This window comes from Lacrimispora sp. (assembly GCF_031982545.1).
Lineage (GTDB): Bacteria > Bacillota > Clostridia > Lachnospirales > Lachnospiraceae > Lacrimispora.
This window is the reverse complement of record NZ_DALYXB010000010.1, coordinates 1-230,686: the sequence shown is the minus strand read 5'-3', so window position 1 is coordinate 230,686 and position 230,686 is coordinate 1. Positions and strand designations below refer to the sequence as shown.

The 230,686-nt window shown below is 42.4% G+C and carries 219 protein-coding genes, 2 other RNA genes, 2 pseudogenes, 3 riboswitches and 1 other annotated feature (1 of these 227 cut by a window edge); of the genes and pseudogenes, 196 read left to right on the top strand and 27 right to left on the bottom strand.

What is annotated here, in order from left to right; translation table 11 throughout:
• Both ABS301_RS17955 and hslO read left to right on the top strand, forming a co-directional pair.
• Window positions 1-470: the 3' portion of a class I SAM-dependent DNA methyltransferase gene (locus tag ABS301_RS17955; protein ID WP_349673505.1), read on the top strand. Its footprint begins 286 nt before the window's first position; 470 of the gene's 756 nt are visible here — the last part of the coding sequence; its start codon lies beyond the left edge, outside the window; the stop codon is at window positions 468-470.
• A gap of 4 nt (window positions 471-474) precedes the next feature.
• Entirely contained in the window at window positions 475-1,353 is an 879-nt protein-coding gene (gene hslO / locus ABS301_RS17950) for an Hsp33 family molecular chaperone HslO (protein WP_349673504.1), read from the top strand.
• A gap of 107 nt (window positions 1,354-1,460) precedes the next feature.
• On the opposite strand, the gene ABS301_RS17945 is transcribed toward hslO, so the two are convergent.
• Window positions 1,461-1,658, bottom strand: coding sequence for a cold-shock protein (locus tag ABS301_RS17945; RefSeq protein ID WP_318065128.1), 198 nt, complete (start codon window positions 1,656-1,658; stop codon window positions 1,461-1,463).
• Window positions 1,659-1,869: 211 nt separating this feature from the next.
• Here ABS301_RS17945 and ABS301_RS17940 point away from each other — a divergent pair, with 211 nt between their 5' ends.
• Window positions 1,870-2,415, top strand: a complete 546-nt coding sequence (locus ABS301_RS17940; protein WP_170823514.1) for a DUF5662 family protein — start codon at window positions 1,870-1,872, stop codon at window positions 2,413-2,415.
• Between the two features lie 7 nt (window positions 2,416-2,422).
• A complete protein-coding gene (locus ABS301_RS17935) occupies window positions 2,423-3,232 on the top strand; it encodes an AraC family transcriptional regulator (RefSeq protein WP_349673503.1) in 810 nt (269 codons plus the stop codon).
• A gap of 5 nt (window positions 3,233-3,237) precedes the next feature.
• Here the strand turns inward: ABS301_RS17935 and ABS301_RS17930 are convergent, their stop codons facing one another.
• Window positions 3,238-4,332: a ribonuclease H-like domain-containing protein gene (locus ABS301_RS17930; RefSeq protein ID WP_349673502.1), complete on the bottom strand. Its 1,095-nt coding sequence runs from the start codon at window positions 4,330-4,332 to the stop codon at window positions 3,238-3,240.
• A 178-nt stretch (window positions 4,333-4,510) separates the two neighbouring features.
• Here ABS301_RS17930 and ruvA point away from each other — a divergent pair, with 178 nt between their 5' ends.
• The 7 genes from ruvA (at window position 4,511) to ABS301_RS17895 (ending at window position 12,175) form a co-directional block, all read left to right on the top strand.
• A complete protein-coding gene (gene ruvA / locus ABS301_RS17925) occupies window positions 4,511-5,119 on the top strand; it encodes a Holliday junction branch migration protein RuvA (RefSeq protein WP_349673501.1) in 609 nt (202 codons plus the stop codon).
• A gap of 22 nt (window positions 5,120-5,141) precedes the next feature.
• On the top strand, window positions 5,142-6,140 hold the full coding sequence (ruvB, locus tag ABS301_RS17920) for a Holliday junction branch migration DNA helicase RuvB (protein WP_349673500.1): 999 nt from the start codon (window positions 5,142-5,144) through the stop codon (window positions 6,138-6,140).
• Window positions 6,141-6,222: 82 nt separating this feature from the next.
• Entirely contained in the window at window positions 6,223-6,591 is a 369-nt protein-coding gene (locus ABS301_RS17915; RefSeq protein ID WP_349673499.1) for a cell division protein ZapA, read from the top strand.
• Window positions 6,592-6,725: 134 nt separating this feature from the next.
• Complete coding sequence (locus tag ABS301_RS17910) at window positions 6,726-8,858, top strand: U32 family peptidase (protein WP_349673557.1); 2,133 nt, start codon at window positions 6,726-6,728, stop codon at window positions 8,856-8,858.
• Between the two features lie 7 nt (window positions 8,859-8,865).
• On the top strand, window positions 8,866-10,191 hold the full coding sequence (locus ABS301_RS17905; RefSeq protein ID WP_349673498.1) for an FtsW/RodA/SpoVE family cell cycle protein: 1,326 nt from the start codon (window positions 8,866-8,868) through the stop codon (window positions 10,189-10,191).
• Window positions 10,181-11,605: a peptidoglycan D,D-transpeptidase FtsI family protein gene (locus tag ABS301_RS17900; protein ID WP_349673497.1), complete on the top strand. Its 1,425-nt coding sequence runs from the start codon at window positions 10,181-10,183 to the stop codon at window positions 11,603-11,605. Before ABS301_RS17905 ends, ABS301_RS17900 begins: the two co-directional genes overlap by 11 nt.
• 117 nt (window positions 11,606-11,722) lie before the next feature.
• Window positions 11,723-12,175 (top strand): NUDIX hydrolase, encoded by a 453-nt coding sequence (locus ABS301_RS17895; RefSeq protein WP_097005819.1) that lies wholly within the window; start codon window positions 11,723-11,725, stop codon window positions 12,173-12,175.
• An 84-nt stretch (window positions 12,176-12,259) separates the two neighbouring features.
• On the opposite strand, the gene ABS301_RS17890 is transcribed toward ABS301_RS17895, so the two are convergent.
• A complete protein-coding gene (locus ABS301_RS17890; RefSeq protein WP_349673496.1) occupies window positions 12,260-13,081 on the bottom strand; it encodes a CZB domain-containing protein in 822 nt (273 codons plus the stop codon).
• Window positions 13,082-13,262: 181 nt separating this feature from the next.
• On the opposite strand from ABS301_RS17890, the gene ABS301_RS17885 reads away from it, so the two are divergent.
• The 5 genes from ABS301_RS17885 to cysK all read left to right on the top strand — a co-directional run bounded on the left by ABS301_RS17885 (window position 13,263) and on the right by cysK (window position 17,735).
• Entirely contained in the window at window positions 13,263-13,760 is a 498-nt protein-coding gene (locus tag ABS301_RS17885; protein ID WP_349673495.1) for a macro domain-containing protein, read from the top strand.
• A gap of 49 nt (window positions 13,761-13,809) precedes the next feature.
• Window positions 13,810-14,043 (top strand): hypothetical protein, encoded by a 234-nt coding sequence (locus tag ABS301_RS17880; RefSeq protein WP_104437625.1) that lies wholly within the window; start codon window positions 13,810-13,812, stop codon window positions 14,041-14,043.
• Between the two features lie 34 nt (window positions 14,044-14,077).
• Entirely contained in the window at window positions 14,078-15,154 is a 1,077-nt protein-coding gene (locus ABS301_RS17875) for a 5'-3' exonuclease (protein WP_349673494.1), read from the top strand.
• Window positions 15,155-15,232: 78 nt separating this feature from the next.
• Window positions 15,233-16,729, top strand: a complete 1,497-nt coding sequence (locus ABS301_RS17870; RefSeq protein WP_349673493.1) for a carboxypeptidase M32 — start codon at window positions 15,233-15,235, stop codon at window positions 16,727-16,729.
• 76 nt (window positions 16,730-16,805) lie between these two features.
• On the top strand, window positions 16,806-17,735 hold the full coding sequence (cysK, locus tag ABS301_RS17865; RefSeq protein WP_349673492.1) for a cysteine synthase A: 930 nt from the start codon (window positions 16,806-16,808) through the stop codon (window positions 17,733-17,735).
• A gap of 54 nt (window positions 17,736-17,789) precedes the next feature.
• Here cysK and ABS301_RS17860 read toward each other — a convergent pair whose 3' ends face one another.
• On the bottom strand, window positions 17,790-18,620 hold the full coding sequence (locus ABS301_RS17860) for a YihY/virulence factor BrkB family protein (protein WP_349673491.1): 831 nt from the start codon (window positions 18,618-18,620) through the stop codon (window positions 17,790-17,792).
• Window positions 18,621-18,723: 103 nt separating this feature from the next.
• On the opposite strand from ABS301_RS17860, the gene ABS301_RS17855 reads away from it, so the two are divergent.
• Entirely contained in the window at window positions 18,724-19,614 is an 891-nt protein-coding gene (locus ABS301_RS17855) for an SPL family radical SAM protein (protein WP_349673556.1), read from the top strand.
• On the opposite strand, the gene ABS301_RS17850 is transcribed toward ABS301_RS17855, so the two are convergent.
• Window positions 19,611-20,498, bottom strand: a complete 888-nt coding sequence (locus ABS301_RS17850) for a LysR family transcriptional regulator (protein ID WP_349673490.1) — start codon at window positions 20,496-20,498, stop codon at window positions 19,611-19,613. The two genes, ABS301_RS17855 and ABS301_RS17850, sit on opposite strands and share 4 nt — an antisense overlap.
• Window positions 20,499-20,613: 115 nt before the next feature.
• Between ABS301_RS17850 and ABS301_RS17845 the strand changes: the two genes are divergently transcribed.
• The 10 genes from ABS301_RS17845 to ABS301_RS17800 all read left to right on the top strand — a co-directional run bounded on the left by ABS301_RS17845 (window position 20,614) and on the right by ABS301_RS17800 (window position 29,920).
• Entirely contained in the window at window positions 20,614-22,344 is a 1,731-nt protein-coding gene (locus ABS301_RS17845; protein ID WP_349673489.1) for an ABC transporter ATP-binding protein, read from the top strand.
• Window position 22,345: 1 nt separating this feature from the next.
• On the top strand, window positions 22,346-24,091 hold the full coding sequence (locus ABS301_RS17840; RefSeq protein ID WP_349673488.1) for an ABC transporter ATP-binding protein: 1,746 nt from the start codon (window positions 22,346-22,348) through the stop codon (window positions 24,089-24,091).
• A gap of 148 nt (window positions 24,092-24,239) precedes the next feature.
• The gene (locus ABS301_RS17835) at window positions 24,240-25,016 is read left to right on the top strand and encodes a LytR/AlgR family response regulator transcription factor (protein ID WP_349673487.1); all 777 of its coding nucleotides are present in this window, start codon (window positions 24,240-24,242) and stop codon (window positions 25,014-25,016) included.
• Between the two features lies 1 nt (window position 25,017).
• Complete coding sequence (locus ABS301_RS17830) at window positions 25,018-26,337, top strand: sensor histidine kinase (protein ID WP_349673486.1); 1,320 nt, start codon at window positions 25,018-25,020, stop codon at window positions 26,335-26,337.
• 96 nt (window positions 26,338-26,433) lie between these two features.
• The gene (locus tag ABS301_RS17825) at window positions 26,434-26,595 is read left to right on the top strand and encodes a cyclic lactone autoinducer peptide (RefSeq protein ID WP_349673485.1); all 162 of its coding nucleotides are present in this window, start codon (window positions 26,434-26,436) and stop codon (window positions 26,593-26,595) included.
• The gene (locus ABS301_RS17820; RefSeq protein WP_349673484.1) at window positions 26,595-27,173 is read left to right on the top strand and encodes an accessory gene regulator ArgB-like protein; all 579 of its coding nucleotides are present in this window, start codon (window positions 26,595-26,597) and stop codon (window positions 27,171-27,173) included. The genes ABS301_RS17825 and ABS301_RS17820 overlap by 1 nt, the downstream gene beginning before the upstream one ends.
• Window positions 27,174-27,604: 431 nt before the next feature.
• Window positions 27,605-28,075 (top strand): hypothetical protein, encoded by a 471-nt coding sequence (locus ABS301_RS17815; RefSeq protein WP_349673483.1) that lies wholly within the window; start codon window positions 27,605-27,607, stop codon window positions 28,073-28,075.
• 21 nt (window positions 28,076-28,096) lie between these two features.
• Window positions 28,097-28,687, top strand: a complete 591-nt coding sequence (locus ABS301_RS17810) for a hypothetical protein (protein WP_349673482.1) — start codon at window positions 28,097-28,099, stop codon at window positions 28,685-28,687.
• Window positions 28,674-29,750: a hypothetical protein gene (locus tag ABS301_RS17805; RefSeq protein ID WP_349673481.1), complete on the top strand. Its 1,077-nt coding sequence runs from the start codon at window positions 28,674-28,676 to the stop codon at window positions 29,748-29,750. The genes ABS301_RS17810 and ABS301_RS17805 overlap by 14 nt, the downstream gene beginning before the upstream one ends.
• The gene (locus ABS301_RS17800; protein WP_349673480.1) at window positions 29,747-29,920 is read left to right on the top strand and encodes a hypothetical protein; all 174 of its coding nucleotides are present in this window, start codon (window positions 29,747-29,749) and stop codon (window positions 29,918-29,920) included. Before ABS301_RS17805 ends, ABS301_RS17800 begins: the two co-directional genes overlap by 4 nt.
• An 84-nt stretch (window positions 29,921-30,004) precedes the next feature.
• Here ABS301_RS17800 and ABS301_RS17795 read toward each other — a convergent pair whose 3' ends face one another.
• Window positions 30,005-30,316 carry a helix-turn-helix domain-containing protein gene (locus ABS301_RS17795; protein WP_104437610.1) on the bottom strand — a complete coding sequence of 104 codons (312 nt, stop codon included), beginning with the start codon at window positions 30,314-30,316 and terminating at the stop codon, window positions 30,005-30,007.
• 346 nt (window positions 30,317-30,662) lie between these two features.
• Between ABS301_RS17795 and ABS301_RS17790 the strand changes: the two genes are divergently transcribed.
• Window positions 30,663-32,735, top strand: coding sequence for a methyl-accepting chemotaxis protein (locus ABS301_RS17790; protein WP_349673479.1), 2,073 nt, complete (start codon window positions 30,663-30,665; stop codon window positions 32,733-32,735).
• 212 nt (window positions 32,736-32,947) lie between these two features.
• On the opposite strand, the gene ABS301_RS17785 is transcribed toward ABS301_RS17790, so the two are convergent.
• Entirely contained in the window at window positions 32,948-33,988 is a 1,041-nt protein-coding gene (locus ABS301_RS17785) for a phosphodiester glycosidase family protein (RefSeq protein WP_349673478.1), read from the bottom strand.
• 165 nt (window positions 33,989-34,153) lie between these two features.
• On the opposite strand from ABS301_RS17785, the gene ABS301_RS17780 reads away from it, so the two are divergent.
• The 13 genes from ABS301_RS17780 to ilvC all read left to right on the top strand — a co-directional run bounded on the left by ABS301_RS17780 (window position 34,154) and on the right by ilvC (window position 50,345).
• Window positions 34,154-35,215, top strand: a complete 1,062-nt coding sequence (locus ABS301_RS17780; protein WP_349673477.1) for a GtrA family protein — start codon at window positions 34,154-34,156, stop codon at window positions 35,213-35,215.
• Between the two features lie 74 nt (window positions 35,216-35,289).
• Window positions 35,290-35,533, top strand: a binding site (T-box leader).
• A gap of 54 nt (window positions 35,534-35,587) precedes the next feature.
• Window positions 35,588-36,607, top strand: coding sequence for a phenylalanine--tRNA ligase subunit alpha (gene pheS / locus ABS301_RS17775; protein ID WP_349673555.1), 1,020 nt, complete (start codon window positions 35,588-35,590; stop codon window positions 36,605-36,607).
• A 22-nt stretch (window positions 36,608-36,629) separates the two neighbouring features.
• Window positions 36,630-39,050, top strand: coding sequence for a phenylalanine--tRNA ligase subunit beta (gene pheT, locus ABS301_RS17770; RefSeq protein ID WP_349673476.1), 2,421 nt, complete (start codon window positions 36,630-36,632; stop codon window positions 39,048-39,050).
• 132 nt (window positions 39,051-39,182) lie between these two features.
• Window positions 39,183-40,373, top strand: coding sequence for a phosphopyruvate hydratase family protein (locus ABS301_RS17765; RefSeq protein ID WP_349673475.1), 1,191 nt, complete (start codon window positions 39,183-39,185; stop codon window positions 40,371-40,373).
• A 75-nt stretch (window positions 40,374-40,448) separates the two neighbouring features.
• Window positions 40,449-40,682, top strand: coding sequence for a preprotein translocase subunit SecG (gene secG, locus ABS301_RS17760; protein ID WP_104437598.1), 234 nt, complete (start codon window positions 40,449-40,451; stop codon window positions 40,680-40,682).
• 139 nt (window positions 40,683-40,821) lie between these two features.
• Window positions 40,822-42,963 carry a ribonuclease R gene (gene rnr / locus ABS301_RS17755; protein ID WP_502877980.1) on the top strand — a complete coding sequence of 714 codons (2,142 nt, stop codon included), beginning with the start codon at window positions 40,822-40,824 and terminating at the stop codon, window positions 42,961-42,963.
• A 178-nt stretch (window positions 42,964-43,141) separates the two neighbouring features.
• The gene (locus tag ABS301_RS17750) at window positions 43,142-44,236 is read left to right on the top strand and encodes a hypothetical protein (protein WP_349673474.1); all 1,095 of its coding nucleotides are present in this window, start codon (window positions 43,142-43,144) and stop codon (window positions 44,234-44,236) included.
• Window positions 44,237-44,322: 86 nt separating this feature from the next.
• Window positions 44,323-44,790 carry an SsrA-binding protein SmpB gene (smpB, locus tag ABS301_RS17745; RefSeq protein ID WP_349673473.1) on the top strand — a complete coding sequence of 156 codons (468 nt, stop codon included), beginning with the start codon at window positions 44,323-44,325 and terminating at the stop codon, window positions 44,788-44,790.
• Window positions 44,791-44,877: 87 nt separating this feature from the next.
• On the top strand, window positions 44,878-46,869 hold the full coding sequence (locus ABS301_RS17740; protein ID WP_349673472.1) for a BMP family ABC transporter substrate-binding protein: 1,992 nt from the start codon (window positions 44,878-44,880) through the stop codon (window positions 46,867-46,869).
• Window positions 46,841-47,437, top strand: coding sequence for a metallophosphoesterase family protein (locus ABS301_RS17735; protein WP_349673471.1), 597 nt, complete (start codon window positions 46,841-46,843; stop codon window positions 47,435-47,437). Before ABS301_RS17740 ends, ABS301_RS17735 begins: the two co-directional genes overlap by 29 nt.
• Window positions 47,438-47,522: 85 nt before the next feature.
• Window positions 47,523-47,615: riboswitch (NiCo riboswitch) on the top strand.
• Window positions 47,616-47,692: 77 nt separating this feature from the next.
• Window positions 47,693-48,613: a cation diffusion facilitator family transporter gene (locus ABS301_RS17730; protein WP_349673470.1), complete on the top strand. Its 921-nt coding sequence runs from the start codon at window positions 47,693-47,695 to the stop codon at window positions 48,611-48,613.
• Window positions 48,614-48,724: 111 nt separating this feature from the next.
• A complete protein-coding gene (gene ilvN / locus ABS301_RS17725) occupies window positions 48,725-49,225 on the top strand; it encodes an acetolactate synthase small subunit (RefSeq protein WP_104437592.1) in 501 nt (166 codons plus the stop codon).
• Between the two features lie 109 nt (window positions 49,226-49,334).
• On the top strand, window positions 49,335-50,345 hold the full coding sequence (gene ilvC, locus ABS301_RS17720; RefSeq protein WP_104437591.1) for a ketol-acid reductoisomerase: 1,011 nt from the start codon (window positions 49,335-49,337) through the stop codon (window positions 50,343-50,345).
• Between the two features lie 85 nt (window positions 50,346-50,430).
• Here ilvC and ABS301_RS17715 read toward each other — a convergent pair whose 3' ends face one another.
• Window positions 50,431-51,330: a LysR family transcriptional regulator gene (locus tag ABS301_RS17715; protein WP_349673469.1), complete on the bottom strand. Its 900-nt coding sequence runs from the start codon at window positions 51,328-51,330 to the stop codon at window positions 50,431-50,433.
• 216 nt (window positions 51,331-51,546) lie between these two features.
• On the opposite strand from ABS301_RS17715, the gene ybaK reads away from it, so the two are divergent.
• From ybaK to ABS301_RS17700, 3 genes are all read left to right on the top strand, one after another.
• Window positions 51,547-52,020, top strand: a complete 474-nt coding sequence (gene ybaK / locus ABS301_RS17710) for a Cys-tRNA(Pro) deacylase (protein ID WP_349673468.1) — start codon at window positions 51,547-51,549, stop codon at window positions 52,018-52,020.
• 310 nt (window positions 52,021-52,330) lie between these two features.
• On the top strand, window positions 52,331-53,218 hold the full coding sequence (locus ABS301_RS17705) for a cell wall hydrolase (RefSeq protein ID WP_349673467.1): 888 nt from the start codon (window positions 52,331-52,333) through the stop codon (window positions 53,216-53,218).
• A gap of 103 nt (window positions 53,219-53,321) precedes the next feature.
• On the top strand, window positions 53,322-53,786 hold the full coding sequence (locus ABS301_RS17700; RefSeq protein WP_104437587.1) for a NanQ anomerase/TabA/YiaL family protein: 465 nt from the start codon (window positions 53,322-53,324) through the stop codon (window positions 53,784-53,786).
• 44 nt (window positions 53,787-53,830) lie between these two features.
• Here the strand turns inward: ABS301_RS17700 and ABS301_RS17695 are convergent, their stop codons facing one another.
• Complete coding sequence (locus ABS301_RS17695) at window positions 53,831-54,796, bottom strand: pectinesterase family protein (RefSeq protein WP_349673466.1); 966 nt, start codon at window positions 54,794-54,796, stop codon at window positions 53,831-53,833.
• A gap of 152 nt (window positions 54,797-54,948) precedes the next feature.
• On the opposite strand from ABS301_RS17695, the gene ABS301_RS17690 reads away from it, so the two are divergent.
• The 17 genes from ABS301_RS17690 to rnpB all read left to right on the top strand — a co-directional run bounded on the left by ABS301_RS17690 (window position 54,949) and on the right by rnpB (window position 74,162).
• On the top strand, window positions 54,949-56,640 hold the full coding sequence (locus tag ABS301_RS17690; protein WP_349673465.1) for a phosphoenolpyruvate carboxykinase (ATP): 1,692 nt from the start codon (window positions 54,949-54,951) through the stop codon (window positions 56,638-56,640).
• A 65-nt stretch (window positions 56,641-56,705) separates the two neighbouring features.
• Window positions 56,706-57,350 (top strand): HAD family hydrolase, encoded by a 645-nt coding sequence (locus ABS301_RS17685; protein WP_349673464.1) that lies wholly within the window; start codon window positions 56,706-56,708, stop codon window positions 57,348-57,350.
• An 84-nt stretch (window positions 57,351-57,434) separates the two neighbouring features.
• Window positions 57,435-58,229: a GNAT family N-acetyltransferase gene (locus ABS301_RS17680; RefSeq protein WP_349673463.1), complete on the top strand. Its 795-nt coding sequence runs from the start codon at window positions 57,435-57,437 to the stop codon at window positions 58,227-58,229.
• A 30-nt stretch (window positions 58,230-58,259) separates the two neighbouring features.
• On the top strand, window positions 58,260-58,523 hold the full coding sequence (locus ABS301_RS17675; RefSeq protein ID WP_349673462.1) for an HPr family phosphocarrier protein: 264 nt from the start codon (window positions 58,260-58,262) through the stop codon (window positions 58,521-58,523).
• 84 nt (window positions 58,524-58,607) lie between these two features.
• A non-coding RNA gene (ssrS, locus tag ABS301_RS17670) (6S RNA) lies at window positions 58,608-58,786 on the top strand.
• Window positions 58,787-58,885: 99 nt separating this feature from the next.
• Window positions 58,886-60,118 (top strand): AI-2E family transporter, encoded by a 1,233-nt coding sequence (locus tag ABS301_RS17665; RefSeq protein WP_349673461.1) that lies wholly within the window; start codon window positions 58,886-58,888, stop codon window positions 60,116-60,118.
• A gap of 9 nt (window positions 60,119-60,127) precedes the next feature.
• On the top strand, window positions 60,128-62,404 hold the full coding sequence (locus ABS301_RS17660; RefSeq protein WP_349673460.1) for a SpoIID/LytB domain-containing protein: 2,277 nt from the start codon (window positions 60,128-60,130) through the stop codon (window positions 62,402-62,404).
• A gap of 47 nt (window positions 62,405-62,451) precedes the next feature.
• Complete coding sequence (locus tag ABS301_RS17655) at window positions 62,452-64,155, top strand: S8 family peptidase (RefSeq protein ID WP_349673553.1); 1,704 nt, start codon at window positions 62,452-62,454, stop codon at window positions 64,153-64,155.
• Window positions 64,156-64,227: 72 nt separating this feature from the next.
• Window positions 64,228-65,058, top strand: coding sequence for an AraC family transcriptional regulator (locus tag ABS301_RS17650; RefSeq protein ID WP_349673459.1), 831 nt, complete (start codon window positions 64,228-64,230; stop codon window positions 65,056-65,058).
• A gap of 86 nt (window positions 65,059-65,144) precedes the next feature.
• Window positions 65,145-66,155: a deoxyguanosinetriphosphate triphosphohydrolase gene (locus ABS301_RS17645; protein WP_349673458.1), complete on the top strand. Its 1,011-nt coding sequence runs from the start codon at window positions 65,145-65,147 to the stop codon at window positions 66,153-66,155.
• Window positions 66,156-66,204: 49 nt separating this feature from the next.
• A complete protein-coding gene (gene dnaG, locus ABS301_RS17640) occupies window positions 66,205-67,977 on the top strand; it encodes a DNA primase (protein WP_349673457.1) in 1,773 nt (590 codons plus the stop codon).
• A gap of 72 nt (window positions 67,978-68,049) precedes the next feature.
• Window positions 68,050-69,222 carry an RNA polymerase sigma factor RpoD gene (gene rpoD, locus ABS301_RS17635; protein WP_349673552.1) on the top strand — a complete coding sequence of 391 codons (1,173 nt, stop codon included), beginning with the start codon at window positions 68,050-68,052 and terminating at the stop codon, window positions 69,220-69,222.
• 20 nt (window positions 69,223-69,242) lie between these two features.
• Entirely contained in the window at window positions 69,243-69,953 is a 711-nt protein-coding gene (locus ABS301_RS17630) for a tRNA (adenine(22)-N(1))-methyltransferase (protein ID WP_349673456.1), read from the top strand.
• Window positions 69,931-70,752: a Nif3-like dinuclear metal center hexameric protein gene (locus ABS301_RS17625; RefSeq protein ID WP_349673455.1), complete on the top strand. Its 822-nt coding sequence runs from the start codon at window positions 69,931-69,933 to the stop codon at window positions 70,750-70,752. The genes ABS301_RS17630 and ABS301_RS17625 overlap by 23 nt, the downstream gene beginning before the upstream one ends.
• 11 nt (window positions 70,753-70,763) lie before the next feature.
• Window positions 70,764-72,425, top strand: coding sequence for a nucleoside kinase (locus ABS301_RS17620; RefSeq protein ID WP_349673454.1), 1,662 nt, complete (start codon window positions 70,764-70,766; stop codon window positions 72,423-72,425).
• A gap of 15 nt (window positions 72,426-72,440) precedes the next feature.
• A complete protein-coding gene (locus ABS301_RS17615; protein ID WP_349673453.1) occupies window positions 72,441-73,769 on the top strand; it encodes a diguanylate cyclase domain-containing protein in 1,329 nt (442 codons plus the stop codon).
• A gap of 47 nt (window positions 73,770-73,816) precedes the next feature.
• Window positions 73,817-74,162, top strand: an RNA gene (rnpB, locus tag ABS301_RS17610) — RNase P RNA component class A.
• 98 nt (window positions 74,163-74,260) lie between these two features.
• Here the strand turns inward: rnpB and ABS301_RS17605 are convergent.
• The 3 genes from ABS301_RS17605 to ABS301_RS17595 all read right to left on the bottom strand — a co-directional run bounded on the left by ABS301_RS17605 (window position 74,261) and on the right by ABS301_RS17595 (window position 78,222).
• Window positions 74,261-75,952 (bottom strand): methyl-accepting chemotaxis protein, encoded by a 1,692-nt coding sequence (locus ABS301_RS17605; protein ID WP_349673452.1) that lies wholly within the window; start codon window positions 75,950-75,952, stop codon window positions 74,261-74,263.
• Between the two features lie 75 nt (window positions 75,953-76,027).
• Window positions 76,028-77,323: an SLC13 family permease gene (locus ABS301_RS17600; RefSeq protein ID WP_349673451.1), complete on the bottom strand. Its 1,296-nt coding sequence runs from the start codon at window positions 77,321-77,323 to the stop codon at window positions 76,028-76,030.
• A 23-nt stretch (window positions 77,324-77,346) separates the two neighbouring features.
• A complete protein-coding gene (locus ABS301_RS17595; RefSeq protein ID WP_349673450.1) occupies window positions 77,347-78,222 on the bottom strand; it encodes a DUF6282 family protein in 876 nt (291 codons plus the stop codon).
• Window positions 78,223-78,449: 227 nt separating this feature from the next.
• On the opposite strand from ABS301_RS17595, the gene ABS301_RS17590 reads away from it, so the two are divergent.
• Window positions 78,450-79,370, top strand: a complete 921-nt coding sequence (locus ABS301_RS17590) for a LysR family transcriptional regulator (RefSeq protein WP_349673449.1) — start codon at window positions 78,450-78,452, stop codon at window positions 79,368-79,370.
• 42 nt (window positions 79,371-79,412) lie between these two features.
• On the opposite strand, the gene ABS301_RS17585 is transcribed toward ABS301_RS17590, so the two are convergent.
• Complete coding sequence (locus ABS301_RS17585) at window positions 79,413-79,838, bottom strand: aspartate carbamoyltransferase regulatory subunit (RefSeq protein WP_349673448.1); 426 nt, start codon at window positions 79,836-79,838, stop codon at window positions 79,413-79,415.
• Window positions 79,832-80,755, bottom strand: coding sequence for an aspartate carbamoyltransferase (gene pyrB, locus ABS301_RS17580; protein WP_349673447.1), 924 nt, complete (start codon window positions 80,753-80,755; stop codon window positions 79,832-79,834). Before pyrB ends, ABS301_RS17585 begins: the two co-directional genes overlap by 7 nt.
• Before the next feature lie 243 nt (window positions 80,756-80,998).
• Here pyrB and ABS301_RS17575 point away from each other — a divergent pair, with 243 nt between their 5' ends.
• The 6 genes and pseudogenes from ABS301_RS17575 to ABS301_RS17550 all read left to right on the top strand — a co-directional run.
• Window positions 80,999-81,718 (top strand): ABC transporter ATP-binding protein, encoded by a 720-nt coding sequence (locus ABS301_RS17575; protein WP_349673551.1) that lies wholly within the window; start codon window positions 80,999-81,001, stop codon window positions 81,716-81,718.
• Window positions 81,705-83,540 carry a COG1361 S-layer family protein gene (locus ABS301_RS17570; protein ID WP_349673446.1) on the top strand — a complete coding sequence of 612 codons (1,836 nt, stop codon included), beginning with the start codon at window positions 81,705-81,707 and terminating at the stop codon, window positions 83,538-83,540. The genes ABS301_RS17575 and ABS301_RS17570 overlap by 14 nt, the downstream gene beginning before the upstream one ends.
• Complete coding sequence (locus tag ABS301_RS17565; protein ID WP_349673445.1) at window positions 83,530-84,891, top strand: ABC transporter permease; 1,362 nt, start codon at window positions 83,530-83,532, stop codon at window positions 84,889-84,891. Before ABS301_RS17570 ends, ABS301_RS17565 begins: the two co-directional genes overlap by 11 nt.
• A 59-nt stretch (window positions 84,892-84,950) precedes the next feature.
• Window positions 84,951-85,033: riboswitch (ZMP/ZTP riboswitch) on the top strand.
• 54 nt (window positions 85,034-85,087) lie between these two features.
• Window positions 85,088-85,801, top strand: a complete 714-nt coding sequence (locus ABS301_RS17560; protein WP_349673444.1) for an IMP cyclohydrolase — start codon at window positions 85,088-85,090, stop codon at window positions 85,799-85,801.
• Between the two features lie 14 nt (window positions 85,802-85,815).
• A complete protein-coding gene (locus tag ABS301_RS17555; RefSeq protein ID WP_349673550.1) occupies window positions 85,816-86,994 on the top strand; it encodes a phosphoribosylaminoimidazolecarboxamide formyltransferase in 1,179 nt (392 codons plus the stop codon).
• A gap of 193 nt (window positions 86,995-87,187) precedes the next feature.
• Window positions 87,188-87,463 (top strand): annotated as a pseudogene (locus tag ABS301_RS17550) (sigma-70 family RNA polymerase sigma factor); the annotation flags it as partial.
• Here the strand turns inward: ABS301_RS17550 and ABS301_RS17545 are convergent.
• Window positions 87,464-88,324, bottom strand: coding sequence for a helix-turn-helix domain-containing protein (locus ABS301_RS17545; protein WP_349673443.1), 861 nt, complete (start codon window positions 88,322-88,324; stop codon window positions 87,464-87,466). It abuts the pseudogene before it with no gap.
• 101 nt (window positions 88,325-88,425) lie between these two features.
• On the opposite strand from ABS301_RS17545, the gene ABS301_RS17540 reads away from it, so the two are divergent.
• The 5 genes from ABS301_RS17540 to ABS301_RS17520 all read left to right on the top strand — a co-directional run bounded on the left by ABS301_RS17540 (window position 88,426) and on the right by ABS301_RS17520 (window position 93,305).
• Window positions 88,426-89,718: a glycoside hydrolase family 27 protein gene (locus ABS301_RS17540; protein ID WP_349673442.1), complete on the top strand. Its 1,293-nt coding sequence runs from the start codon at window positions 88,426-88,428 to the stop codon at window positions 89,716-89,718.
• Between the two features lie 87 nt (window positions 89,719-89,805).
• Window positions 89,806-90,255, top strand: coding sequence for a hydrogenase maturation protease (locus ABS301_RS17535; protein WP_349673549.1), 450 nt, complete (start codon window positions 89,806-89,808; stop codon window positions 90,253-90,255).
• Between the two features lie 120 nt (window positions 90,256-90,375).
• Window positions 90,376-91,014 carry a cytochrome b5 domain-containing protein gene (locus ABS301_RS17530; protein ID WP_349673441.1) on the top strand — a complete coding sequence of 213 codons (639 nt, stop codon included), beginning with the start codon at window positions 90,376-90,378 and terminating at the stop codon, window positions 91,012-91,014.
• Between the two features lie 16 nt (window positions 91,015-91,030).
• Window positions 91,031-91,927, top strand: coding sequence for a hydrogenase small subunit (locus ABS301_RS17525; RefSeq protein ID WP_349673440.1), 897 nt, complete (start codon window positions 91,031-91,033; stop codon window positions 91,925-91,927).
• A gap of 1 nt (window position 91,928) precedes the next feature.
• Window positions 91,929-93,305, top strand: coding sequence for a nickel-dependent hydrogenase large subunit (locus tag ABS301_RS17520; RefSeq protein WP_349673439.1), 1,377 nt, complete (start codon window positions 91,929-91,931; stop codon window positions 93,303-93,305).
• 4 nt (window positions 93,306-93,309) lie between these two features.
• Here the strand turns inward: ABS301_RS17520 and ABS301_RS17515 are convergent, their stop codons facing one another.
• The gene (locus tag ABS301_RS17515) at window positions 93,310-93,477 is read right to left on the bottom strand and encodes a hypothetical protein (protein ID WP_349673438.1); all 168 of its coding nucleotides are present in this window, start codon (window positions 93,475-93,477) and stop codon (window positions 93,310-93,312) included.
• 104 nt (window positions 93,478-93,581) lie between these two features.
• Between ABS301_RS17515 and ABS301_RS17510 the strand changes: the two genes are divergently transcribed.
• The 8 genes and pseudogenes from ABS301_RS17510 to nagE all read left to right on the top strand — a co-directional run bounded on the left by ABS301_RS17510 (window position 93,582) and on the right by nagE (window position 100,196).
• Window positions 93,582-95,252 carry a recombinase family protein gene (locus tag ABS301_RS17510; protein ID WP_349673437.1) on the top strand — a complete coding sequence of 557 codons (1,671 nt, stop codon included), beginning with the start codon at window positions 93,582-93,584 and terminating at the stop codon, window positions 95,250-95,252.
• A pseudogene (locus ABS301_RS17505) lies at window positions 95,227-95,616 on the top strand (sigma-70 family RNA polymerase sigma factor); the annotation flags it as partial. The gene ABS301_RS17510 and the pseudogene ABS301_RS17505, both read left to right, overlap by 26 nt.
• Window positions 95,617-95,675: 59 nt before the next feature.
• Entirely contained in the window at window positions 95,676-96,242 is a 567-nt protein-coding gene (lepB, locus tag ABS301_RS17500; protein ID WP_349673436.1) for a signal peptidase I, read from the top strand.
• Window positions 96,243-96,308: 66 nt separating this feature from the next.
• The gene (locus tag ABS301_RS17495; protein ID WP_349673435.1) at window positions 96,309-96,929 is read left to right on the top strand and encodes a manganese efflux pump; all 621 of its coding nucleotides are present in this window, start codon (window positions 96,309-96,311) and stop codon (window positions 96,927-96,929) included.
• A 154-nt stretch (window positions 96,930-97,083) separates the two neighbouring features.
• Entirely contained in the window at window positions 97,084-97,911 is an 828-nt protein-coding gene (gene licT, locus ABS301_RS17490) for a BglG family transcription antiterminator LicT (protein WP_349673434.1), read from the top strand.
• Between the two features lie 21 nt (window positions 97,912-97,932).
• Window positions 97,933-98,424 carry a PTS sugar transporter subunit IIA gene (locus tag ABS301_RS17485; protein WP_349673433.1) on the top strand — a complete coding sequence of 164 codons (492 nt, stop codon included), beginning with the start codon at window positions 97,933-97,935 and terminating at the stop codon, window positions 98,422-98,424.
• Between the two features lie 8 nt (window positions 98,425-98,432).
• Window positions 98,433-98,687 (top strand): HPr family phosphocarrier protein, encoded by a 255-nt coding sequence (locus tag ABS301_RS17480; RefSeq protein ID WP_349673432.1) that lies wholly within the window; start codon window positions 98,433-98,435, stop codon window positions 98,685-98,687.
• A gap of 72 nt (window positions 98,688-98,759) precedes the next feature.
• Window positions 98,760-100,196 (top strand): N-acetylglucosamine-specific PTS transporter subunit IIBC, encoded by a 1,437-nt coding sequence (gene nagE / locus ABS301_RS17475; RefSeq protein ID WP_349673431.1) that lies wholly within the window; start codon window positions 98,760-98,762, stop codon window positions 100,194-100,196.
• Between the two features lie 59 nt (window positions 100,197-100,255).
• Here nagE and ABS301_RS17470 read toward each other — a convergent pair whose 3' ends face one another.
• Complete coding sequence (locus ABS301_RS17470; protein WP_349673430.1) at window positions 100,256-100,801, bottom strand: nitroreductase family protein; 546 nt, start codon at window positions 100,799-100,801, stop codon at window positions 100,256-100,258.
• A 122-nt stretch (window positions 100,802-100,923) separates the two neighbouring features.
• On the opposite strand from ABS301_RS17470, the gene ABS301_RS17465 reads away from it, so the two are divergent.
• Both ABS301_RS17465 and fliB read left to right on the top strand, forming a co-directional pair.
• Entirely contained in the window at window positions 100,924-101,265 is a 342-nt protein-coding gene (locus ABS301_RS17465; RefSeq protein ID WP_170072374.1) for a winged helix-turn-helix transcriptional regulator, read from the top strand.
• 3 nt (window positions 101,266-101,268) lie between these two features.
• Window positions 101,269-102,429, top strand: a complete 1,161-nt coding sequence (gene fliB / locus ABS301_RS17460) for a flagellin lysine-N-methylase (protein ID WP_349673429.1) — start codon at window positions 101,269-101,271, stop codon at window positions 102,427-102,429.
• A gap of 97 nt (window positions 102,430-102,526) precedes the next feature.
• Here fliB and ABS301_RS17455 read toward each other — a convergent pair whose 3' ends face one another.
• Window positions 102,527-103,219, bottom strand: coding sequence for an LrgB family protein (locus ABS301_RS17455; protein ID WP_349673428.1), 693 nt, complete (start codon window positions 103,217-103,219; stop codon window positions 102,527-102,529).
• Window positions 103,200-103,583, bottom strand: coding sequence for a CidA/LrgA family protein (locus ABS301_RS17450; protein WP_104437553.1), 384 nt, complete (start codon window positions 103,581-103,583; stop codon window positions 103,200-103,202). The genes ABS301_RS17455 and ABS301_RS17450 overlap by 20 nt, the downstream gene beginning before the upstream one ends.
• Window positions 103,584-103,722: 139 nt before the next feature.
• Between ABS301_RS17450 and ABS301_RS17445 the strand changes: the two genes are divergently transcribed.
• The 4 genes from ABS301_RS17445 (at window position 103,723) to ABS301_RS17430 (ending at window position 106,801) form a co-directional block, all read left to right on the top strand.
• Window positions 103,723-104,256 carry a phosphatase PAP2 family protein gene (locus tag ABS301_RS17445; RefSeq protein WP_349673427.1) on the top strand — a complete coding sequence of 178 codons (534 nt, stop codon included), beginning with the start codon at window positions 103,723-103,725 and terminating at the stop codon, window positions 104,254-104,256.
• Window positions 104,257-104,307: 51 nt separating this feature from the next.
• Window positions 104,308-104,405: riboswitch (THF riboswitch) on the top strand.
• 61 nt (window positions 104,406-104,466) lie between these two features.
• On the top strand, window positions 104,467-105,039 hold the full coding sequence (locus tag ABS301_RS17440) for a folate family ECF transporter S component (RefSeq protein WP_349673426.1): 573 nt from the start codon (window positions 104,467-104,469) through the stop codon (window positions 105,037-105,039).
• Between the two features lie 188 nt (window positions 105,040-105,227).
• Window positions 105,228-106,064, top strand: coding sequence for a P-loop NTPase (locus ABS301_RS17435; RefSeq protein ID WP_170820331.1), 837 nt, complete (start codon window positions 105,228-105,230; stop codon window positions 106,062-106,064).
• A 26-nt stretch (window positions 106,065-106,090) separates the two neighbouring features.
• Window positions 106,091-106,801 (top strand): GTP pyrophosphokinase, encoded by a 711-nt coding sequence (locus ABS301_RS17430; RefSeq protein WP_349673425.1) that lies wholly within the window; start codon window positions 106,091-106,093, stop codon window positions 106,799-106,801.
• A gap of 68 nt (window positions 106,802-106,869) precedes the next feature.
• Here ABS301_RS17430 and ABS301_RS17425 read toward each other — a convergent pair whose 3' ends face one another.
• Both ABS301_RS17425 and ABS301_RS17420 read right to left on the bottom strand, forming a co-directional pair.
• Window positions 106,870-108,126 carry a sensor histidine kinase gene (locus tag ABS301_RS17425; RefSeq protein WP_349673424.1) on the bottom strand — a complete coding sequence of 419 codons (1,257 nt, stop codon included), beginning with the start codon at window positions 108,124-108,126 and terminating at the stop codon, window positions 106,870-106,872.
• Window positions 108,123-108,797, bottom strand: coding sequence for a response regulator transcription factor (locus ABS301_RS17420; RefSeq protein ID WP_349673423.1), 675 nt, complete (start codon window positions 108,795-108,797; stop codon window positions 108,123-108,125). Before ABS301_RS17420 ends, ABS301_RS17425 begins: the two co-directional genes overlap by 4 nt.
• A 218-nt stretch (window positions 108,798-109,015) precedes the next feature.
• On the opposite strand from ABS301_RS17420, the gene ABS301_RS17415 reads away from it, so the two are divergent.
• From ABS301_RS17415 to ABS301_RS17375, 9 genes are all read left to right on the top strand, one after another.
• Window positions 109,016-110,107 (top strand): S-layer homology domain-containing protein, encoded by a 1,092-nt coding sequence (locus ABS301_RS17415; protein ID WP_349673422.1) that lies wholly within the window; start codon window positions 109,016-109,018, stop codon window positions 110,105-110,107.
• A gap of 14 nt (window positions 110,108-110,121) precedes the next feature.
• Window positions 110,122-111,885, top strand: coding sequence for an HlyD family efflux transporter periplasmic adaptor subunit (locus ABS301_RS17410; RefSeq protein ID WP_349673421.1), 1,764 nt, complete (start codon window positions 110,122-110,124; stop codon window positions 111,883-111,885).
• Between the two features lie 64 nt (window positions 111,886-111,949).
• Window positions 111,950-112,609, top strand: coding sequence for an ABC transporter ATP-binding protein (locus ABS301_RS17405; protein ID WP_349673548.1), 660 nt, complete (start codon window positions 111,950-111,952; stop codon window positions 112,607-112,609).
• Complete coding sequence (locus ABS301_RS17400) at window positions 112,593-113,771, top strand: ABC transporter permease (protein ID WP_349673547.1); 1,179 nt, start codon at window positions 112,593-112,595, stop codon at window positions 113,769-113,771. Before ABS301_RS17405 ends, ABS301_RS17400 begins: the two co-directional genes overlap by 17 nt.
• A gap of 130 nt (window positions 113,772-113,901) precedes the next feature.
• Window positions 113,902-114,894, top strand: a complete 993-nt coding sequence (locus ABS301_RS17395) for a dipeptidase (protein ID WP_349673420.1) — start codon at window positions 113,902-113,904, stop codon at window positions 114,892-114,894.
• A 103-nt stretch (window positions 114,895-114,997) separates the two neighbouring features.
• The gene (locus ABS301_RS17390; RefSeq protein ID WP_349673419.1) at window positions 114,998-116,653 is read left to right on the top strand and encodes a Na/Pi cotransporter family protein; all 1,656 of its coding nucleotides are present in this window, start codon (window positions 114,998-115,000) and stop codon (window positions 116,651-116,653) included.
• Window positions 116,654-116,692: 39 nt separating this feature from the next.
• Window positions 116,693-117,382, top strand: coding sequence for a response regulator transcription factor (locus tag ABS301_RS17385; protein ID WP_349673418.1), 690 nt, complete (start codon window positions 116,693-116,695; stop codon window positions 117,380-117,382).
• 41 nt (window positions 117,383-117,423) lie between these two features.
• Window positions 117,424-118,827, top strand: coding sequence for a sensor histidine kinase (locus ABS301_RS17380; protein WP_349673417.1), 1,404 nt, complete (start codon window positions 117,424-117,426; stop codon window positions 118,825-118,827).
• Window positions 118,828-118,858: 31 nt separating this feature from the next.
• The gene (locus ABS301_RS17375) at window positions 118,859-119,746 is read left to right on the top strand and encodes a DegV family protein (RefSeq protein ID WP_349673416.1); all 888 of its coding nucleotides are present in this window, start codon (window positions 118,859-118,861) and stop codon (window positions 119,744-119,746) included.
• A gap of 4 nt (window positions 119,747-119,750) precedes the next feature.
• Here ABS301_RS17375 and ABS301_RS17370 read toward each other — a convergent pair whose 3' ends face one another.
• Window positions 119,751-120,101, bottom strand: coding sequence for a NusG domain II-containing protein (locus tag ABS301_RS17370; RefSeq protein ID WP_170820342.1), 351 nt, complete (start codon window positions 120,099-120,101; stop codon window positions 119,751-119,753).
• A 183-nt stretch (window positions 120,102-120,284) separates the two neighbouring features.
• On the opposite strand from ABS301_RS17370, the gene ABS301_RS17365 reads away from it, so the two are divergent.
• The 14 genes from ABS301_RS17365 (at window position 120,285) to ABS301_RS17300 (ending at window position 135,726) form a co-directional block, all read left to right on the top strand.
• Window positions 120,285-122,216 carry an FMN-binding protein gene (locus tag ABS301_RS17365; protein WP_349673415.1) on the top strand — a complete coding sequence of 644 codons (1,932 nt, stop codon included), beginning with the start codon at window positions 120,285-120,287 and terminating at the stop codon, window positions 122,214-122,216.
• Window positions 122,217-122,330: 114 nt separating this feature from the next.
• Window positions 122,331-122,846: a Gx transporter family protein gene (locus tag ABS301_RS17360; protein WP_349673414.1), complete on the top strand. Its 516-nt coding sequence runs from the start codon at window positions 122,331-122,333 to the stop codon at window positions 122,844-122,846.
• An 89-nt stretch (window positions 122,847-122,935) separates the two neighbouring features.
• The gene (gene galT / locus ABS301_RS17355; RefSeq protein WP_349673413.1) at window positions 122,936-124,453 is read left to right on the top strand and encodes a UDP-glucose--hexose-1-phosphate uridylyltransferase; all 1,518 of its coding nucleotides are present in this window, start codon (window positions 122,936-122,938) and stop codon (window positions 124,451-124,453) included.
• Window positions 124,454-124,594: 141 nt separating this feature from the next.
• A complete protein-coding gene (locus tag ABS301_RS17350; RefSeq protein WP_349673412.1) occupies window positions 124,595-125,458 on the top strand; it encodes a YitT family protein in 864 nt (287 codons plus the stop codon).
• Window positions 125,459-125,673: 215 nt separating this feature from the next.
• Window positions 125,674-126,717, top strand: a complete 1,044-nt coding sequence (locus ABS301_RS17345) for an ABC transporter substrate-binding protein (protein WP_349673411.1) — start codon at window positions 125,674-125,676, stop codon at window positions 126,715-126,717.
• 145 nt (window positions 126,718-126,862) lie between these two features.
• Window positions 126,863-127,777: an ABC transporter permease gene (locus tag ABS301_RS17340; RefSeq protein ID WP_349673410.1), complete on the top strand. Its 915-nt coding sequence runs from the start codon at window positions 126,863-126,865 to the stop codon at window positions 127,775-127,777.
• Window positions 127,778-127,779: 2 nt separating this feature from the next.
• The gene (locus ABS301_RS17335; protein WP_349673409.1) at window positions 127,780-128,577 is read left to right on the top strand and encodes an ABC transporter ATP-binding protein; all 798 of its coding nucleotides are present in this window, start codon (window positions 127,780-127,782) and stop codon (window positions 128,575-128,577) included.
• A gap of 191 nt (window positions 128,578-128,768) precedes the next feature.
• Entirely contained in the window at window positions 128,769-130,361 is a 1,593-nt protein-coding gene (locus ABS301_RS17330) for an SH3 domain-containing protein (protein WP_349673408.1), read from the top strand.
• Window positions 130,362-130,493: 132 nt separating this feature from the next.
• Complete coding sequence (locus ABS301_RS17325) at window positions 130,494-131,420, top strand: NTP transferase domain-containing protein (protein ID WP_349673407.1); 927 nt, start codon at window positions 130,494-130,496, stop codon at window positions 131,418-131,420.
• A complete protein-coding gene (locus ABS301_RS17320; RefSeq protein WP_349673406.1) occupies window positions 131,420-132,019 on the top strand; it encodes a nucleoside-triphosphatase in 600 nt (199 codons plus the stop codon). The genes ABS301_RS17325 and ABS301_RS17320 overlap by 1 nt, the downstream gene beginning before the upstream one ends.
• Before the next feature lie 3 nt (window positions 132,020-132,022).
• Window positions 132,023-133,039 (top strand): FecCD family ABC transporter permease, encoded by a 1,017-nt coding sequence (locus ABS301_RS17315; RefSeq protein WP_349673405.1) that lies wholly within the window; start codon window positions 132,023-132,025, stop codon window positions 133,037-133,039.
• Window positions 133,040-133,051: 12 nt separating this feature from the next.
• Entirely contained in the window at window positions 133,052-133,858 is an 807-nt protein-coding gene (locus ABS301_RS17310) for an ABC transporter ATP-binding protein (RefSeq protein ID WP_349673404.1), read from the top strand.
• Window positions 133,831-134,574: a Rossmann-like domain-containing protein gene (locus ABS301_RS17305; RefSeq protein WP_349673403.1), complete on the top strand. Its 744-nt coding sequence runs from the start codon at window positions 133,831-133,833 to the stop codon at window positions 134,572-134,574. Before ABS301_RS17310 ends, ABS301_RS17305 begins: the two co-directional genes overlap by 28 nt.
• Before the next feature lie 30 nt (window positions 134,575-134,604).
• Window positions 134,605-135,726: an ABC transporter substrate-binding protein gene (locus tag ABS301_RS17300; RefSeq protein ID WP_349673402.1), complete on the top strand. Its 1,122-nt coding sequence runs from the start codon at window positions 134,605-134,607 to the stop codon at window positions 135,724-135,726.
• Here the strand turns inward: ABS301_RS17300 and ABS301_RS17295 are convergent.
• From ABS301_RS17295 to ABS301_RS17280, 4 genes are all read right to left on the bottom strand, one after another.
• Entirely contained in the window at window positions 135,723-136,700 is a 978-nt protein-coding gene (locus ABS301_RS17295; protein ID WP_349673401.1) for an aldo/keto reductase, read from the bottom strand. The two genes, ABS301_RS17300 and ABS301_RS17295, sit on opposite strands and share 4 nt — an antisense overlap.
• A 65-nt stretch (window positions 136,701-136,765) precedes the next feature.
• Window positions 136,766-137,356 carry a TetR/AcrR family transcriptional regulator gene (locus ABS301_RS17290; protein ID WP_349673400.1) on the bottom strand — a complete coding sequence of 197 codons (591 nt, stop codon included), beginning with the start codon at window positions 137,354-137,356 and terminating at the stop codon, window positions 136,766-136,768.
• A gap of 141 nt (window positions 137,357-137,497) precedes the next feature.
• Window positions 137,498-139,810, bottom strand: coding sequence for a hydratase (locus tag ABS301_RS17285; RefSeq protein WP_349673399.1), 2,313 nt, complete (start codon window positions 139,808-139,810; stop codon window positions 137,498-137,500).
• A 3-nt stretch (window positions 139,811-139,813) separates the two neighbouring features.
• On the bottom strand, window positions 139,814-141,145 hold the full coding sequence (locus ABS301_RS17280; RefSeq protein WP_349673398.1) for a citrate synthase: 1,332 nt from the start codon (window positions 141,143-141,145) through the stop codon (window positions 139,814-139,816).
• A gap of 401 nt (window positions 141,146-141,546) precedes the next feature.
• Between ABS301_RS17280 and ABS301_RS17275 the strand changes: the two genes are divergently transcribed.
• The 33 genes from ABS301_RS17275 to pgeF all read left to right on the top strand — a co-directional run bounded on the left by ABS301_RS17275 (window position 141,547) and on the right by pgeF (window position 173,416).
• Window positions 141,547-142,239 carry a ClpP family protease gene (locus ABS301_RS17275; protein ID WP_207715626.1) on the top strand — a complete coding sequence of 231 codons (693 nt, stop codon included), beginning with the start codon at window positions 141,547-141,549 and terminating at the stop codon, window positions 142,237-142,239.
• Window positions 142,240-142,300: 61 nt separating this feature from the next.
• Complete coding sequence (locus tag ABS301_RS17270; RefSeq protein ID WP_349673396.1) at window positions 142,301-145,045, top strand: FtsK/SpoIIIE family DNA translocase; 2,745 nt, start codon at window positions 142,301-142,303, stop codon at window positions 145,043-145,045.
• A gap of 51 nt (window positions 145,046-145,096) precedes the next feature.
• Complete coding sequence (locus ABS301_RS17265; protein WP_349673395.1) at window positions 145,097-146,767, top strand: formate--tetrahydrofolate ligase; 1,671 nt, start codon at window positions 145,097-145,099, stop codon at window positions 146,765-146,767.
• A gap of 13 nt (window positions 146,768-146,780) precedes the next feature.
• Complete coding sequence (locus tag ABS301_RS17260; RefSeq protein ID WP_349673394.1) at window positions 146,781-148,262, top strand: UDP-N-acetylmuramoyl-L-alanyl-D-glutamate--2,6-diaminopimelate ligase; 1,482 nt, start codon at window positions 146,781-146,783, stop codon at window positions 148,260-148,262.
• A 115-nt stretch (window positions 148,263-148,377) separates the two neighbouring features.
• Window positions 148,378-149,742 carry a UDP-N-acetylmuramoyl-tripeptide--D-alanyl-D-alanine ligase gene (locus ABS301_RS17255; RefSeq protein ID WP_349673546.1) on the top strand — a complete coding sequence of 455 codons (1,365 nt, stop codon included), beginning with the start codon at window positions 148,378-148,380 and terminating at the stop codon, window positions 149,740-149,742.
• Window positions 149,743-149,766: 24 nt separating this feature from the next.
• On the top strand, window positions 149,767-151,995 hold the full coding sequence (gene priA, locus ABS301_RS17250; protein ID WP_349673393.1) for a replication restart helicase PriA: 2,229 nt from the start codon (window positions 149,767-149,769) through the stop codon (window positions 151,993-151,995).
• 17 nt (window positions 151,996-152,012) lie between these two features.
• Window positions 152,013-152,507: a peptide deformylase gene (gene def, locus ABS301_RS17245; RefSeq protein ID WP_349673392.1), complete on the top strand. Its 495-nt coding sequence runs from the start codon at window positions 152,013-152,015 to the stop codon at window positions 152,505-152,507.
• A complete protein-coding gene (gene fmt / locus ABS301_RS17240) occupies window positions 152,507-153,442 on the top strand; it encodes a methionyl-tRNA formyltransferase (RefSeq protein ID WP_349673545.1) in 936 nt (311 codons plus the stop codon). Before def ends, fmt begins: the two co-directional genes overlap by 1 nt.
• A 39-nt stretch (window positions 153,443-153,481) precedes the next feature.
• Window positions 153,482-154,198: a zinc metallopeptidase gene (locus tag ABS301_RS17235; protein WP_170820360.1), complete on the top strand. Its 717-nt coding sequence runs from the start codon at window positions 153,482-153,484 to the stop codon at window positions 154,196-154,198.
• A complete protein-coding gene (rsmB, locus tag ABS301_RS17230; protein WP_349673391.1) occupies window positions 154,191-155,525 on the top strand; it encodes a 16S rRNA (cytosine(967)-C(5))-methyltransferase RsmB in 1,335 nt (444 codons plus the stop codon). The genes ABS301_RS17235 and rsmB overlap by 8 nt, the downstream gene beginning before the upstream one ends.
• 1 nt (window position 155,526) lies before the next feature.
• Complete coding sequence (rlmN, locus tag ABS301_RS17225) at window positions 155,527-156,564, top strand: dual-specificity RNA methyltransferase RlmN (RefSeq protein WP_349673390.1); 1,038 nt, start codon at window positions 155,527-155,529, stop codon at window positions 156,562-156,564.
• Window positions 156,565-156,584: 20 nt separating this feature from the next.
• Window positions 156,585-157,328: a Stp1/IreP family PP2C-type Ser/Thr phosphatase gene (locus tag ABS301_RS17220; RefSeq protein WP_349673389.1), complete on the top strand. Its 744-nt coding sequence runs from the start codon at window positions 156,585-156,587 to the stop codon at window positions 157,326-157,328.
• Entirely contained in the window at window positions 157,325-159,481 is a 2,157-nt protein-coding gene (gene pknB, locus ABS301_RS17215; protein WP_349673388.1) for a Stk1 family PASTA domain-containing Ser/Thr kinase, read from the top strand. The genes ABS301_RS17220 and pknB overlap by 4 nt, the downstream gene beginning before the upstream one ends.
• A gap of 10 nt (window positions 159,482-159,491) precedes the next feature.
• Window positions 159,492-160,370, top strand: a complete 879-nt coding sequence (rsgA, locus tag ABS301_RS17210) for a ribosome small subunit-dependent GTPase A (protein ID WP_349673387.1) — start codon at window positions 159,492-159,494, stop codon at window positions 160,368-160,370.
• A 1-nt stretch (window position 160,371) separates the two neighbouring features.
• Window positions 160,372-161,034, top strand: a complete 663-nt coding sequence (gene rpe, locus ABS301_RS17205; RefSeq protein WP_349673386.1) for a ribulose-phosphate 3-epimerase — start codon at window positions 160,372-160,374, stop codon at window positions 161,032-161,034.
• Entirely contained in the window at window positions 161,031-161,690 is a 660-nt protein-coding gene (locus ABS301_RS17200) for a thiamine diphosphokinase (RefSeq protein ID WP_349673385.1), read from the top strand. The genes rpe and ABS301_RS17200 overlap by 4 nt, the downstream gene beginning before the upstream one ends.
• A 96-nt stretch (window positions 161,691-161,786) precedes the next feature.
• Window positions 161,787-162,374 carry an ECF transporter S component gene (locus ABS301_RS17195; protein WP_349673384.1) on the top strand — a complete coding sequence of 196 codons (588 nt, stop codon included), beginning with the start codon at window positions 161,787-161,789 and terminating at the stop codon, window positions 162,372-162,374.
• Between the two features lie 10 nt (window positions 162,375-162,384).
• Entirely contained in the window at window positions 162,385-163,224 is an 840-nt protein-coding gene (locus tag ABS301_RS17190) for a pyridoxamine kinase (RefSeq protein ID WP_349673383.1), read from the top strand.
• A 130-nt stretch (window positions 163,225-163,354) separates the two neighbouring features.
• Window positions 163,355-164,644, top strand: a complete 1,290-nt coding sequence (gene serS / locus ABS301_RS17185; protein ID WP_104437508.1) for a serine--tRNA ligase — start codon at window positions 163,355-163,357, stop codon at window positions 164,642-164,644.
• Window positions 164,645-164,703: 59 nt separating this feature from the next.
• Window positions 164,704-165,069 (top strand): VOC family protein, encoded by a 366-nt coding sequence (locus tag ABS301_RS17180; RefSeq protein WP_349673382.1) that lies wholly within the window; start codon window positions 164,704-164,706, stop codon window positions 165,067-165,069.
• Window positions 165,070-165,080: 11 nt separating this feature from the next.
• Complete coding sequence (locus tag ABS301_RS17175; RefSeq protein WP_349673381.1) at window positions 165,081-165,746, top strand: alpha/beta fold hydrolase; 666 nt, start codon at window positions 165,081-165,083, stop codon at window positions 165,744-165,746.
• Between the two features lie 85 nt (window positions 165,747-165,831).
• Window positions 165,832-166,182, top strand: coding sequence for a YlxM family DNA-binding protein (gene ylxM, locus ABS301_RS17170; protein ID WP_349673380.1), 351 nt, complete (start codon window positions 165,832-165,834; stop codon window positions 166,180-166,182).
• 11 nt (window positions 166,183-166,193) lie between these two features.
• Window positions 166,194-167,549: a signal recognition particle protein gene (gene ffh / locus ABS301_RS17165; protein ID WP_349673379.1), complete on the top strand. Its 1,356-nt coding sequence runs from the start codon at window positions 166,194-166,196 to the stop codon at window positions 167,547-167,549.
• Between the two features lie 84 nt (window positions 167,550-167,633).
• The gene (gene rpsP / locus ABS301_RS17160) at window positions 167,634-167,876 is read left to right on the top strand and encodes a 30S ribosomal protein S16 (RefSeq protein ID WP_097004116.1); all 243 of its coding nucleotides are present in this window, start codon (window positions 167,634-167,636) and stop codon (window positions 167,874-167,876) included.
• 15 nt (window positions 167,877-167,891) lie between these two features.
• The gene (locus ABS301_RS17155) at window positions 167,892-168,119 is read left to right on the top strand and encodes a KH domain-containing protein (RefSeq protein ID WP_104437503.1); all 228 of its coding nucleotides are present in this window, start codon (window positions 167,892-167,894) and stop codon (window positions 168,117-168,119) included.
• A 132-nt stretch (window positions 168,120-168,251) separates the two neighbouring features.
• On the top strand, window positions 168,252-168,761 hold the full coding sequence (rimM, locus tag ABS301_RS17150) for a ribosome maturation factor RimM (protein ID WP_349673378.1): 510 nt from the start codon (window positions 168,252-168,254) through the stop codon (window positions 168,759-168,761).
• Window positions 168,762-168,782: 21 nt separating this feature from the next.
• A complete protein-coding gene (trmD, locus tag ABS301_RS17145; protein WP_349673377.1) occupies window positions 168,783-169,529 on the top strand; it encodes a tRNA (guanosine(37)-N1)-methyltransferase TrmD in 747 nt (248 codons plus the stop codon).
• Window positions 169,530-169,668: 139 nt separating this feature from the next.
• Entirely contained in the window at window positions 169,669-170,016 is a 348-nt protein-coding gene (rplS, locus tag ABS301_RS17140; RefSeq protein WP_097004120.1) for a 50S ribosomal protein L19, read from the top strand.
• 62 nt (window positions 170,017-170,078) lie between these two features.
• Window positions 170,079-170,630, top strand: coding sequence for a signal peptidase I (gene lepB, locus ABS301_RS17135; RefSeq protein ID WP_349666967.1), 552 nt, complete (start codon window positions 170,079-170,081; stop codon window positions 170,628-170,630).
• 9 nt (window positions 170,631-170,639) lie between these two features.
• A complete protein-coding gene (gene ylqF, locus ABS301_RS17130) occupies window positions 170,640-171,485 on the top strand; it encodes a ribosome biogenesis GTPase YlqF (protein WP_349673376.1) in 846 nt (281 codons plus the stop codon).
• 71 nt (window positions 171,486-171,556) lie between these two features.
• Entirely contained in the window at window positions 171,557-172,213 is a 657-nt protein-coding gene (gene rnhB / locus ABS301_RS17125) for a ribonuclease HII (protein ID WP_349673375.1), read from the top strand.
• On the top strand, window positions 172,206-172,547 hold the full coding sequence (locus ABS301_RS17120; RefSeq protein ID WP_104437494.1) for a YraN family protein: 342 nt from the start codon (window positions 172,206-172,208) through the stop codon (window positions 172,545-172,547). Before rnhB ends, ABS301_RS17120 begins: the two co-directional genes overlap by 8 nt.
• Before the next feature lie 14 nt (window positions 172,548-172,561).
• Window positions 172,562-173,416: a peptidoglycan editing factor PgeF gene (gene pgeF / locus ABS301_RS17115; RefSeq protein ID WP_349673374.1), complete on the top strand. Its 855-nt coding sequence runs from the start codon at window positions 172,562-172,564 to the stop codon at window positions 173,414-173,416.
• Window positions 173,417-173,479: 63 nt separating this feature from the next.
• On the opposite strand, the gene ABS301_RS17110 is transcribed toward pgeF, so the two are convergent.
• Window positions 173,480-174,658 carry a ribose-phosphate pyrophosphokinase gene (locus ABS301_RS17110; RefSeq protein WP_349673373.1) on the bottom strand — a complete coding sequence of 393 codons (1,179 nt, stop codon included), beginning with the start codon at window positions 174,656-174,658 and terminating at the stop codon, window positions 173,480-173,482.
• 203 nt (window positions 174,659-174,861) lie between these two features.
• Between ABS301_RS17110 and ABS301_RS17105 the strand changes: the two genes are divergently transcribed.
• The 53 genes from ABS301_RS17105 to ABS301_RS16845 all read left to right on the top strand — a co-directional run bounded on the left by ABS301_RS17105 (window position 174,862) and on the right by ABS301_RS16845 (window position 230,588).
• Window positions 174,862-176,220: a DUF512 domain-containing protein gene (locus ABS301_RS17105; protein ID WP_349673372.1), complete on the top strand. Its 1,359-nt coding sequence runs from the start codon at window positions 174,862-174,864 to the stop codon at window positions 176,218-176,220.
• A 3-nt stretch (window positions 176,221-176,223) separates the two neighbouring features.
• Window positions 176,224-177,552: a ribosome biogenesis GTPase Der gene (gene der / locus ABS301_RS17100; RefSeq protein ID WP_349673371.1), complete on the top strand. Its 1,329-nt coding sequence runs from the start codon at window positions 176,224-176,226 to the stop codon at window positions 177,550-177,552.
• Window positions 177,553-177,554: 2 nt separating this feature from the next.
• Entirely contained in the window at window positions 177,555-178,199 is a 645-nt protein-coding gene (gene plsY / locus ABS301_RS17095; protein ID WP_349673370.1) for a glycerol-3-phosphate 1-O-acyltransferase PlsY, read from the top strand.
• A gap of 10 nt (window positions 178,200-178,209) precedes the next feature.
• Window positions 178,210-179,217, top strand: coding sequence for an NAD(P)H-dependent glycerol-3-phosphate dehydrogenase (locus ABS301_RS17090; RefSeq protein ID WP_349673369.1), 1,008 nt, complete (start codon window positions 178,210-178,212; stop codon window positions 179,215-179,217).
• A 151-nt stretch (window positions 179,218-179,368) separates the two neighbouring features.
• Complete coding sequence (locus tag ABS301_RS17085) at window positions 179,369-180,586, top strand: ABC transporter substrate-binding protein (RefSeq protein ID WP_349673544.1); 1,218 nt, start codon at window positions 179,369-179,371, stop codon at window positions 180,584-180,586.
• A gap of 87 nt (window positions 180,587-180,673) precedes the next feature.
• Window positions 180,674-181,555 (top strand): branched-chain amino acid ABC transporter permease, encoded by an 882-nt coding sequence (locus tag ABS301_RS17080; RefSeq protein WP_349673543.1) that lies wholly within the window; start codon window positions 180,674-180,676, stop codon window positions 181,553-181,555.
• A gap of 9 nt (window positions 181,556-181,564) precedes the next feature.
• Entirely contained in the window at window positions 181,565-182,641 is a 1,077-nt protein-coding gene (locus ABS301_RS17075) for a branched-chain amino acid ABC transporter permease (protein ID WP_349673368.1), read from the top strand.
• A gap of 2 nt (window positions 182,642-182,643) precedes the next feature.
• A complete protein-coding gene (locus ABS301_RS17070) occupies window positions 182,644-183,402 on the top strand; it encodes an ABC transporter ATP-binding protein (protein WP_104437487.1) in 759 nt (252 codons plus the stop codon).
• Between the two features lie 13 nt (window positions 183,403-183,415).
• Window positions 183,416-184,126 carry an ABC transporter ATP-binding protein gene (locus tag ABS301_RS17065; RefSeq protein ID WP_104437486.1) on the top strand — a complete coding sequence of 237 codons (711 nt, stop codon included), beginning with the start codon at window positions 183,416-183,418 and terminating at the stop codon, window positions 184,124-184,126.
• 153 nt (window positions 184,127-184,279) lie between these two features.
• Complete coding sequence (locus ABS301_RS17060; protein WP_349673367.1) at window positions 184,280-185,059, top strand: ABC transporter permease; 780 nt, start codon at window positions 184,280-184,282, stop codon at window positions 185,057-185,059.
• A gap of 6 nt (window positions 185,060-185,065) precedes the next feature.
• Complete coding sequence (locus ABS301_RS17055; protein ID WP_349673366.1) at window positions 185,066-185,860, top strand: ABC transporter permease; 795 nt, start codon at window positions 185,066-185,068, stop codon at window positions 185,858-185,860.
• A gap of 20 nt (window positions 185,861-185,880) precedes the next feature.
• Window positions 185,881-186,882, top strand: a complete 1,002-nt coding sequence (locus ABS301_RS17050; RefSeq protein WP_349673365.1) for an ABC transporter ATP-binding protein — start codon at window positions 185,881-185,883, stop codon at window positions 186,880-186,882.
• Complete coding sequence (locus ABS301_RS17045; protein ID WP_349673364.1) at window positions 186,869-188,185, top strand: helix-turn-helix domain-containing protein; 1,317 nt, start codon at window positions 186,869-186,871, stop codon at window positions 188,183-188,185. Before ABS301_RS17050 ends, ABS301_RS17045 begins: the two co-directional genes overlap by 14 nt.
• A gap of 48 nt (window positions 188,186-188,233) precedes the next feature.
• Window positions 188,234-189,709, top strand: a complete 1,476-nt coding sequence (gene spoIVA, locus ABS301_RS17040; RefSeq protein ID WP_349673363.1) for a stage IV sporulation protein A — start codon at window positions 188,234-188,236, stop codon at window positions 189,707-189,709.
• A gap of 44 nt (window positions 189,710-189,753) precedes the next feature.
• A complete protein-coding gene (locus tag ABS301_RS17035; RefSeq protein WP_349673362.1) occupies window positions 189,754-191,355 on the top strand; it encodes an MBL fold metallo-hydrolase RNA specificity domain-containing protein in 1,602 nt (533 codons plus the stop codon).
• A 21-nt stretch (window positions 191,356-191,376) separates the two neighbouring features.
• Complete coding sequence (rnhA, locus tag ABS301_RS17030) at window positions 191,377-191,856, top strand: ribonuclease HI (RefSeq protein ID WP_349673361.1); 480 nt, start codon at window positions 191,377-191,379, stop codon at window positions 191,854-191,856.
• A 124-nt stretch (window positions 191,857-191,980) separates the two neighbouring features.
• Window positions 191,981-192,826: a lysozyme inhibitor LprI family protein gene (locus ABS301_RS17025; RefSeq protein ID WP_349673360.1), complete on the top strand. Its 846-nt coding sequence runs from the start codon at window positions 191,981-191,983 to the stop codon at window positions 192,824-192,826.
• A gap of 142 nt (window positions 192,827-192,968) precedes the next feature.
• The gene (locus tag ABS301_RS17020; protein WP_349673359.1) at window positions 192,969-193,118 is read left to right on the top strand and encodes a hypothetical protein; all 150 of its coding nucleotides are present in this window, start codon (window positions 192,969-192,971) and stop codon (window positions 193,116-193,118) included.
• 51 nt (window positions 193,119-193,169) lie between these two features.
• Complete coding sequence (gene alaS / locus ABS301_RS17015; RefSeq protein WP_349673542.1) at window positions 193,170-195,776, top strand: alanine--tRNA ligase; 2,607 nt, start codon at window positions 193,170-193,172, stop codon at window positions 195,774-195,776.
• A gap of 140 nt (window positions 195,777-195,916) precedes the next feature.
• Complete coding sequence (gene rpsU / locus ABS301_RS17010) at window positions 195,917-196,093, top strand: 30S ribosomal protein S21 (RefSeq protein ID WP_003504099.1); 177 nt, start codon at window positions 195,917-195,919, stop codon at window positions 196,091-196,093.
• A 130-nt stretch (window positions 196,094-196,223) separates the two neighbouring features.
• Window positions 196,224-196,490, top strand: a complete 267-nt coding sequence (locus tag ABS301_RS17005; protein ID WP_104437476.1) for a YabP/YqfC family sporulation protein — start codon at window positions 196,224-196,226, stop codon at window positions 196,488-196,490.
• A 25-nt stretch (window positions 196,491-196,515) separates the two neighbouring features.
• Entirely contained in the window at window positions 196,516-197,760 is a 1,245-nt protein-coding gene (gene yqfD, locus ABS301_RS17000) for a sporulation protein YqfD (RefSeq protein WP_349673358.1), read from the top strand.
• Entirely contained in the window at window positions 197,747-198,763 is a 1,017-nt protein-coding gene (locus tag ABS301_RS16995) for a PhoH family protein (protein ID WP_349673357.1), read from the top strand. The genes yqfD and ABS301_RS16995 overlap by 14 nt, the downstream gene beginning before the upstream one ends.
• Window positions 198,753-199,250 carry an rRNA maturation RNase YbeY gene (gene ybeY, locus ABS301_RS16990; protein WP_349673356.1) on the top strand — a complete coding sequence of 166 codons (498 nt, stop codon included), beginning with the start codon at window positions 198,753-198,755 and terminating at the stop codon, window positions 199,248-199,250. Before ABS301_RS16995 ends, ybeY begins: the two co-directional genes overlap by 11 nt.
• Window positions 199,247-200,401, top strand: a complete 1,155-nt coding sequence (locus tag ABS301_RS16985) for a DUF3048 domain-containing protein (protein ID WP_349673355.1) — start codon at window positions 199,247-199,249, stop codon at window positions 200,399-200,401. The genes ybeY and ABS301_RS16985 overlap by 4 nt, the downstream gene beginning before the upstream one ends.
• Complete coding sequence (locus ABS301_RS16980; RefSeq protein ID WP_349673354.1) at window positions 200,388-202,064, top strand: putative polysaccharide biosynthesis protein; 1,677 nt, start codon at window positions 200,388-200,390, stop codon at window positions 202,062-202,064. Before ABS301_RS16985 ends, ABS301_RS16980 begins: the two co-directional genes overlap by 14 nt.
• Window positions 202,065-202,118: 54 nt before the next feature.
• On the top strand, window positions 202,119-202,505 hold the full coding sequence (locus tag ABS301_RS16975; protein ID WP_104437470.1) for a hypothetical protein: 387 nt from the start codon (window positions 202,119-202,121) through the stop codon (window positions 202,503-202,505).
• Window positions 202,506-202,573: 68 nt separating this feature from the next.
• Window positions 202,574-203,809: a BaiN/RdsA family NAD(P)/FAD-dependent oxidoreductase gene (locus tag ABS301_RS16970; protein ID WP_349673353.1), complete on the top strand. Its 1,236-nt coding sequence runs from the start codon at window positions 202,574-202,576 to the stop codon at window positions 203,807-203,809.
• Window positions 203,796-205,391 carry an NAD(P)/FAD-dependent oxidoreductase gene (locus tag ABS301_RS16965; protein WP_349673352.1) on the top strand — a complete coding sequence of 532 codons (1,596 nt, stop codon included), beginning with the start codon at window positions 203,796-203,798 and terminating at the stop codon, window positions 205,389-205,391. The genes ABS301_RS16970 and ABS301_RS16965 overlap by 14 nt, the downstream gene beginning before the upstream one ends.
• 67 nt (window positions 205,392-205,458) lie before the next feature.
• On the top strand, window positions 205,459-206,322 hold the full coding sequence (gene proB / locus ABS301_RS16960; RefSeq protein ID WP_349673351.1) for a glutamate 5-kinase: 864 nt from the start codon (window positions 205,459-205,461) through the stop codon (window positions 206,320-206,322).
• A gap of 10 nt (window positions 206,323-206,332) precedes the next feature.
• The gene (locus ABS301_RS16955; RefSeq protein WP_104437466.1) at window positions 206,333-206,554 is read left to right on the top strand and encodes a DUF896 domain-containing protein; all 222 of its coding nucleotides are present in this window, start codon (window positions 206,333-206,335) and stop codon (window positions 206,552-206,554) included.
• Complete coding sequence (locus ABS301_RS16950; protein WP_349673350.1) at window positions 206,532-207,074, top strand: 5-formyltetrahydrofolate cyclo-ligase; 543 nt, start codon at window positions 206,532-206,534, stop codon at window positions 207,072-207,074. The genes ABS301_RS16955 and ABS301_RS16950 overlap by 23 nt, the downstream gene beginning before the upstream one ends.
• An 18-nt stretch (window positions 207,075-207,092) precedes the next feature.
• Complete coding sequence (locus ABS301_RS16945; RefSeq protein ID WP_349673349.1) at window positions 207,093-208,337, top strand: glutamate-5-semialdehyde dehydrogenase; 1,245 nt, start codon at window positions 207,093-207,095, stop codon at window positions 208,335-208,337.
• 156 nt (window positions 208,338-208,493) lie between these two features.
• Window positions 208,494-209,300 (top strand): motility protein A, encoded by an 807-nt coding sequence (locus tag ABS301_RS16940; RefSeq protein ID WP_349673348.1) that lies wholly within the window; start codon window positions 208,494-208,496, stop codon window positions 209,298-209,300.
• Between the two features lie 18 nt (window positions 209,301-209,318).
• Window positions 209,319-210,023 carry an OmpA/MotB family protein gene (locus tag ABS301_RS16935; protein WP_349673347.1) on the top strand — a complete coding sequence of 235 codons (705 nt, stop codon included), beginning with the start codon at window positions 209,319-209,321 and terminating at the stop codon, window positions 210,021-210,023.
• A 331-nt stretch (window positions 210,024-210,354) separates the two neighbouring features.
• The gene (gene abc-f / locus ABS301_RS16930) at window positions 210,355-211,866 is read left to right on the top strand and encodes a ribosomal protection-like ABC-F family protein (RefSeq protein WP_349673346.1); all 1,512 of its coding nucleotides are present in this window, start codon (window positions 210,355-210,357) and stop codon (window positions 211,864-211,866) included.
• Window positions 211,867-211,995: 129 nt separating this feature from the next.
• On the top strand, window positions 211,996-213,438 hold the full coding sequence (gene miaB, locus ABS301_RS16925; RefSeq protein WP_349673345.1) for a tRNA (N6-isopentenyl adenosine(37)-C2)-methylthiotransferase MiaB: 1,443 nt from the start codon (window positions 211,996-211,998) through the stop codon (window positions 213,436-213,438).
• Window positions 213,439-213,464: 26 nt separating this feature from the next.
• The gene (mutS, locus tag ABS301_RS16920; protein WP_349673344.1) at window positions 213,465-216,119 is read left to right on the top strand and encodes a DNA mismatch repair protein MutS; all 2,655 of its coding nucleotides are present in this window, start codon (window positions 213,465-213,467) and stop codon (window positions 216,117-216,119) included.
• A 19-nt stretch (window positions 216,120-216,138) separates the two neighbouring features.
• Window positions 216,139-218,112 carry a DNA mismatch repair endonuclease MutL gene (gene mutL / locus ABS301_RS16915; protein WP_349673343.1) on the top strand — a complete coding sequence of 658 codons (1,974 nt, stop codon included), beginning with the start codon at window positions 216,139-216,141 and terminating at the stop codon, window positions 218,110-218,112.
• A complete protein-coding gene (gene miaA / locus ABS301_RS16910; protein ID WP_349673541.1) occupies window positions 218,109-219,062 on the top strand; it encodes a tRNA (adenosine(37)-N6)-dimethylallyltransferase MiaA in 954 nt (317 codons plus the stop codon). The genes mutL and miaA overlap by 4 nt, the downstream gene beginning before the upstream one ends.
• 3 nt (window positions 219,063-219,065) lie before the next feature.
• Complete coding sequence (locus ABS301_RS16905) at window positions 219,066-220,346, top strand: methionine gamma-lyase family protein (protein ID WP_349673342.1); 1,281 nt, start codon at window positions 219,066-219,068, stop codon at window positions 220,344-220,346.
• Window positions 220,347-220,436: 90 nt separating this feature from the next.
• Window positions 220,437-220,688 carry a DUF4321 domain-containing protein gene (locus tag ABS301_RS16900; protein ID WP_104437455.1) on the top strand — a complete coding sequence of 84 codons (252 nt, stop codon included), beginning with the start codon at window positions 220,437-220,439 and terminating at the stop codon, window positions 220,686-220,688.
• A 49-nt stretch (window positions 220,689-220,737) separates the two neighbouring features.
• Window positions 220,738-221,433 (top strand): RadC family protein, encoded by a 696-nt coding sequence (radC, locus tag ABS301_RS16895; protein WP_349673341.1) that lies wholly within the window; start codon window positions 220,738-220,740, stop codon window positions 221,431-221,433.
• Window positions 221,434-222,363, top strand: coding sequence for a rod shape-determining protein MreC (mreC, locus tag ABS301_RS16890; RefSeq protein ID WP_349673340.1), 930 nt, complete (start codon window positions 221,434-221,436; stop codon window positions 222,361-222,363).
• A 14-nt stretch (window positions 222,364-222,377) separates the two neighbouring features.
• Window positions 222,378-222,896 carry a rod shape-determining protein MreD gene (gene mreD, locus ABS301_RS16885; RefSeq protein WP_502877979.1) on the top strand — a complete coding sequence of 173 codons (519 nt, stop codon included), beginning with the start codon at window positions 222,378-222,380 and terminating at the stop codon, window positions 222,894-222,896.
• Entirely contained in the window at window positions 222,889-225,753 is a 2,865-nt protein-coding gene (locus ABS301_RS16880) for a penicillin-binding transpeptidase domain-containing protein (protein ID WP_349673338.1), read from the top strand. Before mreD ends, ABS301_RS16880 begins: the two co-directional genes overlap by 8 nt.
• A 20-nt stretch (window positions 225,754-225,773) precedes the next feature.
• Window positions 225,774-226,439 (top strand): septum site-determining protein MinC, encoded by a 666-nt coding sequence (locus ABS301_RS16875; protein WP_349673540.1) that lies wholly within the window; start codon window positions 225,774-225,776, stop codon window positions 226,437-226,439.
• A 35-nt stretch (window positions 226,440-226,474) separates the two neighbouring features.
• The gene (gene minD / locus ABS301_RS16870; RefSeq protein ID WP_349673337.1) at window positions 226,475-227,266 is read left to right on the top strand and encodes a septum site-determining protein MinD; all 792 of its coding nucleotides are present in this window, start codon (window positions 226,475-226,477) and stop codon (window positions 227,264-227,266) included.
• A gap of 11 nt (window positions 227,267-227,277) precedes the next feature.
• Window positions 227,278-227,556, top strand: a complete 279-nt coding sequence (gene minE / locus ABS301_RS16865) for a cell division topological specificity factor MinE (protein ID WP_104437448.1) — start codon at window positions 227,278-227,280, stop codon at window positions 227,554-227,556.
• A gap of 2 nt (window positions 227,557-227,558) precedes the next feature.
• On the top strand, window positions 227,559-228,683 hold the full coding sequence (locus tag ABS301_RS16860) for an FtsW/RodA/SpoVE family cell cycle protein (RefSeq protein ID WP_349673336.1): 1,125 nt from the start codon (window positions 227,559-227,561) through the stop codon (window positions 228,681-228,683).
• A gap of 16 nt (window positions 228,684-228,699) precedes the next feature.
• Complete coding sequence (gene mgsA, locus ABS301_RS16855; protein ID WP_097004165.1) at window positions 228,700-229,095, top strand: methylglyoxal synthase; 396 nt, start codon at window positions 228,700-228,702, stop codon at window positions 229,093-229,095.
• Window positions 229,096-229,110: 15 nt separating this feature from the next.
• A complete protein-coding gene (locus tag ABS301_RS16850) occupies window positions 229,111-230,079 on the top strand; it encodes a D-alanyl-D-alanine carboxypeptidase family protein (protein ID WP_502877978.1) in 969 nt (322 codons plus the stop codon).
• An 89-nt stretch (window positions 230,080-230,168) separates the two neighbouring features.
• The gene (locus ABS301_RS16845) at window positions 230,169-230,588 is read left to right on the top strand and encodes a twitching motility protein PilT (protein WP_104437445.1); all 420 of its coding nucleotides are present in this window, start codon (window positions 230,169-230,171) and stop codon (window positions 230,586-230,588) included.
• The last annotated feature ends 98 nt before the right edge of the window (window positions 230,589-230,686 follow it).

Here is a 230,686-nt window from a genome sequence, read left to right as displayed (position 1 = left end):
TTGAACTCTATGGCACTGTGAAGGCTGTTTTAAGTATCTGTGACTGTATCAACTATATTCTGGAATACAAAGATCTGGTGGAGGTATTCCGGCTGGTAAATAATTATCTTGATCCCGGCGGCGTTTTTATCTTTGACTTAAATACGGTTTATAAGTATGAATCGGTGATGGGAGATACTACCATTGCAGAGGACAGGGAGGAATGCAGCTTCATCTGGGATAATTTTTATGATGAGGATACAAAAATCAACGAATACGATCTCTCTCTTTTTATCAGAGAGGAAAAGGATCTGTATCGGAAATATATGGAAACCCATTACCAGAGAGCTTATACCATCGATGAAATTAAGAAGGCATTAAAGGAAGCCGGACTGGAGTATTTACAAGCATACGATGCTTTTACCAGGGAACCGGTTAAAGATACCAGTGAACGAATTTATCTGATTGCGCGAGAGCATGGAAAGGAGTAAAATAATGGCTGATTATATTGTAAGGGCAACAGCAGGAAATCATCAGATCAGAGCTTTTGCAGCGACTACCAGGGACTTGGTGGAGCATGCAAGACAGGCCCATAATACCAGTCCTGTGGCAACGGCTGCGTTAGGAAGACTTTTAACGGCTGGCGGTATGATGGGTATTATGATGAAGGGAGAAGAGGATTTACTTACAATTAAGATCCAGGGCAGCGGTCCCATAGAAGGTCTGACAGTAACTGCGGACTCCAAGGGAAATGTAAAAGGATATGCGTATAATCCCGGCGTTATGCTGCCTCCCAATGAATTCGGAAAACTGGATGTGGGCGGTGCTGTTGGAGAAGGCGTTTTAAGCGTGATCCAGGACATTGGTTTAAAAGAGCCATATGTGGGACAGACCATTTTGGTTGGCGGAGAGATCGCAGAAGATCTTACCTATTATTATGCCAATTCAGAACAGACGCCTTCTTCTGTAGCACTCGGCGTTTTAATGAACAAAGATAATACTGTTAAGCAGGCAGGCGGTTTTATGATCCAGCTTCTTCCGGGAGCATCGGAAGAGATGATTGAATTGCTGGAGAAAAGACTGGGTGAGATCCATTCAGTGACTTCCCTTTTGGAAGAGGGGAAAACTCCGGAGATGATACTGACCTATATTCTGGGCGGACTTGGACTTGAGATCATGGAGCAGACACCGGTTCAGTTTACCTGTAACTGTGATAAGCATCGGGTTGAAAAAGCGTTAATCAGCATTGGAAGAAAAGAACTGGAAGAGATGATTGAGGACGGAAAGAGCATAGAAGTAAACTGCCATTTCTGTAATAAACATTATGAATTTACAGTGGAAGATTTATCAGATTTATACGAGAAAGCGAAATAACGATAGAAGCGTCAAAAAGAGCCATCCTAGGATGGCTCCAATCGTAATCATGTGAAACAATATAACTTCTTCCTATATTGAAAAAAGGTACACTGATAAGTCAATGATTATATTTTGATAACGTTTGTAGCCTGTGGACCCTTAGCTCCGTCTACTACATCGAACTCTACAGCAGCGCCTTCTTCTAAAGACTTGAAACCATCCATGTTGAGACCTGAGTAGTGAACGAAAACATCGTTACCCTGTTCGTCGGAAATAAATCCGTAACCCTTTTGGTTGTTAAACCACTTAACTGTACCTTTCATTATGATACCTCCAAAACGACTAAAAATTGTACTGTTACAGGATATCTGTAACTTCCCTAAGAATAGCATAAAATGGGTAAGGTGTCAAACATTTTCCACCATAAAAAACAAGAATTCTCTTAAAAAAATGAAACCGAATAATATGTGGTAAAATCATAAGTATTTGTGATAAAATGGGTGAAGATTTTACGTTGGGACAGGAAGGATAAATATGAAATTTAAAAATTTTTGGGGACATTTTTGTACCATTCATATACACAAAATCCGGGTTATGAAAAATTGTTTTCGGGTAGGGCTGATAAAACAGGGTCTGCTTCATGATCTTTCCAAATACAGTCTGGAAGAATTCATACCAGGTGTCTTATATTATCAGGGAAACAGAAGTCCCAATGCTGCAGAAATTGAAGAAAAAGGCTTTTCCAAAGCTTGGCTTCATCACAAGGGACGAAACAAGCATCACTGTGAGTACTGGATCGATTTCTCCATGGATCCGTCAAAAGGGATGATTGGTTATAAAATGCCTCTTAAATATCTGGTCGAGATGGTCATGGATCGGATTGCAGCGTCTAAGACCTATAAGGGAAAAGATTATACGGATGCATCTCCCTGGGAATATTATGTACAGGGGAAGGCTTATATGATTGTTGCGCCTGAGACGGAAAGACTTTTAGAAACCCTTCTTATCATGTTAAAAGATGAGGGAGAGAAAAAAACATTTTCCTATATCAGAGAATTGTTGAAAAAAGGGGACTATTAAAGAAATTATGGAATTTCAAATCAGCAGGACAAGACGTCCTTATGAATTTAATATGTGGAAAAGCCATTGGCACCCTTATTACGAACTGTTCTACCTGGTATCGGGGCATTGTAAAATATTTATTAATCACAGCTTATATTATCTGGAACCAGGTGATATGGTATTTATCACACCAGGTGAAATCCACCGGACCACTTATTATTCCAGTCCGGTCAACGAAAGGATCACCCTGAGCTTTGATAAGGAATACTTAAATGACATAACTGAAAGCTGCGGTTCCCATCTGACAGATTCTTTGTTTCAAAGTTCCAAAGTCTCCATACCGGCAGGCAGCAGGTCCTACGCAGAAGAATTAATTCAGAAGATGGTTTATGAGGGAGCAGGTCAGGACGGATATTCTCCCATGATGATGAGAAATTATCTATATGAATTACTGATTTTTCTTTCCAGGTGTCAGGAAGCCAGGACGGATGCAGGGAAGGTGGAGGTTGGAGAAAAAGCCATAGAAGAAGCTGCGGAATTTATCTACCACAACTTCGGAGCACCCCTGACTTTAAATGAAGTCGCAGAAATGATTCATATGAGTCCTGCCTATTTTTCCAGAAAATTTAAATCAGTAACCGGATTTGGATTTAAAGAGTATTTAACCAATATCCGCATACGGGAAGCTGCCCAGCTGTTAATTAATACTGGAAAATCTGTAACAGATATCGCACTTGAATGCGGGTTCGGTGACGGAAATTACTTTGGAGATGCCTTTAAAAAAATCAAAGGTGTATCTCCAAGAGACTTCCGGAAAATGCAGGGGATCCGATAAGCGGCTTAAGAAGAAAGATGATCGAACAGATGGCGGATATAAGCCTGAAGCTTGTCCTGATCCTGAAAGAACTTTGGATCATAGGCAAAATAAGTAATCTTATCTTTCCACTGATACTGTAAAACGGGCGTCCATAAAGGAGAAAACTGAGGTACATAGCAGCCGGTCTGCCGGATATAGCAGTTTTTTGCAGCTGCTTTCACCCGCGCTTCTTTGTCCACGTATTCTGCTACACTTTTATGAATGGCTCTGTCTTCATATATGAGATAATAGTAATTTTTATAATCCGGGTAAAAGTATTTCAGCTCTCCCTCATACAGGTCGATGAGAAGGGTGAGCTCTCTGCCGTCTGCCATTGCCCTGACCATGGAATTGGCTTTTGAAAATCCCACAGGTACAGAAAAACCATTCTCAAGGGTCAGCTTAAGAAGATGCTGCTCCCGTCCGAGTAAATCAGGATTGATGATGAGCTCCTGGTTTGACAATGAGAAATCATGCTCCAGAAAATCCGGGTAGTTTAAAATGGGGAGAATTAACGGCATACCTTTTAAATCGTCTTCATTATGTAGGATCAGCAAATCAAACAGGTACTGGTCCCTGGAGATTAAGTAATCTTTATAAACTTCAATCAGCTGTCCGCCGGAATAAAGATCCTTCCGTACCACACCTAAGAATGCTTCAATGGATTTCTGCTTCATGCTTGAAAGACCTAAAAGATTCCGGTATGGACGGATTTTTCTATAGATGTCCAGACTTTCGGTGCCTGAAAAATTATAGTCAAATCCGTAGGCACGGCAGCGCTTTAACAGATAAGGAATATCAAATCCGTCCCCGTTAAAATGAATTACCTTATTAAAACTTTTAAGAAATTCGAAAAATGTTACAAGAAGCTCTTTTTCCGAATCCAGAGTATCGGCAAACCATTGAACCAGATTCCAGACCCCGTTCCGGTAATAGACACATCCAATTAAATAGAGAGTGGAATATTCCCCTGAAAATCCGGTGGTTTCTATGTCAAAGAACAGAAGTTCCTCCCGGCTTCCCAGACGGTGAAGGGGATAGGTTTCTTCAAAGGCTATTTGTTTTTTTAGAGTGATCATCAGCAGTTTCGTCCTTTCTTTTCGCTTCTTATTATAGCCAAAGCTTTCAGGTTCGTCAACGGAGTACAGAATATTTGTTCGATCAATTACTTGCATATCAACTGGCAGTATGCTATGATAAAAATCAAAGTAATGGTTTTACAAAAGTATTTGCAAGGCATAAAAGGAGAACTGAAGAGTGATTTCTTTCGTAAAAGGACCGATTGCCGAGATGACAGGAGACTGTGTCGTAATTGAATGCGGAAACGTAGGGTATGAAATTTTCATTCCCCTGTCTGTATTTGAGAAGCTTCCGGGTGTTGGCAGGGAAGTAAAGTTATATACATATTTTCAGGTGAGAGAGGATGCCATGTGTCTCTACGGCTTCTTGTCCCGCCAGGATTTAAAGATGTTTAAGCAGCTGATCAGTGTGAATGGTATCGGCCCCAAAGGAGCACTGGGGATTTTGTCTGCCATGGATCCGGATGATTTAAAAAGAGCGGTGATATCTGGAGATGCAAAGGCTATTTCAAAGGCGCCTGGTGTAGGTGCGAAAACTGCTCAGAGAATTATTCTGGACTTAAAGGATAAGATTGATATAGAAGATATGATCCCAGCTGCCTTTAAAGAGGCGGTCAATGATCTGAGAAAAGAGGATGGAGTCACTGGCGAGGCCATTGATGCGCTCACTGCACTTGGTTATTCTCCTGCGGAAGCCGGACGTGCGGTGCGTCAGGTGGAGGTAACGGACACCATGTCTGTGGAGGATGTCTTAAAGGCTTCCTTAAAGCATTTGGCATTTATATAGAATATAACAGGGTATGGCGAAGATGGAGCGTAGAATAATAACCACAGAGTTAACAGAAGAGGATAAAAAAATTGAACCGAATTTAAGACCCAGAAGTCTGAATGAATATATCGGACAGGAGAAGATCCGGACCAATTTAAAAGTATATATTGAAGCGGCAAAAGCCAGAGGGGAATCCTTAGACCATGTATTGTTCTATGGCCCTCCTGGACTTGGAAAGACTACTCTTTCGGGTATTATTGCAAATGAGATGGGTGTGAACATGAAGGTCACTTCAGGACCCGCTATAGAAAAGCCAGGTGAGATGGCAGCTATTTTAAACAATCTTCAGGAAGGCGACGTTTTATTTGTGGATGAGATTCACCGCTTAAACCGGCAGGTGGAAGAAGTACTTTATCCCGCCATGGAGGATTTTGCCATTGATATCATGCTTGGAAAAGATTCAGCAGCAAGATCCATCCGGCTGGACCTTCCTAAGTTTACCCTGGTGGGAGCCACCACCAGAGCCGGGCTTTTGACGGCACCGCTTCGGGATCGTTTTGGAGTAGTTCAAAAGCTGGAATTTTATACGCCAGATGAATTAAAGATTATTGTATCCCGATCCGCAGATGTTCTGGGGGTAGAAATCGAGGAAGAGGGCGCGGCGGAGATTGCCAAGCGTTCCAGAGGGACACCAAGACTGGCAAACCGCCTGTTAAAGAGAGTGCGGGATTTTGCCCAGGTCAAGTACCATGGAGTGATTACCAGGGAAGTGGCTGATTTTGCTCTTGATATACTGGATGTGGATAAATTTGGACTGGATTATAACGACCGCGCAATTCTTACCACAGTAATCGAAAAATTTGCCGGAGGTCCCGTAGGTCTTGATACCCTTGCTGCTGCTTTGGGTGAGGATGCGGGAACACTGGAAGATGTATATGAACCCTATCTTCTGATGAATGGATTTTTAAACCGGACGTCCAGAGGACGGGTGGCGACGGAACGGGCTTATGGGCATCTTGGTATCCCCATGGAGTCGTAACTGCCTGAATTTTAGAACTTTCCTAACTGTATAAAGTATGATATAGTAAAGAAAGAGCAAATGATAACAGGGAGAGAACAACATGGATTCCAAGCAATATACAGAAGTTTTGATTGATGGCAAGATTTATGCACTTGGCGGCAGTGAAGAAGAGGGGTATATACAGCGCCTTGCCAGCTACATCAATGAGATGATCATAACTTTAAAACGTCGGGAAGGATTCACGAAGCAGAGTGCAGAATACCAGAACGTTATGATAGAGTTAAATATGGCAGATGATTATTTTAAGGCCAGAGAACAAATAGTAAGGTTGGAGCAGCAAAAGACTGAGATGGAGAAGGAAACCTACAGTTTAAAGCATGAGTTGGTTGCAACTCAGATGAAGCTGGAGGCAGTAAAAACAGAACTGGCTGGATTAAAGAAATCTTTTGGTTCAGACAGGAATGAATAAGGCAGGAGGGGGTGTTTCATGGATTTTCCGTGACCTCCTCCTTTTTATCAATCAGAATATAATTACTGAAAATTTTGGAGGCAGATGTGAAAAAAATAGTTGAGATCCTAGCTCCGGCTGGCTCGTTTGAAAGCATGAAGGCGGCAGTTGCCGCAGGCGCAGATGCAGTATATATGGGAGGAAGCCGGTTCGGAGCCAGAGCATTCGCAGAAAATCCAGAAGAGGACAAGCTGCTGGAGGCCATTGACTATGTCCATCTTCACGGTAGAAAACTATATTTAACTGTCAATACTCTTATGAAAGAACAGGAGATGAAGGAACTTTTTGAGTACCTTCTTCCTTACTATCGTCAGGGACTTGATGCTGTTATTGTTCAGGACTTAGGAGTGCTTTCCTTTGTAAGGGAATATTTCCCAGATCTTCCCATTCATGCCAGTACCCAGATGACGATTACCGGAGTCTATGGAGCCGGGCTTTTAAAGGAGCTTGGAGCAGAGCGGGTCGTAACTGCCAGGGAACTGTCTTTAAAAGAGATCCGGCAAATCCACCAACAGGTTGATGTAGAGATCGAAAGCTTTGTCCATGGGGCTCTCTGTTATTGTTATTCCGGCCAGTGTCTTTTCAGCAGTCTCATCGGGGGCAGAAGTGGGAACCGTGGAAGATGTGCCCAGACCTGTCGTCTTCCATTTGATGTGAAAGATAAGGGAAAGACTCTTGGAAAAAAAGAGGAGCGCTACTGCTTAAGTCTGAAAGATTTAAGTACACTGGATCTTATACCGGATATGATAGAGGCTGGAGTCTATTCCATGAAGATCGAGGGCAGAATGAAAAGTCCCAGATATACGGCTGGAGTGGTAAGTATTTACCGCAAATATGCTGATCTGTATCTGGAAAAAGGCAGAAGCGGTTATAAAGTAGAAGACGGAGACAGAAAAGTACTTCTGGATCTGTTTGACAGAGGCGGACAGACAGATGGCTATTATAAGAAACATAATGGCAGAGATATGATAGTATGGAAGGAAAAACCTTCATTCAGGGAGGGGAACAATCAGCTATTTGATATGCTTGACCGCGAATATGTGGATAAGCAGTTAAAAGTGCCCGTTACCGGTGAGATCCTACTTTCAGAAGGGGAAAAGGCTTCCCTGATCCTGGCGTCACAGGAGCATCGCATTGTAATAGAAGGAGATCTGGTGATGACGGCTTTAAACCAGCCGATGTCAGAAGATAAGGTGTTAAAGCAGCTGAATAAAACAGGGAACACTCCATTTTTATTTGAGAACCTGGAGGCAGAAATAAAAGGCAATATCTTTGTTCCCGTTCAGGCACTGAATGATTTAAGGCGCAGAGGTCTGGAAGAGCTGGAGGCAGAGATACTCCGGGAATACAAAATGGAATACCCACAAAATGAATCTTATAGTGAAGGTAATGATGTTTTAAAAGTCCGGGTATCCGAACCGACAAAACTTACCGTTTCTCTGGAAAAACCAGAATGTTTTGATGCAGTGGTTTATAATACCAATGTGAACAGACTTTATATAGAAGCAGCTCATTTTGAACCGGAACAGTGGAATCAATATGTAAATGCGTGCCATGAAATGGGAAAAGAGTGTTATCTGACCATGCCTCATATTTTTCGTACAGAAGCCCAGCTGTTCTTTGACCGTCATCAGAACTATTTAAAAGAAGCCGGATTTGATGGGTTTTTAATCCGCTCCATGGAAGAGCCGGGTTATTTAAAAAAGGCAGGGATAAAAGGAAGTCTTATTTTTGATTTCGGCGTATATGGAATGAATAACCTGGCACAAAAGATGCTCAAGAATCTTGGTGCAGATGAAATCACATGGCCAGTGGAATTAAACAGCAGAGAATTGGAAAAGCTAGAGATTCCGGGAGAACTGTTAATCTACGGTCGTCTTCCAATGATGGTAACGGCGCAGTGCATTCACCAGGGAATGGAGCGGTGTGATAAGACACCGGTCGAATTAAATTTAAAAGACCGTATGGGAAAAGAATTTCCTGTAAGGAACCATTGTGCATTTTGCTACAATTCTATTTATAACACAGCACCCCTTTCTCTCTTGGGATTAAGTGATGCCGTGAGTTCTTTATCACCCGCCTCTTTAAGACTTCAATTTACAACTGAGGGTCCAAGAGAGACAGAAACTATAGTCAAGGCTTTTTCAGACGAGTTTCTAAGGGGGAAAAAGGCAGAAATCAATCTGCCGGAATTTACAAGGGGACATTTTAAACGCGGTATAGAGTAGGTGATTTATGATTAATCTGATAATAGATGTATCCCGGTATCTAATGATACTGCTGGTCGCTTTATACACATTTTTAAATTTTAGATATTTTTCTTTTCAGGATGATAAGAGAAAAAACAGCATTTGCAGGCGGCAGAACATTTTGATGTTTCTGATTCATCTTCTGGCGTATGGAATCATCTGGCTGGAGACAGAAGATGAGCGGATGCTTGTTTTCTATGGAGCACAGGTCCTGTTCTTTTTTTGTTATCTGTTTTTATACCGGCTGTTTTACAGAAACTTATCAAAGCTTTTGGTCAATAACATGTGTATGCTTTTATCCATAGGCTTTATTATGCTCACCAGATTGTCATTTGACAAAGCAGTAAAGCAGTTTACCATTGTAGTTGTGGCGGCGGCAGTAACCTGTATTATACCATTTATCATTGACAGGGTATGGCAGCTTAGTAAGATACCCTGGGTTTATGGCATAGGAGGTGTAATCCTTCTTGGAATCGTGTTTGTTGCGGGAACTACAAGCTATGGAGCCCAGCTTTCCATCGGGGTAGCTGGATTTTCCTTCCAGCCGTCTGAATTTGTAAAGATCAGTTATGTTTTTTTTATCGCTACTATGTTTCACCGCTCTGTCAGTAACCGGACAATTCTTTTAGTCAGTGGTATTTCTGCGCTTCATGTGCTGATACTGGTACTTTCCAAGGATTTAGGCAGTGCACTGATATTCTTTATAACATATGTGTTTATGCTTTTTATAGCAACTGGCAGATGGCGATATTTACTTGGAGGAACGGTGGGAGGAATTTTGGCATCTACACTTGCATTCCAGTTATTTAGTCATGTAAAAACCAGGGTTGCGGCGTGGTTGAATCCATGGTCTGATATTGCTGGAAAAGGATATCAGATCAGTCAGTCCCTGTTTGCCATTGGAACAGGCGGCTGGTTTGGGATGGGGCTTTACCGCGGAATGCCAAGAAAAATTCCGGTTGTGGAAAAAGATTTTATATTTTCTGCCATATCAGAGGAAATGGGTGGGATTTTTGCCCTCTGTGTCCTCTTAATATGCCTTGGATGCTTTTTACAGTTTATGATGATTGCAGGGAATATGCAGGCTGTGTTTTATAAGCTTATCGCCTTTGGACTGGGCATGATCTATGCAATCCAGGTCTTTTTAACAGTAGGAGGAGTGACCAAATTCATCCCTTCAACTGGTGTAACCCTTCCTCTTGTCAGTTATGGGGGAAGTTCGGTGCTAAGTACTTTTATTATATTTGGAATTATCCAGGGACTTTATATTCTAAAGCGCAATGAAGAGGAAGAGGACCAATATGAAAGCTAATTCGAATCCAAAAGCAAATCACCAGATCTTAATTCTAACCTATGGGATTGTTTTACTATTTCTAGGTCTGGTGGTTTATTATGGATACTTTCTTCAGGTGAAGAGCGACAGTGTAATTAATAATTCCTATAATGCCAGACTGGACAGCTTTGCAGACCGGGTAGTAAGGGGAGAGATCAGGAGTAGTAACGGTCAGGTCCTTGCCCGGACTGATGTGGATGGGGAAGGACATGAGACCAGGGTTTACCCATACGATTCCATGTTTGCCCATGCTGTGGGATATTCGGTTAACGGAAAGACCGGGCTGGAGGCCCAGTCTAATTTCTATCTGCTTACCAGCCATGTCAATATCATTGAACAGGTAATTAATGAATTGTCTTCAAGAAAAAATCAGGGAGATAACGTGGTGACAACCCTGGATGTGGATCTTCAGAAAAAGGCGTATGAAGCACTTGGAAAAAGAAATGGGGCAGTTGTTGTAATGGAACCTGATACGGGTAAAATTCTTGCCATGGTATCAAAGCCTGATTATAATCCCAACACAATTTTAAGTGACTGGAATAGTCTGGTTGCAGAGGAAAATACATCAGGTCAGCTGTTAAACCGGGCAACCCAGGGACTGTATCCGCCGGGGTCTACATTTAAGATTGTTACGGCACTGGAATACATCCGGGAAAATCCTGAAAACTATAAGGATTATGTTTTTGACTGTGACGGGATTTATGAAAATGGGGATTACTCCATCAAATGCTATCATGAGACCGCCCATGGGCATCAGAATTTTACCCAGGCATTTGCCAACTCCTGCAACGGAGCCTTTTCGAATCTTGGCCTTATGATGGATTTAAACGGGTTAAGGAACACATCGGAGCAGCTGCTGTTTAATACAGAACTTTCTCTGCCGTTTCCTTCCAACAGAAGTTCTTATATTATGGCACCAGGTGCAGACACGTGGCAGATACTTCAGACTGCCATTGGCCAGGGCCAGACCCAGATTACTCCTCTTCATAATGCCATGATTACTGCGGCCATTGCCAACGGTGGAACTCTGATGAAGCCTTATCTGATTGACCATGTGGAGAATGCCGGAGGAGATATCATTAAGAAATTTGTGCCTCAGGCTTATGGGAATATCATGACTGCGGAAGAATCAGCCAAAATGACAGAATTGATGCAGGCTGTGATCACGGAAGGAACCGGATCTGCTCTTCGGACAGATGCCTATACAGTGGCAGGAAAGACGGGGTCAGCAGAATTCGATAAAAACAAAGAGACTCATGCCTGGTTTGTGGGATATGCACCTGCAGAACACCCAAAGATAGCCGTCAGCGTGATTGTAGAAGAGGGAGGATCTGGGGGAAAAACTGCTGCACCCATCGCCAGATCGCTTTTTGATTTATATTTTTCCAGATAAGGACAGCGATTACACACTTGCATATCATTATAAAAAGAGGTATACTATAGCCAGTCTGTGAGACACACCAAAATCGGGATCCGTATGGATTTTCGGTTTCACTCTGGAGGAATTGCAATGATAGAAGCAACGAGTTGTGGCGGTGTGGTTATTTTTCGAGGTAAAATTCTGGTTTTATATAAGAATTACAAAAACAAGTATGAAGGATGGGTTTTGCCAAAGGGAACAGTAGAAGCGGGTGAAGAGTATAAAGAGACGGCGCTTCGGGAAGTTAAGGAAGAGACCGGAGTAAGTGCGTCCATTATCAAGTACATTGGTAAGAGTCAGTATTCTTTCAATACGCCTCAGGATATGGTGGAAAAGGATGTATACTGGTATCTCATGATGGCCGACAGCTATTACAGTAAACCACAGCGGGAAGAATATTTTATTGATTCAGGATACTATAAGTTCCATGAAGCGTATCATCTTCTGAAGTTTTCCAACGAAAAACAGATTTTAGAAAAAGCATACAATGAATATCTGGATTTGAAGAAGAGCAACCTTTGGGGTAATAAAAAGTATTTCTGAAAAAAGTCAGAGCTGTTTTCCTGACTGTAAAAAGAGCCGGAAAAGCTTCTGCCAAAACTTTTCCGGCTCTTTTCTATTTGATTGTTAAAAAGTTAATTCCAGATCTCTGAATTTAGCCATCAGTGTCTCAGGGTTAAGTTCAAAGATCAGTCCATCCCGTTTTTCGCTTTCCATAACTCTGCCTAAATAGGAACAATGATTAACCATAGGGTCTTCGTGACGTTCGGAGATAATATCCAGATCCTCAACGGCCGCGATTTCGTCTACAACCATACCCCACTGGACACCATCAAGTATCAAAACCATCTCTTTATAAATGGTAGAACGGAACAGATCCTTTGTCTGATCCAGAAGTTTTAAAATAACTGGCATGGATTCGCCTTTTACCCGCTTTAAAACCGTTTGCAGACATTCTGATTCCTGACAGTTTGCACAGTCTCTTTTGCAGTCTTCTGCCTCAGCTGCAGCCTTATGCAGTTTCTCATGAGGTTCTTCTATTTTTTTTAAATGATTGATAATTGACTGATTATCAGTGGTAAAATTATCGTACCATTTTCCAAATGCACACTGGTGGGAATCTTTTGCCAGCTGAAAGGAGCCGCCTTCTTTGATATATCTCTCAAGCTCATTGACCCAGTTGATATGATCCTGCTTTCTGGCATCAATCATCTGTTCAAAGTCTTTGCATTCTTCAACGATGGGCTTTAAACCAAACGTAATGCGTAAATCCATCATATTTATGACCTGGTTCCGGTACTTAAACATTCCGGTGACATTTGCTGGTGCGGCAGGAATGGTACTGTATTCCGGCAACTGTAAAATTGTGGATATGTATTTGCTGTTTATGCAGTATAAAGAACCTGCAATTTTAAATATAATGTAGGGGCATTTAATTTCTTTTTCCATTCTCTTATGGTCCTTACCTTTTTTATTTGCTGTTAATGTTTATTATAAATCTTATTTCCCTATACTTCAACGGGTTTTTGGAAAATATATGTTAAAACTTGAGGAATGTACTATGAATAACTGGAAAATCAGGGTATAATGAGTTAGGATATCTGATTAGATAAGCTTGGAGGAGAGAATTATGCTAAAGTATTTCAGCGGAGATATCTTTAATTCCGATGCGGACATTATCTGTCATCAGGTGAATTGCCAGGGAGTATTTGGACGGGGAATTGCCGGGCAGATTAAAACGATGTTTCCTGAGGTAGAGAAGACATATCGGATTATTACAAAACAGTGGCAGGAGCAGGCCGGCGGAATTACCTCCGGTTTATTAGGCAGGGTTTCAGCACAGCCGGTTGAATTAAATGGCCGGTGGTTTCTGATTGCTAATCTTTACGGACAGGATAAGTATGGAAAGAATGGAATTTATACGGATTATAGAGCGCTTTTGAAGGCTGTAACTGAGATCCGGGATTTTGTAGATGTCAGAGGTAAACTGGAAAAGGTTGCATTTCCCTATGGTATCGGCTGTGGGAATGCAGGTGGAGACTGGAATAAAGTGGAAGAGATTATTAACAGCTGCTTTTCGGATTACCAGGGTGAAGTTCAGATTTGGAAAAATGATTCACAATCATAGATATAACATTGCAGCATAAAGTCAGCAAAAATATCCGGGAGGAACGAATATGGCAAAAGTCAGCTCTTTAAGCCGCAGTATCACTGCTTTTTATGTGGAATGGAGTGCGCTCAATCACTATTTATCATCTTATGAATGCGATAGAAATGGTCTGCCCTATGTTGGATTTTCAGATCCCCGCGTTCAAAAGCTGTGGAAGGGATTGTCTGCTCAGGAGCGGAAGGAAATCATGAAACGGCTGGGCGCAAAGAATGAAACGGAATTGCAGAATTATTTTACTTAATTCCGTCTGGAACGGAAAAGAATGGAGTTTATAGATGTCAGAAAATAAATTTGTGGTTGTAGATGGCTCATCCATGCTGTCAACCTGTTATTATGCAGTTTTGCCCAGAGAAATCATGTTTGCCAAGACAGAAGAGGAAAAACAGAAGCATTATGATAAGATTCTTCATGCAAAGGATGGAACGTATACCAATGCTATCTTTGGTATGCTTAAGATGATAGTATCCCTTATGAAGAAACAGCAGCCCGACCACATCGCCTTTGTTTTTGATAAAACCAGAGATACCTTTCGCAGAGAACTGTATTCCCAGTATAAAGGGACAAGAGGGGCAACACCGGATCCGTTAAAAGAACAGTTTGTACTCATGGAACGAATTTTGGAGGAAGCAGGATTTAAAGTGCTTTACAGCGATCAGTATGAAGCAGATGATTATGCGGGAAGTCTGGTTATGAAATTCAGGGAACAGATCCCCATGATTGTTTTAACCAAGGATCATGATTATCTTCAGCTGGTGAGCGATGAACATAATGTCCGTGCGTGGATGGTTCAATCCCGCCAGGAGAAAGCGGACGAGCTTTATAAAAAATACTATTCTTTTTACGGTTTTGGGAAAGAAGAGATTAATCTTCCGGAAAAAGTTTTCGAATATACATCGGATACGGTTCTGCGTGAGGAAGGCGTAATTCCGGAGCAGATTCCGGATTTAAAAGGAATACAGGGTGATGCTTCTGATAATATTCCGGGTGTAAAAGGGGTTAGCAGTGCAGCACCCTTACTGCTTCAGGAATATGGAACTGTGGAGAATATTTATGCGGCCATACACGAGGCGGAATCAGACAAAAAACGGTTAAAGGATCTCCAGGATTTCTGGAAAAATGATTTGGGTATTTCAAGATCTCCTTATAAAGCCATGACTAAAACCAGTGAAGAGGAACTTTGCGGTGAAAAGGCGGCTTTATTGTCTAAACTTCTTGCTACCATGAAAACAGATATAGAAATTGACTTTCAATTAGAAGATTTTAATGTTTCTTCTTATCTGGAAGAGAAGATTCGGGAATGGCTGATCAGGCTGGATATAAAAGAAGCTTCCATCTTTGGTAACGGAAAGTAAATCCTCTGCGGTATTATTTTATTAGGGTTTGGAGACAATCATACAGAATGTCCCGGATTTTTGTAAAGGAGAAATAAAATGAATAAAATTTATGAAAACATGTCTTCCATTTTAGAAAAGACAATGGCTCTGCAGACTGCTCTCGTTCTTTTTGAGTGGGATAATGAGACACTGGCTCCGGAAGAATCCGGCTCTTATACGGCCAGAGTGATTGGTACTCTTTCTGAGGAGTATTACGGATTTATGACTGGTGATGAAATGGGAGATGCAATAGCAGCGTGCGAAAAAGAATCAGATTTATCTGAGATACAGCAGGCGGTTTTGAAAGGCGCAAAGGAAGCCCGTGAGGAACTGATTTGCATCCCGAAAGCGGAATACAGAGAGAATGCCCAGCTCATAGCAGAAGCAGCGAGAGTGTGGGTTAAGGCAAAAAAGAATGAAGATTACGATTCTTTTCTGCCTACGTTAGAGAAGGTGATTAATTATAAAAGAAAAGTTGCCTCCTATCGGAAGAAAGAGGGACAGAAGCTTTACGATGTCCTTCTTGCCGAATATGAGAAGGGCTTTGATACAGAGCTTTTGGATGAATTTTTCGGCAGACTGAAGGAAGAGATCATTCCTCTTCTAAAAGAAATTAAAGAGAAAGGAAAAGAAATTGATGATTCCTTTCTTACCGGAGGCTACCCCGTAGAAAAGCAGGAGGAGATGGCACGTTTCCTTGCTGAATACATCGGTTTTGACTTTAAGAAGGGCGTATTGTCTGAGAGTGCCCACCCATTTACAACCAATCTTCACAATCACGATGTCCGGATCACAACCAGTTATCACGATAAGATGGACAGTTCCATGTTCTCTGTGATTCATGAGGGCGGTCATGGACTTTATGAATTGGGTATCGGCGATGAGATCACTCAGACGCCTGTGGGACAGGGAACTTCTATGGGGATGCATGAATCCCAGTCCAGATTTTATGAAAATATCATTGGACGTAATCCCAACTTCTGGATTCCTCTTTATGTTAAATTAAAAGAGCTTTATCCGGACAAGCTGGATTCTGTGTCTATTGATCAGTATATGGAAGCCATAAATAAGGTTGATCCCGGATTTATCCGTACAGAAGCAGATGAACTGACCTACAGCCTCCACATTCTGATCCGTTATGAACTGGAGAAGATGATTATGGAAGAAGATGTGGATTTAAAGAAGCTGCCGGAAATCTGGGCTGATAAATACGAAGAATATTTAGGCATCCGTCCGGAACAGGTTTCAAAAGGAATTTTACAGGATATTCACTGGTCTCAGGGGTTATTCGGTTATTTTCCTTCCTATGCACTTGGGAACGCTTTTGGAGCCCAGCTTTATTTCCATATGAAAAAAGAAATGGATTTTGATCAACTTTTAAGAGATGGAAAGCTGGATGTCATCAAAGAATATTTACGAAGCCATATCCATCAGTACGGAAAGATGAAGACCAGCCGTGAGATCTTAAAGGCCGCAACAGGAGAAGACTTTTCCCCGGAATACTTCATTGATTATCTGAAAGAAAAGTACCGCAAGATTTACGGATTATCATAAAAATACATGCCTGCAGATAAGATATAGTCAGGACACATATGCAGGATTGATATGCGTATGAGAAAAGAGGTTAATTATGGGGAATATCAGAAAAAGTGCTATGGAACTTATTGGCAATACTCCTTTGCTGGAACTTTCCAATTATGAAAGGAAACATGAGTTAAAAGCTTCTATCATTGCAAAGCTGGAATCTTTTAACCCGGCTGGCAGTGTGAAAGACAGAGCAGCCTTAGCCATGATTGAGGATGGGGAAAAACGAGGCACAATTAAAACAGGTGCCACCATCATTGAACCTACTTCCGGGAATACCGGAATTGGAATTGCCAGCATTGCCGCCATGAAAGGCTACCGGGCAATCCTTACTATGCCTGAGACCATGAGCGTGGAAAGAAGGAATCTTTTAAAAGCGTATGGGGCTGAAATTGTGCTTACGGAAGGAACAAAAGGAATGAGAGGCGCAATTGAAAAAGCAGAAGAGCTGCAAAAGGAGATAGAAGGTTCGGTTATTATGGGACAGTTTGATAATCCAGCTAATCCGGGAATACACCGTGAAACAACCGGACCTGAAATATGGGCGGATACAGATGGGAAAGTCGATGTGTTTATTGCAGGGATTGGATCAGGCGGAACTATTACCGGCGCTGGAGAATTTTTAAAAGGTAAAAATCCGGACATCCGCATAGTTGGGGTAGAACCGGCAGGATCACCCATTCTTTCAGGGGGAAAGCCGGGTCCTCATGGAATCCAGGGACTTGGGGCCGGTTTTGTGCCAGCCGTACTCAAGACGGATATATACGATGAAATCATACCTGTAGAGAATCAAGATGCATATGAAACCGGAAAAGAAATCGCTAAAACAGAAGGAATTCTTGTGGGTATCTCCTCTGCCGCAGCGGTATGGGCTGCCAAAGAAGTAGCAAAACGGCCTGAATTCCAAGGCAAAACAATCGTGGTGATTCTTCCTGACACAGGTGACAGATATTTGACAACGCCCCTTTTTTCTTAAATCGCCCGTATCAAAAAGCCAGGGATTCTTAAGGGAATCACTGGCTTTTCTAAATTAAGTTCCATCTTTCCAGTTCTCTGAATAATAATAATTGATTTCGGCTCCGAAAAACAGGATGGAGATGCAGGAATAAAGCCATAACATCAAAAGGACGATGGCAGTCAGGCTTCCATACATCACTGAATAGTTGCTGAAGTTACTAAAATAGATAGAAAAAGCAAAGGAGAAACCGATCCAGCCAAGGGTAGAAAAGACGGCACCCGGGAGCTGCTTCATAAATTGCTGTTTCTTTTCAGGTACATAGGTATAAAGCATGGCAAAACACAAGGTGAGAATAAATAAAAGCATGGTGCGAAAGCTGATAACATATCGGGTGATCTCACCAAGGATAGGAAAATGATGGTTCATAAATGACTGTATGGAACCTCCCAGTACCAGAAGTACAAGCGTCAGAAGACAGATGATGATGAATACAACCGTATAACAGGCACAGACAAAACGGGTCATTAGATAGCTCCGCTTATTCTCCTGACCAAAAACCCGGTTTAATCCCCGCACTATGCTCAACATGCCTCTGGAGGCGGACCAGACCGCGGCAATGGCAGTGGCAGATAATATAGCCGCAGGAGTGTGAGTATAAAGATCTTCAATTACGGTAACGATGACGCTGTCAATCTCTAAGGTGCTTGGAATGATTGTGATTAAAACCTGGAGCAGGTTTGCTTTTGTAATAGATGGGATAAACTGAATCATTGCTAATAACAGCATAATAAACGGAAAAGCAGCAATTATGGTAAAAAATGATGCCTGTGCTGCATAGACAGTCATTTCATCTCTGGTAAATTTGTCGTATATCTGCTTGCAGCGCAATAACAAACGTATCATAATAAACTCTTCCCTTCTTATCTCGTATAAGCATATTAACATGGCAGAAAGAAAATATCAAGGGATCACCTTTTTGGCAGAAAAAGAAAGAGAGGACGGATGCATGGAGCTCATTCCTGCAAAAACAATTGTAACAAAAACAAAGGATTCCGGGTGGTTCGGGATTGATTATAATATGAATATTTACAGGGGATGCAGTCATGGGTGTATTTACTGTGACAGCCGTTCGGACTGTTATGGAATAGACCGGTTTGATCAGGTTCGGGTCAAAGAGGATGCCCTGCGGATTATCCGGGATGATTTAAGACGAAAGGTAAAAAACGGAGTGGTGGGCACTGGGGCTATGAGTGATCCTTATAATCCACTGGAAAAGGAACTGGAACTTACCAGACATGCGCTGGAATTAATTGATGCCTTTGGTTTCGGTGCAGCGATTGCAACAAAAAGCAATCTGCTTAACAGAGATATTGATATACTGGAAAGTATAGCAGATCATTCTCCTGTGCTGTTAAAAGTTACGGTTACAACCACTGACGATGCCCTGGCGGCTAAGTTAGAACCAAGAGTTTCCAGACCTTCTGACCGGTTGTCTCTCATTGCGGGGTTAAAGGATCGGGGACTGTTTGCAGGGATTCTCCTCATGCCAGTGCTTCCTTTTTTGGAGGATCATGAGGAGAATATACGTTCAATCATAAATGCCGCAAAAGAAACCGGTGCCGATTTTATCTATCCGGCTTTTGGGGTCACACTTCGTAACAATCAAAGAGAATGGTATTACGACCGCTTAAGGGAGTTATTCCCCGGGGAACATCTTGACGAAAAATATATGAAACAGTATAAAAATAATTATCATTGTACCAGTCCAAAAGCGCGTAAATTATGGCAAATATTTTCTGAAGAGTGCGAGCGCAACAGGATTCTGTATAAAATGCCGGATATCATTCATGCTTATAAGAAAAACTACCAGATAACCCAGTTAAGCCTGTTTGATTAAAGCATACCGTTCTGACAACCAAAACTAGTTACAAATTCTCTGGCTATGTTTGAAACATAGCCATTTTTTTTATAAACTGCTGCAATCTGAGTGACTGTATCAGGAGAATCAATCTCTTTAAACATAAGGTTATCCTGCACCGTGATATCGCAGATGGATTGAGGCACCAGTGCAATCCCAAGTCCGGCTTTTGCCCATTGAAGACAGGTTCGTGCATCGTCATTACGGCAGAATATATCAGGCTCTATGCCACTGTTTTGAAATGCAAGAGATATGATGGAATCGAATCTGCGGTAATAAATCAGCGGCTTTCCCGTTAATCCGGTGATGCTTACTTTCTCATCTGATATCTCCGAAAAAAAATCTGGAACACCCACTGCCATAATCGGTTCTTTTTTACCATAGACACATTCCAGTCCTTCCGGATTAAAAGGTGTCCGTATTATAGAGCACTCAACCAGTCCGTTTTTCATCTTCTCCAGCAGCTCATAGGTATTTCCCTCTGTCACTTCAAACCGGACACCTGGATAATCTGCTGTAAAATATTTCAGAAAATCCACAAGAACGGTTCCCGCTGAGGAGATGACTCCCAGCTTTAAAAGGCCTCTGGCAGAAGAAGGGAAGTGTTTTAAATCTTCTGATACGGAGTCCATCAGAGATAAAATATCTCTTGCTTTAAAATATAAATAAGTGCCTGCTTCTGTAAGTTCTGTTTTTTTTGCTCCCCGCTCAAAAAGTCTGACCCCTAATTCCTCTTCCAAAAGCATGATCTGTTTGCTTAAAGGTGGCTGGGATATTCCCAGTTTCTTTGCGGCAGCTGTAAAACTGCCGGTTTCCGAAATGACTGTAAAATAATAAAGTTGTTTTGAATTAATCGGAACCATATGGTACATCCTCTATTCATAAGATTTTCAATTTGTACTTGTATTATTATACCAAAATGATATAATAATACAAGGCATTATTCTAAAAAAGTATTGATTACGGAGGAAAAGGAAAATGAAAAAGCTCCTTAAATATCTAAATGAGTATAAGCTGGAAAGTATCCTGGGGCCTTTGTTTAAACTTCTGGAAGCCAGCTTTGAGCTTTTAGTGCCTTTGGTTATGGCCAGAGTCATTGATATTGGAATTAAGAATCACGATCTGCACTATATTCTTTCTATGGGCGGATTGCTGGTGTTGTTAGGCATTATAGGGCTTGCCTGCTCCATTACCGCCCAGTACTTTGCAGCAAAGGCAGCAGCTGGATTTGGTACCTCACTGAGAAATGATTTATTTGCCCATATCAACAGCCTGTCTTATCAGGAAATTGATACCGTAGGGACTGCGACTCTGATTACACGAATGACCAGCGATGTGAATCAGGTTCAATCAGGGGTCAATCTGTTTTTACGGTTGTTTCTCCGTTCACCCTTTGTGGTATTTGGTGCAATGATCATGGCATTTACCATAGATTTTAAGGCTGCTCTTATATTTGTGGTTTCCATACCTGTGCTTTCTGTAGTCGTATTTGGCATTATGATTATTAGTATGCCTTTATATAAGAATGTACAAAAACAGCTGGATCGGGTTCTTCTGACTGCAAGAGAAAATTTAGGCGGAGTTCGTGTGATACGTGCCTTTAACCGTCAGAATGATGAAATCCGCCGGTTTGATGAAGAAAACGGCATGCTGGTAAAATTTCAGGTGTTTGTAGGAAAGATCTCTGCACTGATGAATCCTCTTACTTATGTCATTATTAACCTTGCAATCATAGTTCTGATTAACACTGGTGGAAACCGGGTTGAATCGGGTATCATCACCCAGGGTCAGGTGGTGGCTCTGGTAAATTATATGTCTCAGATACTGGTGGAACTGGTTAAACTGGCAAACTTAATTATCACCATATCTAAAGCGCTGGCCTGCGCCAACCGGATCAGTTCCGTATTTTCCATGGAACCGGGAATCAGGGAGACAAATCACGATATTGTGAAAGAAGAAGCAGATGTACCCAAGGTGGAATTTGATAAAGTCAGTCTTTTTTATCAGGGCGCAAAAGCAGAATCACTGGCCGGAATTGAATTTCAGGCTATGAAAGGTGAAACAATTGGAATTATAGGCGGAACCGGTTCGGGTAAAACCACACTGGTAAATTTAATTCCCCGATTTTATGATGTATCTAAGGGAAATGTTAAAGTGGGAGGGGTTGACGTCAGAAATTATCCTCTCAGCCAGCTGAGAAATATGGTTGGAATCGTTCCTCAAAGAGCCGTATTATTTAAAGGGAGCATCAGGGAAAATATGCAGTGGGGAAAAAAAGATGCCTCTGATGAAGAGATTTACCGTGCCCTTACCATTGCTCAGGCTAAGGATTTTGTGGATGAGAAGGGCGAAGGTCTTGACTTTATTATAGAGGCAGGAGGTAAGAACTTATCAGGAGGCCAGCGTCAGCGTCTGACCATTGCCAGAGCGGTTGTGAAAGATCCCCAGATTCTCATATTAGATGACAGCGCTTCAGCCCTGGATTTTGCCACAGATGCCCGCCTTCGTAAGGCGATTAAAGAAGAAACAAAAGACATGACAGTATTTCTGGTATCCCAGAGAGCTTCCACAATCAGAAATGCAGACCGAATCGTTGTTTTAGACGACGGACAGATGGCAGGCTGCGGAAAGCATGGTGATTTAATGGAATCCTGTGAAGTTTACCGTGAAATCTGCCTTTCCCAGCTGTCTGAAAAGGAGGTGCAGTAATATGAATATAAAAAAGCACAAGTCCACAATTAAACGGATTTTAAATAAGATTGCAAAGTATAAATGGAGTGTTATGGCCTCCCTGTTCTGTGCATTTCTGACCGTGGTTTTCACTTTGTATGTTCCCATATTAATAGGACGTGCAATTGACTGTATTGCAGGTGAAGGAGCGGTAGACTTTAGCACCATGGGTATGATACTTTTGCAGATTGCTGTTGTTATACTGATTACTGCTGCAGCACAGTGGGTTATGAGCCATATTAACAATCAGATTACCTATCGTGTGGTAAAGGATATCAGAACCCAGGCATTTAACAAACTGGAGATTCTTCCTTTAAAGTATATCGATTCCCATGCACACGGGGATATCATCAGCAGAATTATTGCTGATATTGATCAGTTTTCAGATGGTCTGCTCATGGGATTTACCCAGCTTTTCACTGGAGTTTTAACAATCCTTGGAACATTGTTCTTTATGTTTTTTATTAATCCGGTGATTGCTGCCTTAGTTGTGCTTGTTACACCGCTGTCCCTGTTTGTGGCAAGCTTTATTGCAAAAAGAACTTACAGTATGTTCCGGATGCAGTCTCAGACCAGGGGAGAGCTGACTTCACTGGTGGAAGAGATGTTAGGCAATCAGAAAGTGGTGAAAGCCTTTGCTTATGAAGACGAAGCCCAGAAAAAATTTGAAGACATCAATGAAGACCTTCGTATATGGGGGCTGAAAGCAACATTTTTCTCTTCCATCACAAACCCGGCAACCCGGTTTGTAAACAGCCTTGTATATGCGTGTGTAGGAATTGCAGGAGCATTTGCTGCAGTCAATGGCGTTTTATCAGTGGGACAGCTGTCCAGCTTTCTAAGTTATGCCAATCAGTATACCAAGCCGTTTAATGAGATTTCAGGTGTGGTAACAGAACTTCAAAACGCACTTGCTTCTGCTGCCAGGGTATTTGAATTAATTGATGAGGAAATAGAAGTACCAGATGACAGCAATGCGATTGTACTGGATGATGCAAAGGGTGAGGTGGTACTGGAGCATGTTGACTTCTCCTACAGTCCCAATGTACCTTTGATTGAAGATATGAATCTTCATGCAGGGCAGGGAAAGCGGATCGCCATTGTTGGTCCCACCGGCTGCGGAAAAAGCACTGTCATAAACCTGCTTATGCGTTTTTATGATGTAAATGCCGGATCCATAAAGGTTGATGGAAACGATGTGCGGCACATAACCAGGAAAAGTTTAAGATCTGAATATGGAATGGTTCTTCAGGAAACCTGGTTAAAGACAGGTACCATAAGGGAGAATATTGCATACGGGAAGCCGGATGCTTCAGAAGAAGAAATTATTACAGCGGCCAAAGAAGCCCATGCCCACAGCTTCATTTCCCGAATGCCTCAGGGATATGATACAATCATATCAGAAGATGGAGGAAATTTATCCCAGGGACAGAAGCAGCTTTTGTGCATTGCCAGAGTTATGCTCTGCCTGCCTCCAATTCTTATTCTTGATGAGGCGACTTCATCCATTGATACAAGGACGGAATTGAAGATACAAAAGGCGTTTGCGAAAATGATGGAAGGACGTACCAGTTTTATTGTTGCCCATCGTCTTTCCACAATCAAGGAGGCAGATGTCATACTTGTCATGAGAGATGGTCATATTATTGAACAGGGAACTCATGAGGATCTCCTTACTAAAAATGGCTTTTATGCTCAGCTTTACAATAGCCAGTTTGCAGTATAATTCGGCAGAATAATTTGAAAAGGCACTGGGAAAATATGAAATTTGTATTTTTCTGGTACCTTTTCTTGTATTATTGACATATTTCTTATAAAATAGGAGAGATAGTACGATATCTAATAGAGAGAAATTTAGTAAGAGGGGAAAAAGTATGTTTGAAATTGCTATTTGTGATGATAGTATCGGCGACAGAGAGCGTTTAACAGAACGAATTGGAAAAAATATGCCGGAAAGCGACAAGTTCCGCATCCACGAATATGATTCAGGAATCAGTCTTCTGGCAGCGATAAAGAACATCAGATTTTCTATTATATTTCTTGATGTCCAGATGAATGAAATGAATGGAGAAGAAACAGCAATCAGGGTTCGTCAGCTGGATAATAATGTGATACTGGTTTTTTATACCGGTTTTGCAGAACCTTCGCCCCGTAGTTTTGAAGTTCAGCCGTATCGGTATATTATGAAGAATATGACTGATGAAGTTATGGACCGGTACATAAGGGATTCTCTTGATAAAATGATTGAACTGGGACAAGTACCGCTTCTTTCTGCTAATGTAAACCGAGAACGATTATTTCTCAAAGCAGATGATATTGTATATATCGAGAAATATAAGAAGAACACCAGGGTTCATCTTTCCGAAAATTCTATACGAATTTATGGAATTAGAGATTTAACAGACTGCGATATTCCGGATATAAGGATGCCAGATAAACTGGAAAATATTTATGAGCGTCTTAAAAAGTATGGATTTGGCTATCCTCATGACAGTTATATCATTAATTTTAAATATTTAACATATTGTACAAGTAAATTACTACGGCTTAAGGGTGTTGATAATATGTTTCAAATTACACGTAGCAAAGCACAGGAATTTCATATGTTAAAAGAAGAATTTATGTTATCAAAATATAAGGATGGCAATTAAGATGGAAAATAATTTGTTTTCATTGAGTAAATTTTTATTCTGCAGTGCTGATATATATATGCTGAGTAGATTTTTTGCATCTATTTACCCTTACAAAACTTCTCTCAAAAATCGCTATATTTATGGTATTTCAGTCACGTTTATAATTTTTATGATAAATTCTATCGGTAGTAGTGCGTTAAATTTTACTACTGTTCCAATTTGTTATTATATCTTTGTTTTGTTGCTATTTAAAGTATCATTAACCAATGGTATTGCGTATACAATAATATATTTTGCTTTTGTGGGTGGCAGAGAAGTTTTGTTTGAACTTTTATATCGATTAATAATTCACAATCTACCCTTATACATACCACCATGGTTTACTACCGGGGGAGTTTATTTTCTAACTGTAGAATATTTTTTTGGATATCTATTTTTGCTATATATTGAAAAATATATTAAAAAAATTAATATTACCAACAATAATGTTTTTTCGTGGTATTTGCTTATTGTACCAATTTTGTCACTTATGATTTCGAGTTGTTTTGTGTATATGGATTTTCCAAAGCCATTTTCAGTGCAGATATTCATGTGTTCCGGAGCAGTATTGTTATACTTTTCTAATGCAGCAATTTTTATAATTTTAGAGAAATATACTGATATGATGAATAAAATAAAGTATGCAGAACTTTATTCGGTGAAACGAGATATGGAATCTGAACATTTTAAAAATATCCTAAAAATCAATGATCATTATCGATGTTTTATGCATGACGTACATTCATATTTCGGCAGTTTTCGTTTACTTGCTTTAAATGGTGAAAATGATAAAATCGTAGAAATCATTGATGAATTAAAGGGTAAAATACAAAAAGAAACCAATATAGCGATTTACAGCAGTAATCCTGTATTTAATGCCATTTTATCAGAACGTATTACAAAAGCTAAAGAGTTGGAAATAGAAATATCACTCTTTGTTGAAAAGAATATAAAATTTGATTTTATTTCAGATGCTGATATGATATCTTTATTTGGCAATTTACTTGATAATGCAATTGAAGCGGCTGAAAAATGTGAGATTGGAAAACGGAATGTAAATATAAAGGTCTTTATGGGAACGAACTATTTCTTAATTTTTCATATTGAGAATAGTTTTTCTATGAAAGTGAAAAAAGCTGGAGACAAGTTAATAACTTCAAAGAGTGATTCTAAACATCACGGTCTTGGTATTGGTATCGTAAGATCCCTGGCTGAAAAATATGGTGGCTCTTTAAATCTTATTCAAAAAGATGATTTATTTTTAACGACACTCGCAGTTTCTGCTTTTACAGAGGGTTAGAGTGCAAATTTTGGAACCTAACGTGTATAATTTTGGCACTTAGCTTGAAAATTGTAAATTAGTGTTATATTATGAAATAAAAAAGGAGTGAGCAATATGAGAAAAATATTATCTGATTTAAAGTCAAAAGTCTCAATGGTCAAATTTGCAAATGTTTGTGCGTTAATGGTTGCAGCTTATACTATCAGTGTAACCTGCGCATGGGTTCATCACCAGCCAGAAGTGCCAGAAGAGGCTAAGAAGCTCAGAAAGTTCTAATGTTACAACGGATTTCAGAAGACATAGTCAGCTGGCAGATTAAAAAAAATCTTTTAAAAGATGATCAGCGCGCGTTGTACCTATACGCATATGAGATATTACTCAGTCAGATTATTAACATAGTTGTGGCTGTGCTCATAGCAGTAATCATGCGTGCGCCTATGCCAGTGTTTGTGTTCCTTGCCAGCTATATACCATTAAGGTCATATTGCGGCGGGTATCACGCAAGAACCAATGGAGTCTGTACTGTAGTTTCAGCAATCCTTATTTTGATTGTCTGTCTGCTTGAGAAGTACATAGTTGGGACGGCCGCTCTTATTCTACCAATAGCAGTGTTTCTTATTTCAGGAATTCTGATCTTTATATTTGCACCTGTTCCCGACAGGAACAAGCTTCTCGATGAAGAGGAGACAATTCGTTACCGGTCAAAGAGCAGACAGTTCTGGCTGATGGAAGTAATCGTAGGTGCGATATTCTGGTTTGTCAATATGAGAGTCTGTGTTGTACTGGCTATATGCCATATGCTGCTGTCCGTTATGCTTGTGTATGGAGTGCTGAAGAATAATAAAATGAAATAGAAAAACGAGACTGTTGCCTGGCAGCGTTCTCGTTTTTCTATTATAGATTTGCTTGTTTTAGTAAAGGAAAAATCTCCTATCTATATACGAGTGTCAGCTTGTGCATTGCTCGAACCTAATTTCAATTCCGTAGATATCATTCTCTTTTTCTTATATTTAATAGATTATTATTATAATACTAATACCGTTCCAGATCTTCTATCTTCCCCGCTCCTTTCTGCTGATTAATTTCGTTATTTTAAGTATAAGATAATGTAATATCCTAAGTTTAGTATTTCTTGATATTTTAAATAAAAGGCTGTTTTAACTGATCCGTTATGCAAATTTTGGAGCTCAATGTGTACAATTTTAGCACTTCGGTTGAATTTCTTTCAGTTATATGTAGAATGTAAATTATAAGTGATATAGTTCTCGGAACGAAAGGAGGGCTGATGGTGCAGAATAAAAGAAACAATGAAAGCTATTACCAATACAGAGCAAGCTGCTCAATCCGTAAAGAGGATGGAACAGAGGAAATAAAAAATTACGAATTGGAAACAGATATTTTATACGGAGATCTCCATTTTTGGAATCGTTTATATTATCTGAAAAAAAGTCAGAATATGCTGTTTGACTTTGCATCCCGTGAACCAGGAATTGTAAAATGCAGAATCTTACAGGAAAGGCTGGTCTTAATACCAAGATTTACTTATAAATCACAAAAGCCTGTATGCAGAAAAGGATCATTAATCAAAAGACTACTGCTTGTAATTGAAGTGATTGTATTACTGCTTTTGGTTATGACCAGAGCATCTGCTGCAGGAGAGGAAGAACAGGGTATTTACGCAAAAGGTCAGGAACTGTCTTATATTGCGGGCCATGGAGAGGAGAACATGGGACAGCATATATTAGATAAAGATTGAACAAACCAGAGAGGAAGAATCATGTGTGAAGAAGAGAAACTGATTAATGACAGGCATTTAGAACGGATTAACCGGTTTACCAGTATTGAAACAGGGATTTATGTGGAGGGAGAATTACTTCAGTTTTGTGAAGCAAAGATGTTTGATCACGAAGTGGGTATTTTTCTACCCTCCACCTTTAAGGATATGAAACCGGAGGATGCAAAGAAAAAGTATTTTTCTGAGCAGCGTCCTGAAATTATAAAAACAAATGAGGATGGCACAGTTAATTTCTCCTTCAGTATGGTAGAAAGAGAGATTAAGCCAGAACAGCTTGCAAATGTAATACAGGAATTTTATCTTGTTTTAAAGCGATTTCAACCAATGAGTGTTTGTCTGGAAGATGGGACAGAGTCAGCCCATAATGTGCCTTTTGCATGGATGGAATTTATCAGTACAGCGCTTGATGATAATCTCTTTAATACATTGATTATTTACCCCGTGGGCAGAAGGCTGCTGATGGTGATGTTTAGCTGTCCGTTTGAGAAAAGGCTGGACTGGAGCCGCTGCTTAAGTGAAATCCGCAAGAGTATTACGATATATAGTAAGGAGAATGAAATTGGAGCAACTTAGAATCTATTTGGATTCCGGGGAGATTTTTTATCCGACACAATGTTTTATTGATAAAAGAGTAAATGAACATTTTACAGCTGTTGTAACCGGGGTGGTAAGTTCAGATAAAGATAATCTGATTCTTAGAGGATCAAAGGAGGTATTGCTGACTATTACTTTTGTTAACGAGGAAAAGAATGAAATACCTGTTTTCAAAGGAAGAATCGAAAGAAGATATGAGATTGAAGCAGATGGAGCTGTTTATTGGAATCTGTTTGCAGTGTCTCTGACCATGGATCTTGACAGAGAAAAGCATATAAGGACGTTTCAGGGAGAGGGACAGAATTATCTTCAGATAATTGGATCGGTGCTTTCCGGATATGAGAATACAACTGTGGTTTTAAGTAAAGAACTGCGGGAAATGTCTGATGGTCTGGCTGTACAGTATATGGAGACAGACTGGCAGTTTTTAATACGTCTGGCTGCAAAGAAAAATCAGATTCTGGTGGCAGACAGCGTTCATGATAACATCTGTTTCCATTTCGGAAGAATAAAAAGAAAAGGTAGAAAGAGTTTTAATTCCGACCAGTACCGTATTAAATGTTACGATGACTATGAGAAAGGTGAGACTGTTGAATATCTGATTAAAAGCAGAAAGTGCCTGCACTTATGCGATTGTGTGATGATAGAAGACAGCGCTTATTACATATACTCCATGAGTATGAATTTCAGCGGGGGGAAGGTGGAATTTGATTATGTACTCCGCACCCGGTCCGGTTTTCTGGTTCCGGCAAAGGAACTTTTAAGTCTTGCAGGACTTATGATCATGGGAATTGTTAAAAATACAGAAGAGAACGCAGTTCAGATAAAGCTGCTGAGTGAGAAAGATGAAACCTATGGAAAGCCCATTTGGTTTCCGTTTTCTTCTGTATATACGTCACCGGAAGGAACGGGCTTGTATGTTATACCCAAACCAGGAGATCCCATTCGGTTATATTTACCAGATGGCTGGGAAGAACATGCGTATGCAATTGGTTGCGTTCCGGCCGGAGATACGGCTGGGGAAAGGAAGGAGATTATATGACAAAAGATCAGACGTTTCAGGATTTATACGGATATTTTTTTGGAATGCTAAACAGAGGAGATCTGGATGAATTGTATGTAAGGGCTTTGGAGGCAATTCCCTCCATTGTTTCCCTGGATGAGATCAATGATATTAAAAATTCATCAGGTGTCAGCAGTTTAAGAACATAAACAGCGCGTCCCTTTGTACCTCAAAATCCCCGTACTTCTGCACGGGGACGATGAAATAATCTGTTATCAAAGAATTGTTTGCGCCTATTTGGACTGAAGCCGGTTGATCATGGTTAAGATCAGCAGTAAATCACTTTCCGGCAAAGATTTAAGCTTGTCTATTGTATCCCTGACTAAGGGCGGGTTGGGATTATCATTATCGAAAAAATCTTTCGGCGTTACGCTTAAGTACTCACAGATTGCCAGAAACTCCGCCATGGAAGGGAGACTTCTGCCGCTGGAGATACTTTGTACGTAACTTCTGCTGTGCCCAAGCTCCAGGCTCATCTTATGTTCTGCCACTCCCTTTTTAAGACGTAATTCTGTAATTCTTTTATTGATATAGTCCTGATCCATTATAGTCACCTCTCGTACTATATTTTATGATAATAAAATTTGTAAAATACACGATTAAAATATGTAAAATTCATATATTGCATAATTTGAATACCAATAGTATAATTAAAAACTGTTAATATTATGTAAAAAGTGCAGGGAGGAAAGGAGTTTGTATTAATATAAAAGTTCTGATAATCAGTTTATATGTACATAAGTAAAAATGCAATAGAAAAAGCGGAATCAGGCATACATAATATTGACAAATGTGATTAGTAAATTTTACCTTGATGTGTTATGATGTTTTTAACTAAAATGTCGAAACATGCAGGATGAGGTCGAAGTCCGAACTACAGGAGATAAAATTATGAAAAGAAGAGTAGGAATCAGAAGCATTGGGATAAAGATGCTCCTTGGCATTTTACCCGTCGTAGTGCTGGCACTGGCACTGTTAGCGAAGCTCAGTGAATCTACAAGCAGAGAGTTGATTGAGCAGCAGAGTAATTCCACTATGGAATCAGAACTGAAAGCGAATGTAAACGGCATTGACAATTATTTAAATGCGGTAGAGACCACAGCGATGAATATTTCTCATATAGTAGGGGCCTCTTATCAGTCTACGGATCTTGATACATACGGCAAAGCGATATCAGATATTATATCTGGCAATGATTTAATACTTGGCAGCGGTATCTGGTTTGAACCAAATGTATATGATCCCCAGCAAAAGTATGTAGGGCCTTACTGGTATAAAGATGGGAATAAGGTGACCTTAACCAATGAATACAGCAATGAGAGCTATGACTATTTTAATCAGGCGTATTATAAATCCGTATCAGGAGGGACAAAGGATGCAATTATAACCGATCCTTATTTTGATCCCACGCTCAACATGATGATGGCAAGCTGCACAGCTCCTATTTATGACAGCAGCAACCGTTTCATTGGAGCAGTTACGGTAGATATGCAGCTTAGCGACATTGACGAACTGATTAAATCTATTAAAGTTGGTAAGAACGGAACTGCAGTACTAATTTCCGGTGAGGGTGTTTATCTTTGCGGCGCAGATGCAGAAAAAGTGAGTAAAGGTGTCAATATGGCTCAGGATGAGAATGCCACACTTTCCGCAGCAGCAGCCCAGATGGTGGCAAACGACAAAGGAAAGACGGTTTATACAGAGGGTGGGGAAACTTATAACCTCTATTATGATACGGTTCCGGGTGTGGGTTGGATCATTATGATTAAGATGCCTCAGTCTGAACTGGCAGAACCCATTGTTGCCTTAAATGAAAAGCTGGCTAAAATCAGCGCAGCAGCTTTGGTTTTATGTATCATCGCAGTTCTGTTTCAGGTTGGAAGTATTACATCAGGCCTTAAGAAGGTCCGCAAGTTTGCAGGTTCACTTGCAGATGGTGATTTTACAGTACAGCCGTTGAAATCCAGACGCAAAGATGAACTGGGGCAGATGAGCAGCTCATTAAATAATATGTTCCAAAGCAATAAAGGAGTGATCGAGCAGATTTCCGACCAGGCAGGTGATATTACCGATGCCAGTATTCATTTAAATAAAGTATCGACTGGTCTGCTTGTTCAGTTCAGCGATGTGAAAACATATATGAGTGATGTAGATAAGGCGATGATGTCTTCCAGTGCAGCAACAGAAGAACTGAATGCATCTCTTGCAGAGGTTAACTCATCGGTAGGAGTACTTGCCAGTGAGACGGAAAAGAGCAGCAAGATGGCTGGCGAGATCATGGAACGGGCAAGAGACATTGAGAAAAAAAGCAGGGAAGCTTATGACAATGCCATTGTGATTTCACAGGAAAGAGAACAGGATCTCCAGATGGCTGTCCAGCATGCAAAGGTCGTGGAACGGATCGGCGATATGGCTCGTCTTATTTCCAATACGGCCTCCCAGATTAATCTTCTGTCACTCAATGCCTCTATTGAAGCGGTAAGAGCAGGAGAGCAGGGCAGAGGCTTCGCAGTCGTTGCCAGAGAAATCGGAAAGCTTGCCAAGGATACTTCTGAGATTGTAAAGGAAATCGAGGGCACCATAACAGATGTCCAGAATGCATTTTCCATGATGTTAGACGGATCACAGTCTATGCTGCTGTTCTTAAGAGATACCGTGACTCCTGATTACGACAATTTTGTGAATGTAGGTCAGCAATATGGCAGGGATGCAGTTACTGTTGAAGAAATCTCCAATGAAGTGGAGGAGATGGCGACCAACATCAGCCAGGTAATGCAGGAAGTGCGGGATGCCATCCAGAATGTCTCTGAATCCGTTCAGACGACGGCAGGCAACAGCAGTATGGTTCTTAGTACAATTGAAAAGGCATATGTAGTTGTACAGGATATGTCAAAGATGTCAGAGAAGCAGGAGCGGATTGCAGAGGAACTTAAGACTGTGGTTTCCGGCTTTAAATTAAAGTAATCTTAGTTATTGTGACTGGTACCTCCGCCAAATTGAAATGGCGGAGGTAATAAGGGATGAAATGCAAAAAAGAAATAAGACAGAATCTGCGATCCGATTATTAAGAAAATTCATCACAGGGTTTAGCTGATCTAAAACCCAGAGTGTTGCTATGAATAGTGCCAGAATAAAGGTTAAGTGTGGCCATAAATTAACATACCATTTATTCATCGTTATGATCCCTCCTTTTTGAAATAAATAATATCACTGATTGTGCGCCCGCCTTCAACTGGTTGATTTATGTAATTACCCTGATATACCATAGCAGAGGATTTTCCACCATCCAGATTGTAGGCCAGCAGACAATCTTCATTGGCCATGATTTCTGCAAGTTCACTCATGGTTGCTCCTTTCGAATAGCCTGTATTACGTCCGTCGACCAGAACGAACTTATAATGCCCTGGTCCGACATAACCAATCGCACAGCGGGGATTGCTTCCATTTAAATAAGAGGTTGTCTGAAATGTAGTCTTGACTGACCCGTTATCCAATAACGATGGTCCGAAGTTCCACGCCTGCCATACATCGCATTCCAGTATCTTTTCCTGATCAAATTCTTCCGGAGTATATATTTTCATAGTACCATCCAGAAACAAAACGCATATTTCTGCATCATTCGTATCTGAACGGTAAAGAATTCCGTTTCTTACTACAATTCCCGTTTCATTATTTCCGTAGGAATCACCTGATATCGCCAATAAAGCATCATTATCTTCCGCCATTTGAACGGTTGTTTCTCTTAAATTCTTACCAAATGTCCCATTGGCAAAAGCAGTTTGAAGCTGTTTGACGGAGGTTACGTATACATCAGCGGTATAATAGGTGATTTTATCATTTCCCTCTCCTAACTCATTTTCTGTAATGTTCAGCTGTATGTTATCACTTTTGAATGACTCCAAAGCTGTATTGGTTTTACTGGATAAATCCAGGCTGTTATTTTCTGAAACAATTGACTTTGTATTAGTATTACCATTGCCAGAATTATTTTTATTGCCTCTTTTTTGACCCGAAGGTCTGGTTTTTGTGTTGGTATTATCATCACTGTCTGGAAGAGCAAAAGCCTGGGACTCTGTAGCGGCCTCATCGATTAAAATGGTAGTATTCTGATCCCCTTTACGTGGCATGATATAGAAATAAAGGATAAATGCTCCAAAGCAGAGCAAAGCAATTATAAAATCAAATAATATTACTTTTATAAATTTATTATTTATCATATTGGGTATCCTTTTCTTAAACGGTTTGAACTGATAGCGTTGAGTATAACGCCTGAATCTTAAATACATCTGAAAAAAGTAAGATCATTCTGTATGAATTTTTTCAGTATTATTTCAGTAGTGACTTGTATACTGTTGGAAAAGTGACAGAAAGAGAGGAACTCTATGGCAGTAAAGAATAATTATATTGTAATTCCGGCGTATAATCCGGATGATCGGCTAATTGCTCTCTTAAAGGAATTGAGTTACAAAATGGAAGCAGTGCTGCTAATTGTCAATGATGGGAGCAGGATAGAAGCAGAAGAAATTTTCCATGAGGCAGAAAGCTATGGAATTGTACTGCAGCATGACAGGAATTACGGAAAAGGAAAAGCAGTTAAAACTGCATTAACATTTATCAGAGATCAGAAGGTTTCAGGCAGAGTTATCATTGCTGATGCAGATGGCCAGCATACTGTGACTGATATTGCTCGTTTGTTAGAAGTAAAAACAGGAGAGAGAAATATTCTTATCATCGGCAGCCGCAATTTTCAGGGTAATATACCCTTAAGAAGCAGATTAGGTAATCAGTTTACAAGAGCTACGTTCTGGCTTCTGTCGGGAAAATGGCTGAAAGACACGCAAACGGGGCTGAGAGCATTTGACAGCACATTAATTCCAATGTTTCTTGAAATATCAGGGGATCGGTACGAATATGAGACAAATATGCTTCTGACCTGTATAAAAGAGAATATTCGGATTGTGGAAGTTCCCATCGAAACGATTTATCTGGAAGGGAATAAATCTTCTCATTTCCGGCCCTTAAAAGACTCCGCACGCATTTATATGACAATGTTAAAATTTGTTTCTTCCTCGTTTCTCAGTTTTTGTATCGATTATCTGCTGTTTGGCATACTTTTATCTCTGACTTCCGGACTGGGAATTATTACTGCAGACGCTGTCAGCAACATCATGGCAAGAATTGTGAGTGCTTCATTTAACTTCTATGTAAACCGTAATTATGTATTTCATTACAAAGGAAACTTATTGCAGTCTGCCCTGGGCTATGCCGCTCTGGCTCTTTCCATACTGGCAGTCAATACCGCCATGCTGTTGTGGCTGGTAAGAGATTGGGGAATGGGCGGATTAGAAGCAAAAATTGTGGTGGAGGTCTCCATCTTTTTTGTGAGCTTTCTGGTACAGAAATTATTTATTTTTAAAAAGAGACCGGTTCATACCGCTTTATAGGAAGTATAGGTTTAAAAATGTCTTGACATTTTAATTTTATCTTATTATAATGATGACAATATTACATTAAAATATGAAATGCTATGAAAGTGCAAGTAGAATCTTAATTTCTATCAGAGAGAAGGGGTCACCGGCTGAAAGCCCTTTTAAGTTCAATTAAGAGTTCGAATTTCCCACTGAAGCAGCATGGCTGAAACCTGTGAATTTATTTGATTGGCAGGCGGGTAGGTCATGACGTCCTTACACGTTACGTATGCCGAGTGCCTGCTTTTGATGCAGGAATCAGGGTGGTACCGCGAACACAGCTTCGTCCCTTTACAGGGATGGAGCTTTTTTAATGTATCAGGGAATGAATCAAAGAAGGAGAGCATGATGAAAGATCAATTAGAAAAAATCAAACAAGAAGCATTAAAGCAAATTGAAGCTTCCGATGCGCTGGAAAGACTGAATGACATTAAAGTTGCTTATCTTGGAAAAAAGGGAGAACTGACCAGTGTTTTAAAGAGCATGAAGGACGTTACTCCGGAAGACAGACCCAAGATTGGACAGATGGTGAATGAAGCCAGAGAAGTAATTGAAAGTAAGCTGGATGCGGCCATGACTGCGCTGATGAAAAAAGCAAGAGAAGAGCAGTTAAGGAAAGAGGTTATTGATGTCACTCTTCCAGCGAAGAGAAACCGGGTTGGGCATACTCACCCTAATACCATTGCATTAGAAGAGGTGGAGAGAATCTTTGTGGGCATGGGTTATGAAGTGATTGAAGGCCCCGAAGTAGAGTATGACCATTATAACTTTGAAAAGCTGAATATTCCGAAGAACCATCCGGCAAGAGATGAGCAGGATACGTTCTATATCAGTGACAGCATTGTTTTAAGAAGTCAGACCTCTCCCGTTCAGGTTCGTACCATGGAGGAGGGAAAACTTCCCATCCGAATGCTGGCACCAGGCAGAGTGTTCCGTTCTGATGAGGTAGACGCAACCCATTCTCCTTCGTTCCATCAGATTGAGGGACTGGTAATCGATAAGAATATCACATTTGCAGATTTAAAAGGAACCCTGGCTGAATTTGCCAGAGAGTTATTTGGACCTGAGACAAAGGTGAAATTCCGCCCCCATCATTTTCCGTTTACTGAGCCAAGTGCAGAAATGGATGTTACCTGCTTTAAATGTGGAGGAAAGGGCTGCCGTTTCTGCAAAGGATCTGGCTGGATTGAGATTTTAGGCTGCGGAATGGTACACCCAAACGTGCTTGCCATGAGCGGAATTGATTCCAATGAATACTCCGGATTCGCATTCGGAGTGGGCTTGGAGAGAATTGCCTTGTTAAAATATGAGATTGATGACATGAGATTATTATATGAAAATGACATCAGATTTTTAAAGCAGTTCTAGAAACAGGAAGGGAGATAGATTGATGAATACACCATTATCATGGGTTAAAGCATATGTACCGGATTTGGAAGTGGCACCTCAGGAATATACAGATGCCATGACACTGACCGGAACGAAGGTTGAGGGCTATGAATGCCTGGATAAAAATTTGGAGAAGATCGTAGTCGGTCAGATCTTATCGATTGAACGCCATCCGGATGCAGATAAACTGATTGTCTGCCAGGTGAATGTAGGTACTGAGACCGTTCAGATCGTTACTGGCGCATCAAACGTTAAAACAGGAGATATGGTACCGGTTGTTTTAGACGGAGGAAAGGTTGCAGGAGGCCATGACGGCGGTCCTCTTCCGGAAGCTGGAATTAAGATCAAAAAGGGCAAGTTAAGAGGCATTGAATCCTGTGGAATGATGTGCTCCATTGAAGAACTGGGATTTACAAGCGAAATGTATCCAGATGCTCCTGAAAGCGGAATCTATATTCTTCCCCAGGACTGCGTACCGGGAACTGATGCAGTAGAACTTCTTGGCCTTCATGATTCTGTTTTTGAATATGAAGTAACTTCAAACCGTGTGGACTGTTACAGCGTGATCGGGATTGCCAGAGAGGCAGCAGCTACCTTTAACAAAACCTTTGTTCCTCCAGTAGTAACTGCTACCGGCAACAGTGAGGATGTTCATGATTTTCTGAAAGTAACAGTAGAAGACAGCCGTCTTTGTTCCCGTTACTGCGCAAGAATGGTAAAGAATATTAAGATTGCTCCTTCTCCTGTCTGGATGCAGAGAAGACTTGCAGCCTGCGGAATCAGACCAATCAATAACATTGTCGATATCACCAACTATGTAATGGAAGAATACGGCCAGCCAATGCATGCATTTGATTATGAACAGCTGACAGGTCATGAGATCGTTGTCAGATGTGCAGAAGATGGAGAGACCTTCCAGACCTTAGATGGCCAGGAAAGAAAACTGGACAGCACCGTACTCATGATTCGTGACGGAGAGAAGGCAGTGGGCATTGCCGGTATCATGGGAGGGGAAAATTCTAAGATTACGGATGAAGTCCAGACCATGGTATTTGAAAGCGCCTGCTTTGATGGAACCAATATCCGTCTTTCCTCCAAGAAAGTTGGTTTAAGAACCGATGCTTCCGGCAAATTTGAAAAGGGCCTTGATCCCAACAATGCAAAGGCTGCAATCGACCGTGCATGCCAGCTGATTGAGGAGCTTGGCGCAGGTGAAGTAGTCGGCGGCATGATTGATATTTATCCGGAGAAGAGAGAGGAAAAACGTGTTGCATTTGAACCGGAGAGGATGAACCGTCTTCTTGGTACCGATATTACAGCAGAGACAATGCTTGAGTATTACAAGCGTCTGGAACTGGAATATGACGAAAAAACTGGAGAGATCATTGTTCCTACATTCCGTCAGGATTTAGAATGTATGGCGGATTTAGCAGAGGAGACAGCGAGATTTTATGGCTATGATAAGATTCCGGTTTCCCTTCCGACCGGTGAATCGACAACTGGGAAACTCTCCTATAAACTAAGAGTGGAGGAGCTGGCAAGAGAGGTTGCGGAATTCTGCGGATTCTCTCAGGGAATGACATATTCCTTTGAAAGTCCTAAAGTTTTTGACCGTCTCCTTCTTCCTCAGGACAGTCCTCTTCGGGTAACTGTAAATATTTTAAATCCCCTTGGCGAGGACTTCAGTGTAATGAGAACAATTCCTCTTCACGGAATGTTAAATTCACTGTCTACAAACTACAACAGACGTAATAAAAATGTCCGCCTTTATGAGCTGGCCAATATTTATCTGCCAAAGAGCCTTCCTCTTACAGAGCTTCCAGATGAAAGAATGCAGTTTACTCTGGGCTTTTACGGAGATGGTGATTTCTTTGACATGAAGGGTGTCGTTGAGGAGTTCTTTGAGAAAACCGGTATGAATTTAAAGCCTCATTATGATCCCAAGGCAGGAAAGACGTTCCTTCATCCGGGAAGACAGGCAGACATCATTTACGATGGAGTAAATATCGGATATTTAGGAGAGGTTCATCCGGAGGTAGCCGATAACTACAAGATCGGAGACCGGGCTTATGTGGCAGTGATCGATATGCCGTCCATGATACCATTTACAAGTTTTGACCGTAAATACACCGGAATTGCCAAATATCCGGCAGTTACCAGAGATATCAGTATGGTAGTACCAAAAAATATTCTGGTAGGTCAGATAGAAGAAGTCATTGAACAGCGTGGAGGCAAGATATTAGAAAGCTATGAGCTGTTTGATATTTATGAAGGTGCACAGATCCTTGCTGGTTTTAAATCAGTTGCCTATTCCATCACATTCCGTGCAGCAGATCATACTCTGGAAGAACAGGAAGTTTCGGGAGTTATGAAAAAAATACTCAACGGTTTACAGGCACTTGGTATTGAGTTAAGAGCATAAAAATTTATATAAAAAGATGTCGGGAGAAAAGCAGAACGCTTCCGGCATCTTTTTTTGTTTGCCTGCATGGAACTGAAAAATCCCGTCAATCCTTACGGTAGAGGAATGTTTGAAAACAGGGAGGCAAAACAGATGCTTGATGATCTTGATATTAAACTCATAAGAGGGAGAATGCTTTTAGATTCGGGAGGAAATCCGGCCGTGGAAGCAGAAGTAATCCTGGAAAACGGTGCACAGGGAAAAGCTGTGGTTTCGGTTTTTGATGAAATGACCGGAGAGGAAGAAGCAGATTATATCAGGGAATGGCTATCGGAAGCGATTTTATTTGAAGATGCTGCAGAACAAAAAAATATTGATAATCTGCTGATCAGACAAAGAGAGGCAGACGATGCGGATCATAAAGAAAACGGCAGAGGAAAGGCCGGAGTGTTAGCACTGTCCATGGCAACAGCAAGAGCGGCGGGGGCAGGGCTTGGACTTCCGCTATACCGCTATTTAGGTGGATCTACGGCTCCAGTCATGCCGGTTCCGGTCATGAGCATGGTAGACGGAGGAGACTGGGGAAAGGGAATCGATTTTAAAGAAATTATGATTATCCCCTTAAACAGGACTTCTTTTGCAGAAGGACTGCGGCTGGGTGGAGAAGTATACCAGACATTAAAGCGGCTTTTATCCTTAAACGGAATTGATACATCGGTGGGGAAAAGCGGCGGTTTTGCAGCAGACGTAAAAAGTGCAGAGGAAGCGCTTCATTATATAATGGATGCAGTCAGACTTTCCGGATATGATCCGGATTCTGATGTGGCCGCTGCTATTTCCGGATATGCGGATCATCTTTATGTAAAAGAAGAAGGAATTTACCATTTTGATAAAGAAAGCCTGAATAATGGAATTCTGGTACACAGAAATCAAAAAGATATAATTTCCTATTATTTAAGGCTTGCAGATGGATTTCCTCTGGGACTTGTGACAGAAGGACTTTGGACAAAAGATCTTGAGGGAAGAAACCGGATGTATCAAATGTTTCACCATCGTTTCACCATAGCTTCTGATGACTTTTTTGCATCCAATGGCGTGGAGATTCAATTGAAGAAAGCCGGTACGGTAACAGCTGCACTGGAAATGGCTGAGAGAGCAGGAAGGCTTGGGTATAAAGTGATCTTTTCAAACAGTTATAAGGAAACAGAGGAAGTGTTTCTTAGTGACATGGCAGCGGCAGTTGGTGCTGATTATATCAAATGCGGTGCACCCTGCAGGGGGGAATGCACGGCAAAATACAACGAACTGCTAAGAATTGAGGAATTCTATAGCAGACAGCAGTGAAAAATAGAAAAAAATATTGTATTTACTGAAAATTTATGGTATGATAAGCGTTGTTTGACTTAAGGAGGTGGGAAAATGATCCGGATTATATTATCAATTGTGTTCGTTATTATATGTGTTGCTTTATCAGCGATTATCCTGTTACAGGAAGGAAAGAGTCAGGGTCTTGGTTCTATCGGTGGTATGGCGGATACTTACTGGGGCAGGAACAAAGGACGTTCCATGGAAGGAAAACTGGAGAAGTTTACAAAGTACGGAGCAATCCTGTTTTTTATCCTGTCATTAGTACTGAATCTGAATATACTGTAGCGATTAAACACTCTTGTGGTATAGCAGCAAGGGTGTTTTTTTCGCTTTAAGGAAAAATTCTGTCATACCATCAGGTGAAGTGCAGATAATAAAAATATAAATCAACTTGTTAGAAAAATTGTGAAAAGAGAGGAAAATAATGACAGAAGAACAGTTAATGCAGCGGAAAGCCATGTTTATGGAACTGTTTTCGGATCCGACTTATAAACCGATGAAATTAAAGGAAATTTCCATGTTATTTGGGGTTCCCAAACATCAGAGAGACGAATTAAAACAGGTACTGGATGCCCTGGTGTCAGAAGGAAAAATCGGAGTATCCCAGAAAGGAAAATACGGAAAACCAGATATTGGTTCCATGGCAGGAGTATTTTTCGGACACCAGAAGGGCTTTGGTTTTGTATCGGTAGAAGGTTTTGAGAAAGATATCTTTATCCCGGAGGATAAGACTGGCGGCGCTCTTCATGGAGATACCGTTCTTATATCTGCGGAGGCGGAAGGCTCTGGCGGCAAGAGAGCAGAAGGCCGGGTGATTAAGGTGCTTCAGCATGCAAATGAAGAGATTATTGGATTTTATCAGAAAAATAAAAATTTTGGTTTCGTCATTCCGGATAACCAGAAGATTTCTAAGGATGTCTTTATTCCCCAGGGAAAAGACATGGGGGCAGTAAACGGACATAAAGTAGTGGTGAAGATCACCGATTTTGGAGGAGAAGGGAAAAAGCCGGAGGGCGTGATCAGGGAGATCCTTGGACATGTCAATGATCCGGGAACTGACATTCTTTCCATTGTGCGTGCTTACGGACTTCCGGAGGAATTCCCTGACATTGTGATGAAGCAGGTTGAGTCAGTCCCTGATTCTATTTCTGGTAAAGATATGCAGGGGCGTCTGGATTTGAGGGAATTACAGACTGTCACCATAGATGGAGAGGACGCTAAGGATCTTGATGATGCCATCACCATTTCAAAAAAAGACGGGACATATACTCTGGGAGTACACATTGCTGATGTAACCAATTATGTAACAGAGCACAGCCCTCTTGATGAAGAAGCTTTAAAAAGAGGAACCAGCGTCTATCTGGTGGATCGTGTTATCCCCATGCTGCCCCATAAGCTGTCTAACGGTATCTGCTCTTTAAATCAGGGAGAGGATCGTCTGGCGCTGAGCTGCATCATGGAAATCGACGGAGATGGAACGGTAACCGGCCACAGAATTGCGGAAACGGTAATCAATGTGGACCGGAGAATGACTTATACAGCGGTAAATGCAATTATAACCGACCATGATGAAGCAGTCATGAAAGAATATGAGGCCTTTATTTCCATGTTTGAACAGATGAAGGAACTGGCTGATATTTTAAGAGAAAAAAGGAAAAATAGAGGTTCGATTGACTTTGACTTCCCAGAAACGAAGGTAATTCTTGATGAGCGGGGAAAGCCATTGGAGATAAAACCTTATGACCGGAATTCTGCCACTAAAATCATTGAAGATTTTATGCTTATGGCAAATGAGACAGTTGCAGAGGATTATTTCTGGCAGGAGATTCCATTTCTATACCGGACTCATGACAACCCGGATCCAGAGAAGATGAAAAGTCTGGCTACGCTGATTAACAATTTCGGCTATTCCATTCGCTTCCATAACGGAGAGGTATATCCCAAAGAAGTTCAGAAGCTGCTTGCCAATGCAGAGGATACTCCGGAAGAAGCATTAATCAGCCGTCTTGCTCTTCGATCCATGAAGCAGGCAAAGTATACGGTAGGTAACACCGGGCATTTTGGTCTTGCAGCAAAATACTATACCCACTTTACTTCCCCGATCCGAAGATATCCGGATCTGCAGATCCACCGTATCATAAAGGAGAACTTAAGGTCAGGGCTCAGCGAGAAGCGTGTCAGTCATTATGACAAGCTACTGATGCAGGTGGCCGTTCAGTCCTCTTCTCTGGAGAGGCGGGCAGATGAAGCAGAGCGGGAAACCATTAAGCTGAAAAAATGTGAGTATATGTCTAAGTATATTGGGCAGGAGTTTGAGGGAGTCATTTCAGGAGTAACAAACTGGGGGCTTTATGTAGAACTACCCAATACGGTGGAAGGCCTGATCCATGTCAATGATCTTCAGGATGATTATTATCATTTTGATGAAGAACATTATGAACTGGTTGGAGAAATGACCAGGAAGACTTTTAAACTTGGTCAGCCTATACGGGTAATTGTATCGGGTACGGATAAACTGCTTCGTACCATCGACTTTATTTTAGGAAAAGATTCTGACGGGGAATAACAAATACCAAATTGGCAGGATGAAAATACTTTGTTTTTATCCTGCCGAGAATTTGTGTGTGAGATATGGAGTTTAAAGCCATAGATCATTTATTTTTATGGACCTGGAATATATGGTCTTTTTTCATTTGGAAGAGAGATCCCACTAATTGAAACATTATATCAGGGAGTTGCTGGGTATGAAAATAAAATGTTTAATTAATGCATGCATGATGGCAGCAATGTTGTTTACCATGACTGGATGTGCAAAGGAAAGAAATAAGATCACGGTTCAAGAGCCTGAAAATACTAAAACAGTAATTGAAGAGTCGAAGAAGGAAGAAAGTGAACCAAAGATAATAGTTGATAAAACTGAGCGTTTGGAACATATCATGATTAGTGACTGGTTTGATGATGATACAGCAATTGTTTCAAAAGATAATGAGTCATTAGAAAAAATGAGCTTATCAGAACTATCAGACCAGTATCCAAAGAGTCTGTATTTACTGAATATTAACTCAAAAGAATATCAGCTGGTCAGGGAACAAAAAGATGTATTGCTTGGGGGAGCGGTGTTCTCCAAGGATAAGAAATATCTGATATACGATGAATATGTTTTAGGGGATCCTGCTTACTTCATTATGAATATGGAGAATCATGAGAGCATTGGGCTTATGGGAGAACCGATTGGTGGAGCAATCAGTGCGCACTGGGCTGATAACGAAACTGTTATCGGTTCAGCATATGGCGGCGGCGTTTATCTGTCTGACAGAACTGGAAATATGCGCTTGATTGATGAATTAAAAGAGGAAGGAATATATCTTGTTGAGAAACTGGGGAACAAAATTTATTATAATACACAGTCAGATTTCACTTTAATGACCTTAGACCTGGCTACAAAGGAAAAGACCAGTCTTAATCTGGGGCAAGTATCTGAAATCTTACCATCTCCTGATAACAAAGAAATGATAATCTTACAGAATAATGGTTCCAAAAGTTCGATGATTATTGATAGTCCTGAGAAGGATGAAAAAATTACAATTGCAGAGAATGCTGAATTGTACGGAGTATCCTGGTCACCTGATCAGAGGATGATTGCTTATGGCTTGAAAGAGGATAAAAATAATGCAACAGAAAGAAGTCTGTATGTATTTGATATACTTACTGGAAAATCGATAAAGATTGCTGCGAATACTGAACCCATAAGTACTAACTGGAGTCCTTCTGGTAAAAGATTATCATATACGGAATGGGATGGAGAGCAGTATACCAGCAGTATTATTTATTTTAAATAGAACTCTTTGCTGATTTTCTTATCCTTTACGAGATATAAATAATGTAGTATGATTGTGTAAAGCTTTAATAAGGGAGATTTATTAATATGGGAGAAAATTTTAAATTAATTGCCAATAACAAAAAGGCGTATCATGATTATTTTATCGATGAAAAATATGAAGCCGGTATCGAGCTGTTTGGCACTGAAGTAAAGTCCATACGTATGGGCAAATGCAGTGTAAAGGAGTCTTTTGTTCGAGTTGACAAAGGTGAGATTTACGTATTTGGCATGAACATCAGTCCTTATGAAAAGGGGAATATTTTCAACAAAGATCCACTGCGTATCAGAAAGCTCCTCCTTCATAAATCGGAAATACAAAAACTGGATGAAAAAATTGCGCAAAAGGGATATACTCTGGTTCCTCTTTCCGTATATTTTAAAGGCAGTCTGGTTAAGGTGGAGATCGGTCTGGCAAGAGGTAAAAAACTTTACGATAAAAGGGATGACATCGCAAAGAAAGACCAGAAGCGGGAACTGGAACGTGATTTTAAAGTTCGCAACTTAAAGGTGTAATCGCTGTCTGACGTGTAATTGCCCGTCTGTACAGAACATCGATTGGATGGTAAAATAGGGGTATAAAATAATGGGAGGAAACTGCGGATGGCACTATATGATTATGTAGGGGCATTAAGAAAAGGGCGAAGGCAGTACCAGGCATCCGTATCAAGGGGAGAGTATCCGTATCTGCCAGTGCTTGATGATATTTTATCTTATTCTGATATCGTTTCTGAAGTTAATTTGGGAATTATGGATATTCCGCTGGAGAAGGTAATTGGTACCAAGACAGAAGGACGTACCAATGCATTTGCCAGTAATTTCATGCCCCTTTTGTCGGAAAAATCCGAATTTGGAGCGAAGTGGGCCTACCTGTATGATCATCAGATTCAGGAAGGAATTCATGATCCGATTGTTGTTTATGAATTCATGAATCAATATTATGTACAGGAAGGCAATAAAAGGGTCAGCGTATTAAAATATGTGGGAGCCTTCAGCATCGCTGCCTCAGTAATCCGGATGATTCCAAGGCGAACTGATGATTTAAACAACCGGCTTTATTACGAATTTCTTGACTTTTATCAGGTTTCCTTTAACTGCGATATCTGGTTCAGCAAGGAAGGCAGCTATGACAAGCTTTTAAAGGTAATGAATAAAATTCCGGGAGAACAGTGGAGCGAAGATGACAGGCTGGTGTTTAAGTCTGCATATGACCGTTTTTCCAAAGCATTTCACGCATTCGGCGGTGATGATTATGACATGACCTGTTCCGATGCATTTTTAGTCTATGTGGAGCTGTTGGGATACAAATCGGTGAAAGACCGGGTGGAAAAGCAGATTAAGAAGGATCTGGTTAAGATTAAGGATGAACTTCTTCTGTCTTCCAGAGGCAATAAGATTGCGCTGGTGGAGCAGCCGGAGGAGGCTTTAGAGGGATCGGATAACACCACAATGAAGCTGATCAACTGGCTGCTTCCAAATCCAGGCCTTGACCCTTCCATGCTTAAAATAGCATTTATTCACGCAAAGACAGCGGAAACTTCCAGCTGGACTTACGGTCATGAACTGGGCAGGATGTATCTGGAGCAGGCATTTGACGGAAAGACAGAAACCATGGTCTTTTTCCATGCAGATTCGGAAACGGAGACGGCGAAGGCATTTGATGCCGCGATTGCAGGCGGTTGCAATATGATTTTTACAACAGCCTCCCAGATGATTAATTTAAGTGTAAAGACTGCCATTGACCATCCGGAAATCAGAGTGTTCAACTGTTCGGTCAATATGTCCTATTCTTCTGTCTGTACCTATTATGGAAGAATGTACGAATCAAAGTTTTTAATGGGAGCTTTAGCTGCTTCCATGTCACGGGATGACAAACTTGGCTATATTGCTGATTATCCCATATACGGAACCATTGCCAATATCAATGCATTTGCTTTGGGAGCAAGGATGATTAATCCTTATGCAAAGGTTTATCTGGAGTGGTCAAGGATTGTAGGGCGGGATGCTCAGGCGGAACTTGAGAAAGAAGGAATCCGCTTTATATCCGGTGATGATATGATTACTCCTCAGGCACCTACAAGAGAATACGGTCTTTATCAGAAAGCTGCGGATGGAAGTCTGAGAAACCTGGCTACTCCAATCTGGCATTGGGGAAAGTTTTATGAAAGAATCGTAAATCTCACCTGCCACGGTTCTGTTGACAGGAAAGAAATGAAAGGGAAGCAGGCGATTAACTACTGGTGGGGCATGTCTGCAGACGTCATTGATGTAATCTGCTCCCAGAATCTCCCTCACGGCACAAACCGGCTGATTACATTTTTGAAAAATTCCATTCGGGCAGGAAGCTTCCAGCCATTTGTTGGAACGATTTACTCTCAGGATGGCACAATTCAGTGTGAAGAAGGGTTAAGCCTTACGCCGGAGGAGATTACTACGATGAACTGGCTTACGGAAAATGTGGTAGGGCAGATTCCTGATTTTGAAGAGTTAACAGAAGAAGCCCGGTCATTGGTTCGTCTTCAGGGTCAGACAATATACGAGAACATGGATACGGAGGAACTTCAGCGTGAAAATTCTGGTACTGGCGGATCATGAGTCCAAGTCGCTCTACGAATTCTATACACCGGAGAAGCTAAAAGATATTGATTTAATCATTTCCTGCGGAGATTTGAGAGCAAATTATCTGACGTTTTTTGCCACCTGTTCTCACGCGCCGGTTTATTACGTAAGGGGAAACCATGATTGTCAGTATGAGAGATGTCCTCCGGAGGGGTGTGTCTGCATTGAAGATGAGATTGTAACCTTCAATGGAGTAAGAATTTTGGGGCTGGGTGGTTCCATGGAATATATTCCTGGTTCCCCCAACCAGTTTACAGAAAAGAAAATGGAACAGAGAATTAAGCGCATGTGGTGGAAGTTAAAGAAAAATAAGGGGTTTGATATACTTGTTACCCATGCGCCTGCTTTTGAACTGAATGATCTGCCGGATCTTCCTCATCGTGGTTTTTCCTGCTTTAAGATGTTAATGGACAAGTATGCACCCAGGTATTTTCTTCACGGTCATATCCACGCTAATTATGGCAATGCTTTTAAGAGAGAAGATCAGTATGGAAGCACCGTTGTGATCAATGCTTATGAATATTGCATTATTGATTATAAGTAATGTGGTAACTTTTACAGCAATACGTTCATACCCTATTACAGAAGCCCGTTTACGGGATTAAACTCTTTGCACTGCACATGACTCTACAGTACAAACTGAGCAGGCGTCAGCCTTTAACAGCTGTAAGCCGGGTTGCTTTGGCAACAGCAGATGATTAGAAAGCATCTGTGGGACAGTAGTTAACTCTAATTGTTCCGCAGGTGCATTTTTTATTTATCAGCAGCTGCAATATCTGATCAAACTGGGGGAACTGGTATGAAACGTATCACTGGATCAAAGAAAGAAAAGGATGGAAAAAGTATTGCCATGCACGTATCGGTGGTGAGCATTGTCATTAATTTACTGCTTTCTGCATTTAAACTGGCTGCAGGCATGCTTGGCCATTCTGGAGCAATGATTTCGGATGCAGTTCATTCTGCCTCCGATGTATTCAGCACATTTATTGTTATGATCGGTGTGCAGCTGGCAGATAAAAAATCAGATAAAGAGCATCCATACGGACATGACCGGATGGAATGCGTTGCTTCTGCCATACTTGCTTCTTTGTTAATGGCTACAGGCGCTGTAATTGGCATAACTGGTATTAAAGCTATAATAGGGCAGAATGGAAAGACAGCAGAAATACCTGGATTGGTTGCTTTGGTTGCGGCAGTTTTATCAATCGTCGTAAAAGAATGGATGTACTGGTACACGAGAGCAGCAGCCAAAAAGATAAATTCAGGTGCCGTTATGGCAGATGCCTGGCACCATCGCTCTGACGCGTTGTCTTCTGTGGGAGCTATGATCGGGATTGGCGGTGCAAGAATGGGAGTTCCTGTTTTAGATCCTCTGGCCAGTATTGTAATCTGCATTTTCATTGGTAAGGCAGCTATTGATATATTTCGTGATTCCATGGACAAAATGATCGATAAATCCTGTGATGAGGATACGGTTCAAAAAATGAAGGAGTTTGCAATGTCAGTTATGGGGGTAAAACGGATTGACGATATCAGAACCAGGATGTTTGGTGCAAAAGTATATGTGGATATCGAAATTGCAGCAGAAGGAAAACTGGAACTGGTAAGGTCACACGAAATAGCAGAAAAGGTGCATCTGAGCATAGAAGAACACTTTCCTGATGTAAAGCATTGCATGGTTCACGTGAATCCGGTTCTTGATATGGAAGAAAATGATTAAATATGTCTATAGGTATAACTCCAGATTATAATACACATTCCTATTATTTAGTTGACAAATAACAGTTACATTGTTATCATTTAAATATTATACAAAAAGGCAGGGATGTGAATGGAAAGAATCGTATTATCATTGTTGGTTGATAACACTGCCGGCGTTTTAAGCCGTGTAGCCGGACTGTTCAGCCGCCGTGGCTATAACATTGAGAGCCTTACGGTAGGAGTAACTGCGGATGAGAGATATTCGAGGATGACAGTGGTTTCTGTGGGTGAACAGGAGATCTTGGATCAGATTGAAAAGCAGCTGAGAAAGCTGGAGGATGTCAGGGACATTAAGGAATTGAAGCCCGGACGTTCTGTTTACCGTGAACTTATTCTTGTAAAGGTCCGCGCCAATGCCAGTGAGCGTCAGGCGATCAGTGCCATTGCAGATATATTCAGGGCTACCATCGTTGATGTGGGAAGAGATTCTTTAACCGTCATGCTGACAGGCGACCAGTCAAAACTGGATGCACTGATTAACCTCCTTGGAGATTATGAGATTTTAGAGTTGGCAAGAACTGGTCTGACAGGACTCTCCAGAGGATCAGACGATATCCGCTATCTGCCATAGGCAGTCTTTTGTTGTTAGCTAGAGGTGTTGCCAAAGGCGGACAGTGAGTCGTCGGCATAGTTCCTTTAACAAAATATATTATGAGTCAGTATATGAGGAGGAAAGAAAGATGGCAAAGATTTACTACCAGGAAGACTGCAACTTATCTTTATTAGAAGGTAAGACCATTGCAGTAATTGGATACGGAAGCCAGGGTCATGCCCATGCGCTTAATTTAAAGGAGTCCGGATGTGATGTCATCATTGGACTTTACGAAGGAAGCAGTTCCTGGGCAAAAGCAGAGGCTCAGGGTTTATCCGTTTATACTGCAGCTGAAGCAGCAAAAAAGGCAGATATCATCATGATTCTGATCAACGATGAGAAACAGGCTGCTATGTATAAGGAATCTGTAGAACCCAACTTAAAGGATGGCGACATGCTGATGTTCGCTCACGGTTTTGCAATTCACTTCGGACAGATCGTTCCTCCTAAGAATGTTGATGTTACTATGATTGCTCCAAAAGCACCAGGTCATACAGTTCGTAATGAATATCTGGTAGGCAGAGGAACTCCATGTCTTGTTGCAGTTCATCAGGATTATACTGGTAAGGCAATGGACAAGGCATTGGCATATGCATCTGCAATCGGCGGTGCAAGAGCAGGCGTTTTAGAGACAACCTTCCGGGTTGAGACAGAGACGGATCTTTTTGGTGAGCAGGCTGTATTATGCGGTGGTGTATGCGCACTGATGAAAGCTGGCTTTGAGACATTGGTGGAAGCAGGATATGCACCAGAGAACGCTTACTTTGAGTGTGTACATGAGATGAAGCTGATCGTTGATCTTATCTTTGAAAGCGGCTTTGCAGGTATGAGATATTCAATCTCCAATACAGCTGAGTACGGAGACTATATTACAGGACCAAAGATTATTACAGATGAGACCAAAAAGGCTATGAAGAAAGTGCTGACAGACATTCAGGATGGTACGTTTGCAAAAGACTGGCTGCTTGAGAATCAGGTTGGCGGTGCTCACTTCAAAGCGATGAGAAATGCAGAAGCTTCTCATGAATTAGAGAAAGTCGGAGCAGATCTTCGTAAGCTTTACAGCTGGAATAACGGCGGAAAACTGATCGATAACTAAATATATTTTTAGGATATGTAAAAAGGCTGATAAAAAGAGAGTGTGGTTAACACAATTTCTCTTTTATATCAGCCTTTTTTGCGTATTAGCCTCTGATTCCGGCTTTCTGCATTGCTTCAAAGAAAATTTCCATAGCTGTGGATACAGATCCCGGGTTATAGGCAAATCCAACCGTACGTTTCTTGATACCAGCTATCATGGGAACTTCAATCAGTTCTTTTTTATCCAGTTCCTCCTGGACAAATTCTTTAATCACACAGCCGATCCCCAGACCGATTTTGGCGAATTCGATCAGTAGATCCATCGTAGTAATTTCCAAAAGTTGATTGGGAATGATCTGGTTTTCGTTTAAATATTCGTCAATATACTTCCTGGTCATATTATTTTTATCCAATAAAAGGACGTTGCCGGTTTGAAATAAATCTGCATTTTTTCCCTCTCTTAGATACAAATTTTCCAGATAGGCACTGGTTGATACAAAGATGTCCTGAATTTCCATAACTGGATTAAATAAAAGAGGACGGCGGTTGGAGGGCTCAGCGATCAATCCCAAGTCTATCTGCTGTTGCTCCAGCATGGCAACCGTATGGGTGGTGGACTGACTTTCTATGGTAATTTTAATATGAGGATACTTTTCAATAAATCCCTTTAAATAAGGAAGAAGAATGTATTTACACAGGGTATTGCTCACACCGATTCTTAAGTGCCCGATATTAAAATCCTTTACTCTCTTAAGTTCCAGTTCCCCTCTGTTGATCGCTTCAAATGCTGTTTTTGTGTGATGAAACAAAAGCTTTCCCTCTTCCGTAAGCTGGACGCCTCTGGAATTTCGGGTAAATAATGCCACACCTAAATTGTCCTCCAGCTTGCTGATGGACTTGCTGATTGCGGGCTGACTGATGAAAAGTTCTTTCGCAGCTTTGGATATATTACCAGCTTTTGCTACTTCATAAAATATTTTATATTGAGAAAGATTCTGATCCATGTTAAAAATCCTTTCATTTTATAACCATTCATTATAATAATACACAATACTATATATTGATATTATATCAGGTAAAATAGCGGAATGTAAAGCAGGAAAATCAAGGAGGCGAATGGCCTGGCATGGAAGGAAAGCCTGCATAAGCTTTTGCTGGACAAACAGAGTTTTTCTTATTATGATGTAATTCATAAAACAAAAGGACAGGAGTGATCTGATATGATAAAAACAAATGTAATGAGAATGCTTGATAAAGCGGGGATTGCCTATGATACAAAAGAATATACCGTAGATGAACAGGATTTATCAGGAAGCCATGCAGCCGATATGCTGGGGGTGGATCATGGAAGTGTATTTAAAACTCTGGTATTAAAAGGAGATAAAACTAGTTATTTTGTCTGTTGTATCCCTGTTGACGCTGAGCTGGATTTAAAAAAGACAGCAAAGCTTACGGGTGATAAAAAAGTTGAAATGATTTCCGTAAAAGATTTACAGTCTGTTACCGGTTATATCAGAGGCGGGTGTTCACCTGTGGGAATGAAAAAGCAGTTTCCTACATGGATTGATGCATCTGCGGAAAATTATACTGATATTGTAGTAAGCGCCGGGATCAGGGGCCAGCAAATTGTCATTGCTCCACAGGAACTGGCTGTCTTTATTAGAGGTAATTTCGCCTCACTTACCCTGAATTAGTTTACATAAAACATTTAAACGGGTAGACAGGCTAACAGTGCACAGGTGAATAATTAACAGAAATGTAATACTATTGTAAAAAGTTAACACATGTTTAATACAAAAAAATCACATAAGTACAAGTGAAAATAGTGTATAACTAACAATAAAATAAAAATGGAAAAAAATTAAGAAGTTAAATTATCACAAAAATGTTAAATGACCATTGACTTTATTAACGGGATTCTTCTATAATTACGGACGACACAAAGAAACGGGTACGGAACAGTCCGAAGCCCACGCAAATGAGATTAGAGAAAGAGGAGTATTTATGCTTACACTACGCTCTATCCTTCAGCAGATTAGTCAGTTCTTCAGAGGAATGTCCGTAAGGGTCACGAAGCGAATGTATCGTTCCTCAGCAGTTTTTATGGCAGGTGCCGCAGTAATTACAGTAATTGCTTTTACTTCCACAGGTTTTGGAAGCAGCGGAAAAAATGCATTAACGGCATTTGCAGAAACACGGGCTTTAGAAGACGCTACCGATGATGAGAACGTTGAAGAAGAGGAAACAGCTTCACAAGCAAAAGTACAAATTAACCTTACCGATCCCAGGATGCAGGCACAGCAACTTGCTGGAAATCTGTTGGAAAAAGAAGTCATACAAAAGCAGGAACTGGAAAAAGAATCCTTTACCAGAATCCAGCGCATGAATGAACAGATTGCACTGGAGGAGGAAGCGAAAAAGCAGGCGCAGTTAGCCGCAGAAGAAGCCAGGAAGGCGAAAGAAGCGGAAGAAGCAGCTGCCAAAAAGGCAGAAGAGGAAAAAGCAGCACGTGCCACGTCTCTGTCGGATGAAGACTATAATGTCTTGTTAAAAATTGTGCAGGCAGAAGCCGGAGTTTGTGATGATGAAGGAAAGATTCTTGTAGCAAATGTGATTTTAAATCGTGTAAAAAGCGGTAAATTTCCAAGTACAGTGAAAGGAGTTGTTTATTCACCCTCCCAGTTTTCCCCGGTATCCAATGGAAGCATTAATTCCGTAAAGGTTACCAGCAATACCATTGATTGTGTGGAAAGGGCGCTGGAAGGTGAGGACTATTCAAACGGAGCTTTGTATTTTATGAATCGAAGGGGTTCAAGGAGCGGTGCAATCAGCTGGTTTGATTCCCATTTAACTTATTTATTCCAGCACGGAAACCATGAATTTTTTAAATAAAAACATTGTTAAATATTCTGTTTTTGGTGTATACTATAGTTTGATAACAGGAATTTCCATCTTTTGTTATAACTATACTGATACATAAAAGGAGAGTATTCAAATGATTTTTGACACAGCAAAAAACCTTGATTTTTACAGAAACCTTGGTGTGGAAGACAGATATGCCAAGGCAGTAGATTTTCTTAAGAATACTGATCTGGAGAAACTGGAGCCAGGTAAATATGAGATTGACGGCAAGAACGTTTTTGCCAATGTAGTAGAATATACAACAATTCCATGGGAAGAAGCGAAATATGAAGCTCACCATAATTATACAGATATTCAATATGTGATTTCCGGTTCTGAGATTATGACCTACGCAAGAATTGATGAACTGAATGAAAAAGTACCATATAACGATGAAAAAGATGTTGTATTTTACGACAATGAAAACCCAGGCTTAAAAGCGGTAGTAAAGTCTGGAGAATATATGATTTTTAATCCCTGGGATGGCCATAAACCAAAGGCTGCAGCCGGAGAACCAGCTCCAATTAAGAAAGTAATTGTTAAAATCAAAGAAAACTAAAAAAACGGGATTCTGTTCTTTTCCAAGGAACAGAATCCCGTTTTTTAAAACTTCCAGCCGTCAGATCCGGATAGTACGGCATCCTTTGTGTATTTGACAAGATCAGCATCCTTCAGTCTGTAAATCCAGTCAGGTCTGTGATCCATGTCACCTTTAGGACCGTAGCTTCCATATTCGGCATAGAAGGCATTTTTATGAGAGCCCTCTTTGTTCCAGTCATGCCAGCCTTCCCGGCAGATGTGGTCGCCAATGTAGCAATTGATTAAAACCGTCTTTGCATATTCTCTCCACGGACGTCCCAGGTAAGCATTATCTGGAGGACAGTTTCCTTCAAAACGGCAGTTTTCCATGACATAACCGTATTCCTGGCCTTCCGGAGTTGATGCGGCAGTTACATAACTGCTGATTTCTTTTCCGGTATATTTGGAAAAGAATGTGCAGTTCTCAAAGTAGGCAGTAGCGCTTCCAAAAACAAAATCAATATCGCCCTCCAGATAGCAGTCCTTATAATAATGTCTTCCATTGATCCTGGGAGCATTCTGCTTAGGCCCGATAAATCCGTTTGGCTCAATTTCCTTTGGTGGCAGCGGACCTGTAAAAATGGTGTCCTGATTGCCAAGAAAACGGCAGTTGTCAAAGGAGAGACGATCCCCGTCTGCATAAACAGCAAGAGCCTGTCCCACATCAATTCCTTTTCCGGCGCTGTTTTCAAACGTAATATTTTTTGCTGTAAAATCATAAGTATCGATTAAACAGGAATAGGTTCGAAACGTTCCCCGCTTCATCCCGTCTTCCATAGGCATATGGGCATATAAGCCATAGGTTAGAATGGTATGGTTCTTATCTTCCCCAAGAAAGGTTATGTGAGGGGTGGTGATTGTGATCTGCTCCTCATAAACTCCTTTGTGAATGAAAAGAGTATATTCAGCTGTGCCATTTTGGGGCAATGAGTCAAGCGCTTTTTGTATGCTTTCAAAATCTCCGGTGCCATCTTTGGAAATGTGTATCATATTTGACCTTCTTTCTAGTTGTTGTATACATGATGCATAATGCACATTAAATATAAACAATTTTTGTGGAAAATGCAATAGAAAATATTGACTTTTTCTTAACAAAATGAGATAATGAGAGCAAATTTGAATTTTATAAGGAGGATTTTTATATGTCAACAAAAGCTTATTACCCAATTAATGAAATTGGAAAAGGAAAGCCTGGCTTTGCAACGACACGTTCAATTATCGAGGCACCATTCTATGGGAATAACGTTATCAAAGTTAATACGCTTCGTGAGGCATATGAATTGGCAAAAAACTCACCAGGAACGATTGTCACAGATATGCCGGTTTATAGAGGAGAAGAATTCGGACTGGATAAGGATGCAAAAGTACTTTTGTTTAATGATGGTGCAATTACCGGACGGTATGCAACAGCCAGAAGAATTGCAGGGGAACCTGGAGTAAACTGTGCTGCTCTTGACAAAGTTGTTATGGATGCTGTTTATGAGACACGGTGGAAAACCATGTATCATGCAGAGGTATACGCTGGTCTTGATCCGGAGTATATGGTGAAGGCGCATCTTCTCATTCCAGAAGGCGAGGAGAACATCTTATATAACTGGATGCTGAACTTCCAGTATATGTCTGATCAGTATGTCAACATGTATAAGGCTTCTAAACCGGTAGGAGATGGCAAAGAGCCTGATATCTATATCTTCTCTGATCCCCAGTGGAATGGTTCTGACCGTCCTGGTGTAGATCTGTCCTGTTTAAGCGATCCTAAATGTCTATGTTATTTTAACACGGAACAAAACTGCGCTGCAATTCTCGGCATGAGATATTTTGGAGAGCATAAGAAAGGTACACTTACCATGGTATGGGCACTTGCCAATCGAAACGGCTACGCTTCCTGCCACGGCGGACAAAAAGAGTATACCCTTTCTGATGGTTCCAAGTATGTTGCATCTGTATTTGGATTATCAGGATCCGGTAAATCCACCATTACACATGCAAAACACGGTGGCAAATACGGCGTAACCGTACTTCATGACGATGCATTTATCATTAATACCGATACCTGTGCATCCGTTGCAATTGAACCTACATACTTTGATAAGACACAGGATTATCCTACCGGATGTGAGGACAACAAGTACTTACTGACTGCACAGAACTGCTCCTGTACCCTGGATGAAGACGGAAAGATCCAGCTGGTAACAGAAGATATCAGAAACGGTAACGGACGTGCAATTAAGTCAAAATTATGGTCACCAAACCGTGTGGATAAAATTGAATCTCCTGTTAATGCGATCTTCTGGATTATGAAGGATCCTACCATCCCACCAATCGTTAAATTAAAAGGAGCATCACTGGCATCTGTTATGGGCGCAACCCTTGCAACCAAGAGATCCTCAGCAGAGAGACTTGCTCCAGGAGCAGATCCTAATGCGTTGGTAGTTGTTCCTTATGCTAACCCATTCAGAACCTATCCTCTTGCCAATGATTATGAAAAGTTCAAAAAACTGGTTGAAGAAAAGAACGTAGATTGCTATATTATTAATACAGGTGATTTTATGGGCAAGAAGGTTCAGCCTAAGGATACACTTGGAATTCTGGAAGCAATTGTTGATAAAAAGGCAGAATTCAAACAGTGGGGACCATTTACAGATATTGATATCTTTGAGTGGGAAGGATTCGTTCCGGATCTGAATGATCCGACTTATGCAGAGCAGTTAAAGGCTCGTATGCAGGATCGTGTGAAATTTGTTGCCAATATGTCAGTTGCAAAAGAAGGATACGATAAGCTTCCTGATGATGCGTTAGAGGCAATCCAGAAAGTTGTTGATCAATTGAAGTAATTGTTACAGAGACGAAAAAGGAGAACTTTTTCGTCTCTGTTTTTTAAGTAAGTGGAGGAGATGTTATGAAAAAAGATTATTTGCTGTTTGATTTAGATGGAACGCTGACCGATCCCAAAGAGGGGATAACAAAATCGGTCCGCCATGCTCTGCACGCTTTTGGAATTGAAGCGGAAAATCTCGATGATTTATGCTGTTTTATCGGACCACCTTTAAAAGACAGCTTTATGGAGTACTATGGTTTTACAGAATCAGATGCCCAGAAGGCAGTGGAGATCTTTCGGGAATACTTCTCCTCACAGGGGATTTTTGAGAATAAAGTATACGAGGGAACCAGAGAGTCTTTGGAAGCACTTGTGAGATCAGGGAAAAAACTTTATGTTGCTTCGTCAAAACCGGAAGTCTTTGTAAGAATGATATTGGAACATTTTGAACTGGATTCTTATTTTGAGTTTATGGGAGGAGCGGATTTTGAAGAAATCCGTGTGAAAAAAGCAGATGTGATCCGTTATGTGCTTGATACCTGTGAAATCCATGATTTATCAAAAACAGTGATGATCGGCGATCGAAAACATGACATTCTGGGTGCAAAAGAGTTTGGAATGGAATCTGTCGGGGTATTGTATGGATATGGGAGCAGGGAGGAACTTACTAAGGCAGGAGCAGAATTTCTGGTAGAATCAATTTTTGATTTGCAGAATCTTTTCTAGTGTGCTATACTAGGGCTTTAACAGGAAACAGTCCTTTTGATATCGGTATTTGGAAGACGAAGCACCAGCGGAAGGAGAATTATTGTGATTGAATTGGAAAGAGATGAGAGACAGATTGTCAGAGAACTTTGCAGCATGAGCAAAGAGGTGATTCCCTCTGCTGTTGCAAAAGGGCGTATCGGAAAAGTCTGGGTCCCGGAGAGGGATAATCCGTCCTTTTGTTTGATTCATTCGGGTAATTTTGTATATCTGGCCGGAATTTGTCCCAAGGGAGAGCAGGCTCTTGAGCTCAGGGAACTTTTAATTAAAAACTGCAGTAAGGGTTTTATTACCCCTTCCGACGAACGCTGGTCTGAATGGCTGGAAGAGACGTTTGGAGGCAGTTGCCGGATTATGTCCCGTTATGCCATGAGAACAGATGAAGATCTTTTCTCTAAGGAGACGCTGAATAATTATTTGAACTCCATTCCTGAAGGAATTCAAATTAAAAAAATGAATCAGAGTCTTTATGAGAAAGCGATGAGTTCTGAGTGGAGCAGAGAAATTTGTTCTGATTTTGAAACCCAGAAGGATTTTACCCATCGCGGTTTTGGATTTGCAGCACTGGACGGTGAAAGACTGGTTTCCGGTTGTTCGGCCTATCCAATCAGTGAAGAGAAGATTGTGGTAAAAGTTGCGACACACAAGGAATATAAGCGCCGGGGTCTTGCTCTGGCATGCAGTGCAGGATTAATCTTATCCTGTTTAAAACAGGAGATTTTTCCAACCTGGGATGCGGACAACATTCCTGCCGCCGGACTGGCGGAGAAGCTTGGCTATATTTTTGAAAAAGAATATCAGGTATACAGACTGGGAAATCTGGAGAGTGGACTGTATTAGACGCAAGAAAAATCAGGAGGATTACAGCAGATGAAAAAGGTTAAGATCGGTTTTTGGGGCATGGACTCCATATTGGAATTTGTGACCATAGCCGGTAAATGTAAAGAAAAGATGGAATTGATGAATGGAGACTGCATTGTAAATGCGAAATCACTTTTATCTGTTCTTTCCCTGGTAACTGCTGAAGCGGTTGAACTGATTATACTGGAAGAATCCTGTGATTCCCTTTTAAACCGGCTGGATTTATATGTGGAACACGGAAGACTTCTTGGCGGTAAGAATATTGTTTTCTGATCAGTAAAGTAAAAACTGACAGGAAAAGGAACTTGATAATTCTCTGGAATTGTTGTATACTGAAGCCATAGAAAATAGAGACTGTAATTCCTGAGATGTGCGATAATCTTACCTTTTTTGAACCTACATTATGACATAAGGGATTCCAATATTTTCAGGCGGATGTCAGGCCTCCGTTGTAGTGGAAGGCAGATGCCTGAGTGAGGTTGCCCACCTAGCTTAGCTAGGCGTCAATAAGTAAGAACCGGCATTTTGGGGTTACAAAAGAAAAAAGCAGCGAGAAATCGCTGCTTTAACTTTATGGTAAAATATGGTAAAGTATGATAAGACATATATTAATTTCAACCATATAGGAGATGAACATGAAGGATTTTAAATACCGCAGTTACGTTTGCTGGGGAGTAACTGCTCTTGCAGTAATTGCATTAAGCATTGCATTTGCTTTTTTTCTTTCCCGGTTTGAATCGGTAAAAGGCACGATGAGTTTGATTGTAGAAATCTTAATGCCTGTCATTTATGGCGCAGTTCTGGCATATCTTTTATTGCCGGTTTATAACAAAACAAGAGATATGGCAGCCCGTATGCTGAATGCGGTCTTTCACAACAAGAAAACGGTTCGCTCCATTTCAAGAGCTCTGGCGACTCTGGTCAGCCTGTGTTTTTTGTTTGTGATTGTCATAGGACTTTTCTCAATGATTATACCCGAAATTTATACAAGCATTATGGGGATACAGAATAATTTCGGTGATAACATCAACAATATTGCACTTGGACTTCAAAAGCTGTTTCAGGATAATCCTGCTTTTGAAAAAGCCATAATTCCTATCTATGATCAGGTTGCCAGCCGGCTTCAGAACTGGATGACCACTGATTTAGTCCCCAATATGTCTTCCTTAATCGGCAGCTTATCCAGCGGTCTGTTAAGCGTTGTACTGGTTTTTAAGAATATATTAATCGGCGTAATTGTTATGGTATATATTCTTAATATCAAAGAGACGCTTTCTGCTCAGGGAAAAAAAATCATTTATAGTATTTTCTCCTTAAAAACGGCGAATCAGGCAATTGAAGAAATCCGTTTTGTACACCGTGTATTTGGCGGATTTATTACTGGTAAGCTATTAGATTCTTTAATTATCGGAATTATGTGCTTTGTGTTACTCAATGCAATGAAGATGCCCTATGTACTGTTAGTCAGCGTAATTGTGGGAGTTACTAATGTAATACCATTTTTTGGTCCCTTCATTGGGGCGATTCCCAGTGCATTTTTAATACTTTTAGTCAGCCCGGTAAAGTGTCTCTATTTCCTGATTTTCATTTTGCTTTTGCAGCAGTTTGACGGAAATATACTGGGACCTAAAATTCTTGGACAATCCACCGGACTGCCTAGTTTCTGGGTACTGTTTTCCATACTTTTGTTTGGCGGATTGTTTGGATTTGTGGGAATGATTATTGCCGTGCCCACGTTTGCAGTGATCTACAGTGTGATTACCAGACTGGTGAACGGGTCACTGTCAAAGAAAGATCTCTCTTTAAAAACAGAAGATTATCTGAATTTGGATCGGATTGAAGAAGAGAAAAAAACATATATGAAATAAGAGGAGCGCATGAATAAAAAGTCATTGATCGGATTTGTCGTCGGAATTCCTCTCCTGGTTATCTTTCTCATTCTCATTATTCTGATGAATGAGCCGGAGCCAGAGGGGATCTCAAGGGGGTTGGCATGCAAGTCAGCAGCTCTCCTTCTTACAGACAGAGAAAGCTTGGAAAAAATGCCGGAAAATCAAAAACAGCAATATTTCTCCAAACAGGATCAGAGCCTCTGGTATGCAAAATATATGGATTACTTATATGCCAATGGCTATCTTGATGCTGGGCTTATGCCTGCAGACAAAGAAACTGCACAAGGTTTTTTAACTTACCAGGAAGCAGAAAGTCTGGCAGAAGCGCTGGTTCCTGGTTCTGGAACCAACATTCATGCAGGAAGAAAGAATAAGAGCAAACACATAACCGCCGATGAATGGTGGAATCTGTTTGACGATTTAAAAAAAGAACTTGATAAAGAAAATCAGATAAAAACAATAGATGTACTTCTATATGGAACGCCTTCTAACATAAATCCATCTTCCGTATGGACTGCCTATACCAGTGAAGGCACCTTCGGGTTTGAAGGAATCAGTCTGGATTCTTATATTGACTGGGAAATAAAGATTCTCGTGAAAGGCAGTGAGATCATTGCACTAAAAGAAGTGGTAAGTGATTCTGTTACATATAAGAATGTCTGGCTGACTGCTGGGGATAGTCAGACATTCCAGGTGCACTTTGGTTCTGTTGTCAGAAACTTCCCTCTGGATACATCATTAGGGCAGACGGAGGATCTGGTTAATAATCTGGCAGATATTAGTCTGAAACAGGGAAATCTTGAAAAAGTTACTTTGAAGAAAAAGAGAATATCCGGGAAGGTGCTTGCCATTACTGATTCTTATATAGAAATTGAGAATTATGGAAAGCTGAAGTTTGATAAGGACTTTAAAGTATACCGTCTGTATGGTCAGTTTGAAGAACGGACTGTTACCGATATTTTAGTTGGCTATGACATCCAGGATTTTGTAGTAGCCCATGGAAAGCTTTGTGCAGCTTTACTTGTTCGTGAATTTGATGCAAAGACCATACGGGTGCTTTTGATGAATACGAATTTCCAGTCGATCTTTCACCCATCGGTCACACTCTCCTCTGACACAGGTCTTACACTGACTTACGATAAAGAGACTGTCCAGGTACCTCCAAAAGCGGAAGTGATCGTCGAACCATCAGATGAAAGGTTAAAGAGCGGCAGAATTGTGGCAGCTCCTCTGGAAAAAGGCGGATCGATAGAGGTGAATTCCATAAGCCGTTCCTATGGGACACCTTCTTATGGCGGAACCATTGAGATCAGAAAGGATTCGGATGGATTACTTCTGATTAATGAACTGTATCTGGAGGATTATTTAACAAAAGTTGTCCCAAGTGAGATGCCAGACAGCTACGAAAAGGAAGCGCTGAAGGCCCAGGCTGTGTGCGCAAGAACCTACGCATACCGCCAGATCCAAAGCAATACCTACAGCAAATATGGTGCCCATGTAGACGACAGCACACGTTTTCAAGTGTACAATAATCTTCCTACTGCGGCGAAGACAGAAGATGCAGTTCGGGAAACTTACGGGAAACTGCTGTTTTATGGAGATACTCCCATTGAAGCATTCTATTTTTCCACCTCCTGCGGCCATACCACAGATGGCAGTGTATGGGGAGGAGATCCAGCCCAGTATCCTTATCTGGATGGGAGTCTGCTTCAGGATGGAGGGGCAGTGTTAAATCTGTCCACCAATTCTGATTTTGAACAATTTATAAAGAATAAGGATTATCCGGCTTATGATTCCTCATTTCCCATGTATCGGTGGGAGGCGACAGTAACAAACCGGCAGCTGGAAGAAGAAATTACTGAGGTAGGCTCTATCTTAAACATTACAGTGGTTGAAAGAGGAGTAGGGGGTATCGTAAAGAAGTTAAGAGTCGAAGGCTCGGAGGGGGTAATGACCATAAGTGGAGAGGGTCAGGTCAGAGCCAAACTTGGTAATAAATATATGACTCTTACAAAAAAAGACGGAACCCAGATGAAAAATTTTGATTCCCTTCCCAGCGCTTATCTGGCCATAGAAAATCAGGGAGTTGATGAAAAAAACATCACAACGTTTCATATTTACGGCGGCGGCTTTGGCCATGGAGTGGGAATGAGCCAGAACGGAGCCCAGACAATGGCAAAGGAAGGAAAATCCTTTGAAGATATCCTGCAATTTTTTTATCGTGGTGTAAAGGTATGCGAGGCAGACAGCGTAAAGGAATGAGAGAGCGTCTTCCTGCGTACAATGTAAAAAAAGCCCAGGATGTTTATATGCAGGATCAGAAATTGGAGAATCTGCTGAATCTCGCTCTCAGTGCAACTCCGGAAGAGCGGGAGAAGTCAGGTAATTTAAATGTAGGATATAATCCCGTGGAAAAAACATGGGATGTGATTGTAAAGCATTCCGGAGATATCAGTTTTCTTACCCAGATAGGAATCAAGGTGGAGCCAATGTTAAATGAGTATGCCATCTTGAATGTACCGGAGTCCCTGATTGATCAGTTAAGTGATCTTCCCCAGATTGAATATGTGGAAAAACCAAAGAGGCTGTTTTTTGCCATAAATCAGGCAAAAGCGGCCTCTTGTGTCAATCTGGTCCAGCAGGGAACGAACAATCTGACCGGGAAAGGTGTTCTTGTAGCCATTATTGATTCGGGAATTGATTATTATCATGATGATTTTCGCAACCCAGATGGAACCACCCGGATTGTAAAGCTGTGGGATCAGACCCTGGACAGAGTATTTACAAAAGAGGAGATTGATGCGGCTCTGGCAACAGGAAGCAGAGCAGAGGCCAATAAACTGGTTCCATCCGTAGATATTACTGGTCATGGAACTGCGGTAGCCTCCATTGCAGCGGGAAACGGCAGGGAAAACCGGGGTCAGTACAGAGGGATTGCATATGAAAGTCCTCTGTTGGTGGTGAAGCTGGGAGTGCAACAGGAAAACGGATTTCCAAGGACTACTGAACTTATGCGTGCAGTGAATTTTGCAGTAAAAGAAGCAGTCGATATGCAGATGCCGGTTGCCGTTAATTTAAGCTTTGGCAATACTTATGGATCTCACGACGGAACCAGTCTTTTGGAAACATTTCTTGATGATATCTCTAATTATGGAAAAACTGTAATTGTGGTTGGTACAGGAAATGAAGGGGTTGGTGCCGGACATATTTCAGGAACATTGACCATGACAAGTCCCCAGGAGATCGAACTAAGTGTGGGGAATTTTCAGCAGAGCTTCAGCGTCCAGCTCTGGAAATCTTATGCGGATTTGTTTGATATCAGCATCATAACTCCTTCAGGAGAAGTGATAGGCCCTATCAGCAGCCGGCTTGGCCCCCAGACCATCCGGTACGGGAATACGCAGATTCTTTTGTACTATGGAAAACCGGGACCATACAGTGTAGCACAGGAGATTTATTTAGACTTTCTTCCTGCGGACACATATGTTGACAGCGGTATCTGGAAATTCAGGCTGACTCCCAGACAGATTGTGGAGGGGAAATACGATTTATGGCTTCCCTCCTCTGGTGTATTAAATCAATCCACCCGTTTTTTACGGGCAACGCCAGAAACAACACTGACCATTCCCTCAACGGCTTCCAAAGTTATTTCAGTAGGAGCTTATGATGATACCTACCAATCCTATGCCGATTTTTCAGGAAGAGGTTTTACCAGAAGAACGAATCAGGTAAAGCCTGATCTGGCTGCACCGGGAGTAGGGATTATTGCCGCATATGCAGGAGGAGGTTATGATTCCGTGACTGGAACTTCGTTTGCGACACCTTTTGTCACTGGCAGTTCCGCCCTTCTCATGGAGTGGGGAATTGTGGATGGAAGAGATCCGTTCCTTTTCGGGGAAAAAATAAAAGCATATCTGATCCGCGGGGCAAGAAAGCTTCCCGGAATCACCCAGTATCCCAATCCGGAACTGGGATATGGCGTTTTATGTGTCAGTGACAGTCTTCCTGTGTGATACAAAAGAAAATCCGTTGGAAAACAGACAGAAATGTTTTATAATGGATACAGTACTTTACGGAGGTGTGAAATGGAAATCAGGCATGAGCTGGTAATTCCCAATAATGATCTTCCTTTCCGGCTGTTTATTTTCGAGGGAAGGGAAGGAAACTATAAAGTGACAAAGCACTGGCACCATTCGGTAGAGATTTTTCTGGTACTGGAGGGAGAGATTGATTTTTTTATCAATAACACCCATCTTAAGCTTACCAGAGACGAGTATGTACTGGTCAATTCCAATGAGGTGCATTCCATCGAATGCCCCAATCCCAATATTACCATTGTCTTGCAGATTCCGGGAGAGACCTTTGAAGATTACATGGGAGAAGATTCCTATGTGAACTTTGAAAGAAAGGGAGAAGAGGCAAACCGCAGGCTGAAGGATCTTGTGACTTCTCTTTTTTTTACTTATGACAAACAGGAATATGGCTATAGTTTTCAGGTAAAAAGCCAGTTCTATCAGCTTTTGTATCTTCTGGTAACAGAGTTTAAAACAGAAAATATGGATAAAGAGATCATCCGGCAGAAAAAACAGCTGGATAAACTTTCTGATGTAACCCAGTATATGAGGGAGAATTATGATCAGGATTTAAAACTGGACTCGGTGGCATTGCGCTTTGGATTCAGTCCCACCTATTTATCCAGAATTTTTTTAAAGTATGCGCAGGTTAATTATCGTACTTTTTTAATTGACCTGCGTGTCAAATATGCGGTGCGTGAACTCATGGGAACGGATCACGAAATCGGGGAAATTGCCATGAGGCATGGATTTCCTGACAGCAGGGCATTTGCCAAGGCATTTAAGAAACGATATGGCTGTCTGCCCAGTGAATACAGGAAACACATCAGCAGCACCAGATGAGCACAGTGCAAATAATTTAATATAGGGTGTTAAAATTACTGAAAATATGATATAATGTACCATAACTTTGCGAAGGATGTGATCGAATGAATATCAGAGAATCCACTGAACAGTGGGAGGAAGCTTATTTAAGTCCTTATGCTGCTTTTAGTAAAAATACCAAGGGCAGAGAACGGGAAGAAGAACCCTGTGATATCCGCACCGCTTACCAGCGGGACCGTGACAGAATCATTCACTGTAAAGCATTTCGAAGGCTGAAGCACAAGACTCAGGTGTTTCTGGCGCCGGAAGGTGACCATTACCGGACAAGACTCACCCATACACTGGAAGTTTCCCAGATAGCAAGAACCATTGCCAAATCCCTGCGCATGAATGAGGATTTAACAGAGGCGATTGCGTTGGGACATGATCTTGGACATACTCCATTTGGCCATTCCGGAGAATCAATTCTTAATGAGATCTGTTCCCAGGGGTTTGCCCATTACAGGCAGAGCGTACGGGTAGTTGAAATCCTGGAGAAAAACGGAATGGGTTTAAATCTCACATGGGAAGTGAGAGATGGAATCCTAAATCACCGGACCAGTGGTCATCCGTCCACTTTAGAGGGGGCCATTGTGCGGCTGTCTGACAAAATTGCCTATATTAATCATGACATTGATGATGCAATCAGGGCCAGGATGTTTGTGGAGGAGGATCTTCCAGGCTGCTATACCGATATTTTAGGACATAGCGTCAGGGAGAGACTGAATAATCTCATTCATGATATTATCAATAATAGCTATGAGAAGAATGAGATCATCATGTCTTCTGATATGGAGGCAGCCATGCAGGGACTTAGAACCTGGATGTTTCAGCATGTTTATAAGAATGAGATTCCAAAAGCAGAAGAAGGAAAAGCACAGAAGATGATTGCCATGCTTTTTGAGTATTACATGGATCATCCGGATAAGCTTCCCCAGGAATACCGGTATTTAATGGAAAAAGGCGATGCAAGCAAGGAACGTGCTGTTTGTGATTATATTGCCGGTATGAGTGACAGCTACGCTATCGACCGGTTTGAAGAACTGTTTGTACCAAAGGCATGGAAAGCAATTTGACAAATAAGTATTTTATCATAAATCTTTATGAAAGGAGGATGATGGCTTTATGCGATATTCGGAAGACATAATTGAAGAAGTCCGCGGAAGGAATGACATTGTGGATATCGTATCAGGGTACGTGAAACTGCAAAAAAAAGGCAGCAATTATTTTGGCTTATGCCCGTTTCATAATGAAAAGTCTCCCTCCTTTTCCGTGTCACCGGCCAAACAGATGTATTACTGCTTTGGTTGCGGTGCAGGCGGTAATGTCATTACCTTTGTTATGGAGTATGAGAATTATTCCTTCTCAGAAGCGTTTAAGATGCTGGCAGACCGGGCAGGAGTGAAACTGCCGGTGGAAGAATACAGCAGGGAGGCAAGGGAGCAGGAAGATTTAAAGGCCGCTCTTCTGGAGATGAATAAGCTGGCAGCCAGCTATTTTTATTATCAGCTGAAGAAACCCCAGGGCGAAGCCGGTTACCGGTATTTAAAGGACAGGCAGTTAAGTGATGAAACCATAGTTCGATTTGGACTGGGCTACTCCAATAAAACCAGTGACGATTTATACCGCTATCTAAGAGGCAAGGGGTATGAAGATACTGAATTAAAACAGTCAGGACTAGTGACCATTGAGGAAAAAGGAAGTCATGATAAGTTCTGGAACCGGGTGATGTTCCCCATCATGGATGTGAATAACCGGGTCATTGGTTTCGGCGGAAGAGTTATGGGAGCCGGTGAGCCCAAATATTTAAATTCACCGGAGACAAAGCTGTTTGATAAAAGCAGAAACTTATATGGACTTAACTATGCCAGATTGTCACGTGAAAAATACATATTGATCTGTGAAGGATATATGGATGTAATTGCCATGCATCAGGCAGGCTTTACCAATGCGGTGGCTTCCCTGGGAACGGCTTTTACCACCCAGCATGCCCAGCTGTTAAAGCGGTATACGGACAAAGTAATTCTTACCTACGACAGTGATGGAGCAGGTCAGAAAGCGGCACTGAGAGCGATTCCCATTTTAAGGGATGCGGGGGTTTCCATTCGTGTTCTGAATATGGAGCCTTATAAAGATCCGGATGAATTTATAAAGAATCTGGGAGCGGAAGAATTTAAAAAGAGAATTGAACAGGCACAAAACAGTTTTCTCTTTGAGATTGAAGTTTTGAAAAAGAATTACAAGATGGATGATCCGGAACAGAAAACAGAGTTTTATAATCAGACGGCAAGAAAGCTTCTGGAATTTCCAGAAGCGCTTGAGCGGGAAAATTATTTAGAAGCTGTTTCCAGAGAATTTTTCATTAATTACCAGGATTTAAAACGTCTGGTTAACCGGCTGGGAGCGACTCTCGGACCCGTCCGGTCCTCAATAAGGGGAGAAGAGGAAAATAGCGGGAAGAATCAGCGGAAAAAAGAAAAAGAAGATGGCGTTATGCAGTCTCAAAGACTGCTGCTTACCTGGCTGATTGAAAATCCTGTACTATTTGATAAGATTATAGGGGTTATTACTCCTGATGATTTTATAGAAGAACTGTATCGTAAGGTGGCACAGATGGTTTTTGACGGACACGCTGCCGGAACACTGAATCCGGCCGAGATTTTGAATCATTTCATCGATGATGATGATCAATACCGGACTGTCGCAGGTCTTTTCCATGCGAGCTTAAAAGAGTCTCTTGATAATGAAGAACAGAAAAAAGCGTTTTCGGAAACAATAATGAAAGTGAAAAAAAACAGTCTGGATCATGCCAGCCGTCATGCAGCAGGGATAGAAGAACTGCAAAGAATTATAAAGGAACAGGCTGCGCTGAGGGATTTGAATATTTCGCTGGATTAGGGTGTACACTATAGGCAGGCTGTGGAAGGATGGAAAAACATGGACGAGAATGTTAAGAAGACAGCAGATAAGATGGTGGGTTCAGGAAAGACAGAAGAGGAACAGGTTTTTGGCAGCAGGCAGGAAGAGTCAACAGCAGCGTTTGAGGAGAAGTTAAACCAGCTCCTCTTATTGGCGAGAAAAAAGAGAAATGTCCTGGAAAATCAGGAAGTACTTGATTTCTTTATTGGAGAGAGTTTAGATTCAGACCGTCTGGATCAGATCTATGATTTCCTGGAGAGCAGCAAAGTAGATGTGCTTTCCATGGGGGGAGAAGAACTGGATTTAGACGAAGATCTGTTTTTGGAAGAAGACATCGAGGAAGAGGAAGAAATCGATATGGAAAGCATCGATTTATCTGTTCCGGAAGGTGTCAGTGTAGAAGATCCGGTCCGCATGTATTTAAAAGAGATCGGTAAAGTTCCCCTTCTTTCCAGTGAAGATGAGATTGAACTTGCGAAAAAGATTGAGCTTGGGGATGAAGAATCGAAGCAAAGATTAACAGAAGCCAACCTCCGTCTTGTAGTCAGTATCGCCAAGCGTTATGTGGGGCGGGGGATGCAGTTTTTGGATCTGATACAGGAAGGTAATTTAGGACTGATTAAAGCGGTAGAAAAGTTTGATTACCGGAAAGGCTATAAGTTCAGCACCTATGCAACCTGGTGGATCAGACAGGCAATTACCCGTGCCATAGCTGATCAGGCTCGTACAATCCGGATCCCTGTTCATATGGTGGAGACCATCAACCGTCTGGTACGTGTATCCAGACAGCTTTTACAGGAACTGGGAAGAGAACCTGTGCCGGAGGAGATTGCGGCAAGGGCAGATATGCAGGTGGAGCGGGTACGGGAAATTATGAAAGTTTCCCAGGAGCCGGTTTCTTTAGAAACACCCATCGGTGAGGAAGAAGACAGCCATTTAGGTGATTTTATCCAGGATGATCAGGTGGCGGTTCCTGCAGATGCGGCAACATTTACCATGCTTCATGAACAGCTGATGGAAGTTCTTGACACCCTGACAGAGCGGGAACAAAAGGTGTTAAAACTGCGGTTTGGTTTAAATGACGGGCGCCCCAGAACCTTAGAAGAGGTTGGAAAAGAATTTAATGTTACAAGAGAACGAATCAGACAGATTGAAGCAAAAGCTTTGCGAAAACTGCGCCATCCCAGCAGAAGCAAAAAGCTGAAAGATTATCTGGATGATTAAGAAATAAGACGGAGTTTACTATGAAATTATCAAAACGTTTGGAAATGATCGCTTCCTTTGTACCTGGTGGCAGCCGTGTGGCTGACATCGGTACCGATCATGGTTATATCCCGATTCATTTAGTACAGGAAGGGATTGCAAAATCTGCAATTGCCATGGATGTGAGAGAAGGGCCTCTTTTAAGGGCCCAGACTCACATAAAAGAGGCAGGTCTTACCGACCTGGTTGAAGTCCGTTTAAGCGACGGGCTTTTAAAGTTAGAGAAAAATCAGGCTGACTGCGTTGTCATTGCTGGCATGGGCGGAGAGCTGATCATACATATATTGGAGGAGGGACGGCATTTATGGGACAGTATCTCATACTGGGTCCTGTCACCTCATTCGGAACCTTATAAAGTTCGTAAGTTTCTTGCAGAACATGAATTTTCTATGGGAAGAGAGACTATGATAAAAGAGGACGGAAAATATTATTCTGTCATGGGTATTACCAGAGATTCTATGGTTTCGGAAGATAGGGATCCGGAACTGGGGTACCGGTACGGAAAAGACCTGTTAGATTCAAAAAATCCGGTTTTAAAGGAGTTTTTGCAGAAAGAACAGATACAGATTGGTGAAATTTTAAAAGGACTTCAGTCAAGCGGAACAAAAAATGCAGAGAGCAGAATCCAAGAACTGAAACTGGAACTGAAGTGGAATAAGGAGGCACAAGATGCAATGCAGCAAACTGATTGAAATACTGGAACAGCTGGCGCCTGTAAAATGTGCCTGTGACTGGGATAATGTAGGACTTCTTGTGGGACGGAATAAAAAAGAGATAAAAAAAGTATTTATCGCGCTGGACGGGGATGAGAGAGCAATAGAAGAGGCAGTGCAATATGGAGCCGATCTTCTTTTGACCCATCATCCCCTGATTTTTAAACCTGTAAGCAGAATTACTGACAGTGATTTTATCGGTGAAAGACTGATGAAGCTAATGAAGCATGATATCTGTTGTTATGCCATGCATACCAACTTTGATGCAGCACCCGGATGTATGGCGGATGCGGCTGCCGGTAAGTTAGGATTAGAAAAAACCCAGGTACTGGAAATGGAAGGGAGTGTTCCGTTTGAAACACCGGAAGGGATAAAAGAACTTCCATATGGAATCGGAAAGACGGGATATTTAGAACAGCCTTTGACGGTAAGAGAGCTGGCAGGACTGGTAAAGGAACGCTTCAGGTTACCGTTTGTTACCATATACGGAGAGCGGGATATAATTGAGCCGGTATCTTTTGTGGGAATCAGCCCGGGCGCTGGTTCCAGCATGATAAAACCTGCGTTGAAAGCAGGAGTGAAAGTACTGATTACTGGTGATATCGGACATCACAGCGGAACTGACGCGGCAGCAAATCATATGGCGGTGATCGACGCAGGTCATTATGGACTGGAATATCTTTTCCTGGATTTCATGGAAGATTTTTTAAAAGCCAACGTGGGAGAGAACCTGGAGATTTGCAAGACAGATGTGAGATTTCCGGAGACATTTTTATAAGGAGGAAAAGAATGGCGATTGTAACAATAGATGGAACTAAAAAACAATACCAAATTGGAACGACTTATCAGGATATAGCAAAGGAGTATCAGCCCCAGTATGAAGACGAGATCCTGCTGGTGGGCATCAACGGAAAACTGAGAGAACTTCACAAAACGGTTCAGTTTGACTGCACCCTTCAATTTTTTACTGGAAAAGATCAGCCGGGAATTCAGACTTATCACCGAAGTGCGATTTTTCTCATGATGAAAGCATTTTATGACGTAGCCGGTTCCGAGAATATTGAAAAAGTAACGGTTGACTTTTCCCTTGGAAAAGGCTATTACATTCAACCTCATGGTACGGTAGAGCTGACCAATGAACTGTTAACCCGGGTATTAACCCGCATGAGGCAATACGTAGATCAGAAGATTCCTATTATGAAGCGAAGTGTCAATACAGATGATGCCATTGAATTGTTTCATAAGCATCGGATGTATGACAAGGAACGGCTTTTCCGTTACCGCAGAGTCTCCCGTGTGAACTTATATAGCATCGGCGGCTTTGAAGATTATTTTTACGGATATATGGTACAGAACACAGGGTACATTAAATATTTTAATATCGTACCTTATGATGAGGGATTTATGCTCATGCTCCCGCAAAAGGAAAATCCTAAGGAAGTTCCTGTTTTTGAAGCAGAAAAAAAACAGAAGCTCTTTAAGGTATTAAAGGAAAGCGTAAAATGGGGAGAGCGTCTGAATGTTTCCCATGTAGGAGCATTAAATGAAGTCATCGCTGCAGGCGATATCAATGAGCTGCTCCTGATTCAGGAAGCTCTTCAGGAGAAAAAGATTGCTGAAATAGCAGCACGGATCGGTTCGGACCGAAGTAAGAAATTTGTTATGATCGCGGGACCGTCGTCCTCAGGAAAAACAACATTCTCTCACCGATTATCGATACAGTTAAAAGCACAGGGTATGATTCCCCACCCCATAGCGGTGGATGATTATTTTGTAAACAGAGTCAACAGTCCGAAGAATCCAGACGGTAGCTATAATTATGAAGTGCTGGAATGTCTGGACATCGATCAGTTTAATAAGGATATGACGGCTCTTCTGGCTGGAGAAACGGTAGAGATGCCAAGATATCAGTTTAAAACAGGGGAACGGGAATATCGTGGTGATTATTTAAAGCTGGGCGATGACGATATTCTGGTAATTGAAGGAATACACTGCCTCAACGACAAGCTATCTTATTCACTTCCAAAAGAAAGTAAATTCCGTGTTTATGTCAGTGCGCTGACCCAGTTAAATATTGATGAACACAACCGGATTCCAACTACAGACTGCCGGCTCATCCGGCGTATGGTGCGGGACGCCAGAACAAGAGGTGCCTCGGCCCAGGATACCATACGCATGTGGTCCACAGTAAGAGAGGGGGAAGAAGCTTATATTTTCCCATTTCAGGAATCTGCAGACATGATGTTTAATTCTGCCACTGTATATGAATTATCTGTTTTAAAACAGTTTGCGGAGCCGCTTTTGTTTGGAATACCAAGAGAGTCACCTGAATACATGGAAGCAAAACGGCTTTTGAAATTCCTGGATTATTTTCTGGGAGTTAACAGTGAAGACATTCCCCGCAACTCCATTGTGCGAGAATTTATTGGAGGAAGCTGTTTTAGGGTGTAAGTAAGCGGGGTTTGTATGGATACACTGATTAATAAAAGAGTTACAGCAGTACTGATTGTCTGGTTCATTTGTGTTGCGGTTTCTGTACTTTACGTAATGAATTATGTGGTTAAAAGAAAGCAGACAAGGATGGAACATGCGGGATATGTGGCATCGGAAGAGATTAATAAACTTCAGTATGCCATTGATTCCCGTATATTAAAAACAGAAATTCTTCGGTTAATAGTGATTGAGCAGAAAGGCACCATGAATGACTTTAACAGCATTGCGGAGAAAATATATGCCGATGATTCTTCCATACGCAGCATACAGCTGGCACCGAATGGAGTGGTGACTATGGTATATCCATTACAAGGCAATGAAAATGCATTTGTGGATTTGTTCCATGATGAGAAGCGCAGGGCAGAAGCCGAGTATGCCAGAGATTCAGGAAAGACCACTCTGGCAGGACCGCTGGAGTTATATCAGGGCGGCCTTGGTATCATAGCAAGAACGCCGATATTTTTAAATAATCCCAATGGGAGCAGGAAATTCTGGGGTTTTAGCATTATTATTCTAAATCTGCCACAGATTTTTGATCAGGCAGGCATTGATTATTTGTCAAACCGTGGATATGATTACCGCATCTGGCGCAGGAATTCTGATACAGATGAAATTCAGATTATTGATCAGAGTATGTCAGGAGTAATGAAGGATCCGGTTGAGCAGGATATTGCAGTACCTAATGGCATATGGACATTAAGTCTTTCACCGAAAAAAGGCTGGGTACCGGTTGATTACTGGCTATCACAAGCTGTTTTATGTTTCATTATCTGTTGTTTTTCGGCAGTTATATTTTATGGATTTCTCATTGTGGAGAAGCAGAAAAGAGAGCTGTTTGTGCTTGCGAATACGGATTCGCTTACAGGACTTCATAATGAACGGTGCTTTGTTGCAGCTATTAACAGGCTGACAGATTCTTCCCACTCATTTGGTCTGCTGTATCTGGATATAGACAAGTTTAAACTGGTTAATGATAATTTTGGACATGATATGGGGGACAGACTGTTAATTGAAATTGCCGAACGGCTGCGTGGCCAGATTGGCAAAAATGATATGGCCTTTCGGATTGGCGGAGATGAGTTTGCCATACTGGTCAGGGAGAAGAAAGAGAAAGCTTATTATGAATCGTTAAAAAAGTCAATAAGCGAAGCCATTGGTGAGTCATTTGTCATGGAGCCATCCATATTTTATCCCAGGGCAAGCTGCGGATATGCCAGATATCCGGAAGACCAGTCGGATGGAGAGGCGTTAATCAGACAGGCTGATCAGGAGATGTACAAGGAAAAAAACCGCCTCAGTTAAAAGTTAGCTTTACAAATGGCTGGAACTATGATAAGATTATATGGTTTTGAGTAAGACAAATGGTCGCAGCTGCAAAGCCGAAAGGCTGCAGGTGAGGAAAGTCCGGGCTTCACAGGGCAGAATGCCAGATAACGTCTGGCGGAGGTGACTCCAGGGAAAGTGCAACAGAAATAAACCGCCGCATCTGCGGTAAGGGTGGAAAGGTGGTGTAAGAGACCACCGCTCTTCTGGTAACAGAGGGGGTCCATGTAAACCCCATTCGAAGCAAGACCGAACAGGAAGCACAAGGCGGCCCGTCTGCTTCCGGGTAGGTCGCTTGAGCCTGCTGGTGACGGCAGGCCTAGATAGATGGCCATTCAACGACATAACCCGGCTTATCGTCTTACTCAAAGCATTTAATGAATGAAACATTTAAATAGAGGGTATCGCTGTATCACATTTTTGGTGATTTTGGCGTTACCCTCTTTTTTTTACAGGAAAATGGAATACGGTTACAGAATGTCAGACGAATGGTCCAGCTGGAACTGGTAAATAAGCTGATTTAAATTTTCTGCTTCTGCAGCCAACTCCTCGCTTGCAGCAGAGCTTTCTTCCGCTGTGGCTGATGTAGTCTGTACAACAGTAGAGATCTGGTCGATTTCATGACTTATTTTTTCCAGAGCATCAGTCTGTAATAAGGAAGCTTCGGTTATTTTATTCATCAGTCCGGTTAACTGCTCGGATTTAGTGAGAACAGTGTTTAAGGAACCTTTCGTATCATCAGCCATTTGTGCTCCGTTTATAATGGAGTTTAAAGTACGGTCAATCAGATACTGAGTCTTTTGGGCAGATTCAGTACTTAAAGAAGCGAGACGGCGTACTTCATCAGCAACGACAGCGAATCCTTTTCCGGCAGCCCCGGCCCTGGCCGCTTCGACGGCTGCATTTAAGGCAAGAATATTTGTCTGAAAGGCAATACTCTCCATGGTTTTAATGATTCCGCCTATCTCGCTGGAGTTATCGGAGATATCCTTCATGGCTGTATTCAGTTCCATCATCCGATCATTGCTGGTACAGAGTTCTTCCTGTGTTTCAAGCAGGAGAGCATTAGATTTTAAAATTCCATCCGTATTTTCTTTTATCTGACCTGATATATGGCTTACTGTCTCGAAAAGCCGTTCAACGGAATCGGCCTGTTCTATGGCATTTTCCGCCAGAATTTGTGACCCCTGTGATACCTGTTCAGAACCGTTTTTGACCTCCTGTGAGGCAGTCTGCACATGATTTAATGTAAGGTTTAAGGAATGCAGGATTGTTTCCATGGAGGAGCGGATTGGTGAAAAACTGTTTCTGTAATCCACGTTGATGGTTACAGTCATATCTTTGTCAGCCATTTTTTTCAGCACTTCGGAAATATCGTTTATGTAGAGATTCAGTGTCTTGATAAGACTGCGGACATTCTCAGCAAGAACACCCAGCTCATCTCCTGCCCGGTAGGTGACATCTGTGTCCAATTCGCCTGAGGCCAAAGCTGTGGTAGCAGATTCCAACTCCCTGATTGGTCTCGTGAGGCTTTTAGTCAGGAGGATACATAATAAAACAATGGCAGATAATGTGATTGCCGAAAACAGAATAAGAACGGTATAAATTCTTACAGATTCCGTTTTTCCGTCTGTATAGAACTGGCTTGCACGATTGAGAGCGGCCTGCTCTAACTGGGTGGCAATGTCGCTGGCAGCAGCCGAATTTGGTTCAAAGGAATCTAAATAGATGCGAAAAGCATTAGCAGAGTTGCCTGATTTACACAAAGTGATAATTTCCTCAGTCATCTGATCGCGTTCAGTCTGTGAATCTATAATTTGCGCCAGTTTTTCCTGACTTTCCGGTTGTGTCATGTTCTTTTGTAAAAGTGAGGTTTTTTCATTGAGCTGGGCCGTTGATTGAATAATTTCATCTTCCCACTGGGAAATATCATCTCCCTTTTTGCGCTGGATGATCAGAATAAGGTTTTTTTCAATTGTACGTAAGTCGTACTTGATATAAAGTGTGGCATTGGATACTGTAAACGGGCGGTTATAAAAAGATGTGAAAGTTGTGTATAGTTTGTTCATTCCCCTGCCGGAGAGCAGGGATGAGATCATAAACAGGAGAAAAATCAATCCGAATGCTGCTGTGATTTTCTGACCTATTTTCCAATTTTTCATAAGATGTCCTTTCATTCGTAACGTAAGAAATAAGCAGCCAAAATAGATATTATTCTGGCTGCAGGCTTTTTCATTTTAAATAAACAGTGATGCGATAGCATTAAAAACTGTAGCCGAGATGACACTGACGGGTACAGCAACAAATAAAAGACGGGGGAACATGGCGGTGCGTTCTTCGTCAGTTGTACAGGTGCCCAGAACCAGACTTCCGCCGGAAGAGAATGGGGAGATTGCTGAACTCTGTGCGCCGATTACAATGCTGCTGAAAATGATCAGCGGATTGATTCCCGTTGCAGCCGCCAGGGAAGGAACCAGTGGAAACAGTGCAGGGCATACAACTCCAAGGGTGCTGGAGAAGAAACTCATTACCGATCCGATCAGGCTGAATGCGATTGGAACCACATAGACCGGCAGACTGGAACCAGCCCAGGACGCCATTAAATCAAGTGTGCCTGCTTCTATGGCGACGTTGATCAGCATACCTACACCGCATATCATAATAATGGTATTCCATGGGACTTTTTTGATGACTTCATCCTGAGGAGCCAGCTTTAAAAATAAAGCAGCAGCTGAAAAAACAATGGCTGTCAGACCAACATCTATTTTGCTGTTAATAAATGTTACAGCAGAAGATGCCGGGAAGATAATGTGCAGGATGGGGAACAGCAGAACGACTGCTATCATAACAATAATCAGAATAAGATTGATTTTTTGTTTTGAAGTAAATGCGTCTGGCTTTTCAAACATTGTATTTTTTTGAACTCCGCTGTTTTTCCGTGTAATAAAGCGGAATATCACGATCAGTAAAAGAGAGAAGATAACACTCTCAATAAAGATTATAGAAGTATAGTTAAATGAAACACTGGCATAATTATTTTCATCCATCAACCCTCTGAATATAATTCCGCTTCCGCTGGTCATGAAATTTGCTCCAGACAGAGCACCGCAGTTAACCGCTGCAGCCCCCACCATTTTGTCCATTTTCGCTTCTTCACAGATTAACAGTGCAATTGGTGCCATAAAGGCCATAACGGTAAAGAATCCCGCACCTAATGCTGCGATACCCGCGCTGGCAAAATAAAGAGCGAAGGGAAGAAGACCAGGGAATCTGCGGCAGGCATAAAGCAGATTCCGGGCGGTTTTTTCCAGTGTCCCGTTTACGAGAGCGAAGTTATAGAAAAGTGAAACAGAAAAAATAACAAACATGGTACTGACGGGCCAGCCTCCAATTACTTTTTTTGGTGCTAAACCCAGAGCAAAACAGCCTAACAGATAGGCGAATATAATTGCGAATATACCAGTATTAAAGCCTGTTTTGTACCCGATAATGATTGCAAGTGCAATTGCCGATATGATTAATATATTTATCATAAAACATAACCCCTCTTTTTGTTTTATTGACTTTCATCTGACGTTATATTAAGTAGTTCTGACTGGATTGTATGAGTCATGTGGTAAACTTCTGAGTCTGGTATGCCGTTATCCACAAGATACTGTATATATTGTTCCATTGCAATTTCCCAGTTTGGATTTTCTACCTGTCCTCCGTCTGTGGAGACCATGACATTTTTATATCCGCATTCTTTTATGGCTTCCAGATTCATAGGCAGGTTGCTTTTATATTTTCCTCCTCCCAGAGGCTGGGCAAAGCAGTGTTCCAGAATTACCCCGTAATCTTTTACAATGCGCACCTGATCAGTAATGTCCATACCCACAAGCCACCACTCCGGATGAGTAACTACTATTTTTCTGACTCCTGCGTCTCTGGCAGCTTCTACTACCTGAAAACACTCATCTGGAGATATATGGGCTGTTGCAAGTACTGCATTATAGTCTTTGATCAGCTCGAAAATATCCTTTAATTCCGGTACGATTTTGGAATCTCTGATTACATCAATGCAGTCATCTGTGGACTGGTTCAATTTTAGCTTATGATTTCTTGCAGACTGTGTGGGAAGCCATATGACTTTTGCACCCAGTTTTAAGCCGCTTTCAACCGCAGCGGAGTTGATTCCTCCAATCTGTCTGTTTAAAGTTACGCTGCCGTACATGGTGAAGTTATTGTCACCGTTGTGTGTTAATTTGTTATGCTGGTTACATAAATATGCCCTGTCTACGGTTGTGCCCTGGTGTGTTTTGATTACAATTGCTCTTGCACCCACCTTTATGGCAGCTTCCATCAATTCGAAATCGTCATAAGCCCGGTGACGAATATCAGGATTTGAGTGGACATGCATATCAATGATACCCCCTAAAGATACCTTACTCATTTAACATCTCCTTTCTCTTATTTGGCAACGGATAGAGCTTTGTAGAAAATCATCAAATACACTTCTTGAAAAAAAGAATATTTATGTTGTTTTGGCAGAAACTGATGATAATTTTTCCTGTATCTATAAAGTTGCACAAATAATAAGTCGATTCTATAATGAATGTATTATCGGTGCAATCTAAAATAAGTAATAGCTGATATCGGAAAAACCGATTGGAGGTAAAAATGGAACTGAAAGAATTGAGATATATTGTTACTCTGGCAGAAGAAGGCAGCATATCAAGAGCAGCAGACCGGCTGTTTATGGCACAGTCAAGTCTGAGTCAGTTTTTACAGCAATACGAGAAAGAGCTTGGAACTGTACTGTTTGCGAGGACTGCAAAAGGTATTCGTCCCACAACCGGAGGTGCAAGTTTTATAGAAAACGCCAGACAGATTTTACTTCAGTACAGAAGAGCAGAAAATGAATTATGGGATAGTGTAAATCTGGAGGGAGGAAGAATTATTTTTGGAATTAGTTCCTTTCGGGGCAGGTACATGCTTCCGGGCATTCTGGCTGACTTTCAGCAGAAGTACCCTAAAGTAAAGGTTGACATTGTGGAAGCAAACAGTATGGAACTGGAGGAAGAACTGACAGCAGGTAAGCTTGACCTGGCAGTGGTTGCACTGCCCGTTAACTTAAAAAGTAAAGTGGAGAAATTCTACAGGGATGAAGTTTTAATTGTCTGCAGTAAAAACCACCCTGCAATGGAATATGTATATCAGGATGATGAAACAGGGAAGTGCCACATGGAACTGAAGGATGCTGCCATGTTTTCCTTTATACTCAGTGATTACAATACAATGCTTGGAAATATCAGCAGGCAGCTGTTTGAAAAAGAGAATTTAAAAGTGCATTCGGACAACAGCAATATAACTGCAGCACTGTCGGCGGGGATGGCAAGAGCAGGTCTTGGGCTTGCTTTTACTTATCGGTCCTGTATGGAGGAATATGAGGATACGGCTTACATATCTGTTGGCAGGCAGGGAGTTTTTCTGGATCTGGCACTAGCCTGTTCCGCAATGGGTTATCAGTCTAAGGCTGTATTTGCATTTGGCGATATGATTAAGGAAAGGTACAAAAGAAAGCCGCTTCCGGTCAGTTAGGCAGGAAGCGGTACTATCACAGCAGACTTGAGCGTTTTATAATTATCTGCTGTATTTTTCTTCACAATACATGCAGCGGTAGGTTTCCTTTACGGCATCCGAGAGATAAAAAACATGGGGAAGCCCCTGCTCGATGGAAGTGATGCAGCGTGGATTTTTGCACTGTATGAGATTGGTGATTTTCTTTGGAAGGCTGAGAGCCTTTTTTTCTACAATTTTATTATCCCGGATAATATTTACCGTTATGTTGTGATCAATATATCCCAGGATCTCCAGGTTAATATGATCCATACCGCCTTCTATTTTGATAATATCTTTCTTTCCCATTTTATTGCTTTTGGCATTTTTGATAATAGCTACCTGGCAGTCTAACTTGTCCAGTCCAAGATTATAGTAGATTTCCAGACTCTTTCCTGCCTCAATATGGTCTAATACGATACCTTCTTTTAATCCGCCGATATTTAACATGGTTTATTTACCTCCAGTAATGTCATGATAAGAGCCATACGTACATAAACACCATACTGTGCCTGCTTAAAGTAGGCGGCCCGTATATCATCATCAACTTCTACAGAGATCTCGTTGACTCTGGGAAGGGGGTGAAGAACATACATATCTTCCTTTGCCAGCTTCATTTTCTTCTTATCCAGAATGTAGCAGTCCTTTAAACGGATGTAGTCTTCTTCGTTGAAGAAACGTTCTTTCTGTACGCGTGTCATATACAGGATATCAAGATCCGGCATGGCATCGTCAAGACTGTCCATTTCAATAAATTCAATGTTGTTGGCCCTTAGGACATCTTCCCGGATGTATTCAGGTACCCTCAGTTCAGGGGGGGAAATTAAGATGAATTTGATGTTTTCGTATCTTACAAGAGCATTGATAAGAGAGTGAACAGTACGGCCAAATTTTAAATCACCGCAAAGACCAATAGTTAAATCGTTCAGACGGCCTTTTAAGGAACGGATAGAGAGTAAATCGGTAAGTGTCTGTGTTGGATGCTGGTGTCCGCCGTCTCCTGCGTTAATGACTGGAATACCGGAGTAGTTTGCAGCAACTAATGGTGCGCCTTCCTTGGGGTGTCTCATTGCACAGATATCTGCGTAACAGGAGATGACCCGAATGGTATCAGCGACGCTTTCTCCTTTCGAAGCAGAGCTTGAATCGGCAGAGGAAAAGCCAAGTACGCTGCCTCCTAAATTAAGCATGGCAGCCTCGAAACTCAAACGGGTTCTTGTACTTGGCTCATAAAAAAGTGTCGCTAGTTTTTTTCCATTGCATACATGAGAATATTCCGGAAGATTATCTTCAATATCTTTTGCCAGATCAAGCAGTTGTCCGGTTTCTTCCAGACTGAAATCTAACGGGTTAAGTAAATGTCTCATAAGAATCTCCTTTATCCACTGAGTTATGGTTTAAAATTCTATCCCATTATAAAGCATACTTTAAAATATTTCCACTCTTTTTTAAAATATTTTTTACGGGTTTGTAAAAGACTTTTGGGGGTGTAAGGAATATGTAAGGAAGATTAAGAAAATAAAGAATGTCGGATTTTCCAATCCTGTTGTATAATGTGATTGCGTGAATATTTCAAGGAGGAAGCTGCAGTGGTGGAAAACAAAACACCCATGATTCAGGTTAAGGATCTATATAAGGTGTATAAGGTGGGAGATACGAAAGTCTATGCACTGAACGGAGTAGACTTTACGATATATAAAGGCGAATTTTGTGCCATTGTGGGCCCGTCCGGCTCGGGAAAATCCACACTTTTAAACATGATGGCGGGGTTGGAAAAACCGTCAAAAGGGGAAATTGTCATTGCAGGCAATCACATCGAAAAACTTTCGGAGAATCAGCTGGTTGCATTCAGAAGAAAGCATGTGGGTTTTATTTTCCAGTCCTATAATTTGATTAAGACATTGAATGCGGTAGAGAATGTTGCACTTCCCCTGTCATTTCGTGGTGTACCAAAAAAGATCCGGAATGAAAAGGCTAAAAAATACATAAAACTGGTAGGTTTGGAAAAACAGATGAACCATATGGCCAATGAGATGTCAGGAGGCCAGCAGCAGCGGGTGGGAATTGCCAGAGCACTTGCCGTGGATCCCAAGATTATTTTTGCTGATGAACCAACTGGAAATCTGGATTCCAAAACCACAAAAGAGGTTCTTTCATTGATGCAGAAGATTGTAAAAGAGCAGAACCAGACCCTTGTCATGGTAACCCACGATAATTATATTGCCAAATTTGCAGACAGACAGTTCCACATAGTAGATGGAAAGATATTTAAGATTGAAGAACAGCACCACGAGGAGACTAAGGGGGATATGGAAAATGTACAGAGTTAAGAGAAAGATTGTAGGACTGCTGGCTGTAATTATGGCGGTTACTGCCATGCCGGCAACAGCGTTCGCACAATATGATTTAAGTAAAAATACATATATTGATGTGAAAAAAACTCCATCTGGAAAGACCGGAGAGAATATTACCATCAATATGGTTTTTACCAATAATACAGGGAATGATTTAAAGGATGTGGCTGTCAGATTTGACAGAGATATACCGGAACAGGAGTACAGAGCGACAGAAGATGCAGAAGAAACTACTACATACACCGGATCTGTTTTTCCTTTCGAAATCTCCTCCAATACATTTGACAATAAAAAACTGGGCGATGTAAAGAGCGGAAGTTCTAAAACCTTCAGCCTCACAGCAAGGATCCGGAGAGATGTATCCGAGGGGTATTATCTGGTGCCGGTAGAAGTTGTTACTGATGCAAAGAAAAAGGATGATGGTGCTCATGCCTCCTATGAAAAGGTGAATATCTGGATTACAAAATCATCCACCACAACCTCTTCCGGAGCCAATGAAGGAACCATCAGTTTCGAACTTGGCGAGGGTCAGAACACTCCTTTCGGGACTTATCCGGAAGTGATGAATTATAACATGAATGTCCGTAATTCTTCTAATTTAACTGCCTTTGACGTCAATGTCCGAATGGGAGTAAATCAGGACAGTACAAAGTTCCCTTTTGATATTAACGATGGAAATTATACCAAACATTTCGACCGGATCGGAGGCGGGGAGACGATTTCCATTCCTTACAGCATGATGATCCGAAAGGATGTGTACAGTGGTTATTATCCCATTACATTTAATATTGAATACCGGGACAGCAGCGATGGAGACATTCAAAAATCCGAAGAGACGTTTTTTGTAAAAGTACAAAACAAAGAGAAGGAAGAGGCGACCAAAGAGTTTAATATCAATGACAGAACCAAAGCCAGGATCGTTGTTGATGGTTTTGAAACCAATCCGGAGAAGGTTTTTGCCGGTGAGGAATTTGAACTTATCCTGCACATGAAGAATGCATCAGAAAGCGTTCCTGCAAGCAATATATTATTTAATCTGGAGTCTGAGAAGGTAACGGATAGTGCCGTGTTTACAACGGATGAAGGTAGTTCCTCCGTTGTTGTGAATTCTCTTGGAGCAGGTCAGACGACAGATGTCAAGGTGAAGCTTCGTGCTGGTGCATGGGTGGATCAAAGAACCTATGGACTGACAATTAATGAAAAATTCGACAGCCCGGAATTTAAGAATGCAGAAGAAAAAATAACTGTGAATATCCCGGTAAAACAGGTAGCTCGTTTAAATACAGGTACCATTGACATTATGCCGGAATCAATTGCAGCAGGTTCCGAAACCAATATTATGTTCCCGGTTAATAATACAGGAAAGGTTCTTCTCTATAATGTCATGGTGGCATTTGTGGGAGATTCCATCCAGCAGTCCAGTACCTACATAGGAAATATTAAGCCTGGTGAAACAGGAAATGTGGATGCCATGATTACCGGAACCACACCAACTGCAGATGACGGGAAAATAAAGATTTTAATTACCTATGAGGATGAAAACGGAGTAGTTTCTGATCCCATAGAAAAAGAAGTTACATTGATGGTAACCGAACCGGAAGAAACAGGAGCTGATAACGGGAATATGGGCGAGGAGCCTGTAGATGTACAGCCTACAGGGTTTGCAAAGTATGGAAAGATCCTGATCCCTTCTGTTGTTATTCTGCTTGCGGCAGGCGCAGGTGCAGCCTTTTTTATCTGGAAAAGAAGAAAGCAGAAGAAGCTGGCTGCCATAGAGGAAATAAACGATGAAATTTAGTGATTTGCTTTCCATGAGTGTGAACAATTTAAGACGGAGAAAGATGAGAACATTTTTAACTGTTCTTGGAGTTTTAATTGGTACCGCTTCCATTGTTGTTATGGTATCTCTGGGAATCGGTTTTAATGAACTTACCATGGAACAGTACGCTTCTTATGGAAGTCTGACTGAGATCACTGTGTATTCCAATCAATCCTACGGGGGAGAAGGGAAAAAAGAACCTAATTATATGACAGATAATGTAGTTTCCCAGTTTGCTGGTCTGGATCATGTAAAGTCGGCCTCTCCGCTTTTGCAGACAGACACAATCATGAGCCAGGGGGCATATCAGGCCAATATTACCGTAATTGGAGTAACCCCTGAATACATGGATAATATATCACTAAAACAGGGGCATCTTCCCGATAAAGGGACGAAAGAACTTCAGATGGTAGTAGGAAACATGGTACCCAGGCAATTTACTAATCCCAAAAGCAGAAATCAGGATTATTACGATGACCCAACCAAGATTCCGGATATTGATTTTATGAACAGACCTGTATTTGTGGTATTTGACACCGAAGCCTATTACCAGTCTCAAAACGGAGGCACAGGTGGAGATGGAAAAACTCCTGTGAAGCCGCCTAAAAAATATCTGCTAAAGACAGCAGGTCTGGTAGCAGGAGGAGTAGAAGACTGGAGTAATTACAGCTACAATGTCTATGTTGATTTGGATGCACTCAAATCCCAGTTAAAACAGATTTATAAAAAGAAGCCGATCCCCAACCAGCCTACCAATAAAAAGGGTAAGCCTTATAACTACTTTATCTATGATCAGGCAGTGGTAGAGGTGGATGATATGGCTAATGTAACCGCGGTACAGAAGGCGATTACAGATATGGGATATCAGGCAAACAGCAATATGGAATGGCTGGAGCAATCTCAGAAGCAGGCAAAGATGGTTCAGGCTTTGCTTGGAGGAATCGGAACAGTATCCTTATTTGTCGCAGCCATCGGAATTGCCAATACGATGATGATGTCCATCTATGAAAGAACCAAGGAGATCGGAATTTTAAAGGTTCTGGGGCTTGATATGAATCATATCAGAGACATGTTTCTAATTGAATCAGGATTTATTGGCTTCCTTGGCGGTATCACGGGTATTGCTTTCAGTTACGGGGTTTCTTTTCTTATAAACCGGTTTCTGGCAGGACGTTTTATGCCCGATATGCCAGGAGACTTATCCAGAATACCTTTGTGGCTGTCTTTGGCTGCCGTAGGATTTTCTGTTTTTGTAGGTATGGCTGCCGGATTTTTCCCTTCCCTCAGAGCTATGAAACTCAGTCCTCTGGCTGCCATCCGCAACGAATAAAAACAGGAATAAATAAAAAAGACCTTGCAATTTATTGGAGAATCATATATTATGTTAGACATGGTACGTGCAACTGGCGGATAAGTGGAGAAAACCACGGGGAGCACGTTACGTTTTGAAGCCGACCGCCTGGGCACCGCTATGGGATGCCCAGGCGGTTTTTTGCGTCTTTATTGAGAATGGAGGACTGAAAGTCATGAATTTGGTTTCTTTGAAGGATGAATTAACAAACAATTCCTATCCTGGAAGGGGGATAATTATTGGCAAAACCCCAGACGGAAGGAAGGCAGTAACTGCTTATTTTATCATGGGAAGAAGTGTGAACAGCCGTAACCGCGTATTTGTGGAAGATGGGGATGGAATCCGAACCCAGGCTTACGATCCTTCAAAATTGTCAGATCCCAGTCTGATTATTTACGCTCCAGTGCGTGTGCTGGGCAACAAAACCATTGTGACAAACGGAGACCAGACTGATACCATCTATCAGGGAATGGATATTCAGCTCACATTTGAGCAGGCTCTTCGCAGCAGGGAATTTGAGCCGGACAGCCCCAATTATACCCCCCGTATCTCTGGCATTATACATGTGGAAGATGGAAGATTTAACTACGCCATGTCTATATTAAAGAGTAATAACGGGGATCCGTCCTCCTGCAACCGCTTTACCTTTGCCTATGAGAATCCTGTGCCTGGAGAAGCTCATTTTATCCATACCTACATGCATGATGGCAATCCTCTTAAAAGCTTTGAAGGGGAACCAAAACTGGTGGAAGTCTTAGCGGATCCGGATGAGTTTACTTCCCTGATCTGGGATAGCCTGAATGAAGAGAACAAGGTTTCGCTGTTTGTACGTTATATTGATCTTGTAACAGGTGCCTTTGAGACCCGGATAATAAATAAGAATGAATAGCAGGAGTACAAATGATGAATGAATTAGAACTGAAATATGGGTGTAATCCCAATCAAAAACCATCAAAGATCTATATGGCAGGAGGATCGGATCTTCCTATAACTGTATTGAGCGGAAAACCCGGTTATATTAACTTTCTGGACGCATTAAACGGCTGGCAGCTGGTAAAAGAATTAAAGGAAGCCACTGGATTGCCTGCGGCAGCTTCCTTCAAACACGTTTCTCCAGCTGGTGTGGCAGTTGGACTTCCCTTAAGCCCGGTTTTAAAAAAGATCTACTGGGTCGAAGATATGGGAGAGCTTTCCCCTCTTGCCTGTGCTTATGCCAGAGCCAGAGGCGCAGACCGTATGTCTTCCTTTGGCGATTATATTTCCTTATCGGATATTTGTGATGAAGATACAGCAAAAATCATTAAGAGAGAAGTTTCGGACGGTGTGATTGCACCTGGCTATACCCAGGAAGCTTTGGACATATTAAAGTCTAAGAAAAATGGTAATTATAACGTGATTCTTATTGATCCGGAATACACTCCGGAACTCATAGAGAAAAAACAGGTTTATGGAGTTACATTTGAGCAGGGAAGAAATGAGATTAAAATTGACCGTGAAGTATTGGAAAACAGAGTAACTGAGAACAAGGAGATTCCTGAATCAGCTGAAATTGATTTAATCATCTCTTTGATTACCTTAAAATATACCCAGTCCAATTCCGTCTGCTATACGAAGAATGGACAGGCAATTGGAATTGGAGCCGGTCAGCAATCCCGTGTTCATTGCACCAGACTGGCAGGCAGCAAGGCGGACAACTGGTATTTAAGACAGGCACAAAAGGTGCTGGAACTTCCGTTCCTCGATGACATCCGCCGCGCAGACAGGGATAATGCCATTGATGTATATATTGGTGAAGATGATATGGATGTTTTGGCAGACGGCAGATGGGAGCAGGTATTTAAAGAGAAACCTCCGGTATTTACAAGAGAAGAAAAAAGGCAGTGGCTTGATCAGCTGACTGATGTATCTCTTGGTTCTGATGCGTTTTTCCCATTTGGAGATAATATCGACCGTGCATATAAAAGTGGCGTGAAATATGTTGTTCAGCCAGGAGGTTCTGTCAGAGATGATCAGGTGATTGAGACTTGTAACAAATATGGTATGGTAATGGCATTTAATGGAATCCGCCTGTTCCACCATTAATAAAATATGCGATGTAAAGGATCGGACTGTTGTCCGGTCCTTTTTTAACAGGAGTTACTTTACATAAAATTATTATGTAAAGTAATAGAGAGAATTTTGTAAATAAATAAGTACCAGCCAATATTTTTTGTAAAAGCACTTTAAAGATAAGGGCGGCATAAAATAGGAGTAAGTAAGTTTAAGGTGGCTTTCTTTGAAAACTTTTCCCAAACCTTTAACTGCGCGAGAGGAACGAGAGTGTCTGGAACGATACCAGGAAGGGGATCAGGAGGCGAGAGCCACACTCATCGAGCGTAATATGCGACTTGTAGCCCATGTGGCAAAAAAGTATCAGAATACAGACTATGATATGGAAGATCTTCTGTCAGTAGGGACTATCGGTTTAATCAAGGCTGTTAATACCTTTCATCCAGACAGAGGATCAAGGCTGGCCACTTATGCGGCGAAATGTGTGGAGAATGATATACTATCATAACGGCTTTTGAAGCCCATTATGCCGGTCTCTGTATTGAGCAGGTGATATCCCCATATTTTTCCTGAAAACTTTTGAGAAATAATTGCTGTTGGAGTATCCGCATTCCACCGCAATGGCCTCAAGATCCATTGACGTATTAAGAAGAAGGGATAATGCATGTTCCAGACGCAGACTGGTTAAATACTTTATGGGAGAGAGTCCTGTCTGTAAATGAAACTGCCTTGTTAAATGGGGAAGGCTCACGCCAAGCTCCCTGCACATCTGAGAGAGCCCGATCTGATATTTATAGTTTTTCTGCATCCACTTTGCGGCATCTTCCACAAAGGCATTCTTAACTGATTTTATCGGGGTTTCCAGTTCTCTCATAAGCAGGGTCAGGAATTGGTATAAAAAGATCCCGCTGTCATAGCGTCCGTATTTCTTCCCTGATTTCACCGCCTGGAATTCCTCTAAAAACAGTAAGATGGCCTGACTTGTATTGGATATGGAAAAGGTTTTTCCCGTCAGAGCCTGTATTCGCTGAAAGAAGTATTGCCCCATTTCGCCGTCAAAATGGATATAAAAGTATTTCCATGAATTATTTTCGGCCAGATAATATCTGCTTCTATCTGGAAATGTGATAAAAAAAGCATCTCCAGGAGAAAGAATGGTTGTCTGCTCTTCTGATTCAAACATTCCCAGCCCATCTAATGTGTACTGAAGCAGATAACCAGAATAACTGTCTCGATTATTATTTTGAAAATCATAGGTTTCATTTTTTCTCTGCTCCATTCCAAAATCCAGGAGAAACAGTGGTGCATTCCATTGCCTGTCAAGATCCAGAAAACCAAATGTCTGGCAAGATCCGTTAATCAAAAAATTACCCTCCCCGTATCGTGTTCTTACTCTTGTAATAGATGATTCAGTTGCTATAATGATATCAGATTTATCAATAAATTACCAGGAAAGGATATCAGATGAGCAGATATTTATCATCAGGAAAGCCCCCCATGGGGTGGAACAGCTATGACTATTATGATACGGCAGTAACAGAACAAGAGGTTCGGGCCAATGCTGAATATATGGCGCAGAATTTAAAAGAATATGGCTGGGAATATATTGTGGTTGATATACAGTGGTATGCTCATAATGCCGGAACCAGACGGCAGGAGTGCCAGTATATTCCCTTCGGTCAGGTTGAAATAGACGAATATTCCAGACTTTGGCCGTGTCCGGATCGCTTTCCATCTTCCGTGGAGGGGCATGGTTTTAAACCGCTGGCTGATTATATTCATGGGCTGGGTTTAAAATTCGGGATTCACATCATGAGAGGGGTTCCCCGTATTGCAGCTCATAACAGGATGAAAATATGGGGAACAGATCGTACAGCCGATTGGATTTCAAATCCTTATTCCATCTGCTCATGGAATCCCGATATGTATGGGGTGAACCCTGAGGCAGAGGGAGCACAGGCGTATTATGATTCTATTTTCCAGCTGTATGCCCAGTGGGGGGTGGATTTTATCAAATGTGATGATATCTGCCGCATGGATGCAGCGTCTGCAAAAGAAGAAATTCGTATGCTTCATGAGGCAATCAATAAAAGCGGAAGGCAGATGGTACTTAGCCTTTCACCGGGACCTGCCCGGCTGAAAGAGGCATGGCATTATGAGACTTACTCTAATATGTGGCGGATTACCGACGACTTTTGGGACGACTGGAATCTGTTACTGCAGATGCTTGAACGGTGTGAGCATTGGCAGAACCATGTGGGGCAGGGGAATTATCCGGATTGTGATATGCTTCCTGTTGGTATGTTAGGGAAAGGCTTTGGAGAGGAACGTCTGACCCGGTTTACCAGGGATGAACAAATTACAATGATGTCACTCTGGTGCATATTCCGGTCTCCTTTGATGATTGGAGCGGAGCTTACCAAGATGGATGAGTGGACAAAAACTCTGCTTACAAACCCGGATGTATTAGCTCTTCTTAGTGATGACTGCAAAGCATTTCAGCTTGCCCGGGATGGGAAGCATTGCATCTGGCACAGCAGTAACCAAAAGAGCGGTTCTGATTATCTGGCAGTCTTCAATTTATTAGAAGAAGAAAGAGAAATTGTTATTTCAGCCTGTTTGCTGGAAAAAGAAGATTGGAGCGGTATTTGTTTCACAGAACTCTGGACAGGTGAAACGTTCACCAATACATTAAAGGATCTGGTATTAAAGGTTCCCGGACATGGGGCAAGGATCTGCTGTTATGAGAAAACCTGATTTTAAAAGACATGGGAGTGTGAATATTCCCATGTCTTTTTCATATATTTAAAAAAATAGGACAGGGAGGGATGAGGAACGAAACTAATCGCTGTTGGCAGCCGGCTGATGAAGGATGACGGGATTGGACTTTTAATCGCAGAAGAACTTGAAAAACGGTTCCTTCGCTGGGAACTTGAAATAATTTATGGGGAAACGGATAGTGAGACATGCTTTTATTCTCTGAATCCCGATGATTTTATACTGATCTTAGATGCCATGTCATCTGGGGATCGGCCGGGTTCTGTTAAAATTTTTTCATTAGAGGAGATTATGGAGCGGGTATCCAATCCCACCATGCAGCATGATATGAGTTTTCTTGACATGATAAAACTGTACCGTTTTCCTGTAAGAGGATACTTAATTGGAATTGAGGCTGCTATAATTGCACCAGGCTGTGAGCTGAGTACTGTGTTAAAAAGGCAGTTTCCCCATATTTGCAGAAAGACAGAAGATATGATAAGAGAAATTTTGTCAAAAGAAGCAAAAAAAAGATAATTATATCGGGCTACTTTTATAAATGCCTTGGAAAATGGGCTTAAAAACCAGGCTTGCACATATATTCTAACAGATTAGCTGGTAAAAAGGTTATTTAGAAATGGATAAGGAGGTACCATTATGGATTTGGATTTACTCATGACGTATCTTGGCAGCAGTTTAAAGAGATTAAATGCTGATGTGGAAAAGTTGCGCTCCAATCAATACAACAGCAATGATGTGCTGGATCATTTAAGCAGTGAATTGATTATGCTTCAGAATCATGTTTATTATTTCGGACAATTGAGCCAGATGCAGGAGAACGGGCATGGGCTGGCTGCCAGTCAGATGAATGATCAGACAGGCGGAGGAGCGGGAGGGCCTGCCGGAGGAATTACTGGCCCTGCGGGAGGAATCACTGGCCCTACTGGAGGAATCACTGGCCCCACCGGAGGCGTAACTGGCCCCACCGGAGGTGTAAGCGGTCCAACCGGAGGCGCAACGGGCAGCGCAACGGGCAGTCCAACCGGTACGCCACAGCCTCTGACTTATTTTACACTGGAACAACTGGCACAATATGATGGAAAAAATGGTGCCCCGGCTTATGTTGCAGTGAATGGTGTGGTTTATAATGTTAGTAATAACCGGTTATGGGCAGGAGGCAATCATTTCTGGGGTCTTTCAGCAGGCAGAGATTTAAGTGCGGAGTTTGCATCCTGTCACCCTGGTGCAATGGTACTCAGTGTATTGCCTGTTGTAGGATATATGGTACAGGAATAGGGGGGAGCGATTACCTTTGGAGAAAAAGCTTGCATTTTGTCCTTTTCAAGAACTGAAATGGAAGGAAACCAGACAGCTGGAAACCAGAGCAATGGAAGAAATTGAAACTCAGAAACGTACCAAACCTAATCTGGTCTGGCTGGAATTAAACGGGTGTACAGGAAATACCATTTCCATGCTGGATGGTCAGGATCCGGATTTCCAGTACCTTATGACGCAGATGACCAACTTTATCTACAGCAACAGCCTGATCGCATCCCAGGGTGAACAGGCGATGGATCAGCTGTTTGATATCATTGGGGATGAATATATACTGGCAGTAGAAGGTGCTGTTTCCAGAAAGGACAACGGACTCTATCATATCATCGGGCGTTATGAGGGTAGAGAAATAACAGGCCTTGAAGCTGCAATGCGGCTGGGAGAACGCGCTGCCCATGTGATATCAGTTGGTGACTGCGCCTCCTATGGCGGAGTATCGGCTGCAAGACCGAATCCATCAGACTGCACCGGAATTTCAGATGTTATCAGCCGGAAAGTAATTAAGCTTACCGGATGTCCCTGCCATCCGGACTGGCTCATGGGAACCGTGGCTTATTTAATTCTGTATGGGGAACCTCCCCTGGACGAAGTGGACCGGCCACTGATGTTTTATGGCATAACAATTCATGACCGTTGTCCAAGAAGATCCTATTATGATTCTGGAATATTTGCAACAAAGCTGGGAGAAGAAACCTGTATGTACATGCTGGGATGCCGGGGGCCTGTGACACAGACAGACTGTCCTATCCGCAAATGGAATGGGCACGTAAACTGGCCGATTGGTGATGATACGCCCTGCATTGGCTGCGCCCAGTTCGGATTTCCAGATGCCATGGAACCGTTCATCACTTATGATACCATGAGGAAGGAGTAATATGGCAGACACAATTATCATCAATCCAGTTACAAGAATTAACGGATTCATGGAGATAGCAGCAGAAGTAGGAAATCATGTTATTACTGATGCACGCACGAAAGGCCTTATGTTCCGGGGCTTTGAAAAAATGCTGACAGGCAGAGCGCCTTTGGATGCGGTTTATTTTACACAGCGGATCTGCGGAATCTGTTCTACTGCCCATTCTATGGCCTCCGCCCTTGCCCTTGAAGATGCTCTGGGGATTGTACCCTCAGAGCAGGGAAGATATTTAAGGGATCTGCTTCATGCATGTGAATTTCTCCAGAATCATTTAAGGCATCTCTATCAGTATACACTTCCAGACTATGTAAAGCTGCCGGAAGGGTATCCTCTTTTTAAAACGGATCACAACGATTACCGATTGCCTGACACTGTTAATGAACGCATGGTAAATGATTATTTTGAATCAATGGAATATAGCAGGAATGCACATAAAATGCTGGCGATTTTGGGAGGAAAGGCACCTCATAATCATGGTGTTTTTATAGGAGGAATCACATCTCCTGTAACGGCTGATATGATTATAGCCATTAAATCCATACTATTTGGGATTGAAAAATTTATTACTGATAAAATGTTGCCGGATGTATACGAAATAGCGGCTTATTATTCAGAGTATTATCATTTTGGCGGAAGCTATGGTAATCTTTTAACTTATGGATGTTTTCAGCATTATAAGGAACTGGGGACTTTATATGTAGATCCATATATTTATACAAATGAGCAGTATTCCCATTTTGATCCGGACCTCATTACCCAGTCAGATGAATATGCCTGGTTTAATGAAGCCAATGAGCCAGACAGGGAGAAACCAGAAGCTTATTCCTGGATCAGGGCTCCCAGATACAACGGGGTCCCTTTTGAAGTGGGGCCGTTGGCAAGGCAATGGTTGTCAGGAGAGTACAGACATGGAATATCTGTCATGGACAGAACCATTGCACGGGTTCTGGAAGCGAAAAAAATAACCCAGATCATGAATACTCTTTTGGAGAATCTGATACCAGGTGTACCCATGCAGCAGGAATATGTGATACCGGCTCAGGCGTATGGAAAGGGGCTCGTCGATACAACCAGAGGAGCACTTGGACACTGGCTGACAATTGAGGATGAAAAAATCCTGTTCTACCAGATTATCACTCCATCTGCATGGAATTTATCCACTCAGACAGGAGAGAAAAAAGGAACAGCAGAACAGGCGCTTATGGGCGCACCGGTGAAAGATGAATCTATGCCAGTTGAGATAGGAAGAATTATCAGATCCTTTGACCCTTGCGTTTCCTGTGCCACTCATGTAATCATCCCCGGAAAAACCAATAAAATCATTCCGGTTGTCTGACTGCCTAAGTGCTTTCTGCTTTTATCGCATCTAAAAGCGCTTTCTTTTGGTCATTTGAACAGTGAAGCAGGCGGACTGACTGCATTAGCACCTGATTGTGAATGACAGCTGCCCTTCTGCCCAGTTCTTTTTTATCTTCTTCCGTTTGAGGATTATATACGATCATGTTCATAGAGAATACCTTGAAATTCAGGGTTACTATATTTGTATGTTATTCTGCGTGTCCGGTATGTTTGAGGACGCGCTTTCCATGTGAAAACAAGGAGGATTTGTGTGATGGAAGACAGAAATCAGCCGTTTGCCATATATTCAAGAAAATCTAAATTTACCGGAAAAGGGGAAAGCATCGGCAATCAGATCGAGCTTTGCAGACAATATATCTTAACCCATTACGGAGAATCCTTTGCAGACAGTGCCCTGATTTTTGAAGATGAGGGCTTTTCCGGGGGAAATTTAGAGCGTCCCCAATTTCAGCAGATGATGAAAGAAGCAAAGAAAAAGAAGATTTCAGCGATTGTATGCTACCGCCTTGACCGGATCAGCCGTAATATCGGAGATTTTGCCAATCTGATTGGAGAATTGAACCATCTGGAAATTTCATTTATTTCTATTAAAGAGCAGTTTGACACATCCTCTCCCATGGGAAGGGCCATGATGTATATTGCTTCTGTGTTCTCCCAACTGGAAAGAGAAACCATTGCAGAACGGATCCGGGACAATATGCATGAACTTTCCAAAAGCGGAAGATGGCTTGGCGGAAATACACCAACCGGTTATCAGTCTGAACGGGTGACTTCTGTAACCATTGACGGGAAGCAGAAAAAGGCATATAAACTGAAACGGATTCCCCAGGAGGCTAAGCTGATAAAGCTGATTTACGAAAAATTTCTGGAAACCGGTTCCCTTACACAGACAGAGACTTATCTCATACAGAATGGATACAAAACAAAGCAGGGACGTTTATTCAGCCGTTTTGCTATTAAGGCCATACTTTCAAACCCGGTGTATATGATTGCGGATCAGGAAGCGTATCAGTATCTGAAAGAAAAAAAAGTAGAACTTTTTGCTGACCCCGCTGATTTTAAAGGAACCCATGGTATTATTGCATATAACCGGACGTTACAAAAGCAGGGCAAGGCCCATGAAATGAAAGAGATGGAAGAATGGATTGTGGCAATCGGCAAACATGAGGGGCTGATTCCTGGAGCGGAGTGGGTCAGTGTCCAGCGCCAGCTGGAACGGAATAAATCAAAAAATTACCGCAAACCCAGAAGTAATGTGGCGCTTCTTTCCGGCATGCTTGTATGCGGGAATTGCAATCACTATATGCGGCCCAAGCTTTCCGGCAGATATAATGACCGGGGAGAACAGATCTATTCCTACCTTTGTTCCATGAAAGAAAAAAGCCGCATGAAGTGCTGTGCAATAAAAAATGCCGATGGAAATCTGTTAGACAGAATGGTGATTGAGGAACTTAAAAAAATTTCTGAAGACAAAAGAGAATTTACCAGGCAGCTGGAGGAAGGCAGGAAACTGCTTAAGGAAGAAAAGCAGGATTATGAACAGGATGTCAGCCGCCTGGAAGAAGAATTGTCTCAAACTGAAAAAGATATTGATGGTCTTGTGACGTCGATCAAGGTTGCCGGGGGAACTGCGGCATACGACTATATAGTCAGACAGATTGATGAACTGCATAAAAAGAAAGAACAGACCCTGGCCCAGATAGAAGTCTGTAAGGAAACTGCCATGGCAAAAGAATTGACTGTTCTGGAATTTGATCTGCTGAAAGAGACCCTTTCCAATTTTGAAAAGACTGTGGATTATATGGATGTGGAACAGAAACGGGCTGCAATCCGGATTCTGGTAAAACGGGTTGTCTGGGATGGGGATACGGTCCATCTCTATCTGCCTGGCTCTAAGGAGCCGTCTTGTGACTCTAGCAAATGAGATCCTAATGCTCCTTCGTGCTAATAAAAAATATTCAAAAGAGGTGTCTTTATATGAACCCATCGGTGTAGACAAGGATGGAGAAACAGTAAGCCTTCTGGATGTGATCGAAATGGAGAATAAAGAGACGTTAGAGACCATCATACTAAAACAGGACATCAAGGAACTTTATGAAGTTTTTGATTCCTGCCTGAAAGACAATGAAAAAACAATTATAGGAATGCGCTATGGACTTCATGGCGGCAGGGAGTACACCCAGAGGGAGATCGCAGATCTCATGGGAATTTCCAGATCCTATGTATCAAGACTGGAAAAAAAGGCACTGGAAAGGCTGAGGACAGAATTAAAAAGAAATGGGATATAAAACGTTGATTCTGCCCTGTCCATTTGATACAATAATAAAAAACAGTCAAAGGAAAAAATATGAGCGTAAAAAAGGACAGTAAAGTGGAAGAGCCTCTTAACTGGAAGAGGGAGCTGTTTGAATGGCTGAAGATTATTGTCATTGCGGCAGCGATTGCATTTTTTATTAATACGTTTCTTATCGCCAACAGTAAGGTACCAAGTGGATCCATGGAGACCACAATTATGACAGGTGACCGGTTAATTGGATCAAGGCTGGCTTACCGGTTTGGCGGGGAACCCCAAAGGGGTGATATCATTATATTTGATCACATGACCGGGCCTGGAAATGAAGAGATTCATCTGGTTAAGCGGATTATCGGGCTGCCGGGAGAGACGGTAGACATTAAGAAGAACCATGTTTATATCAATCAGTCCCAGACCCCTCTTGAAGAACCATACTTAAGAGAACCCATGGAGTCAGAGGATTATCACTTCACCGTGCCTGCAGGATGCTATCTGATGCTGGGGGATAACCGGAATAATTCTGCCGATGCCAGATACTGGAGTGATCCCTATGTACCGGAAGATAAGATACTTGCAAAAGTTTTGTTCCGCTATTATCCGGGAATAAAAAAAATCAGTTAATAATTATAAGGTGCCAAACCAAAAGCCTGTGAATATATTAAAATAAAAAGGGTAGTTCGATAAAATATGCGTAATATTTTTATTTTGGTTCTGGCTCTGAGTACAGATACATTTGTTGCCAGCATTGCCTATGGTGCAAACAGGGTAGGCATTTCATGGATAAAGGTAATTGCGGCTAATGCAATCTGCAGCGGCTGTCTGGGGGCAGCCCTGTTATTCGGCAACGTGATCGATAATTTTGTGCCGGAAGTGTTCGCAAAAGGAGTAGGGTTTTCCTGTTTATTCTTTTTGGGAGTGCTGAAGCTGCTGGACTATACCATAAAAAAATACATTAACAATCATGTTCATGTTCACAAAGACCTGACGTTTTCTATTTCGGGACTTAGCATTATTATTAACATATACGGGAATCCCATGGCAGCTGACTGGGATGATTCAAAAACGCTGTCATGGAAAGAAATGATTATGTTTTCATTTGCCATGTCCATTGACAGTCTGGTGGCTGGTACCCTGTCCGGTTTTCTTATGATTAATCCGGGTTATGCAGCTCTGGCAGCTCTTTTAGTAGGGATTGCCGTAATGTATGCCGGACTTTTCCTGGGAAAACGGCTTGCTGCATTAAAAGGCTGGGATTTGTCCTGGCTCAGCGGCGTCCTGTTTTTATTTCTTGCTTTTAGTAAGCTTTAAACATATTGACAACTTAAAAAAAATTTGCTATAGTTAGAAAAATGAATATTAAATCGGATTGTTACTGGAAAGCAGGCAAAACCAATTTTGATTAAGAAAATAACATGTTATTTTCATAGTCAAAGTTGGTTTTTTTATTAATAAGAGGTAATTTATGAATATTGATAAAATCATTAATAACAATATTGTAACTGCAATTGAGCCGGATGGGAAAGAAGTAGTCATCATGGGCAGAGGAATTGGTTTTGGCACAAAGGCAGGACGCCCGATTGCAGAGAACAAAATTGAAAAAACCTTCCGGTTAGACAGTCAGAACAGTCTGGATCAGTTTAAAGAGCTGCTTGTGAAGCTTCCTCTTGAACACTTAAAGGCATCGGCAGAAATCATCGCCTATGCAAAAAGTGTACTTAACAGGACATTGAATCAGAATATCTATATCACACTGACGGATCATATTAATTTCGCCATTCATCGCTTTAAGGAGAATATGGTTTTTTCAAATCCCATTCTTAGCGAGATTAAGACGTTTTATAAAGAAGAGTACTTAGTGGGCGAATATGCGGTTGCACTGATTGAGAGAAGTGTGGGAGTACGGCTTCCTGTAGATGAGGCTGGATTTATAGCAATGCATATTGTAAATGCAGAACTCAATACAGCTATGAATAAGACGATGGATATGACAAAGCTGATTCAGAATGGAGTCAATATAGTAAAAGAATTCTTTTCTATGGAACCGGACGAGGGATCTTTAAGTTATCAGAGGTTTATCACCCACCTGCGATTTCTTGCCCAGCGCATTTTAACTGGAGAGTTGTTAAACAGCGGAAATACAGAATTCAGCAATATCATAGCAGGAATGTATCCGGAAGAGTATGAGTGCAGTTTGAAAATCAAGGAATTTATTTTAGAATCATATCATCATGATGTAACAGAAGAGGAGACTGCATATCTGGCAGTTCATATCAAAAGAATGAGGCTTTAGAAGAAAGGGGTACCAGTCGGCATGTTTGAAGCGTGGAAGAAGCATTTAAAAAGAGGGGGCGGTAAAAAGGAGGAAATTCTGGCGCCTGTGGAAGGATTGGCAGTTCCGTTAAGTGAAGTGAAAGACCCTGCGTTTAGTCAGGAGATCCTGGGAAAAGGAATGGCTATCATTCCTTCAAAAGGCAGAATTGTGGCACCGGTAAGCGGAGTGCTGTCAGTGATGTTTGAGACAATGCATGCAGTCAGTATTACGGCAGATAACGGAGCGGAAGTAATGATCCATGTAGGCCTTGATACGGTTAAATTAAAAGGAGAAGGGTTTCAATCCTTTAAAAAACAGGGGGAACGGGTAAAGGAAGGAGAACTACTGCTGGAATTTGATCTGGAAGGGATTATGGCAAAGGGGTATGACCTGGTTACTCCGGTCATTATTTTAAATACGATGGAGTATCCCAACATGAAATGTCATGTTGGAAAGCAGATCAAGGAGCTTGAACCAATCATTGAATTGTAGGTGGCTGAATGAAAGAGTATCAATATGTAGTGGAAGATCCAATGGGACTTCACGCCAGACCCGCTTCCGTGATTTTTATTGAAGCAGGAAAATACATGTGTTCCATAGAAGCTCAATGGAATTTACAAAAAGCCGATTGCAAAAGTCTTCTGGCCATTATGGGACTTGGAGCAAAAAAAGGGGATGAAGTCATCTTTCGTTTTGAGGGAGAGGATGAAGATGCTGCATACTACGCAATACGGTCTGTTTTAGATAAAGAGTGATCGTAACCTGCTTACTTGCAGGTGAGGATAAAAAATGTCCGGCAGGACAAAAAAAGAAAGGGGTTTCTTTTTATGATGAAGTATTTGCAAAAACTAGGTAAGTCGTTGATGCTTCCGGTAGCGTGTCTGCCGGCAGCAGGGATCCTGATGGGAATTGGTTACTGGATTGACCCAACGGGATGGGGGGCAAACAGTGCCATTGCTGCCTTTTTGATTAAGGCAGGCGGAGCCATTATTGATAATATGGCTATTCTATTTGCCATCGGTGTTGGCGTAGGCATGTCAGACGATCATGAGGGTACTTCCGCTCTGGCAGCCCTGGTATCATGGCTGATGATTCAGACAATTCTTTCACCAGCAGTAGTTGCAATGTTAAAAGGCATTGATGTCAGTGCCGTGAATCCGGCATTTGGAAAAATCAATAACCAGTTTATTGGTATTGTTTCCGGTTTAATTGGCTCCAGCTGCTATAACCGGTTTAAGAGCACAATGCTTCCTGATGCACTGGCTTTTTTCAGCGGGAAACGTTCCGTTGCTATCGTTACGGCTCTGTTTTCCCTTGTTGCCTGCCTGGTACTGTTTTTCGTATGGCCGGTAATTTATACCGCACTGGTAATATTTGGTAAGGGAATCCTGGGTCTTGGTGCAGTAGGAGCAGGTATCTATGGCTTCTTTAACCGTCTTCTTATACCATTTGGTCTTCACCATGCTTTAAACTCTGTTTTCTGGTTTGACGTTGCCTCAGTAAATGACCTTGGAAACTTCTGGACCGGAAAAGGCGTGCTGGGTCAGACTGGTCAGTATATGACAGGCTTCTTCCCAGTTATGATGTTTGGTCTTCCGGCTGCAGCCCTTGCCATGTATCATACGGCAAAACCGGGAAGGAAAAAACAGGCTTATGGTCTTTTGCTGGCAGCAGCAGTCTGTTCATTTTTTACAGGAGTTACAGAACCGCTTGAATTTGCATTCATGTTTCTTGCACCAGGATTATATTTAATCCATGCCTTACTGACCGGAATCTCCTTAACCATCTGTGCAATGCTTCCTGTTCGTGCGGGATTCAATTTCAGTGCCGGATTTGTTGACTGGTTCCTTAGCTTTAAAGCACCTATGGCTGTTAATCCTCTGTATATTATTCCGATTGGTCTTATCTATGGTGGGATTTACTATGCAGTGTTCCGCTTTGCTATTGTAAAATTCAATTTTAAAACACCGGGGCGGGAAGATGATGATCTGGATGAATCAGCTGCTGTATTAAAGAACAACGATTTTACATACGTTGCTTCTGTTATTTTGGAAGGAATCGGCGGTAAAGAAAACGTTGTAAGCATTGATAACTGTATCACCAGACTCAGACTGGAAGTAAAGGATTATACCCTGGTAAATGAAAAGAAGATAAAGTCAGCAGGTGTAGCCGGAGTAATCAGGCCTGGAAAAACCAGTGTGCAGGTTGTGGTTGGAACTCAGGTACAGTTTGTTGCGGAAGAATTTGAGAAACTTTGTAAATAAACATAAAAAACGGGGATGCATTGCATTCCCGTTTTTTATGTTTCACTGTCATATGGCAATTATTGCTTCGTATCTTCTTCTGTATTGGGGAAGGAACCATGGAAAACGGTCTGTGAAAGATCCAGACGTTCATCATGTAATTTGTTGGGATCTGCATCATCTGCCGGATGGCCCATCAGCAGGATTGAAACAGGGACTATGTGTTCTGGTATGTGATATGCTTTTTTGACTTTTTCCGGATCAAAATATCCAACCCATGTAGAGCCAATTCCCAATTCAGCTGCCTGCAGCATCATATGGGTTGTGACAATAGCGGCATCGATTTCCCCCTCATCTTTCCCATCAAAGCTTCGTTTCCAGCTTACGCTTTTATCGTAACAGGTGAGAAGTGCCAACTGATGGTTAAATTTAAAAGGCATACAAAGACTGAGCCCGGACAAATCAGTTTCATTATCAAGCACGAGAATTCTCTGTGGCTGATAATTGCAGGCGGTAGGTGCACTACGACCTGCCTCCAGGATGAGATCCAACGTCTCTTTTTCTACTTTTTTATCGCTGAACTTTCTGACAGAGTAGCGATCCTTTGCCAATTCTAAGAATTTCATTTTAAACCTCCGTTGACTGATATTTGACATTTACATGGAAAGTATATATGATTATATTACATACTTCAAGTATGAACATTTATGTTATATACTAAACTATTGGTTAGTATTGAGGAGAAGACATGGATTTTAATAATAAATTTGGAAATTGTCCAATATATTATACAATTTCAAAAATTGAAGGAAAATGGAAGTGGGTCATTTTATATAAACTTTGTAAATGCAGTGTATTAAGATATAACCGGTTATGGGAAGAATTACAACCAATTGCCCACAGAACCTTAAGCAAACAGCTTAAGGAATTAGAAGCGGATGGATTAGTACATCGGGAACAATACAATGAGGTTCCGCCCAGAGTGGAATATTCCCTTACCAAAGATGGGGAAACACTTGCACCAATTTTGAATCTGATGTCAGAATGGGGAGCGCAGCGCATCAACCAGGAAATTCTGGGATTGGAGTAGATTATGCAGTTTACAATACCTCACTATTATCACAGTTTCCATTGTATTGCAGCTCAGTGCAGTGACACCTGCTGTGCAGGCTGGGCAATTATGATTGATGATCAATCGATTAAAAAATACAGCGCTCAAACCGCTTCTCTTGGCGAAAAGCTTTTAAATGGAGTGGATTGGAAGAAGGGCTGTTTTAAACAGAAATCTGGCAGATGCGCTTTTTTAAACGAAGCAAATCTTTGTGATATTTACACCGATGCAGGACCTTCCATGCTTTGCAGAACCTGCAGGCAATATCCCAGGCATACGGAAGTATACGAAGGTGTACGGGAACTTTCCCTGTCAATGTCCTGTGAAGAAGCGGCAAAGCTGATTCTGGGGCTGAAAGAGCCGGTCCGTTTTCTTACAAAGGAAGATGACCGGGAAGAGTTTTATCCTGAGTTTGATTTCTTCCTTTTTTCAAAGCTCATAGATGTAAGAGAGGAGGTTATTTCTCTTTTACAGAATCGAAACAGGGACATCCCCTTAAGGGCGTCTATGGTTTTGGGTCTGGTTCATGATTTACAAAGAAGGATCAGGGAAGGGAAGCTGTATCAGACGGATGAACTGATTGCCAGATACAGGAATACTTCGTGTGAAGAATTTTTCCGTATGAAAGAGGGGGAATATAGGGTTTCTGACAGGGAACGCTATGAAATAATAAAAAACTGGTTTCTTCTATTAGACAAGCTGGAAGTTTTAAACCAGGAATGGCCGGTTACTATTGGGGAGTTAAAAGCCTTGCTTTTTGATAAGGGGCCAGAGTATTATGGAAAAACAAGAGAGATTTTTTATGAATATCTGGATTCTGAGCCGGAAAGAAAGAGAGAGTGGAATCAATGGCTGGAGCAGCTTCTGGTTTACTTCATTTATACGTATTTTTGCGGAGCTGTTTACGATGAGCAGCCTTATGTAAAAGCGAAGATGGCTGTTATCTGTACTATATTCATAGCAGAACTGGCTCAGGCAGTTTATATTCAAAATGGTGGCAGTCTTACTTTTAACGAGTTTGTACGGCTGGTTCATCGGTTTTCCAGGGAAACTGAGCATTCGGATCAAAATCTGAATACACTGGAGAATGCCTTTCGAACAGAAAAAACCTATGGGCTGAAAGAAATACTCAGGGTATTATAAGAATTATATTAAAATAAGCTTTTAGTTCGCCCAGTCTGCGAAAAGTGCATGGACAATGGATCTTTTTGCAGCGGGCGATTTTACTGGAATTGCATAGTTAGATAAAATTAGCAAAAATAGAAGCGAATACAACCGTACAAAGCCCGGAAGTGGCGATGGCAAGACTGCTCATGGCACCTTCAATTTCACCAATTTCCATTGCTTTTGTAGTGCCTACCGCATGTGATGCAGATCCGATGGCAATACCTACTGCAACCGGATCTGTAATTTTAAATATCCGGCATACCGATTCTGCAATAATACTGCCTAAAATACCGGTAACAATAATACTGGCAACTGTGATTGTCACAAACCCTTTCATCTCCTCTGAGATTCCCATTGCTATGGCAGTAGTTATGGATTTTGGTAAAAAGGTTACATATTCCTGATGGTTTAAGCCAAACACTAATGCAAGAAGCAATACGGTGCACATGGTAGTGAGTACGCCTGTCAGCGTTCCTGCAACAATTGCTTTGGAATGCTTTTTTAACAGGTTTAACTGACGGTATAATGGCACAGCCAGGCAAACGGTTGCGGGAGTTAACAGATAACTGATGTATTTTGCACTCTCATTATAGACCGTATAATTAATCTTAAAGACGGACAGGAATGCCATTACAATTAGAATTGAGATTAACAGGGGATTAAAGATGGCCAGTTTAAAACGTTTCTTAAGCTGAACCCCCATTTCATAGCTGACAAGGCTCAAAACCGAGCCGAAAAATAAAAAATCACCGATTGTCTGATTCATGATCCGTTCCTTTCTTCTTTTTATCGGTTTCAATAAAAAACTGAGTTACTTTTCCTGTCATTATCATAACAATAACCGTGGAGAAAAGTGTTATAACCAGAAAAGGTATGAGAATTGGCCGAAGGGAGCCCCACGAATCCAAAAGTCCGACTGCCGCAGGTATAAAAAGCATGGGCATAATTTCCAGTAAAAAATCACTGACATCCTCAACTGCCTCAAGGGGAATCAGCCCGGTTTTTAAGCCTAAAAGCATAAGAATAAGACCATAGATACTGGCAGGTACGGGAAGTGGTATAAACAGATGAATCACTTCTCCTGCAAGTGAGATAAATAAAATAATGCCGAATTGTCTTATGTGTTTCATGACAAAGCCTCCTGTATTTCCTGTCGAAAATTCAACTATGCTTAATCCTATACGCAAATCTTTCCATTGTCAAATGATTTAAGAAAAATTAAGATTGTAAATATATGTGGTATTTTCCATAACAAAGGAGTATGAAACGATGTTATATCAAATAGAATTTGATGTTTTATATGCACTGCAGTCTCTGCATAATCCATGGCTTGATCTGGTCATGACCCGTATTACAAGTCTGGGAGACCATGGATTTATCTGGATTTTAATTGGTGTGGTGCTGTTTTGTATTCCCAAAACCAGAAAAATAGGGATCGGGGTATTACTAAGCCTGGGGATGGGACTTCTTCTTGGAAATATGATACTGAAAAACCTTGTAGAAAGACCCAGACCCTGCTGGATTGATACCAGTATTCCTCTTTTAATTCAGAATCCCAGAGACTTTTCCTTTCCTTCCGGTCATACGCTGGCTTCCTTTGAAGGAGCTGTCAGCATCTGGCTCTATCATAAAAAGCTAGGAGTTCCCTTTCTGATCCTGGCTGTACTGATTGCATTTTCCAGATTGTATTTATTCGTTCACTTTCCAACCGATGTGCTTGGAGGCGCTGTTCTGGGTATTTGTATTGCCTTATTGGTACACCGTTTAATAGAAAGCAATAGTTGTATTGAAAAAAACATTTGATTTCTTAAGAATGTATGTTATACTGATGGCGATACAAAACTAAATAAAAGTCGCAGAGTAGACTTGTGTGCGTTAAGTGCCAGCTGAACAGGGAGTTGTCAGCAGGACGAAAAGATTTTCTTGCGGTACACGAGTCGCATCCCGCTGCACCAGAAGATAGGTGTCTTATCTCCGGTCGTAGTCTGAGGTCTGCAAAGGAGGTATTTTTTTATGAAAAAATTCGTCACTTTGTTCACCGATTCTTACAGAGAGCTGAAATCTGTAAGAACAATCACTGCCGCAGCCATGTTTGCCGCAGTTGCCATTATTTTGGATATGTTCTCCATTCAGCTGGGAAGCTACATTAAGATTACGTTTTCATCTATTCCCAATGGAATCATTTCCTACTTATTCGGTCCGGTAGTGGGCGGTCTGTTTTCCGGAAGCCTTGACGTGCTGAAGTATTTATTAAAGCCCACCGGCGCCTTTTTTCCTGGACTTACCCTGGTTACGGCCCTGGCAGGAGTCCTGAACGGCATTCTGTATTATAAGAAGCCGATTACCTTAAGAAGAATTCTCATATCCAAACTGGTGGTCATGCTGATCTGCAATGTGGTATTAAACACCCTTTGCCTCTCCATGCTGTATGGAAAAGGCTTTATGGTGTTGCTGCCTGCAAGAGCGCTGAAGAATCTGGTTATGTGGCCCATCGATTCCATGATTTTTTATACCTTACTGAAAACCATGGATTCTATCGGTATTTTCCGAACCATTCGGAGTGTACATCTGCTTCATACAAAATAACAACAAAAACCCCGGAGTATCAATGTGATGCTCCGGGGTTTTTTACAGGTATAAAAATGTCATATTTTGTAGCCTGAATCAGATAAATGGACACAGGCATTCGTAAAATACATAGACATAAGACCAATTTCGTAATATAATCTTAGGTATATGTCTGTAAATAACAGTTTTAACAGGAGGAATGAATCATGAGTGAGAGTTGTACTCATAATTGCAATACTTGCGGAGAAAGCTGCGGGAGCAGGGAAGAGGCGCAGACTAGTTTTTTAGAGCCGCTTAATCCTTCCAGCATAGTAAAAAAAGTAATTGGAGTTGTAAGCGGAAAGGGCGGCGTAGGAAAATCGCTGGTAACTTCCATGATGGCAGTAAGCATGAGTGGAAAGGGATATAAAACGGCGATCCTGGATGCGGATATTACAGGACCTTCCATACCGAAGGCATTCGGTTTATCGGATAACGGTGTAGGAATGACACCAAACGGACTGATGATCCCTGCAGTCAGTGCAACAGGAATCGAAGTCATGTCAGCAAATTTAATTCTGGACCAGGAGACGGATCCGGTCATCTGGAGAGGACCGGTCATAGCTGGAGCAGTGAAACAGTTCTGGCAGGAAACTCTTTGGGAAAATGTGGATTATATGTTTGTGGATATGCCTCCGGGAACCGGCGATGTGCCTCTGACTGTATTTCAGTCACTGCCTCTCGATGGAATTATTATTGTAACCTCTCCCCAGGAACTGGTTTCCATGATTGTAGGAAAAGCAGTGAATATGGCGAAGAAGATGAATATTCCCATTCTTGGGCTTGTGGAAAATATGAGTTACTTAAGCTGTCCTGACTGCGGAAAGCAGATTGCTGTATTTGGTGAAAGCCATATCGATGAGGTGGCTGAAAATTACGGCGTTAAAGTACTTGCCAGAATCCCCATTGATCCTAAGATTGCTGCTTCAGTCGATGCAGGAACCGTAGAGTATTTAGAGGCACCATGGCTGAAAGAAGCAGTTGACGCAGCAGAGGCGGTTTAACCGGAACTGCTTTTTGAGGTAAAAGAATGAATATTAATATGAACCCTAACAGTGAACTGAATCAGTCGATTGTAAAAGTCCCCAATCTGGTTTCAGTTCCAGACCCCCTGATTAAGCAGGCGTATCAGTTCCAGGAAGCTATGATGATGTATACCTGTGCCATTCGTGAGGTTAAGACAAAGCTGGAAGTACTAAACGATGAACTGTCGGTTCGCAACTCCAGAAATCCCATCGAACTTGTAAAATCCAGAGTAAAAAAGCCGGTTAGCATTGTTGAAAAATTAAAGCGCAGAGATCTTCCTGTCTCTTTAGAATCCATGATGGAAAACTTAGATGATGTTGCTGGTATTCGAGTCATCTGTTCCTTTTTAGACGATATTTATGCAGTGGCCGATATGCTTGCAAGGCAGGATGATGTCCATATCATAGCCATAAAAGATTATATCGGTCAGCCTAAAGCCAATGGATACCGCAGTTACCATATGATCATTGAAATTCCTGTTTTTTTCTCAGACCAGAAAAAATGGATGCGGGTAGAGGTTCAGATTCGTACCATGGCGATGGATTTTTGGGCCAGTCTGGATCATCAGCTGAAATACAAAAAGGAAATGCAGGAATATTCCCAGGAGATCAGTGATGAGCTGCGGGAATGTGCAGATGTAATCGCCCAGACCGATGAGAAGATGCTTAATATCAGAAAGCGGATTGAGGAACAGGGACTTACTGTTACGAAATAAATGGTTTAAAGATAATAAGGGTCAGGCTGTTACGGTTAATCTTCTCCGTAACAGCCTGACCCTTATTTTTATTGAATATGAGAGATGACTGGTAATGTAACGGTAAATCTGGTTCCTGTGTCTGCACTGCTGGCAACACTTATTTTCCCCTTGTGCCGGTCCACAATTGTTTTTGCGATAGAAAGACCCAGACCGTAGCCGCCTTCTTGGTGGACTCTGGATTTATCAGTCCTGTAAAACCGTTCAAATATGTGTTCTTGCTCGGTTGGTGATATGAGTTCTCCCGTATTGATAATTGTGAGTACTCCATGACCGGCCTGTTTTTTAAGAAAAACGGATACAGAGCCATTGATTCCGGCATACTTGCAGGCATTATCCAGAAGAATGGTTATTAACTGTTTTAACTGGGATTCCATTCCTTCTATAAAAATATCAGTCTGAATGTCGTTATCCAGAGTAACCTTGCTTTCAAAAGCTACCGATTCAAAGAGTAACACACCATTTAAAACCAGTTCACTGAAATCAAGAGGGAGCTTTGAAATCTGAACTGCCTCTACGGATTCGGTATCCGAACGGGCAAGGAAAAGAAGTTCTTCCACCAGCTGTTTCATCCGGTCCGCTTCCTCCTTTGTATTCATTAGCCATTTTTCCTGCTCTTTGATCGTGCGTTCTTTATGGGTCGAGAGAATCTGTAAATTCGCCAGTATCACAGTAAGAGGAGTTTTTAATTCGTGAGATGCATCGGCTATAAACTGATTTTGCTGGTCCCAGGCTTTTTTTACAGGCTTTAAAGCCAGATGAGAAAGAAACAGGCTTAAAATGAAAAATAATATGATAGTGGTAAGAAAGACCAGAATACAGTTAATTAGTAAAACCTCTAAGGAGTCCCGTTCATAGCTTTGATCTGCAAATCCGATTTCCATTCCGTTCCTTCCAGGCATTTTCATATAACGAAGGGAGTAATCTTTTAAAACACCTTCTTTACTGTCTGTGTCATTGACCAGCTTTATTAAGGATGAGGCTAATTCATCAGATACTGTAATATTATTTTCCTCGATTTTTTCAATGGTATTATCGGATTTCAATGTAATTACAAATGCGGGAATGAGTGGAATCGGATTTTTTTTGGGACGCCGGCCAAATTCCACCTTGTCTGGCGGCATTTTAAAACGTTCATGACTTAAGGACTGGATGAGAGCCATGGAGGTATCTCTCATGATCCGCTTCCGGTTTGAGACATAAAATGTACCCATTACTACAGCAAGTATACTGATAACAAAGCACATATTAGTAAGTATGAACTTGATTCTTAACTTCTTAATCATTTGGATTCCTCCAGGCGGTATCCTACTTTTCGTACAGTCGTAATCTCTGCCTTTGAACCAAGAAAATGAAACTTTTTACGTAGAAATGAGATATAAGCTTCTACGTTATTATCCTCAGCATCAGAGTCAGATCCCCATACCCGGTTAATTAAAGTATCCTTTGATATAATTTTTCCGATATTGCTCATAAGGATTCTCAACACTTCGAATTCTTTATAGCCCAGATGAATGGATTTGGTTTTACACCACAAATCATTGGTTGACAGATTTAATCTTAGATCTCCAAACACCATTTCTTCTACAATTACCTCCCCCTGTCTGCGGGAAAGCGCCCGGATACGTGCCAGAAGTTCTTCCGGAATAAATGGTTTTGTCATATAATCATCGGCACCTTTATCCAGTCCGGTTACTTTATCACTTACGTTATCACGCGCTGTAAGCATTAGGATGGGAGTCTGTATTTTGGCTTCCCTAAGTTTCTCAACAATCTGAAAACCATTCTCACCAGGGAGCATCACATCCAGAATTATCACATCATATTCTCCTGACAGACCACAGTATAAACCATCTTTTCCGTTAAAAACCAGATCAGTCTGATAATGCTGTTCCTTCATAATCTGCCCTATGGCTTCGGCCAGTCTGACTTCATCTTCCACAATTAACAGCTTCATTGTTAAGTTCTCCTTTACTTTATTTATTATAGCCTTAAATATTCATTTAAGCAATCAAATGCCTGTTTTTCATTATAAGGGTACTGCCTTAAAATAAGCTGAAACACTAAGAAACAGGCAGTTCTTAATTTCAGGTTAATTTCAGTTTGCCATCACAAAGCCAACACAACGATTTGTTAAAATATTAAGAAATCTTATAAAGGAGAGGAGAAACTTAAATGAATGCACGAAGAGCGGCGGCTTCACTTGCAGTTGTTTTGGCTGCGACGGCGGTTACACCGATGAGAGCAGAGGCATCAGCCAATTTTGATTTAAGAAAGAAAGTCATCGGTATATCGGGTATTATGAATACGACCAATACTGCCATGTCTGTCACACGCGGAGAATTTGCCGCCATGCTGGTAAATGCTTCTTCTTACCGAAGCACAGTAAGCAGTTTAAGCAATACTTCTGTATTTGCGGATGTGCCAAGAGACAATGAATATTCGGCTCAGATCCGGATTGCGGCAGAACAGGGGTGGATGAATGGTTATCTGGGAGGTCTATTTAAACCAGATGATTACATAACACTTCAGGATGCAGTAAAAGGGGTTCTGGCATTATTGGGATATAAGAATTCTGATTTCACAGGTGACCAGACAGGATCCAGACTTTCCAAATACCATTTCCTTGAACTGGATGAAAATATTAACAAGGAAACCCTGGAAGTAATGAATAAAGATGACTGCATCAATCTGTTTTATAATCTGCTGAAAACAAATAATACCTCCGGATCCATGTATGGAAAGATTTTAGATTGTGAATTGACCGAGGATGGTGAAATCAATCCGTTTACCATGGTGGATAACAGCTTAAAGGGACCGAAGGTCGTTCGAAGCAAGAGCAGTCTGAATAATTATCTGCCCTTTAAACTCAAAGATGCCAATGTGTATCTGGACGGGGAGGCAGTGACCAATTCCAGTGATGCGATTACTGTGGCACTGGAAAGTTCCGATGGAGTACTGGTTTATTATCATTCATTGTCCAAAACGGCATGGCTTTATACGGTTGGAACGGAAAATGAAAGCGGGCGTTCCGCAGCATTTGGTGAAATTACAAACATCGTTTATAATTCCACGGATTTAATGAATCCAAGTGCCATCATTCTGGATGATGGAAATACCTATACTCTTACCAGCACCGAGATGCAGTTTGCATTTTCTTCTTATGGGGATTTGAGAGTCGGAGATACCGTAAATCTTGTTTATACACTTTCCACCAATAGCGACGGAGATGAAACAAGGACTGTCATTGATTATATAGAAGATTAGCGGGAGAGGCCGGAATGAAAAAAATCATCCAGAAAATTTTAAAAAGTGATCAGAAAAAAAGAAATGGAAAGCGGAAAAAGATTTTCATTATTGTGCTCCTGATCATTACTGCAGTTGCAGGGATTTTTTTTGCTTTTTCATACAAAAAGAGTAAGGAAGCAAATGCCCAGGCTAAAAAAATCAAAACTGCAGTTGTAACAAAAAGAGACATTTCATCAAAACTGTCTTCTTCCGGAACCATTTCCCCGAAGGATACCTATGATATCACCTCGCTGGCGGAAGGAGAGGTAATTGAAGCCAATTTTGAAGAGGGTGATGAAGTGGAAAAGGGTCAGGTTTTATACCGGATTGACAGTTCTTCGGCAGAAACTCAGCTGACCTCAGCAAACAATTCTCTTGAACGGGCACAGGAAAGTTATCAGGTGGCATTGGATAATTATAATGATGCCTTAAAAGATTACAGTCAAAACACATATAAATCTACGGAAACCGGATATATCAGCTCTTTATCCATAAAAGAAGGAGATAAAATCAGCGATAAAACAGAAATAGCCTCTATTGTTGATGACAGCATTATGAAAATCAAGCTTCCGTTTCTCTCTGGAGAGGCAGCCCAGATACCGGCTGGAAGCGCAGCAGTTTTAACCCTTTCAGATACGGGCGAACAGGTAAACGGAACGGTTGTTTCGGTAGGAAACATGGATGTAACGCTGACAGGAGGCCGGATTGTCCGATATGTTACGATTGAAGTTCCAAATCCCGGAGGTCTGACAAAGGATATTTCTGCGACGGCAACAGCGGGAGGTTTTGTATGCAGTATGGAGGGGACATTTGAAGCAAAGCTTGAGACCACGATGAAAGCGGATCTTCCGTCAGGAGTTGAGGTGAGTGCTTTGCTTGTGCATGAGGGTGACTACGTGACCAAAGGAACTCCTGTTTTTACCATAGAAAGCAAAAGTGCAGCAGCCCTTATTCGTACCTATAAGGATGCAATGGATAAAGCACAATCATCTCTTGAGTCTGCAAAAAATTCTCTGGATAACACCCAGGAAACCTACGACAATTATACGATAACTGCGCCTATATCAGGTAAAGTGATCACAAAAACCATCAAGGTGGGAGATAAGATTACAAAAAGCACCAGCGGCAGCACCACACTTGCAACAATCTATGACATGTCCAATTATACCTTTGAAATGAGTGTGGATGAGCTGGATGTCAAATCAGTGGCTGTGGGGCAGAAAGTGGATATTACTGCTGATGCTGTAAGCGGAAAGACATTTTCCGGTACAGTGACCAATGTAAGTTTAAAAAGCACCACAACCGATGGAGTAACCAATTATCCGGTCACCATTACACTGGATGATGGCATGGATGATCTGCTACCCGGTATGAATGTGGATGGGGTCATTGTATTAAATGAGGCTTCTGGCGTACTTACCATTCCGGCCGATGCTCTGATACGGGGAAATAATGTTTATTTAAAGGATGATACCGTAAAAGAGGCAGATGGAGCTGTCCCGGCAGGATTTAAAGAGGTCGAAGTGAAAACCGGATTAATCAATGATGATTATGTGGAAATAACTTCAGGTCTTGAAGAAAATCAGGAGGTTTATGTTGCTCAGACAACGGTAAGCAGTACCAGTAAAACTACCGGCATGCCAGGAGAAATGGGAGGTCCTCCAGGAGGAATGGGAGGTTCCACAGAACGAACAGGCCGAACCGGAAATAATAGTAACAGAAGCAACAGCGGAGGCGGCCAGTCCCGGTCAAAATAATGAGGAGGAATGGAATGTGGCAGAGCCCTTGATTGAATTAAAGGAGATCTACAAGGTATATCAGATGGGAGAGGAAGAGGTACGCGCAAATGACGGAGTGACCATGACCATATTTCGGGGAGAATTTGTTGCCATCGTGGGAAAGTCGGGAAGCGGGAAATCCACTCTTATGAATATTATAGGCGCCCTGGATGTTCCAAGCGATGGTCAGTATCTACTGGGCGGAGAAGATGTGGGAAGTATGACTGACAATCAGCTGGCGCAGATACGAAATAAAATGATCGGATTTATTTTTCAGCAGTACAATCTGCTTCCCAAATTAAACCTTCTGGAAAATGTGGAACTGCCGCTACTCTATGCCGGAGCCGGAAATGAGGAACGAAAAGAACGTGCCATGGCGTCTCTGGAACGGGTTGGACTGGCAGACAAGTGGAAAAATCTCCCAAACCAGCTATCCGGCGGACAGCAGCAAAGAGTATCCATAGCCAGAGCACTGGCTGGAAATCCCTCTCTGATTCTGGCAGATGAACCGACGGGTGCCCTGGATTCCAAAACCAGCCGGGATGTACTTGATTTCTTAAAGGAACTAAATGATGAGGGCAATACCATTGTAATGATTACTCATGACAGCAGCATTGCTATAGAAGCACGGCGGGTGATAAGGGTACACGATGGTAAGATTAATTTCGATGGAGACGTAAATGAATATTCTGCAATCCTTTAAAATGGCGCTGAAAAGTATCTGGGGGAATAAGATGCGTTCTTTTCTCACCATGCTGGGTATTATTATAGGTGTAGCATCGGTGATTATTCTGGTCAGTATTGTAAACGGTCAGATGTCTTATATGAAGGACAGCTTTACCAGTATGGGTACCAACCAGATGACGGTTCGCTTAACCAACTTAACAACCAGATATGCAGATGTAGATGAAATGTATCAGTTTTATAACGACAACAGGGATTTATTTTCCCATATGACACCAAGCGTATCGGTAAGTGCAAAGTTAAAATATGGAACAGAATCTCTGGAAGATACCACCGTAACAGGAGTCAGTGAAGATTATTTAGGCATGAAGGACCAGACTCTTGCTGCAGGACGTTTTATTTCCTATTCTGACATTGCTTCCAGACAGAAAGTGTGTGTGGCAGGGTATTACGTTGCCTGGAAATTATATGGAAGCGTGGATAATGCCATAGACAAAACAATTAAAATGAATGGCAGCGCTTACCGGATTGTGGGAGTCGTATCCAGACAGGATGAGGATGAGCTGGAAGCGGGAGGAACGGATGATATTTTGTATCTTCCATACAGCAGTGCTGCAAAGATGAATAATACGGCAAAAATCAGCAACTACGTGTTTTCCACATCCGATACAGACTATACGGCAAAAGCAAAAGAGTCTCTGGAGACATTTTTATTGGGAATATATAAAGATGACACTCTGTTCCGCGTTACTGCCATGAGTGAGATGCTGGAATCTTTAGATTCCATGATTGCCATGATGTCCATGGTCCTTGGCGGCATTGCAGGAATTTCACTTCTGGTGGCGGGTGTGGGAGTCATGAATATTATGCTGGTGTCAGTATCGGAACGAACCAGGGAAATCGGAATCAGGAAGGCTCTTGGTGCAAAAAAGAAACATATCATGCAGCAGTTTGTAATTGAAGCGGCTGTCACCAGTTCTCTTGGAGGAGTGGTTGGAATTGTAGTAGGCTCCGTAGCAACCACCCTGGTCGGAGCTGCCATTGGAATTAATGCAACACCTACGCCGGGCGCAGTGATTGTGTCCTTTAGCGTATCGGTGGGAATCGGTCTTTTGTTTGGATACATGCCGGCCAGCCGTGCTGCCAACTTAAGTCCCATTGATGCACTTCGGAGTGAATAACAAAGGAATAATTTCTTGCAAATGTGTCATAGGAGTGATACTATTTGCATAGGTACCAAAGGAGTAGCTCTTTTACGGCTACTCCTTTTCGGGCGTAAGAGAATCTTTGTGATAGGAAAGGATATAGAAAATGAATGTTGCAGATATGCATTGTGATACCATAGCGGAGCTTTATTACAGAAGGCAGGCGGGAAAAGAAGGTTCTATATTAAAAAATGATTGCCATATTGATTTGGAGAGAATGAAAAAAGGGAATTACTGTCTGCAGAATTTCGCCCTGTTTACAGAACTGACGAAGCACGAACGACCATTTGAATACTGTATGAAGCTGCTGGACTTATTTTATACCGAACTGGAACTGTATGGGGATTTAATTGGAATTGTCAGAACATATGAAGATATTGAGAAAAACCGGAAGGAAGGGCGGATGTCTGCCATGCTTACCATAGAGGAGGGCGGTGTCTGTCAGGGGGAAACGGCATTTTTACGTAATTTTTACCGTCTGGGAGTCCGAATGATGACGCTTACCTGGAATCACATCAATGAACTGGCTTATCCAAACCGGATCCGCATTGAGAAAGAGGAAGCATTTTTTGAACCGGAAACGGAACACGGACTTACTGAAACGGGAATTGTTTTTGTGGAGGAGATGGAGCGGCTGGGTATGATCATTGATGTTTCCCATTTATCCGATGCAGGTATTTACGATGTGTTCCGTCATACGAAAAAACCGTTTGTGGCAAGTCACTCCAATGCAAGAACCATCGCATCCAATCCGAGGAATTTAACCGATGAGATGATAAAAATGCTTGCAGAGCGGGGCGGAGTTACTGGAATTAATTTTTGCGGGGATTTTCTTCATGACTGGAAGAAAGGGGAGAAGTCATTAAGCCGTATTCAGGATATGGTCTCACACATAAAGCATTTGAAAAAGATCGGAGGAATTGGCTGCATTGGCCTGGGATCGGATTTTGATGGCATAGGAGGAGAACTGGAGATGAAATCTCCGGAAGATCTGCCGCTTTTAGAAGCATGTATGAAAAAAGAAGGCTTCTGCGATTCTGAAATTGAGGCTGTTTTTTACGGCAATGTACTTCGCGTTTATAAGGAAATTTTACAATAAGACAAAATTTTACATAAATTTTACAATTGCATGCATAATACTTTACATAGATTTGATATGATACTTACATAACATGACTTGTCATGAAATACAGGAGGATGATATGTCAATTACAGATGTACAAATGCTGTTTCAGTTTATCGGGGGTCTGGGAATGTTCCTTTACGGAATGGATGCCATGGCTGATGGACTACAGAAATCTGCAGGACATAAGATGCAGCAATTGCTTGGAGCATTAACAAGCAACCGGCTGATGGGTGTTTTGCTTGGAACGGGAATTACCGCTATCATACAGAGCAGTTCTGCCACTACAGTAATGGTGGTTGGATTTGTCAATGCGGGTATCATTAATCTTCAGCAGGCAGTGGGCATCATTATGGGTGCAAATATTGGAACAACTGTTACCAGCTGGATCGTCTCCATGAGTGAATGGGGAGAAATGTTAAAGCCGGAATTTTTTGCGCCTGCATTGGTGGGCGTTGGCGCTCTTTTTAATTTATTTGCAAAGAGTGAAAAGAAAAAACAAATCGGTCAGATTTTAGTTGGTTTTGGTGTTTTGTTTATTGGTCTTACTTTTATGTCTGTATCCATTACTCCTTACAAAGATGCTCCCATATTCGGACAGGCATTTTCTGTACTTGGCAGAAATCCCATCCTTGGAATTCTGGCCGGACTTGTGGTAACCGGCATTATACAAAGTTCTTCTGCTTCTGTGGGTATTTTACAGACACTTGCACTCAATGGAATTGTTAACTGGCAATCTGCTATTTTTATCACATTGGGGCAGAATATCGGTACCTGTGTAACCGCATTGCTTTCCAGTCTGGGGGCAAATCGGACCGCCAAACGTGCTGCTGTGATGCATCTTCTCTTTAATGTGACGGGTGCCTTTATTTTTGGAATTATCATGTTTGTTTTATTTAAACTGAATCCGGTACTTGCATCTTCTTCCATTACCAGCGTAGAAATATCCATATTTCATACCATATTTAACGTAACCAATACCATTATCTTATTTCCTTTTGCCGGGCTTCTGGTAAAAGCCTCCGGAATTTTTGTGCGGAGTAAGGAAAAAGAAGAACAGCCTGATTCTGAAAGCGAAATGAAACGTCATTTAGATGAGAGAATTCTGGAAACGCCATCTTTTGCCATTGAAAATGTAAATCAACAGGTGGTGAATATGGGATATGCTGCACTTGAAAATTTTGATGTGGCAGCAGACGCACTGCTGAGCAGTGATGTATCTGAAATTAGGCAGGTGGAGAAGCTGGAGCAAAAGATTGATCATTATGAGAAATTGCTGACAGATTATTTAATAAAAATTAATAATCAATCCTTAAATGAAGAACAGCATATGCTGGTTAAAAACCTCTTCTATACAGTCAGTGATTTTGAACGTGTCAGCGATCACTGTGAAAACCTATCAGAGCTTGCAACGGAAAAAGCCAACCGTAAGATTATCTTTTCCGAGGAAGCAGAAGGCGAAATGAGAGAAATGCTGAAAGCTGTCCGCTCTTCTCTGGAACATGCTGTGAAAGCAAGAGAAACTTCTGATATGTCAGAAGTACGTGCCGTCGTTCAGAGTGAGGAAAATGTAGACAGCCTGGAGGAAGAATTAAGAGAGCGTCATATTGAACGTTTATCTGCCCAGACTTGTAAACCGGAAAACGGAGTTATCTTTTTGGATGCATTAAGTAACCTGGAGAGAATTTCTGACCATGCACATAACATTGCAGGTTATGTAAAGGAAGAAATATAAGAAACATACTTAAACTTTTTTAGACAGAAAGGAGAATGTATGGAACGAATCTATGTAGTAGAGGATGATGACAATATCAGGGACTTAATAAAGATTGCCCTGGAAGGCTTTGGATATGAGGTGTCTGCACATGAACTGGCAGAGGAAGCCTTAAAGAGTATGGAAACGGACAAACCCGCACTGGCTGTCTTTGATCTAATGCTTCCTGGTATGGACGGATTGTCGGCTATACGCAAAATCCGGAAAAATGATTCATTAAAAGACATTCCTATTCTTGTCCTGACAGCGAAAGACCGGGAGTTTGACAAAGTGGCCGGTCTGGATGGCGGTGCAGATGACTATATGACAAAACCTTTTGGTGTCATGGAACTTGCGGCACGCATCCGCAGTCTTTTGCGCCGGAGTACGAAAAATCAGGGATCTGAGGATGAACTGGATCAGTATTGTCTGAACTTAAACAAGAAGACCAGAGAGGTTACTTGTGACGGAGTAAAGGTTGAACTTACATTAAAAGAGTTTGAATTGCTGCAATATCTCATGGAAAATCACAATAAAGTAGTGACCAGAGACGAACTGCTTAATCATATCTGGGGATATGATTATGATGGGGAAACCCGGACACTTGACATGCACATCCGTACGCTGCGGCAGAAGCTGGGAGAAAACGGAGGTTCCTGCATTAAGACGGTTCGAGGTGTGGGTTACCGCTTTATTAAAACTGAAGAATGATGGAAAAAAACAGGCTGTATAAAATGACAGAGGGAGGCACTATGAAACAGGCGATCTTTTTAAAATTTATTCAGATTATTCTTGTAGTACTGGTGTTAAGCAGTTGTATATTTTATATTGCCTCCAGCAGTGCGCTGCTTAAAAATTCCAGAAAAGACATGAAATACACGTTAAAGGCTATGGATGAGGTTCTTGATTACAACGGGGATTTAGAAAAGGAAATTGGAGACTTAAAGCCAACATTAAGTGAAAACCGTAGCCGTTTCACCGTCATTAGTCTTGATGGAACCGTAGCGGCCGATACTGGAGAAGTACCGGTCGCTTCTTTGGATAATCACGGAGACAGGGAAGAGGTGAAGGAGGCGCTGGCAGATGGGACAGGAACTGCCAGGCGTTATTCAAAGACCCTTAAGGAGAATATGCTTTATGTTGCCATCCGCTCTTCCAAGTCTGATTACATTCTTCGAATGGCAATTCCCTATACCGGTATGAAAGAAAATCTAATACTTCTTCTCCCTGCGGTATGGCTTAGTTTTCTTGCTGCAATCATGTATTCAGCTTTTTCTGCAGATAGTTTCGCTGAGTCAATCACCCGGCCTCTTAAAGAAATATCCCAGGAAATGTTAAAGGTAAACGGCGATTATACAGATCTTTCGTTTGAACGATATCAGTATCCGGAAATTAATATCATTGCAGAAACCACCACCAGGATGTCAAAGAATGTAAAAGACTATCTGACTCAGATTGAACGGGAAAAGCAGATCCGCCAGGAATTTTTCAGCAATGCTTCTCATGAATTAAAAACTCCCATTACATCGGTACAGGGCTATGCGGAACTTTTGGAAAGCGGGATTATACAGGATGAAGCCCAAAAGGCAGATTTTATAAAGCGAATTAAAAAAGAAGCTGGAAATATGAACAACCTGATTAATGATATTCTTATGATATCCCGTCTGGAGACAAAAGAGGCAGAGGTTTTAAAAAGCGATGTACGCCTTTCCATATTAGTAGAGGATATCATCGAATCCTTGGAACCCCTTGCAGCTTCCCACGAAGTTCTCCTTCATATGGACTGTAAGCCGGTCTGTATCTATGCAAACGGCCAGCAGATGAAGGAATTAATTGGCAATCTGGTCAGCAATGCGGTAAAATATAATAAACCAGGCGGAGAGGTATGGATCACAGTTCGTGAGGAAGACCGCAATGTGATTATCCGGGTAAAAGATAATGGGATGGGGATACCAAAAGAATCGTTAGGGCGTATATTTGAACGGTTCTACCGGGTTGATAAGGGGAGAAGTAAAAAACAGGGCGGAACCGGTCTTGGTCTTTCCATTGTAAAGCATATTGTAAACTTTTATCATGGAACCATTACGGTGGAATCAACGATTGATGTTGGAACGGAATTTATGGTTAGGATTCCGGTCCAGGGAAAAACACTATAAAAAAGCCGCTTCAGGCAGGAGGTGTACGGGTATGGGAAATTTTGTTTTAACCTGTTGTTCCACGGCAGACATGAAAAAGGAATTTTTTGAAAGCCGCAATATTCCATATGTCTGTTTTCATTACACAATCGATGGGGTTACTTATCCGGATGATTTAGGGGAGAGTATCCCGTTTGAAAAATTTTATGAGCGGATAGCCAAAGGGGCAGCACCTTATACCTCTCAGGTAAATGTTGAGGAATACTGTAATTTCTTTGAACCGATTTTAAAAGAAGGAAACGATATTCTGCATCTGACCCTGTCTTCCGGGATTTCCGGTACTTATAATTCCGCCTGTGTGGCAGCAAGTGAGATGCGTCAGAGATATCCGGAAAAGACCATTATCATACTGGATACACTTGGGGCCTCCTCTGGTTATGGACTTTTAACCGATGCAGCAGCGGATTTACGGGATAATGGAGCGACATTAGAAGCGGCAGCAGAATGGGTTATGAATAACCGGCTTTCTGTACACCATTGGTTTTTCTCCACGGATCTTACCAGCTTTAAACGGGGAGGAAGAATATCTGCCACCTCCGCCATGCTTGGCACTGTCCTGAATATCTGCCCTCTTATGAATATAGATGACACTGGACATTTAATTCTAAGGCAGAAAATAAGGACAAAAAAAAGAGCCATTCAGGAAATGGTAAAAATGATGGAACTCCATGCCGAAAATGGTTCCCGCTATAACGGAAAATGTGTGATTGCCCATTCTGCCTGTGAGGCCGATGCAAAAGAGGTGGCAGCACTCGTTGAGAGCCGCTTCCCCATGCTGTCAGAAAAAGTGATTATTAACAGCATTGGCTGCGTAATCGGATCCCACACAGGTCCCGGAACGGTGGCACTATTCTTTTTCGGAGATAAAAGAACCGATTAGTTGTTTAATTACCCATAATCTGGGCAATCATACGATTGGGCAGGCAGACAATGCTTTCCCCTGTCTGTTCAATTGTGCCCTGATGGATACAGATTTTGTCGGGACAGGTTGCATCGGAGACGTGCACCTTTCCGCCTTGAATTACTATGCGGTTGGTTCCGCTCTGATATCCGTTTACTAAAATCTCTGTATCATGGTTTAGATCCAGCTTTTCAACAACTTTCCCATCTACCGTGATCTCAAGATATCTGGCAGGCTTTGAAAAAATGATTTTGTTCACAATGAGGAGAATGCAGGATATTGCTACAATAATAACAATTAATATAACTTCTTTCTTATGCTTTTTAATTTCCATTCGAACAGATCCTCTTACTTATTTTCTATAATTCATAAACAAAATGGCTTTAAAACAAGCCCTGTCTCATTATAACATAGATTCCCCATTCCTTCCAAATATAATTAAAATTTTATAAAGTCGTTGCCGTAATCGTTAAGAATGTGTTAAAATAAAGTCAAACTTTATAAAACAGGAGGAGATATGAATAAAAGTAACGCAAATGCTAAACGAAACGGATTTATTGGGTTAGGAGCCATGATTTTACTGGCTGGCGCTACTGTTTTTGGAACAGATCCACTTTATAAGGCGATTGACAACAGTGTTAGACCCGAAATCTATGTTCCGGGTACCTATACAGGTACTGCGAGAGGCTACGGCGGGATTGTCACCGCAGATGTAACAGTATCAGGAAAGACCATTGACTCCATTGTTGTAAATGGAGAGAAGGAAACTCTGCTCAATATGGTATTGCCAGGGTTAACGGATTCCATACTTGGAAAGCAGTCCACAGAGGTGGATGCAGTTTCCGGGGCAACGCTTAGCAGCAATGCCATAAAGGAAGCGGTAGATCAGGCTCTTGCCAAGGCAAGGGGAGAAAAGCCGGAAGATGTGCCGGAGACAACAAAAGAGGCATCTGAGACATCCGCTTCTTTAAAGGATGGAACCTATACTTATGAATCACCGGAATTTGATGAGAACGGATTCAAAGACCAGGTGAGTATGACCGTTAAGGGGAATGCAATTACAGCCCTTACCTGGGACTGCATAAAGGAATACGGAACCAAAAAGAGCCAGCTTTCCATGGATGGAAAGTATGTAATGACCGAGAAAGGCCCCAAGTGGCATGAACAGGCAGAAGCAGTGGTAGGTTATGTTTTGGAGCACCAGTCCCTGGAGGGACTTGTGAATGAAAAAGGCTATACCGATTCCGTATCATCTGTCAGCATCAACTTAATGGGATTTGTAAACGGAGTAAAAGACTGCTTAACCCAGGCCGCCGGTGAAGGTGAGAGCCAGGCATCAGCGTTAAAAGAAGGAACCTATACTTACGAATCACCCAAGTTTGATGAGAATGGATTCAAAGATCAGGTGAGTATGACTGTTAAGGGAAATGCAATTACAGCCCTTACCTGGGACTGCATAAAGGAAGACGGAACCAAAAAGAGCCAGCTTTCCATGGATGGAAAGTATGTAATGACCGAGAAAGGCCCCAAGTGGCATGAACAGGCAGAAGCAGTGGTAGGTTATGTTTTGGAGCACCAGTCCCTGGAGGGACTTGTGAATGAAAAAGGCTATACCGATTCCGTATCATCTGTCAGCATCAACTTAATGGGATTTGTAAACGGAGTAAAAGACTGCTTAACCCAGGCCGCCGGTGAAGGTGAGAGCCAGGCATCAGCGTTAAAAGAAGGAACCTATACTTACGAATCACCCAAGTTTGATGAGAACGGATTCAAAGATCAGGTGAGTATGACTGTTAAGGGAAATGCGATTACAGCTCTTACCTGGGACTGCATAAAGGAAGACGGATCCAAAAAGAGCCAGCTTTCCATGGATGGAAAGTATGTAATGACCGAAAAAGGCCCCAAGTGGCATGAACAGGCAGAAGCAGTGGTAGGTTATGTTTTGGAGCACCAGTCCCTGGAGGGACTTGTGAATGAAAAAGGCTATACCGATTCCGTATCATCTGTCAGCATCAACTTAATGGGATTTGTAAACGGAGTAAAAGACTGCTTAACCCAGGCCGCCGGTGAAGGTGAGAGCCAGGCATCAGCGTTAAAAGAAGGAACCTATACTTACGAATCACCCAAGTTTGATGAGAACGGATTCAAAGATCAGGTGAGTATGACTGTTAAGGGAAATGCGATTACAGCTCTTACCTGGGACTGCATAAAGGAAGACGGATCCAAAAAGAGCCAGCTTTCCATGGACGGAAAGTATGTAATGACCGAGAAAGGTCCCAAGTGGCATGAACAGGCAGAGGCAGTGGTAGGTTATGTTTTAGAGCACCAGTCCCTGGACGGACTTATGAATGAAAAAGGTTATACCGATTCCGTATCATCTGTCAGCATCAACTTAATGGGATTTGTTAACGGAGTGAAGGACTGCTTAACCCAGGCGTCAAAACAGTAGAAGTGTATAATCCCGGAAACCGGCAGGAAAAGCCCTTTTCCGGGATTTTTCTTTTTACACAGGTGGGCAAGTGTGATAAGATAAAATCTGCAGGTTAAAAAAAGGAGATTTGAAATGAATAAAAAGAAATCGGCACACATGGCCGCACTTTACGGAATGCTGATTGCGCTTGCCTTTGTTCTCAGTTTTGTTGAAAGTCTCATTCCTATTTCCCTGGGCATTCCGGGAGTAAAACTGGGACTGGCAAATCTGGTGACTGTTGTGGGGCTTTATACTGCGGGAACTACAGGAACCGTAGTCGTTTCTCTTCTTAGAATCGTGTTGACAGGATTTACGTTTGGTAACTTATTTGCCATGCTTTACAGCCTGGCTGGCTGGGGGCTGAGCATTGTCATTATGATTCTTTGTAAAAAAAAGAAATGGTTTGGTACTTCGGGAATCAGTATCCTTGGGGGAATCGGTCATAATATCGGACAGATTACGGTTGCTGCATTTGTAGTAAAGCAGGCAGGGGTATTTTTTTATCTTCCAATGCTGTTAATCGCAGGTACGGCAGCAGGACTTGTCATTGGCATACTGGGGTCTATGATTATCAGCAGAATTAAAATTGTTATAAAAAAATTGTATTAAATCAGAAAGATATTATATTGTGTTAAGGCTTTGTCAAAGGTATAATGGGAGAGACAAAAGATGGAATGAAATCCAGGAGGAATAGCAGAATGATTGATAAGGCAATTAAGAAACTGGTAACTTATGGGCTGGATACAGGGCTGATCAGTGAGGATGACCGTTATTATGCAGTAAATCAGATTCTCGACGTATTGTGGATGGACGAGTATGAAGAACCCCAGGATGAAACGGGGGATATAGATTTGGAGGAGGTGTTAGCCGAACTGCTGGACTATGCCTTTGAAACTGGTATCATTCCTGAAAACAGCATTACATACAGGGATTTATTTGACACCAAGCTGATGAACTGTCTGATGCCAAGACCAAGTGAAGTGGAAACCAGATTCTGGGGATTATACAATCATCAGTCACCTCAGGCAGCTACGGAATATTATTATAAACTGAGTCAGGATTCTGATTATATCAGGCGGTATCGGATTAAGAAGGATATGAGATGGGTGACTGCTTCCAAATATGGAGATCTGGATATCACCATCAATTTATCAAAGCCGGAAAAAGATCCCAAAGCAATTGCGGCTGCAAAGCTTGCAAAACAAGGCGGCTATCCCAAATGTCAGCTTTGCATGGAAAACGAGGGGTATGCAGGGAGAACAGATCATCCAGCCAGAAACAATCACAGAATTATTCGTTTAAAAATCAATCACAGTCAGTGGGGATTTCAATACTCCCCATACGTTTACTATAATGAACACTGTATTGTTTTCAATGGAAAACATACACCGATGAAGATCGAAAGAGATACCTTCGTAAAATTATTTGATTTTGTAAAGCAGTTTCCTCATTATTTTCTGGGGTCCAATGCAGACCTTCCCATTGTAGGAGGATCTATTTTGTCCCACGACCATTTCCAGGGAGGCAATTATGAGTTTGCAATGGCGAAAGCGAAGGAGGAAGAACTGTTTTGTATCAAGGGGTTTGAACATGTGACAGCCGGCATTGTGAAATGGCCTATGACTGTTTTACGTACAAGAAGCAGGAGCCCGGAGGATTTAATAGAACTTGGAACAAAAGTTCTGGAAGCATGGAGAGCCTATACCGATGAATCTTTGTTTGTATTCGCAAACACCCAGGGACAACCTCACAACACCATTACCCCGATTGCAAGAAAACGTGGAGATGAATACGAACTTGATCTGGTACTGAGGAATAATATTACAACGGAAGAATTTCCTTACGGAGTTTATCATCCTCACGAAGAACTGCACCACATTAAGAAAGAAAACATCGGTTTAATTGAAGTAATGGGACTTGCCGTGCTTCCGTCAAGACTGAAGGCTGAGTTAAATCTCATATCGGAATATCTGCTTGAAGACAAAGACATAAGAAGCAATGAAGCAATTGAAAAACATGCTGACTGGGTCGATTCCTTCCGTGCAGGGTACCAGTCTTTTACGAAAGACAATGTGGATGAGATATTAGAAAAAGAGGTGGGTCTGGTCTTCGAACGGGTGCTTGAAGATGCAGGTGTGTTTAAATACGATGAGGCAGGAAGAGCCGGATTTAAGTGTTTTCTTACCAGTATGGGGTTTGAACCAGTGTCACAATAGAAAGACTGTGAGACTATCAGATAGAATCATGTTTGTAATTATCTTCCCTTTGAGTTATATTCTAGTGGGAACGGATGGAAACTTTCCGTTCACTGAATACGGAACCGGACTGATGAGCCGGAGGGGGACATATTAACAGTCATGAAGCAGATAGAAAATAAAACACTGAGAACGCTTACGGAGTATGGACTGATTACGTTCAGTATCTGGATTATGGTGGTGGGGATTTACTTTTTTAAATTTCCTAATAATTTTGCTTTCGGAGGTGTGACCGGGCTTGCGACTGTGATCAGCGCATTAACCCATTGGTCGGCAAGTCAGTTTACGACGATTGTGAACACGGGACTGCTCGTACTTGGATTTCTGTTTTTAGGAAGAGGTTTTGGTGTTAAGACTGTTTATGCCAGTGTCCTGATGTCGGTTTTCTTATATATTCTGGAAAAGGTTTGCCCGATTACCGGACCACTGACAAAAGAACCGCTGCTGGAACTGATTTTTGCCATACTTTTGCCAAGCGTTGGAACGGCGATCCTGTTTAATATCGGAGCATCCAGCGGAGGAACCGATATTATCGCCATGATACTAAAACGATATACCAGCTTTAATATCGGGACAGTGTTGTTATTAGTGGATGTAACCGGAGTGATTATGGCTTATTTTGTTTTTGGACCGGAAACAGGACTGTTTTCTTCCCTGGGACTGATGGCAAAATCACTGGTAATTGACGATGTCATTGAGAATATGAATCTTTGCAAATGCTTCAGCATCATCTGTGATGATCCAGCTCCCATTTGTGATTATATTATTCATGGCCTCAATCGAAGCGCTACGGTATATGAAGCCCAGGGGGCTTTCAGCCATCATAAAAAGACGGTGATTCTTACAACGATGAAGCGTTCTCAGGCGCTTAAGCTTAGGAATTATATTCGAAATGTGGAACCGTCAGCATTTGTGCTCATTTCTAATTCAAGTGAAATTATTGGCAAGGGATTTCTTGCCAGTTAAAAGATAAAAAAACCGAAGGACGAATGTTCTTCGGTTTTTTGTATAATATATGCTGCTTGCATCGGTAAAAATAAGTTAAAAATGACGAAAATGCACTTTAACACTTTAAAAACACATAAATTTAAAGTAATAAAATTGACGGAGGTTATTTTTTGTAGTATGATACAAATTAAGTTCTTAACAGGACTAGTTTTAGAAGGAAGAGGAGAGAAATTATGAAAAAGAAAGCGAAAGCATTATCCCTGGCTCTTGCAAGTGTTATGATGTTATCTCTTGCTGCATGCTCCGGTAAGGCGCCGGAAAAAACGGAGACAACGGCTGGCACAACCGCAGCACAGAGCTCTGAAAAAGCAAGTGAGGCAGCAACCACTGCAGCTGCAAAAACAGCAGATGGAAAACAGTATAAGATCGGAGTTCTTCAGCTGGTTCAGCATACGGCTCTTGATGCTTCTAATAAAGGATTTATTAAGGCCCTTGATGACGCCGGATTAAACTATACCGTTGATCAGCAGAATGCTTCCGGTGACCAGCCAACCTGCCAGACCATTGCAAGCAAGCTGGTGAATGATGGAGATGATTTGATTCTTGCCATTGCAACTCCGGCAGCTCAGGCTGTAGCAGGCGCAACCAGTGAGATCCCGGTTCTTATTACCGCTGTAACAGACCCGGCAGCTTCTGATCTGGTTGAAAGCAATGAAGTGCCAGGGGGCAATATTACCGGTACCTCAGATCTGACTCCTGTAAAAGAACAGATCGCATTATTAAAGAAGATTCTTCCAGATGCCAAGACAGTAGGTGTCCTTTACTGTACTGCGGAATCCAATTCTGAAATCCAGGCAAAGATGGCAAAAGAAGCAATTGAAGCGGCTGGAATGACCGCGGTGGATTATACCGTCTCAAGTTCCAATGAGATTCAGACCGTTGTTACCTCCATGGTTGGAAAAGTAGATGCCATTTATGCACCCACAGATAACACCATTGCAGCTGGTATGACTACGGTCGCGATGATTGCCAACGAAAATAAAATTCCTACAATCTGCGGAGAAGAAGGAATGGTAAAAGCAGGCGGACTTGCAACCTATGGTATTGATTACTATGAGCTTGGTTATTTAACCGGCAAGCAGGCAGTGAAAATCTTAACCGAGGGTGGAGATGTTTCTAAAATGCCGATTGAATACCTTCCTCTTGAGAAGTGCAAACTGTCTGTAAATGAAGAGACTGCAAAGACACTGGGAATTGATTTGTCCGGTCTTAAATAAGAAGAATAATAGATGGAAGAATTGAGCAGGCGGTCTGGAAAACGACCGCCTGTAATCCATAGATGCTTTACATAAAAGATGAATCAGACATTTTTTATGTAAGGCATTTATGCCTGTGAAAAGAAAACATGCGGAGGAATAATAGATGAGTGGTTTACTGGTATCCCTTCAGGACGCGGTAGTTCAGGGCGTTTTATGGGGGATTATGGTATTAGGAGTTTATATTACTTATAAGTTGCTTGATATTGCAGATTTAACGGTAGATGGAAGCTTTGCATTAGGCGGCTGTGTCTGCGCCGTAATGATACTTAACTTTCATGTAGATCCCTGGATTGCCCTGGCAGTGGCGGCGATTGCAGGAATGGCAGCTGGTGCATTGACGGGATTGTTACATACAATCTTTGAAATTCCCGCTATTTTGGCTGGAATATTAACCCAGATCGGATTATGGTCCATTAATCTTCGGATCATGGGAGGGAAGAGTAACGTTCCTCTTTTAAAGACGGACACAATTATGTCCAGGTTTATTGATTTTACGGGACTGAATAAACAGATCGCTTCACTTGTAATCGGCATTGGAATCGCAGTAATCATGATTGCGCTTCTTTATTTGTTTTTTGGAACGGAAATCGGCAGCGCCATGCGTGCAACCGGAAACAACGAATCCATGATCCGTGCCCAGGGCGTTAATACCAACTGGACCAAGCTTCTGGCTCTTGTTATCAGCAACGGACTGGTGGGAATTTCAGGCGGACTGGTCTGCCAGAGTCAGAAATATGCAGATATCGGTATGGGTACCGGAGCCATTGTTATCGGTCTTGCTGCCATTGTTATCGGTGAAGTACTCATGGGAAGGCTTCGTTCCTTTGGAAGCAAGCTGACTTCTGCAGTGGTAGGTTCTGTGATTTATTTTGTAATCCGTGCTGTGGTATTAAGAATGGGTATGAATGCCAACGATATGAAACTGCTGTCAGCAGCGATTGTTGCAGTGGCTCTTTGCGTGCCTGTTGTGGTGAGAAAGCTTCGTTTGAAGAAATCTTACACAGAAGGAGGAGAATAATCATGCTTGATATTAAGAATGTAAGAAAGACCTTTAATAAGAATACAATAAATGAAAAAAAGGCGCTGAATGGCATTAACCTTCATCTGAATGAGGGGGATTTTGTTACAGTCATCGGCGGTAACGGAGCCGGAAAGTCCACCATGTTAAACATGGTTGCCGGCGTATATCCCATTGACTCCGGAAAGATTGAAATTGACGGAATTAACATATCCAGATATCCGGAATATAAAAGAGCACAGTATATCGGCAGAGTCTTTCAGGACCCTATGATGGGAACTGCTGCCGGCATGGAGATTCAGGAGAATATGGCGCTTGCTTACAGAAGAGGGAAGACAAGAGGCTTATCATGGGGAATTAAATCTGAGGAAAAGACATTTTATTATGAAGCGATTCAAAAGCTTGGGCTTGGACTTCAGGACCGCATGACCAATAAAGTGGGACTGTTATCCGGAGGTCAGAGACAGGCTCTTACACTTTTGATGGCAACTCTCCAAAAACCAAAGCTGCTGCTGCTGGACGAGCATACGGCTGCACTGGATCCCAAGACAGCAAGAAAGGTTCTTACTATTACTCAGGAGATTGTAAAGGAGCAGAATCTTACTACACTTATGATTACCCATAATATGAAGGATGCCATTTCCATTGGCAACCGGCTGATTATGATGCATGAAGGCCGTATCATTTATGATGTTTCCGGAGAAGAAAAGAAAAAACTGGAAGTGGAAGATCTCTTGAAAAAATTTGAAGAAGCTAGCGGAGAAGAATTTTCCAATGACCGTATGATTCTGGCAAAATAAAATGATTAACAGGACTCAGTGGGAGTGAAATTCACTGGTCCTGTTTTTTAATTGGTTTGTAACACAATCTTAATAATTTTTTGAAACTCTTCTGTCGCAAAATGTAATAAATTGTGATATACTGTAGCAGATAAGCTCATAATCTGAGTCGGTAAACCGATGAATATATGAGGATGGAGAGAGAATACAGAATGGAAAATAACAACGAGAACAAAGACTACATAATCCGTTTGGATAAAGCCAAAAAAAACCGTAATAAGAATGATTATAAAAAGATTTTAATACTCGCAGGTTCTGCAATTCTTCTGGTGTCTGTTGCAGGTGCAGCAGGAATTACTGCAAGCAGGCAAAAGGGTGCAAAACCGGCAGCAGCCACAGGTTCCGAAGCACTTGCAGTTGAAACAAAGGCTGCTGATGATACAGCTGAAAAGGAATCACAACAAGACGCACAGGAAGCAAAAGAGAAGGAAGATGTCATTAATTCTTATAAGAATCTGGGGATTGTCCAGGTAAGCGGATATTTAAACGTCCGAAAAGAGCCAGGGACAGACGCAGATGTTATTGGAAAGCTGCAGGGAGACAGTGCCTGTGATATTTTAGAGGATACCAAACAGGGCTGGTACCGGATTTCCTCCGGCGGAATTGAAGGTTATATTACTTCCGAGTTTGTAATTACCGGAGAAGAGGCTAAGAAGAAGGCACAGGATCTGGTGAAATTAAGAGCAGTGGTGCAGACTGACAATTTAAATATCAGAAAAGATCCGTCAAAGGACTCAGATGTAGTAGGACAGGCACTGACCGATGAACGGTATGAAGTAGTGGGTCAGACCGATGGCTGGGTGCAGATTCCCACTGGATATCTGTCTTCCGACTACGTAAAACTGGAATACTCCATGAATGAAGCCAGGAAGCTGGATTTAAAGGCCATGGTCTTTAACTTTTATAAAAATATCGGTATTTCCGATGTGGATAATTACTTAAACGTCAGGGAAGAGCCAAGTGAGAACGGAAAAATTATTGCCAAGATGCCAAGTAAGGCAGCCGGCAATATTCTTGAGACAACCAGTGATGGCTGGTATAAGATCCAGTCTGGAAAAGTAACCGGTTATGTGAAGTCAGATTTTATTCTCACCGGTCAGGCAGCAAAGGATGAGGCCATGCAGGTGGCTGAACTGATGGCAGTGGTGAATACTGACATGCTCAATGCCAGAACAGAACCATCTACTGACGCCAAGATCTGGACCCAGATATCCAACAACGAGAAATATCCTGTATTAAAGCAGATCGATGGCTGGATTGAAATTGAGCTGGAAGAAAACAGCAGTGCTTTTGTATCTACCGATTACGTTGATGTTCGATATGCGCTGCCGGAAGCAATCAAATTCTCGCCTCTGGAAGAGAAAGCCAATGCCCAGTCTTCCTTACGAACCCAGATCGTTAATTATGCCCTTCAGTTTTTAGGCAATCCCTATGTATGGGGAGGAACGAGCCTGACCAAAGGAGCGGACTGCTCTGGATTTACCATGTCCATCTATTCTAAATTCGGCGTAGGTCTTCCTCATTATTCCGGATCCCAGGCAGGTATGGGAAAGGCGGTTAAATCAGCAGAGATGAAACCTGGCGATCTGCTCTTTTATGCCAGCAGCGGCGGAACGATCAATCATGTTGCCATGTATATCGGCAACGGACAAATTGTTCATGCTGCCAGCAGGAGAAGCGGAATAAAGATTTCCACATGGAATTACCGTACTCCTGTGAAGATAAGAAACATGGTGGGAGATTAATAGAATCCCGGAACGAATTTCTGTTCGTTCCGGGTTTTTTTGCGCCTTTTTCGGGTTTACAAATATTTTCCAATCAATTATAATCAGGGTAAGCGTAATGTTTTTAAAAATATAACGGTAGGAGGAATTGGTTTGAAGACAGGTGCTGTTATTACCGCAGCAGGCAATCATCATTCTGCCAATGGATTTAGTCCCATGCTGCCAATTGGTCATACTACAGTGATCAGAAAGATCATAGTGACATTAAAGCAGTGCGGTGTTGATCCCATTGTGGTGATTACTGGCCAGGATGCCAAGGAAGTAGAAAAACACATTTCCAAATTACGGGTGATATGTTTAAGAAATGAGGAGTACGAAAACTCCCAGATGTTTGACAGCATTGGTATGGGTGTTCGCTACATAGAAGATCTGTGTGACAGAATTTTAATTCTTCCACCTAAATTTCCATTGCTTCTTCCCGAAACAATTAAAACGATTATGAAATGCAATGGGAAAGCCTCCTGTCCGGTATATGATGGAAGAAGGGGGCATCCCGTTATGATTCACAAAGATCTGATTCCGGCCCTTCTCTCATACCGGGGGGAAAGGGGACTGGGAGGAGCTCTGAGACAGGAAAATGTAGATGGGCTGATGCAGGAAATCCCGGTGGACGATAAAGGAATCATCGAAGCAGTTGAAACAGATCACGATGCTGTCAGATATCCGGCTGTGGGACAAACTGCCCTGCAGCCCGCTGTCAGTCTGTCTTTGGAATTGGATGAAGCATTTTTTGGTCCGGATATGGCCCAGTTTCTCAGGCTGATTGAACATGCAGGGTCAATGCAGACCGCATGCCGTCAGATGAATATGTCATACAGCAAGGGGTTTAAACTGTTGAAAAACGCTGAAAACCTGCTGGGGTATCCGCTTTTGATTACACAGTCAGGAGGACCGGAGGGGGGATTTTCCCAGCTTACGCCCAAGGCATTGGCTTTGCTGGAAAACTATATGGCACTGGAAAAAGAGTTAAAAGAAAAGGCAGAAGAACTGTTTTTAAAATACTTTAAGGAGGGCTTGTGATGAAACAGGGAAAAAGCCTTTTTCTGACAGGAGATTCGGGAGAGGGTAAGACCACACTTCTTTTTCAGTGTCTGAAGCCATATCGGGCTGTTACAGGGGGATTTTTTTCTCAACGGCTGGTTAATGAAAGTGGGGATACCGTTGGTTTCCGGCTGGCATCTGCAAAAGAGGAGTGGGAGCCTAAGATCTGTTATGAGGAAGGACTTACCAATATCTTCCTTAGACGTACGGTAGAAGGAATGGTATCATTTCCGGATGTATTTCAAAAGGAAGGCAGAAAACTTCTTACCAGCCATGGAGATCATAAGCTGATTCTAATGGATGAGATTGGCGGAGTGGAACTTTTAATTCCTGACTTTATGGAAGCAGTTTACGCCTGCGTAAATGGTCCAAAGCCCTGTATTGGGGTCATTAAGAGCCGGAATAATTTCGAAATGATGATGGCCCGCAATGGAGGAAACCCTTCTGCTTCCCATCTGCGTGATGAGCTGGAAGAATCTGTTAAAGTGAGTCATGACAATCAGCTGATAACCTATCGCCGTAAGGAGGATGCGGCAGTCAGGGACATAATCTTAAAATATCTAAGAGAAGGGATTTAAAAAGTGGAAGACAGGGAGAAACGTTATAACAATCGGCTTTTTATGATCGGTGGGGTTTTTGTGGTTTGCTTTTTTGGTTCTTTCCTTCTGGGACGTTATCCTGTTTACCCGGCGACGCTGGTGAAAGTCCTGCTGTCACGGTTTTTTCCCATTGAAGTTACCTGGCCGTCACAGGTTGAAACGGTTATTTTTAATGTCCGGCTTCCGAGGGTTTTGATGGCGGCACTGATTGGTGCCGGACTTTCCTTTGCCGGAGCAGCTTATCAGGGTATTTTTAAAAATCCCATGGTTTCGCCTGATGTCCTGGGAGCATCATCAGGCGCTGGATTTGGCGCGGCTCTCGGATTATTTCTTTCACTGGGATATGGAGGCGTTTCCTTATGCGCGTTTATCTTCGGTTTATCCGCTGTGGGGATTGTCTGTATTGTAAGTAGCCGCGTTCCCTATAATCAGGTGCTGGGACTGGTGCTTTCCGGCATAATGGTTAGTTCTCTTGCCAATGCAGCGGTCTCCTTTATCAAGCTTGTAGCGGATCCCACCAATACACTTCCGGTGATTACTTACTGGCTTATGGGGAGTCTTGCATCCATTCGCCAAAAGGATGTTTTCTTTGCGGCCCCATGGATTATATTGGGCATTATTCCTATCTATCTTCTCAGATGGAGAATCAATATACTAAGCCTGGGAGATGAAGAGGCTAGAAGTATGGGGATCCATACGGGGCGGCTCAGGCTGGCAGTTGTGCTTGGAGCCACCCTCATTACATCTGCATCCGTGTCCGTAAGTGGTTTAATCGGCTGGGTGGGACTGGTAGTCCCTCATCTGGCCCGTATGCTGGTTGGCAGCGATTACAGGAGACTTTTACCAGCCTCACTTTTAATCGGAGGAAGCTTTCTTCTGATTGTAGATAACGTTGCAAGACTGATTACAACCAGTGAGATACCCATTGGTATTCTGACTGCGTTTGTGGGAGCGCCATTTTTCCTGTATCTGATTTTAAAGGAAGGGAACAGGCTTTAAAGGGAGGACATTATGGAACTGATGATTAAGGATCTGGAATTTTCCTATCAAAAGCATCCGGTTTTAAAAAGAGCCTCTTTTACACTAAAAGGGGGACAGTTAATTTGTGTTCTTGGAAAAAATGGGGCAGGTAAGAGTACCTTGTTTCGTTGTATCCTGGGCTTTTTAAAGGGCTTTCAAGGGACGATTCTCATTGATGATATCAGGCAGAACGATTATTCGGAACGGGAACTTGCAAAAAAGATTGCATATATTCCACAGAATCATAATTCTGTATTCGCGTATCCAGTAATTGATATGGTCATGATGGGAACCGCAGCCTCTCTGTCCCTGTTTGGTTCTCCTGGAAAAAAGGAGAGAAAAAAAGCCTTAGAGGCACTGAAAATGACAGGAGTTGAAGGGTTAAAGGATAGGATTTACAGCCAGCTAAGCGGCGGTGAACAGCAGCTTGTGCTGATAGCGAGGGCAATTACCCAGGAAGCCAGAATTCTTTTGCTGGACGAGCCCTGTGCCAGTCTGGATTACGGAAATCAGATCAGAGTTATGAGAGAGTTAAAAAATTTATCAGAAAAAGGTTATCTGGTCGTAATGTCCACCCATAATCCGGAGCACGCCTTTTATTTTGCCCATCAGGCCATGGTCATGATGGAGGGAAGAGTGAAAGTGTTGGGAGAACCTTCGGAAGTATTGACAAAAGAGCTTCTTGAGACCCTTTATCAGGTACCGATTGATATTTATAAGGATGAAGGCAGCGGCAGAAAGATATGTATGCCTGGAGAGGAGAACCAGATATGTGGGAATTGTACGACTGTCTCATAGACCCCATTCCGGACGATGTAAAGGTGAGCGATTATCTCACCGGAACTTACTGCACACTGGTAACAGCAGGATGGGGGATGGGAGCAGCTGCCACCAATCCTTTGTGTACCATTAAGAGCATAGGGAAAGATGTGAGGGAGATGTCCTGGAAAGAAGCGGCGGGCTTAATAAAATCATGGAATTTCACAGAGGCCAGTATTGGTGCAGCAGCTATAAACGCTTATTACAATCAGCAGGAGACATTAAAACATCTCGAAAATACAGGTAAGATTATCATGTTGTCCGGTGAAGATACATTTTTGGCACATAAAACAGATTTCAGGGGTAAAAAGATTGCAACAATCGGACATTTCCGTTATGCCGAGGAATATTTAAAGGAAGCCGGCACCTGCATTGTCCTGGAGCGGGAGCCGGGAGAGAATGATTATCCCGATACCGCCTGCGAGTTTCTGCTTGAGGACATGGAATACGTATTTATTACCGGATTTACACTGGTAAATAAAACATTGCCAAGATTACTTCACTTAGCGAGGAATTCCAAAATAATTTTAGTAGGACCAAGTATTCCCCTGGCACCCGGGCTTTTTGATTTTGGCGTCAGTGAGCTTGCCGGAACTTTGATACGGGACAGAGAAAAGCTGGAAGAACTTGTAAAAAACAGAGAGCGTAAAGCGGTGGTCCGCGCCGGTACTCCGGTTCGTATCACTGAAAAATAAACATTGCCTCAAAGGCAGAATGGAGGAATTATGAGAAACTATAAAAGAGGTTTGGTTCTGACAGCGGCACTTTGTACCACGTTCCTGATTTTTGGCTGTCAAAAAACAGAAACCAGGGAAACAACGGCTGCGCAGACTGAAATGACTGCCACAGTACCATCATCAGGGAGCACCGGAGAAAAAACACGGGTGTTTACCGATTCTGCTGGACGAAAGGTAACGCTGCCGGAAGAAATTCAGAAAATTGCGCCATCTGGTCCGCTGGCTCAGATCGTCCTTTATACAGTTGCTCCTGACAAGCTGGCAGGTCTGGCATCCGATTTTTCAGATGGTGCCAGGAAGTATATTGATGAAAAATACTGGGGGCTACCCAAGTTCGGACAATTTTATGGAAAGAATGCCAATCTGAATATGGAAGCTTTAATTGCAGCCAAACCAGATGTAATCATTGACATCGGTGAGGCAAAAAAGACTGTAAAGGAAGATATGGATGAATTGTCCAAACAGCTTGGAATACCCGTGGTATTTATCGAGGCAGACTTAAATTCCATGAGCTCAGCCTATCAAATGCTGGGAGAAATCACAGGTGAGACGGCTCAGGCTGCAAAACTCGCTGATTACTGTGACAATACATTGAAAAAATCGGAAGAAGCCAAGGCCTCCTTAGGATCAGATCAAAAGAAATCCGTTTATTTTGCAAGCGGAGACAATGGACTTCACACCAATGCTGAAGGATCCATACATGCCCGTGTAATAGAACAGATCGGAGCTGAGAATGCAGCTAAGGTAGAGAAAGCGTCAAGCGGAGGTGGAAGTGAAGTGTCCATGGAACAGCTTCTCCTCTGGCAGCCGGATATCATTCTGGCAGATTCAGACGCTCTCTATCTGACCATCACAACGGACTCCGTCTGGTCAGAATTAAATGCTGTGAAGGAAGGTCATGTTTATCTCATTCCGTCAGCACCTTACAGCTTCATGAGTAATCCTCCTTCCGTCAACCGAATGATCGGTATTCTCTGGCTGGGCAATCTGGTTTATCCGGAGCAGTATCAGGAAGATATAAAGGCTGACATAAAAGGATTTTATGATCTTTTTTATCATGTACAGCTTACCGATGCCCAGGCAGAGGATATTGTAAAAGCAGGAAATTAATTTAAAAGCTGGTCAATTTCTGTCATTTGTTCCCGGGTGAGCGCGCCAAATTCCATGGCTTTGGCATTTTCCATTATCTGTTTTGGTGTTTTAAAACCAGGGATTGGAATGGTCGCGTTACTTTTTGCCCAGATCCATGCGAGAGACCCCTGTACCAGGGTTCTTCCATTGCTGGTAAGAATTTCCCGTACTGCTTTTAGTTTCTCTAAAACTTCTGGTGCAGGCCTTCCGTTTTTAAAAATATCTTCGGTCCAGGAATGGCCTGCACCTCTTACATCATCAGAGGTAAGGACAGAGTCATGATTAAATTTTCCACTTAAAAAGCCCATGGCAAGAGGACTGCGGTTGATACTTGCAAGATTTCTTTCTTCGCAAAGGCGAAGCATATCAGGGGCATCCTGAAGGATATTTAACTGATGCTGAATGGCAGAACAATTTAAGTTTTCTGAAAAAAGCCTTGCTCCATTTACTAAATCAGTACTCCATCCGTACGTTCTGATTTTTCCTTTCTCTACCATACGTTCCAGGGTCTCTGCAACACAGTCCATCTCTGACAATCCGATTTCCCAGACATGAAGCTGATACAAATCAATGATATCTGTTTTTAAACGCCTCATGGAGGCTTCACAGGCTCTTTCTATATATCCAGGAGCCACATTATAACCTTTCAGCGTTCGGGTGGCTTCATTTCCCATATAACCGAACTTTGTAGCAAGAACCACCTGATTTCTTCTTCCTTCCAATGCCTTTCCAATTACTGTTTCACTGTGGCCAATCCCATATGCATCCGATGTATCAATAAAATTGATACCAAGATCCAGTGCAGTCTGAATGGCCTTTATGGACGTTTCGTCGTCTGTCTGCCCATAGCCGTCAATTTTTTCATCCATGTAAAACTGACCTCCGATTGCCCAGCTGCCAATTCCCATGGGACTTACCTTAATACCTGATCTTCCTAAAAATCTGCATTCCATTGAATTACCTCCTTTTTAATATACCAAATGGTTGGTAGGTTATATAATAAAAATAAAGGGGTTATTCACCCTTTTATTCCATTCCAAAACACATCAAAGCATAAATCCATTTGACCAAGTCCCTGTTCTAAATTCATTAAACCAGTGGACAATGTGATACAGGTGACCAGATAGTAAAAAGTGGTTGCCATATCAGCCGGATTCAGAGGCTGAAGTTCTCCGTTTTTAATTCCTTTTTCCATAACGGAAGTCAATGTAGTAGTAAAAACATCAAAACTGTCCTGAGTAAAATGTAAAATTTCCTCTTTCATCTGTTCCGGAGGGTAGTAGTAAACCATGTTCCAGAAATCCATCTCTGTATTACCCCAATGATATTCCAGATAGTCTTTATAAAGAGAGGATAGAAGCTGCCTGGAAGGCAAATCCTGATATTTGCGAAAAATGCTGGTTAAATAAGCATAATGTTTTTTTACAATGATATCAAAAAGTTCCCGAAACAGCTGTTCCTTACTTTTAAAATAAAAGTAGAGAGATGCCTTATTGATTCCTACTTTGGATGCGATTTTTTCCATACGGGCGCCTTCAAAGCCATGAAGAGAAAACTCCTCTAATGCCGCCTGCATAATCCGTTCTTTTGTGTCTGCTCCCTGACCCATGCTTCACATTCCCTTCTAAGTAATTAAACTAACGGTTGGTAGGTAAAATATAACACAATAACTTCATATTGTCAATAGCCATAATAATGCAAGGCCGCTGCTTGCAGGAAAACCCAATCCTGCAAGCAGCGGCCCTGTCAATTATAACTGGCTGCTTTTGTTTCTGTTGTAATTAATGAGACAACCGGCTTTCACGATTTCCCGTTCTTCTGGTGTCATATCTGCAATATGAAGCTGGATTTCATGAATTGGATTTCCTTCCTCATTCTTTACCACGAAAGCGGGTATGCGATCCATAGCACCGTCAAGAGCAGTACGGATATCTGGTACATAAATAAAGTCACCGATCTCAAAGGAAGGATCTTCATCCAGTAAAAATGGCAGCATACCCCAGTTCATTACATTGGAACGGTAACGCTTGGTAGCATACTCGTTAGCAATATTGGCAAGACCGCCAAGAACTCTCTGGCAGCTTGCAGCCTGCTCTCTGGCAGAACCATCTCCCGGCTTCACCGCGTAAATCATACTGCCGATTTCTGTTTCACTGGCTTTTAAGTCCGGCTGCTTTAAATATTCCTTCAGAGCATGGAATGCGCTTTCCAGTTCGTGATCTGCCTTAAGAGGGCAGGCACCGGATTTTCTTACCTTTTCAAGCTCATTTACTTCCTTGGAACGTCCTACATATTCCGGATCACGGCGGGATAAGGTAAATTCCGCAAGTCCCAGAGGATTGGAACGATAGGAGGATGTCTCACCGGAAGGAATCAACTCATCGGTGGTTGTAACAGGGTCCATGATCTTAGAACATACCCGTAATAAAATATTGTCAGTGAGGGCGCTCATGGAAGGCCAGTCTTTAATATTCGGTCCAAAAATTAAGGATTCATCTTCCTTTGACTGTTTGTATCCCTGATAAACACGTCTGTCATAGGAAGAAGAGTCAAATTCATAAGCTGGAACGATATAGTCATCTGCAAAATTTTCGGCTGAAGTAAGATAACCCCCGTTTGTAGCAGTGGCTGCGATAGAGCGTGCATCCATTAATGCCACACAGGATATCTGGCCATTACCAGGCTTGGAACCTTCCCGGTTGGCGAAGTTTCTGGTTGTATGGCGAATGCTTAATGCATTGTTTGACGGCGTATCTCCCGCACCGAAGCAGGGACCGCAGAAAGCGGTACGTACCGTGGCACCGGCAGCCATCAGCTGGGAAATGGCACCCTTTTTCACCAGATCCATATAAACCGGCTGAGAAGACGGGTATACGGAAAGGTTAAAGATATCGTTGCCGCAATCCTTTCCTGACAGCATATGTGCCGCAATCATTACGTTGGAATAATTACCTCCGGCACAGCCGGCAATGACACCCTGCTGAACCATCAGTTTTCCATCTATAATTTTATCCGTAAGAGAAAGGCTTGCGTTCGCTGTTCCGAGAATGTGAGCCGCTTCTTTTTCCACAGTTCTTAAAATATCACCCAGATTATCATTCAGTTCATCAATCTCATAGGTGTTGCTTGGATGAAAGGGAAGAGCAATCATAGGCTTAATGGTACTTAAATCCACATGAACAACGCCATCATAATAAGCCACTTCTTCTGGGTTTAATTCCGCATAGTCAGATTCTCTGCCATGAAGTTTTAAATACTCCCTTGTATCCTCATCTGTAATCCAGACAGAAGAAAGGCAGGTTGTTTCCGTAGTCATGACATCCACGCCGTTTCTGTAATCTGTATCCATGGATGAAACACCGGGACCTACAAATTCCATAATTTTATTTTTTACATAGCCATTTTTAAATACAGCACCGATAATGGCTAACGCCACATCATGAGGACCCACGTGAGAAGCAGGAGCACCGGTTAAATAAATGGCAACGACTCCAGGATAGGCAACATCATAGGTATCTTTTAACAGCTGTTTTACCAGTTCTCCTCCGCCTTCCCCGATTGCCATGGTACCCAGGGCACCGTAACGGGTATGGCTGTCGGAACCCAGGATCATGCGTCCGCATCCTGCCATCATTTCCCTCATATACTGATGAATGACCGCGATGTGGGGAGGAACGAAGATTCCTCCGTACTTCTTTGCTGCAGACAGACCAAATACATGGTCATCTTCATTAATAGTTCCGCCAACGGCACACAGGGAGTTGTGGCAGTTGGTCATTACGTATGGAATAGGAAATTCTGTAAGGCCTGATGCACGGGCAGTCTGAATAATTCCTACAAATGTTATGTCATGGGACGCCATGGAGTCAAAACGCAGTTTTAAATGCTCCATGTTTCCAGATGTATTATGTTTTTCTAATATGGAGTATGCAATGGTACCCTTTTTCGCCTCTTCTCTTGTAATGGGAGTACTTCTCTGGGCGTTTACTTTGGACAGTTCCTCTTCAGGAATCAGCTGAGTACCGTTTACAAGATATGCTCCTCCGTCATACAACTTTACCATAAGTTATCGTTCCTCTCTCTTTTTATAGGGAATGGTTTCCCCCACGTATTTTGTAGCCGGACGCATGATTCTTCCGTCGTACATCTTATTCTCAATGTTATGTGCCAGCCAGCCGGCCATACGTGAGCACACAAATAATGGGGTGTACATGTCTTCGGGTATCTGTAACATATTATAAGCGAAGCCGCTGTAGAAGTCCACATTGTTTGACAAAGACTTGCCATTTCCAGCGAGACAAGATTTGGCAACCTTTTCAAATTTTGTCAGGAATTCATATTCGTCTTCTCTGTTTTTCTGTTTTGCAAGATTTTCGCAGCAGATTTTTAATAGATCTGCACGGGGATCGGACACGGTATAAACCGCATGGCCAAGACCGTATACCAGACCGGAATTATCATAAAAATCCTTTGCCAGTATTCTTTGGATGACTGATTTCATCTGTGTTTCCGTTGCTTTTAATCCAATTTCTTTTTCAATTGCAGTAATCATCTCGCTGCAGCGGATGTTGGCGCCGCCATGCTTTGGACCCTTTAAGGAGCCGATGGAAGCGGAACTGGAGGAGTAAATATCAGTACCGGTAGAGGAAATAACAACATTTGTAAATGTGGAGTTGTTTCCGCCGCCGTGATCAGCATGAATCATCAGCATAATATCCAGAAGATCGGCCTCCTGCTGGGTGAAGGATCCGTCTTTCCTTAACATATAAAGAATGTTCTCAGCCATGGAGTATTCCGGCTTTGGATAATGGATCACAAGACTTTCCCGGTCGTAGTGATGTATCTTGCTCTGATAAGCATAGACAGCAAGAGACGGAAGTTTTGCCAGTATATTAATTCCCTTTAACAGAGTCTGATAGGGGTCAGTGTTATCCGGATCCTCGTCATAATCGTAAAGAGCAAGGATGCTTTTTTGCAGGCTGTTCATTAAATTGCGGGAAGGAGTACGCAGCATGTTTTTTTCGAGAAATTCGTCAGGAAGGTTGTAGTGCTCACCAAGCAGGGTGGTAAACTCCCTCAATTCCTTATTAGATGGAAGATATCCAAAAAGGAGTAAAAATGACGTTTCCTCAAAGCCGAAACGGGAATTGTTTTTTCCGCTTACCAGATCGCTGATTTCAATACCGCGATAATAAAGCTTTCCTGGAACGTTTACCTTTTTTCCATCCTCAATTTCATAGCCAACTACGTCGGAAACGCGGGTAAGTCCTACTCGGACTCCGGTACCGTCTTCATTGCGGAGCCCCTTTTTTACGTTGTGTTCTTTGAATAAGTTGTTCGGAATGTCCGTGTAGTTAGAGGATTTACCAAACGTCTGTGCAATGAAAAAGTTGTTCATGGGATAAGTTCTCCTTTTTTCAGATTTAACCACAGGGATTCGTTTAGACAAAAGCAGCGCATAGGGATCTCTCCGGCGCTGCCTTCGTTGGCAATGGAATGTGGTTTTTTATTGTTTCGTAGTTTATCATGTAAAAGCATCAAAGTCAATACCTTGTTGCAATCACAATAAAAATATTGTTACTGGTAGCGAAAAACAGAAAAATCACAGTTGTACGTTTGGTTTACAAAATAAGGCATATTTTTACTGTTTTTTTCACATCATATGAAAGCGATTCAATATTATCAGCAAACAGGAGGTTTTCTTACGTGAAAGAATCTGAAGATAGAAATAACCGTCAGGAAGAGAATGAAGCGGCAAGTGCAGAAGTAAAAAATGCAGAAGGAACCAGAAAAGAAAGTCTGGAAGAGAAAAAAACAGAAAAGGATATTGAACAAAAGGAAGATCAGAAGCTGGAAGAATATGGTCAGATGACCCTTGATGATAATGAGGGGAAACGTAAAATTCATCTGCTGACCATTATCGGTGAGATTGAAGGACATGAGAATCTCTCCAGCAACAGCAAAGCCACCAAATACGATCATGTCCTCCCAAAGCTTGCGGAAATAGAAGATGATGACTCAGTAGAAGGATTATTAGTTCTTTTAAATACTTCAGGAGGTGATGTAGATGCGGGATTAGCCATTGCGGAGATGATTGCATCTTTAAGTATTCCCACAGTCTCACTGGTTCTTGGAGGCAGCCATTCCATCGGAGTACCTCTGGCAGTAAGTACCAACTATTCCTTTATCGTTCCCACCGGAACCATGATGATCCACCCGGTGAGAATGACCGGTATGGTAATCGGAGCTTCCCAGACCTATGAGTATTTTGAAATGATACAGGACCGGATTTTAAGCTTTGTCTCCAATCACGCAAAGATTGCTTATGACCAGTTAAAAAGGCTTATGCTTAATACGGAAATGCTTACCAGGGACTTAGGTACGGTACTGGTGGGAGAGGAAACAGTGAAGGAAGGTCTGATTGATGAAGTTGGCGGAATTAAAGATGCGTTAAAAAAATTATATGAACTGATGGAAACTGCTTCCTCTTAGCCGTTGCAATTCTCCCGTTTTTTTTGTATACTGATACCAATGGATAGAAGGGGGAAGTATTGTGCCTGAGACAACAAAGAAGAAGACAACAGCTAAAAAAGGGACAAAAACAAAAAACGGGAGAGCAGGAAACACCAGAACAAGGAAGAATGTGGTTTTGCCGGAACCGGAATTTATCCACTCAGAAGTCGTGATTATTATGTCATTTGCCGCTGCGGCCATTTTGTTTTTAAGTAATTTTCATTTATGCGGAATGGTAGGTGATTTTTTCCGCAGCGTGCAGCTTGGTATATTTGGCGGAATTGGATACATTGCACCGGTATTGATGTTTGCAGGAATCGCATTCTATATTTCAAACCAGGGAAACCCGAGAGCAGTATTTAAACTGGTCTCATGTGTTTTGGCGCTGGTTTCTTTGTGCGGATTTTTGCAGCTGTTTTTTGGTGTGAATACAGGAGAGAAAACGGGACTTTTGAATATTTATCTGGAAGCTTCTGTCAGCGGAAAAGGAGGAGGCCTGATCGGCGGTTTACTTGCAGAGGGGCTTGTTTCCATTATCGGAGTGGTGGGAGCTTATCTGGTTACTCTGGTTCTGATTATCATTTCCCTGGTCTGCATTACAGAAAAATCCTTTGTGAATATTGTGAAGACAGGAAGCGGAAAGGCGTATCACCATGCGAAAGAGAACGTGGACATGCATATGGAGATTCATGCAAAGCGCCAGGAACTAAGAAAACAGCTGAGAGAAGAACAGAAACTGCGTGGGGTCAATTTAGATGCCACCAGGCTTTCCGCTGTTCCGGAAGAGAAAATTCCGGATAAACCAGATTTTGAGCGGGATCTCTATGAAGAAGAGGAAAATACTGGTATCGGTGATATTGCCGATGAGATTGATTCACAGACCAATAAGCTGACGGCAGTGACAGCCGTTGAAACAGAAGAACCAAACCCGGCTGACGTATTCAGAGGAAGCATTTCACCAGAACCAGATGAGGAAGACGATGATTCTGTTCCCTTTGAACCAGATGATATTGTGGCTCCGTACAAACGAAGTTCTGATGAGGCTTCTTTCTATATGAAGAAGGATGTCAGAACTCTTAAGGAAATGGAACTTGTGGAGGATGATTTCTATCCGGAAGAGCCAGAGACGGAAGCGCCAGAGACGGAAGAGCCAGCAATCAGAGAGACATTCTCCATACCGGAGGAGCCCAAACAGGTGGTAACCGCTTCCGGCAAGATCATTGAGACCGACACAGAGGCTCTTCAGAAAAAACTGGAGAAGAAACGGGAAGAATCGCAAAAAGACGACGATTTCAGTGTAAATAAACAGATGATTCAAAAAAAGGAAATTGTGAAACTGGAATATAAGTTTCCACCTCTTTCGTTGCTTAAAAAAGGCAAAGCAGCGGTTTTTTCTGACCGGGAATACAAAGATACAGCCATTAAGCTGCAGAAAACACTGCAGAATTTCGGTGTGGGAGTAACTGTGACCAATATCAGCTGTGGTCCTTCCGTAACCAGATACGAACTCCACCCGGAGCAGGGAGTTAAGGTAAGCAAAATCGTAAGTCTTGCTGATGATATTAAGCTAAGTCTTGCAGCTGCGGATATACGTATCGAGGCGCCCATTCCTGGAAAATCAGCAGTGGGAATTGAAGTGCCCAATAAAGAAAATAACATGGTGTATTTAAGAGACATTCTGGAAGCGGACGGTTTTCAGAAGCATTCCTCCAATATTGCTTTTGCAGTTGGTAAGGATATCGGCGGACAGGTAGTCGTAACTGATATTGCCAAGATGCCCCACTTACTGATTGCAGGAGCTACGGGCTCCGGTAAGTCTGTCTGTATTAATACCCTGATTATGAGTATTATTTTTAAAGCGGACCCTGACGATGTGAAGCTGATCATGGTGGACCCCAAAGTGGTGGAATTAAGTGTTTATAATGGTATTCCCCACCTGCTCCTTCCGGTTGTGACTGATCCGAAGAAGGCATCGGGAGCCTTAAACTGGGCGGTTGCGGAGATGACAGACCGTTATAATAAATTTGCCCAGTATAATGTCAGGGAAATTAAAGGCTACAACGCGAAAGTGGAAAGCTTAAAGGACATTGAGGATGAAAACAAACCGCAGAAGATGCCCCAGATCGTAATTATAATCGACGAGCTTGCTGATTTAATGATGGTGGCCCCAGGGGAAGTCGAGGATTCCATCTGCCGTCTTGCCCAGCTTGCCAGAGCAGCCGGAATCCATCTGGTAATTGCCACACAGCGTCCGTCTGTCAACGTTATTACCGGTCTGATTAAAGCAAATGTGCCGTCAAGAGTGGCGTTTGCCGTTTCTTCCGGGGTAGATTCCAGAACCATTATTGACATGAATGGTGCGGAGAAGCTTCTTGGTAAGGGTGATATGCTGTTTTATCCTGCCGGTTATCCAAAACCCATGCGTGTGCAGGGTGCATTTGTTTCCGATTCGGAAGTTTCCAAGGTTGTGGACTTTTTAACGGAACAGGGAATGACACCGGATTACAATCCGGAAATGGAGAACATGATTGCCTCTGCGCCAACAGCTGCAGATTCAAAATGCGGCGGAAGTGACCGGGATGAATATTTTATCCAGGCAGGCAGATTCATCATTGAAAAAGACAAAGCTTCCATTGGCATGCTGCAGAGGATGTATAAAATCGGATTTAACAGAGCTGCAAGAATTATGGATCAGCTTGCGGAAGCCGGAGTGGTAGGAGAAGAAGAAGGGACCAAGCCCCGCAAGGTGCTTATGAGTATGGAAGAATTTGAAGAGGCGTTTTAGCAAGACGGGAGAGTAAAAAACCATTGCTTACATATAAGGAGGATGATACGTATGAAAACAGATATTGAGATCGCACAGGAAGCAACGATGATACCAATTAAGGAAGTGGCAGCATCCTATGGGATTGCAGAAGACGATTTAGAACTTTACGGCAAATACAAAGCAAAGCTTTCCGATGAATTATGGGAGCAGGTAAAAGAACGTCCGGATGGAAAACTGGTTCTTGTTACCGCAATCAATCCCACACCGGCCGGAGAGGGGAAAACTACTACAACGGTAGGGCTTGGACAGGCATTTGGAAAGATCGGAAAAAAGGCGATTATCGCCTTAAGAGAGCCATCCTTAGGACCCTGCTTTGGAATCAAGGGAGGAGCTGCCGGCGGCGGTTATGCCCAGGTTGTTCCCATGGAAGATTTAAATCTTCACTTTACCGGAGATTTTCATGCTATTACCTCTGCTAACAATTTGCTTTCTGCCCTTCTTGACAACCACATTCACCAGGGCAATGCTCTTGGAATCGATACAAGGCAGATTCTTTGGAAGAGATGTCTGGATATGAATGACCGTGCATTAAGAAATATAGTGGTAGGACTTGGCTCAAAAGCGGAAGGATTTGTAAGAGAGGATCATTTCGTTATTACGGTGGCTTCTGAAATTATGGCAATTCTCTGCCTTGCAGATGATATGAATGATTTAAAAGAACGGTTGGGACGAATTATTGTTGCATATAATTATTCCGGAGAGCCGGTGACTGCAGCCCAGTTAAATGCAGTGGGTGCCATGGCGGCCCTGCTTAAGGATGCACTGAAACCAAATCTGATTCAGACTCTGGAGCATACCGGTGCAATCGTACACGGCGGTCCATTTGCCAATATCGCCCACGGCTGCAACAGCGTGCGTGCGACTAAGACAGCTTTAAAATTAGCGGATGTAGTTGTGACTGAGGCTGGTTTCGGCGCGGATTTAGGCGCAGAAAAGTTCCTGGATATTAAATGCAGAAAAGCTTCCTTAAAACCGGATGCCATTGTTCTGGTAGCTACTGTAAGAGCATTAAAATACAACGGCGGCGTACCAAAAGACCAGCTGAAAGATGAGAATTTAGAAGCACTGAAAAAAGGAATCGTAAACCTTGAAAAGCACATTGAAAATATGCAAAAGTACGGCGTTCCCGTAGTTGTAACGCTGAATTCATTTGTGACAGATACAGAAAACGAGTACCAGTTTGTCAAGAATTTCTGTGAGGAGAAAGGCTGCGAATTTGCTTTGTCCCAGGTTTGGGAAAAAGGCGGGGAAGGCGGAATAAAACTGGCAGAAAAGGTTCTTGAAACACTGGAGAACAAACAGAGTCATTTCGCACCGATCTATCCTGATGATATGAGTCTTGAGGATAAGATCAGCACGGTTGCCAGAGAAATTTACGGGGCAGATGGAGTAACTTATGCGCCATCCGCTTTAAAATCCATTCGTAAGTTTGAAGAGATGGGATTTGGCAGCCTGCCGGTATGCATGGCTAAAACACAGTACTCTTTATCGGATGATCAGACAAAACTGGGCCGTCCCCAGGGGTTTGAGATTAATGTGCGGGATGCTTACGTCAGCGCCGGTGCTGGATTTGTTGTTGTTTTAACAGGCGCTATTATGACGATGCCTGGTCTGCCGAAGAAACCGGCAGCTGATAGTATTGATGTAAATAATGACGGAGTAATCACAGGATTATTCTGATTTGGAGGTTTTTATGAAGTTTAGTCAGTGGCTTAAGGATCTGGAGTATGAATTACTGCAGGGGAATCCTGATGTGGAAGTTGAGGATGTGGTCTATGACTCCAGAAAGGCCAGAAACGGTGCAGTGTTTGTCTGCACCGTTGGCACCAGAGTCGATTCCCATGATTTTATACCGGAAGTGGTGGAAAAAGGAGTGACTGTTCTTGTTCTGGAACGCAGAGTGAGCGTGCCGGAAGGAGTGACTGCCATTTTCGTACATAGTGCCAGAGAAGCACTGGCTGTTTTGTCTGCCGCCAGATTTGATTATCCTGCAAAACGTATGGTAACCATTGGGGTGACCGGTACAAAGGGAAAGACCACCACCACCCATATGATAAAAGCGATTTTAGAGGCGTGCGGTAAGAAAGTGGGTATGATTGGAACCACAGGGATTGTCATCGGCGGGAAGGTGACTCCCACGGCTAATACAACACCGGAATCTTACCAGCTTCATCAGGCGTTTTATCAAATGGCAGAAGAAGGCTGTGAGTATATGGTTATGGAAGTGTCCTCCCAGGCGTTTAAGATGCACCGGGTGGATGGCCTGACATTTGACTATGGCTTATTTACCAATATTTCCCCCGATCACATCGGACCGGATGAACACGAGGATTTTGATGAATATTTATATTACAAGTCATTGATTTTTCAGCGTTCCAAAGTGGGCATTATGAATGGGGATGACGAACATTTTAAAGAAGCTGTTAAGGATGCGTCCTGCAAGCTTTATTCCTTTTCCCTTGATCAGGAAGGAACCAGCTTTAAAGCTGAGAATATCCGCTATGTAGCCCAGCCTGATTTTGTAGGACTTGAATTTGACGTAAAGGGAATTTATGAACTGGCTGTCCGTGTCAACATTCCCGGCAGATTCAATGTTGCCAACGCTCTGGCTGCAGTCAGCGTTTTAAGTTTTTTAAATCTGCCCAAGGAAAAGATCTGTCATGGACTGGAACATTTAAGTGTAAACGGAAGAATGGAAATCGTTTATTCCTCTGAAACATGTACCGTAATAGTAGATTATGCCCATAACGCAGTCAGCATGGAAAGCCTTTTAAAGACGCTGAGAGATTATAATCCAAAACGTCTGGTCTGCGTTTTTGGCTGCGGAGGAAACCGCTCCAAAGACCGTCGTTATTCCATGGGCGACAGCGCGGGCCGTCTTGCAGATTTCACCATTCTGACCGCTGATAACTCCCGTTTTGAGAAAACAGAAGACATCATTGCAGATATCAGAAGCAGTATTTCAAAAACGGAGGGAACCTTTATTGAGATCCCCGACAGAAGAGAGGCTATTCGTTACAGCATTTTACATGCTATGCCTGGAGATATGATTGCTGTGATTGGCAAAGGCCATGAAGACTATCAGGAAGTGAATGGGGAACGCCATCATTTCTCTGACAGGGAAGAAATCTTGAACGTTGTACAGAGTACGGATTTTCTTGACAGACAGAGGTAATAAAAATTGCCATAAGAAAAAGAATGCCGGAGGCCGTTGAGGAAATGTGGCTTTCGGCTTTTCCACGGAAGATGGCAGGAATGTGCGCAGGAAGCGGACATGGAACGGAGGAATCATGGTAAATATGACAGTTAAGGAAATACTTGCAGCTACAGGCGGAACACTTCTTTGCGGGAGGGAGGATACGGTTTTAAAACACATCAGTATCGATTCCAGAACCATGAAGGGAAATGATTTATTTGTACCAATTATCGGGGAAAAAGTGGATGCCCATCGTTTTATTGATCAGGCATTTGAACATGGTGCAGCAGCTGTTTTGACCAGTGAGCATGATGTTATGGAATCAGAAAAGCCCTGGATTCGGGTTGACGATACGAAAAATGCACTTCAGGCAGTGGGGAGTTTTTACAGAGATCGTTTATCTCTTCCCCTCATCGGTATTACAGGAAGCGTGGGTAAAACAACTACCAGAGAGATGGTGGCATGTGCGCTTTCTTCCCGTTATCAGGTTTATAAAACTCCAGGTAACAGTAACAGCCAGGTTGGGCTTCCTATCACCCTTTGCGAAATCACACCGGAAGATGAGATCGGCGTGATTGAACTGGGAATGAGTGAACCGGGAGAACTAACCGTGATCGCCAGAATCGCCAGAATTCACATGGCTGTCATTACCAATATCGGAGTGGCACATATCGAACAGCTGGGATCAAGAGAAAACATATATAGAGAAAAACTGACTATCCAGGATGGCCTTTGTGAAAACGGAATTCTCTTTTTAAACGGAGACGACGATATGCTAAAAGATACAAAAGCAAAGGAAGGCTGTAGAACGGTTTTCTATGGAACTGGAGAAAATTGTGATTACAGAGCGGTTGATATCCATTTGGAAGATGGATTCCCTGTGTTCACGGCAGAGCATAATCAGCAGAAAGTCCCTGTGCGGCTGTCTGTAATGGGAAGCCATAATATTTTAAATGCCATGGTATCTTTGGCAGTTGCGGCAGAAAACGGGATTCCCATGGAAGAAGCGGCAAAGTCCCTGATGAGCTTTCATGGATATAAAAACCGCCAGCAGATTTATGATACTGGTACATTCACCGTAATTGATGATACCTATAACGCCAGTCCGGTTTCCATGAAAGCGGGGCTTGAAGTTTTAGGTTCTATTACCAAAGCAAAAAGAAAGATTGCAGTACTGGCTGATATGAAGGAGCTGGGAGACCGTTCACCGGAATATCATTACGAAATTGGTACATATATAGCAGCACATCCGGTTGACTGCGTGGTAACACTGGGAGAACTGGCAGGAGAAATCGCCAGGGCAGTAAGGGAGAATGCACCAGAAATCACAGTAAAAGAATTTATGGAACAGGAACCGCTAACAGCTTATTTAAAAGAAGAATTAAAGACGGGTGACTGTGTGCTGTTTAAAGGCTCTAACAGCATGAAACTGGGGCAGGTAGCAGAACAGTTTCACTAACCAGTCCGCCTCTGGAGGAAATGAATGTCAGGAACATATGCCAGGATCATCATTGATATTTCTCACGAAAAAGTAGACAGAACCTTTGATTACCGGATTCCCCAGCATTTACGTCAGGAGATTACAGTAGGAACCAGGGTTCTGATTCCTTTTGGCAGGGGGAATACCATGCGCAAGGGATATGTGGTGGGAATTACGGCCAAGGCCAGTTATGATCCGGATAAGATAAAAGAAATCGGGGGAATTGTCACGGATGGAGTATCGGCGGAATCAAGGCTGATCACTCTTGCGTGGTGGTTAAAAGAACAGTATGGCTCTACCATGAATCAGGCACTGAAAACCGTGCTTCCGGTCAAACAGAAGGTAAAGCCAAAAGAAAAGAAAATCATAAGAAGCCTTTTAAACCGGGAACAGTTAAGCAGCGCATTAAAGGAAGCGGAAAAAAAGAGTTACAGGGCAAGAGTCCGGCTTTTTTCTGCACTGCTTGATAATCCTGTGATTCCTTACGAGATCGCAGTAAACCAGATGAACCTTTCTGCATCGGCAATAAAGCCTTTGATTGAAAAGGGTGATATTTGTCTTGAATCGGAAGAAATTTACCGCAATCCCATTCAGATAGAAAGTCAGGAAGAAAAAAGACTCCGCTTAAATACTGGGCAGCAGATCATTGTGGACAGTTTTAACCGGGACTATTCAGAAGGCAAACGGGATACGTATCTGATCCATGGAATAACCGGCAGCGGCAAAACAGAAGTCTATATGGAATTGATTCAGCGTGTTATTGAAGATGACAGACAGGTTATCGTTCTGATTCCAGAAATCGCGCTGACCTATCAGACAGTGATGCGGTTCTACGGCAGGTTTGGAAACCGGGTTTCCATTATTAATTCCCGTTTGTCAGCAGGAGAGCGTTTTGATCAGTTTGAACGTGCGAAAAATGGCGATATTGATATTATGATCGGTCCAAGATCCGCTTTATTTACCCCGTTTTCCAGGCTGGGGCTGATTCTTATCGATGAAGAGCATGAAGGTGCTTATAAAAGTGAAACAGTACCAAGATATCATGCCAGAGAGGTTGCTGCGAAGCGGGCGCAGATGGAGGACGCATCTTTGGTGCTGGGCTCTGCAACCCCTTCTTTGGAAGCTTACACAAGGGCCCTGAGAGGAGAATACCAGTTATTTCGTCTCACAGAGCGGGCAAAAAAGGACAGCAGCCTGGCTGAAGTATCGCTTGTGGATTTGAGGCAGGAATTAAAGGAAGGAAACAAGTCCATATTCAGCAGAAAATTGCAGATGATGATGGAAGAACGATTAAAGAATAAAGAGCAGATCATGTTGTTTATAAACCGCAGAGGCTATGCTAATTTTGTTTCCTGCCGTTCCTGCGGAGAAGCCATACGATGCCCTCATTGTGATGTGACGCTGACACTGCATAACAACAGCCGGCTTGTCTGCCATTACTGCGGACATACCATTTCCATGCCGTCTAAGTGCCCCTCCTGCAGTTCCCCCTATATTGCAAACTTCGGAGTGGGAACACAAAAGATCGAGCAGATGACAAAGAAGATGTTTCCCCAGGCCAGAATTCTGCGTATGGATTTGGATACCACCAAAGAAAAGGGCGGACACGAAGCCATACTGTCAGCCTTTGCCGAACACGAGGGTGATATTCTCATTGGTACCCAGATGATTGTAAAAGGGCATGATTTTCCTGACGTAACCCTGGTAGGGGTACTGGCAGCTGACTTATCCCTAAACACACCGGATTACCGGTCCGGAGAGCGGACGTTTCAGCTTCTTACCCAGGCGGCTGGGAGGGCTGGCAGGGATGCCAAGGCAGGAGATGTGATCATTCAGACCTACAGCCCGGATCACTACAGTATTGTTACTGCTGCCAGCCAGGATTACGAAGCGTTTTATAAGCAGGAGATGGCGTTTCGCCGCCTGATGAAATATCCCCCGGCAAGCGGTCTTTTAACCATTCAGTTCTCGTCGCGCAATGAGTCTGTTCTCACGGAAACAGCTGCCGCTGCAGGAGCCTTTGCAACTGCAATAGGAGAGCCGGAAGGGGTTCAGCTGATCGGGCCGGTAGAGGCATCTGTATACAAAATTAATGATATATATAGAAAAATTTTATACTTGAAACAAGAAAACTATGATATACTAATTAAAATCAGGGATCAAATTGATGGTTTTTCTGAAAATCATTCCGAATTGTTTGAACAAGTCTTGATCCAATATGATTTTTCGTAAATGAGAGGACAAATAAAATGGCGATTAGAAAAATTAGAACCATTGGAGATGAAATATTAAGAAAAAAATGTAAACCTGTGAAGGAGATCACCCCAAGAATTACCGATTTAATCAAAGACATGTTTGAAACCATGTATGAGGCCAATGGTGTAGGACTTGCAGCTCCCCAGGTAGGAATATTAAAGCAGATAGTCGTCATTGATGTGGATGATGGCAATCAGTACGTTCTCATTAATCCGGAGATTATTGAGACAGACGGAGAACAGACCGGACCAGAAGGCTGCTTAAGTGTGCCTGGAAAATCTGGAACTGTTACCAGACCAAATCACGTGAAAGTCAAAGCATTTGACGCCGATATGCAGCCATTTGTGCTGGAAGGAGAAGAACTCCTTGCCCGTGCTATCTGCCACGAATGTGATCATTTAAGTGGTGAGCTGTTTGTGGATAAGGTAGAAGGAGAAATTGAAGACGTGACTCTGGAAGAAGAGGAAGAGGAGGTTGAGGAATATTGATGAAAGTCGTATTTATGGGAACTCCTGATTTTTCGGTTCCAGCCCTTTGCTCACTGGTAGAAGCAGGGCATGAAGTTCTTGCTGTAGTGACCCAGCCGGATAAACCTAAGGGAAGAGGAAAAGAAGTTTCGATGACGCCGGTAAAGGAGAAGGCGCTGGAATATGGAATTCCAGTTTATCAGCCGGTTAAGGCTAGAGATCCTGAATTTGTAAAAATTCTGAAAGATTTAAACCCTGATGTGATGGTGGTCGCCGCTTTTGGACAGCTTCTTCCAAAAAGTATTTTAGATATTCCTAAATTTGGCTGTATCAATATCCATGCGTCCCTTCTTCCCAAGTATCGTGGTGCATCACCAATTCAATATGTGGTAATAAACGGGGAAGAGGTAAGTGGTATCACGACAATGATGATGGCAGAAGCTCTGGATACTGGAGATATGCTTGATCAGGAAGTTGTTGTTTTGGACAAAAAAGAGACTGGTGGAAGCCTTCATGAGAAGTTGAGCCATGTGGGTGGAACGCTTCTTATTAAAACTCTGAAGAATATAGAAGATGGAACTGCTGTTTTAAAAAAGCAGGATGAGTCGCAGATGTGTTATGTGGGAATGATTAAGAAAAACATGGGCGATATTGACTGGTCCATGGATGCCGTCTCCATTGAACGGCTGATCCGTGGATTAAACCCCTGGCCAAGTGCTTACACAGACTGGGATGGAAAAGTAATAAAACTCTGGGATGCAGATGTTGTGGAACAGGAATATGAAGGCGTCTGCGGCCAGGTAGTGGAAACCGGAAAGGATCATCTGGTGGTGAAAACCGGCAAAGGCGGACTATCCATTAAAGAACTTCAGCTGCAGGGAAAGAAGCGGATGGAGATCGGCGCCTTTTTACGGGGTTACCAGATTGAGAATGGAACTGTTTTTAAACAGCTGTAAGGAATACAGACAGTATTTTCGGGAAAGGAGAATCTGATTATGTATTATGGTGGAATGATGGGGTATTATATGGACCCCACCTGGATTTTTGTAATCATTGGTGCGTTGTTATCCATGGCTGCATCTGCCAGGGTGACCAGTACTTTTAACAAGTATTCCAAAGTAAGAAGTATGTCTGGAATGACAGGGGCAGAGGCAGCAAAGCGCCTTTTAAATTCCCAGGGTATTTATGATGTGCAGGTAAGACCTGTCAGCGGAAGACTGTCTGATCATTATGATCCCAGAACGAAAACCGTTAATTTATCCGATTCAGTCTATGATTCAACTTCAGTTGCAGCAATTGGTGTGGCGGCTCATGAATGCGGACATGCCATGCAGGATAATACGGGATATGTGCCTTTGAAGTTACGAGGTGCCATTGTTCCTGCCGCTAATATCGGTTCTCAGGCTGCGCTGCCCGTTATTTTACTGGGATTTTTTATCAGCGGTGCAGGCTCACCTTTAGTAAATATCGGTTTGATTCTGTTTTCACTGGCTGTTTTATTTCAGCTGGTTACACTCCCGGTTGAGTTTAATGCATCCAGGAGAGCAGTGGTTTTACTGGGACAGGTGGGGATTCTGGGAGATGAAGAACTGTCTCACACAAGAAAAGTGCTTGGAGCAGCAGCTCTTACCTATGTGGCAGCACTTGCGGCAACGGTACTTCAGCTGCTGAGACTTGTTATATTATTTGGAGGAAGAAGAGATAATGACTAAAGACACAGACAGCAGGGAGATTGTACTGGATGTTCTCATGGAAATATTAGAACATTCTGCATACAGCCATTTAATCCTGCGTCAGGCCTTAAATAAATACCAGTATCTGGATAAAGCAGAACGTTCCTTTATAACCAGGACTGTTGAAGGAACAGTGGAATACTTAATACAAATTGATTACGTCATTGACTTTTTCTCTTCAACAAAGGTAAAAAAGATGAAGCCGGTCATCCGCAGCATTCTGCGGATGTCGGTTTATCAGATTTTATATATGGACCGGGTTCCGGATTCCGCCGTGTGCAATGAGGCTGTGAAGCTGGCTGCCAAACGGAAATTCGTTGGTCTGAAAGGATTTGTAAATGGTGTTTTGAGAAACATTTCAAGAAATAAAGAAACTCTGGTCTGGCCGGATGACAGCGTTCGCTATTCTGTTCCTGCCTGGATTGTTTCCATGTGGAATCAGGATTATGGAACGGAAACTGCAAACACTGTTATGGCTTCATTTTTAGAAAACAGTAAAACAATAGTACGCTTAAACAGTTCAAAAGCTGGGAAAGATGAGATTCTTTCCAGTCTGAGGAAACAAAACGTACAGGTGGCAGAGTCAGGGATTTCAGAAGATATGGTCATTTTAGAAAAATTTGATTATATGGAAGGTCTGGAAGCCTTTCAAAAAGGATACATTCAGGTCCAGGATATCAGCTCTGCTCTTGTGGGAGAAGCGGCAGATCCCAAAGAAGGAGATTTCTGCATTGACGTCTGCGGTGCACCAGGAGGGAAGAGCATCCATCTGGCAGATAAGCTCAATGGGACCGGTATGGTTGAGGTAAGGGATTTAACGGAATACAAGGTGAGTCTGATACAGGAGAATATTGACCGTTGCGGCTTTGACAATATCAGGGCAAAGGTATGGGATGCCCTGGTTCCTGATTCTGATTCCGCCCAGAAAGCGGATATTGTGCTTGCTGATCTTCCCTGCTCCGGTCTTGGTATTCTGGGAAGAAAACCCGATATTAAGTACAGGGTCAAGCCTGAGAATTTAGAGGAACTGGCTTCTCTGCAAAGGGAAATCCTCTCGGTTGTACAGGCATATGTAAAACCAGGCGGAAAGCTTATATTTAGCACCTGTACCATAGATAAAAAAGAAAATGAAGAGAATTTTGCATGGTTTTTAGAGAACTTTCCATTTCAGACAGTTGATCTGGAGGAGAAGTTCAAAGACCAGTTTCAGATAGATACCTTGAAACATGGATACATGCAGCTTTTGCCGGGAATTCATCCATGTGACGGATTTTTTATCGGTGTATTACAAAAAAAGGTAGAATAAGATGGAAAGAACAGATATTAAATCTCTTAATCTGGAAGAACTGACGGCTTTCCTGGTGTCTGCCGGAGAAAAACCCTTTCGTGCGAAACAGCTGTACGAATGGATTCATCAAAAACTGGCGGCCACCTACGATGAAATGACCAACCTTCCAAAAACTCTGAAGGAAAAACTGTCTGAGATGGCAGAGCTTCCTTCTCTTACTGTTGTAGAAGAAAAGATCTCGCAGATAGACGGAACGAGAAAGTACTTATTTGGCCTTTCCGACGGCAATGTGATTGAAAGCGTACTGATGAAATACAAGCACGGCAATTCCGTGTGCATCTCCTCTCAGGTTGGGTGCCGCATGGGCTGCCGCTTTTGTGCATCCACACTTGACGGGCTTGAGAGGAATTTAAGCCCGGCTGAGATGCTGGATCAGATTTACCGGATTCAGAAGATTACTGGTGAACGGGTATCCAACATTGTAGTCATGGGTTCAGGAGAACCACTTGACAATTATGAAAATCTGGTGCAGTTTATCCGCCTTCTCACCGATGAGAATGGCTTAAACATCAGTCAGAGAAACGTAACGGTTTCCACCTGCGGAATTGTGCCTGGAATTTTAAAACTGGCTGATGAGAAGTTTCAGATCACTCTGGCTCTTTCTCTTCATGCGCCAAATGATGAGGTGCGTAAAAGTCTGATGCCGGTAGCCAACCGGTATCCGCTCACTGACGTACTTCTGGCGTGCCATACTTATTTTGAAAAAACAGGAAGAAGAATTACATTTGAATACAGCCTGGTAAGCGGCGTAAATGACAACTTAAAAGAGGCCTCTGCACTGGCAGCTCTTTTAAAAGCCCAGCATGGACATATCAATCTGATTCCGGTCAATCCCATTAAGGAACGGGATTATGTACAGTCTGACAGGAAGGCAATAGAGGCATTTAAAAATCTCCTTGAAAAAAACGGAATTAATGTTACTATTAGAAGAGAAATGGGCAGGGATATTAATGGTGCCTGCGGACAGCTTAGGAAAAGTTTTTTAAATCAGGAGTAAAAGGAAGTGAGAATATTACGATGAAGGCTTGTGCTATGACGGATACCGGAAGAGTCCGTTCGGCAAATCAGGACTATGTTTTTTCTTCGATTGAGCCTGTGGGTGTGCTGCCCAATCTGTTTCTTGTTGCAGATGGCATGGGAGGGCATCAGGCTGGAGATTATGCTTCCAGGTTTATTGCCGAAAATCTGGTGGCTCATTTTAAGATGACAAAAGACACCGGAACGGTTGCTGTATTAAAAGATGGAATTGAAAAAGTGAATCAGTTACTGTATCAGGAATCGAAGAAAAAGCCGGAATTAAACGGTATGGGTACCACTCTGGTCGCTGCTGTAGTTGAGGATTCAACCATGTATGTGGCAAATGTGGGAGACAGCCGTCTTTACTTAATCCGTAATCAGCTGAAACAGATTACAAGAGACCATTCTTATGTGGAAGAACTGGTATCATTAGGTCAGCTGGAACGGGGAAGCAAGGATTATCGGGAAAAGAAGAACATTATAACCAGAGCTGTTGGGACGGAAGATAAGCTGGAGATTGATTTTTTTGAAGTCAGCCTGGAGCCGGGAGATTATATACTTTTATGTTCTGACGGGCTTAGCAATATGCTGGAAGATGCTGAAATAGAGGAAATCATATGCTCGGAACTGGAGCTGCCGGAGAAGGCAGAGAAATTAATTACAGTAGCCAATGATAATGGGGGGAAAGACAATATTGCTGTTGTTTTAATGGAACCTCAGCTTGGCAGGGAGGTAAGCTTATGATTTTGAGACCGGGGACATTTTTACAGGACAGATATGAAATACTGGAACAAATCGGTTCCGGAGGTATGTCAGATGTGTATAAGGCCCTGTGCCATAAATTAAACCGCCTGGTTGCCATTAAAGTATTAAAGGAAGAATTCAGTTCTGACAGTAATTTTGTCGGTAAATTTAAAATGGAGGCCCAGTCAGCGGCCAGACTTTCCCATCCGAACATTGTAAATATTTATGATGTTGTGGATGAGAGTGATCTTCATTTTATTGTAATGGAATTAATTGAAGGAATTACGTTAAAAAATTATATTGTGAAAAAAGGCTGTCTTGATATGAAGGAAGCCATCGGCATTGCCATGCAGGTTGCGCAGGGAATTGCAGCAGCCCATGAGCAGGGGATCATTCACCGTGATATCAAGCCCCAGAATATTATTATTGCAAGAGGCGGGAAGGTCAAGGTGGCAGATTTTGGTATTGCCAGAGCGGCGTCTTCCCAGACTATGAGCGCAACAGCAGTAGGATCGGTTCACTACATATCGCCGGAACAGGCGCGTGGAGGTTACAGCGATGTGAGAAGTGATATCTATTCACTTGGTATCACATTATATGAGATGGTTGCCGGCAGAGTGCCCTTTCAGGGAGATAATACTGTAACAGTTGCCCTGGCTCATTTAGAATCTGTAATTACGCCGCCCAGTTATTTTAATGAGCTGATTCCGGTGGCATTAGAAAATATCATATTAAAGAGCACAGAGAAAAAGCCGGAATACCGATATTCTAATATGTACGAAGTAATTTCAGACCTGCGTAAGGCTCTGGTTAATCCAAACGGGGATTTTGTACAGAACCATCCGTCTGTGGATGATTCACAGACCGTTATTATTGGAAAACCGGAACTGGAGCAGATCCGTTCCGGCCGCAAACCTCAGACAGAGCAGCCGGTAAAACGTGCCCCGAAAGGACAGGAATATAATCAGAAATACCAGTCATCGTCCAATTACGACGAGCAGCCGGGATCTGGCAGAAACAGAAGAAATAATAATGACGAGGATATCAATCCAAAGATTGAAAAGCTTTTAACTGCGGCAGGAGTGGTGACTGCCATTATTATTGTTGTAATTCTGGCAATCGTATTTTCCAAAGTGGGCGGATTATTCCGTTCCGGATCTGGAAAAGAATCGGTTGCAACTACAGTTGCCCCGACGGAAGAGACTCTCAGCGAAAAGCAGGTGAAAATGCCTGATGTCAGTGGTCTTGATTCTGAAACCGCAGAAAAGAAGTTAAAGGACAACGGCGGTCTGTATATGAAAATCAGTGAATATGAGTATTCGGATACAGTCGACAAGGGAGATGTGATTTCCCAGGATCCAAAAGCGAATACGATTGTGGATAAATACTCTGCTGTCTATGTGGTAATCAGCAATGGACCAGAGAAGGCATCCGTTGATTTGAAAAAACTGGAACTTGAATCTATGGATACCGCTTCTGCAAAGTCTCTGCTGGAAGGCAAGGGACTGGTTGTCAATGTAGAACAGAAAAACAGCGATACCGTAGCGGCCGGTAAGGTAATCAGTTATAACCCGGGTGAGGCAAAAGAGGGAGAAACCATTACCCTGTTTTCCAGCAGCGGCCCGGCACTGGTCAATCCGGTTGTTGTGCCGAATCTGGCAGGACAGACACAGGAGGTTGCAGTAGAGATGCTTGCAGACGTTGGACTGGTTCAGGGAACCGTTACCGAAGCTTCTTCTGAGACAGTGGCAAGGGGTAATATCATCAATCAGTCTGTTGTGGCGGGAAGCCAGGTGGAATCAGGAAGTGCTGTGAATTTTGTAATCAGCACGGGAAACGGACAGGAATCCAAGTATAAATATCTGGCTTCCATTGACAAATCCTTCTCCCTCCAGAATATCATTGGTCCGGGGTCAGGAAGTACCCAGCTGACATTAAAAATCCAGCTGAGACAGTCAGTAAATGGACAGGATACCGTTCGGGAACTCATGCAGCCCACAACATTAAAAGGGGATCAGCTGCTTCCGGTTTCATTTAAAAATATAGAGGGCGCCTATAATGTAACAAGCGGGTCAGTAGAAATTGTAAATGTGGAAACAGGTGAGGTGGTTAATTCTTACGCAATCACCTTTGTAGCTGTTCCACAATCCTAAGGAAGCGTATATGACAGGAAAAATATTAAAAGGGATTGCAGGATTTTATTATGTCCACAGTAAGGAAGGGATTCTTTACGAATGTAAGGCCAAGGGAATATTCCGGAACAGAAATGTAAAACCTCTTGTAGGAGATGATGTGGAGATTACCGTTCTTGATGAAGCAGAGCGGAAAGGAAACATTGAAGAGATTCTGCCCAGAAAAAATGCCCTGGTGCGCCCTGCCGTTGCCAATGTGGATCAGGCGCTGGTTGTGTTTTCCATTACTCACCCGGAACCTAATTTCAATCTGCTGGATCGTTTTCTGGTAATGATGGAATCTCAGGATGTGCCCGTTCATATCTGCTTTAATAAAATTGATTTATCAGAACATGAAAAAATGGCAGATCTGCGTAAGATGTATGGGGCAGCCGGTTATCCCGTTTATTTTACAAGCATTTATGAGAATAAAGGGATTGGCTTTGTGAGAGATATTCTTGCAGGAAAAACCACGGTTCTGGCTGGACCATCCGGTGTTGGTAAGTCGTCCCTGACCAATCTGCTTTATCCCGAAGCAGAGATGGAAACTGCACGGATCAGTGAAAAGATCCAGAGGGGGAAACATACCACCAGACACTCGGAGTTATTTGGAATTGGCAACCAGACCTACATGATGGATACACCCGGTTTTAGCTCCATGTATTTAGAGGACATGGAGTGTGGCCGGTTAAAGGAATATTTTCCTGAATTTGAACCCTATGAGCCAGACTGCCGATTTTTGGGCTGTGTGCACATTGGCGAGAAAGTCTGCGGCGTAAAAGATGCCGTCACAGAAGGAAAAATCAGTCAGAGCCGTTATGATAATTACCGGCTTCTGTATGAGGAACTGAAAGAAAAAAGGAGATACTAACATGCTTATACTTGCCCCCTCAATCTTAGCGGCAGACTTTAAAAATCTTGGACAACAGGTGACCGATACTGCAAATGCGGGAGCCCGGTATATTCATCTCGATGTAATGGATGGAGCGTTTGTACCCAGCATTTCATTTGGAATGCCGGTAATTGCCAGCCTTAGAAGCTGCACAGACCGTATATTTGATGTTCATATGATGGTAGAGGAGCCGGGACGATATATTTCAGATATCAAAGCGGCCGGTGCAGATTTAATCTGCGTTCACGCGGAGGCATGCAGGCATTTAGACAGGACGGTTAACCAGATTAAGGAAGCCGGACTAAAAGCGGGGGTTGCGTTAAATCCTGCCACCCCACTGTCTGTCCTTGACTGTATTTTGCCAGAACTGGATATGGTGCTGATTATGACCGTGAATCCCGGATTCGGCGGACAGAAATTTATACCGTACACATTGGAAAAGGTAAGGGATCTGCGCACGATGATAAAACAGCGTGGACTGGATATTGATATTGAAGTTGATGGTGGTGTTACCTGCGATAATGTGAGAGATCTCATTGAAGCAGGTGCCAATGTTTTTGTAGCAGGATCTGCTGTATTTAAAGGTGACGCAGCAGCCAATACCAGAAAATTTTTGGATATTTTTGAGGAATATGAAAGGTGAAAGAACGTACTGGATTAATCGTCACGGGAGGAACCATAGATTTTGATTTTGCCAGGACTTTTCTGGCAGATCAAACCTTTGATCAGATCATTGCAGTTGATGGAGGTCTTGCAGCCCTGTCACAGCTTAATTTAAAGCCGGATGCAGTAGTGGGTGATTTTGATACCGTGGAGGAATCGGTTCTTTCCCAATACCAGAGCTTTTTAAGTGAGATCACATGGGATATACACAAGCCGGAAAAGGATGAGACAGATACAGAACTGGCCATTTCTACTGCTATGAAGTTAGGGTGTAAGAAGATTGTGCTTCTGGGAGCAACCGGAGGCAGGCTCGATCACTTTATGGGCAATCTTCATTTGCTTTATTTCTGTTTAAAGCAGGGTGTGGATGCTTCCATCGTAGATCCTAAAAACTGGATTACTGTCTTAGATAAAGGAAGAGTATTTGAAGCGGAAAAGATGCGGGGGACTTATATTTCCTTTCTTCCGCTGAGTATGGAAGTAAAAGGGATCACTCTTACAGGATTTAAATATCCTCTTACGAAAAAAGATATTTCCATAGGGACAAGCCTTTGCATCAGCAATGAACTGACAGGAGAGTCCGGTTCCATTGAATTTGATTCCGGTGTACTGATCTGCGTGGAGTCCCACGATTAGACTGGTATGGTTTAATAAGTCAAAACTGGATATTTATATCATTCCACTTGCGTGCTAAGATTAAGTGCAATAAAAGCAGCAAGGGAGGAATTATTCATGAATCAAACAAATAAGACCATTCACAAAGTTTCACTGACCGGGCTTTTTGCAGCCATGTCTTATGTGGTTTTCACATTTCTTCAGTTTAAAATAACACTACCAGGAGGAGACGCCACTTCCATTCACTTAGGCAATGCGGTCTGTGTACTTGGTGCACTGCTTCTTGGGGGGTTATATGGCGGTCTTGGCGGTGCCATTGGGATGACCATCGGTGATTTATTCGATCCGGTTTATATCATTTACGCTCCAAAGACATTTATTTTAAAATTATGCATCGGACTGATTACAGGATTGGTTGCCCATAGGATTGGAAAGATCAATGAATCCAATAACAGCAGGCATATCTTTAAGTGGACCATACTGGCGGCAGCCGCCGGACTTTTATTTAATGTGATTTTTGACCCTGTGGTGGGATATTTTTACAAGCTTCTTATTCTTGGAAAACCGGCAGCAGACTTAGCTCTGGTTTACAACGTTGCTTCCACTTCCATCAATGCGGTAACTTCGGGGATTGTATCTGTTCTGATTTATATGCCCCTTAGAAATGCTTTGGTGCGGTCAGGATTATTTTCCAGAATATCTTAGGAGCATTCGTATGACAAAAGAAAGTAAACAGAAAAAAATAGCTGCAATTCATGACCTTTCAGGTTATGGCCGCTGCTCCTTAACAGTGGCCATGCCAGTTATATCTGCATTAAAGGTGCAGTGCTGTCCGGTTCCAACTTCCATATTATCCAATCACACCGGTTTTCCAACCTGCTTTTTCGATGATTATACCGATAAGATGCCTTTGTATCTGGAGCAGTGGAAAAAACTGAATCTGGATTTTGATGGCATTTTTACTGGATTTTTAGGTTCCGAGGCTCAGATCGATATCGTTACCGATATGATCCGGAATTTTAAAACAGAAAAAACCAAGGTTATCATTGATCCCATTATGGGAGATAACGGGAAGGCCTACCAGACCTATACAAAGGAGATGTGCAGCCGCATGAGAACCCTGGTGGAATCTGGTGATATTGTAACTCCAAACCTGACGGAAGCCTGTATTCTTACCGGAAGGCAGTACCGTCAGACTGGCTGGACCAGAAAAGAGCTGGCTGATATGGCACAGGAAATAATAAGCATGGGCCCTGGCTCGGCAGTCATTACAGGAGTGAGGGAAGGAACTTTTGTCACCAATGTGGTGGCGGAAAAGGGCTTAGAGGTAAAGTATCTTAAGTCTTTAAAAGCTGGTAACGACAGACCTGGTACCGGAGATGTATTTGCCAGTATCATAGCAGCCCAGGCTGTCAAAGGTGTGCCTTTGCCGGAAAATGTAAAAAAAGCAGCCCATTTTGTAAAACAGAGTATACTGGTTTCGGATGAGCTCAACGTACCCATAGAGAATGGTGTTTGTTTTGAAGAGATCCTGTCTTTGCTTATTCGTCAGTAAAATCGGAAGAGAGATGGGGAATTTTAGGAAAAGGGCTTTTCTTTGCCCTTTTTTTGTAGTATAATCAACGGCAGATTATTATGCGGATTAGATTCGCAGAAAATATTGAGGAAAAACCAGGAGGAATACCATGTTAGATTTAAAGTTTGTAAGAGAAAATCCTGAAATTGTAAAGCAGAACATCAAAAATAAATTTCAGGACAGCAAGCTTGTGCTGGTAGATGAAGTCATCGAACTGGACGAGCAAAACCGCGCAGCAAAGCAGGAAGGAGATGCTTTAAGAGCGGAACGCAACAAACTTTCCAAACAGATCGGTGCCTTGATGGGACAGGGAAAGAAAGAAGAAGCAGAAGAGCTGAAGCGGTTGGTAACCGATGCTTCCGACCATCTGGCTGAACTGGAGAAGAAAGAAAGTGAACTGGATGAAAAGATCAAAAAGATCATGATGACTATTCCAAATATTATAGATCCCAGTGTTCCGATTGGTAAGGATGACAGCGAGAACGTGGAAGTGCAGCGCTACGGTGAGCCTGTAGTGCCGGAGTTTGATATCCCATACCATGCAGAAATAATGGAAAGCTTTGACGGTATTGACCTTGACAGTGCAAGAAAGGTTGCAGGCAATGGTTTCTATTATCTGATGGGTGATATTGCAAGACTTCACTCCTCTGTTATTTCCTATGCAAGAGATTTTATGATTGACCGGGGCTTTACTTACTGCATCCCTCCTTTTATGATCCGCAGTGAAGTAGTGACCGGAGTAATGAGTTTTGCTGAAATGGATGCCATGATGTATAAAATAGAAGGAGAGGATCTGTATTTAATCGGCACCAGTGAGCATTCCATGATCGGAAAATTTATTGATACCATCCTTCCTGAATCAAAGCTTCCTCAGACACTTACCAGCTATTCTCCATGCTTTAGAAAAGAAAAGGGAGCTCATGGACTGGAGGAGCGCGGTGTTTACCGTATTCATCAGTTTGAGAAGCAGGAGATGATTGTTGTCTGCAAACCGGAAGAGAGCATGGACTGGTATGAGAAACTGTGGCAGAACACCGTTGATTTATTCAGAACTCTGGATATCCCGGTAAGAACCTTGGAATGCTGTTCCGGTGATCTTGCCGATTTAAAGGTAAAATCTGTAGACGTAGAGGCCTGGTCTCCAAGACAGAAGAAATATTTTGAAGTTGGAAGCTGTTCTAATTTAGGAGATGCACAGGCAAGAAGATTAAAGATCCGTGTATCTGGTGAAGATGGTCAGAAATATTTTGCCCACACACTGAATAATACGGTTGTGGCTCCACCCAGAATGCTCATTGCTTTCCTGGAGAATAACTTACAGGCAGATGGAACTGTGAAGATTCCTGAGGCATTACAGCCATATATGGGCGGTATGAAAGCACTTGTACCCAAGAAGTAATAACGTTTAAGTCCGGCTTTTTAAAAGGTCGGACTCTTTTTGAAAAGGAGAGAACCGTCATGATTACCTTCAATCACTTCAATTTTAATGTACTTGATCTGGAAAAAAGTCTGAAATTTTATAAAGATGCCCTTGGTCTCTTTCCGGTACGGGAGAAGACGGCAGCGGATGGGTCCTTCCGGCTGGTTTATTTGGGAGATGGAAAAACTGATTTCACACTGGAACTGACTTATTTAACGGAACGTACGGAACCTTATAATCTTGGCGAATGTGAATTTCATCTCGCCTTTCATACCGATGAATATGAAGCGTGCTATAAAAAGCATAAGGAAATGGGCGTAATCTGTTTCGAGAATCCAGGAATGGGAATTTATTTTATCAGTGATCCGGACGGGTACTGGCTGGAAATAGTTCCCGCTAAATAAGGAGAAATCAGGTGTTTATAACAGTAAACGGGATCCGGCTTCATTATGAGGTATCGGGCAGAGGACCGGCTGTGATTCTGGTCCATGGAAACGGGGAAGACCACAGGATCTTTAAGGAGACCGCAGACCTGCTGGTTAATGATTATACAGTATATGCCCTGGACTCCAGAGGACATGGAAAAAGCTCCGGAAAAGAGAATATCAGTTATGATAAAATGGCAAAGGATGTGGCGGAGTTCATTCGGCTTTTAGAACTGGACCGTCCCATTTACTGTGGATTCAGCGACGGAGGAATCATCGGGCTTGTGGCAGCTGTAACGTATCCCCGGCTCTTTTCCAGAATGGTGATTTGCGGTGCTAACGCGTATCCGGAAGGGATGAAACGCAGATGGCTGATTCTGTTTGGACTTCTTGGGCTTTTGTTTCGTGATCCCAAGGTGTTTATGATGTTAAACGAACCACAGCTCTCTGGTAAGGAACTGGAACAGATATCCATTCCAACTCTCATACTGGCTGGTGAAAGAGATATGGTACTTCCATCTCATACGGAGTATCTGGCATCAAAGATTAAAACCAGTTTTTTAAGGATTCTGCCGGGGGAAACCCATGGAAGTTATGTAATTCACAGCAGAAAGCTTTATTATTGTATGAAAAAATTTATAATGAACCGGGAGTAAGCGGAAACCTGATTGTTTTTGAGGGTGTAAAGAAAAAACACTTGACACCTTAAAAAAAGTATTGTATGATATCACAGGTGATGATATGGAGAAGATTGCAAGACAGGGACTTTTGTATGATTTCTACGGAGCTCTGCTGACAGAGCATCAAAGAAACATCTATGAAGATGTGGTATTATACGATTTATCCCTCAGTGAGATTGCGCAGGAACAGGGAATCAGCCGTCAGGGCGTTCATGATCTTTTAAAGCGATGTGATAAGATATTAGAGGGCTATGAAGAAAAGCTTCATCTGGTAGAAAAATTCGAAAAAACCAAGGGACTGGCAAGAGAAATCCGGAATTTAACGGCACAGTTTGCCGATACAAAGGATATGAGTCTGATCCATCGCATCGAAGAGATATCGGGCGAAATCATCGAGCTGGAAGCTCATTAGGAGGGCGTTAGATGGCTTTTGAGAGCTTATCCGATAAGTTACAGAATGTATTTAAGAATTTAAGAGGCAAAGGACGTTTGTCCGAAGCAGATGTAAAGACAGCCTTAAAAGAAGTTAAGATGGCTCTTTTGGAAGCAGATGTTAACTTTAAGGTTGTAAAACAGTTTATCAATGCTGTGCAGGAGAGAGCCATTGGACAGGATGTCCAGAACAGCCTTACTCCCGGCCAGATGGTTATAAAGATTGTAAATGAAGAACTTGTGAAACTTATGGGTTCTGAAACAACGGAAATAGAACTGAAGCCCGCAAGTGAGATTACAGTCATTTTGATGGCTGGTTTGCAGGGTGCAGGTAAGACAACGACTACAGCCAAGATTGCCGGTAAGTTAAAGGCAAAAGGAAGAAATCCACTTTTGGTTGCCTGTGACATTTATCGTCCCGCAGCGATCAAACAGCTGCAGATCAACGGTGAAAAACAGGGCGTTCCCGTATTTTCCATGGGAGAAAACCAGAAGCCGGCTGATATTGCCAAGGCTGCGATGGCTTATGCAGCAAAGAATGGCCAGAATGTTGTGATTCTTGATACAGCAGGCCGTCTTCATATTGATGAAGACATGATGAATGAGCTGATTGAAATAAAAGAAAGCGTTGAAGTTCATCAGACAATTCTGGTTGTTGATGCCATGACAGGACAGGATGCCGTGAATGTGGCCGGTATGTTCCATGATAAGATTGGAATTGACGGTGTCATCATAACAAAGTTAGATGGCGATACAAGAGGCGGTTCCGCATTATCCATCCGTGCTGTTACCGGTAAGCCGGTTCTTTATGTTGGTATGGGTGAAAAACTGTCCGATTTGGAGCAGTTTTATCCGGACCGTATGGCTTCCCGAATTTTAGGCATGGGAGATATCCTTTCTCTGATTGAAAAGGCAGAAACCCAGGTAGATGAAGAAAAAGCCAGAGAACTTTCCCAGAAGCTTAAAAAAGCAGAATTTGATTACAATGACTTTTTGGAGCAGATGACCCAGGTGAAAAACATGGGCGGTATGGCAAGCATTATGAGTATGATGCCTGGCATGGGACAGATGAAGGATATGGATATTGATGAAAAGGCCATGGACCGGGTGGAAGCGATTATCCTTTCCATGACGAACAAAGAACGGACTAATCCCGACTTAATGAAGAACGCATCGAGAAAACAGCGGGTAGCAAAGGGTGCAGGGGTTGATATCAGTGAAGTGAACCGGATTGTTAAGCAGTTTGATCAGATGAAGAAGATGATGAAACAGCTGCCTGGAATGCTTGGCGGAGGAAAACGCCGCGGTGGAGCAGGACTCCTTGGAAAACTGAAATTACCGTTTTAATATTACTTTGATGTTAGCAAGGCAGATTCCTGCGTCGCTATATATATGTTTTACAATTTAAGATTTAAGGAGGTGAATTAGAACATGGCAGTAAAAATGAGATTAAAAAGAATGGGTCAGAAAAAGGCTCCTTTCTATAGAATTGTAGTTGCAGATTCCAGATCTCCCAGAGATGGCAGATTCATCGAAGAGATTGGATACTATGATCCTACCACAGAACCAAGCGTAATCAAGTTTAACGAAGAGAACGCTAAAAAGTGGTTAGCAACAGGTGCTCAGCCAACAGAAGTTGTAAGCAAGCTTTTAAAGATCGCCGGTATCCAGTAGTGAGAGGTGAAGCATATGAAGGAATTAGTAGAAGTAATTGCAAGAGCACTGGTTGATAATCCAGATCATGTTGCTGTTACGGAGACTGTAAAAGACGATGAAATCGTCCTTGAACTTACGGTAGAACCTTCCGATATGGGTAAGGTAATTGGCAAACAGGGCAGAATAGCGAAAGCCATCCGCTCTGTTGTAAAAGCAGCAGCTTCCAAAGAAGATAAAAAAGTTACTGTTGAGATACAGTAACTTTTAAAAGACCGCCGACCTGTCGGGAAGACGGTCTTCTTTTGCTTTCAAAAACCAATGGTTTACGAAGCAACGTCCAGAATTAAGCCGGATAGTAATATCCGGTTTCTTTTATATGATATGGAGAGACAAATGGATAATTTACTGAGAGTCGGAGTGATTTCTTCCACCCATGGGGTAAAGGGAGAAGTAAAGGTGTTTCCAACAACGGATGATTCCGCCCGTTTTAAACAGTTAAAGAAAGTGATTCTCGACACAGGCCGGGAACAGATTGATTTGGAAATTGAGGGAGTAAAATTCTTTAAAAACATGGTGATCCTGAAGTTTAAAGGATATGATTCCATTGAGGAAATTGAAAAATACAAGGGTAAGGATCTTTTAATCACAAGAGATCTGGCAGTAAAACTGGGCCCTGATGAGAACTTTATTTTTGACCTTATCGGTCTTTCGGTGGTAAAAGACGATGGGGAAGAGCTGGGGACATTGACCGATGTAATTAAGACAGGAGCCAATGATGTCTATGAGGTCAAGATGACGGATGGCAGAGAGGTTTTGCTGCCTGCAATTAAAGAATGCGTTCTGAATGTGGATCTGGAGAAGAAAGTTGTAACGGTTCATATGATGGACGGGCTTCTGGACTAAGGATAGGGGTAGAAATAAAAAATGAATTATCATATATTGACGCTGTTTCCTGATATGGTCTTAAACGGTCTGAATACCAGCATTATCGGCAGAGCTGCAGAAAAAGGTCTGTTATCCATAGAAGCAATTGATATCAGAGACTATTCTGCAGATAAGCACCACAGTGTGGATGATTATCCATATGGGGGCGGTGCCGGTATGGTGATGCAGCCCATGCCTATATGCGAAGCCTACGATGATCTATGTAAAAAGATTGGCAAGAAACCCCGTGTGATTTACATGACTCCCCAGGGAACCGTATTCAATCAGACGATTGCAGGGGAACTGGCCAAAGAAGAGGATCTGGTTTTTCTGTGCGGCCACTATGAGGGAATTGATGAGAGGGCATTAAATCTTGTGGCAACGGATTTCCTTTCCATCGGGGATTATGTACTGACTGGCGGGGAACTTCCTGCCATGGTGATGATTGACTGCATCTCCCGTTTAATACCAGGCGTATTGAAGAATGAGACATCTGCCGAATTTGAATCCTTTCATGACAATCTGCTTGAGTACCCCCAGTATACCAGACCAGAGGAGTACAGGGGATTAAAGGTTCCGGAGGTTTTGTTGTCCGGACACCATAAAAACATTGATATCTGGAGACGGGAGCAATCTATTAAGCGGACTCTGGAGAGGAGACCGGATCTTTTAAAAGAAGCGGTACTGTCAAAAAAAGAAGTTGAATTTTTAAATAAGCTTGTAAAAGAGCAGGAAAACTGGGAATAATAATAATTAAAAAAGGTTGCATTCGACAATCCTTTATGTTAAAATACAAAATGTTGTGATGAAAAGGCGATGGTCCTCTGTTACGGATTCCAGTATGAAGTATTAAGAACATCAAATAAAAATCAAGGAGGTTCACACAATGAACGAAATTATTAAGAATATTGAAGCAGCTCAGTTAAAGCAGACCGTACCGGTTTTCCACGTTGGTGATACTGTAAAAGTATACAACAAGATCAAAGAGGGAACCCGCGAAAGAATCCAGATTTTCGAAGGAACCGTTATCAAGAGACAGAACGGCGGAGCCAGAGAAACCTTTACTGTAAGAAAGAATTCTAACGGTATCGGCGTAGAGAAAACCTGGCCATTACATTCCCCTTCCGTAGACAACGTTGAAGTTGTAAGAAAGGGTAAAGTAAGAAGAGCAAAACTGAATTACTTAAGAGACAGAGTTGGTAAGGCTGCTAAGGTCAAAGAACTGGTTAAATAATTCCGGAACATTTGAGAGGGACAATGTAAATTGTCCCTTTCTTTAGTAGGTGGGGTATCATAATGGATTTTTATCATAGTGAAGATAATAACAGGCTCCGCCATTTTGTCAACTGGATAGTTGACATCGTTGTAGTGATTGCATTTGCATTGTTTCTGGTCTATGCTTATGGAACTCAGATCGTTGTTGCGGGACATTCTATGCTCCCCCTTTTTGCGTCCGGCGATGTTGTTTTAATGGATCGTCTGTCCTATGATTTCGGTAAGCCGGACCGGTTTGATGTGGTTGTGTTTCAAAGAGAAGACCAGAAGATGAATGTAAAGCGTATCGTTGGACTGCCTGGAGAAACGGTGCAGATTAAGAACGATGAGATCTATATCAATGGCGAAAAGTTAGAAGAACCGGCAGGACTTGGCCGGATATCCCTGGCGGGGCTGGCTGAAAAGCCAATGAAGCTGGGGGAAGAAGAATATTTTTTATTAGGAGATAATCGGGACAGTAGTGAAGACAGCCGTTTTTCCAATATCGGGAATGTAAGCGGCAGTCAGATTAAAGGAAAAATATGGTTACGCATGCTGCCCCTTGTAAAGTTGGAATTAATTCGTTCGAAATAGAGGAATGTTATGAATATACAATGGTATCCAGGTCATATGACCAAAGCCAAAAGGGCAATGAAAGAAGATATCAAATTAATTGATTTGATTATCGAACTGGTAGATGCAAGAGTACCTTTAAGCAGCCGGAATCCGGACATCGATGATCTGGGTGCGGGAAAAGCCCGTCTGGTACTGCTGAATAAATCGGATCTTGCAGATGAACGGTGTAACAATGCATGGGCGTCTTATTTTGAAGAAAAAGGCTGCCATGTTGTAAAAGTGAATTCAAAAAGCGGTGCAGGCTTAAAATCAATCAATGGTGTTGTTCTGGAAGCCTGTAAGGAAAAGATTGAACGGGACCGGAGAAGGGGAATTTTAAACCGACCGGTACGTGCCATGGTAGTGGGAATCCCTAATGTGGGAAAATCCACATTTATCAATTCCTTTGCCGGAAAGGCCTGCGCAAAAACAGGGAATAAACCAGGTGTCACAAAGGGAAATCAATGGATCCGGCTGAACAAAAGCCTGGAACTTCTTGATACGCCCGGAATCTTGTGGCCAAGGTTTGAAGATCAGCAGGTGGGAATCCGTCTCGCTCTCATTGGCTCCATCAATGATGAAATCTTAAATAAAGAAGAGCTTGCCATGGAACTGATCCGTTTTTTAAAGAACTCCTATCCTCAGGTATTGTCGGAGCGTTATGCCCTGTCTGCGGAAGATCCCTTAGAGGGCCTGATGCAGATCGCCAGAGCCAGATCTTGTCTTGCAAGAGGCGGAGAACTGGATTTAAACCGGGCATCCAATCTGCTGATTGAGGATTTCAGAAGCGGTAAATTAGGACGTCTCACTCTTGAGACTCCGCAGCAATCATAAGAATACATCAATGGGCCGGCTCATTTTCAGAGCAGGTCCATGTTTTTAATGAAATCACTGGAGAGAATAAGATGAGAAAATTAACGGAAGAGAAACGGTTAGAAGAACTAAAACGTTTGGAAGTGATGAATGAATTTGAACGGGAATATGAGGCTCATGTACTGGTTTGCGGAATTGATGAAGCCGGAAGAGGGCCTTTAGCCGGACCTGTGGTTGCAGGAGCGGTTATATTGCCCAGGGATTGTGAAATCCTTTTTTTAAACGATTCAAAAAAGCTGTCTGAAAAACGCAGAGAGGCTTTGTTTGAAGAGATACAGGAAAAAGCACTGGCAATCGGGATTGGTGTGGCAGGTCCGGCCCGGATTGATGAGATTAATATTTTGCAGGCAACTTATGAAGCCATGAGAACAGCAGTATCTAAACTGGGAATGCTGCCAGAGGTCTTATTAAATGATGCGGTGACCATTCCAGGTCTTAACATTCCCCAGATTCCCATTGTGAAAGGGGATGGAAAAAGCGTGTCAATCGCAGCTGCCAGTATTATGGCAAAAGTAACCAGAGATCATATGATGGAAGAGTATGATAAACTTTTTCCTCGGTATGGTTTCGCAAAGCATAAGGGATATGGCACAGGAGCCCATATCGCGGCATTGAAGGAGTTTGGCCCCTGCCCCATACACAGACGGAGTTTTATTAAGAATTTCGTGTCTGGGGAGAAGTGTGAATAAGAGAGAGACCGGATCCAGGTTTGAAGAGATCGCTGCGGATTATTTACAGCATGCCGGCTATGAGATTCTGGAGCGGAATTACCGGGATCGGTCAGGAGAAATTGATTTAATAGCGAAAGATGGAAGCTATTATGTTTTTGTCGAGGTGAAATACCGGGAAAATGCAAACATGGGAGACCCTGCTGAAGCGGTTGATGCCAGAAAACAGCTGAAAATCAGGAACACAGCGAGACGGTATCTATACAGGAACCGGTTAGGGGAATCTGTCCCTTGCAGATTTGATGTAGTGGCCATCTTAGGTCAGGAAATCCGATTGATTTCGGATGCATTTTAAAGGGAGGTGCTGGAATGAGCGTTATATGGACGCGTAAAAATATAAAACCGGGAATGAATTATATCAAGTCAGATCCGGTGCCTTATTTATCCTTTCCTATGTTGGAAAAGACAGGTATGGTGATCCAGGGATTTTCTACAAAGCTTGGGGGAGTCAGTCAGGGCAAATTTGCAACCCTTAATTTTACATTTACAAGAGGAGACAATCCGGATCACGTAATGGAGAATTACAGGAGAATGGCTGCTGTACTTGGGGTGGATGAAAATCGGATGGTTTTGTCTTATCAGACCCATACCACCAATGTCCGCCTTGTTACGGAGGAGGATGCTGGCAAGGGAATTGTAAAGGAAAGAGATTATAAAGATACAGACGGACTTATTACCAATGTCCCGGGCATTACTCTGGTCACTTTTTTTGCAGACTGTGTTCCGTTATATTTTCTGGATCCTGTACACAAAGCCATCGGGCTCAGCCATTCGGGCTGGAGAGGTACTGTAAGCCGTATGGGGGCAGTGACGATTGATAAAATGAAAGAAGCTTATGGAACCAGAGCAGAGGATTTACTTGTCTGTATTGGCCCAAGTATCTGCGGGGACTGTTATGAGGTGGGGGAAGAGGTTGCCCTGGAATTTAAAAAGGCATTTGCAAAAGAGAACTGGAATCAGATTCTTAGAAAAAAAGACAATGGCAAGTTCATGCTGGATTTGTGGAAGGCCAATGAGATCCTGTTAAAAGAGGCCGGGGTGAAACTGGAAAACATACAGACAACCGATATCTGCACCCACTGCAATTCGGATTATCTGTTTTCCCACCGTACCTGCGGAAATGAAAGAGGCAATCTGGCAGCATTCCTGAGTTTAAAAGAATAGAGATATAAAAATCCGGAAGAACATTTGGATTCTTCCGGATTTCTATTCCATAAAGCAACTGGCTTATGCTTTGTATTTTTTCAGCAGCTGCTGAATCTTATCCGTTGAGGATAATGCTGTACTAATAGATACATCGTGGTTTAAGGAATTTACAATTGCGGCGATATACTTGCTGATGTCGGCTTCAACATACCACTCTCTGTTAAACAGCTCATTGGGACGGTAATTTAAGTTTGTGGTCACAACTCTGTCGATGTATCCTTTTCTGTAAAAGTCATCAAACTTATCAAGACCATTGGTAAACAGGCCAAAGGTGCAGCATACAATGACCTTGTCTGCTTTACGCTCTTTTAATTCCCTGGCGGTATCTAACATGCTTTCTCCCGATGAAATCATATCATCTACGATCAGCACTGTTTTTCCCTCTACGGAAGCACCAAGGAACTCATGGGCTACGATGGGGTTGCGTCCGCCTACAATCTTGGAATAATCTCTTCGCTTGTAGAACATACCCATATCCACGCTTAAGTTGTTGGCAAGGTATACGGCACGGTCCATGGCACCTTCATCAGGGCTGATAACCATCATGTGTTCTTTGTCAATCTTTAAATCAGGGTATTGTCTTAATACTGCTTTTGTAAACTGGTAGGTCGGCATGAAATTGTCAAAGCCGCTTAATGGGATGGCATTCTGCACTCTGGGGTCATGGGCATCAAAAGTAATAATATTGCTTACTCCCATATTCACCAGTTCTTCTAATGCCATAGCACAGTCAAGGGATTCACGTTTCGTTCTCTTATGCTGGCGGCTTTCATATAGAAATGGCATAATTACGTTGACCCTGTGGGCGGTAGCTGTACTCGCACCGAGAATACGCTTTAAATCCTGAAAATGATCGTCAGGAGACATGTGGTTTGTATATCCGTTCACTGTATAGGATATGCTGTAATTAGTTACATCTACCATCGCGAAAACATCAGTACCCCGGACGGATTCCTTGACGATTCCTTTCGCTTCGCCGCTTCCAAAGCGAGGACACTCGCAGCTTAGAAGATATGAGTCGATATCGTAACCGCGGTAATGAAGATCTGCCTCACGGCGCTTTAATTCCTCGATATCGTTCCTGCGAAAACCGACAATATGGTCATTTACCTTCCTGGCCAGTTCCCCGCAGCTTTCCAGCGCTGCGATCTTTAGGGGAGCAACAGGTAGCTGGTCGTTAAATACATAATCATTTGCCATGACAAAGATTCCTCCATAATAAATGAACAGCCAGTCGTAAGACTGCCTGTTTTATAATCTTACATCTTTTTATACCATTGAATGACAGAATGCGTCAATAGTCTTTCCTGTATTTCAGTGAAAAAAACAAAAAACGCTTCCTTTACAAAGAGTGACAATCTTGTTATGATATAAAAGATAGCTGCAGAAAGGTAAATATAGAAATGAGCAAAAGAGGACATGTTATTAAAGCTGTAGACACCGGTTCTATTGCAGAAGAACTGGAACTGGAACCAGGAGATGAGGTTCTTTCCATCGACGGACATGAACTGGAAGACATCTTCGATTATGAGTATTACGTAAACAGTGAATCCATTCTTATGACCGTAAGGAAGAAAAACGGGGAAGAGTGGGAATTAGAAATAGAGAACCAATATGAAGATTTAGGACTTACTTTCGAGAATGGTCTGATGAGTGAGTACCGTACCTGCAGGAATAACTGCATTTTCTGCTTTATTGACCAGATGCCTCCTGGAATGAGGGATACCCTTTATTTCAAAGACGACGATTCCAGGCTTTCATTCTTACAGGGAAACTATGTCACGTTAACCAACATGAGTGAACACGATATTGCGCGAATCATAGAGTTTAAACTGGCACCTATTAATATATCGGTACACACCACAAACCCCGAGTTAAGATGCAGGATGCTTCATAACCGGTTTGCAGGAGAAGCCCTTTCAAAGATTGACCGGCTGTATGAGGCAGGAGTATCCATGAATGGGCAGATTGTGCTTTGCAAAGGGGTGAACGACAAAGAAGAACTGGAACGAACCATAAGTGATTTATCAAAGTATCTGCCTTACATGGAAAGTGTCTCCATTGTGCCGGTAGGCGTATCCAGATTCAGAGACGGCCTGTTTCCATTAAGCCCCATTGAGAAAGAGGATGCCCTATCCGTTTTAGAAATCGTGGAACGATGGCAGAAGAAGCTTTTTAAAGAACATGGCTGCCATTTTATTCATGCCAGTGATGAGTTTTACATTTTGGCTGAGAGAACTATGCCGGAGGAAACAAGATATGATGGCTATATTCAGCTGGAAAACGGCGTGGGTATGCTGCGGCTTTTAGAGACTGAGGTGAGAGATGCCCTGAAAGAAGAAGGGGGCGCTGATGCCGCAGAGGAGCTTTCCATTGCCACAGGAACCCTTGCAGCCCCATTTATTGAGCAGCATGCAAGACTGGTTTGTGATAAGTTCCCGGGACGGACCATTCATGTCTACCCCATCATCAATCATTTCTTTGGTGAGCAGATTACCGTTGCGGGTTTAGTTACAGCCCAGGATTTAATCGCCCAGCTGAAGGGAAAACCTCTTGGGAAGAGACTTCTCCTTCCTGAGTGTATGTTTCGCAGCGGAGAAGAGGTATTTCTTGATGATCTGACTCGTCAGGATGTACAAAATGCTTTACAAGTACAGGTAGATATTGTAAAATCAAGCGGTCAGGATTTCGTTAACGCTGTTTTAGGATGCGTAAATAATAAAAAACCTTCTTATGACGGATATGAATTAAAGGAGATATAATATATGAGTAAACCAGTAGTAGCCATCGTAGGCCGCCCGAATGTGGGAAAGTCTACGCTGTTTAATGTTTTAGCCGGTGAGACCATTTCCATTGTAAAGGATACACCGGGAGTGACCAGAGACCGTATTTATGCCGACTGTACCTGGCTGAATATGAATTTTACCCTGATTGATACAGGCGGAATTGAACCGGACAGTAGCGATATCATTCTTTCCCAGATGAGGGAACAGGCAGAGATCGCCATTGCTACAGCAGATGTTATCGTATTTATTGTGGATGTACGCCAGGGTCTGGTTGATGCGGATTCAAAGGTTGCAGATATGCTTCGTAAATCCAAAAAGCCGGTTGTCCTTGCAGTGAATAAGGTAGACAGCTTCCAGAAGTTCGGTAATGATGTATATGAATTTTATAATCTGGGAATCGGAGATCCCATTCCGGTATCAGCGGCTTCCAGACTTGGATTAGGTGATTTGCTTGATGAGGTTGCCAAGCATTTTGGCACATTTCAGGCAGAAGAGGAAGACGATGACCGTCCAAGAATTGCCATCGTCGGAAAGCCAAATGTTGGTAAATCTTCTATAATTAATCAGCTTCTGGGTGAAAACCGGGTTATCGTATCCAATATTGCGGGAACCACCAGAGATGCCGTAGATACGGAGATCGTCCATAATGGCACGGAATACGTATTTATTGACACGGCAGGACTGAGAAGAAAGAGTAAAATCAAAGAAGAACTGGAACGTTACAGCATTATCCGTACCGTAACAGCAGTCGAGCGGGCCGATGTGGTGGTAGTTGTAATTGACGCAGAAGAGGGCGTTACCGAGCAGGATGCCAAGATCGCAGGAATTGCCCATGAACGGGGCAAGGGAATTATTGTAGCTGTAAACAAATGGGATGCCATTGAGAAAAATGACAAGACCATCTATGAATATACCAAAAAGATTAAAGATACTCTTTCCTTTATGTCTTATGCGGAATTTATCTTTATCTCAGCTAAGACCGGACAGAGAATGAGTAAATTGTTTGAATTAATTGATATGGTCCGTGAGAATCAGACTCTTCGTGTAGCAACCGGAGTTTTAAACGAAATTATGACGGAAGCAGTTGCTCTTCAGCAGCCGCCTTCTGATAAAGGCAAGCGTCTCAGACTTTATTATATGACCCAGGTAGCCGTTAAGCCGCCGACCTTTGTTATCTTTATAAATGATAAAGAACTCACCCACTTCTCCTACACAAGATATCTTGAGAACAAGATCAGGGATGCGTTTGGATTTAAGGGAACATCCTTAAAATTTATTTATAGAGAGCGGAGCGGAAAGGAACAATAATTATGGAAAGAATGATCTGCCTTATTGCAGGATACCTTTGCGGACTGTTGCAATCCGGTTATTTTTACGGGAAAACACATAAAATTGATATCAGAAAATACGGAAGCGGAAATTCCGGCACCACCAATGCACTGCGGGTTATGGGACCAAAAGCAGGAGCTGTGGTGTTTTTCGGTGATTTTTTAAAGTCGTTACTTCCCTGCCTGGCAGTCCGTCTGGTGTTTCAGAATCAGCCGGAGATGATTTATCTATTGATTCTGTATACCGGTTTTGGTGTCATTCTGGGTCACAATTATCCCTTTTATCTGCAGTTTAAAGGTGGTAAGGGGATTGCAGCCACTGCAGGTCTTATTATGGCGGCAGATTTAAGAATGACGCTCCTGTGCCTGACTTCTTTTATATTAATTGTATTAATTACGAGATACGTATCTCTTGGTTCACTGGTTGTAGCAACTATATTCCTTATCTGGATGTGTGTATTTGGATCCATGGGCGCATACGGAATTGGTGAGAATCTTTTGCCGGAATTTTACATAGTTGCGGCTTTGATCAGCGGTCAGGCGTTCTGGCGCCACCGGGCGAATATCGGCAGACTGATTCACGGCAAAGAAAATAAAATATCTTTTGGATCCGGAAAAACAAAATGAGGTGAGTCATATGGCTAAAATTGGAATCATCGGATCAGGAAGCTGGGGTATGGCATTGTCCGTACTTCTATATAATAATGGACATGAGGTAACGGTGTGGTCTGCATTGCCGGAGGAAATAAGGGAGATGCAGCAGACTCACCGGCATCATACGCTTCCAGACCTTGTACTTCCGGATGGTATGGTATTTACAGAGGATCTGGAAGAAACCATGACAGGAAAAGATTTGCTGGTTACAGCAGTTCCTTCTGTTTACGTGAGATCAACGGCAAAGCGGATGAATCCGTTCTGCCGTTATGGGCAGGTGGTTGTGAATGTTGCAAAAGGAATTGAGGAATCCAGTCTGATGACATTATCAGAGATTCTGGAAGAAGAGCTGCCGATGGCTGACGTAGCTGTGTTATCCGGCCCAAGTCATGCCGAGGAAGTAAGCAAGAGCCTTCCTACCACCTGTGTGGCGGGTGCAACAACGAGAAAGACAGCTGAATACATTCAGAGTCTCTTTATGAGTGAGGTATTCCGGGTTTATACAAGCCCTGATATTTTAGGGATTGAGCTTGGCGGATCTTTAAAGAATGTAATTGCGCTGGCGGCGGGTATCGCAGATGGACTGGGATATGGAGATAATACGAAAGCTGCTTTAATTACAAGAGGCATCGCTGAAATTTCAAGACTGGGTACGGCGATGGGAGGAAAGATTCAGACGTTTGGCGGTTTATCCGGCATTGGAGACTTAATTGTAACCTGCGCCAGCATGCACAGCCGTAACCGGAGAGCAGGAATTCTCATGGGACAGGGAAAGACCATGGAAGAGGCGACCAAAGAAGTGAAGATGGTAGTGGAAGGTATTTACTCCGCAAAGGCCGCTCTTGCCCTTTCAGTGAAATATGAGGTGTCCATGCCTATCGTGGAGCAGGTAAATGCGGTGCTTTTTGAGGGCAAGTCTGCATCGGAGGCGGTGCGGGATTTGATGCTGCGGGATAAAACGATTGAAAGTTCTGATATTCCGTGGGAATAATCCAAAAGAAGACTTTATTTTATTATTTTAAAACAAAATTAGTTGACATTTTTTAAAAGCCATTCTATTATAAAGACTATGTATACGTTACAACGTTAATGTGTCGTATATAAAATTGTTTCATGAGGAGGAATGGATTGTGAAAAAATCTATGAAAAAGTTACTGAGTCTTGGTTTGGCAATCGCCATGGCGGCATCTTTAACTGCCTGCGGAAGCGGTAAAGCTTCAGAGGGCACAACCGCAGCTGGAACAGAAACCAAGGGTGAAGCACAGACCACCGCAGCCGGCGGCGCAGCAACAGGAGAGGGCACAATTAAGATTGGCGGGATCGGCCCAATCAGCGGAAGTACTGCAATTTACGGACAGGCTGTAAAGAATGGCGCAGAACTGGCAGTGAATGAAATCAATGCAAACGGCGGTATTAACGGAGCAAAGATTGAATTTAATTTCCAGGATGACGAAAATGATACAGAAAAATCAGTGAATGCTTACAACACCTTAAAAGACTGGGGTATGCAGTTACTGGTAGGAACCGTTACTTCTGCTCCATGTATTGCTGTTGGAGCTGAATCAAGCAACGATAATATGTTCCAGTTAACACCATCCGGATCTGCAGTAGACTGTACCAAGTTTGAAAATCAGTTCCGTGTATGTTTCTCAGATCCAAACCAGGGTGCCGCTTCCGCACAGTATATCGGTGAAAACAAACTGGCGACGAAAGTAGCAGTTATTTATGACAGCTCTGATGTTTACTCATCTGGTATTCATGACAAATTTATATCCGAAGCAGCAGATCAGGGCATTGAAATTGCATCTGATGAGGCATTTACAGCAGATAACAACACAAACTTCTCTGTACAGCTTCAGAAAGCACAGGATTCCGGTGCAGAACTTGTTTTCCTTCCTATTTACTATTCTCAGGCAGCTTTAATTCTTGCCCAGGCAAAACAGATGGGATATGCACCTTCATTCTTTGGCTGTGATGGTCTTGACGGACTTCTTACAGTAGAGAATTTCGATACAAAACTTGCAGAGAATGTAATGCTTTTAACACCTTTTGCAGCTGACGCAAAGGATGATCTTACTCAGAAATTTGTAACTTCTTTTAAAGAGAAATACAATGAGACTCCAAACCAGTTTGCAGCAGATGCATATGATGCAGTTTACGCTGTAAAAGCAGCAGCTGAAAAATCTGGTGTTACAGCAGATATGGACGCTTCCGCAATCTGTGATAAGTTAAAAACTGCAATGACTGAAATTTCTATCAACGGTCTGACCGGTGAGAATATGAAATGGTCTGCAGACGGAGAACCGGATAAGGCTCCAAAAGCAGTAAAAATTGTAAACGGCGTTTATACAGCAATGTAAAATGACCCGCTGGAGGGCCGTCCAAGGGACGACCCTCTTCTTTGATATAAATTTCTTGAATAAAGACGAATGAGGTGCGTTGGTATGATGAGTTTCATATCCTATTTTATTAATGGTTTAAGCCTTGGCAGTGTTTATGCAATCATTGCTCTTGGTTATACCATGGTATATGGCATTGCCAAGATGCTTAACTTTGCTCATGGCGATGTTATTATGATTGGAGGATACGTGGTGTTCACAGTTGTCAGCACAATGGGCTTAGGTCCTGTTGCGGGCATTCTCCTTGCGGTTATTCTATGTACTGTACTGGGCGTGGTCATTGAGGGCGTCGCTTATCGTCCTTTACGTATGGCAAGTCCTCTGGCAGTTCTGATTACGGCAATCGGTGTGAGCTACTTACTTCAAAACATCGCACTGCTTGTTTTTGGTTCCAATCCAAAGTCCTTTACCTCTGTTATAACAGTTCCGGCATTAAAGCTGGCGGATGGAAAGCTTACGATCTCCGGAGAGACGATCGTTACAATTATCAGCTGTGTAATCATTATGATTGGACTGACTACATTCATTAAGAAGACAAGAGCAGGGCAGGCCATGCTGGCAGTATCCGAAGACAAAGGCGCAGCCCAGCTCATGGGAATTAATGTAGATGGCACCATTGCACTTACCTTTGCAATCGGTTCTGCACTGGCAGCGATTGCAGGTGCACTTCTTTGCTCCGCCTATCCGACCCTTACCCCATATACCGGTTCCATGCCTGGAATTAAGGCATTCGTAGCTGCTGTATTTGGCGGAATCGGTTCTATTCCCGGTGCATTAATCGGAGGCCTGCTTTTGGGTATTATTGAAAACTTAAGCAAGGCTTACATTTCATCCCAGCTTTCCGATGCCATCGTTTTTGCAGTTCTCATCGTTGTCCTTCTCGTGAAGCCTACCGGCATTCTCGGCAAGAAGATCAGCGAGAAAGTATAGGTGGACGAGATGGAAAAAAGTACAGCAAAAAAGTTTCATATTGACAAAACATTTAAAACAAATTTAATCACTTACGGCATTGTAATTGCGGCATTTATCATTGTACAGCTGTTAATTTCTGCGGGAGAAGTCAGCAGTCTGATGAAGGGTCTTTTAGTGCCTCTTTGCATCTACAGTATTATGGCGATTTCTTTGAACCTGACTGTAGGTATTCTGGGCGAGCTCAGCCTTGGACATGCAGGTTTCATGTGTATGGGAGCGTTTTCCAGCTCTATATTCTCTATCTCCATGATGGATTCCATACCGAGTGCAGGCATTCGTTTTTTCCTGGCAATTTTAGTGGGCGCCGCAGCCGCAGCCGTAGCCGGTATTGTTGTGGGAATCCCTGTTTTAAGACTCAGAGGTGACTATCTGGCAATTGTAACACTGGCTTTTGGCGAAATTATTAAGAATGTTGTGAATGTACTTTATCTTGGAAAGGATTCAAACGGGCTTCATTTTTCCATGAAGAATGCGATGGCTCTTCATATGGAGAAAAACGGAACGATTATTTTAAATGGCGCACAGGGAATTACCGGTACACCGAAGAATTCCACCTTCGCCATAGGTGTAATTCTTACTTTGATTACCCTTTTCATTGTTCTGAATCTGATCAATTCCAGATCCGGACGTGCAATCATGTCTGTCCGCGATAACAGAATTGCCGCAGAATCCATTGGAATTAATATAACCAAGTATAAACTTATGGCATTTACCATCTCTGCCTCCCTTGCAGGAGTTGCAGGTGTATTATATTCCCATAACCTTTCTTCCCTGACAGCTACTCAGAAGAATTTCGGCTATAACCAGTCCATTATGATTCTGGTGTTTGTAGTACTTGGTGGAATCGGGAATATCCGCGGGTCTATGATTGCGGCAGTCCTTCTGACACTGCTTCCTGAGCTGTTAAGAGGTTTAAATGCTTATCGTATGCTGATTTATGCCATCATCCTGATCGTCATGATGATTTTTAACTGGAGTCCGAAGCTGATCGATTTCAGAAAACGTTATTTTCATTTGAACAGGGCGAAGAAGGAGAGGGTATAATCATGGCTTTACTTGAAATTAATAACCTTGGAATCTCATTTGGCGGTCTTCGGGCCGTGGATAATTTCAGCATTACCATTGAAAAGGGACAGCTGTATGGTCTGATCGGACCAAACGGTGCGGGGAAAACCACGATTTTTAACCTTTTAACCGGAGTTTATAAACCAAATGCCGGTACCATATTGTTAGATGGCAACAATATTACCGGAAAGAAGACGGTAGATATTAACCGTGCCGGAATTGCAAGAACATTTCAGAATATCCGTCTTTTTAAGGATCTGACGGTTCTTGATAATGTAAAAACAGGTCTGCACAACAGTCATCCCTATTCCACCGTTGCCGGAATTTTAAGGCTTCCTAATTATTATAAAGTTGAGAAGCAGATGGATGAGAAAGCGGTAGAGCTTTTAAAGGTCTTTGATCTGGACAAAGAGAAGGATACCCTTGCGTCCAATCTGCCTTATGGAAAGCAGAGAAAGCTTGAGATAGCAAGAGCACTTGCCACTGGTCCCAAGCTCCTGCTTCTTGACGAGCCGGCTGCAGGTATGAATCCCAATGAAACGGCTGAACTTATGGATACCATACGTTTTGTACGGGATAATTTTGATATGACTATTCTGTTAATAGAACACGATATGAAGCTTGTCTCCGGGATTTGTGAGCGTTTGACGGTGCTGAATTTCGGTCAGGTGCTTACCCAGGGTAAAACAGCGGATGTGCTTCATGATCCGGAAGTCATCAAGGCATATCTGGGAGAATAAGGAGGCTTTCTACATGGCAATACTTGAAGTGAAAAATCTGGAAGTATATTATGGCGTCATTAAGGCGTTAAAAGATATTTCCTTTGAAGTAAAAGAGGGAGAGATTGTTGCATTGATCGGTGCCAATGGTGCTGGAAAAACAACCACTCTTCATACAATAACCGGTCTGATTAAGGCAGCATCCGGTAACATACAGTTTGATGGTCATGATATTACCAAAATCAGAGGGGACAAAATCGTTGGCATGGGCATGGCTCATGTTCCGGAAGGAAGAAGGGTTTTCGCGGCTTTAAGCGTTTATGAAAATCTGAAACTGGGTGCCTATACAAGAAGGGACAAAAACGAGATTGAAGAAACTCTTCAGATGATCTACAAGCGTTTTCCAAGACTGTTAGAAAGAAAGAACCAGCCGGCAGGTACATTAAGCGGCGGCGAACAGCAGATGCTCGCCATGGGACGTGCCCTCATGAGCCACCCCAAGGTTATCGTACTGGACGAGCCGTCTATGGGACTTTCACCAATTTATGTAAATGAAATCTTTGATATCATACAGGAAATCAACAAATCAGGAACAACCGTACTTTTGGTAGAGCAGAATGCGAAGAAAGCATTATCCATCGCAAACCGTGCTTATGTTTTGGAAACAGGCTCCATTGTATTAAGCGGAGATGCCAAAGAACTGATGAATGATGATTCTGTTAAGAAGGCATATTTAAGTGAATAAAACAGGTTAAACAGATGCTGCAGCAAGGCTTTTCCTTGCTGTGGCATTTGTTTTTGTGGCTTAAGAGCAAAAAGTTTGTCCAAAAAATCAAGAAAGCGACAGCTGATCATGGTAAGATAAGATCCGGTATTATAAAAGCAAGGGAGGAAGGATATGTACTGGGTACTTATAAAATGCTGCTTTCGGCAGCAATTTCAGTATAAATGGAATCTGCTTTTTCAGATGGCTGGTGACTGGCTTGGTATTTACATAAAAATCTGTATCTGGCAGGCCATTTTAAATGCAGGCAGCATAAAGGACATAAGTTTTGAAACATTAGTTTCTTATTCAGTTATAGCTGCCATGGTCAGTGGGTTGTTATATTCAAGGATAGCAGAGGAACTGGCAGATCGTTTCCGGACAGGAATGATTGCAATTGATTTTATCCGCCCAATTTCTTTGAAATGGTATTATTTCTTTGGACAATTAGGAGAGAATTTGTATCACGTTCTGTTTGAAGGTATTTTTATTGCAGCAGTGTCACTTATAATTTGGAAACTGACCATTCCGGTGCCAGGAACTGTTTTGATTTTTCTGGTCAGCCTGTTTTTGGGTCTGCTGATTATGTTTTTTATCCAGTACACGATAGGGCTGTTGGTCTTTTGGATGAAAGACGGCACTTATACGCGCATGATAACAGATGGGTTATTTCTTCTATTTTCAGGAATTGATATCCCTCTCTGGTTTTATCCTGACTGGCTGAAATCGTTATGCGATTTTCTCCCTTTCTCCTATGTGGCATTTAAGCCTATTTCTATATGGCTTAGTATGCAGGAAGCAGAGCAGTGGCAAAAAATATTGCTCATCCAGCTTTCCTGGGTACTCATTCTGTTTATGGCAGAGCGGCTTATATGGAAACAGATACAAAGCAGTGTAGAAATTCAGGGAGGTTGATTGTTTATGTTTGGTTTGTATGGTGCATTTGCTAAAGTCGCTTTCCTGACACAGCTGGAATACAGAGGACAGTATTTTATGCGTATGATTGCTAAATTGCTGGGATGGTCTTCCGGTTTTATTCTATTGGTTATTTTACTGAATAAAGTGGGGCCTGTGGCAGGCTGGGGATTATATGAGATTCTTCTTTTATATGCCTTTGATGTTCTTTCTTATTCCATAGCAGGAACGTTTTTTATGGGAGGTTTCGGCAAGCTGCCACGATTGATTCGAAGCGGAGAGCTGGATGGTATTTTAACCAAACCGGTGAATCCTCTTATTTATCTGATCTGTACAAAAATAAGCGCAGGGTATACCAGTAATTATGTGATAGCCGGAGCAATGATAGGAATCAGCCTGCACAAACTGGGGGTTACTTTGTCCTTTTATCAGATGATCTGGCTGATTCTTGATATAGCCGGTGCTTCGCTGATTCAGGCGGCTGGTTTCATGGTAACAACAGTTCCTGCATTCTGGTTTTTAAAAAGCGATGGACTGTATCGCCTTTTTTACAAGAACCTCACCAGCTTTCTCCAGTATCCCCTTACGATTTACCATGGTGGTATCCGGATTATACTGACCTTTCTGCTGCCATATGGATTTATAAATTTTTATCCTGTCCAGTTATTTATTAACAGACAAGAGGGGATGCCATCACCGATTTTTTTGTTCTTTACACCTTTTGTGGGAGTAATCGTATTCTTTATTGCTTACAGATTTTGGAAAAAGGGGCTTAACGCGTATCAGAGTACGGGATCGTAAAATAAAAGCGGAGGATAACTATGTCATATATCACAGTTGATCATGTAACCAGAGAATTTAAAAGCTTTAAACGTCCTGAGGGATTTAAAAAAGCTCTTTCCACCCTGTTAAACCGAAGCTATGAGGTTAAAAAAGCAGTGGATGATTTATCCTTTACAATAGAAAAAGGAGAACTGGTGGGATACATCGGACCGAATGGAGCCGGGAAATCCACAACCATTAAAATGCTGACAGGAATCATCCCACCTACCAGCGGAACCATAAAAACCGATGGATTGATCCCCTGGGAAAACAGAAAAGAAAATGCAAAGCACATTGGTGTTGTATTTGGTCAGAGATCTCAGCTCAACTGGGACCTACCCATGGAAGATACCTTTGAACTGTACCGAAGAATGTATGGTACTGATAAAGTACGGTTCCGGAAAAATACGCAGATGTTTACAGAACTTTTAGAGATGCAGTCTTTTTTAAATAAACCGGTACGGCAATTAAGCCTTGGGCAGAAGATGAGAGCAGAGCTGGCGATTGCTCTTTTACACGATCCCGATATTTTATATCTGGACGAACCAACCATCGGACTTGATGTAGTGGTAAAGGATAAGATAAGAAAGTTTGTAAGAGAGTTAAACCGTGAGAAGAAGACAACGGTAATTCTTACAACCCACGATATGGCTGATATAGAAGAGATATGTGACCGGATTATTATGATTGATCATGGAACGCTGATGCTGGACCAGACACTTGCCTCGTTTAAATCACAGGGAGCAGACCAGTATTATGTGGAGGTTGCATTCCAAAACTTAAAAAAACCCTTTACTTTCGATGGTGTAGAGCTTATGAAAGAGCAGCCTTTTTGTCATACTTACAGCATAAATCCCAGACTTGTTTCCATGAATGATCTGCTAAGCTGCATTTCGGAACTTTTTGAAGTTACAGACATTACAATTAAGAAGCCAGAAATTGATGAAATTGTACGGAAAATATATACCTCTCAATCAGGAGAAACAAGTGGACAGTTATAATATTTTAAATGTTGCGATTCAATATGTGGAAGATCACATCAAAGAGACAATATTACCAGAAGAGATTGCAGAGGCCTGCAATTATTCCGTTTCCAATTTAAAATACTTATTTCATAAAGTATTCCAGTATGGGATGATGGAATATGTAAACAGAAGAAAGATTTCAGAAGCTGCATGCCGACTGATAAAAACACAGGAATCGGTCTGTTCGGTAGCCTTTTATTACGGATTTGGCTCCCAGGAAGTTTTTACAAGAGCATTTTATAAGATATGGCAGGAGACTCCGGGCATATACAGAAAGAAAAGGCATTTTTACGGACTTTATCCAAAACAGGAGTTTAGTTGCGATGAATGCGGTGTTTTTCGCAGGCGGTTTGATTTAAGCGGCCTGACAGAAGAATTAAATGCAAGAGACTGCTCGACTGTTGTTTGTTTTGACATTGTTGGAATTCGTTTTATTAAAACCTGCTATGGAAAAGATGCTGGAGAAGCCGCTGCTTTACATGCTCTGCGGCGAATTGAAGAATTACTGGAAACAGATTGCAGCCTTTACCGGCTGGCTGGTGATAAGTTTGCAGTAAATTTAGGAGGAGCGGGGTATCCGGCTGCCAGGAACGCAGCATTAGAGGTCCTAAAGGCCAATGGCACCAGTTTTATTTTTAAAGGAAATGAAATCTTATTATCCATGTTTGCCGGAGTGACTCCTATTAATGCCAGGGAAATTACTTCAAAACAGCTGTTTGATAAGTTAAATCTTACCATAGAAGAGGCTCATAAGCGACTGTTTCGGAATTTTACCAGTCCTTATGGATTTCCCGCTTTTGGACTTTTCTATGATGATGCTTCCGGTCTTTATAAAGGTGAGGTCAGTCATGCTCACAGGGAAACGCGAAAAGGCAGTCATGGATTTAGCTGCAAGATCCCCTGCGAGGAAATAAACTATTTCTTTTCTATTGATGACGAAACAGAACCGGTTCGCTGGAATACAACAGAAAAAGAATACCATCTGTTTTTTCCGGATGGTGAGGACTGGTATCGGAAAACAGTTTTTGACAGCTGCAAAGAAGTGATGAGGGAACATTATTATATCATCAGAAACTTACGGTATCATAAGGATCAATCCCTAACCTATACCTTGCTGCATTTGGAAATTACGCTCACGGCTGACGGCCGGGTCATGACCCTGAATGGCGGTGAATTGAAGGAAGCCCTCTATGAAGGAATCATTTCTAAAAAAGAGTATCGTAAAATTATAAATACCGGTAAATCCATCCTTAATCGGTTGGAAAAGAAAAGGGAATAATCTTTTCACCCCCGCATATTATGTAACAGCACAGAAGGGGGAATCTTTATGGACAATTATAACGTATACAATGATATCAAAGCCCGGACCAACGGAGAAATCTACATTGGAGTTGTTGGCCCCGTCAGAACAGGAAAATCCACCTTTATCAAGCGTTTTATGGAATTGATGGTACTGCCGGGCATGGAAGACGAACACCAGAAAACTCAGACAAGGGACGAACTGCCACAAAGCGCAGCCGGCAAGACCATTATGACGACGGAACCTAAATTTATTCCCAAAGAGGCCGCAACCATCCGCCTTGGAGATGAGATTGAAACCAAGGTCCGCCTGATCGACTGCGTGGGATTTATGGTAGACGGAGCAGCCGGGCATATTGAAAACGAAGAAGAACGTCTGGTAAAAACACCGTGGTTTGATTATGAAATTCCATTTACGAAAGCGGCGGAAATCGGAACCAGAAAAGTAATCAACGATCATTCCACCATAGGAGTGGTTGTTACCACAGACGGTTCCATCGGTGAACTGAAGCGCCCCAACTACATAGCTGCAGAAGAACGCACCGTTTCGGAGCTTAAAAATCTTGGAAAACCATTTCTCATACTACTCAATTCTGCAAAACCATATTCAGAGGAAACCGTTGCCCTGGCAAACGATATGAATCAGAAATATGGTGTAACAGTAATGCCCATTAACTGTGAGCAGTTAAAGAAAGAAGATGTGGGAAATATTCTGGAACGGGTATTAAAGGAATTCCCTGTAACGGAGATGGATTTTTACATTCCAAAATGGCTTGAAATTCTACCTGCTACTCACTGGTTAAAGGCTCAGGTAATTCAGGCTGCGAAAGACATGGTAAAAAAGGTTGCACAGATGAGGGATGTATCTTCCGGGTTATTTAACGGAGAAACAGAGAGTATCCGGGGGATTAAAGTCCAGAACATGAACATGGCAGACGGAAGCGTATCCGTTGATATGGATGTGGATGACAGCTATTATTATCAGATTTTAAGTGATTACGTGGGTATTCCCATTGAAGGGGAATATCAGCTGATGCAGACCTTAAGTGAGCTTGCAAAAATGAAAAAAGAGTATGAAAAGGTCAATCAGGCAATGAGTCAGGTCAGACTGAAAGGTTATGGGGTTGTGACTCCGGAACGTTCGGAAATCATGCTTGATGAGCCTGAGGTGATTAAACATGGAAATAAGTACGGCGTAAAAATGCGTGCAGAAGCTCCTTCCATTAATTTAATCAAAGCCCATATTCAGACTGAGATAGCCCCAATCGTAGGCAGTGAGCAGCAGGCAGAGGATTTAATTGCCTATATTAAGGAAAATGCAAGAGAAAGTGAAGAAGGTATCTGGAACACCAACATCTTTGGAAAATCCATTGAGCAAATTGTAGAAGACGGAATTCAGACAAAAGTATCCCAGCTTACGGAAGATTGTCAGATGAAGCTGCAGGACACCCTCCAAAAAATAATTAACGATAGTAATGGCGGTATGATTTGCATTATTATCTAAATTAATGGTATAATAGGAAAAACAAATACAAAAGGAGGGCTTTTATGAAATTGACATTCATCGGCGCAGCCCACGAGGTAACCGGAAGCTGTCATTATCTGGAAGCGGCAGGGTTAAGGGTTCTTGTGGACTGCGGAATGGAGCAGGGGATTGACCGATTTGAAAATGCCAGCCTGCCTGTCAGCTATGCCCAGCTTGATTATGTGCTGCTGACACACGCCCACATTGACCATGCAGGGCTGCTTCCTTTTATTTATGCCAGAGGCTTTCGGGGAAAGGTGATTTCTACCGATGCAACAGCGGATCTATGCGCAATTATGTTAAAGGACAGCGCCCACATTCAGGAGTCAGAGACAGAATGGAAAAATCGGAAAGCAAGGCGTGCAGGTCTTCCGGAAGAAGAGCCCCTTTATGGAATGAATGATGCCATGGGGGTATTGGAACTGTTCCGGTCCTATCAGTATAACGAAAAAGTTGAACTGGAAGATGGCTTCACCATTCGGTTTACCGACGTGGGTCATCTTCTTGGTTCCGCTTCCATTGAAACCTGGATCAGAGAAGAAAACTGCTCCAGGAAAATTGTTTTCTCCGGCGATATCGGTAACAAGAACAAGCCGTTAATCCGCGATCCACAATATATAAAGGATGCCGATTATGTAGTGATGGAATGTACCTACGGGGATCGTCTCCATGGCAAAATACCGGATCATGTGAGTGTGCTTGCAGGCATTGTCCAAAAAACCCTTGACCGGGGCGGGAATGTGGTAATACCTGCTTTTGCTGTAGGAAGAACCCAGGAACTGCTTTATATGTTCCGGCGGATTAAGACCGAGAAACGGATTACAGGACACGATGGATTTGAGGTATACGTTGACAGCCCTCTTGCCGTTGAGGCAACGGGAGTTTTTAAAGACAATCTGGCAGATTGTTATGATGAGGAAACCAGGGATCTGGTTATGAATGGGATTAACCCCATATCATTTCCTGGTCTGAAGCTTTCCGTAACCAGTGAAGATTCCAGAAACATCAATTTTAATTCAAAGCCCAAAGTTATTATATCGGCTGCAGGAATGTGCGATGCCGGACGTATCCGGCACCATTTAAAGCATAATCTGTGGCGCCCGGAGTGTACCATTGTCTTTACGGGCTATCAGTCCATAGGGACGCTTGGCAGAAGCCTGATCGATGGAAGCACCGATGTAAGGCTTTTTGGTGAAACCATACAGGTGGAGGCCCATATTGAACAGATGGGTGGGATGAGTTCCCACGCAGATATGGAAGGATTGATTGCCTGGTTGAATGCATTTGAAGAAAAACCGCGACAAGTATTTTTGGTTCATGGCGATGATCTGGTCTGCAATTCCTTTGAACAGCTCTTAAGAAAAGAGTATGCTTACGAAGTGAGCGCACCCTATTCTGGTTCCGTCTATGATCTGGTTCTTGGCAGATGGGTGGATGAAACAGAAGGAATCGCAGTGGTCAAAGCGCCCGAAACTGCTAAAAAACCGGTTGGTGTTTACGGCCGGCTGTTTGCAGCAGGTGAGCGTCTGCTGCAGGTGATCCGTCATAATGAAGGCGGAGCCAATAAAGATCTGGCTAAATTTGCGGATCAGATTAATTCATTGTGTGATAAATGGGACAGATGAGAATAAGGAGAACGTGAGAAATTGACAAAGGTACAATTATTTACAGATGGAGCTGCAAGAGGAAATCCTGACGGACCCGGAGGTTACGGTGCGATTTTGCAATTTACAGATTCCACAGGGCAGCTCCATGAAAAGTCCATGTCTGCAGGATATGTGAAAACTACGAATAACCGGATGGAACTGATGGGGGCCATAGCAGGTCTGGAAGCGTTAACACGCCCATGCATGGTAGAGCTGTATTCAGATTCCAAATATTTAACGGATGCATTCAACCAGCACTGGATTGATAACTGGGTGAAAAATGACTGGAAAAGAGGTAAGAGCGGTCCTGTAAAGAATATTGATTTATGGGAGCGCCTGCTGAGGGCAAAAGAGATGCATCAGGTAACGTTTCACTGGGTAAAAGGACATGCTGGTCATCCGATGAATGAAAGGTGTGATGTTCTGGCGACCAGTGCAGCCGACGGACATGATCTGATTACGGATGAAGGCATTTCCTAAAGAGATATAGGTGTGATAAAACTTACATATCTCTTACAATCTCTTACTAAATCCAGTTTCCTATTTTCTTTCTTTTTTATTTGTGATATGGTAATTTTATTAAATCATGTTAGGATGAAAAGTCATGAATAGAAACAGAGGGATTTGGATTGTAATAGGAAGTATACTGGTCATCGGTATATTGGTGACCTTTGCTACCTTCAGCTTTGTAAATGGTAAAGACAGCACAACGAATTCTTCCGTAATTTCAGGATATTCCGAGGACAGCCCGCTTTCAAAAGAAGAAAAAGCAGCAGGAAGCGATACTGTCCGGGAGATCTCTCCGGATATCATGATGCAAAAAGAAGTACAGAAGAAATCCGCTGCCGTTGAAACGGAAGCATCTTCGGAATCAATCACCTCTGAAGAGAATAGCGAAAATGCCCAGCTTCAGGATACCCAGGGTCCGATGATGAAGCGTGCACTTATGGCAGAGCCGGCTGCAGGAGATACAGAACCATCCGAAGAAAGTGAAACCCAGTCAGTGGGACCGGAACCAGTCATTACACCGATTACTCCGGATTCAAAGGCCAAGACAGCTCAGGCGGCAGCTCCCGATGAAAGCGCAGATTATTTCAGAAAGCACTTCAAAGAGCTGGATGCCCAGATTAAAAAGATGAGAGAGGATTCTGCAGACTCTAACACATATTCCATGAAAGCTCTGGCTGACAAAGAACTGAAGCTATGGAACCGGGAGCAGAATACAATATATGAGGCGATTTCTGAAAGCCTGCCGGAAGACTCAAAAAGAAAGCTGGAAGCATCACAGCAGTCCTGGATTAAAGACAGGGATTTAAAAGCGGAGGAAGCTGCGAAGAAGTACAGCGGCGGTTCTCTGGAAGAACTGGAGTATACCGCTTCTCTCGCGGAATCCACCAGAGAGAGAGCTTATGACCTGATCACAGAGTATGAGGAATTTCTTACTCCATAGAAGGAACAAAAAAGTACGGTTTTTGCCGTACTTTTTTCTATTGTGTAAAAAAAATAACAAATGAACATCTTGCTAAATAAAATCCCTTGTGATAGGATAATAAAATGAGCGATATTATAATAACTTTCGGGAGGAAAAAATAATGACAGAAATATTTGCAAGTTTCCTGGGAACCGCTATTAAATTCCTGTTTTTCCTGTTTATTTCCTGGGGAGGAATTGTATGCGGAAAGAAATACAGAGATCATAAAGACGCCATTAGTGCCGCAGCTGATGCGAATGAGACTAAATAACAAACGGAGGACAGTAACGTGAATAACTACGGTGTGAATGAACTGAGGAGAATGTACCTGGAATTCTTTGAGAGTAAGGGACATTTAGCGATGAAAAGCTTCTCCCTGGTTCCACATAATGATAACAGCTTGTTATTGATCAACTCGGGTATGGCACCCTTAAAACCTTATTTTACAGGTCAGGAGATTCCTCCAAGAAAACGAGTAACAACCTGCCAGAAGTGTATAAGAACCGGTGATATTGAGAATGTTGGCAAGACTGCCCGCCATGGCACTTTTTTTGAGATGCTTGGCAATTTTTCATTCGGAGATTACTTTAAGAATGAAGCAATTCACTGGTCATGGGAATTTTTAACAGAGGTAGTCGGACTGGATCCGGACAGGCTGTATCCTTCCGTATACTTAGACGATGATGAAGCATTTGAGATCTGGAACAAAGAGATCGGTATTGCGCCAGAGCGTATCTTCCGGTTTGGTAAGGAAGACAACTTCTGGGAGCATGGAGCAGGCCCTTGTGGCCCATGTTCTGAGATTTATTATGATCGCGGTGAAAAGTATGGCTGTAAAAAGCCAGGCTGTACCGTAGGCTGTGACTGTGACCGTTATATGGAAGTATGGAATAACGTATTTACCCAGTTTGAGAACGACGGTCAGGGAAACTATGAAGAATTAAAGCAGAAGAATATAGATACAGGCATGGGTCTGGAGCGTCTTGCAGTAGTGGTTCAGGACGTGGATTCCATTTTCGATGTAGATACCATTAAAGCGCTTTTAAACCGCGTTGCAACCCTTGCCAATACAGAGTATAAAAAGGATGGGGATGTTGATGTATCTCTCCGTCTCATCACCGATCATGTTCGTTCCTGTACTTTTATGATTTCCGATGGAATTATGCCGTCGAATGAAGGAAGAGGATATGTACTGCGCCGCCTTTTAAGAAGGGCCGCCCGTCATGGAAGACTGATTGGTATTAAAGGCAAATTCCTTGCCGATTTATCGACTACTGTGATTGAACTTTCAAAGGATGGCTACCCGGAACTGGAAGAGAAAAAGGCCATGATATTAAAGGTTCTTACACAGGAAGAAGATAAGTTTAATAAAACCATAGACCAGGGTCTTGCCATTTTAAATGATCTGGAAGAGGATATGGTAAAAAAAGGAATCAAAGTTCTTTCCGGCGAGGATGCGTTTAAGCTTTATGATACCTATGGCTTCCCTCTTGATTTGACTCTTGAGATTCTGGAAGAAAAACAGTTTGGTGTGGATGAAGCAGGCTTTAAGGCAGCGATGCAAAAACAGCGGGAAACTGCCAGAAATGCAAGAAAGACCACCAATTATATGGGCGCAGATGTAACGGTTTACCAGTCCATTGATCCATCTCTTACCACAGAATTTACGGGCTACGACAGTCTGGTTTGTGATACGGTAATCACTGCACTTACCAGTGAAAGTGATCTTGTGGAAGCTTTGACTGATGGAGAAGCCGGAACAATTGTTACGGAAAAAACTTCCTTCTACGGAACCATGGGCGGTCAGCAGGGGGATACCGGTGTGATTATCTGTGAAACCGGAGAATTTAAAGTAGAAGATACCATTCACCTTCAGGGCGGCAAAGTGGGCCATGTGGGAAGAGTTATAAAAGGCATGCTTCAGACCGGTGATAAAGTTACCTGCAAGGTATGCGAAGAGAACCGTCAGAATACAGGAATGAACCACAGTGCAACCCATCTTCTTCAGAAGGCATTAAGAACCGTTCTTGGAAACCATGTAGAGCAGGCCGGATCCTTTGTGGATGGTGACAGACTTCGCTTTGACTTTACTCATTTTTCAGCGTTAACACCAGAGGAGATCCTTAAGGTTGAGACTCTTGTGAATGAAAAAATCAAAGAATCTCTCCCTGTACAGACTGAGATCATGACTCTTGAAGAGGCGAAAAAGTCTGGCGCCATGGCGTTGTTCGGCGAAAAATATGGTGACAGTGTCCGCGTAGTAAAAATGGGTGACTTCTCAACAGAACTTTGCGGCGGTACTCATATTTCCAATACAGGAGTGATCGGATCCTTTAAGATCCTGTCAGAAACTGGTATTGCGGCTGGTGTCCGAAGAATCGAAGCATTAACCGGTGACGGCTTAATGAACTATTATAAAGAGACAGAATTAACTCTGCATGAAGCGGCAAAAACTGCAAAGACCACACCTGCTTCCCTGACAGCAAAGATTGAATCTCTCCTGGAAGAGATCAAGGCTCTTCATTCTGAAAACGAGAAGTTAAAGAGTAAGCTGGCTAATGATTCCCTGGGGGATGTTATGGATCAGGTAACAGAAGTTAAGGGAATGAAAGTTCTGGCTGTAAAAGTTCTTGATGTGGATATGAATGGCCTTAGAAACTTAGGCGACCAGTTAAAAGACAAACTGGGAGAAGGCGTAATCGTCATCGCATCTGTTCAGGATGGAAAAGTGAATTTAATGGCTGCTGTTACAGATGAAGCTCAGAAAAAAGGAGCCCATGCAGGCAACTTAATTAAAGCCATAGCTTCCCTTGTGGGAGGTGGCGGCGGTGGACGTCCAAATATGGCTCAGGCTGGCGGAAAGAATCCGGCAGGAGTAGATGCATGCTTATCCAAAGTAGCGGAAGTAGTGGCGGAACAACTGAATTAATAGCAGGATTAATTGAAAAAATATAAAAAATTTTTCTTGACGTATTACAGAATTATGCTATAATCATATCAGTGCTATAAAATACCCAAACAGTTGTATTATGCACAAGTACACAACTGGAGGGAGGTTAGGTGTGAGCTATGTCAAATGTAATCGTTAAAGACAACGAGAGCTTAGATAGCGCTTTACGCAGATTCAAAAGAAACTGTGCAAAAGCAGGTATCCAGCAGGAAATTCGTAAGAGAGAACATTACGAAAAGCCAAGCGTAAGACGTAAGAAAAAGTCTGAAGCTGCAAGAAAACGTAAATATAACTAATTCTTAAAAGATGAATCCCTGGTCTCATTTTGTGACCAGGGGTTTTTTCGTCTTTTTATGAGCGATAGAATTTTCCCTGTCTCGATTGCATATAGTAGAAAAGAAGAAATCAGAGAGAGGCGAAATAGTCATGCTGGAGGAAACAAAGGTAAAAGCAGCTTCCGCCTTACGACTTCCAAAGGATGTGGTTCTTGGAGAGGTGCTTGTGTCATTTCTGGGCCGCCATAGTGTTGTGATCGAAAATTACAGAAGTATTATTTTATATACAGACTGTTTAATCAAGATCCAGGCAAAAAACTGCCGGGTTATCATCGGTGGAAGCCGCCTGATGATCGAGTATTACACCAATGAGGAAATGAAAATCAACGGTTACATTAAGTCCCTGGAATTTGATTAACCGGGAATAATGGAGGTGTAATTACGTGCTTATATGGTTGAATCATCGCTTTTTTGGATATCTTTTGGTTGAGATGACCGGTTTTTCTCCGGAGCGCTTTTTTAATATGTGCAGCGCACATGAAATTGAGGTTTGGGATGTATTTCATATTGGTCATACATACCGGTTTTTTATTACGGTACCGGGATTTCGTAAAATCAAGCCTCTTGTCCGTAAATCGAAGGTCAGACTTAGAATTTTGAAAAAGTTTGGACTTCCTTTTTTTTTATACCGAAACCGGAGAAGGAAATTCTATGCAGCCGGATTTTTGGGCTTTCTTATGATCCTTTATTCTCTTTCCCTGTTTATCTGGGATATTGAATTTGATGGGAATCAGATGTATACATACGACACTCTTTTGAAGTTCTGTGAATCAGAGGAGATCCGTTATGGAATGAAAAAATCTAAAATTGACTGTGATGTGCTGGAAGAATCTTTAAGAACCCGTTTCCCGGAGATTACCTGGGTTTCCGCAAGGGTATCAGGCACCAGGCTTTTGGTTAAGATAAAAGAAAACGAGGTGCTCTCTGATATTCCGGTCAGGGATGAAACTCCCTGTGATCTTGTTGCCCAGAAAGACGGCACGATCACCTCCATGATTGTCAGAAGCGGAGTTCCCAAGGTAAAAATCGGGGATCAGGTGAAAGCCGGAGATGTGCTGGTCAGCGGTACACTTCCCATCATTGGAGATAATGAAGAAGTTGTAAATACCCATTATGTACACTCTGACGGGGATATTACGGCAAGAACGGAGTATCATTATAACAGGAATATTCCGCTTTTTAAAACCGTTGATGTAGAGACAGGAAAAGTGAGAAAAGGAAGATATATAAAAGCATTTAAGTTTTCATTTCTTCTTATGAGACCAAGACCGGAAGGAACCTCGTGGAAACGTACCATGGAGGAAACCCAGCTTCATTTATTTGAAAACTTTTATTTACCCATCTATGTGGGCAGGATAACCGGGAAAGAATATATATCATATGAACGTCCTTATACAGAAGAAGAGAAGAAAGAACTGGCTGATCAGATGAATCAGAGCTTCCAGAAAAAATTATTGGAAAAGGGGGTACAAATTCTGGAAAATCATGTTAAAATACTAGATAATGAATCATTGTGCCGGTTTACCATGGATTTTGTGACGGAAGAACCATTAGGAAAACAGCAAGCACTGGAGATGCAGACAACTGAGGAACCGGAGGAGACAAATAATTCAAATGAGCGTAATTGAAACTATCATAGATATTCCGATTGAACACGAGAAGAATGTATGCGGGCAATTTGACAGCTACTTGAAAAAAATAGAACGAACCCTTCATGTTACCATGATTACCAGGGATGGGGCACTTAAGATTATCGGTCCGGAACAGATGGTACAAAGAGCAAAGAGTGTATTCAGCAATCTGATTGAACTTTCCAAACGGGGGAATGTAATCGCAGAGCAGAATGTGGATTACGCCCTTTCCCTTTCCTTTACGGAAAGCGACAATCAGATTCTTGAGATAGATAAGGACATAATATGCAGAACCATTAACGGAAAACCGGTTAAGCCAAAGACTCTGGGTCAGAAACAGTATGTAGATCAGATCAGAAAAAAGATGGTGGTGTTCGGAATCGGTCCGGCAGGAACCGGTAAGACTTATCTGGCGATGGCGATGGCAATTCAGGCCTTTAAAAACGGTGAGGTAAACAGAATTATTTTAACCAGACCTGCAATTGAAGCCGGGGAGAAACTGGGCTTTTTGCCCGGTGATCTTCAAAGTAAGATCGACCCCTATTTAAGACCGCTTTACGATGCACTGTATCAGATCATGGGTGCTGAAAGCTATCTCCACAATGCTGAAAAGGGATTGATTGAGGTAGCTCCTCTTGCTTATATGCGTGGCAGAACCCTGGATAATGCATTTATCATCCTTGATGAAGCTCAGAACACCACACCAGCCCAGATGAAGATGTTTTTAACCAGAATCGGTTTTGGTTCCAAGGTGATTGTTACCGGTGACCAGACCCAGAAGGATCTTCCGGCAGGAGCCGTTTCAGGTCTTGATATGGCCATGAGAATCTTAAAGAAAATTGATGATATCAGCTTTTGCCAGCTGACCAGCAGTGACGTAGTCCGCCATCCGCTGGTTCAAAAAATTGTACAGGCTTATGATGAATTTGAGTCAAAGAAAAAGACCAGTGACAGAAAAGTAAAACCGGTCACAGGAAGAAAGGCACATTATGACGATTAATATAGAATACGAAGCGGAGAAAAAGCTGAAAATTCCCTATGAAGAGATTATAAGCAATGTAGTAGAAGAAGCCATAGATTATGAAAACTGCCCTTATGAGGCAGAGATTAATGTTTTAATTACAGATAACGAGGATATCCGACAGATCAATCAGGAATACCGAAGCATTGACAGTCCTACAGATGTACTTTCCTTTCCCATGATTGAATATGAATCACCATCTGATTTTGATCATCTGGAAGAGGAATCCTATGATTCATTTAACCCGGAGACAGGAGAGCTGCTTCTGGGAGATATTGTGGTTTCTGTTGATAAGGTTGAGGAGCAGGCAGAAAAATACGGGCATTCCATAGATCGGGAGCTGGCATTTCTGATTGCTCACAGCATGCTGCATTTATTTGGTTATGACCATATGCAGGATGAAGAGCGCCTTGTGATGGAACAAAAGCAGGAAGAAATTTTAAGTCGGAGGGGATACGTAAGATGAGAAAAGGGGTATGGTTTGGTTTTGCGATAGGAATGCTGTCTGCTGCCTTGTTAACTGGCTGCAGTAAAAAATACGAGGAAGTATCTGTTACAAATCTGCAGTCAGAATCACAGAAAGAACAAATGACAGAAGAAATCCGCATAAACAGCAGTACAGAGCAATCCTCCGGTGAAGAGACAGAATCCGGTGAATACTATACCAAGGAAGAACGTATCGAAAAAGATGGTAAAATCCGCAGTTACTTAACCGGGGAGATGGTGGATGCATCAATCGGAAACCGGAGACCGGTAGCAGTGATGATGAGCAATGATAAAGAGGCTTTGCCTCAATATGGAATCAACCGTGCAGGAGTTGTATATGAAGCTCCGGTAGAAGGCGGAATGAACCGGTACATGGCTATTATTGAAGATTATGATAATCTTAAAAGAATCGGTTCGGTCAGAAGCTGCCGGACATATTATACATACTTTGCACGTGAATTTGATGCTGTTTATGCCCATTTCGGGCAGAGCACCTTTGCCAAACCTTATTTGTCCAACTTAGATCATATCAATGGTCTTGAGGCCATTGGTTCTGTGGCATATTTTCGTTCCACTGACCGGAAATCTCCTCACAATGCCTACACCAGCGGAGATCGGTTAAACAAGTCCATAGAAAAGCTGGGCTTTAAAAAGGAATATAATTCTGAATATAAGGGACACTACCTGTTTGCCAAAACAGGTCATGAGGTTACCTTAAAAGATGCAGAGAGTGTAAAGGATGCTTATAAGGTTTATCCTGGCTATGTTTATAATAAGCCATGGTTTGAGTATCATGAGGATGATGGGCTTTATTACAGATTTCAGTATGGAAAGGCTCATCAGGGAGACGAAGGGCAGATCAAAGTAAAGAATATCATACTGCAGTATTGTCCCTCTGCTCATTATGCAACAACCGAATATCTTAACATTAATGTTCACAATGATTCGTTCGGAATGTATGTGACCGGGGGCCGGGCTATTCCGGTGAAATGGTCTAAGGATGGAGAATTCGGGCCCACACATTATTACGATATGGAGAATAACGAGATCATCCTGAACCAGGGAAAAACCTGGGTTTGCATTGTTTCGGCACAGGATTCTCCCAAAGTAGAAATTTATGGAAAAGAGTAAGACAGGCAGAAAAACAAATAAAAGGGGCGCTTCTAACTTCCTTGTACAGGGAATTATACTTGCGGCTGCAGGTATTATAGTCCGAATAATCGGAATGTTTTACCGGATCCCCCTTGCGGATATTCTGGGAGATGAAGGAAACGGCTATTATAGCTCGGCTTTCTCCATCTACTCCATTTTATTGATTGTCTCATCCTACAGTCTTCCCACTGCAGTTTCCAAGATGGTTGCTGTAAGGCTGGCGAGAAAGGAATATATCAATTCCATAAAGGTGCTGAAAGTATCTTTGTTTTATGGAACGGTGGTAGGAGGGCTGGGAGCCGCAGTTTTATGGTTTGGAGCGGATTTATTTGCCAATGACTTTTTAAAGATGCCCTATACCAGCTATGCCTTAAAAACATTGGCTCCCACGATTTTAATTATTGCATATCTTGGGGTCTTCAGAGGATATTTCCAGGGAATTGGCACCATGCTTCCAACAGCCATATCCCAGATTTTTGAGCAGATTGTCAACGCAGTCATCAGCATCTATGCAGCAGCCATGCTCTTTCAGGAGGGAGTCCGTTCCAATGTACTCTACGGATCTACCCAGTATTCCTATGCGTTTGGCGCGGCAGGTGGAACCATAGGTACTGGAGCAGGTGCACTTGCCGGGCTTTTATTCCTTTTATTTATCCTGTTCAGCTACCGGCCTGTTATGAAACGACAGTCAAGAAGAGACCGTTCCGGATATTTGGAGACGTATGGCAGCTTGTCCACTGTACTGATTATGACGGTTCTTCCCATTGTATTCAGCAGCGTAGCGTACAATATCAGTATTGTTGTTGATAACAGCATTTACGGGATCAGTATGGCTTCTATGGGAATGGGAGCTCCTGAAATTGCCGCTAACTGGGGAATCTATTCCGGTAAGTACCGGCTTCTTTTTAATATTCCGGTTGCAATCGCCAATTCCCTGGCCTCTGCCTTAATCCCATCCCTGTCACAGGCGGTGGCAGAAAAAAGCAGACCTCAGATTATTAGAAAGATATCCATGGTAATTCGTTTTTCCATGATCATTGCAATTCCTTCCACAGTGGGACTGACTGTCCTTGCAGGACCGATCTGTAATCTATTGTTTAGCAGAAGTGATAATGTCTCCCTGATTAAGATGATGATCTATGGTTCCTCAGCCGTTGTATTTTTCTCCCTGTCTACGGTTACCAATGCAGTCCTACAGGGGATTAATCACATGAAGACGCCTTTAAGGAATGCAATTATTTCCCTGATTCTTCATGTAGGAATCCTTTGGGTGATGCTGTATCCCCTTAAGATGGGAATCTATGGAGTTTTATATTCCAATATATTGTTTGCACTGACCATGTGTCTGCTCAATGGCTTTTCGATCCGGAAATATTTAAATTACAGACAGGAGATTAAAAAGACATTCTTTCTTCCCACTCTGGCAGCGGGAATTATGGGTGCTGTCTGTTATGGAGTCTATTTCCTGGTACATGCTTTCTTAAAACATAATATATTGGGAGTTTTAGCAGCTGTCGCTGCAGCAGTGATTGTATACGGAGTTTTACTGTTAAAATTCCAGTGTGTTGATGAATCAGAGTTAAATGGCTTTCCTGGAGGAAGAAAATTGGCAGGTATTGCAAGAAAATACCATCTTTTGTGATTAAAATGTAAGAAGAAAGCAGATACTATACTTACGTGAAGGAGGTATTAACTCATGAAGAAGTATATGTTCTGCTTTCTATTATTTGTTGCGGCATCTGCGATCTGTCTGGGAGTTGGCTTTGCCATTACCAAAGACAGTGTACGACCGGAGGAGGCCCTCCCTGGGGCAACGATAGAAACCGAAACTGTGACGGAAGCGCAGATAGTCATAAATCAGGAAGAGGCAAAGCCTGCCAATGCTGAAAGTAAGGATAAGTATTATCTTGTATCAGAGGATGGGTATTTACTCGTCCTCTATCAGGATAAAACAACCATCTGTCTTTATACCCATATGCCGGTGACAGATTTTCCGGAAGAAGAAAGAGGAAAGCTGATGGATGGAATCTGGTTTTCTTCCATGGTTGAAGTATTTAATTATCTGGAATCCTATACAAGTTAAATGAAATGTGATTGATATTTTACCATAAAGCAGATACAATAGGTCTGACTGAATGTAAGGAGGACAGGATGAAACAACAGATCATAATTATAGGGGCTGGAGCTTCTGGTCTGGCAGCGGGCATTTCAGCAGCCAGAGAGGGAGCTTCTGTTACAATTATGGAACATACAGCCAGGCCGGGGAAAAAACTTCTTTCAACCGGCAACGGGAAGTGCAATATTACGAATCTGCAGGCTCCCAAAGATGCTTACAGAGGAAATCAGCCGGATTTTGTGTTTCCGGCACTTCATACAGTTACGGTAAGCCAGACCATGGATTTTTTTAAAGGTCTGGGAATTGTGCTCACTGAACGTAATGGATATGTGTATCCAAACTCCGGACAGGCTTCCACTGTTTTGGAGGCAATGCTTTTTGAACTGGAACATCTGGGTGTCCGGATCGTTACAGAGTGTCCTGTAAAAGAAATCAAAAAGGATCTGACTGTGATTACAGATCATGGAAAACAAAGATGTGACAGGATTATTCTTGCAGCTGGTTCCATGGCAGCTCCAAAAACAGGATCTGACGGCAGCGGTTATAGCCTTGCCAGAAAGCTGGGGCATCATATTATAGAGCCTCTGCCGGCCCTGGTTCAGCTTCGCTGCAAGGAGAAATGGTACAAGCAGGCAGCAGGAGTCAGAACCGATGCGCTTGTGACTCTTAAGATAGATGGAAAAACGACTGTCTCAGACAGAGGAGAACTTCAGATCACGGATTATGGAATCTCCGGAATTCCTGTTTTCCAGATCAGCAGATATGCGGCAAGAGCCATGAATGAAGGAAGACAGGCTGCAGCACAGCTGGATTTTCTTCCGGAGCTTTCCCTTACTGACTTAGAAAAGCTTCTTTTTACCCGGCACAGACAATTTGAATACAGACCAGCGGAGGAATTTTTACATGGTGTTTTAAATTCAAAACTGGCAAAGATCCTTTTAAAAGAGGCTGGTATCGGCAGGGAATCCTGGGTAAAAGAGATAACAGAGAAAGAGATTAAAAATCTGGTACACTGCATCAAGGAGTTAAAAACAATCATCGTTTCTACCAACACGTTTGACCAGGCTCAGGTGTGCAGCGGAGGTGTGGATACAAAAGAGGTAGATCCGGTTACGATGGAATCAAGACTGACCAGGGGACTCTATTTTTCAGGAGAAATTCTTGATGTAGATGGAATCTGTGGAGGTTACAACTTACAGTGGGCATGGTCCAGCGGAATTACAGCTGGAATCCATGCAGGAAGAGGAGAAATAAAATATGATAAGAATTAGTCAATTAAAACTTGGAGTGAATCATACCAAAGAAGATTTACTGGTAAAGGTTTCGAAATTATTGCGGATTCCTGTAACTGGGATGACATCTTACGAAATAATCAAACAATCGGTTGATGCCCGTAAAAAAGATGGGATTCGTTTTATCTACACCATTGACATTGAGACAAAAGACGAAGAATCAATTGTACATAGAGTGAAAGATGCCAATGTTACACTGGCAGTGAAAAAAGAATATCAGTTTCCACAGTGCGGGACAGAAACTTTGGCACACCGTCCGGTTATAGTAGGAGCAGGTCCTGCAGGATTGTTTAGTGCAATTATGCTGGCAAGAAGCGGATACCGTCCCCTTATTCTGGAACGGGGAGAAGATGTTGATAAGAGACAGCAGTCAGTGGATGGTTTCTGGAATGGCGGGCCATTAAACCCCAATAGCAACGTGCAGTTTGGGGAAGGTGGAGCAGGAACTTTTTCTGACGGAAAATTAAATACTCTGGTTAAGGATCCACTGATGCGGAACCGTAAAGTTTTAGAGCTGTTTGTAGAATTCGGAGCAGATCCATCCATTTTATATGTGAACAAGCCTCATATTGGTACAGATGTACTAAGCGGAATCGTAAAAAATATGAGAGAAGAAATTATTCGTCTTGGCGGAGAGGTCCGTTTTAACAGTCTGGTTACTGACATTCTGATGAAGGACGGGAATATTTCAGGCATCATGGTAAATGAAGGGGAAGAAATTCCTGTGGAAACTTTAATTCTTGCCATCGGACACAGTGCCAGAGATACGTTTCATGTACTGGAACGAAGAGGGGTTCCCATGGAAGCCAAAGCATTTGCTGTTGGACTTAGAATCCAGCACCCCCAGGAAGAAATTAACTGCTCCCAGTATGGGAAAGACGCTCCGGAGGTTCTTGGTGCAGCGGATTATAAACTTACCCATCAGTGTAAAAGCGGAAGAGGAATCTACACATTTTGCATGTGCCCCGGCGGATATGTGGTGAATGCTTCTTCAGAAGAAGGGCGGCTGGCAGTCAATGGAATGAGTTATCATAAGCGGGATGGATTGAATGCAAACAGTGCACTGATCGTTACTGTAACTCCTGATGACTTTGACGATGATTCTCCTCTTGGGGGAATTGCTTACCAGAGGAAACTGGAAGAGGCGGCTTATCTGCTGGGTAAGGGTAAGATACCCATTCAGCTTTACGGAGATTTTAAGAATAATTGCACTTCAAGCACCTTTGGCGAGGTGAAACCGGCATTGAAGGGAGCGTATGAGTTCACCAATATGAGAGAAATGCTTCCAGACTATATATCGGAATCCATTATAGAAGGCGTTGAAGCTTTTGAAGGAAAAATCCGAGGCTTTCGCAGACAGGATGCCATACTGGCAGGCATGGAGAGCAGAACTTCATCTCCGGTCAGGATTACCAGAGATGAGGCATTTGAAAGCAGGATCAGAGGAATTTACCCATGTGGCGAAGGCGCTGGCTATGCAGGCGGAATCACATCAGCCGCAATGGATGGGCTGAAAGTTGCAGAAGCCATCGTCAGCCGGTATAAAAGCTTTTCTTTCTAAATTGACGTAATTTAAAAAATGATGTAAGATATCAGATAAAAAGTAATTTAGAAAGCGGATGAAGAAGATGAATATTGAGGAACGTATTAAGCTGAAGGATAAAAATCGAATTGTAATTAAAATCGGATCTTCTTCCTTAACCCATACTCATACCGGAGACTTAAATCTGATGAAGATTGAAAAGCTCATTCGGGTAATTTGCGATTTAAAAGGACAGGGAAAAGAAGTGGTTTTGGTTTCTTCCGGTGCAATTGCAGCAGGACGGCAGGCTCTGGGCCGTCACACAAGACCCGTTACCATATCAGAGAAGCAGGCGTTTGCAGCAGTAGGGCAGGCAAGGCTTATGATGGTGTATCAAAAGCTGTTTGCAGAATACAACCAGATAGCAGCACAGGTGCTTCTTACTAAGAATACCATGGTCAGTGAAAACAGTCGTTTTAATGCGCAGAACACATTTGATGAACTTTTAAAACTGGGAACGATTCCAGTTGTAAATGAGAATGATACTGTTTCAACTTCAGAGATCCCCCTTGTGGATAATTTCGGTGATAATGACAGGCTTTCAGCAGTGGTAGCTGCCTTAATCGGGGCAGATCTTCTCATCCTCTTATCTGATATTGACGGACTTTATTCCGATGATCCCAGGCAGAACAAAGACGCCAGATTCATCAGCCTTGTAAGAGAAATCACACCGGAGCTGATGAATATGGGAAAATCATCATCTGGCAGTGATGTTGGTACAGGAGGAATGTCTGCCAAACTGGCGGCAGCCCGGATTGCAACTGACAGTGGCTGTGATATGGTGATTGCCAACGGAGATCATGTGGAAATTATCAGCCAGATTTTAGACGGGCAGGAAAAGGGAACGTTGTTTCTGGCTCACCCCAATCATGATTTTGATTTAATGACCTATATTAATTACGAGTATTAAGGAGAGCAGGATGAATCAGGATAAGATCGATCGGATTAACACACTTTATCATAAATCAAAAGCAACCGGACTGTCAGAAGAAGAAAAGGCAGAACAGGCAGCTTTAAGAAAAGAATATATTGAAGCCATACGAGGCAGCTTAAGAGGAAATTTAAACAATATTTCCATTCAGGAAGCAGACGGCACTGTTACAGATCTGGGTAAAAAATATGGTAATGTCGGAGAAGAATGAGATTCGTAAATGGGTAAAGGAACATCGCAGTGGTCTTAGTGTGTCACAGGAAGCCAGGTGGGATGATGGGATCTGTCTGAGACTTCTGGAACTGGAGGAGATTAACAGAGCTTTCTGTATTTACTGTTATGCCTCAATGCGTCATGAAGCCGGTACCTGGAAATTCATGGAGCATTTATTAAAACAGGGTAAATGCGTGGCGGTTCCCAAAGTATCAGGAAAAAATCTGGACTTTTATGTCATTACAGGAAAATCAGATCTGGAAGAAGGTACGATGGGGATTATGGAACCCAAGGCTACCTGTATAAAAATCAATGATACCCAGGCGCCTATGGTAGTGCCGGGAATTGCTTTTGATAAAAACAAAAACCGGCTGGGGTACGGAGGCGGATATTATGACCGGTTCTTTGAAAAGGAACCGGATCATAAGAGAATCGCCATTGCTTATGACTTTCAGATATTTGACCGGATCCCTGCAGATTCTCATGATAAAACAGTAGATATGATTATTATTCCTTAAAAGAAAGGCAGGTTCTTTATGACGATAACTGAAATTGGCAGACAGGCGAAAGAAGTGACAGGAATCATTGGAATCATTGGCTCTGCTAAAAAAGAGGAAGGACTGAAAGCGGCAGCAGCCGCTTTGTTGGAAGGAGAGGCGGAGATTCTGTCTGCCAATCAGGATGATGTGATCAAGGCAACGGCAGCAGGAATGAGCCAGGGTCTCATAGACCGTCTGGAACTGACCCCAAAGCGGATCGAAGATATGGCAGAGGGACTTTTGTCAGTGGCAGCTTTAGAGGATCCGGTGGGAGAAGTGATTTCCATGAAGATGCGCCCCAACGGTCTTACCATTGGCCAGAAAAGAGTTCCACTTGGTGTTGTCGGAATTATTTATGAGGCAAGACCCAATGTGACAGCCGATGCCTTTGGACTTTGTTTCAAATCTGGGAATGCAGTGATTTTGAAAGGCGGAAGTGATGCACTGGAGTCCAATAAAGCCATTGTAAAATGGTTAAGAACCGGGTTATCCCGTGCAGGACTGCCAGAGAATATTCTTCAGCTCATAACAGATACGGACAGAGAGAAGACAAAAGAATTCATGCGTCTTCGTGAATATGTAGACGTGCTGATTCCAAGAGGCGGAGCAGGGCTTATAAAGAGCGTTGTGGATAACAGCACCATACCTGTGATTGAGACCGGTACGGGCAACTGTCATATCTTTGTAGATGAGTCTGCAGACTTTGACATGGCACTGGATATTATCTTCAATGCCAAGACCCAGAGGATCGGGGTTTGTAATGCCTGTGAGTCCCTTTTGGTACACCGTGCGGTTGCAGCGCAGTTTCTGCCACTTTTAAACCAGCGCCTTTTAACAAAATCAGTGGAAATCAGGGCAGATCAGGAGGCTTGTAAGATTGTGAAGGACTTTGTACCTGCAACGGAAGAAGACTGGGGTACCGAGTATTTGGATTATATTGTATCCTTAAAGCTTGTTGATTCTGTAGAGGAAGCTATTTCTCATATTAACCGTTATAATACCAAGCACTCCGAAGCGATTATTACAAATGATTATAATAATGCCCAAAAGTTTTTAAATGAAATTGATGCAGCAGCTGTTTATGTGAATGCGTCGACACGGTTTACCGATGGATATGAGTTTGGATTTGGGGCTGAGATTGGAATCAGCACTCAGAAACTTCATGCCAGAGGTCCTATGGGATTGAAAGAACTGACTACCACCAAATATATTATTTATGGAAATGGACAGATTCGTCCATAATTCTGCTTTGTCAGAAATGACAGTTACGGCTTACTCTGATTTATACCAACAAATCGATGCTTTGAAATTAATATTAGCAATATTTTAGCATCTATGTTTTACAGCATATGGTAAAATTATAGCTGTAATTAATCGTTGGGCATAAAGGAGAATAATATGGATTTTTCACTGATTATTGGTATTATAATTGGAGCGGCAGCACTTTTAACAGGCTATTCGCTGGAGCATGGAGTTATTTCGTCCCTATTTTTATTAAGCCCTTTTATTATTGTTTGCGGCGGGACAGTAGGAGCTGTTGTTGCCTCTTTTTCACTCAACGATATAGCTATGGCGATGAAGGCTATGTTTAAAAGCTTTAAACATCCCCATTCTGCCAGTATGGAAAAAATGATTAGTAAGATTTCCATGATAGCAAACCGTTACAGAGCAGATGGAGTAACCTGTTTAGAGGATATCAGCCGTGATCCTGAATTAAATCAGGAAGAATATTTACTGCTGAAGGAAGGACTGGTACTGATTCAGGAATTAAAATCTCCCGAATCGATTCAGTACACGCTGGAGTCGGATATCAGGGCATATGTTCAGCAAAAGAGCATTGAAGTCAGCGTATTTGAGGCGGCCGCAGGATATTCTCCCACTATGGGCGTAATCGGAACGGTTATGGGACTGATTATGGTTTTAGCTTCCGGCTTTGATGATCCATCAAAGCTTGCCGGATCCATCGGTACTGCATTTATCGCTACTTTATATGGTGTATTTCTCGCAAATATTGTATATCTTCCCATTGCAACGAAATTAAAAACACAGCTGAAACGAAAGCATATCCAAAAGGAAATGATTGTTGACGGTGTATGTATGATTGCCAACGGTAACACCTCCAGAAACATTGAAAACGAACTTGCACTTTATTTTCAGGCCTTTTCTGATGGCGGAAAACGCTATAAGCAGGGAATTGATAATTAGGACAGGGGAGGTATCAAGATGCGAAAAAGAATGATGGACACAGATGATGGAGAGAAAGACAACTCTGATCGCTGGCTTCTTACATATTCTGATATGATTACTCTGCTTCTGGCTCTGTTTATTATTATGTATGGAATGAGTTCAGTAGATACTGTTAAGGTAAAACAGATGTCACAGGGGCTGGAACAGGTATTAAATCACACCTCACAGACATCAGACGGAAGTACAGGCGGGGCAGTGACGGGAGTGCAGCCTGCAGATAATCTTGAGAAAGTATATAAAGCACTGCAGAATTATATTTCCGACAATAACCTGGGGCAGATGATAGATTTAAGTTCCACTGGCTCCTCGGTTACCATCCATTTAAAAGATGCCATGCTGTTCAGTCCCAATACGGCAGTTCTTCTGCCAGAAAGCAAACCGGTTATTCAGGAAATAAGCAGCAGCCTTCAGTCAATTTATACCGATATCAACCATATTACAATTACTGGAAATACGGCTGACCTAGGCAACCGCGATCCGGCTAATGAAGCGGACTCCTGGCAGTTATCGGTCGACCGTGCAGTTTCTGTTTTAAATCAAATGACAGCCATGGGGCTGGAAGCTGACAAAATGTCAATTGAGGGAAATTCTCATTACAATCCGATTGCCTCTAACGACACGGAGAACGGCAAGGCTCAAAACCGAAGAGTAGAAATTACCATTACGGGAAGGGCGAATTGACGTGATAAAATAGAGTGTTATTGTTTGACAATTTAATTATTGTATGATAAACTACCGTCAGAAGAAATGGAAGGGGTGAAAGGATGAAGAAATAATTCTTGTAAAGTAACTGCATGATGATTAGGATATTTTTATATCTTTTTTTATTGTGCCTATTTTTGCAAGAATATTACTTCATTCTCTAGCCTTTTTTTGTGTCCTGAAATAGACACCATCTGCAAGGAGAACGGCCGTGCCTGTTCTTTTTGACCGATCCGGCTGTGAGAAATATGATTCTTGCAGCTGTTTTTTATGCAGAAATTTATTTTCTGCTATATTTGGAGGGATGTCTATGTCATTGATTCAGGTTACAGATCTTTCATTTACTTACGAAGGAAGCAGCGATCCGGTATTTGAACACGCTACGTTTCAGCTGGATACAGACTGGAAGCTTGGTTTTACAGGAAGAAACGGGCGGGGGAAGACTACATTTTTAAATCTTCTTATGAACCGGATGGAATATACAGGGAGTATTGTATCAAACGTTACATTTGATTACTTTCCCTATGAAGTGGAGGACAAGGAAGCGCAGACCCTTGATATCATCAACTCCATTCTGGGCGACTGTCCATACTGGGAAATAAAAAGAGAACTGACAAAGCTTAAGGTTTCAGAAGATGTGCTTTACCGGCCCTACAATACTCTGTCAAACGGAGAACGGACAAAGGTTTTACTGGCCGCGTTGTTTTTACGCGAGGGCAATTTCCTTCTTATTGATGAGCCCACCAATCATTTGGACAGGGAAGGAAGAGAATTGGTCAGTCAGTATCTAAACAGCAAAAAAGGATTTATTCTCGTATCCCATGATCGTAAGTTTTTAGATGATTCGGTAGACCATATTTTATCCATTAACCGTGCTGACATTGAGGTTCAAAAAGGCAACTTCTCTGTGTGGTACGAGAATCGCCAGAGAAAAGATCAATATGAGCAGTCGGAAAATGAACGTTTAAAAAAGGATATCCGGCATCTGGAAGAAGCAGCCAGACAATCCGGAGAATGGGCGGATAAAGTAGAATCCACAAAAATAGGAAAAAAATCAATGATTCATGAAAAGTCCATTGATACAAGAGCCTATGTGGGAGAAAAATCAAGGCGCATGCAGATGCGCAGAAAAAATCTGGAACGCAGGCAGAATCAGGCAATTGATGATAAAAAGGGTCTGTTAAAAAATATTGAGGAAGCAGAAGATTTAAAGCTGTATCCGCTAAAGCATCATTCCGGCAGACTTCTTGTGTTAAATGAGGTTGTCCCATTTTACCAAGGGCCGGTGTGCGATCCGGTCAGTTTAAGCCTGGAACAGGGACAGAGAGTATCCCTTCAGGGAAAAAACGGCTGCGGAAAAACAACCATTCTGAAATTGATTCTGGGTAATGAAACAGCCGGTGATTCTATTAATTACCAGGGAACAATCGAAACTGCAAGCGGAATAATAATTTCCTACGTTTCACAGGATACCTCTTTTTTAAAGGGAAGTCTGACAGAATACGGAAAACAGTGTGGCGTAGAGGATTCCCTGTTTAAGGCGCTTTTAAGAAAACTGGATTTTTCAAGGGAACAATTTCAAAAACCCATGGAAACATTTAGTGAAGGGCAAAAGAAAAAAGTTTTAATTGCATGCAGTTTATGCCAGCAGGCTCACCTTTATATATGGGATGAACCCTTAAACTTTATCGATGTATACTCCAGAATCCAGATTGAAAACCTGATACTGAAATTTCAGCCGGCCATGTTGCTGGTGGAGCACGATGAGTTCTTTACTCAGAATGTGGGAGCAGAGCCTGTTACGGTCCGGTCTTCTTACTAAAAAGGCTGTTGACTGCGGTTTCAAAAAATCGGAAGAACTGTCTGGCAAAGTTGACATTTTATGGTGTTTCATGTAAAATGCTTTTGATAAAGGGTTTAAAAACAGAACGAATGAAAGGGATTTTTTCAGATGCAGATTGATATAGATCAGATAGATTTAACAGGGGAAGTACCAGTAAGTGAACCTGAGAGACAATATTATTTTATGGCAAAAGTCAGTGGGTATGTAAAACACCGGAGTGAAGAGCTTGGACGCCCCATGACCTTTTGCACCCAGACATTTGGCTGTCAGATGAATTCCCGAGATTCCGAAAAGCTTGAGGGGATTTTAGAAGCCGTCGGGTTTGTACAGACAGATACCGAAGAGGCGGACTTTGTTCTTTATAACACCTGTACGGTAAGAGAGAATGCCAATCAGAAGGTTTATGGAAGACTTGGGGTTTTAAACAGCCTGAAAAGGAAAAATCCTGATATGATAATCGCTCTTTGCGGATGCATGATGCAGGAAGAGGATGTGGTAGAAAAGATTAAAAAGAGCTACCGGTTTGTAGACGTTATTTTTGGTACTCATAATATCTATAAGCTGGCAGAGCTTTTATACCAGCGTCTGGAAGTCAAAAAGATGGTGGTTGACATCTGGAAGGGAACCGACCAGGTGGTGGAAGATCTTCCGGCAGACAGAAAATATTCGTTTAAATCCGGTGTTAATATTATGTTTGGCTGTGATAATTTCTGTAGCTATTGTATTGTACCTTACGTAAGAGGAAGAGAACGCAGCCGCAGCCCCAAAGACATTATTAATGAGATCAAAGGACTTGCAGATGACGGTGTGGTAGAAATCATGCTGTTGGGACAGAATGTTAATTCCTATGGAAAAACACTGGAAGAACCTGTCAGCTTTGCAAAGCTTCTTTCCCAGGCAGATGAGGTGGAAGGTTTGGAGCGCATCCGTTTTATGACATCCCATCCAAAGGATTTATCCGATGAGCTGATTGAGGCGATGAAAAATTCCAAAAAAGTATGCCGTCACATTCATCTACCTCTCCAGTCAGGAAGCAGCCGGATCTTAAAACTTATGAACCGGAGATATACAAAAGAAAAATATCTGGAACTTGTGGATAAAATTCGTACTGCCATGCCGGATATCTCCCTTACGACCGATATTATTGTAGGTTTCCCAGGGGAAACGGAGGAAGACTTTTTAGAAACATTAGATGTAGTGAGAAAAGTACGTTTTGACAGCGCATTTACCTTTATCTATTCCAAGCGTACCGGAACACCGGCAGCGAAAATGGAAGACCAGATACCGGATGAAGTTGTAAAGGACCGGTTTGACAGATTACTGTCCTTAGTCCAGCAGATTTCATCTGAAGTTTGCGGCAGAGAAGTTCATACGGTTCAGAAGGTTCTGGCAGAGGAAGTAAATGACCATGGAGAAGGCTATTTAACCGGACGGTTAAGCAGCAACACAACCGTCCATTTCAAGGGAGATCCTTCTCTGATCGGAAAAATAGTGGACGTGTATCTTGATGAATCAAAAGGATTTTACTATATGGGAACGTTAAGACCATAACAGAAGAAAAGAGGAAACAAAAGAGAATGGCTGGATTATCGCCAATGATGGCTCATTATTTAGAAACAAAAAAAGAATACCCGGGCTGTCTTTTATTTTACAGACTGGGCGACTTTTATGAAATGTTTTTTGAAGATGCGATTACGGTATCCAGAGAGCTGGAAATAACTTTAACAGGAAAAGAATGCGGATTAGAGGAACGGGCACCTATGTGCGGCGTTCCTCATCATGCTGTTGAAACCTATCTAAACCGTCTGGTTCAAAAGGGATATAAAGTTGCCATCGCCGAACAGATGGAAGATCCCAGACAGGCGAAGGGACTTGTAAAGCGGGAAGTAATCCGTGTGGTAACTCCCGGAACCATAACCAGCGCGCAGGCTCTTGATGAGACAAGAAATAATTATCTGATGGGGGTTGTTTACATCGGAGAAGCATTTGGAATTGCGGTGACCGATATCAGCACCGGAGACTTTCTGGTAACGCAGGTGGAATCTGATCGGGAGCTGATCGATGAAATTAATAAATTTTCGCCTTCTGAGATCATTTGCAATGAAGCATTTTACGTGTCAGGTGTGGACATTGAAGACATAAAAAACCGGTATCAAACTGTTATTTCATCTCTGGATCATCATTATTTTTCCGACGAAGTCTGCAGAAAAATTTTACGTGAGCATTATCAGGTAGGCACCCTTACAGGGCTTGGGCTTGATGATTACGATATGGGTGTAATTGCAGCCGGTGCAGTGATGCAGTACATGTATGAGACCCAGAAAAGCAGCCTGTCTCATATTACGACCATCACACCTTATTCCACCGGGCAGTACATGATAATCGATACTTCTACCAGAAGAAACTTAGAGCTTCTTGAAACTCTTAGGGAAAAACAGAAAAGGGGAAGCCTTTTATGGGTTCTTGACCGCACCAAAACAGCTATGGGAGCCAGAATGCTGCGTACCTATGTGGAGCAGCCTCTGATCCATAGATCTGAGATTATCGGGCGTCAGAATGCCATTGAAGAGCTGAACATGAATTACATATCCAGAGAAGAGATTGGTGAGTATTTAAATCCCATCTATGATCTGGAACGTCTGATCGGAAGGATCAGCTATAAGACCGCAAATCCAAGAGATTTAATTGCATTTAAGAGTTCACTGGAGATGCTTCCCCATATTAAAACGCTGCTAAAGGAATTTACCAGCGAACTTTTAGCTGATTTATACAACGAACTGGATCCCCTTGACGATATTAAGGATTATATTGAGCGTGCAATTATAGAAGACCCGCCTGTTTCCATCCGGGAGGGCGGAATTATCCGGGAAGGTTTTCATGAAGAGGCGGATAAGCTTCGCAGTGCAAAAACAGAAGGGAAAACCTGGCTGGCAGATTTAGAGGCAAAAGAAAAAGAAAAAAGCGGAATCAAGAATCTGAAAGTAAAATATAACAAAGTATTTGGATACTATTTTGAAGTGACCAATTCCTTTAAGGATCTTGTGCCGGATTATTTTATCAGAAAGCAGACGCTGGCCAATGCAGAGCGTTATACCACCAATGAGCTGAAGGAACTGGAAGACATTATACTGGGGGCTGAGGATAAGCTTTTTTCTATGGAATATGACCTGTTCTGTGAAGTCCGTGATACCATTGCTTCCAAGGTACTGAGAATTCAAAAAAGCGCCAGAGCCATTGCAGGCATTGACGTGCTTGTTTCCTTATCTTCTGTTGCAACGAGAAACAATTATGTAAAACCCCAGATGAATGAAAAAGGTATTATTGATATTAAAAACGGACGTCATCCGGTAGTAGAAAAGATGCTTCGGGACGATATGTTTGTATCCAATGACGTTTACCTGGACAGTGGCAAAAACCGTCTGTCCATTATAACGGGACCAAACATGGCAGGAAAATCAACTTACATGAGGCAGACGGCTTTGATTGTGCTGATGGCTCAGATTGGCTGTTTTGTCCCTGCAGATGAAGCGAACATAGGAATCTGTGACCGGATCTTTACCAGGGTGGGAGCTTCTGATGATCTTGCTTCCGGTCAGAGTACCTTTATGGTGGAGATGACAGAGGTTGCCAATATTCTTAGAAATGCCACTAAAAACAGTCTGATTGTCCTGGATGAGATTGGAAGAGGAACCAGTACCTTCGATGGCCTGAGTATTGCATGGGCGGTAGTGGAGCATATCAGCAACCAAAAACTTCTTGGTGCAAAGACGCTGTTTGCCACTCATTATCATGAACTAACCGAATTAGAAGGAACCATGAGTGGGGTCAATAACTATTGCATCGCTGTGAAAGAACAGGGTGATGACATTGTTTTCTTAAGAAAAATTATTAAAGGCGGAGCCGATAAAAGCTATGGTATCCAGGTTGCGAAGCTGGCTGGAGTTCCGGATACTGTCATAATCAGAGCCAGGGAACTGCTTGCAGAGTTAAGCGATGCGGATATTACAGCAAAAGCAAAAGAAATTGCGGAAGCAAATGGCGGCATATCCCAGCGAAAGGCTGTTCCAAAGCCGGACGAAGTGGATTTACAGCAGATGTCACTGTTTGATACGGTAAAGGATGACGATATTATCCGGGAATTAGGGGAGCTTGAGCTGGGCAATATGACACCCATAGATGCCCTGAATACGTTATACCGTCTGCAGACCAAATTAAAAAATCGCTGGCAATAGGAAAAAAGGAGCAGGTGCCATGGCAAATATAACCGTACTGGATCAAAACACGATTAATAAAATAGCAGCAGGAGAAGTGGTTGAGCGCCCTGCTTCTGTGGTAAAGGAGCTTTTGGAGAACGCAATAGATGCAAAGGCAACAGCAGTTACAGTGGAAATCAAAGAAGGGGGAACCACATTTATCCGTGTGACGGATAATGGCTGCGGTATCCCAAAGGAAGAGGTTTCCCTTGCTTTCCTGCGCCATTCCACCAGTAAGATTAAATCCGTTGAGGATCTGTTTACTGTATCCTCCTTAGGCTTTCGCGGTGAGGCACTTGCCAGTATTGCATCTGTTTCCCAGGTGGAAATTATTACGAAAACCAGTGTGGGATTAACCGGTACCAGATATCAGATTGAAGGCGGGACAGAACGTTCTATGGAAGAAATCGGGGCTCCCGAAGGAACTACCTTCATTGCCAGAAACTTGTTTTTTAATACTCCGGCGAGGAAGAAGTTTCTAAAAACTCCGGTTACGGAAGGTGCTCATGTGGCTGATCTGGTAGAAAAGCTGGCATTATCCCACCCGGAGGTATCCATACGTTTCATACAGAACAATCAGAACAAGCTTCACACCTCCGGCAACCATAATCTGAAAGATATTATATATACGGTGTTTGGCAGAGAAATTGCCTCTAACCTTTTAGAAGTTTCCGTAAAAAAGGGAGAGGTTACCGTCCATGGTTTTATCGGAAAACCGGTGATTGCCAGAGGCAACCGCAATTATGAGAATTATTTTATCAATGGAAGATTTATTAAAAGCAGTATTATTTCACGGGCCATTGAAGAAGCTTACCGGCCGTTTATGATGCAGCACAAGTATCCGTTTACCATGCTTCATTTTACCATAGAGCCGGAACTGCTTGATGTGAATGTTCACCCTACCAAGATGGAACTTCGTTTCCGTGATGGAGAAGTGATTTACCATATGGTTTATCAGGCGGTGGCCAATGCTCTTGCCCACAAAGAATTGATACCGGAGGTCAGTCTGGCTAAAAGAGGGGAAGAAACGAAAGAAGCAATGCCTGGAAAGAAGTTCCAGCCCACACCGGAGCCTTTTGAAAATCACAGACTGATGGCGTTAAACCAGACAGCTGCTTCTCAGGAAAAAAAGCTTTCTGACGGAATCCCTTTTCCAAAACGATTGATTCCTCCCCAGCCTGAAGCTGTGAAAGAAGCAAATACGCTGGAAGAAAACTGGCTTGCACCACAGGCTTCCGTGTCAGAAGAAATTCGTTCTGTGAACCAGCCGGAGCCTGTGAAGCAAAGTGAAATGATACATGATTCAGTACAGGAACAAAAGCAGGAGCAAAAACGGGAACAAAAAGCAGAACAGCTGGATTTGTTTGACGGTAAGCTGTTAGAAGCAGAGTCCCGCAAAAAACATAAATTAATCGGTCAGGTATTTGATACTTACTGGCTGGTGGAATTTTCTGACCAGCTTTATATTATTGATCAGCATGCGGCCCATGAAAAGGTTTTATATGAGAAAACCATGGCAACACTTAAAACCAGGGAATATACTTCCCAGGTAATCAATCCTCCCATTATTCTGACCTTAAACCGGAATGAAGAACTTCTCCTGAACCGGCATTTATCCGTTTTTACAGATATGGGCTTTGAAATAGAACCGTTTGGGGGGAGAGAATTTGCAGTAAGAGGGGTGCCGGCCAATCTTTTTTCCATTGCAAAAAAAGAACTTCTGATTGAAATGATTGACGGTTTGTCTGATGATATGTCATTTAACAATCCGGGTATTATTTATGAAAAGGTGGCTTCCATGTCCTGCAAAGCGGCAGTAAAGGGAGGAAATTCCCTATCAGCAGCAGAAGCCAATGAACTGATTGACCAGCTTCTGAAACTGGAAAATCCCTATGCCTGCCCCCATGGAAGACCGACCATCATTTCCATGAGCAGGTATGAACTAGAAAAGAAATTTAAGAGGATTGTCTGATGAAACCACTAATTATTATTACCGGTCCTACCGCTGCAGGAAAGACTGACTTGTCCGTTCGTCTTGCACGGGCAATCGGAGGGGAGATTATCAGTGCAGACTCCATGCAGGTTTACCGCCATATGGACATTGGATCTGCCAAGATCACAGAAGAAGAGAAAAGAGGGGTTCCCCATTATTTAATAGATGTCTTAAATCCGGATGAGGAATTTAATGTTGCAGTTTTTCAGAAAATGGCCAAGGATGCGGTGAATACAATTTACTCTCATGGAAATATTCCTATTGTGACAGGCGGTACCGGTTTCTACATTCAGGCACTTCTTTACGATATTGATTTTACCGATAACGGGGAAGACTTCTCCATTCGGGATGAACTGGAACTGTTGGGAAACGAAAAGGGCGGCGAATATTTACATGAGCTGCTTCAAAAGCTGGATCCCGATGCTGCAGGGGAAATTCATCCCAATAATAGGAAGCGGGTAATCCGAGCCATTGAGTTTTTCCGGCAGACAGGAGAAAAGATTTCAGAACATAACCGCAGGGAGAGGGAAAAAGCTTCCCCCTATGATTTCCTTTACTATACTGTAACCATGGACCGGGAGACTTTGTATCAGAGAATTGACCGGCGGGTGGATTTAATGATGGAACAGGGCCTGGTTGAAGAAGTAAAAAGGCTGAAGAAAATGGGATGCACCAGAAATATGGTGTCCATGCAAGGGTTGGGATATAAGGAAATACTGGATTATCTTCAGGGAGACTGTACTCTTGAGGAGGCGGTTTATATCCTGAAACGGGATACCAGACATTTTGCCAAACGGCAGATCACCTGGTTTAAACGGGAACGGGAAGTCAGGGATTTATACCTTCCTGAATTTGACTATGACTTAGAACAGGTGTTAAAAAAGATTGTGCAGGACACAAATGAGATCATTGGATTGGAGAACGATTAGATCATGGAAGTTGACAGTATATATGAGGAGCTTGGGATCAGCCGGAATGTGCTGGATTTTGGAACAAAAATTGAAGGAAAATTAAAAGCCAGATTTGAAGAGATTGATAAAAATGCAGAATTTAATCAGATGAAAGTCATTAAAGCCATGCAGGAAAACCGGGTCAGTGACATTCATTTTGCTGCAACGACTGGTTACGGTTACAACGATCTGGGGAGGGATACGCTGGAAGCGGTTTATGCCAGTGTTTTTCATACGGAAAGTGCGCTGGTAAGACCGAATCTAATCAGCGGAACTCATGCACTTTCTATCGCATTATCCGGAAACCTTCGTCCTGGAGATGAACTGTTATCACCTGCCGGAAAACCCTATGATACTCTGGAGGAAGTGATTGGAATCAGGGAGAGTGTTGGTTCCCTGAAAGAATACGGCGTTATATACCGTCAGGTAGACCTTCTTCCCGACGGAACCTTTGATTATACATCCATTGAAAAAGCAATTAACGAAAAAACACGCCTGGTTACCATACAGCGTTCCAAGGGATATGATACCCGTCCCACATTTTCAGTTTCACAGATCGGCGAGCTGATTACATTTATTAAAAAAATCAAGCCGGAAGTCATCTGTATGGTAGATAACTGCTATGGTGAATTTGTGGAGCGCATGGAACCTTCTGATGTGGGAGCCGATATGATTGTTGGATCCCTGATTAAAAATCCCGGCGGCGGTCTCGCTCCTATCGGCGGATATATTGCAGGAAGAACCGACTGTATTGACCGTGCGTCTTACCGTCTCACTGCGCCCGGACTTGGAAAAGAAGTGGGAGCCAGTCTGGGACTGAATCAGTCGTTCTATCAGGGTCTGTTTCTTTCTCCTACTGTAGTAGCAGGCGCGTTAAAGGGAGCTGTTTTTGCAGCCAATGTGTATGAGAGCCTGGGCTTTCCGGTTGTACCTGACGGCAGCCAGTCACGTCATGATATTATACAGGCAGTCACCTTTGGCAATCCGGAAGGTGTAATTGCTTTCTGCCAGGGAATCCAGGCGGCCGCACCGGTGGATAGCTTCGTTACTCCGGAGCCATGGGATATGCCCGGATACGATGCCCCTGTCATTATGGCAGCCGGGGCTTTTGTGCAGGGATCTTCCATTGAATTAAGTGCGGATGCGCCAATTAAACCACCTTATGCAGTTTATTTTCAGGGCGGTCTTACCTGGTATCACGCAAAGCTTGGAATATTAATGTCACTCCAGAAGCTTCTTGATGCAGGTTTGATTGTATTGTAAAAAAGGGTGTACACAGCTGTAAAATTATGCTAAAATATTTTGACAGGTATGGGCAATCCTGCCAGGAAACAAAAAGGAGTATCATAACAGATGAGAGGTAAAAACTACTGGGTAATGCTTCTTCTTATGCTTGCCGGTGTTGTACTTGGCGGCTTTGTCGGAGATTTAACTAAGACAATCCCATGGCTTTCCTGGCTGAATGCTGGTCAGTCATTTGGGTTTGATGCTCCGTTAATTGTTAATTTTGGTGTTCTGGTCATAACCTTCGGCATTAACATTAAAATTACCATGGGCGGCATTATTGGAATGGCTGCAGCTCTGGTAACATATCGATTGATTTGAGATTCTACATATGTCTATTGCGTACCTGGAGAGTAACCGTAGGAGGCATATGGAACGTATAACGATGAAAGACATCCCAAAGGATGAAAGACCCTGTGAAAAATGTCTGAGAGAAGGACCGGAAGGTTTAAGTGATTCAGAACTTCTGTCCATTATTATCCGGACAGGTTCCAGAGAGGACAACTCTCTTGCACTGGCACAAAAGATACTGGCCTTAAACTATCCGCGGGAGGGTATTTTAGGGCTTTTACATCTTTCCATGCAGGAACTGATGCAGGTTAAGGGAATCGGCCGTGTGAAAGGCGCCCAGTTATTATGCATTGGAGAACTGTCCAAACGAATCTGGAAGCGGACGGCAAGTTTAAAAGGAACCGATTTCCATCGTCCGCAGGATATTGTAAATTATTTTGTGGAGGATATGCGCCACAGAGAGCAGGAGCTGGTTTTTGTCATGCTCTTAAATACAAAAGGTGCCCTTATTAAGGACATTATGATCTCTCAGGGGACAGTGAACACTTCCGTTGTTTCTCCCAGAGAGATTTTCATTGAGGCGGTCAGATATCATGCAGTCAGCCTGGTTCTGGTACACAATCATCCAAGCGGAGATCCGGCGCCCAGCAGAGAGGATCTTTCTATTACCCGCAGGGTGAAGGAAGCAGGAGATTTAATTGGCATCAGACTGTTAGATCATATTATTATAGGAGATAATTCCTATATCAGTTTAAAAGAACGGGGAATCGTATAGATGGAACCAAAACGCAGTAAATATATTCTGATTGCATTAACAGTTTTTTGTGTCCTGCTCATCGGACTGACATCCGTTCATGATGAGTGGCTTACGCCGCTGCGTACAGGCGTGGGATATGTTCTCATCCCCGTACAGTCCGGAGTTAATTCGGTGGGGTCGGCTATTTACGATGAGTTCAGGGATTATTCCAAACTCAGGAATGCAATGATTGAAAATAAAGATATGAAAGATCTTATCAACCAGCTGACTGAGGAAAACACCAGGCTGCAGTCAGAGGAGTTTGAGTTAAAACGATTAAGGGAACTTTACAGTCTGGATCAGCAATATGGCCAGTATACAAAAGTGGGCGCCAGAGTCATTGCCAACGATTCAAGCAACTGGTTTAAAGTGTTCCGAATTGACAAAGGTTCGAAGGACGGAATCGCCACAGATATGAATGTGGTGGCAGGCGGCGGTCTTGTGGGCATTGTTACCGATGTAGGTGCCAATTATGCTACGGTACGGTCCATTATCGATGACTCCAGCCGGGTCAGCGGTATGGCAATGCAGTCTGGTGACAGCTGTATCGTTGCCGGTGACTTAACCCTGTTTAAAGATGGCAGGTTAAGAATTACCAACATATTAAAAGACAGCGATTTAAAAGACGGAGATAAGATTGTAACCTCCAATATCAGTTCTGTGTATTTGCCTGGAATTTTAGTGGGATATGCTTCCGATATCACCAACGATACCAACAATGTGACTAAATCCGGTTATTTAATTCCTGCCGCAGAGTTTGGCAGCCTTCAGGAGGTGCTTGTAATAACCCAGTTGAAAGCTGATATGATGAAGGAAGGGGAGTCTGCTCCGGCTGCAGAAGGAGGAGACACTGCAGAAACCACAGCCCAGTCAACCCAGGCTGCAGAGAGCGAAAGCGCTTCCCAATAGTGAAAAGGAGTAACATGAGACGGATTTTATTCAACGTACTGCTTATTATACTGGCATTTACCATCCAAAACTGTATATTTCCCCTGCTTCCGTTTCTATCGGCTACACCCAACCTGCTGTTAATTCTCACATTTTCTTTTGGATTCATACATGGGAAAGAAGCTGGAATGTACTATGGTCTGTTAGCAGGTCTTCTTATGGATTTGTTTTACAGCGGCCCCTTTGGATTTTATACCCTGATTTTTATTTTTATGGGCTACGTCAACGGAATCTGTACCAGATATTACTATGAAGATTATATAACACTGCCATTAATTATGAGTGTGCTGAATGAACTGGCCTATAATTTTTATATCTATGTGTTCCGTTTTTTAATTCGACAAAAATTACGGATCGGTTTTTACTTTATTAATCTGGTTTTGCCTGAGATTATCTTTACTGTTGTGACCACGCTTCTGCTTTACAGGGTATTCCTGATTATGAACCGCCATTTGGAAGAGATTGAAAAAAGAGGTGATTCTACGATTGTTTAGGGATTTAATGGAGATTATAAGAGATGTATTCAGGAAAGCTGCTTCATCCCGTCTTTTTATTCTTGGAATCATCTGTTTGGCCATGTATACCGGACTGGTTCATACACTTTTTAATATGCAGATTATTAATGGAGAAAAAGCCTTAAGCGATTACCTGCAGCTTACAGAGCAGACCATTACCACTGCAGGCACAAGAGGAAACATCTATGACAGAACCGGAAAGGTGCTGGCATATAATAAACTGGCTTACACGGTTATGGTACAGGATAACGGTGCCTATAAAAAAACAGATGATAAAAACCGCATGTATTTAAGACTGGTGCAGATTCTTAATAAGCATGGAGAAAACGTAGAGGGTAAATTTGAAATAGCCGTTGATGCCAATGGCGATATGGTTTATACCTCTTCTTCTGAAACTGCAAGAAAACGCTTTCTGAGGGATTATTACGGACTGAAGAAGGTAGAGGACTTAGATGATGCAAAAGGTCTCTATCCTTCCAATTTAAGTGCCAGGGAACTGTTTGAACGAATCTGTGAAGATAACGGATTAAGGAGTTTAAAAGATTCAGACGGGAACCCCGTTGCCCTGACTGATCGGGAGGCACTGGATATTATTAATATTAAATATGCCCTTCGTCTCATGCTGTACCGAAAGTATGAAGCAACTACGGTGGCCACAGAAGTATCAGACGATACGGTAGCCGATATCCTGGAACATATCGGGGATCTGCAGGGAGTTACCGTGGAAGAGACCACAATCCGGGCTTATAACAACAGTATTCCCTTTGCCCCTGTTATCGGATATACAGGAAAGGTTCCAGAGGAACAGCTGGAAAATTTACAGAGCCGGAAAGATGACTATGATATCAACGATATTGTAGGGCGGACAGGCATTGAGTATACCATGGAGCATGAGCTTCAGGGAACCAAGGGAAAAAAGACCATTTATAAAGACAGTGTGGGAAGAATCCGGGAAACCAAGGATGAGACGGATTCTCTTGCCGGCAATGATGTTTACTTAACATTGGATGCAGATCTGCAAAAAGGTATCTACCATTTGATCGAACAGTCTCTCGCTGGGGTCTTGATCAAAACCATTGTAAATGGAGATTACCAGGCGAACAGCACAACAGACGGATCCAATATGAAGATTCCAGTAAAAGATGCTTATTTTCAGCTGATCAATAACAATGTCCTGTCTTTAAAGGAGATTGAGTCAGAGGAAGCGTCAGATACGGAAAAGAACATATACCGGAAGTATGAGGCTTCAAGGAAAGAGATATTAGACGAACTTCGCAGTGAACTGATGAGTCCTAATGCAACAGTTATGAAAAATCTTCCGGAAGATATGAAAGCCTATATGTTTTATATTTACAGTTATCTCTCCGAACCGACTGTGGGAATTATAAAAGACGAGGCCATAGATGCAGCCAGTGATGAATTCCAGGCATGGAAAATAGATGAAATAAGCCTGAGGGATTATCTTTATTATGGAATTGCAAACGGCTGGATTGACACCACGAAACTGGAAACAGACGTCAAGTATTCCAGCGCAGATGATACCTTTGAAGCGTTGGTAACTTATGTGTCAGGCAAGCTGGAACAGGACAGAAGCTTTACCAAGAAGATCTACCGGTATTTAATCAATAATGATACCATAACCGGACAGGAATTATGTCTGGCTTTATACGATCAGGGTGTGATAAAGGAGAATGAACAGGACATTGCCGAATTAAAAGCCACTGGAGATGCATATACGTTTCTTTTAAAAAAGCTGTCTGCCCTGGAGATTACTCCTGCTCAGTTAGCCCTGTCCCCCTGTAATGCAGGAGTGGTAGTGACCAATGATAAAACCGGAGAAGTACTTGCGCTGGTATCCTATCCGGGGTACGATAATAACAGGATCGGGGATGGCTCTTATTTCAGCCAGCTTCAGGCGGATTTATCCCTCCCCCTTTATAATAATGCAACACAGACGCGAAAAGCACCGGGGTCCACGTTCAAACCGATTACAGCAGTTGCTGCTCTTGAAGAGCATGCGATCACCGCCGATGAAACCATTAACTGCTCCGGAATTTACACTGACGTGGAACCTCCCATCAAGTGCTGGATCTATTCCGGCCAGCATGGTCCGCTTAACATTGTTGGCGGAATCGAAAACTCCTGTAACTATTTCTTTGCAGATTTAGGCCACCGTCTTTCTACAGATGAAAACGGAATTTATTCTCCGGATTTAGGACTGGAGGTTTTGCGAAGCTATGCAGCAAAATTTGGACTGGATCACAAATCCGGTGTGGAGATTGGCGAGCTGGATCCACAGATTTCCAAAGAAGCGCCGGAACGTTCCGCCATGGGACAGGGAAGCCACGCTTATACCAATGTCCAGTTGTCAAGGTATGTTTCTGCCATAGCAAACAGGGGAACTGTTTTTGAACTCAGTTTACTTGATAAAACAACGGATTCTGAAGGTAATCTGATTAAAGATTATACCCCTGAGATTTCTTCTCATATTGACGCGGCGGGCTCAACGTGGGATACTGTACAACAGGGAATGAGAGAAGTGATTGCTAACGGTTCGACTAAGAGATTATTTGCGGATCTGGAAGTGGAAATTGCCGGTAAGACTGGAACTGCACAGGAAGCCCGCAATAAGCCGAATCATGCGTTCTTCATTTCTTATGCGCCATATGACAATCCGGAAATCTGTGTAACAGTGAATATTCCGTATGGCTATTCATCATCGAACGCTGCTAACATTGCGAAGAATGTCTATAAGTATTATTATGGCTATATAGACTTAGAATCCATTGTAAACGCAGGCGCCCTGGATGCAGCAAAGGTCAACATTCGCGACTAACGAGGATAAGAGGTGATATGATGCATGATACCGTAGTAATAAAAAGCAACAAAGCAGGTATGACTGTTATCCTGGATCCGGACATCCCCTTCCCTCAACTTCTTTCTGATATTGGGAAGAAATTCGGAGATCATGCCAAATTCTGGGGATCCGCACAAATGACTCTGACAATTGAAGGCAGAGAGGTTACTCCTGCGGAAGAATTCTCTATCATAAACCAGATTACGGAAAATTCCAATGTGGAAATCATTTGTCTGGTGGATACAGATGCAAACCGCATGAAGCGATGTGAAAAAGCACTGAATGAGAAGCTGATGGAACTATCCTGCCAGACGGGACAGTTTTTTAAAGGCAATTTACAAAATGGAGAGACTTTGGAATCAGAAGCGAGCATTGTAATCATCGGAGATGTATTAAAGGGTGCAAAAGTCCTGGCAAAGGGCAATGTAATTGTTCTTGGAAAACTGGCCGGCACCGTTTGTGCAGGTGTGGCAGGGAATAAAGGCGCACTGATTACAGCCCTGGAAATGGCACCTTCCCAGCTGCGGATTGCAGACTGTACTTCAGGACTGGACGGCAGAAGCCGCCGTCTTGGGCGCGGACCAATGAAGGCTTATCTGGAGAATAATAAAGTCCTTATAAAACCAATGAAAAAAAGTGTGGAAATATTCCGAAAATTAAGGTAAAATAGAATGAGGTATAAAAAACAGGAGGATATGGTATGAGTGAGATCATCGTAATCACTTCTGGAAAAGGCGGGGTAGGCAAGACGACAACTTCTGCCAATGTTGGTACCGGACTGGCGATTCTGGGTAAGAAGGTAGTCCTGATAGATACAGATATCGGACTTCGGAACTTAGACGTGGTTATGGGTCTGGAAAACCGCATTGTCTACAATCTTGTAGATGTGGTAGAGGGAAACTGCCGTATGAAGCAGGCCCTGATTAAAGACAAAAGATACCCGAATTTATTTTTACTTCCATCAGCCCAGACGCGGGACAAGACCGCAGTTACACCCGGGCAGATGGTAAAACTGGTGGATGATTTAAGAGATGATTTTGATTACATTCTGTTAGATTGTCCGGCGGGAATTGAACAGGGCTTTCAGAACGCAATTGCAGGTGCTGACAGAGCCATTGTTGTAACAACTCCGGAGGTGTCCGCAATCCGGGACGCAGACCGGATTATTGGTCTTTTGGAAGCTGCCGATATGGGCAGCATAGATCTGATTGTTAACAGGATCCGGGCTGATATGGTAAAAAGGGGAGATATGATGTCTCTTGATGACGTCATGGACATTCTGGCCATTGATATTATCGGTGCTGTTCCGGATGACGAGGATATTGTCATTTCCAGCAATCAGGGAGAGCCTCTTGTAGGCATGGGGACTCCAGCCGGACAGGCCTATATGGACGTATGCAGGAGAATTATCGGTGAGAATATCCCGATCCAGAATCCGGCAGTACGGGAAGGTCTTTTCTTTCGACTCTCGCATCTCTTAAAGAGAGCATAGGAGGGTCTGATATGAACCTGTTTCCTGTTTTCCGTAAGAAGAATTCAGGAGAAATTGCAAGAAATCGTCTGAAACTTTTGCTGGTTGCGGACAAGGCTGACTGTTCTCCTGAGATCATGCAGATGATAAAAGACGATATGATCCGTGTTGTTTCACGTTACATGGATATTGATTCCGACAGAATAGAGATACAGATGAAGAAATTAAAGCAACCGGATTGTGAACGCTTTACACCGGTGCTTTATGCAAACATCCCTATTCGCGATGTACCTGATAAGGGGATATACTGACTATGTTTTCTGACTACAATTTTAAATATTATAATTACCGGTTAGTTTTGTACATGCTGTCGCTGGCAGTGATTGGAATTTTAGTGGTGGCAAGTGCCTCCAACCAGGATTCCGGTATTGTAACAAAACAGATTATTGGCGTAATGGTGGGATTTGCACTGGCAATCGGTCTTTCCATCATAGACTATCGTAAATTAGTAAAGCTTTATGTTCTGGTTTATGGACTTTGCATCCTGTTACTGGGAGCAGTTCTTGTCATGGGACATACAGCAGGAGGTGCGACCAGATGGATCTACATTCCTGGATTAGGTCGGATTCAGCCTTCTGAATTTGTAAAAATCGGGCTTATCGTATTCTTTTCCTGGTATTGGAATAAATACCAGGAAAAGATGAATACGCCTGTTATGGTGGGACTGGCTGCTTTGCTGGCGGCGTTCCCCATAGGTCTTATCTTTGCAGAACCCAATTTATCTACCAGTCTGGTTGTTACAGTCATCATACTGTGTATGGTGTTTTCAGCCGGTATCAGTTACCGGTGGATTGGTGGCGTTCTGGCTATTGCAATACCGGCAGGTATGCTGTTTATCTATCTGCTGACTAAGGGCTTAATTCCGTTCATACACGATTATCAGGCGCGGCGTATACTTGCGTGGATTTATCCTCATGCGGAACAGTATGCGGAAAACTTATACCAGCAAAAGAATTCAATTATGGCAATCAGTTCCGGACAGCTTCAGGGAAAGGGACTTTTTAATACAACCATTGCTTCTGTGAAAGACGGAAACTTTTTATCAGCCGGTGAAACGGATTTTATCTTCGCCATTATCGGTGAAGAGATGGGATTTCGAGGCAGTGTGATTGTCATTGCTCTTATTGGACTGGTTGTATTTGAATGTCTTTATACTGCATCCAAAGCAAAAGACATGTCCGGCAGACTGATTTGCACCGGTATGGCAGCCCTGATCGGGTTCCAGGCTTTTTCTAACATCGCGGTGGCGACACAGATCTTTCCTAATACAGGTCTGCCGCTTCCCTTTGTCAGCTCGGGAGTGAGCTCTTTAACCAGTATTTTTATGGGAATGGGCCTGGTACTGAATGTTGGACTGCAACGCAAAATCGGTAATTAAAAGGAGGTATATCGTTATGAATATAGGATTAGTTGCCCATGATTCAAAGAAAAAACTGATGCAGAATTTCTGCATTGCGTACAGAGGTATTTTAAGTAAGCATATGTTATATGCGACAGGAACAACAGGACGTTTGATTGAGGAAGTCACAAACTTAAATGTTCATAAATATCTGGCAGGTCATCTGGGAGGAGAACAGCAGTTGGGATCTCAGATCGAGCACAATGAGATTGACCTTGTGATCTTCCTGCGAGATCCTCTGACACAGAAATCACATGAACCGGATATTGTGAATATTATGAGAACCTGCGATATGCATAATATCCCTCTTGCAACCAATCTGGCCACAGCAGAGTTATTAATTAAATCTCTGGAACGCGGCGATCTGGAATGGCGAGAGATGTATAAATAGCAGAGGTAAATATAAGTGAAAAGAAAAGTTTTTGTGACATCAGGCTGCATCATCTTAAGCGCATTATTCCTGACGGGCTGTGCTGGTCTTCATAAACTTGACAATCCTTATGAATTTTCTGAGAGGACCGCCCTTTACCAGTCCGCTTCTGTGGCTGGTAAGTCGGAAACCTTTGCTCATGATCTTTGCGTGGTATCGAAAGATACTGCTGATTCGGATAGTTCAGTGACAGCAGAAGCTGCCGCTGTATTTGATTTATCTGATAATAATGTGATTTTTGCGAAGAATCCTTTTGAAAAATTATATCCCGCGAGCATTACCAAGACGATGACTGCACTTTTGGCTGTTAAGTACGGAAATCTTTCCGATGAGGTGACAGTGACGAAAGATGCTGTAATTAAAGAGTCAGGTGCCAGCTTATGTGGTATAAAACCAGGAGATAAGCTGACCATGGAACAGCTTCTGTACGGTCTTATGATTCCATCTGGTAATGATGCAGGTGTTGCCATTGCAGTTAATATGGCGGGAAGTGTTGATCAGTTTGCTCAAATGATGAATGACGAGGCAAAAAAGCTGGGAGCGACAGGGACGCATTTTGTAAATCCACATGGTCTCAGTGATGAAGATCACTATACCACGGCGTACGACCTGTATCTGATTTTTAATGAAGCTTTGAAGTATCCGGAAATTCGTAAAATTATCGGTACGGCTGAATATAAAACCTCTTATCAGGGCGGTGACGGGAAGACAGTAAGCGCAACCTGGAAAGGTACCAACTGGTATATGACGGGAGAACGCAAGATTCCTGATGGACTAACGTTATTGGGAGGTAAAACAGGGACCACTCTTTCGGCAGGAAGCTGCCTGATTATGGGAAGTACTGATTCATCAAAAAAAGAGTATATCTCAGTGGTTTTAAAAGCCAGAGATCATGCCGGACTATATGATAACATGTCAAATATCCTGAATAAAATTGTAGAATAGTGATTGCCTTTCTTATGAATTTGTACTATAATTATATTAATCTGAATAGACTTTTTATACAAATCATATAACGCAAGGAGGAGAGTGCTATGGTGCAGATAATAGCAGGGAAAAAGGGTAAGGGGAAAACAAAGCATCTGTTAGACAGAGCTAATTCCGCCGTAAAAGACTCAAAAGGTTCTATTGTATATTTGGACAAAAGTTCAAAGCACATGTATGAGTTAAGCAACAAGATCCGCCTCATTAACGTCAATGAGTATCCAATTACTTCAAGCGAAGGATTTATTGGTTTTATCTGTGGTATCATATCTCAGGATCATGATTTGGAGATGATGTTCTTTGACAGCTTTTTAAAGCTGGCATGTCTGGAAGGAGAAGACATATCAGAAACGATAGCGACTTTGGAAAAGATTGGTGAAAAGTATCATATTACCTTCGTTCTCAGCGTTTCAGTAGATGCGGAGAATATACCGGGGAACACCAGGGCTAATGTGGTTGTTTCATTATAATCATAGATAGGAATAGGGGACTGGGTGCCAGTCCCCTTTATTATTGTTCGCCCAGCATGGGCGAACTCTTACAGGTGAAAGTCCTGAGCATACCCTAC

Bases quoted from the DNA above. Each gene is read 5' to 3' on its own strand.
- ABS301_RS17235 (WP_170820360.1), top strand. From the start codon at position 153,482: ATGTATTATGGTGGAATGATGGGGTATTATATGGACCCCACCTGGATT.
- pheT (WP_349673476.1), top strand. From the start codon at position 36,630: ATGAATACACCATTATCATGGGTTAAAGCATATGTACCGGATTTGGAA.
- miaB (WP_349673345.1), top strand. From the start codon at position 211,996: ATGCAGATTGATATAGATCAGATAGATTTAACAGGGGAAGTACCAGTA.
- ABS301_RS17840 (WP_349673488.1), top strand. From the start codon at position 22,346: ATGAATATAAAAAAGCACAAGTCCACAATTAAACGGATTTTAAATAAG.
- rpoD (WP_349673552.1), top strand. From the start codon at position 68,050: ATGGTGGGTTCAGGAAAGACAGAAGAGGAACAGGTTTTTGGCAGCAGG.
- ABS301_RS17080 (WP_349673543.1), top strand. From the start codon at position 180,674: ATGAGTTTCATATCCTATTTTATTAATGGTTTAAGCCTTGGCAGTGTT.
- ABS301_RS17675 (WP_349673462.1), top strand. From the start codon at position 58,260: ATGAAAAAGGTTAAGATCGGTTTTTGGGGCATGGACTCCATATTGGAA.
- minE (WP_104437448.1), top strand. From the start codon at position 227,278: ATGAACCTGTTTCCTGTTTTCCGTAAGAAGAATTCAGGAGAAATTGCA.
- ABS301_RS17790 (WP_349673479.1), top strand. From the start codon at position 30,663: ATGAAAAGAAGAGTAGGAATCAGAAGCATTGGGATAAAGATGCTCCTT.
- minD (WP_349673337.1), top strand. From the start codon at position 226,475: ATGAGTGAGATCATCGTAATCACTTCTGGAAAAGGCGGGGTAGGCAAG.
- ABS301_RS16935 (WP_349673347.1), top strand. From the start codon at position 209,319: ATGCGAAAAAGAATGATGGACACAGATGATGGAGAGAAAGACAACTCT.
- ABS301_RS16905 (WP_349673342.1), top strand. From the start codon at position 219,066: ATGGAAGTTGACAGTATATATGAGGAGCTTGGGATCAGCCGGAATGTG.
- ABS301_RS17555 (WP_349673550.1), top strand. From the start codon at position 85,816: ATGAATGAATTAGAACTGAAATATGGGTGTAATCCCAATCAAAAACCA.
- ABS301_RS17305 (WP_349673403.1), top strand. From the start codon at position 133,831: ATGTGGGAATTGTACGACTGTCTCATAGACCCCATTCCGGACGATGTA.
- ABS301_RS17105 (WP_349673372.1), top strand. From the start codon at position 174,862: ATGAGCAAAAGAGGACATGTTATTAAAGCTGTAGACACCGGTTCTATT.
- ABS301_RS17700 (WP_104437587.1), top strand. From the start codon at position 53,322: ATGATTTTTGACACAGCAAAAAACCTTGATTTTTACAGAAACCTTGGT.
- licT (WP_349673434.1), top strand. From the start codon at position 97,084: ATGAATATTGATAAAATCATTAATAACAATATTGTAACTGCAATTGAG.
- ABS301_RS17855 (WP_349673556.1), top strand. From the start codon at position 18,724: ATGGAGCTCATTCCTGCAAAAACAATTGTAACAAAAACAAAGGATTCC.
- ABS301_RS17795 (WP_104437610.1), bottom strand. From the start codon at position 30,316: ATGGATCAGGACTATATCAATAAAAGAATTACAGAATTACGTCTTAAA.
- ABS301_RS17845 (WP_349673489.1), top strand. From the start codon at position 20,614: ATGAAAAAGCTCCTTAAATATCTAAATGAGTATAAGCTGGAAAGTATC.
- ABS301_RS17455 (WP_349673428.1), bottom strand. From the start codon at position 103,219: ATGAATCAGACAATCGGTGATTTTTTATTTTTCGGCTCGGTTTTGAGC.
- ABS301_RS17860 (WP_349673491.1), bottom strand. From the start codon at position 18,620: ATGATACGTTTGTTATTGCGCTGCAAGCAGATATACGACAAATTTACC.
- ABS301_RS17365 (WP_349673415.1), top strand. From the start codon at position 120,285: ATGAATAAAAGTAACGCAAATGCTAAACGAAACGGATTTATTGGGTTA.
- ABS301_RS17255 (WP_349673546.1), top strand. From the start codon at position 148,378: ATGGTAAATATGACAGTTAAGGAAATACTTGCAGCTACAGGCGGAACA.
- ABS301_RS17290 (WP_349673400.1), bottom strand. From the start codon at position 137,356: ATGGGTCAGGGAGCAGACACAAAAGAACGGATTATGCAGGCGGCATTA.
- galT (WP_349673413.1), top strand. From the start codon at position 122,936: ATGATTGATAAGGCAATTAAGAAACTGGTAACTTATGGGCTGGATACA.
- ABS301_RS17285 (WP_349673399.1), bottom strand. From the start codon at position 139,810: ATGGTAAAGTTGTATGACGGAGGAGCATATCTTGTAAACGGTACTCAG.
- ABS301_RS17385 (WP_349673418.1), top strand. From the start codon at position 116,693: ATGGAACGAATCTATGTAGTAGAGGATGATGACAATATCAGGGACTTA.
- rlmN (WP_349673390.1), top strand. From the start codon at position 155,527: ATGGAAAGAACAGATATTAAATCTCTTAATCTGGAAGAACTGACGGCT.
- ABS301_RS17280 (WP_349673398.1), bottom strand. From the start codon at position 141,145: ATGAACAACTTTTTCATTGCACAGACGTTTGGTAAATCCTCTAACTAC.
- lepB (WP_349673436.1), top strand. From the start codon at position 95,676: ATGAGCGTAAAAAAGGACAGTAAAGTGGAAGAGCCTCTTAACTGGAAG.
- dnaG (WP_349673457.1), top strand. From the start codon at position 66,205: ATGCGATATTCGGAAGACATAATTGAAGAAGTCCGCGGAAGGAATGAC.
- pyrB (WP_349673447.1), bottom strand. From the start codon at position 80,755: ATGAGACATTTACTTAACCCGTTAGATTTCAGTCTGGAAGAAACCGGA.
- ABS301_RS17880 (WP_104437625.1), top strand. From the start codon at position 13,810: ATGGCAAAAGTCAGCTCTTTAAGCCGCAGTATCACTGCTTTTTATGTG.
- ABS301_RS17625 (WP_349673455.1), top strand. From the start codon at position 69,931: ATGCAATGCAGCAAACTGATTGAAATACTGGAACAGCTGGCGCCTGTA.
- ABS301_RS17425 (WP_349673424.1), bottom strand. From the start codon at position 108,126: ATGATTAAGAAGTTAAGAATCAAGTTCATACTTACTAATATGTGCTTT.
- ABS301_RS16970 (WP_349673353.1), top strand. From the start codon at position 202,574: ATGAAACAACAGATCATAATTATAGGGGCTGGAGCTTCTGGTCTGGCA.
- ylxM (WP_349673380.1), top strand. From the start codon at position 165,832: ATGGAGAAGATTGCAAGACAGGGACTTTTGTATGATTTCTACGGAGCT.
- ABS301_RS17075 (WP_349673368.1), top strand. From the start codon at position 181,565: ATGGAAAAAAGTACAGCAAAAAAGTTTCATATTGACAAAACATTTAAA.
- ABS301_RS17915 (WP_349673499.1), top strand. From the start codon at position 6,223: ATGGATTCCAAGCAATATACAGAAGTTTTGATTGATGGCAAGATTTAT.
- ABS301_RS16965 (WP_349673352.1), top strand. From the start codon at position 203,796: ATGATAAGAATTAGTCAATTAAAACTTGGAGTGAATCATACCAAAGAA.
- mutS (WP_349673344.1), top strand. From the start codon at position 213,465: ATGGCTGGATTATCGCCAATGATGGCTCATTATTTAGAAACAAAAAAA.
- ABS301_RS17530 (WP_349673441.1), top strand. From the start codon at position 90,376: ATGGATTTGGATTTACTCATGACGTATCTTGGCAGCAGTTTAAAGAGA.
- ABS301_RS16985 (WP_349673355.1), top strand. From the start codon at position 199,247: ATGAGAAAAGGGGTATGGTTTGGTTTTGCGATAGGAATGCTGTCTGCT.
- hslO (WP_349673504.1), top strand. From the start codon at position 475: ATGGCTGATTATATTGTAAGGGCAACAGCAGGAAATCATCAGATCAGA.
- ABS301_RS17870 (WP_349673493.1), top strand. From the start codon at position 15,233: ATGAATAAAATTTATGAAAACATGTCTTCCATTTTAGAAAAGACAATG.
- ABS301_RS17070 (WP_104437487.1), top strand. From the start codon at position 182,644: ATGGCTTTACTTGAAATTAATAACCTTGGAATCTCATTTGGCGGTCTT.
- ABS301_RS17750 (WP_349673474.1), top strand. From the start codon at position 43,142: ATGAAAATAAAATGTTTAATTAATGCATGCATGATGGCAGCAATGTTG.
- ABS301_RS17715 (WP_349673469.1), bottom strand. From the start codon at position 51,330: ATGGATCAGAATCTTTCTCAATATAAAATATTTTATGAAGTAGCAAAA.
- ABS301_RS17600 (WP_349673451.1), bottom strand. From the start codon at position 77,323: ATGATAAATATATTAATCATATCGGCAATTGCACTTGCAATCATTATC.
- ABS301_RS17050 (WP_349673365.1), top strand. From the start codon at position 185,881: ATGTCATATATCACAGTTGATCATGTAACCAGAGAATTTAAAAGCTTT.
- ABS301_RS17645 (WP_349673458.1), top strand. From the start codon at position 65,145: ATGAATATCAGAGAATCCACTGAACAGTGGGAGGAAGCTTATTTAAGT.
- ABS301_RS17940 (WP_170823514.1), top strand. From the start codon at position 1,870: ATGAAATTTAAAAATTTTTGGGGACATTTTTGTACCATTCATATACAC.
- ABS301_RS17085 (WP_349673544.1), top strand. From the start codon at position 179,369: ATGAAAAAGTTACTGAGTCTTGGTTTGGCAATCGCCATGGCGGCATCT.
- ABS301_RS17370 (WP_170820342.1), bottom strand. From the start codon at position 120,101: ATGGAAATTAAAAAGCATAAGAAAGAAGTTATATTAATTGTTATTATT.
- ABS301_RS17430 (WP_349673425.1), top strand. From the start codon at position 106,091: ATGAATATTAATATGAACCCTAACAGTGAACTGAATCAGTCGATTGTA.
- rnr (WP_502877980.1), top strand. From the start codon at position 40,822: ATGACAGAAGAACAGTTAATGCAGCGGAAAGCCATGTTTATGGAACTG.
- ybeY (WP_349673356.1), top strand. From the start codon at position 198,753: ATGACGATTAATATAGAATACGAAGCGGAGAAAAAGCTGAAAATTCCC.
- ABS301_RS17065 (WP_104437486.1), top strand. From the start codon at position 183,416: ATGGCAATACTTGAAGTGAAAAATCTGGAAGTATATTATGGCGTCATT.
- ruvB (WP_349673500.1), top strand. From the start codon at position 5,142: ATGGAGCGTAGAATAATAACCACAGAGTTAACAGAAGAGGATAAAAAA.
- ABS301_RS17410 (WP_349673421.1), top strand. From the start codon at position 110,122: ATGAAAAAAATCATCCAGAAAATTTTAAAAAGTGATCAGAAAAAAAGA.
- ABS301_RS17890 (WP_349673496.1), bottom strand. From the start codon at position 13,081: ATGGAAAAAGAAATTAAATGCCCCTACATTATATTTAAAATTGCAGGT.
- ABS301_RS17785 (WP_349673478.1), bottom strand. From the start codon at position 33,988: ATGATAAATAATAAATTTATAAAAGTAATATTATTTGATTTTATAATT.
- ilvN (WP_104437592.1), top strand. From the start codon at position 48,725: ATGGAAAGAATCGTATTATCATTGTTGGTTGATAACACTGCCGGCGTT.
- ABS301_RS17830 (WP_349673486.1), top strand. From the start codon at position 25,018: ATGGAAAATAATTTGTTTTCATTGAGTAAATTTTTATTCTGCAGTGCT.
- rnhB (WP_349673375.1), top strand. From the start codon at position 171,557: ATGAGAAAATTAACGGAAGAGAAACGGTTAGAAGAACTAAAACGTTTG.
- ABS301_RS16900 (WP_104437455.1), top strand. From the start codon at position 220,437: ATGAGAGGTAAAAACTACTGGGTAATGCTTCTTCTTATGCTTGCCGGT.
- ABS301_RS17695 (WP_349673466.1), bottom strand. From the start codon at position 54,796: ATGATACACATTTCCAAAGATGGCACCGGAGATTTTGAAAGCATACAA.
- ABS301_RS17690 (WP_349673465.1), top strand. From the start codon at position 54,949: ATGTCAACAAAAGCTTATTACCCAATTAATGAAATTGGAAAAGGAAAG.
- ABS301_RS17615 (WP_349673453.1), top strand. From the start codon at position 72,441: ATGGATACACTGATTAATAAAAGAGTTACAGCAGTACTGATTGTCTGG.
- pgeF (WP_349673374.1), top strand. From the start codon at position 172,562: ATGAGCGTTATATGGACGCGTAAAAATATAAAACCGGGAATGAATTAT.
- ABS301_RS17395 (WP_349673420.1), top strand. From the start codon at position 113,902: ATGAATGTTGCAGATATGCATTGTGATACCATAGCGGAGCTTTATTAC.
- ABS301_RS17820 (WP_349673484.1), top strand. From the start codon at position 26,595: ATGTTACAACGGATTTCAGAAGACATAGTCAGCTGGCAGATTAAAAAA.
- ABS301_RS16940 (WP_349673348.1), top strand. From the start codon at position 208,494: ATGGATTTTTCACTGATTATTGGTATTATAATTGGAGCGGCAGCACTT.
- ABS301_RS17295 (WP_349673401.1), bottom strand. From the start codon at position 136,700: ATGGAATGCAGATTTTTAGGAAGATCAGGTATTAAGGTAAGTCCCATG.
- ABS301_RS17055 (WP_349673366.1), top strand. From the start codon at position 185,066: ATGTTTGGTTTGTATGGTGCATTTGCTAAAGTCGCTTTCCTGACACAG.
- mreC (WP_349673340.1), top strand. From the start codon at position 221,434: ATGGAACCAAAACGCAGTAAATATATTCTGATTGCATTAACAGTTTTT.
- ffh (WP_349673379.1), top strand. From the start codon at position 166,194: ATGGCTTTTGAGAGCTTATCCGATAAGTTACAGAATGTATTTAAGAAT.
- ABS301_RS16945 (WP_349673349.1), top strand. From the start codon at position 207,093: ATGACGATAACTGAAATTGGCAGACAGGCGAAAGAAGTGACAGGAATC.
- ABS301_RS17090 (WP_349673369.1), top strand. From the start codon at position 178,210: ATGGCTAAAATTGGAATCATCGGATCAGGAAGCTGGGGTATGGCATTG.
- ABS301_RS17265 (WP_349673395.1), top strand. From the start codon at position 145,097: ATGAAAACAGATATTGAGATCGCACAGGAAGCAACGATGATACCAATT.
- ABS301_RS17800 (WP_349673480.1), top strand. From the start codon at position 29,747: ATGACAAAAGATCAGACGTTTCAGGATTTATACGGATATTTTTTTGGA.
- ABS301_RS17905 (WP_349673498.1), top strand. From the start codon at position 8,866: ATGATTAATCTGATAATAGATGTATCCCGGTATCTAATGATACTGCTG.
- ABS301_RS17630 (WP_349673456.1), top strand. From the start codon at position 69,243: ATGAAATTATCAAAACGTTTGGAAATGATCGCTTCCTTTGTACCTGGT.
- rpe (WP_349673386.1), top strand. From the start codon at position 160,372: ATGCTTATACTTGCCCCCTCAATCTTAGCGGCAGACTTTAAAAATCTT.
- trmD (WP_349673377.1), top strand. From the start codon at position 168,783: ATGAATTATCATATATTGACGCTGTTTCCTGATATGGTCTTAAACGGT.
- ABS301_RS16950 (WP_349673350.1), top strand. From the start codon at position 206,532: ATGGTAATGTCGGAGAAGAATGAGATTCGTAAATGGGTAAAGGAACAT.
- spoIVA (WP_349673363.1), top strand. From the start codon at position 188,234: ATGGACAATTATAACGTATACAATGATATCAAAGCCCGGACCAACGGA.
- pheS (WP_349673555.1), top strand. From the start codon at position 35,588: ATGAAAGATCAATTAGAAAAAATCAAACAAGAAGCATTAAAGCAAATT.
- ABS301_RS17300 (WP_349673402.1), top strand. From the start codon at position 134,605: ATGAGAAACTATAAAAGAGGTTTGGTTCTGACAGCGGCACTTTGTACC.
- ABS301_RS17660 (WP_349673460.1), top strand. From the start codon at position 60,128: ATGAATAAAAAGTCATTGATCGGATTTGTCGTCGGAATTCCTCTCCTG.
- ABS301_RS17560 (WP_349673444.1), top strand. From the start codon at position 85,088: ATGAATTTGGTTTCTTTGAAGGATGAATTAACAAACAATTCCTATCCT.
- ABS301_RS17540 (WP_349673442.1), top strand. From the start codon at position 88,426: ATGAGCAGATATTTATCATCAGGAAAGCCCCCCATGGGGTGGAACAGC.
- nagE (WP_349673431.1), top strand. From the start codon at position 98,760: ATGATGAAGTATTTGCAAAAACTAGGTAAGTCGTTGATGCTTCCGGTA.
- rpsP (WP_097004116.1), top strand. From the start codon at position 167,634: ATGGCAGTAAAAATGAGATTAAAAAGAATGGGTCAGAAAAAGGCTCCT.
- alaS (WP_349673542.1), top strand. From the start codon at position 193,170: ATGTACCTGGAATTCTTTGAGAGTAAGGGACATTTAGCGATGAAAAGC.
- ABS301_RS17825 (WP_349673485.1), top strand. From the start codon at position 26,434: ATGAGAAAAATATTATCTGATTTAAAGTCAAAAGTCTCAATGGTCAAA.
- ABS301_RS16955 (WP_104437466.1), top strand. From the start codon at position 206,333: ATGAATCAGGATAAGATCGATCGGATTAACACACTTTATCATAAATCA.
- ABS301_RS17620 (WP_349673454.1), top strand. From the start codon at position 70,764: ATGGCGATTGTAACAATAGATGGAACTAAAAAACAATACCAAATTGGA.
- ABS301_RS17810 (WP_349673482.1), top strand. From the start codon at position 28,097: ATGTGTGAAGAAGAGAAACTGATTAATGACAGGCATTTAGAACGGATT.
- mgsA (WP_097004165.1), top strand. From the start codon at position 228,700: ATGAATATAGGATTAGTTGCCCATGATTCAAAGAAAAAACTGATGCAG.
- ABS301_RS17510 (WP_349673437.1), top strand. From the start codon at position 93,582: ATGGAAGACAGAAATCAGCCGTTTGCCATATATTCAAGAAAATCTAAA.
- ABS301_RS17765 (WP_349673475.1), top strand. From the start codon at position 39,183: ATGCTTGATGATCTTGATATTAAACTCATAAGAGGGAGAATGCTTTTA.
- ABS301_RS17035 (WP_349673362.1), top strand. From the start codon at position 189,754: ATGAAATTGACATTCATCGGCGCAGCCCACGAGGTAACCGGAAGCTGT.
- serS (WP_104437508.1), top strand. From the start codon at position 163,355: ATGTTAGATTTAAAGTTTGTAAGAGAAAATCCTGAAATTGTAAAGCAG.
- ABS301_RS16980 (WP_349673354.1), top strand. From the start codon at position 200,388: ATGGAAAAGAGTAAGACAGGCAGAAAAACAAATAAAAGGGGCGCTTCT.
- ABS301_RS17835 (WP_349673487.1), top strand. From the start codon at position 24,240: ATGTTTGAAATTGCTATTTGTGATGATAGTATCGGCGACAGAGAGCGT.
- ABS301_RS17595 (WP_349673450.1), bottom strand. From the start codon at position 78,222: ATGAGTAAGGTATCTTTAGGGGGTATCATTGATATGCATGTCCACTCA.
- ABS301_RS16975 (WP_104437470.1), top strand. From the start codon at position 202,119: ATGAAGAAGTATATGTTCTGCTTTCTATTATTTGTTGCGGCATCTGCG.
- ABS301_RS17730 (WP_349673470.1), top strand. From the start codon at position 47,693: ATGAAACGTATCACTGGATCAAAGAAAGAAAAGGATGGAAAAAGTATT.
- ABS301_RS17515 (WP_349673438.1), bottom strand. From the start codon at position 93,477: ATGAACATGATCGTATATAATCCTCAAACGGAAGAAGATAAAAAAGAA.
- ABS301_RS17190 (WP_349673383.1), top strand. From the start codon at position 162,385: ATGACAAAAGAAAGTAAACAGAAAAAAATAGCTGCAATTCATGACCTT.
- abc-f (WP_349673346.1), top strand. From the start codon at position 210,355: ATGTCATTGATTCAGGTTACAGATCTTTCATTTACTTACGAAGGAAGC.
- ABS301_RS17345 (WP_349673411.1), top strand. From the start codon at position 125,674: ATGAAAAAGAAAGCGAAAGCATTATCCCTGGCTCTTGCAAGTGTTATG.
- ABS301_RS17590 (WP_349673449.1), top strand. From the start codon at position 78,450: ATGGAACTGAAAGAATTGAGATATATTGTTACTCTGGCAGAAGAAGGC.
- mutL (WP_349673343.1), top strand. From the start codon at position 216,139: ATGGCAAATATAACCGTACTGGATCAAAACACGATTAATAAAATAGCA.
- ABS301_RS17360 (WP_349673414.1), top strand. From the start codon at position 122,331: ATGAATAAAAAGAAATCGGCACACATGGCCGCACTTTACGGAATGCTG.
- ABS301_RS17155 (WP_104437503.1), top strand. From the start codon at position 167,892: ATGAAGGAATTAGTAGAAGTAATTGCAAGAGCACTGGTTGATAATCCA.
- ABS301_RS17945 (WP_318065128.1), bottom strand. From the start codon at position 1,658: ATGAAAGGTACAGTTAAGTGGTTTAACAACCAAAAGGGTTACGGATTT.
- ABS301_RS17220 (WP_349673389.1), top strand. From the start codon at position 156,585: ATGAAGGCTTGTGCTATGACGGATACCGGAAGAGTCCGTTCGGCAAAT.
- ABS301_RS17420 (WP_349673423.1), bottom strand. From the start codon at position 108,797: ATGAAGCTGTTAATTGTGGAAGATGAAGTCAGACTGGCCGAAGCCATA.
- ABS301_RS17180 (WP_349673382.1), top strand. From the start codon at position 164,704: ATGATTACCTTCAATCACTTCAATTTTAATGTACTTGATCTGGAAAAA.
- ABS301_RS17850 (WP_349673490.1), bottom strand. From the start codon at position 20,498: ATGGTTCCGATTAATTCAAAACAACTTTATTATTTTACAGTCATTTCG.
- ABS301_RS17780 (WP_349673477.1), top strand. From the start codon at position 34,154: ATGGCAGTAAAGAATAATTATATTGTAATTCCGGCGTATAATCCGGAT.
- ABS301_RS17875 (WP_349673494.1), top strand. From the start codon at position 14,078: ATGTCAGAAAATAAATTTGTGGTTGTAGATGGCTCATCCATGCTGTCA.
- ABS301_RS17895 (WP_097005819.1), top strand. From the start codon at position 11,723: ATGATAGAAGCAACGAGTTGTGGCGGTGTGGTTATTTTTCGAGGTAAA.
- ABS301_RS17910 (WP_349673557.1), top strand. From the start codon at position 6,726: ATGAAGGCGGCAGTTGCCGCAGGCGCAGATGCAGTATATATGGGAGGA.
- ABS301_RS17705 (WP_349673467.1), top strand. From the start codon at position 52,331: ATGCTTACACTACGCTCTATCCTTCAGCAGATTAGTCAGTTCTTCAGA.
- ABS301_RS17445 (WP_349673427.1), top strand. From the start codon at position 103,723: ATGTTATATCAAATAGAATTTGATGTTTTATATGCACTGCAGTCTCTG.
- lepB (WP_349666967.1), top strand. From the start codon at position 170,079: ATGGATTTTTATCATAGTGAAGATAATAACAGGCTCCGCCATTTTGTC.
- ABS301_RS17405 (WP_349673548.1), top strand. From the start codon at position 111,950: ATGGGAGAGGAAGAGGTACGCGCAAATGACGGAGTGACCATGACCATA.
- priA (WP_349673393.1), top strand. From the start codon at position 149,767: ATGTCAGGAACATATGCCAGGATCATCATTGATATTTCTCACGAAAAA.
- ABS301_RS16845 (WP_104437445.1), top strand. From the start codon at position 230,169: ATGGTGCAGATAATAGCAGGGAAAAAGGGTAAGGGGAAAACAAAGCAT.
- ABS301_RS17930 (WP_349673502.1), bottom strand. From the start codon at position 4,332: ATGATCACTCTAAAAAAACAAATAGCCTTTGAAGAAACCTATCCCCTT.
- rplS (WP_097004120.1), top strand. From the start codon at position 169,669: ATGAACGAAATTATTAAGAATATTGAAGCAGCTCAGTTAAAGCAGACC.
- ylqF (WP_349673376.1), top strand. From the start codon at position 170,640: ATGAATATACAATGGTATCCAGGTCATATGACCAAAGCCAAAAGGGCA.
- ABS301_RS17470 (WP_349673430.1), bottom strand. From the start codon at position 100,801: ATGAAATTCTTAGAATTGGCAAAGGATCGCTACTCTGTCAGAAAGTTC.
- ABS301_RS17260 (WP_349673394.1), top strand. From the start codon at position 146,781: ATGAAGTTTAGTCAGTGGCTTAAGGATCTGGAGTATGAATTACTGCAG.
- ABS301_RS17060 (WP_349673367.1), top strand. From the start codon at position 184,280: ATGTACTGGGTACTTATAAAATGCTGCTTTCGGCAGCAATTTCAGTAT.
- ABS301_RS17320 (WP_349673406.1), top strand. From the start codon at position 131,420: ATGAAACAGGGAAAAAGCCTTTTTCTGACAGGAGATTCGGGAGAGGGT.
- ABS301_RS17435 (WP_170820331.1), top strand. From the start codon at position 105,228: ATGAGTGAGAGTTGTACTCATAATTGCAATACTTGCGGAGAAAGCTGC.
- rsmB (WP_349673391.1), top strand. From the start codon at position 154,191: ATGACTAAAGACACAGACAGCAGGGAGATTGTACTGGATGTTCTCATG.
- radC (WP_349673341.1), top strand. From the start codon at position 220,738: ATGGAACGTATAACGATGAAAGACATCCCAAAGGATGAAAGACCCTGT.
- secG (WP_104437598.1), top strand. From the start codon at position 40,449: ATGATCCGGATTATATTATCAATTGTGTTCGTTATTATATGTGTTGCT.
- cysK (WP_349673492.1), top strand. From the start codon at position 16,806: ATGGGGAATATCAGAAAAAGTGCTATGGAACTTATTGGCAATACTCCT.
- rsgA (WP_349673387.1), top strand. From the start codon at position 159,492: ATGACAGGAAAAATATTAAAAGGGATTGCAGGATTTTATTATGTCCAC.
- ilvC (WP_104437591.1), top strand. From the start codon at position 49,335: ATGGCAAAGATTTACTACCAGGAAGACTGCAACTTATCTTTATTAGAA.
- ABS301_RS17005 (WP_104437476.1), top strand. From the start codon at position 196,224: ATGCTGGAGGAAACAAAGGTAAAAGCAGCTTCCGCCTTACGACTTCCA.
- pknB (WP_349673388.1), top strand. From the start codon at position 157,325: ATGATTTTGAGACCGGGGACATTTTTACAGGACAGATATGAAATACTG.
- def (WP_349673392.1), top strand. From the start codon at position 152,013: ATGGCGATTAGAAAAATTAGAACCATTGGAGATGAAATATTAAGAAAA.
- ABS301_RS17380 (WP_349673417.1), top strand. From the start codon at position 117,424: ATGAAACAGGCGATCTTTTTAAAATTTATTCAGATTATTCTTGTAGTA.
- smpB (WP_349673473.1), top strand. From the start codon at position 44,323: ATGGGAGAAAATTTTAAATTAATTGCCAATAACAAAAAGGCGTATCAT.
- ABS301_RS17350 (WP_349673412.1), top strand. From the start codon at position 124,595: ATGAAGCAGATAGAAAATAAAACACTGAGAACGCTTACGGAGTATGGA.
- rimM (WP_349673378.1), top strand. From the start codon at position 168,252: ATGGATAATTTACTGAGAGTCGGAGTGATTTCTTCCACCCATGGGGTA.
- ABS301_RS17450 (WP_104437553.1), bottom strand. From the start codon at position 103,583: ATGAAACACATAAGACAATTCGGCATTATTTTATTTATCTCACTTGCA.
- fmt (WP_349673545.1), top strand. From the start codon at position 152,507: ATGAAAGTCGTATTTATGGGAACTCCTGATTTTTCGGTTCCAGCCCTT.
- ABS301_RS17480 (WP_349673432.1), top strand. From the start codon at position 98,433: ATGAAAGAGTATCAATATGTAGTGGAAGATCCAATGGGACTTCACGCC.
- ABS301_RS17665 (WP_349673461.1), top strand. From the start codon at position 58,886: ATGAAGGATTTTAAATACCGCAGTTACGTTTGCTGGGGAGTAACTGCT.
- ABS301_RS17415 (WP_349673422.1), top strand. From the start codon at position 109,016: ATGAATGCACGAAGAGCGGCGGCTTCACTTGCAGTTGTTTTGGCTGCG.
- ABS301_RS17585 (WP_349673448.1), bottom strand. From the start codon at position 79,838: ATGTTAAATATCGGCGGATTAAAAGAAGGTATCGTATTAGACCATATT.
- ABS301_RS17900 (WP_349673497.1), top strand. From the start codon at position 10,181: ATGAAAGCTAATTCGAATCCAAAAGCAAATCACCAGATCTTAATTCTA.
- ABS301_RS17815 (WP_349673483.1), top strand. From the start codon at position 27,605: ATGGTGCAGAATAAAAGAAACAATGAAAGCTATTACCAATACAGAGCA.
- ABS301_RS17685 (WP_349673464.1), top strand. From the start codon at position 56,706: ATGAAAAAAGATTATTTGCTGTTTGATTTAGATGGAACGCTGACCGAT.
- ABS301_RS17740 (WP_349673472.1), top strand. From the start codon at position 44,878: ATGGCACTATATGATTATGTAGGGGCATTAAGAAAAGGGCGAAGGCAG.
- ABS301_RS17565 (WP_349673445.1), top strand. From the start codon at position 83,530: ATGAAATTTAGTGATTTGCTTTCCATGAGTGTGAACAATTTAAGACGG.
- ABS301_RS17520 (WP_349673439.1), top strand. From the start codon at position 91,929: ATGGCAGACACAATTATCATCAATCCAGTTACAAGAATTAACGGATTC.
- ABS301_RS17310 (WP_349673404.1), top strand. From the start codon at position 133,052: ATGGAACTGATGATTAAGGATCTGGAATTTTCCTATCAAAAGCATCCG.
- ABS301_RS17655 (WP_349673553.1), top strand. From the start codon at position 62,452: ATGCAGGATCAGAAATTGGAGAATCTGCTGAATCTCGCTCTCAGTGCA.
- ABS301_RS17485 (WP_349673433.1), top strand. From the start codon at position 97,933: ATGTTTGAAGCGTGGAAGAAGCATTTAAAAAGAGGGGGCGGTAAAAAG.
- der (WP_349673371.1), top strand. From the start codon at position 176,224: ATGAGTAAACCAGTAGTAGCCATCGTAGGCCGCCCGAATGTGGGAAAG.
- ABS301_RS17495 (WP_349673435.1), top strand. From the start codon at position 96,309: ATGCGTAATATTTTTATTTTGGTTCTGGCTCTGAGTACAGATACATTT.
- ABS301_RS17110 (WP_349673373.1), bottom strand. From the start codon at position 174,658: ATGGCAAATGATTATGTATTTAACGACCAGCTACCTGTTGCTCCCCTA.
- ABS301_RS17375 (WP_349673416.1), top strand. From the start codon at position 118,859: ATGGGAAATTTTGTTTTAACCTGTTGTTCCACGGCAGACATGAAAAAG.
- ABS301_RS17195 (WP_349673384.1), top strand. From the start codon at position 161,787: ATGAATCAAACAAATAAGACCATTCACAAAGTTTCACTGACCGGGCTT.
- ABS301_RS17340 (WP_349673410.1), top strand. From the start codon at position 126,863: ATGAGTGGTTTACTGGTATCCCTTCAGGACGCGGTAGTTCAGGGCGTT.
- ABS301_RS17570 (WP_349673446.1), top strand. From the start codon at position 81,705: ATGTACAGAGTTAAGAGAAAGATTGTAGGACTGCTGGCTGTAATTATG.
- plsY (WP_349673370.1), top strand. From the start codon at position 177,555: ATGGAAAGAATGATCTGCCTTATTGCAGGATACCTTTGCGGACTGTTG.
- ABS301_RS17935 (WP_349673503.1), top strand. From the start codon at position 2,423: ATGGAATTTCAAATCAGCAGGACAAGACGTCCTTATGAATTTAATATG.
- ABS301_RS16875 (WP_349673540.1), top strand. From the start codon at position 225,774: ATGCATGATACCGTAGTAATAAAAAGCAACAAAGCAGGTATGACTGTT.
- ybaK (WP_349673468.1), top strand. From the start codon at position 51,547: ATGATAAAAACAAATGTAATGAGAATGCTTGATAAAGCGGGGATTGCC.
- ABS301_RS17465 (WP_170072374.1), top strand. From the start codon at position 100,924: ATGGATTTTAATAATAAATTTGGAAATTGTCCAATATATTATACAATT.
- ABS301_RS17335 (WP_349673409.1), top strand. From the start codon at position 127,780: ATGCTTGATATTAAGAATGTAAGAAAGACCTTTAATAAGAATACAATA.
- ABS301_RS17025 (WP_349673360.1), top strand. From the start codon at position 191,981: ATGAATAGAAACAGAGGGATTTGGATTGTAATAGGAAGTATACTGGTC.
- ABS301_RS17575 (WP_349673551.1), top strand. From the start codon at position 80,999: ATGATTCAGGTTAAGGATCTATATAAGGTGTATAAGGTGGGAGATACG.
- ABS301_RS17605 (WP_349673452.1), bottom strand. From the start codon at position 75,952: ATGAAAAATTGGAAAATAGGTCAGAAAATCACAGCAGCATTCGGATTG.
- proB (WP_349673351.1), top strand. From the start codon at position 205,459: ATGAATATTGAGGAACGTATTAAGCTGAAGGATAAAAATCGAATTGTA.
- ABS301_RS17020 (WP_349673359.1), top strand. From the start codon at position 192,969: ATGACAGAAATATTTGCAAGTTTCCTGGGAACCGCTATTAAATTCCTG.
- ABS301_RS17330 (WP_349673408.1), top strand. From the start codon at position 128,769: ATGGAAAATAACAACGAGAACAAAGACTACATAATCCGTTTGGATAAA.
- ABS301_RS17650 (WP_349673459.1), top strand. From the start codon at position 64,228: ATGGAAATCAGGCATGAGCTGGTAATTCCCAATAATGATCTTCCTTTC.
- ABS301_RS16860 (WP_349673336.1), top strand. From the start codon at position 227,559: ATGTTTTCTGACTACAATTTTAAATATTATAATTACCGGTTAGTTTTG.
- ABS301_RS17440 (WP_349673426.1), top strand. From the start codon at position 104,467: ATGAAAAAATTCGTCACTTTGTTCACCGATTCTTACAGAGAGCTGAAA.
- ABS301_RS16995 (WP_349673357.1), top strand. From the start codon at position 197,747: ATGAGCGTAATTGAAACTATCATAGATATTCCGATTGAACACGAGAAG.
- mreD (WP_502877979.1), top strand. From the start codon at position 222,378: ATGAGACGGATTTTATTCAACGTACTGCTTATTATACTGGCATTTACC.
- ABS301_RS17390 (WP_349673419.1), top strand. From the start codon at position 114,998: ATGTCAATTACAGATGTACAAATGCTGTTTCAGTTTATCGGGGGTCTG.
- ABS301_RS17885 (WP_349673495.1), top strand. From the start codon at position 13,263: ATGCTAAAGTATTTCAGCGGAGATATCTTTAATTCCGATGCGGACATT.
- fliB (WP_349673429.1), top strand. From the start codon at position 101,269: ATGCAGTTTACAATACCTCACTATTATCACAGTTTCCATTGTATTGCA.
- rpsU (WP_003504099.1), top strand. From the start codon at position 195,917: ATGTCAAATGTAATCGTTAAAGACAACGAGAGCTTAGATAGCGCTTTA.